The 225,559-nt window shown below is 72.0% G+C and carries 201 protein-coding genes and 10 pseudogenes (1 of these 211 cut by a window edge); 96 read left to right on the top strand and 115 right to left on the bottom strand.

The window, feature by feature from the left end:
• Both ACIRDU_RS08065 and ACIRDU_RS08060 read left to right on the top strand, forming a co-directional pair.
• On the top strand, window positions 1-384 hold the 3' portion of the coding sequence (locus ACIRDU_RS08065; RefSeq protein ID WP_403575933.1) for a class I SAM-dependent methyltransferase. Its footprint begins 438 nt before the window's first position; only the last 384 of its 822 coding nucleotides appear in the window; its start codon lies beyond the left edge, outside the window; it ends in the stop codon at window positions 382-384.
• Window positions 385-426: 42 nt separating this feature from the next.
• Entirely contained in the window at window positions 427-597 is a 171-nt protein-coding gene (locus tag ACIRDU_RS08060; RefSeq protein WP_031136400.1) for a hypothetical protein, read from the top strand.
• Between the two features lie 51 nt (window positions 598-648).
• Here the strand turns inward: ACIRDU_RS08060 and ACIRDU_RS08055 are convergent, their stop codons facing one another.
• From ACIRDU_RS08055 to ACIRDU_RS07995, 13 genes are all read right to left on the bottom strand, one after another.
• Window positions 649-912 carry a gas vesicle protein K gene (locus ACIRDU_RS08055; RefSeq protein WP_030843810.1) on the bottom strand — a complete coding sequence of 88 codons (264 nt, stop codon included), beginning with the start codon at window positions 910-912 and terminating at the stop codon, window positions 649-651.
• Between the two features lie 35 nt (window positions 913-947).
• On the bottom strand, window positions 948-1,136 hold the full coding sequence (locus ACIRDU_RS08050; RefSeq protein WP_003994122.1) for a gas vesicle protein: 189 nt from the start codon (window positions 1,134-1,136) through the stop codon (window positions 948-950).
• Window positions 1,133-1,900: a GvpL/GvpF family gas vesicle protein gene (locus ACIRDU_RS08045; protein WP_403575930.1), complete on the bottom strand. Its 768-nt coding sequence runs from the start codon at window positions 1,898-1,900 to the stop codon at window positions 1,133-1,135. Before ACIRDU_RS08045 ends, ACIRDU_RS08050 begins: the two co-directional genes overlap by 4 nt.
• Window positions 1,897-2,235, bottom strand: a complete 339-nt coding sequence (locus ACIRDU_RS08040; protein ID WP_031108661.1) for a gas vesicle protein — start codon at window positions 2,233-2,235, stop codon at window positions 1,897-1,899. The genes ACIRDU_RS08045 and ACIRDU_RS08040 overlap by 4 nt, the downstream gene beginning before the upstream one ends.
• Window positions 2,232-3,377, bottom strand: a complete 1,146-nt coding sequence (locus ACIRDU_RS08035) for an SRPBCC family protein (RefSeq protein WP_403575928.1) — start codon at window positions 3,375-3,377, stop codon at window positions 2,232-2,234. The genes ACIRDU_RS08040 and ACIRDU_RS08035 overlap by 4 nt, the downstream gene beginning before the upstream one ends.
• A complete protein-coding gene (locus ACIRDU_RS08030; RefSeq protein WP_403575926.1) occupies window positions 3,374-4,132 on the bottom strand; it encodes a DNA primase in 759 nt (252 codons plus the stop codon). The genes ACIRDU_RS08035 and ACIRDU_RS08030 overlap by 4 nt, the downstream gene beginning before the upstream one ends.
• Window positions 4,129-4,392, bottom strand: coding sequence for a gas vesicle protein GvpG (locus tag ACIRDU_RS08025; RefSeq protein ID WP_386502527.1), 264 nt, complete (start codon window positions 4,390-4,392; stop codon window positions 4,129-4,131). The genes ACIRDU_RS08030 and ACIRDU_RS08025 overlap by 4 nt, the downstream gene beginning before the upstream one ends.
• Before the next feature lie 4 nt (window positions 4,393-4,396).
• Window positions 4,397-5,170, bottom strand: coding sequence for a GvpL/GvpF family gas vesicle protein (locus ACIRDU_RS08020; RefSeq protein WP_403575924.1), 774 nt, complete (start codon window positions 5,168-5,170; stop codon window positions 4,397-4,399).
• Window positions 5,167-5,601: a gas vesicle structural protein GvpA gene (locus ACIRDU_RS08015; RefSeq protein ID WP_403575922.1), complete on the bottom strand. Its 435-nt coding sequence runs from the start codon at window positions 5,599-5,601 to the stop codon at window positions 5,167-5,169. The genes ACIRDU_RS08020 and ACIRDU_RS08015 overlap by 4 nt, the downstream gene beginning before the upstream one ends.
• Window positions 5,602-5,648: 47 nt before the next feature.
• A complete protein-coding gene (locus ACIRDU_RS08010; RefSeq protein ID WP_403577311.1) occupies window positions 5,649-6,020 on the bottom strand; it encodes a gas vesicle protein in 372 nt (123 codons plus the stop codon).
• Window positions 6,021-6,112: 92 nt separating this feature from the next.
• A complete protein-coding gene (ligD, locus tag ACIRDU_RS08005; protein WP_403575920.1) occupies window positions 6,113-7,042 on the bottom strand; it encodes a non-homologous end-joining DNA ligase in 930 nt (309 codons plus the stop codon).
• Window positions 7,039-8,886, bottom strand: a complete 1,848-nt coding sequence (locus ACIRDU_RS08000) for a transketolase (RefSeq protein ID WP_403575918.1) — start codon at window positions 8,884-8,886, stop codon at window positions 7,039-7,041. Before ACIRDU_RS08000 ends, ligD begins: the two co-directional genes overlap by 4 nt.
• Window positions 8,883-10,682 carry an FAD-dependent oxidoreductase gene (locus ACIRDU_RS07995; RefSeq protein ID WP_403575916.1) on the bottom strand — a complete coding sequence of 600 codons (1,800 nt, stop codon included), beginning with the start codon at window positions 10,680-10,682 and terminating at the stop codon, window positions 8,883-8,885. Before ACIRDU_RS07995 ends, ACIRDU_RS08000 begins: the two co-directional genes overlap by 4 nt.
• Before the next feature lie 170 nt (window positions 10,683-10,852).
• On the opposite strand from ACIRDU_RS07995, the gene ACIRDU_RS07990 reads away from it, so the two are divergent.
• Window positions 10,853-11,815 carry an LLM class F420-dependent oxidoreductase gene (locus ACIRDU_RS07990; RefSeq protein ID WP_403575914.1) on the top strand — a complete coding sequence of 321 codons (963 nt, stop codon included), beginning with the start codon at window positions 10,853-10,855 and terminating at the stop codon, window positions 11,813-11,815.
• A gap of 75 nt (window positions 11,816-11,890) precedes the next feature.
• Window positions 11,891-12,223 (top strand): hypothetical protein, encoded by a 333-nt coding sequence (locus tag ACIRDU_RS07985; RefSeq protein ID WP_403577309.1) that lies wholly within the window; start codon window positions 11,891-11,893, stop codon window positions 12,221-12,223.
• A gap of 7 nt (window positions 12,224-12,230) precedes the next feature.
• Here ACIRDU_RS07985 and ACIRDU_RS07980 read toward each other — a convergent pair whose 3' ends face one another.
• On the bottom strand, window positions 12,231-13,262 hold the full coding sequence (locus ACIRDU_RS07980) for an SDR family oxidoreductase (RefSeq protein WP_403575912.1): 1,032 nt from the start codon (window positions 13,260-13,262) through the stop codon (window positions 12,231-12,233).
• Window positions 13,263-13,268: 6 nt separating this feature from the next.
• On the bottom strand, window positions 13,269-13,748 hold the full coding sequence (locus ACIRDU_RS07975) for a phage holin family protein (protein WP_403575910.1): 480 nt from the start codon (window positions 13,746-13,748) through the stop codon (window positions 13,269-13,271).
• A 48-nt stretch (window positions 13,749-13,796) separates the two neighbouring features.
• Between ACIRDU_RS07975 and ACIRDU_RS07970 the strand changes: the two genes are divergently transcribed.
• Complete coding sequence (locus tag ACIRDU_RS07970) at window positions 13,797-14,144, top strand: VOC family protein (protein WP_030242481.1); 348 nt, start codon at window positions 13,797-13,799, stop codon at window positions 14,142-14,144.
• 13 nt (window positions 14,145-14,157) lie between these two features.
• On the opposite strand, the gene ACIRDU_RS07965 is transcribed toward ACIRDU_RS07970, so the two are convergent.
• The 8 genes from ACIRDU_RS07965 to ACIRDU_RS07930 all read right to left on the bottom strand — a co-directional run bounded on the left by ACIRDU_RS07965 (window position 14,158) and on the right by ACIRDU_RS07930 (window position 23,094).
• A complete protein-coding gene (locus tag ACIRDU_RS07965) occupies window positions 14,158-14,718 on the bottom strand; it encodes a GNAT family N-acetyltransferase (protein ID WP_403575908.1) in 561 nt (186 codons plus the stop codon).
• A gap of 32 nt (window positions 14,719-14,750) precedes the next feature.
• Window positions 14,751-16,532, bottom strand: coding sequence for a CocE/NonD family hydrolase (locus ACIRDU_RS07960; RefSeq protein WP_403575906.1), 1,782 nt, complete (start codon window positions 16,530-16,532; stop codon window positions 14,751-14,753).
• Window positions 16,533-16,662: 130 nt separating this feature from the next.
• Window positions 16,663-17,595, bottom strand: coding sequence for an LD-carboxypeptidase (locus ACIRDU_RS07955; RefSeq protein WP_403575904.1), 933 nt, complete (start codon window positions 17,593-17,595; stop codon window positions 16,663-16,665).
• The gene (locus ACIRDU_RS07950; protein WP_403575902.1) at window positions 17,592-19,556 is read right to left on the bottom strand and encodes a prolyl oligopeptidase family serine peptidase; all 1,965 of its coding nucleotides are present in this window, start codon (window positions 19,554-19,556) and stop codon (window positions 17,592-17,594) included. Before ACIRDU_RS07950 ends, ACIRDU_RS07955 begins: the two co-directional genes overlap by 4 nt.
• Before the next feature lie 4 nt (window positions 19,557-19,560).
• Window positions 19,561-20,874 carry a M20/M25/M40 family metallo-hydrolase gene (locus ACIRDU_RS07945; RefSeq protein ID WP_403575900.1) on the bottom strand — a complete coding sequence of 438 codons (1,314 nt, stop codon included), beginning with the start codon at window positions 20,872-20,874 and terminating at the stop codon, window positions 19,561-19,563.
• The gene (locus ACIRDU_RS07940) at window positions 20,867-21,700 is read right to left on the bottom strand and encodes a M55 family metallopeptidase (RefSeq protein ID WP_403575898.1); all 834 of its coding nucleotides are present in this window, start codon (window positions 21,698-21,700) and stop codon (window positions 20,867-20,869) included. Before ACIRDU_RS07940 ends, ACIRDU_RS07945 begins: the two co-directional genes overlap by 8 nt.
• A gap of 74 nt (window positions 21,701-21,774) precedes the next feature.
• The gene (locus tag ACIRDU_RS07935) at window positions 21,775-22,866 is read right to left on the bottom strand and encodes a GDSL-type esterase/lipase family protein (protein WP_403575896.1); all 1,092 of its coding nucleotides are present in this window, start codon (window positions 22,864-22,866) and stop codon (window positions 21,775-21,777) included.
• Between the two features lie 96 nt (window positions 22,867-22,962).
• On the bottom strand, window positions 22,963-23,094 hold the full coding sequence (locus ACIRDU_RS07930) for a hypothetical protein (protein WP_403575894.1): 132 nt from the start codon (window positions 23,092-23,094) through the stop codon (window positions 22,963-22,965).
• On the opposite strand from ACIRDU_RS07930, the pseudogene ACIRDU_RS07925 reads away from it, so the two are divergent.
• Window positions 23,068-23,337, top strand: a pseudogene (locus tag ACIRDU_RS07925) (helix-turn-helix domain-containing protein); the annotation flags it as partial. The gene ACIRDU_RS07930 and the pseudogene ACIRDU_RS07925 sit on opposite strands and share 27 nt — an antisense overlap.
• 51 nt (window positions 23,338-23,388) lie before the next feature.
• On the opposite strand, the gene ACIRDU_RS07920 reads toward ACIRDU_RS07925, so the two are convergent.
• The 4 genes from ACIRDU_RS07920 to ACIRDU_RS07905 form a co-directional block, all read right to left on the bottom strand.
• The gene (locus ACIRDU_RS07920) at window positions 23,389-24,114 is read right to left on the bottom strand and encodes a class I SAM-dependent methyltransferase (protein ID WP_403575893.1); all 726 of its coding nucleotides are present in this window, start codon (window positions 24,112-24,114) and stop codon (window positions 23,389-23,391) included.
• Window positions 24,115-24,237: 123 nt separating this feature from the next.
• Window positions 24,238-26,655: a SpoIIE family protein phosphatase gene (locus tag ACIRDU_RS07915; RefSeq protein ID WP_403575891.1), complete on the bottom strand. Its 2,418-nt coding sequence runs from the start codon at window positions 26,653-26,655 to the stop codon at window positions 24,238-24,240.
• A gap of 143 nt (window positions 26,656-26,798) precedes the next feature.
• Window positions 26,799-29,189, bottom strand: coding sequence for an MFS transporter (locus ACIRDU_RS07910; protein WP_403575889.1), 2,391 nt, complete (start codon window positions 29,187-29,189; stop codon window positions 26,799-26,801).
• 156 nt (window positions 29,190-29,345) lie between these two features.
• Complete coding sequence (locus tag ACIRDU_RS07905; protein WP_403575887.1) at window positions 29,346-29,789, bottom strand: SRPBCC family protein; 444 nt, start codon at window positions 29,787-29,789, stop codon at window positions 29,346-29,348.
• A 169-nt stretch (window positions 29,790-29,958) separates the two neighbouring features.
• Between ACIRDU_RS07905 and ACIRDU_RS07900 the strand changes: the two genes are divergently transcribed.
• The 4 genes from ACIRDU_RS07900 (at window position 29,959) to ACIRDU_RS07885 (ending at window position 33,698) form a co-directional block, all read left to right on the top strand.
• On the top strand, window positions 29,959-30,996 hold the full coding sequence (locus ACIRDU_RS07900; protein ID WP_403575885.1) for an Rv2578c family radical SAM protein: 1,038 nt from the start codon (window positions 29,959-29,961) through the stop codon (window positions 30,994-30,996).
• Window positions 30,997-31,132: 136 nt separating this feature from the next.
• The gene (locus tag ACIRDU_RS07895) at window positions 31,133-32,719 is read left to right on the top strand and encodes an alpha/beta hydrolase (protein WP_403575883.1); all 1,587 of its coding nucleotides are present in this window, start codon (window positions 31,133-31,135) and stop codon (window positions 32,717-32,719) included.
• Window positions 32,720-32,775: 56 nt separating this feature from the next.
• Window positions 32,776-33,174, top strand: coding sequence for a RidA family protein (locus tag ACIRDU_RS07890; protein ID WP_403575881.1), 399 nt, complete (start codon window positions 32,776-32,778; stop codon window positions 33,172-33,174).
• Window positions 33,171-33,698 (top strand): GNAT family N-acetyltransferase, encoded by a 528-nt coding sequence (locus tag ACIRDU_RS07885; RefSeq protein ID WP_403575879.1) that lies wholly within the window; start codon window positions 33,171-33,173, stop codon window positions 33,696-33,698. Before ACIRDU_RS07890 ends, ACIRDU_RS07885 begins: the two co-directional genes overlap by 4 nt.
• A gap of 1 nt (window position 33,699) precedes the next feature.
• Here ACIRDU_RS07885 and ACIRDU_RS07880 read toward each other — a convergent pair whose 3' ends face one another.
• Window positions 33,700-34,275, bottom strand: a complete 576-nt coding sequence (locus tag ACIRDU_RS07880; protein ID WP_403575877.1) for an adenylosuccinate lyase — start codon at window positions 34,273-34,275, stop codon at window positions 33,700-33,702.
• A gap of 393 nt (window positions 34,276-34,668) precedes the next feature.
• On the opposite strand from ACIRDU_RS07880, the gene ACIRDU_RS07875 reads away from it, so the two are divergent.
• The 9 genes from ACIRDU_RS07875 (at window position 34,669) to pssA (ending at window position 45,521) form a co-directional block, all read left to right on the top strand.
• Complete coding sequence (locus tag ACIRDU_RS07875; RefSeq protein WP_403575875.1) at window positions 34,669-36,474, top strand: 3-hydroxyacyl-CoA dehydrogenase family protein; 1,806 nt, start codon at window positions 34,669-34,671, stop codon at window positions 36,472-36,474.
• Between the two features lie 97 nt (window positions 36,475-36,571).
• The gene (locus ACIRDU_RS07870) at window positions 36,572-37,399 is read left to right on the top strand and encodes a TetR family transcriptional regulator (RefSeq protein WP_403575873.1); all 828 of its coding nucleotides are present in this window, start codon (window positions 36,572-36,574) and stop codon (window positions 37,397-37,399) included.
• Window positions 37,400-37,779: 380 nt separating this feature from the next.
• Entirely contained in the window at window positions 37,780-39,123 is a 1,344-nt protein-coding gene (gene ccrA, locus ACIRDU_RS07865; protein ID WP_403575871.1) for a crotonyl-CoA carboxylase/reductase, read from the top strand.
• Between the two features lie 17 nt (window positions 39,124-39,140).
• Window positions 39,141-41,168 carry a protein meaA gene (locus ACIRDU_RS07860; protein ID WP_403575869.1) on the top strand — a complete coding sequence of 676 codons (2,028 nt, stop codon included), beginning with the start codon at window positions 39,141-39,143 and terminating at the stop codon, window positions 41,166-41,168.
• Window positions 41,165-42,127 carry a CoA ester lyase gene (locus ACIRDU_RS07855; protein ID WP_142157505.1) on the top strand — a complete coding sequence of 321 codons (963 nt, stop codon included), beginning with the start codon at window positions 41,165-41,167 and terminating at the stop codon, window positions 42,125-42,127. The genes ACIRDU_RS07860 and ACIRDU_RS07855 overlap by 4 nt, the downstream gene beginning before the upstream one ends.
• A gap of 5 nt (window positions 42,128-42,132) precedes the next feature.
• Window positions 42,133-42,645: a MaoC family dehydratase gene (locus ACIRDU_RS07850; protein ID WP_062930087.1), complete on the top strand. Its 513-nt coding sequence runs from the start codon at window positions 42,133-42,135 to the stop codon at window positions 42,643-42,645.
• 2 nt (window positions 42,646-42,647) lie between these two features.
• Complete coding sequence (locus ACIRDU_RS07845) at window positions 42,648-43,853, top strand: acyl-CoA dehydrogenase family protein (protein ID WP_403575866.1); 1,206 nt, start codon at window positions 42,648-42,650, stop codon at window positions 43,851-43,853.
• A gap of 170 nt (window positions 43,854-44,023) precedes the next feature.
• Window positions 44,024-44,680: a phosphatidylserine decarboxylase gene (locus tag ACIRDU_RS07840; RefSeq protein WP_403575864.1), complete on the top strand. Its 657-nt coding sequence runs from the start codon at window positions 44,024-44,026 to the stop codon at window positions 44,678-44,680.
• Window positions 44,667-45,521, top strand: coding sequence for a CDP-diacylglycerol--serine O-phosphatidyltransferase (gene pssA, locus ACIRDU_RS07835; protein ID WP_403575862.1), 855 nt, complete (start codon window positions 44,667-44,669; stop codon window positions 45,519-45,521). Before ACIRDU_RS07840 ends, pssA begins: the two co-directional genes overlap by 14 nt.
• A gap of 94 nt (window positions 45,522-45,615) precedes the next feature.
• On the opposite strand, the gene ACIRDU_RS07830 is transcribed toward pssA, so the two are convergent.
• Window positions 45,616-46,734 carry a glycerate kinase gene (locus ACIRDU_RS07830; RefSeq protein ID WP_403577306.1) on the bottom strand — a complete coding sequence of 373 codons (1,119 nt, stop codon included), beginning with the start codon at window positions 46,732-46,734 and terminating at the stop codon, window positions 45,616-45,618.
• Between the two features lie 229 nt (window positions 46,735-46,963).
• Here ACIRDU_RS07830 and ACIRDU_RS07825 point away from each other — a divergent pair, with 229 nt between their 5' ends.
• The 3 genes from ACIRDU_RS07825 (at window position 46,964) to ACIRDU_RS07815 (ending at window position 49,391) form a co-directional block, all read left to right on the top strand.
• Window positions 46,964-48,037: an ADP-ribosylglycohydrolase family protein gene (locus tag ACIRDU_RS07825; RefSeq protein WP_403575860.1), complete on the top strand. Its 1,074-nt coding sequence runs from the start codon at window positions 46,964-46,966 to the stop codon at window positions 48,035-48,037.
• A 42-nt stretch (window positions 48,038-48,079) separates the two neighbouring features.
• Window positions 48,080-48,574, top strand: coding sequence for an NUDIX domain-containing protein (locus tag ACIRDU_RS07820; protein WP_403575858.1), 495 nt, complete (start codon window positions 48,080-48,082; stop codon window positions 48,572-48,574).
• Between the two features lie 85 nt (window positions 48,575-48,659).
• Entirely contained in the window at window positions 48,660-49,391 is a 732-nt protein-coding gene (locus tag ACIRDU_RS07815; RefSeq protein ID WP_403575857.1) for an SIR2 family NAD-dependent protein deacylase, read from the top strand.
• Here ACIRDU_RS07815 and ACIRDU_RS07810 read toward each other — a convergent pair.
• Both ACIRDU_RS07810 and ACIRDU_RS07805 read right to left on the bottom strand, forming a co-directional pair.
• Window positions 49,388-49,870: a methylated-DNA--[protein]-cysteine S-methyltransferase gene (locus ACIRDU_RS07810; RefSeq protein ID WP_403575856.1), complete on the bottom strand. Its 483-nt coding sequence runs from the start codon at window positions 49,868-49,870 to the stop codon at window positions 49,388-49,390. The two genes, ACIRDU_RS07815 and ACIRDU_RS07810, sit on opposite strands and share 4 nt — an antisense overlap.
• 9 nt (window positions 49,871-49,879) lie before the next feature.
• Window positions 49,880-51,349: an AlkA N-terminal domain-containing protein gene (locus tag ACIRDU_RS07805; protein WP_403577303.1), complete on the bottom strand. Its 1,470-nt coding sequence runs from the start codon at window positions 51,347-51,349 to the stop codon at window positions 49,880-49,882.
• A gap of 144 nt (window positions 51,350-51,493) precedes the next feature.
• Between ACIRDU_RS07805 and ACIRDU_RS07800 the strand changes: the two genes are divergently transcribed.
• Window positions 51,494-51,856, top strand: coding sequence for a metalloregulator ArsR/SmtB family transcription factor (locus tag ACIRDU_RS07800; protein ID WP_359629283.1), 363 nt, complete (start codon window positions 51,494-51,496; stop codon window positions 51,854-51,856).
• Window positions 51,857-51,884: 28 nt separating this feature from the next.
• On the opposite strand, the gene ACIRDU_RS07795 is transcribed toward ACIRDU_RS07800, so the two are convergent.
• Both ACIRDU_RS07795 and ACIRDU_RS07790 read right to left on the bottom strand, forming a co-directional pair.
• Complete coding sequence (locus ACIRDU_RS07795) at window positions 51,885-55,781, bottom strand: glycoside hydrolase family 2 TIM barrel-domain containing protein (RefSeq protein ID WP_403575855.1); 3,897 nt, start codon at window positions 55,779-55,781, stop codon at window positions 51,885-51,887.
• Window positions 55,782-56,004: 223 nt separating this feature from the next.
• Window positions 56,005-56,841: an alpha/beta fold hydrolase gene (locus ACIRDU_RS07790; protein ID WP_403575854.1), complete on the bottom strand. Its 837-nt coding sequence runs from the start codon at window positions 56,839-56,841 to the stop codon at window positions 56,005-56,007.
• A 151-nt stretch (window positions 56,842-56,992) separates the two neighbouring features.
• Here ACIRDU_RS07790 and ACIRDU_RS07785 point away from each other — a divergent pair, with 151 nt between their 5' ends.
• Window positions 56,993-59,038, top strand: a complete 2,046-nt coding sequence (locus ACIRDU_RS07785; RefSeq protein WP_403575852.1) for a SpoIIE family protein phosphatase — start codon at window positions 56,993-56,995, stop codon at window positions 59,036-59,038.
• A gap of 11 nt (window positions 59,039-59,049) precedes the next feature.
• Here ACIRDU_RS07785 and ACIRDU_RS07780 read toward each other — a convergent pair whose 3' ends face one another.
• The gene (locus ACIRDU_RS07780) at window positions 59,050-59,466 is read right to left on the bottom strand and encodes a hypothetical protein (protein ID WP_403577301.1); all 417 of its coding nucleotides are present in this window, start codon (window positions 59,464-59,466) and stop codon (window positions 59,050-59,052) included.
• Window positions 59,467-59,996: 530 nt separating this feature from the next.
• Here ACIRDU_RS07780 and ACIRDU_RS07775 point away from each other — a divergent pair.
• The 3 genes from ACIRDU_RS07775 to ACIRDU_RS07765 all read left to right on the top strand — a co-directional run bounded on the left by ACIRDU_RS07775 (window position 59,997) and on the right by ACIRDU_RS07765 (window position 62,730).
• Entirely contained in the window at window positions 59,997-60,272 is a 276-nt protein-coding gene (locus ACIRDU_RS07775; protein WP_403575850.1) for a hypothetical protein, read from the top strand.
• A 3-nt stretch (window positions 60,273-60,275) separates the two neighbouring features.
• The gene (locus tag ACIRDU_RS07770; protein ID WP_403575848.1) at window positions 60,276-61,685 is read left to right on the top strand and encodes a DUF2252 domain-containing protein; all 1,410 of its coding nucleotides are present in this window, start codon (window positions 60,276-60,278) and stop codon (window positions 61,683-61,685) included.
• A 211-nt stretch (window positions 61,686-61,896) separates the two neighbouring features.
• A complete protein-coding gene (locus tag ACIRDU_RS07765; RefSeq protein ID WP_403575846.1) occupies window positions 61,897-62,730 on the top strand; it encodes a class II glutamine amidotransferase in 834 nt (277 codons plus the stop codon).
• 18 nt (window positions 62,731-62,748) lie between these two features.
• Here the strand turns inward: ACIRDU_RS07765 and ACIRDU_RS07760 are convergent, their stop codons facing one another.
• The 13 genes and pseudogenes from ACIRDU_RS07760 to ACIRDU_RS07700 form a co-directional block, all read right to left on the bottom strand.
• Window positions 62,749-63,258: an O-acetyl-ADP-ribose deacetylase gene (locus ACIRDU_RS07760; protein WP_403575844.1), complete on the bottom strand. Its 510-nt coding sequence runs from the start codon at window positions 63,256-63,258 to the stop codon at window positions 62,749-62,751.
• Window positions 63,255-64,664, bottom strand: a complete 1,410-nt coding sequence (locus tag ACIRDU_RS07755) for a phytoene desaturase family protein (RefSeq protein WP_403575842.1) — start codon at window positions 64,662-64,664, stop codon at window positions 63,255-63,257. The genes ACIRDU_RS07760 and ACIRDU_RS07755 overlap by 4 nt, the downstream gene beginning before the upstream one ends.
• Before the next feature lie 180 nt (window positions 64,665-64,844).
• Entirely contained in the window at window positions 64,845-65,690 is an 846-nt protein-coding gene (locus ACIRDU_RS07750; RefSeq protein ID WP_403575840.1) for an inositol monophosphatase family protein, read from the bottom strand.
• A gap of 85 nt (window positions 65,691-65,775) precedes the next feature.
• Complete coding sequence (locus ACIRDU_RS07745; RefSeq protein ID WP_403575838.1) at window positions 65,776-67,605, bottom strand: gamma-glutamyltransferase family protein; 1,830 nt, start codon at window positions 67,603-67,605, stop codon at window positions 65,776-65,778.
• A gap of 49 nt (window positions 67,606-67,654) precedes the next feature.
• A complete protein-coding gene (locus ACIRDU_RS07740; RefSeq protein WP_403575836.1) occupies window positions 67,655-68,929 on the bottom strand; it encodes an acetyl-CoA carboxylase biotin carboxylase subunit family protein in 1,275 nt (424 codons plus the stop codon).
• A 76-nt stretch (window positions 68,930-69,005) separates the two neighbouring features.
• Window positions 69,006-70,172, bottom strand: a pseudogene (locus ACIRDU_RS07735) (MFS transporter); the annotation flags it as partial.
• Window positions 70,173-70,242: 70 nt separating this feature from the next.
• Window positions 70,243-70,986: a thioesterase II family protein gene (locus tag ACIRDU_RS07730; RefSeq protein ID WP_403575834.1), complete on the bottom strand. Its 744-nt coding sequence runs from the start codon at window positions 70,984-70,986 to the stop codon at window positions 70,243-70,245.
• Window positions 70,983-74,021: a type I polyketide synthase gene (locus tag ACIRDU_RS07725; protein WP_403575832.1), complete on the bottom strand. Its 3,039-nt coding sequence runs from the start codon at window positions 74,019-74,021 to the stop codon at window positions 70,983-70,985. The genes ACIRDU_RS07730 and ACIRDU_RS07725 overlap by 4 nt, the downstream gene beginning before the upstream one ends.
• On the bottom strand, window positions 74,018-76,630 hold the full coding sequence (locus tag ACIRDU_RS07720) for an amino acid adenylation domain-containing protein (protein WP_403575830.1): 2,613 nt from the start codon (window positions 76,628-76,630) through the stop codon (window positions 74,018-74,020). The genes ACIRDU_RS07725 and ACIRDU_RS07720 overlap by 4 nt, the downstream gene beginning before the upstream one ends.
• Before the next feature lie 40 nt (window positions 76,631-76,670).
• The gene (locus ACIRDU_RS07715) at window positions 76,671-77,243 is read right to left on the bottom strand and encodes a hypothetical protein (protein ID WP_403575828.1); all 573 of its coding nucleotides are present in this window, start codon (window positions 77,241-77,243) and stop codon (window positions 76,671-76,673) included.
• Between the two features lie 85 nt (window positions 77,244-77,328).
• Entirely contained in the window at window positions 77,329-78,606 is a 1,278-nt protein-coding gene (locus tag ACIRDU_RS07710; protein ID WP_403575826.1) for an MFS transporter, read from the bottom strand.
• Window positions 78,603-81,203, bottom strand: coding sequence for an ATP-grasp domain-containing protein (locus ACIRDU_RS07705; RefSeq protein ID WP_403575824.1), 2,601 nt, complete (start codon window positions 81,201-81,203; stop codon window positions 78,603-78,605). Before ACIRDU_RS07705 ends, ACIRDU_RS07710 begins: the two co-directional genes overlap by 4 nt.
• A 64-nt stretch (window positions 81,204-81,267) precedes the next feature.
• Window positions 81,268-81,450 (bottom strand): hypothetical protein, encoded by a 183-nt coding sequence (locus tag ACIRDU_RS07700; RefSeq protein WP_403575822.1) that lies wholly within the window; start codon window positions 81,448-81,450, stop codon window positions 81,268-81,270.
• A gap of 316 nt (window positions 81,451-81,766) precedes the next feature.
• Here ACIRDU_RS07700 and ACIRDU_RS07695 point away from each other — a divergent pair, with 316 nt between their 5' ends.
• Complete coding sequence (locus ACIRDU_RS07695) at window positions 81,767-82,993, top strand: helix-turn-helix domain-containing protein (protein ID WP_403575820.1); 1,227 nt, start codon at window positions 81,767-81,769, stop codon at window positions 82,991-82,993.
• Between the two features lie 72 nt (window positions 82,994-83,065).
• Here the strand turns inward: ACIRDU_RS07695 and ACIRDU_RS07690 are convergent, their stop codons facing one another.
• A complete protein-coding gene (locus ACIRDU_RS07690; RefSeq protein WP_403575818.1) occupies window positions 83,066-84,265 on the bottom strand; it encodes an MFS transporter in 1,200 nt (399 codons plus the stop codon).
• Window positions 84,266-84,413: 148 nt separating this feature from the next.
• Between ACIRDU_RS07690 and ACIRDU_RS07685 the strand changes: the two genes are divergently transcribed.
• From ACIRDU_RS07685 to ACIRDU_RS07650, 8 genes are read left to right on the top strand one after another with little or no spacing between them, the layout of a single operon-like run.
• Window positions 84,414-85,691 carry an ATP-grasp domain-containing protein gene (locus ACIRDU_RS07685; protein WP_403575816.1) on the top strand — a complete coding sequence of 426 codons (1,278 nt, stop codon included), beginning with the start codon at window positions 84,414-84,416 and terminating at the stop codon, window positions 85,689-85,691.
• Window positions 85,688-87,937, top strand: coding sequence for an ATP-grasp domain-containing protein (locus tag ACIRDU_RS07680; protein ID WP_403575814.1), 2,250 nt, complete (start codon window positions 85,688-85,690; stop codon window positions 87,935-87,937). The genes ACIRDU_RS07685 and ACIRDU_RS07680 overlap by 4 nt, the downstream gene beginning before the upstream one ends.
• A complete protein-coding gene (locus tag ACIRDU_RS07675; RefSeq protein ID WP_403575812.1) occupies window positions 87,934-89,895 on the top strand; it encodes an alpha/beta hydrolase family protein in 1,962 nt (653 codons plus the stop codon). Before ACIRDU_RS07680 ends, ACIRDU_RS07675 begins: the two co-directional genes overlap by 4 nt.
• Window positions 89,896-89,951: 56 nt before the next feature.
• The gene (locus ACIRDU_RS07670) at window positions 89,952-91,121 is read left to right on the top strand and encodes a fatty acid desaturase family protein (RefSeq protein ID WP_403575810.1); all 1,170 of its coding nucleotides are present in this window, start codon (window positions 89,952-89,954) and stop codon (window positions 91,119-91,121) included.
• The gene (locus ACIRDU_RS07665) at window positions 91,118-92,095 is read left to right on the top strand and encodes a proline dehydrogenase family protein (RefSeq protein WP_403575808.1); all 978 of its coding nucleotides are present in this window, start codon (window positions 91,118-91,120) and stop codon (window positions 92,093-92,095) included. Before ACIRDU_RS07670 ends, ACIRDU_RS07665 begins: the two co-directional genes overlap by 4 nt.
• 56 nt (window positions 92,096-92,151) lie before the next feature.
• Complete coding sequence (locus tag ACIRDU_RS07660; protein WP_403575806.1) at window positions 92,152-93,306, top strand: aminotransferase class V-fold PLP-dependent enzyme; 1,155 nt, start codon at window positions 92,152-92,154, stop codon at window positions 93,304-93,306.
• On the top strand, window positions 93,303-96,392 hold the full coding sequence (locus ACIRDU_RS07655) for an AMP-binding protein (RefSeq protein WP_403575804.1): 3,090 nt from the start codon (window positions 93,303-93,305) through the stop codon (window positions 96,390-96,392). The genes ACIRDU_RS07660 and ACIRDU_RS07655 overlap by 4 nt, the downstream gene beginning before the upstream one ends.
• Window positions 96,389-97,582 (top strand): cytochrome P450, encoded by a 1,194-nt coding sequence (locus tag ACIRDU_RS07650; protein WP_403575802.1) that lies wholly within the window; start codon window positions 96,389-96,391, stop codon window positions 97,580-97,582. The genes ACIRDU_RS07655 and ACIRDU_RS07650 overlap by 4 nt, the downstream gene beginning before the upstream one ends.
• 4 nt (window positions 97,583-97,586) lie before the next feature.
• On the opposite strand, the gene ACIRDU_RS07645 is transcribed toward ACIRDU_RS07650, so the two are convergent.
• Window positions 97,587-97,733 carry a hypothetical protein gene (locus ACIRDU_RS07645; RefSeq protein ID WP_403575800.1) on the bottom strand — a complete coding sequence of 49 codons (147 nt, stop codon included), beginning with the start codon at window positions 97,731-97,733 and terminating at the stop codon, window positions 97,587-97,589.
• Window positions 97,734-98,014: 281 nt separating this feature from the next.
• Here ACIRDU_RS07645 and ACIRDU_RS07640 point away from each other — a divergent pair, with 281 nt between their 5' ends.
• Complete coding sequence (locus ACIRDU_RS07640; protein ID WP_403575798.1) at window positions 98,015-98,683, top strand: hypothetical protein; 669 nt, start codon at window positions 98,015-98,017, stop codon at window positions 98,681-98,683.
• A 27-nt stretch (window positions 98,684-98,710) separates the two neighbouring features.
• On the opposite strand, the gene ACIRDU_RS07635 is transcribed toward ACIRDU_RS07640, so the two are convergent.
• The 9 genes from ACIRDU_RS07635 to ACIRDU_RS07595 all read right to left on the bottom strand — a co-directional run bounded on the left by ACIRDU_RS07635 (window position 98,711) and on the right by ACIRDU_RS07595 (window position 110,080).
• Window positions 98,711-100,237, bottom strand: a complete 1,527-nt coding sequence (locus tag ACIRDU_RS07635) for an NCS1 family nucleobase:cation symporter-1 (protein WP_403575796.1) — start codon at window positions 100,235-100,237, stop codon at window positions 98,711-98,713.
• A gap of 150 nt (window positions 100,238-100,387) precedes the next feature.
• Window positions 100,388-101,410, bottom strand: coding sequence for a TIGR03842 family LLM class F420-dependent oxidoreductase (locus ACIRDU_RS07630; protein ID WP_403575794.1), 1,023 nt, complete (start codon window positions 101,408-101,410; stop codon window positions 100,388-100,390).
• 11 nt (window positions 101,411-101,421) lie between these two features.
• Window positions 101,422-102,825: a dihydropyrimidinase gene (hydA, locus tag ACIRDU_RS07625; RefSeq protein ID WP_403575792.1), complete on the bottom strand. Its 1,404-nt coding sequence runs from the start codon at window positions 102,823-102,825 to the stop codon at window positions 101,422-101,424.
• Window positions 102,826-102,904: 79 nt separating this feature from the next.
• Window positions 102,905-103,747 (bottom strand): nitrilase-related carbon-nitrogen hydrolase, encoded by an 843-nt coding sequence (locus ACIRDU_RS07620; protein WP_031109741.1) that lies wholly within the window; start codon window positions 103,745-103,747, stop codon window positions 102,905-102,907.
• Window positions 103,748-103,902: 155 nt separating this feature from the next.
• On the bottom strand, window positions 103,903-105,468 hold the full coding sequence (locus tag ACIRDU_RS07615) for a PucR family transcriptional regulator (RefSeq protein ID WP_403575790.1): 1,566 nt from the start codon (window positions 105,466-105,468) through the stop codon (window positions 103,903-103,905).
• A 28-nt stretch (window positions 105,469-105,496) separates the two neighbouring features.
• Entirely contained in the window at window positions 105,497-106,783 is a 1,287-nt protein-coding gene (locus ACIRDU_RS07610) for an aspartate aminotransferase family protein (RefSeq protein WP_403575788.1), read from the bottom strand.
• Window positions 106,780-107,622 carry a nitrilase-related carbon-nitrogen hydrolase gene (locus ACIRDU_RS07605; RefSeq protein WP_344466001.1) on the bottom strand — a complete coding sequence of 281 codons (843 nt, stop codon included), beginning with the start codon at window positions 107,620-107,622 and terminating at the stop codon, window positions 106,780-106,782. The genes ACIRDU_RS07610 and ACIRDU_RS07605 overlap by 4 nt, the downstream gene beginning before the upstream one ends.
• A gap of 170 nt (window positions 107,623-107,792) precedes the next feature.
• Window positions 107,793-109,730 (bottom strand): hypothetical protein, encoded by a 1,938-nt coding sequence (locus ACIRDU_RS07600; protein WP_403575786.1) that lies wholly within the window; start codon window positions 109,728-109,730, stop codon window positions 107,793-107,795.
• 98 nt (window positions 109,731-109,828) lie between these two features.
• Window positions 109,829-110,080, bottom strand: a complete 252-nt coding sequence (locus ACIRDU_RS07595; protein WP_403575784.1) for a helix-turn-helix domain-containing protein — start codon at window positions 110,078-110,080, stop codon at window positions 109,829-109,831.
• Between the two features lie 32 nt (window positions 110,081-110,112).
• On the opposite strand from ACIRDU_RS07595, the gene map reads away from it, so the two are divergent.
• Window positions 110,113-110,880: a type I methionyl aminopeptidase gene (gene map, locus ACIRDU_RS07590; RefSeq protein WP_403575782.1), complete on the top strand. Its 768-nt coding sequence runs from the start codon at window positions 110,113-110,115 to the stop codon at window positions 110,878-110,880.
• A 185-nt stretch (window positions 110,881-111,065) separates the two neighbouring features.
• Window positions 111,066-113,600, top strand: coding sequence for an ATP-dependent Clp protease ATP-binding subunit (locus tag ACIRDU_RS07585; protein ID WP_403575780.1), 2,535 nt, complete (start codon window positions 111,066-111,068; stop codon window positions 113,598-113,600).
• A gap of 78 nt (window positions 113,601-113,678) precedes the next feature.
• On the opposite strand, the gene ggt is transcribed toward ACIRDU_RS07585, so the two are convergent.
• Window positions 113,679-115,487 (bottom strand): gamma-glutamyltransferase, encoded by a 1,809-nt coding sequence (ggt, locus tag ACIRDU_RS07580; protein WP_403575778.1) that lies wholly within the window; start codon window positions 115,485-115,487, stop codon window positions 113,679-113,681.
• Between the two features lie 104 nt (window positions 115,488-115,591).
• On the opposite strand from ggt, the gene ACIRDU_RS07575 reads away from it, so the two are divergent.
• Together ACIRDU_RS07575 and ACIRDU_RS07570 are read left to right on the top strand one after the other, a co-directional pair.
• A complete protein-coding gene (locus tag ACIRDU_RS07575; protein WP_403575776.1) occupies window positions 115,592-116,347 on the top strand; it encodes a hypothetical protein in 756 nt (251 codons plus the stop codon).
• Window positions 116,348-116,462: 115 nt separating this feature from the next.
• Window positions 116,463-118,031 (top strand): alpha/beta fold hydrolase, encoded by a 1,569-nt coding sequence (locus tag ACIRDU_RS07570; RefSeq protein WP_403575774.1) that lies wholly within the window; start codon window positions 116,463-116,465, stop codon window positions 118,029-118,031.
• Between the two features lie 222 nt (window positions 118,032-118,253).
• Here ACIRDU_RS07570 and ACIRDU_RS07565 read toward each other — a convergent pair whose 3' ends face one another.
• Window positions 118,254-118,997: an amino acid ABC transporter ATP-binding protein gene (locus ACIRDU_RS07565; RefSeq protein ID WP_403575772.1), complete on the bottom strand. Its 744-nt coding sequence runs from the start codon at window positions 118,995-118,997 to the stop codon at window positions 118,254-118,256.
• 140 nt (window positions 118,998-119,137) lie between these two features.
• Complete coding sequence (locus tag ACIRDU_RS07560; protein WP_403575770.1) at window positions 119,138-119,545, bottom strand: DUF6278 family protein; 408 nt, start codon at window positions 119,543-119,545, stop codon at window positions 119,138-119,140.
• A gap of 220 nt (window positions 119,546-119,765) precedes the next feature.
• Here ACIRDU_RS07560 and ACIRDU_RS07555 point away from each other — a divergent pair, with 220 nt between their 5' ends.
• A complete protein-coding gene (locus ACIRDU_RS07555; RefSeq protein WP_403575768.1) occupies window positions 119,766-121,547 on the top strand; it encodes a GDSL-type esterase/lipase family protein in 1,782 nt (593 codons plus the stop codon).
• On the opposite strand, the gene ACIRDU_RS07550 is transcribed toward ACIRDU_RS07555, so the two are convergent.
• The 4 genes and pseudogenes from ACIRDU_RS07550 to ACIRDU_RS07535 all read right to left on the bottom strand — a co-directional run.
• Window positions 121,544-122,323 (bottom strand): exodeoxyribonuclease III, encoded by a 780-nt coding sequence (locus ACIRDU_RS07550; RefSeq protein ID WP_403575766.1) that lies wholly within the window; start codon window positions 122,321-122,323, stop codon window positions 121,544-121,546. The genes ACIRDU_RS07555 and ACIRDU_RS07550 overlap by 4 nt on opposite strands.
• A 54-nt stretch (window positions 122,324-122,377) precedes the next feature.
• Entirely contained in the window at window positions 122,378-123,013 is a 636-nt protein-coding gene (locus ACIRDU_RS07545; protein WP_403575764.1) for an MBL fold metallo-hydrolase, read from the bottom strand.
• Window positions 123,014-123,046: 33 nt separating this feature from the next.
• Complete coding sequence (gene pcaC, locus ACIRDU_RS07540) at window positions 123,047-124,354, bottom strand: 4-carboxymuconolactone decarboxylase (RefSeq protein ID WP_403575762.1); 1,308 nt, start codon at window positions 124,352-124,354, stop codon at window positions 123,047-123,049.
• Window positions 124,351-124,611 (bottom strand): annotated as a pseudogene (locus ACIRDU_RS07535) (transposase); the annotation flags it as partial. The pseudogene ACIRDU_RS07535 and the gene pcaC, both read right to left, overlap by 4 nt.
• A gap of 83 nt (window positions 124,612-124,694) precedes the next feature.
• On the opposite strand from ACIRDU_RS07535, the gene ACIRDU_RS07530 reads away from it, so the two are divergent.
• Entirely contained in the window at window positions 124,695-126,380 is a 1,686-nt protein-coding gene (locus ACIRDU_RS07530) for a ribonuclease J (RefSeq protein WP_403575760.1), read from the top strand.
• A 237-nt stretch (window positions 126,381-126,617) separates the two neighbouring features.
• Window positions 126,618-127,856 (top strand): PP2C family protein-serine/threonine phosphatase, encoded by a 1,239-nt coding sequence (locus ACIRDU_RS07525; RefSeq protein ID WP_403575758.1) that lies wholly within the window; start codon window positions 126,618-126,620, stop codon window positions 127,854-127,856.
• 272 nt (window positions 127,857-128,128) lie between these two features.
• Here ACIRDU_RS07525 and ACIRDU_RS07520 read toward each other — a convergent pair whose 3' ends face one another.
• Both ACIRDU_RS07520 and ACIRDU_RS07515 read right to left on the bottom strand, forming a co-directional pair.
• Window positions 128,129-128,332 (bottom strand): cold-shock protein, encoded by a 204-nt coding sequence (locus tag ACIRDU_RS07520; RefSeq protein ID WP_054230424.1) that lies wholly within the window; start codon window positions 128,330-128,332, stop codon window positions 128,129-128,131.
• A gap of 241 nt (window positions 128,333-128,573) precedes the next feature.
• Complete coding sequence (locus tag ACIRDU_RS07515; protein WP_403575756.1) at window positions 128,574-128,912, bottom strand: MerR family transcriptional regulator; 339 nt, start codon at window positions 128,910-128,912, stop codon at window positions 128,574-128,576.
• A gap of 829 nt (window positions 128,913-129,741) precedes the next feature.
• On the opposite strand from ACIRDU_RS07515, the pseudogene ACIRDU_RS07510 reads away from it, so the two are divergent.
• A pseudogene (locus ACIRDU_RS07510) lies at window positions 129,742-129,957 on the top strand (hypothetical protein); the annotation flags it as partial.
• 86 nt (window positions 129,958-130,043) lie between these two features.
• Here the strand turns inward: ACIRDU_RS07510 and ACIRDU_RS07505 are convergent.
• From ACIRDU_RS07505 to ACIRDU_RS07490, 4 genes are all read right to left on the bottom strand, one after another.
• Window positions 130,044-130,358: an SCO5918 family protein gene (locus ACIRDU_RS07505; protein ID WP_403575754.1), complete on the bottom strand. Its 315-nt coding sequence runs from the start codon at window positions 130,356-130,358 to the stop codon at window positions 130,044-130,046.
• Window positions 130,359-130,407: 49 nt separating this feature from the next.
• Window positions 130,408-130,812 carry a CBS domain-containing protein gene (locus ACIRDU_RS07500; RefSeq protein ID WP_403575752.1) on the bottom strand — a complete coding sequence of 135 codons (405 nt, stop codon included), beginning with the start codon at window positions 130,810-130,812 and terminating at the stop codon, window positions 130,408-130,410.
• Window positions 130,813-130,857: 45 nt separating this feature from the next.
• The gene (locus ACIRDU_RS07495; protein WP_403575750.1) at window positions 130,858-132,351 is read right to left on the bottom strand and encodes a DEAD/DEAH box helicase; all 1,494 of its coding nucleotides are present in this window, start codon (window positions 132,349-132,351) and stop codon (window positions 130,858-130,860) included.
• Between the two features lie 270 nt (window positions 132,352-132,621).
• On the bottom strand, window positions 132,622-132,825 hold the full coding sequence (locus ACIRDU_RS07490; RefSeq protein WP_042169227.1) for a cold-shock protein: 204 nt from the start codon (window positions 132,823-132,825) through the stop codon (window positions 132,622-132,624).
• A 298-nt stretch (window positions 132,826-133,123) separates the two neighbouring features.
• Here ACIRDU_RS07490 and ACIRDU_RS07485 point away from each other — a divergent pair, with 298 nt between their 5' ends.
• Entirely contained in the window at window positions 133,124-133,444 is a 321-nt protein-coding gene (locus ACIRDU_RS07485; protein ID WP_403575747.1) for a hypothetical protein, read from the top strand.
• Between the two features lie 90 nt (window positions 133,445-133,534).
• On the top strand, window positions 133,535-135,193 hold the full coding sequence (locus ACIRDU_RS07480) for a penicillin-binding transpeptidase domain-containing protein (RefSeq protein ID WP_403575745.1): 1,659 nt from the start codon (window positions 133,535-133,537) through the stop codon (window positions 135,191-135,193).
• A gap of 376 nt (window positions 135,194-135,569) precedes the next feature.
• Here ACIRDU_RS07480 and ACIRDU_RS07475 read toward each other — a convergent pair whose 3' ends face one another.
• Complete coding sequence (locus ACIRDU_RS07475; RefSeq protein WP_403577299.1) at window positions 135,570-136,145, bottom strand: hemerythrin domain-containing protein; 576 nt, start codon at window positions 136,143-136,145, stop codon at window positions 135,570-135,572.
• On the opposite strand from ACIRDU_RS07475, the pseudogene ACIRDU_RS07470 reads away from it, so the two are divergent.
• Window positions 136,075-136,593, top strand: a pseudogene (locus ACIRDU_RS07470) (DEAD/DEAH box helicase); the annotation flags it as partial. The gene ACIRDU_RS07475 and the pseudogene ACIRDU_RS07470 sit on opposite strands and share 71 nt — an antisense overlap.
• Window positions 136,594-136,610: 17 nt before the next feature.
• Here the strand turns inward: ACIRDU_RS07470 and ACIRDU_RS07465 are convergent.
• From ACIRDU_RS07465 to ACIRDU_RS07440, 6 genes are all read right to left on the bottom strand, one after another.
• The gene (locus ACIRDU_RS07465; RefSeq protein WP_403575743.1) at window positions 136,611-137,345 is read right to left on the bottom strand and encodes a YqjF family protein; all 735 of its coding nucleotides are present in this window, start codon (window positions 137,343-137,345) and stop codon (window positions 136,611-136,613) included.
• A gap of 228 nt (window positions 137,346-137,573) precedes the next feature.
• The gene (locus ACIRDU_RS07460) at window positions 137,574-139,634 is read right to left on the bottom strand and encodes an SWIM zinc finger family protein (RefSeq protein WP_403577296.1); all 2,061 of its coding nucleotides are present in this window, start codon (window positions 139,632-139,634) and stop codon (window positions 137,574-137,576) included.
• A 659-nt stretch (window positions 139,635-140,293) separates the two neighbouring features.
• Window positions 140,294-143,128, bottom strand: coding sequence for a DEAD/DEAH box helicase (locus ACIRDU_RS07455; RefSeq protein ID WP_403575741.1), 2,835 nt, complete (start codon window positions 143,126-143,128; stop codon window positions 140,294-140,296).
• 86 nt (window positions 143,129-143,214) lie between these two features.
• Window positions 143,215-143,796 carry a sugar kinase gene (locus ACIRDU_RS07450; RefSeq protein ID WP_403575739.1) on the bottom strand — a complete coding sequence of 194 codons (582 nt, stop codon included), beginning with the start codon at window positions 143,794-143,796 and terminating at the stop codon, window positions 143,215-143,217.
• The gene (locus ACIRDU_RS07445; RefSeq protein WP_031106526.1) at window positions 143,793-144,941 is read right to left on the bottom strand and encodes an ROK family glucokinase; all 1,149 of its coding nucleotides are present in this window, start codon (window positions 144,939-144,941) and stop codon (window positions 143,793-143,795) included. The genes ACIRDU_RS07450 and ACIRDU_RS07445 overlap by 4 nt, the downstream gene beginning before the upstream one ends.
• 147 nt (window positions 144,942-145,088) lie before the next feature.
• The gene (locus ACIRDU_RS07440) at window positions 145,089-145,826 is read right to left on the bottom strand and encodes a GntR family transcriptional regulator (RefSeq protein ID WP_403577294.1); all 738 of its coding nucleotides are present in this window, start codon (window positions 145,824-145,826) and stop codon (window positions 145,089-145,091) included.
• 128 nt (window positions 145,827-145,954) lie between these two features.
• Here ACIRDU_RS07440 and ACIRDU_RS07435 point away from each other — a divergent pair, with 128 nt between their 5' ends.
• Window positions 145,955-146,977 (top strand): Gfo/Idh/MocA family oxidoreductase, encoded by a 1,023-nt coding sequence (locus ACIRDU_RS07435; protein WP_403575736.1) that lies wholly within the window; start codon window positions 145,955-145,957, stop codon window positions 146,975-146,977.
• Window positions 146,978-147,001: 24 nt separating this feature from the next.
• Here the strand turns inward: ACIRDU_RS07435 and ACIRDU_RS07430 are convergent, their stop codons facing one another.
• Window positions 147,002-147,679 carry a response regulator gene (locus tag ACIRDU_RS07430; RefSeq protein WP_403575734.1) on the bottom strand — a complete coding sequence of 226 codons (678 nt, stop codon included), beginning with the start codon at window positions 147,677-147,679 and terminating at the stop codon, window positions 147,002-147,004.
• A gap of 105 nt (window positions 147,680-147,784) precedes the next feature.
• The gene (locus ACIRDU_RS07425) at window positions 147,785-149,059 is read right to left on the bottom strand and encodes a histidine kinase (protein ID WP_403575732.1); all 1,275 of its coding nucleotides are present in this window, start codon (window positions 149,057-149,059) and stop codon (window positions 147,785-147,787) included.
• 177 nt (window positions 149,060-149,236) lie between these two features.
• Here ACIRDU_RS07425 and ACIRDU_RS07420 point away from each other — a divergent pair, with 177 nt between their 5' ends.
• Window positions 149,237-149,437 (top strand): hypothetical protein, encoded by a 201-nt coding sequence (locus tag ACIRDU_RS07420; protein ID WP_403575730.1) that lies wholly within the window; start codon window positions 149,237-149,239, stop codon window positions 149,435-149,437.
• Window positions 149,438-149,475: 38 nt separating this feature from the next.
• On the opposite strand, the gene ACIRDU_RS07415 is transcribed toward ACIRDU_RS07420, so the two are convergent.
• Window positions 149,476-149,871, bottom strand: coding sequence for a ribonuclease domain-containing protein (locus ACIRDU_RS07415; RefSeq protein ID WP_403575728.1), 396 nt, complete (start codon window positions 149,869-149,871; stop codon window positions 149,476-149,478).
• 107 nt (window positions 149,872-149,978) lie between these two features.
• On the bottom strand, window positions 149,979-150,605 hold the full coding sequence (locus ACIRDU_RS07410; protein WP_403575726.1) for a dihydrofolate reductase family protein: 627 nt from the start codon (window positions 150,603-150,605) through the stop codon (window positions 149,979-149,981).
• Between the two features lie 227 nt (window positions 150,606-150,832).
• Here ACIRDU_RS07410 and ACIRDU_RS07405 point away from each other — a divergent pair, with 227 nt between their 5' ends.
• Window positions 150,833-151,576: an SDR family oxidoreductase gene (locus tag ACIRDU_RS07405; protein ID WP_403575724.1), complete on the top strand. Its 744-nt coding sequence runs from the start codon at window positions 150,833-150,835 to the stop codon at window positions 151,574-151,576.
• A gap of 57 nt (window positions 151,577-151,633) precedes the next feature.
• Here ACIRDU_RS07405 and alc read toward each other — a convergent pair whose 3' ends face one another.
• Together alc and allB are read right to left on the bottom strand one after the other, a co-directional pair.
• Window positions 151,634-152,749, bottom strand: a complete 1,116-nt coding sequence (alc, locus tag ACIRDU_RS07400; RefSeq protein WP_403575722.1) for an allantoicase — start codon at window positions 152,747-152,749, stop codon at window positions 151,634-151,636.
• 37 nt (window positions 152,750-152,786) lie between these two features.
• Window positions 152,787-154,127 (bottom strand): allantoinase AllB, encoded by a 1,341-nt coding sequence (gene allB, locus ACIRDU_RS07395; protein ID WP_403575720.1) that lies wholly within the window; start codon window positions 154,125-154,127, stop codon window positions 152,787-152,789.
• Between the two features lie 238 nt (window positions 154,128-154,365).
• Here allB and ACIRDU_RS07390 point away from each other — a divergent pair, with 238 nt between their 5' ends.
• Window positions 154,366-155,163 carry an IclR family transcriptional regulator gene (locus ACIRDU_RS07390; protein ID WP_389978707.1) on the top strand — a complete coding sequence of 266 codons (798 nt, stop codon included), beginning with the start codon at window positions 154,366-154,368 and terminating at the stop codon, window positions 155,161-155,163.
• Between the two features lie 66 nt (window positions 155,164-155,229).
• On the opposite strand, the gene ACIRDU_RS07385 is transcribed toward ACIRDU_RS07390, so the two are convergent.
• Entirely contained in the window at window positions 155,230-155,559 is a 330-nt protein-coding gene (locus tag ACIRDU_RS07385) for a DUF5955 family protein (protein WP_403575718.1), read from the bottom strand.
• Window positions 155,560-155,799: 240 nt separating this feature from the next.
• Here ACIRDU_RS07385 and ACIRDU_RS07380 point away from each other — a divergent pair, with 240 nt between their 5' ends.
• Both ACIRDU_RS07380 and aceB read left to right on the top strand, forming a co-directional pair.
• The gene (locus ACIRDU_RS07380; RefSeq protein ID WP_403575716.1) at window positions 155,800-156,414 is read left to right on the top strand and encodes an NTP transferase domain-containing protein; all 615 of its coding nucleotides are present in this window, start codon (window positions 155,800-155,802) and stop codon (window positions 156,412-156,414) included.
• 208 nt (window positions 156,415-156,622) lie between these two features.
• Entirely contained in the window at window positions 156,623-158,248 is a 1,626-nt protein-coding gene (gene aceB / locus ACIRDU_RS07375) for a malate synthase A (RefSeq protein ID WP_403575714.1), read from the top strand.
• Between the two features lie 16 nt (window positions 158,249-158,264).
• Here the strand turns inward: aceB and ACIRDU_RS07370 are convergent, their stop codons facing one another.
• From ACIRDU_RS07370 to ACIRDU_RS07300, 15 genes and pseudogenes are all read right to left on the bottom strand, one after another.
• Complete coding sequence (locus ACIRDU_RS07370; protein ID WP_381035398.1) at window positions 158,265-158,534, bottom strand: SelT/SelW/SelH family protein; 270 nt, start codon at window positions 158,532-158,534, stop codon at window positions 158,265-158,267.
• Window positions 158,531-159,445 (bottom strand): HipA family kinase, encoded by a 915-nt coding sequence (locus ACIRDU_RS07365; protein WP_403575711.1) that lies wholly within the window; start codon window positions 159,443-159,445, stop codon window positions 158,531-158,533. Before ACIRDU_RS07365 ends, ACIRDU_RS07370 begins: the two co-directional genes overlap by 4 nt.
• A gap of 455 nt (window positions 159,446-159,900) precedes the next feature.
• Window positions 159,901-161,028, bottom strand: coding sequence for an LLM class flavin-dependent oxidoreductase (locus tag ACIRDU_RS07360; RefSeq protein WP_403577292.1), 1,128 nt, complete (start codon window positions 161,026-161,028; stop codon window positions 159,901-159,903).
• 48 nt (window positions 161,029-161,076) lie between these two features.
• Window positions 161,077-161,520, bottom strand: a pseudogene (locus ACIRDU_RS07355) (LLM class flavin-dependent oxidoreductase); the annotation flags it as partial.
• 202 nt (window positions 161,521-161,722) lie between these two features.
• The gene (locus ACIRDU_RS07350; protein ID WP_403575709.1) at window positions 161,723-161,851 is read right to left on the bottom strand and encodes a putative leader peptide; all 129 of its coding nucleotides are present in this window, start codon (window positions 161,849-161,851) and stop codon (window positions 161,723-161,725) included.
• A 12-nt stretch (window positions 161,852-161,863) separates the two neighbouring features.
• On the bottom strand, window positions 161,864-162,835 hold the full coding sequence (locus ACIRDU_RS07345; RefSeq protein WP_403575707.1) for a glutathione S-transferase C-terminal domain-containing protein: 972 nt from the start codon (window positions 162,833-162,835) through the stop codon (window positions 161,864-161,866).
• A gap of 204 nt (window positions 162,836-163,039) precedes the next feature.
• On the bottom strand, window positions 163,040-164,197 hold the full coding sequence (locus ACIRDU_RS07340; RefSeq protein WP_403575705.1) for an LLM class flavin-dependent oxidoreductase: 1,158 nt from the start codon (window positions 164,195-164,197) through the stop codon (window positions 163,040-163,042).
• Between the two features lie 135 nt (window positions 164,198-164,332).
• Window positions 164,333-164,890 (bottom strand): NADPH-dependent FMN reductase, encoded by a 558-nt coding sequence (gene ssuE, locus ACIRDU_RS07335; RefSeq protein WP_403575703.1) that lies wholly within the window; start codon window positions 164,888-164,890, stop codon window positions 164,333-164,335.
• A 42-nt stretch (window positions 164,891-164,932) separates the two neighbouring features.
• Window positions 164,933-166,135 (bottom strand): LLM class flavin-dependent oxidoreductase, encoded by a 1,203-nt coding sequence (locus ACIRDU_RS07330; RefSeq protein WP_403575701.1) that lies wholly within the window; start codon window positions 166,133-166,135, stop codon window positions 164,933-164,935.
• A gap of 91 nt (window positions 166,136-166,226) precedes the next feature.
• Window positions 166,227-167,207 carry an ABC transporter substrate-binding protein gene (locus ACIRDU_RS07325; RefSeq protein ID WP_403575699.1) on the bottom strand — a complete coding sequence of 327 codons (981 nt, stop codon included), beginning with the start codon at window positions 167,205-167,207 and terminating at the stop codon, window positions 166,227-166,229.
• Between the two features lie 68 nt (window positions 167,208-167,275).
• Complete coding sequence (locus tag ACIRDU_RS07320; protein ID WP_403575697.1) at window positions 167,276-168,040, bottom strand: amino acid ABC transporter ATP-binding protein; 765 nt, start codon at window positions 168,038-168,040, stop codon at window positions 167,276-167,278.
• Window positions 168,037-169,074, bottom strand: coding sequence for an amino acid ABC transporter permease (locus ACIRDU_RS07315; protein ID WP_403575695.1), 1,038 nt, complete (start codon window positions 169,072-169,074; stop codon window positions 168,037-168,039). Before ACIRDU_RS07315 ends, ACIRDU_RS07320 begins: the two co-directional genes overlap by 4 nt.
• 20 nt (window positions 169,075-169,094) lie before the next feature.
• A pseudogene (locus tag ACIRDU_RS07310) lies at window positions 169,095-170,052 on the bottom strand (ABC transporter substrate-binding protein).
• Window positions 170,049-170,603 carry a GNAT family N-acetyltransferase gene (locus ACIRDU_RS07305; protein WP_403575693.1) on the bottom strand — a complete coding sequence of 185 codons (555 nt, stop codon included), beginning with the start codon at window positions 170,601-170,603 and terminating at the stop codon, window positions 170,049-170,051. The pseudogene ACIRDU_RS07310 and the gene ACIRDU_RS07305 overlap by 4 nt, the downstream one beginning before the upstream one ends.
• Window positions 170,600-171,727: an LLM class flavin-dependent oxidoreductase gene (locus tag ACIRDU_RS07300; RefSeq protein WP_403575691.1), complete on the bottom strand. Its 1,128-nt coding sequence runs from the start codon at window positions 171,725-171,727 to the stop codon at window positions 170,600-170,602. Before ACIRDU_RS07300 ends, ACIRDU_RS07305 begins: the two co-directional genes overlap by 4 nt.
• A 709-nt stretch (window positions 171,728-172,436) precedes the next feature.
• Between ACIRDU_RS07300 and ACIRDU_RS07295 the strand changes: the two genes are divergently transcribed.
• From ACIRDU_RS07295 to ACIRDU_RS07205, 19 genes and pseudogenes are all read left to right on the top strand, one after another.
• The gene (locus ACIRDU_RS07295) at window positions 172,437-173,480 is read left to right on the top strand and encodes an amino acid ABC transporter permease (protein WP_403575689.1); all 1,044 of its coding nucleotides are present in this window, start codon (window positions 172,437-172,439) and stop codon (window positions 173,478-173,480) included.
• 286 nt (window positions 173,481-173,766) lie between these two features.
• Window positions 173,767-174,339 carry a winged helix-turn-helix domain-containing protein gene (locus ACIRDU_RS07290; protein ID WP_403575687.1) on the top strand — a complete coding sequence of 191 codons (573 nt, stop codon included), beginning with the start codon at window positions 173,767-173,769 and terminating at the stop codon, window positions 174,337-174,339.
• Window positions 174,340-174,352: 13 nt separating this feature from the next.
• The gene (locus tag ACIRDU_RS07285) at window positions 174,353-175,582 is read left to right on the top strand and encodes an acyl-CoA dehydrogenase family protein (protein ID WP_403575685.1); all 1,230 of its coding nucleotides are present in this window, start codon (window positions 174,353-174,355) and stop codon (window positions 175,580-175,582) included.
• 32 nt (window positions 175,583-175,614) lie between these two features.
• Window positions 175,615-176,397 (top strand): TSUP family transporter, encoded by a 783-nt coding sequence (locus ACIRDU_RS07280; RefSeq protein ID WP_403575684.1) that lies wholly within the window; start codon window positions 175,615-175,617, stop codon window positions 176,395-176,397.
• Window positions 176,398-176,552: 155 nt separating this feature from the next.
• The gene (locus ACIRDU_RS07275) at window positions 176,553-176,645 is read left to right on the top strand and encodes a putative leader peptide (RefSeq protein ID WP_403575682.1); all 93 of its coding nucleotides are present in this window, start codon (window positions 176,553-176,555) and stop codon (window positions 176,643-176,645) included.
• A gap of 159 nt (window positions 176,646-176,804) precedes the next feature.
• Window positions 176,805-177,875: an ABC transporter substrate-binding protein gene (locus ACIRDU_RS07270; RefSeq protein WP_403575680.1), complete on the top strand. Its 1,071-nt coding sequence runs from the start codon at window positions 176,805-176,807 to the stop codon at window positions 177,873-177,875.
• A gap of 5 nt (window positions 177,876-177,880) precedes the next feature.
• On the top strand, window positions 177,881-178,717 hold the full coding sequence (locus ACIRDU_RS07265; protein ID WP_403575678.1) for an ABC transporter ATP-binding protein: 837 nt from the start codon (window positions 177,881-177,883) through the stop codon (window positions 178,715-178,717).
• Window positions 178,714-179,664, top strand: a complete 951-nt coding sequence (locus ACIRDU_RS07260; protein ID WP_403575676.1) for an ABC transporter permease — start codon at window positions 178,714-178,716, stop codon at window positions 179,662-179,664. Before ACIRDU_RS07265 ends, ACIRDU_RS07260 begins: the two co-directional genes overlap by 4 nt.
• Window positions 179,665-179,777: 113 nt before the next feature.
• A complete protein-coding gene (locus ACIRDU_RS07255) occupies window positions 179,778-181,133 on the top strand; it encodes an LLM class flavin-dependent oxidoreductase (protein WP_403575674.1) in 1,356 nt (451 codons plus the stop codon).
• Window positions 181,130-181,501, top strand: coding sequence for an FAD-dependent oxidoreductase (locus ACIRDU_RS07250; RefSeq protein WP_403575673.1), 372 nt, complete (start codon window positions 181,130-181,132; stop codon window positions 181,499-181,501). The genes ACIRDU_RS07255 and ACIRDU_RS07250 overlap by 4 nt, the downstream gene beginning before the upstream one ends.
• Window positions 181,416-181,811, top strand: a complete 396-nt coding sequence (locus ACIRDU_RS07245; RefSeq protein ID WP_403575672.1) for a 4Fe-4S dicluster domain-containing protein — start codon at window positions 181,416-181,418, stop codon at window positions 181,809-181,811. The genes ACIRDU_RS07250 and ACIRDU_RS07245 overlap by 86 nt, the downstream gene beginning before the upstream one ends.
• Before the next feature lie 13 nt (window positions 181,812-181,824).
• A complete protein-coding gene (locus ACIRDU_RS07240) occupies window positions 181,825-182,724 on the top strand; it encodes a TauD/TfdA dioxygenase family protein (RefSeq protein WP_403575670.1) in 900 nt (299 codons plus the stop codon).
• Between the two features lie 120 nt (window positions 182,725-182,844).
• A complete protein-coding gene (locus ACIRDU_RS07235) occupies window positions 182,845-183,162 on the top strand; it encodes a hypothetical protein (RefSeq protein ID WP_403575668.1) in 318 nt (105 codons plus the stop codon).
• Between the two features lie 134 nt (window positions 183,163-183,296).
• Entirely contained in the window at window positions 183,297-183,404 is a 108-nt protein-coding gene (locus tag ACIRDU_RS07230; RefSeq protein WP_403575666.1) for a putative leader peptide, read from the top strand.
• 299 nt (window positions 183,405-183,703) lie between these two features.
• The gene (locus ACIRDU_RS07225; RefSeq protein WP_403575664.1) at window positions 183,704-184,810 is read left to right on the top strand and encodes an ABC transporter substrate-binding protein; all 1,107 of its coding nucleotides are present in this window, start codon (window positions 183,704-183,706) and stop codon (window positions 184,808-184,810) included.
• Window positions 184,811-184,846: 36 nt separating this feature from the next.
• Window positions 184,847-185,130 (top strand): annotated as a pseudogene (locus ACIRDU_RS07220) (ATP-binding cassette domain-containing protein); the annotation flags it as partial.
• Window positions 185,131-185,194: 64 nt separating this feature from the next.
• Window positions 185,195-185,482, top strand: a complete 288-nt coding sequence (locus ACIRDU_RS07215; RefSeq protein WP_403575662.1) for a DNA-binding protein — start codon at window positions 185,195-185,197, stop codon at window positions 185,480-185,482.
• A gap of 122 nt (window positions 185,483-185,604) precedes the next feature.
• On the top strand, window positions 185,605-186,537 hold the full coding sequence (locus ACIRDU_RS07210) for a Rieske 2Fe-2S domain-containing protein (RefSeq protein WP_403577289.1): 933 nt from the start codon (window positions 185,605-185,607) through the stop codon (window positions 186,535-186,537).
• Complete coding sequence (locus ACIRDU_RS07205; RefSeq protein ID WP_403575660.1) at window positions 186,515-187,063, top strand: DUF1360 domain-containing protein; 549 nt, start codon at window positions 186,515-186,517, stop codon at window positions 187,061-187,063. Before ACIRDU_RS07210 ends, ACIRDU_RS07205 begins: the two co-directional genes overlap by 23 nt.
• 72 nt (window positions 187,064-187,135) lie before the next feature.
• Here ACIRDU_RS07205 and ACIRDU_RS07200 read toward each other — a convergent pair.
• Window positions 187,136-187,255 (bottom strand): annotated as a pseudogene (locus ACIRDU_RS07200) (ferrichrome ABC transporter permease); the annotation flags it as partial.
• A gap of 173 nt (window positions 187,256-187,428) precedes the next feature.
• Here ACIRDU_RS07200 and ACIRDU_RS07195 point away from each other — a divergent pair.
• Window positions 187,429-188,928, top strand: a complete 1,500-nt coding sequence (locus tag ACIRDU_RS07195; RefSeq protein WP_403575658.1) for an APC family permease — start codon at window positions 187,429-187,431, stop codon at window positions 188,926-188,928.
• 2 nt (window positions 188,929-188,930) lie between these two features.
• Entirely contained in the window at window positions 188,931-189,347 is a 417-nt protein-coding gene (locus ACIRDU_RS07190) for a universal stress protein (RefSeq protein WP_403575656.1), read from the top strand.
• Here ACIRDU_RS07190 and ACIRDU_RS07185 read toward each other — a convergent pair.
• Together ACIRDU_RS07185 and ACIRDU_RS07180 are read right to left on the bottom strand one after the other, a co-directional pair.
• Complete coding sequence (locus ACIRDU_RS07185) at window positions 189,342-189,740, bottom strand: (2Fe-2S) ferredoxin domain-containing protein (protein ID WP_403575654.1); 399 nt, start codon at window positions 189,738-189,740, stop codon at window positions 189,342-189,344. The genes ACIRDU_RS07190 and ACIRDU_RS07185 overlap by 6 nt on opposite strands.
• Window positions 189,737-191,287 carry an IucA/IucC family protein gene (locus ACIRDU_RS07180; RefSeq protein WP_403575652.1) on the bottom strand — a complete coding sequence of 517 codons (1,551 nt, stop codon included), beginning with the start codon at window positions 191,285-191,287 and terminating at the stop codon, window positions 189,737-189,739. The genes ACIRDU_RS07185 and ACIRDU_RS07180 overlap by 4 nt, the downstream gene beginning before the upstream one ends.
• A 102-nt stretch (window positions 191,288-191,389) precedes the next feature.
• Here ACIRDU_RS07180 and ACIRDU_RS07175 point away from each other — a divergent pair, with 102 nt between their 5' ends.
• From ACIRDU_RS07175 to ACIRDU_RS07165, 3 genes are read left to right on the top strand one after another with little or no spacing between them, the layout of a single operon-like run.
• The gene (locus ACIRDU_RS07175; protein ID WP_403575650.1) at window positions 191,390-192,883 is read left to right on the top strand and encodes an IucA/IucC family protein; all 1,494 of its coding nucleotides are present in this window, start codon (window positions 191,390-191,392) and stop codon (window positions 192,881-192,883) included.
• A gap of 44 nt (window positions 192,884-192,927) precedes the next feature.
• Window positions 192,928-194,193: a VWA domain-containing protein gene (locus tag ACIRDU_RS07170; RefSeq protein WP_403575648.1), complete on the top strand. Its 1,266-nt coding sequence runs from the start codon at window positions 192,928-192,930 to the stop codon at window positions 194,191-194,193.
• Window positions 194,193-194,984 (top strand): hypothetical protein, encoded by a 792-nt coding sequence (locus ACIRDU_RS07165; RefSeq protein ID WP_403575646.1) that lies wholly within the window; start codon window positions 194,193-194,195, stop codon window positions 194,982-194,984. The genes ACIRDU_RS07170 and ACIRDU_RS07165 overlap by 1 nt, the downstream gene beginning before the upstream one ends.
• 52 nt (window positions 194,985-195,036) lie before the next feature.
• Here the strand turns inward: ACIRDU_RS07165 and ACIRDU_RS07160 are convergent, their stop codons facing one another.
• Entirely contained in the window at window positions 195,037-195,663 is a 627-nt protein-coding gene (locus ACIRDU_RS07160; RefSeq protein ID WP_403575644.1) for a winged helix-turn-helix transcriptional regulator, read from the bottom strand.
• Window positions 195,664-195,750: 87 nt separating this feature from the next.
• Here ACIRDU_RS07160 and ACIRDU_RS07155 point away from each other — a divergent pair, with 87 nt between their 5' ends.
• The 8 genes from ACIRDU_RS07155 to ACIRDU_RS07120 all read left to right on the top strand — a co-directional run bounded on the left by ACIRDU_RS07155 (window position 195,751) and on the right by ACIRDU_RS07120 (window position 202,469).
• A complete protein-coding gene (locus ACIRDU_RS07155) occupies window positions 195,751-196,959 on the top strand; it encodes a pyridoxal phosphate-dependent aminotransferase (RefSeq protein ID WP_403575642.1) in 1,209 nt (402 codons plus the stop codon).
• 138 nt (window positions 196,960-197,097) lie between these two features.
• Window positions 197,098-197,661: a DUF2243 domain-containing protein gene (locus tag ACIRDU_RS07150; RefSeq protein ID WP_403575640.1), complete on the top strand. Its 564-nt coding sequence runs from the start codon at window positions 197,098-197,100 to the stop codon at window positions 197,659-197,661.
• Complete coding sequence (locus tag ACIRDU_RS07145) at window positions 197,658-198,512, top strand: cytochrome c oxidase assembly protein (protein ID WP_403577286.1); 855 nt, start codon at window positions 197,658-197,660, stop codon at window positions 198,510-198,512. Before ACIRDU_RS07150 ends, ACIRDU_RS07145 begins: the two co-directional genes overlap by 4 nt.
• 108 nt (window positions 198,513-198,620) lie before the next feature.
• A complete protein-coding gene (locus tag ACIRDU_RS07140) occupies window positions 198,621-199,250 on the top strand; it encodes a hypothetical protein (RefSeq protein WP_403575638.1) in 630 nt (209 codons plus the stop codon).
• Between the two features lie 58 nt (window positions 199,251-199,308).
• Entirely contained in the window at window positions 199,309-199,731 is a 423-nt protein-coding gene (locus ACIRDU_RS07135; protein WP_403575636.1) for an acyl-CoA thioesterase, read from the top strand.
• Window positions 199,732-200,398: 667 nt separating this feature from the next.
• Entirely contained in the window at window positions 200,399-200,644 is a 246-nt protein-coding gene (locus tag ACIRDU_RS07130) for a hypothetical protein (RefSeq protein ID WP_403575634.1), read from the top strand.
• Complete coding sequence (locus ACIRDU_RS07125) at window positions 200,641-201,993, top strand: hypothetical protein (RefSeq protein ID WP_403575632.1); 1,353 nt, start codon at window positions 200,641-200,643, stop codon at window positions 201,991-201,993. The genes ACIRDU_RS07130 and ACIRDU_RS07125 overlap by 4 nt, the downstream gene beginning before the upstream one ends.
• Window positions 201,981-202,469, top strand: a complete 489-nt coding sequence (locus tag ACIRDU_RS07120) for a hypothetical protein (RefSeq protein WP_403575630.1) — start codon at window positions 201,981-201,983, stop codon at window positions 202,467-202,469. Before ACIRDU_RS07125 ends, ACIRDU_RS07120 begins: the two co-directional genes overlap by 13 nt.
• A 259-nt stretch (window positions 202,470-202,728) precedes the next feature.
• Here the strand turns inward: ACIRDU_RS07120 and ACIRDU_RS07115 are convergent, their stop codons facing one another.
• From ACIRDU_RS07115 to ACIRDU_RS07080, 8 genes are all read right to left on the bottom strand, one after another.
• Complete coding sequence (locus ACIRDU_RS07115) at window positions 202,729-204,345, bottom strand: serine/threonine-protein kinase (protein ID WP_403575628.1); 1,617 nt, start codon at window positions 204,343-204,345, stop codon at window positions 202,729-202,731.
• An 82-nt stretch (window positions 204,346-204,427) separates the two neighbouring features.
• Window positions 204,428-205,816: a nucleobase:cation symporter-2 family protein gene (locus ACIRDU_RS07110; protein WP_403575626.1), complete on the bottom strand. Its 1,389-nt coding sequence runs from the start codon at window positions 205,814-205,816 to the stop codon at window positions 204,428-204,430.
• A gap of 223 nt (window positions 205,817-206,039) precedes the next feature.
• Window positions 206,040-207,419, bottom strand: coding sequence for an 8-oxoguanine deaminase (locus ACIRDU_RS07105; RefSeq protein WP_403575624.1), 1,380 nt, complete (start codon window positions 207,417-207,419; stop codon window positions 206,040-206,042).
• 118 nt (window positions 207,420-207,537) lie between these two features.
• Complete coding sequence (gene pucL / locus ACIRDU_RS07100) at window positions 207,538-208,461, bottom strand: factor-independent urate hydroxylase (RefSeq protein WP_403575622.1); 924 nt, start codon at window positions 208,459-208,461, stop codon at window positions 207,538-207,540.
• Between the two features lie 6 nt (window positions 208,462-208,467).
• The gene (gene uraH / locus ACIRDU_RS07095) at window positions 208,468-208,866 is read right to left on the bottom strand and encodes a hydroxyisourate hydrolase (RefSeq protein WP_403575620.1); all 399 of its coding nucleotides are present in this window, start codon (window positions 208,864-208,866) and stop codon (window positions 208,468-208,470) included.
• Between the two features lie 7 nt (window positions 208,867-208,873).
• Window positions 208,874-209,383: a 2-oxo-4-hydroxy-4-carboxy-5-ureidoimidazoline decarboxylase gene (gene uraD / locus ACIRDU_RS07090; protein ID WP_403575618.1), complete on the bottom strand. Its 510-nt coding sequence runs from the start codon at window positions 209,381-209,383 to the stop codon at window positions 208,874-208,876.
• 133 nt (window positions 209,384-209,516) lie between these two features.
• Window positions 209,517-209,885, bottom strand: a complete 369-nt coding sequence (locus ACIRDU_RS07085; protein WP_031109881.1) for a helix-turn-helix domain-containing protein — start codon at window positions 209,883-209,885, stop codon at window positions 209,517-209,519.
• Entirely contained in the window at window positions 209,882-210,133 is a 252-nt protein-coding gene (locus ACIRDU_RS07080) for a hypothetical protein (protein WP_384165159.1), read from the bottom strand. Before ACIRDU_RS07080 ends, ACIRDU_RS07085 begins: the two co-directional genes overlap by 4 nt.
• A 159-nt stretch (window positions 210,134-210,292) precedes the next feature.
• Here ACIRDU_RS07080 and ACIRDU_RS07075 point away from each other — a divergent pair, with 159 nt between their 5' ends.
• From ACIRDU_RS07075 to ACIRDU_RS07055, 5 genes and pseudogenes are all read left to right on the top strand, one after another.
• On the top strand, window positions 210,293-211,114 hold the full coding sequence (locus tag ACIRDU_RS07075; protein ID WP_403575616.1) for a TIM barrel protein: 822 nt from the start codon (window positions 210,293-210,295) through the stop codon (window positions 211,112-211,114).
• 26 nt (window positions 211,115-211,140) lie between these two features.
• A complete protein-coding gene (locus ACIRDU_RS07070; RefSeq protein ID WP_403575614.1) occupies window positions 211,141-212,034 on the top strand; it encodes a 2-hydroxy-3-oxopropionate reductase in 894 nt (297 codons plus the stop codon).
• A gap of 137 nt (window positions 212,035-212,171) precedes the next feature.
• Window positions 212,172-212,426, top strand: a pseudogene (locus tag ACIRDU_RS07065) (catalase-related domain-containing protein); the annotation flags it as partial.
• Window positions 212,427-212,735: 309 nt separating this feature from the next.
• Window positions 212,736-212,972, top strand: a complete 237-nt coding sequence (locus ACIRDU_RS07060; RefSeq protein WP_403575612.1) for a hypothetical protein — start codon at window positions 212,736-212,738, stop codon at window positions 212,970-212,972.
• Between the two features lie 158 nt (window positions 212,973-213,130).
• Window positions 213,131-213,742 (top strand): TIGR04222 domain-containing membrane protein, encoded by a 612-nt coding sequence (locus tag ACIRDU_RS07055; RefSeq protein WP_403575610.1) that lies wholly within the window; start codon window positions 213,131-213,133, stop codon window positions 213,740-213,742.
• Window positions 213,743-213,826: 84 nt separating this feature from the next.
• On the opposite strand, the gene gcl is transcribed toward ACIRDU_RS07055, so the two are convergent.
• Window positions 213,827-215,611 carry a glyoxylate carboligase gene (gcl, locus tag ACIRDU_RS07050; protein ID WP_403575608.1) on the bottom strand — a complete coding sequence of 595 codons (1,785 nt, stop codon included), beginning with the start codon at window positions 215,609-215,611 and terminating at the stop codon, window positions 213,827-213,829.
• A gap of 209 nt (window positions 215,612-215,820) precedes the next feature.
• On the opposite strand from gcl, the gene ACIRDU_RS07045 reads away from it, so the two are divergent.
• Window positions 215,821-216,603: a hypothetical protein gene (locus ACIRDU_RS07045; RefSeq protein WP_403575606.1), complete on the top strand. Its 783-nt coding sequence runs from the start codon at window positions 215,821-215,823 to the stop codon at window positions 216,601-216,603.
• A 32-nt stretch (window positions 216,604-216,635) separates the two neighbouring features.
• Entirely contained in the window at window positions 216,636-217,142 is a 507-nt protein-coding gene (locus ACIRDU_RS07040; RefSeq protein WP_403575604.1) for a GNAT family N-acetyltransferase, read from the top strand.
• Window positions 217,143-217,160: 18 nt separating this feature from the next.
• Here ACIRDU_RS07040 and ACIRDU_RS07035 read toward each other — a convergent pair whose 3' ends face one another.
• Both ACIRDU_RS07035 and ACIRDU_RS07030 read right to left on the bottom strand, forming a co-directional pair.
• The gene (locus ACIRDU_RS07035) at window positions 217,161-218,747 is read right to left on the bottom strand and encodes an AMP-binding protein (protein ID WP_403575602.1); all 1,587 of its coding nucleotides are present in this window, start codon (window positions 218,745-218,747) and stop codon (window positions 217,161-217,163) included.
• Window positions 218,744-220,423 carry an AMP-binding protein gene (locus ACIRDU_RS07030; protein ID WP_403575600.1) on the bottom strand — a complete coding sequence of 560 codons (1,680 nt, stop codon included), beginning with the start codon at window positions 220,421-220,423 and terminating at the stop codon, window positions 218,744-218,746. Before ACIRDU_RS07030 ends, ACIRDU_RS07035 begins: the two co-directional genes overlap by 4 nt.
• Before the next feature lie 125 nt (window positions 220,424-220,548).
• Between ACIRDU_RS07030 and ACIRDU_RS07025 the strand changes: the two genes are divergently transcribed.
• From ACIRDU_RS07025 to ACIRDU_RS07015, 3 genes are all read left to right on the top strand, one after another.
• On the top strand, window positions 220,549-221,358 hold the full coding sequence (locus ACIRDU_RS07025) for a response regulator transcription factor (RefSeq protein ID WP_403575598.1): 810 nt from the start codon (window positions 220,549-220,551) through the stop codon (window positions 221,356-221,358).
• A gap of 204 nt (window positions 221,359-221,562) precedes the next feature.
• Complete coding sequence (locus ACIRDU_RS07020) at window positions 221,563-224,415, top strand: AAA family ATPase (protein ID WP_403575596.1); 2,853 nt, start codon at window positions 221,563-221,565, stop codon at window positions 224,413-224,415.
• A gap of 203 nt (window positions 224,416-224,618) precedes the next feature.
• The gene (locus ACIRDU_RS07015; protein WP_403575594.1) at window positions 224,619-225,410 is read left to right on the top strand and encodes a S1 family peptidase; all 792 of its coding nucleotides are present in this window, start codon (window positions 224,619-224,621) and stop codon (window positions 225,408-225,410) included.
• Window positions 225,411-225,559: the final 149 nt, after the last annotated feature.

Genomic DNA, 225,559 nt, shown 5'->3' with positions numbered 1-225,559 from the left:
GACTACGAGGCCATGACCTGGTACCCGGCGTCCGGGGGGCTCGACGCCTGGCTGGATCTCTACCGCCGGGTCGCCCGGGCCAACGGCGGTGAGCCGGACGCCGGGCGCCGGCTGAAGGCCTGGGCCCTGCGGGCCGGGCTCACGGACGTCACGGCGAGCTCCGGCACCTGGACCTTCGCCACCCCCGAGGAGCGGGCCTGGTGGAGCGGACTGTGGGCCGACCGGACCCTGGCGTCGGCCTACGCGGACCGGGCCCTCGAGGGCGGGCACACCGACGAGGCGGGACTGCGGGACGTGGCCGACGCGTGGCGGGCATGGGGCACGCGGGAGGACGGGTGGTTCAGCGTGCTGCACGGGGAAATTCTCTGCCGCAAGGAAGCCTGAAACCCGGTTTCCGGGACACATTCAAAGCAGGAGGTTCTCATTATGGTTCCCATCCTGCTGGTACTGCTTCTGGCATTGGTTCTGTTCGGCGCCGGATTTGCAGTAAAGATTCTCTGGTGGATCGCACTCGCGGTTCTCGTCCTGTGGCTGCTGGGATTCTTCGTCCGCGGCACGTCGGCAGCCGGTGGCAGGGGCCGTTGGTACAGGTGGTGAATGACGCGTGCTTCCCCGGTCCTGACTCAGGACCGGGGAAGCACGCGTATGTCAGTCCCGCGGAAGCAGCGGCCCGAGCGGCCCGAGGTCCAGGTTGAGGTCCTCGGGCCGCAGTCCGTAGCGGTCGCGCAGTTCCGTCATCCGTTCGTCGAGCAGCATGAGCGTGAGCCCGATCCGCTCCTCCTGCTCCTCGCTCAGATCCCCCACGTCGAACCGGCGCAACGCCTGGCGCTCCATGAGCTGGCGCAGCAGTTCGACCACCGTCAGCACGAGTTTGACCAGGTCACGCTCAACGGTGTCGGGCTCCAGATCCATCCGGTTGGAGCGCGGCCGGGGGCGGTCGGGGGTGGTCACAGCAACTCCTCGAACGGTGAGGGCACCTGGGCGTTCACCGAGCTGATGAGCGCGTTGAGGTCGATACGGACGAGGTCGACGTCGGCGATGCGCAGCGTGATGTCCCCCGTGATCACGACGCCGCCGGCGAGCAGCCGGTCGAGCAGGTCCACGAGGGCGACCTCACGGCGTTCCACAACGGTCACGTCTTCTCCCCGTCGTTCTCCCCGGCGAACGAATAGGCCGCCCAGGGGCCGGTGAGTTCGATACGCATTCCGGGCGCCTCGCCCTTCGTGCGGTCCACCAGTTCCACGAACTCCTCGGAATGCGCACGTGGAACGAGATAGGCGGCATTCAGCACGTTCCGCCCGGTGGCCTTGGAAAGCGCGGGGTTCTGCGGGGGATGCAGGCGGGAGTCCTCCGCGAATGCGGAAAGTTCTTCGTGCAGTCGCGTCGAGAAGGCCTCGGCCTTCTGCCACATCTCCTCGTGGGATTTCGTCTGCATACGTCGCTGCCGCAGGTAGTCCCGGCCCGACGCGGCCTTCTGCGGGGGCTTGGCGCTCTCCTGCGATTCGGACTCCGCGTACACCTTCACGCCCCACTCGACCCGGCCCTCCAGCCGGTCGAGGGTGCGCCGGAAGTCCTCCTCGCGCGCCTCCATCATCGTCCGTACGCCACTGTCGTCGTGGAAGACGGTGCCGAGCCGCAGCGGCAGCGGGGTCGTGACGGTGGTGAGCGCGTCGATCACGCCCTGGTGGGCGCGGGCGGTCTCGGTGAGCCAGTCCAGATCCTCCAGATGGGCACGGAGCGGCTCCTCCGCGAAGTCCCGCTCCGGCACGTGGCTCACCACGGCCACCAGGCCGTGGTGAGTCAGTGCTCTGGGCGGATCGCCCGCCACCCCGGTCAACTGGGACTGGAGCGGTGTGCCGAAGGGGCGGCAGACGGCGTAGACGTACCGCAGTCCGGTCACGGTGCCTCCTTCTTCTCCGCGCGGCCGGGCTCCAGTTCCTCCAGCCGGGCCAGCCTCTCGCGCAACTCGGCGTTCTCACGGGTCAATTCGTCGCGGCGGGCCCGCGAGCTGAGGGCCGGGTCGGTCTCCCACCAGTCGATGCCCATCTCCTTCGCCTTGTCGACCGACGCGACGATCAACCGCAGTTTGATCGTGAGGAGTTCGATGTCGAGCAGGTTGATCCGGATGTCGCCCGCGATGACGATGCCCTTGTCCAGTACCCGTTCAAGGATGTCGGCGAGGTTGGCACCGCTTCCCTGACCGTAGGGCTCGGGCATCCTGCTGGGCGTCGTCATCGCCGGCTCCCTGCCTCGACTTCCTCATCCTCGTCCTCGTACTCGTCGTCCTCGTACTCGCCCTCGGGCTCTTCCTCCTCCTCGGGCTCTTCCTCGTCCTCGGTCTCCTCGTCGTGCTCGGCCTCGGAGTCGTCCTCGTACTCGCCCTCGGGCTCTTCGCCCTCCTCTTCGGGCTCCTCCTCGTCGTCGTACTCGTCCTCGGCCTCCTCGCCCTCGGGGCGTTCCTCCTCGGACTCCTCCTCGGACTCCTCCTCGGACTCCTCCTCGGCGAGCGCGTCCTCGTGGCTGCGGACGACCTCGCCGTCGCGGATCTCGCCGCGCCAGCCGTCCTCCGCCTCGCCCTTGATCGTGATGAAGCGGACGAAGTTCTTGAGGTCCAGCCGGGCCCGGCGGCCCTGGGCGCGCCAGATGTTGCCGGTCTTCTCGAAGAAGCCGGAGGGGTAGTACTCGATGACCAGCAGGACGCGGGTGAGGTCGTCGGTGAGGCGGTGGAAGGAGACGACGCCCTTCGTGGTGCCCTTGGCACCCTCGGAGGTCCAGGAAATGCGGTCGTCCGGGACCTGTTCGGTCGTCTTCGCCTTCCAGCTGCGGCTGGACCACCAGATCTTCGCCTGCCAGTCGGAGTGGGTGTCGTCGTCGCGGCTCGCGCTCTTGACGCCCTTCGCGAAGGTGCTGAAGTCCTGGTACTTCGTCCACTGGTCGTACGCGGTGCGCAACGGCACGCCGACGTCGATGTGCTCGATGATGACGGTGGGCTTGTTGCCGGAACGGCCCTTGCCCTTCTTGCCCTTGCCGCCGCCACCCAGGTTCTTGAAGGCGCCTGTGACCTTGTCCTTGAGGTGCGAGCCGCCGGTCTCCATCGCGGCGCGCAGCGGTCCCTTACCCTCGGCGAGCTTACGCCCGCCGTCGAGGGCGAGCTTGGCGAAACCGGGGCTGTTGCCCTCGGCGATGTCGTTCAGCTTGCCGGTGGTCTCGCCGAGCTTGCGGCCGACGCCGGTCAGCATCCGCGTGGCCTGGGCGGCGAGGTACTCCTGCAACTCGGCCTTGAGCCGGTCTGCGGCCTCGCTGTGGGCCAGGTCGGTGAGCGGGTTCTTCGCCGCTCCATCGGCGGCGGACTTCGCCGAGCCGAGTGTGTCACTCATCCCTCACCGCCTCCTTTCGGCAGTCGGGACCGGGCGCTGCCGCCCCTGCTCCCGGAGGTCGCCTTCTTGGCGGCCGTGGTCTTCTTCGCCGCCGTCTTCCGGCCCGCCGCCGTCTTCTTCGCGGGAGCCTTCTTGGCGGGAGCCTGCTTCGCCGCCTTCTTCGCCGGCGCCTTCTTGGCGGGGGCCTTCTTGGCGGGCGCCTTCTTCGCCTCCGGTTCCTCGTCCTCGGACTCGTCCGCGTCGGGACCGGAATCCTCGGGCTCGTCCGCCTCGTCCTCGTCCTCGGACTCTTCCGCGTCGGCACCGGACCCCTCGGGCTCCTCGTCCTCGTCGGCACCGGAACCCTCGGGCTCCTCGTCCTCGTCGGCACCGGAGTCCTCAGGCTCCTCGTCCTCGTACTCGGCGTCCTCGGCGTCGTCGTCCTGACTGCCGGGCACCGCGCCCGACAGCTGGTCGCGCACCTGGGCGGTCCGGCCGTGCAGCCGGTCGGCGAGGGCGTCGATCTGCCGCTCGACCATGGCACCGGAGGCCGCCTTGCCGACACCGCGCAGATCCTCGCGCAGCTGGTCCCCGATCTCCTTGAACTGCGGGTTGTTCCGCAGCTGCTGCTGCAGCAGGTCCGCGACCATGCGCGGGCTCAGATTCAGCTTCTTCCCGGCGACCAGACCCCCGACGGCCACCGCCATCTTGAGTTTTTTGGTACGTCCCAGGAGGTATCCGGCCCCCACCGCGAGGCCCAGTCCCATTCGGTTCATTGCGTTGTCCCGTTGCCTGTTCCCGCGCTCCCGCGCGAAGCGGTCTCCAGCCGGTCGAGGAGTTCGTCCTCCTGTCGGTCGAACTCCTCCTCCGTGATCTCCCCGGCCTCCAGCTGCTCCTCCAGGCGGGCCAGCTCGGCCCGGATCGTCGCGGGGTCGTAGTAGATCCGCTCGGCCTCCTGGAGTACCTGTCTGACGGCCCAGGCGCTGCCGCGTACCGGTGCGAACGGCAGCAGCAGCACCTCCGAGATCAGGCCCACGTCGTCACCCCACTCCGGTGTCCGTGCCACTCACCGCGGTGCCCGCGGGCTCGGCCGGGCCGGGCTCGACGAAGCTGTACGGCGGCAGCGGGCCGTTGACCCGCACCTCCAGGTGCGGCATGTCCTTGCGGACCTGCTCGACCGCGGCCAGGAAGGACTCGGTCGACTCCCGGTCCACCAGGAACGACACGTTGGCCAGCCAGCCCGTGGACTCGGGGCCCACGCTCATGTCGTCGGCGGCCCGTTCCAGGGCGCGCTGCACAGCGGCGCCGTCGTCGGCCTCCTTGGCCTTGACCGCGGCCGCGACCATCTCGCCAAGCCGGATCTTGTCGTCGTAACTGCCGCCGCCCGCCTGCCGGTTGGCCTCCGCGAGCCCCCGGATGTCCGGGCTCTCGGCCATCACCTGGTGCAGGACGGCCTCTTCGACGTGGTTGGCCTTGACGTTGTACTCGACCCGGTTGTCCAGGGCCCGCAGCCGCTCCTTGTAGTGCTCGGCGCGCTCGGCGAGCACCCCGGTGATGGCATTGTCGTCCGGCGCGACGCTGCCGAACCGCATGGGCAGCACGCAGCCGGCCGCACCGGCCTCGCTGAGCACGTTCTGGTGGGCAAGCAGATCTTTGCGCTTGGGCCGCAGCCCCTCGGGCGCGTCACTGACGACAGCCGCCAGGTCGCCCTCCCGCAGGATGCGCACCGAGCGAGGCGGGTCGCCGACGCCACCCATGCCCTCGGGCAGCGAAGGGTGCGAGCTCGCCGCGATGCCGTAGACGTAAGTGCTCACTCCTGCTCCTCCTTACGGCGGGACGACGTGCTCTTGCGGGCTCGCGGACGCGACTCGGTCTCACGCTCGGAGCCTTCGCTCCGCGCCTGCTTGAAGGCGTCGGAGATGGTCTCGGCGGCGCCGGACAGCGCCCCCTTGGACTTGCCGCGGGCGCCGGACTCGGTCATCTCGCCGACCAGGTCGGGCAGGCCCGGGTCCTTGCGCGGCCCGGCCTCCAGATCGAGCCGGTTGCACGCCTCGGCGAAGCGCAGATAGGTGTCGACGCTGGCGACGACGACGCGAACGTCGATCTTGAGGATCTCGATGCCGACCAGGGAGACGCGCACGAATGCGTCGATGACGAGTCCCCTGTCCAGGACAAGCTCGAGTACGTCGTAGAGGCCGCTGCTGCCGCCTCCGCCGCCGGACTGCTGTGCCGGTACGACTGTCATGCCGGGTGTTCCTCCTCGTGTGTGGGTACGTGTCCGGTCGGGCGGGCCTACCGGCCGCCGGGCCTGCGCGCGTCGGACCGACCGCGTTCGTAGCGGCGGACGCGCCGGTAACCCGTGAGCTGTCCGTCGGGGTCGAGCTCCACCTGGTAGCTCGCCATCAGGCTCATCGTGTCCGGCACGCGCTCGAGTTCGAGGACCTCGACCTCGAGCGCCCAGCCCTCCTCCGTCTGCTCGAAGGACGACACGGACTCGGCTTCCATGCCGGTGAGCTCGGCGAGCTGGCCGCGCGCCTGACGCAGCACCTCCATCGGGCTCGGCCGTTTCGTGGCCGACCGGTTGTCGTTCGATTGGCTCGAATTCTGAGAGTCCTGTGACTTCTGTGAACTCTGTGACTCTTGCGGGTTTTTTGTGTTCGACATGGCCACCTCCCCCTCCGTGTGGCCGCAAGAGTGTTCGCCAAACCTCTACGGGCTCATGCATCTGTCACCCACCGGGAGATCCCCCGGGGGTCTCAGCCGCGCAGGGCGTTCAGCCGCCGCCGGGCCGGTCCCAGCGCCCGGCCGCGGCTCAGCAGGCCTGACCAGGGATCGGTACGGGCCTGCTCGACGGCGTCGGCGATCGTCCAGCGGCGTGCGTGCAACTCCGGGTCGTCCAGCTGGTCCCAGGTGACGGGGGTGGCCACCGGCGCGCCCGGGCGCGGCCGGACCGTGTAGGGCGCGACGGCGGTCTGGGCATAGGCGTTGCGCTGGATGTCGAGGTAGAGCCGCTCACCGCGCTCCTTCTTGCGGGCGGCGGTGGTGAGCCGGTCGGGGTGGGCGGCGGCGAGCAGCTCGGCGACGTCCCGGGCGAAGGCGCGCGCCTCGTCGAAGTCGTGCCGGCCGTTCAACGGCACGATCACGTGCAGCCCGCGCGAGCCGGTCGTCATCAGCGCCGAGGGCAGCTCCAGCTCGTCGAGCAGCTCCCCGAGCAGCCGGGCGGCCTCGCGCACCGCCTCGAAGTCGTCCCCCGAGGGGTCGAGGTCGAAGACCAGCCGGTCGGGGTGGTGGACGCTGCCGGCCCGGGACAGCCAGCGGTGCAGGGTGATGCTCGCCTGGTCGGCCAGGTGGAGGAGGGTGGCGGTGTCGTCACAGACGGTGTGGCGGACGGTGCCGCCCTCCTTGGTCACCTCGACCCGGGGGATCCACTCGGGATAGTGCTCCGGGGTGTTCTTCTGCATGAACGTCGGGCCGTCGATGCCGTCCGGGTGCCGTTCCAGCATCAACGGGCGGCCGCGCAGATGCGGCAGCATGAAGGGCGCGACGGCCCGGTGGTAGTCCACCAGATCGCCCTTGGTGTACTCCTTGGCGTCGCCGCCGCCGGGGAAGAGCACCTTGTCCGGCCGGTGCACCTCCACCGTGCGGCGGCCCGCCCGCACCCTGCGCGTGCCGTCGTCGCCGCTCACCGCACGACCGCCTCCTCCACCAGCAGCCGTCCGGCCGCCGCGATGGACTCCGCGTCGATGCCCGAGGCGCGCAGCTGCTCCTGAGGGGACGCCGAGCCCGGCATCGTCCGGACGCCCAGCCGCACCAGGCGCGGTACGGGGCGCCCGTCGGTGAAGGCGTCGAGAACCGCGTCCCCGATGCCTCCCTCGGGGTGGTGGTCCTCCACGGTCACCAGGCAGCCGGTCTCCTCGGCGGCCCGGCGCAGGGTGGCCCGGTCGACGGGCTTCACGGAGTACAGGTCGATCACCCGCACCGCGATGCCCTGCTGCTCCAGGGCCTCGGCGGCGGCCAGCGCCTCGTGCACGGTGACACCCGCCGCGACGAGGGTCAGCCGGTCGCGGTCCGAGGAGCGCAGCACCTTGCTGCCGCCGACCGGGAACTCCTCGTCGGGGCCGTAGATCACCTTGTTCTCGCCACGCGAGGTGCGCAGGTAGCGGACGCCCTCCAGGCCGGCCATCGCACCGACGAGCCGTGCGGTCTGGTTGGCGTCGCACGGGTACAGCACGGTCGAGCCGTGCACCGCCCGCATCATCGCCAGGTCCTCCAGACCCATCTGGCTCGGCCCGTCCTGGCCGATGGCGACGCCCGCGTGCGAGCCGACGAGGTTGATGCCGGCGCCGCTGACGGACGCCATCCGGACGAAGTCGTAGGCCCGGGTCAGGAACGCCGCGAACGTGGCGGCGTACGGCACCCAGCCGCGGGACGCGAGGCCGACCGCCGAGGCGACCAGCTGCTGCTCGGCGATGAAGCACTCGAAGTAGCGGTCGGGGTGCTCCTTGGCGAAGAACTCGGCGCGGGTGGAGTCACCGACCTCGCCGTCCAGGGCGACGATGTCGCCGCGGCCGGTGCCGAGGGCGGCGAGCGCCTCGCCGAAGGCGTTGCGGGTGGCGACCTCCTCGCCCTTGTCCCACCTCGGCAGTTCGAAGTCGCCGGTGTGGACGGAGTGCAGCATGCGGGCAGCGGGCGGCTCCTGCACCCGGACGCGGAGGTCGCGCGGGCCGCCGAGTTCGCTGATCGCCTCGTCGGCCTCAGGCAGCGGCTTGCCGTGCAGGCCCTCGCGGTCCTGGACGCCTTCGACGCCCTTGCCCTTCAGGGTGCGGGCGAGGATCGCGGTGGGCTGGCCCTTGGTCGACGCGGCCTCTCCGTAGGCGCGGTCGACGGCGTCCACGTCGTGGCCGTCGACCTCGATGGTGTGCCAGTCGAAGGCCTGGAAGCGGCGGGCGTAGGCGTCCAGGTCGTGGCCGTGCCGGGTGGGGCCGCGCTGGCCGAGCCGGTTGACGTCGACGATCACGGTGAGGTTGTCCAAGTGCTCGTACCCGGCGTGCTCGGCGGCCTCCCACACGGATCCCTCGGCCAGCTCGCTGTCACCGCACAGCACCCAGGTGCGGTAGCCGGTGCGGTCGAGCCGCTTGCCGGCCAGCGCGATGCCGACGCCGACCGGCAGGCCCTGCCCGAGCGAGCCGGTGGCCGTCTCGACCCACGGCAGGCGCTGCGGGGTGGGGTGCCCTTCGAGGCGGCTGCCCAGCTTGCGGAAGGTGAGCAGTTCCTCGTCGTCGATGGCGCCGGCCGCCTTGTAAGCGGAGTACAGCAGCGGCGAGGCGTGGCCCTTGGAGAGGACGAAGCGGTCGTTGCCGGGATGGGCGGGGCGGTCGAAGTCGTAGCGGAGGTGGTGCGCGAACAGGACGGCCATCAGGTCGGCAGCGGACATCGAGGACGTCGGGTGCCCGGAGCCCGCCGCGGCGGCGGCACGGACGCTGTCCACCCGCAGCTGCTGTCCGAGGTCGGTGAGTTCACCGGTGTTCATGAGTCTCCTTTCGCGGAGTCGTCCGGGGCGTCGGTTCGTTTGACGGGGCCGGGGGCGGGGTGAGAGCCCGGGGGTGCGGGGGCGGGCTGGTTCTTCGCGGGCTCGCCGCCGGGCTGATTCCTGGCAGGCTCACCGCCCGGCTGGTTCTTCGCGGGCTCGCCGCCCGGCTGCTTCCCGGCCGGTTCGTGGGCAGCACCCGCGGCCGGGCGGCCCTTCGCCAGCTCGGGCTCCGACCGCAACTCCCCGTGTCCGGAGCCGGTCCGGCGCGGATCCGGGCGGCCCTTCGCCAGCTCGGGCTCGGACCGCGGCTGTGCGGCCCCGGATCCGGGGCGTACCTGCGTCGCCCCGGATCCGGGCTGCCCCTTCGCGGGCTCATCCTGGGGCCGGGCCCGGCCGGCCCCTCCGGTGCCGGTGCCCTCGTCGTCCGTGTCGGCCGCGAGCGCCGCCCCCGGCCCCGACCGGGCGCTCACCTCCTGCCGCTGCCCGGGGCCGCCCGGTACGCGGGCCACCTCCGGTGACGACGTGTCCAGCGGCACCGACCAGGACCGTACGAGCCCCAACTGCACGGCCTGGCGCGGCAGTACGGCGTCCAGCAGCCAGTCGGCCGCGACCCGGACCCTGTTCCCGGGCATCGCGGCGAGGTGGTAGCCCCGCGTCACCGCGCCCGCCGGGACGCCGGAGAGGGTCACGCCGAGCGGGTTGGCGGCGGCCTTCGCCCCGCCCAGGTCGACGACGAAGCCGAGGTCGCGATGGCGGTACGGCTTGTGCGCACCGCCCAGACCGAGCGACGCGGCGACGTTCTCCGCCGCGACCTTGCCGTGCCGCCAGGCGTGCTGCGCGGTCATCGGCGTATAGCTCCCCGGGTTCTCCAGATCGGGTACCGCGGCCACGTCACCGCACGCGAACAGCTCCGGCCGGCCCGGCACCCGCAGGTGCGGGTCGACGAGCAGCCGTCCCTTCTCCATGGGCAGCCCGAGGGACTCCACCAGCGGGTCGGGGCGGACGCCCACGCACCACACCAGTGTCCGGGTCTCGACGAACTCGCCGTCGGTCAGCACGACCCCGTCGTGGGTGGCCTCCTTCACGGAGGTCCCCATCCGCACGTCCACGCCCCGTTGCCGCAGCACCCGGTCGGCGGTGGCGGAGAGCTTCTCGTCCATCTCGGGCAGCACCCGCGGCGCCACGTCCAGCAGCATCCAGCGCGGTCGCATGCCCTGCCGCAGCGGGTGCCTGCGGACCTGCGCGTCGGTGAACATCTGTCCGTGCGCGGCGACCTCGGTGCCGGTGTATCCCGCGCCGACCACGACGAAGGTGCACCGCGCGGCGCACGTCTCGGGGTCGTCGGCGGAAGCCGCGAGCTCCACCTGCCGGGTCACGTGGTCGCGCAGGTACAGCGCCTCGGGCAGTCCGCGGAACCCGTGCGCGTGCTCGGCGACACCGGGGATGGGCAGCAGTTTGTTGACGCTGCCCGCGGCGAGCACCAGCCGGTCGTAGGCGAGGGTGCCGCCGTCGCCCTCGGGGCCGGTGTAGTGCAGCGTGCGGTCGTCGAGGTCGATCCGGTCGGCCTCGCCCAGCACCAGCCGTACGTTCGGCAGCGAGTCGGAGAGGGAGACCGTGACCCGGCGCGGCTCCAGGATGCCGGCGGCGACCTGCGGCAGCAGGGGCAGGTACAGGAAGTAGTCGGTCGGGTTCAGCAGGGTGATGTGGGCCCGGCCCCGGGTGATCCGGGACAGGGTGCGGGCCGTGCGGTACCCGGCGAAGCCGGCACCGACGATCAGGATGCGGGGTCGACTCACGGTCGCTCGCCTCCGGCGCTGTCGCGTGGCTCGGGAGCTTTCCGCGTCCCCCTGGCCTGGGCACCCAAACGTCGGCGGGCCCCGCTCGCCCGGACGCCGCGGGTTTCCGGCCCCGCGCCCGGGTACCCGGTGCGGGATACGGACCGCCCACGTCGCGGAGGCACTCCCCCATGCCCGAGTACGGTTACTTCCTCTCGTGCGAGCAGTACGGGCCCGCCGAGCTGATCGAGCAGGCGCGGATGGCCGAGCAGGCCGGATTCCAGGCGCTGTGGATCTCGGACCACTACCACCCGTGGAACGACGAGCAGGGCCAGAGCCCGTTCGTGTGGTCGGTGATCGGCGCGCTGTCCGAGGCGGTGTCCCTGCCGATCGAGACGGCGGTGACCTGCCCGACCGTGCGCATGCACCCGGCGGTGGTGGCGCAGGCCGCGGCGACCAGCGCGGTGATGACCGGCAACCGCTTCCGGCTCGGCGTCGGATCCGGCGAGGCGCTCAACGAGCACATCCTGGGCGACCACTGGCCGCCGGCCCATGTCCGTCTGGACATGCTGGAGGAGGCCATCCAGGTGATGCGCCGCCTGTTCACGGGCGAGGAGGTCAACCACCACGGCCCGCACTACACGGTGGAGAACGCCCGCCTGTACACGGTTCCGGACGAGCCGATCCCGATCGACATCTCCGGCTTCGGCCCGGCCGCGACCCAGCTCGCGTCCCGCGTCGGCGACGGCTACATCACGGTCACGCCGGACGAGACGATGGTGGAGCAGTACCGCAAGGGCGGCGGCGGCGGAAAGCTGGTCAGCGGCGGCACCAAGGTCTGTTACGACACCGACGCGGATGAGGCCGTACGGACCGTCCACCGGCTCTGGGCGAACGAGCAGCTGCCGGGCGAGCTGGGCCAGGTGCTGCCCTCCCCCAAGCACTTCGAGCAGGCGCAGCAGCTCGTCACCGAGGACATGGTGCGCGAGAACCGGGTGTGCGGCGCTGTCGTGGACGAGCACGTGGCGGAGCTGAAGCGGTTCGCCGACGCGGGCTTCGACCGGGTCTATGTGAACCAGATCGGGCCGGATCTGCGCGGCTTCTTCGACTTCTACCGCACGAAGGTGCTGCCGCAGCTCCAGCAGGCCGTCTGACGGCAGGCATACCGGGTCGCTAGAGTCGCCCGCATGTCTGTACGCCTACGTATGCGTGCCGCCCTGCCGGAAGCGATGCGGGCCCGGGACAGGGCCGCCGTGAGCGCCCTGCGCGGCACCCTGTCCGCCTTGGACAACGCCGAGGCGGTGCCGGTGGACGAGACCGCGCCGCGCGTCACCGCTCTGGAAGCCTCACCGGTCGGCGCCGGCGCCACCGAAGCGGTCCGGCGCGAGCTCAGCGAGCGTGAGATGGTGGACGTCGTACGCGCCGAGGCCGCCGAACGGCTGGCGGCCGCGGCGCAGTTGACCGCCCCCGCACACGCGGACCGTGCCGAACGGCTGCGGGCGGAGGCGGCCGTGCTGCTGGGCTTCCTCGACGGCGCCGAAGACACCGCGGAAAGCGCGTAGCAGCCCGCTAGCGGCGGGCCAGGCCGGCCAGTTTGCGGACCGCCAGGGCGCCGGCTCCCGCGGTGAGGGCCGCGCCCATCCAGCCCCGGTTGCGCGACAGCCACTGCTGCGGGCTGTCGTCCGTGGATTCGTCGTCGAAGCGCCCGTGCGCGCCGAAGTCCCGGCCGTGCGGCCCGTCCGCCGGGGACCACAGGTTCGCCGGCCCCTCGGGACGGCCCTCCTCCTGCTGGGCGTCGACGTTGGTGCGGGCCAGGTAGCGGTCCAGCAGCCCGGGGGCGACCGCGTTGGCGAGGAGCGTGGCGGCCGTGGAGCCGCCCACCCAGTACTCCCGGCGCCGTGCGTGGGACGACGCGTGCACGATCGCCCGGGCCGCGACCTCCGGCTGGTACACGGGCGCGACGGGCCGGGCCCGCCCCGGCATCCGGTTCAGCACCCAGTCGAACTGCGGGGTGTTGAGGCCCGGCAGCTGCACCATCGTCGTCCGCACCCCGCTGCGCGCGTGCAGCAGCTCGCAGCGCAGCGACTCGTTGAACCCCTGGATCGCGTGCTTGGCCCCGCAGTACGCGGACTGCAACGGGATGCCCCGGTAGGCGAGCGCGGAGCCGACCTGCACGATCGTGCCGCGGTCGCGCGGCAGCATGTGGCGCAGGGCGGCCCGGGTGCCGAACACGTAGCCCAGGTACGTCACTTCGGTCACGCGGCGGAACTCGTCCGGGGCGACTTCCGTGAACGGCGCGAACACCCCGGTGAAGGCGTTGTTGACCCAGACGTCGATGTGCCCGTACGCGTCGACGACCTGCTGTGCGGCGGCGTCGACGGCCTTGGCGTCGGAGACGTCCACACCGATGACGAGCGCCTCGCCCCCGGCGCGCTCCACCTCGTACGCCGCGGCGGCGAGTCCCTCACGCCCGCGGGCGAGCAGGGCGATCTTGTCGCCGCGGGCGGCGAAGGCCCGGACCGTGGCCCGCCCGACACCGCCGCTTGCTCCGGTCACCACGACCACGCGGCCGCGCCGGTGCGATGTTTCTGCCTTGCGCACCCGGCATCACGCCCTGCGGTGGTGTACGTCCGGGGCGTCCGCCGGCCGCGGGGGCACGGTGCCCGGGGCGGCTGTCCCACCGTGCGGGGCCGGCGGCACGGGCGGATACGGCATGCCGCCGACCGCCCCGGCGGTGGTCCGGCGGGCGCTGTCCCCGTCCGGCGCCATGCCGGCCGCGTGCGCCGGACCCGGCCGTGACGGCCGGGCCATGCCGCGCAGCAGGTAGGCCAGGGCGCCCAGGATCACGGCGGTGATCAGCGCGGCGGCCCAGTCGGGCACGCCGAGGGCGAGGGCCAGCCCCACGGCGAGCGCGAGGGCCGCGCCCGCGTACAGGGCGAGCGCGCCGGACGCGGCGTACAGTGCGGCCTTGCGGCGCTGCTTGCGTGTCTGCTCGCGCAGTTCTTCCCGTACGGTCTCGCGCGCCACCTGTGCCAGTTCGTCGACCAGCTGCTTGTCCAGATGCTCCAGGTGATCCAACCGCTTCATGCCCGGCCGGGTACCCTCGCCCCCCTGCGCGTAACTAGGCTCGGCCGCATGGAGATTCTGGGTGCCACACTGCGCGTCTGCGTCGACGACCTCGAGACCGCGATTCCCTTCTACGAGCGGCTGGCGGGCGGCAGAGCCCAGCGCTTCGAGCGGGGAGGTGTCCAGGTGGCGGCGATCGGCTGCTTCCTGCTGATGAGCGGTCCCCCGGCCGAACTGGAGGTGCTGCGCAAGGTCGCCGCGACGATCGCCGTGACGGACGTCGAGGAGACCCACAAGGTGCTGACCGAACTGGGGGCCCACATCGTCGCGGGCCCGATCGCCTCGCCGGCGGGCCGCAACCTGATCGCCCTGCATCCGGACGGGTCGGTCTACGAGTACGTGGACCGCCACGCGTAGCCGCCGCAGGGGCTCAGCGCGGCCTCGGCGGGGTGATCATCTCGGTGGTGATCGCCCAGCGTTCGTGGTCGCGCCAGGCCCCGTCGACGAAGAGCATGTTCGGTGAGAAGCCCTCCAGGTGGAACCCGCAGCTGCGGGCCAGGGCGATCGACGCGGCGTTCCCCGGCTGGACGTTGATCTCCAGCCGGTGCAGCCGCATCGGGCCGAACGCGTAGCGCACGACGAGGTCGAGCCCTTCGCGCATCAGCCCCCGGCCGGCGGCGTGCGCGAAGGCTCCGTAGCCCAGTGCCCCGGACTGGAAGCCGCCCTCGACGATGTTGTTGATGTTGATGAACCCGGCGATGGCCCCGTCGCTCTTCTCGCAGACCAGGAATCCGGCCTTGGAGGGGTCCTCGATCAGCCGGTCCGCGTAGGCGGTGTACGCCTGTGCCGTGGTGGGCGGGAAGAGCCACGGGTGATGCAGGTCCTTGCTCTCCCGGGCACGGGCGGTGAACTCGGCACCGTCCTCGTGGGTGAAGTGGCGTATGCCCACCCGGGGGCCTTCGGCGAGGTGGCGGGATGCGTTGTGCGGCACCCCGCCACAGTAACCGCGCCACCCCTCTCTCCTCAGGACCCGACGACCGGCAGCCGGAGCATGCCGGTGTTCCGGGGCCCGCTGACCACGGTCACCGGCTTGATCCCCCGGTTGCCGAAGTAGGCGTCGTCGCTCGCCGCGATCACGAACCGCAGCCGGTGGCCCGTCTCGTACCGGTGCACGATGCCGGGCAGGGTGACGGTGAAGCTCTTGGTGACGTCCGGGACGCGCACCGGCGCGACCAAACGCCGCACCAGCGTGCGGGTGCCGTCGGGGGCGACGTCGTAGAGCTTGGCGAACAGGACGAGCTGGTCGGCCGCGTCGGAGGAGTTCTGGGCGCGTTCGGCCTTCGGGGAGACGACCTCGAGGGTGGCCCGGGGTGCGCCGACGACGTCGAGGGGGCGTTCCAGCGGCGCGCTCGTCCAGCCGACGTAGGTGCCCTCGGTGTCGTGCGGTGGCGGGTCCGGCAGCCCGATGAGCCCGGAGAGCGAGCTCTCCGAATGGCTCGTGGGGACCGGCCCGTTGGTGTAGCCGCGGCTGCCGCGGGCCACCTTGCCGCGGTGGTCGACGAGTGTGCCGTCGCCGGAGAGGTACAGGGTGCGGCTGAGGGCGGGGAGGCGGCCGGCGGTGGCATAGGTGCGGTCGGGGTCGGTGATCCAGTCGCGGTGGTAGGCGAAGGCCGGTCCCGTGTCGACGTGGGTTCGCTTGCGCAGATGGCGGTCGAACCAGGCGAGGACACGCCGGCCGACGTAGCTGGTCTCCAGATTGCCCTTGGTCAGGTCGAGTTCACCGGCGGCCGGGCCGGTGAGCCCGCCGCTGTGGCCCCAGGCCTGCCAGATCATCTTGACGGGCGTGCCCCGGGACGTGAGCGTCCGGTACGTCGCGGTCGCCTCGTTGAGGTTGAACAGCGTGTCGGCCTGCCCCTGGATGAGCAGGGTCGGCGTGTCGACGCGGTGGAGGTACGACACCGGGGAGACGCGGTGGGCGAAGGCGAGCAGTTCGGCGGTCCGGTCGGCCGGGTAGCTCCCGGAGTTGAGGGTGTGGACGGTCCGGCAGGCCTCGGTGACGAAGTGCAGGCAGGCCAGGGAGTTGATGCGGGACGGGTCCAGACTGGGCTGGAGCAGCGGCTGGCCCTCGCCGATGAGGTAGAAGCCGTTGGTCCACTGCCATTTGAAGGCCCCGGGGACGCTCCTGCCGCCGGCGGCGTTGTTGGGAGCGAGCGAGTACGCCAGGTCATTCCAGGTGATCATGGGCACGAGCGCGTCGAGGCGGCGGTCGACGGCGGCCGTCGCGAGCTGGACGGCGCCGCCGTAGGAGCCGCCGATCATGCCGACGCGGGGGTCGCCGGGTGCGTCGCGGGTGACGAAGTCGGCGGTGGTGCCGTCGTCGGCGGCGCGGGTGCCGCCCAGGAAGTCGACCAGCTGCGAGGCGGCGGCGCCGTCGATGTCCGGGTCGTCGAGGGAGACGAGGCAGCCGCTGCGGCCGAAGCCGAGTCCGGAGTAGACGAGGGAGACGTAGCCGCGCTGGGCGAAGGCCTTGCCGATGGCGTCCGTCGAACCGTCCGACTTGCTGCCGCCGAAGCCGTTCGTGCCGAGCACGGCGGGCGCCGGGTGATCGCGGTCCACGCCCGCGGGACGGTACAGGTCGGCGTCGACGGTGCAGGGGCGGCCGCCCGCCTTGACGGTGAACTTCAGCGGCGTGACGGTGTAGGTGCCGGCCGCGGTGGCGGGCGGGGTGAGGGCGAGGGGCACGGCCAGGGCGGCGCCCAGAGCGAGAGCGAGGGGTGCGCGGAATCTGGGCACGCGTCGGGACACACGGACCTCCACGGTGGGGACAACCCGGATACCGACCAGTAGGTACCGGCCGGTTGTCATGGTGTGACACGTGTCAGGAGCCGTCAATCACCGAAACGAGGGTTCCTGACAGAATTTCAGCAGCGGCCGCTCAGCTCAGGGCCGGCTCGTCGAACGTCAACGTGGCTGATGCCGCGTCCAGTTCGGCGGATATCCCGAAGGGCGTGGTCAGCGCCCCCGCGCCGTGCCCGAACCCGAACTCCTCCACGACGGGGACACCCAGTCCGCCGAGCCGGTCGGCCAGAAGAGCGCGCAGTTCCTCGTACGGGCCGCACCGCTCCCAGGACCCGAGCACGATCCCGGCGACACCGTCGAGCCAGCCACTGCGCAGGAGCTGGGTCAGGTACCGGTCCAGGCGGTAGGGGCTCTCGCCGACGTCCTCCATCAGCAGCAGCCCGCCCCGTGCCCCGGCGTGGGCGTGCGGGGTGCCGAGGTCGCTCGCGAGCAGGCTCAGGCAGCCGCCCAGGGTGACGCCCCGGGCCCGGCCCGGGACCAGTGCGGTGCCGCCGGGAGGCGTGGCCGTGAGGGTCGTCACCGACTCCGGCTCGAAGAGGGTGGCCCGCAGATGCTCCTGAGCCCGGGCGTTCTTGAGGAAGTCGATGCCGGCGGCCGCGGGCCCGTACAGGGTGACCAGGCCCAGGCGGGTGGCGAAGGCCTGGTGCAGGACGGTGATGTCGCTGAACCCGGCGAGCACCTTCGGGCCCGCCGCCCGCATCGCCTCCCAGTCGAGCAGGTCGACCATGCGCTGCGCCCCGTACCCGCCCCGGGCGCACAGCACGGCCGCGACGGACGGATCGCACCAGGCGTTCTGGAGGTCGGCGGCCCGCTGCGCGTCCGTGCCGGCCAGGTAGTCCAACTCCCGGTGCCGACCCAGTACATGGGGGGTCACCACGGGATCGAGGTCCCAGCCGCGCAGGATGTCCAGCCCGGCCTGGAGCCGCTCCTCGGGCACCGGACCGCTGGGCGCGACGACGGCGACCCGGGCGCCGGGAGCGAGGCGGGGCGGTCGTACCAACGGGTTCACTTGACGAGCTCCAGGGTGGGGATGCCGGGCGGGTTCAGGCGGAACACCTGTGCGTAGAGGGAGAGTTCGGCCTCCAGGGCGCGCACCAGGGTCTCCGCTCTCCGGAACCCGTGCCCCTCCCCCTCGAAGGCGAGATACGCGTGCGGCACCGTCCGGCCCGCCAGCCGGGCCAGGAACCGTTCGCACTGGACGGGCGGGCAGATCACGTCGTCCAGGCCCTGGAGCAGCAGGAACGGCACGGTGAGGCGGTCGGCGTGGGCGGCGGGCGAGCGCTCCGCGTACCGGGCGGGCACGTCGGCGAGCGGCCCGATCAGGCTCTCCAGGTACTGCGACTCGAAGTCGTGGGTCTCCCCCGCGCCCCAGCCGGCCAGGTCGAGGATCGGGTACTTGATCGTGCCGCAGGCGTAGACGTCGGTGGTGGTGAGCGAGGCGGCCGCCGTCCAGCCGCCCGCGCTGCCGCCCCGGACGGCGAGCCGGCCGCGGTCGGCGGTGCCCTCGTCGGCGAGGGCGAGGGCGACCGCCGCGCAGTCCTCGACGTCGACCACGCCCCACTGCTCGCGCAGCCGCTCGCGGTACGGGCGGCCGTATCCGGTGGAGCCGCCGTAGTCGACCTCGGCGACGCCGATGCCGCGCGAGGTGAAGTAGGCGATCTCCAGGTCGAGCACGAGCGGCGCGCGGCCGGTGGGCCCGCCGTGCGCCCAGACGACGTAGGGCGGCAGTTCGTCGCCGGGCGCGACGCAGCCGGGGTGGTGCGGCGGGTAGATGTGGGCGTGGATGTCGCGTCCGTCGGGGCCGGTGAAGGTGCGGATCTGCGGCTCGGGGTAGTACGCGGGGTCCACGGCGTCGTCGTGCTCGGCGCCGATGACCCGGGCCCGGCCGGTGCGGGCGTCCAGCTCGACGACCTCGTAGGCGCTGCGCGGGCTGGCGCCGACGGCGACGACCCGTTCGCCGTGCGCGGCGAGGGTGGGGGCGAACTCGGTCCAGGGCCCGGCCGCGTCGACGACCTCGCTCGTCTCGGGGTCCAGGATGCCGAGGGCGGTGGCGCCCCTGCCGTGCACGACGGCGATCAGACCGCTCTCCAGCGGTGTGAACCATCTCGACCCGAGCTTCCACAGTGCCCCGCCGAACTCCTCCTCGCGCGGGCACAGCGGCTGCCCGTCGAGGTAGAGGTTCCACCAGCCGGTGCGGTCGCTCGCGTGCAGCAGGCGGCCGTCGTGGGTCCAGTCGGCCTGGGCGATGGACTCGCCGGGGCCGCCGGCCACGGCCCGGGCGTCGCGCAGGGTGCCGTCGGGGGCGACGTCGGCGAGGAGCAGTTCGGTGCCGTCCCAGGGCATGCGCGGATGGTCCCAGGCGAGCCACGCGGCCCGCCGCCCGTCGGGCGAGAGCTTCGGCCCGGTCACGAACCGGTGCCGGCTGTCGGTGAGTTCGCGTACGGCACTCCGGTTCTCGGCGGCGGAGCCGTCCAGCGGGACGGCGGCCAGGACGCGGCGCACGTCGGTGGGCCCTTCGCCGGTGAACTCCTCCAGCACGCACCACACTTCACCCCGTTCGGGCAGCGGCAGCGGCTCGGCCCAGCGCAGGCCGCCGCCCACCGGGGAGAGGGGTGTCAGCGGGCGCGGCTCGCCTCCCGGCTCGCAGCGGTACAGCCGCTGGTCGGCGAAGTTCACGAACACCACCAGCGGCCCGGCGTCACCCTCCAGGGCGGCCCACGGGTGCCCGCCGTACTCGATGACCCGGCTGCGCACGTTCCACGGCGCGGGCAGCAGCGACTCCTCCCTGCCGTCGGCGTGCCGCCGCACCAGGGTGCGCCGGCCGCCCTCGGCGGGGCGCGGCTCGGTCCACCACACCTCGTCGCCGACGAAGCCCACGTACTCCGGGTGCCCGTCGTGCGCGGCAGTCAGGGCCGCGTCGATGGGCGAGGGCCACGCCCCGTACGCCAGCGTCCGCACCGTCTCCCCCACTCTCCTAGGCCGTCCGCAGGAACCGGTCGAGTACGCGGACACCGAAGTGCAGCGCCTCGACCGGTACCCGCTCGTCGACCCCGTGGAACATGGCCGCGTAGTCGTAGCCGTCCGGCAGCTTCAGCGGGGTGAAGCCGTAGCCGGTGATGCCGAGGCGGGAGAACTGCTTGGCGTCGGTGCCGCCGGACATGCAGAACGGCACCACGTGCCCCTCGGGCGCGAACTCGCCGACGGCGGCCCGCATGCCCGCGAAGGTCGCCGAGTCCACCGGCGACTGAAGGGCGACCTCGCGGTGGTGGAACTCCCAGTCCACGTCCGGCCCCGTGAGCCGGTCGAGGGTGCTGCGGAACTCCTCCTCGCCGCCGGGCATGTAGCGGCCGTCCACGTACGCCACGGCCTCACCGGGAATGACGTTGATCTTGTAACCGGCGTCCAGCATGGTCGGGTTGGCGCTGTTGCGGAGGGTCGGCTCGACGAGCTTCGCGGTCGGGCCGAGCTTCTCCAGCAGCGCGTCCACGTCGGTGAGGTCGGTCTCGATGCCGTAGAGCGCGGCGAGTTCGGTGAGCGCGGCGCGCACGGTCGGGGTCAGCCGCAGCGGCCATTCGTGCGCGCCGATCCGCGCGATCACGCCCGCGAGGCGGGTCACCGCGTTGTCACGGTTCACCTGGGAGCCGTGCCCGGCGCGTCCGCGGGCGGTGAGCTTCAGCCAGGCGGTGCCGCGTTCCCCGGCCGCGATCGGGTAGATCTGCCGCCCGCCACCGTCGTGGAAGGTGAAGGCGCCCGCCTCGCTGACGCCCTCGGTGCAGCCCTCGAACAGTGCGGCGTGCTCGTCGGCGAGGAACCCGGAGCCGTCCTCGGCGCTGGCCTCCTCGTCGGCGGTGAACGCGATGACGATGTCCCGGCGGGGCCGGACGCCCTGCCGTGCCCAGCCGCGCACGACGGCGAGGACCATCGCGTCCATGTTCTTCATGTCGACGGCGCCGCGTCCCCAGACGACCCCGTCGCGGATCTCCCCGGAGAAGGGGTGCACCCTCCAGTCGGCGGCCGCGGCGGGCACGACGTCGAGATGGCCGTGGAGCAGCAGGGCATCGGCCGAGGGGTCGGTGCCCTCGATCCGGGCGACGACGTTGGTCCGCCCCTCGGTGCGCTCCAGCAGGGTCGGCTCGATGCCGGCCTCGGCGAGCCGTGCGGCGGCGTACTCGGCGGCGGGCCGCTCCCGGCAGTCGCCCCCGCCCCGGTTGGTGGTGTCGATCCGGATGAGGTCGGACGTGAACGTCACGACCTCGTCCAGCGCGGGCCCGTCCACCTGCTCAGCCATACTGCTCCTCCACCGCGGCCGAGACGATCGTGGTGACCGCCTTGAAGGCGCGGATGCCCTCGTACATGGTCTCGCTCGTGTACGCGACCTTCCGCTCCGCGATCCGGTCCACGCCCGGGACGACGGTGGCGGCCATCGCCAGGTGCTCCGCGTCGAACTCCACGGCCACGGTGAACGGACCGCCGCGCACGGGTTCGTGACGCACCGCCAGCGCGGCCGCCTCCTTGGCCGCCGCCCGGATGTCGGCCGCGGTGCGGGCGGGTGTGCGGCACACCGCCGCGTAGCGCGACACGTGGTCCTTCACCGCGACCTTCAGCGCCTCGGGCGCATATCCGAGCGCGTCCTCACAGGCGACGTCGTCCCCGGTGACCAGCACGACGGGCACCCCGTACTCGGCGACGACATGAGCGTTGAGGAGACCCTCGCTCGCCCGTACGTCGTCGAGCCACACGCCCGTGATGGAGTTGGCGAGGTAGGTGTGCGCCAGGACGCCCTCCATGCCGGCGCCCGCGTGGTAGCCGACGAACGCGATGCCGTCGACGTCGCCGTGCTGCACGCCCTCCACCATGGACAGCGCCTTGTGCCGGCCGGTGAGCATCTGGGCGCGTTCGTCGAGCTGCTCCAGCAGCAGGTTGCGCATCGTGGAGTGCGCCTCGTTGATGATCACCTCGTCGGCGCCGCCGTCGTGGAAACCGAGGACGGCGGCGTTGACGTCGGAGGTGAACAGCGAGCGGCAGCGCTCCCACTGCGAGGCACCCGGCATCACGTCGTCGGGCCAGGTGACGCCGGTGGCGCCCTCCATGTCGGCGCTGATGAGGATTCTCATGACGAGCCGTCCAGGGCGGAGATCTTCATGGTTCGTCACGTTACGCGCTGCGGGCGGAACCGGCTACGAGGTGGTCACCAACGGATCGGCAGGTCGGCGAGGAACGCGGTGAGCCGGTCGGCCAGGAGGCGGTGGTCGCGGGCGGAGTAGTGCCAGTGGCAGCCCGCGTAGTCCAGGCCGGTGGTGTCGAGTGACCAGTAGCGGACCCTGCGGTCGCCGGCGCCGGTGCGTTCGCGGACGACGTGCTCGACGTGACCGGCGAACGGCCCGGTGCCCACGGCCAGGAGGGTGGTGGCGGCCCCGTAGCGCTTCCGCAGCTTGTCGAGGAAGCCGCTGTAGGCGCTGCGGTAGGCGGCGGCGAGGCTCTCGTCCGTCCAGGGCTCGCCCGGGTTGACCGGCGTCGAGAAGTCGTTCGTGCCGAGGTGGACCACCACCAGCTGCGGCCGCCAGGTACCCGGGTTCCGCCAGACGTCGCCCGGTACGTTCAGCAGCGCGCGGTCGTAGAAGGTGCGGTAGTTCACCTCCGGCGAGCCTCCGTTGTAGTTGCGCACCATGCCCTGGCCCGAGTAGGCGTTGACCTGGTAGTCGGCGCGCAGCCCCCGGGCGGTGAGGGCGCCGTAGCTCACGTCGGCGTTGGTGGCGCGTTTGAGCTGCTCGCCGTCGCAGTCGCGGGAGGTGGAGAGGTTTCCGTAGCCGGCCGTGAGGGAGTCGCCGATGAACTCGATCTGACGGCTGCGCGCGGCCGGCCTGGCCAGGACGGCGCCGCCGGGTGCGGCGACGAAGCCGCCGAAGGTGCTGGTGCTCCACGGGGTGTCGTTGCGCTTGACGAGCCGGACGGTGTGCACGCCGTCGCGCAGGCCCCTGACCCAGTGGGTGGTCCTCCCCGGCGTGACGAGGGTCGCGACGGTGGCTCCGTCGACCTGGACGTCGTAGTCGGCGGCCGGGTCGTCGAGCACGACGCCCACGCCGGTGCCCCTGATCCGGCCCTCGAAGTAGACGCCGGGCCAGCTGTACTGGAGCACGTCCCCGGCGTCCTTGACCCGCCCTGCGGTGTGCACGCTGTCCCGTACCGCGCGAGGGTCCGGTGCGGCGGCGGTCGTGACGGCGCTGGTGCCGATCAGTACCGTCGAGACCGCTGACGCGGCCAGCATCCGTAACCAGGGCATCGGCATGACTGTCCTCCGTGGGGGCGAGGCAGGGTGCACGGACGGGATAGGTGACCGTACACCGACAAATCGGCCGCCCGCCAGACCGCCTCCGGCTCAGCGCCGGAGCCGGTCGAAACGGAACGGCACGAGTGCCTCGGGCCGCCGCCCGGGGACGCGGTCGACCAGGTCGTCCGGGTCGTCGAACCAGCGGCCCAGGCAGTGCCGGCTCGTGAGGGCGACGGCCACGACGCGGCGCCAGCCGAAAGTACAGCGTGTGCCGGGGCGCGGAGGTCCAGGTCCACGGAGAAGGTGACCAGCAGCGAGGTGGACTCGCCGCTGATCGCGGAGCGGAAGATCGGCTTCGACCTCGTCCGGGCGTCCGCGGCGCTGCACATCCACCGCAACACCGTCGTCTACCGCATGAACACGAGCGAGCAGTTCACCGGCCGTCCGCTGCGCGAGCACCGGACGGCCATGGCGCTGCACCTGGCCTGTCTGGCCGACCGGCTGGGCGGCGGCCCGGACGACTGTCCGCTCGCCTCAGGCCGTGCGCCCCGCCAGCAGCCAGGTGGAGGGCAGCTCGATGCGTGTGCCGTCCGGGCGGTACTCCGTGGTCTTCAGCGGCAGTCGGCCGCTCGCCAGGACGGTGAGACCGGCCGAGCGCAGATACTCGGGCACGGCCTCGTCCGAGACCTCGCCGGGCGTGAGGCCGTGCCGGAACACGGGTGCGAGTTTGGGCGGCGGGCCTTCGGGGCCGCCCGCCAGGCCCATCAGCACCGGCTTGGCGGCGCCCGAGAGTTCCACCAGGCAGGCGCGGCCGCGGTCGCCGACCAGCGTGGCGATGCCGTCGATCAGCGACTGCCGGTCGTCCGGCTCGCACTGGTGCAGGACGCCCCGCATGTAGACGTTGCTGTCGCCGAGCTCCGCGTGCAGGGCCTGGGCCTCGTCCTTCTCGGCGGCGTCCAGTTGCCGGTAGGCGGCCTGCCCCGCCGGGTCGGCCCGCCGGGCGTGGTCGAGGGCCGCGGCGGACAGGTCGACGCCCAGGACCCGTGGGAAGCGGTCGGCGAGGTAGCGGGTCTGGGTGCCGTTGCCGCAGCCGAGGTCCACCAGCGGCAGGGCGGGATCGGCCAGGTACGGTTCGAACAGGGCCAGATGGGGGCCCACGGTCAGGACCGGTTCCGCGTCCCAGAACACCGCCCCCGGTTCCGCGGGCGCCTCGCGCCAGAAACCCTCCCAGGCCTCCCGGTACCGACTCGTCACGCTCATGGCCCACTCCCCAGGGTGCGAACGAATCCCGCCATGCGACGGGCGAGTACGGTGTACCGCGCCCGGGTCGCGGCCACAAGAACGCGGGCGCGTACCTTCACGCCGTGTCCGGCCCGCTGGTGTTCAGCGGCGCGGCAGCGTCAGCTCGAACCAGACCGTCTTGCCGGCCTTGGTCCGGCTGGTCCCCCACTCGCGGGACAGGGTGCTGACGAGGCGCAGGCCGCGTCCGAAGTCGTCGAGCGGGCCCGCGTTCAGCAGCGTCGGCAGCTCGTGGTCGTCGTCGTCCACCTCGCACAGCAGGGTGTCGCCACGGACCAGGCGCAGTGCGACGGGGCGGGCGTGGGAGTGCCGTACGGCATTGGTGACGAGTTCGCCGACCATCAGCTCCGCCGGCGGGGCGAGTGGTGCGAGGCCCCAGTCGTGCAGTTGCTCGCGGACCGCCGCGCGGGCCCGGCCCACTTCGGCCGGGTGGAGGGCGAGGCGCCATTCGGCCACGTGGTGCGGCTCGATGCCGCCCAGGCGGGCCATCAGCAGCGCCACGTCGTCCTTGCGTCCGCCGCAGGTGTTCAGGGCGCGGATGATGGTGTCGCAGGCGTCGTCCATGGACGCGGCCGGGTGCGCGGCCGACTCGCAGAGGGCCGCCAGACCCACCCCGATGTCCTCGCCGCGCACCTCGACCAGTCCGTCGGTGCACATCACCAGCCGGTCGCCGGGCTCCACGTGCACGGAGACCGCCTCGAAGGGCACCCCGCCGACGCCGATGGGCGCGCCGGTGGGCAGGTCGAGCAGTTCGCTGCGGCCGTCGTCGGCCCGGACCAGGACGGGCGGGATGTGCCCGGCGTTGGCGAGGTGGAGCTCGCTCCCGATCGGGTCGTAAACCGCGTAGAGGCAGGTCGCGAGGTAGCTGTCGCCGAGGCGCTGGGCGAGGTCGTCGAGGTTGCGCAGCAGTTGGGCGGGCGGCAGGTCGAGCCCGGCCATGGTCTGCACGGCCGTGCGCAACTGTCCCATCATCGCGGCCGAGTTCAGGCCGTGGCCCATCACGTCGCCGACGACGAACGCCGTGCGTCCGCCGTGCAGTTTCACCGCGTCGAACCAGTCACCGCCGACCCTGCCGAGCAGTGTTCCGGGCAGATAGCGGGTGGCGATGTCACAGCCGGTCAGACGGGGCGGGATGTGCGGCAGCATGCTGTCCTGGAGCGTCTCGGCGACGTTCTCCTGGAAGGTGTACATGCGCGCGTTGTCCAGCACCAGGCCCGCCCTGGCGGCGAGTTCGGCGCCGGTCACGCGGTCCATGTCGTTGAAGACCGGCCGCTCGGGGTGGCGCAGCAGGATCATGAACCCCAGGACGACGTTGCGTGCCTTCAGGGGCACGACCAGCATGGAGCGGCCGGTGATGAGCGGCCGGATGTCGCGCTTGTCGAACTGTGCGGCGATGGCGTGCCCCATCTCCTCGCTGATGCGTGGCACGAGGACGGGTTCGCCGCTGGTCATGCACTGGAAGAACGGCGTGTGCGCCGGGAACGGCATGGCCTCGCCGACGGGGACGACGTCGTCCCAGCGGCCGGGTTCGTCGGTGTGCTCGACGGCGACCCGGTGCCACAGGGTGGTCGTGTCGGGCACACCGTCCGCGAACTCCTCTCCCGCGACGACCTGTTCCCGCAGATACGTCCCGGCGACGTCGGTGAAGCGGGGCACGACGGCCCTGCTGACCTCGATGATCGTCCGGGACAGGTCGAGCGAGGTGCCGATGCGGCCGCTGACCTCGTTGAGGAACTCAAGGCGCTCGCGGACGGCGGCGTACTCGAGGTCCTCCCCCTCGTCCCGCAGCTCCTCCGGCACGGGTTCGCCGGCGGCCAGGGCCCGCGCGGCCCGTTCGCGGCGCGCCTTGCGCTCGGCGCGCCGGGCCACGCCCCAGTCGGGGGTGACGGGCACCCGGTCGTTCTGACTGAACTCCAGGACCGGGTACCCGAGTTCGAGGATCTGCGCGACGATCCGGGCGCTCTCGCCGACGCTCATGCTGGGCAGGACCTCGGGGAGCCGGCGGGCGAGGTCTTCCGCGCCGGGCAAGTCGGTGTGCGGCGCGAAGCCGGGCGCGATCCGCTCGAAGGTCCCGTCGCCGGGCCGCAGCCCGTCCGCGTCGGCGGCGAGCACGAGCAGCCGCTCGGGTCCGGGACCGACCAGCGGGTAGGCCCACCACAGGACGTCGGCCCGCTCCCGGTCGGGCGCGGCGAGGCGGGCGCGGCCCGCCGCGGGGTAGGAGAGCCCGCCGTCCAGGGAGGATTCGAGGTCGGGTCCGAGGCCGTCCTCGGCGTGCGGGGCCGGGTCCTGTCCCGCGGGCAGGGCACCGGAGACGGGGAGCAGGTCGAGGGCCGTGCGGCCGATCGCCTCGTCCTTGGGGACGCCGAACAGGCGCCGTGCGCCTCGGCTCCAGTGGGACACGAGGCCGTCGCGGTCGACCACGACGACGGCCAGGGGGACGCGGCCGGGCTCGGCGGGTTCCGTCACCGGGCTTTGCCCGGCACTGTCGGTGCCACGGTCCATGGCCCAGGCCCTCTCTCCCCACGGACGCAAGATCTGTGCCGGCGTCACCACCGTACGGCGCGGGCCGGTGGCGATGTGAGGCATTGCGGGAATTGACCGCGCGGGGTGCGCGCCGGCGTGCGACCCCGCGCGCCGGTGCTGGTTCAGTCCTCGTGGCTCAGCTGGAGATCCCGCTCGGTGCGGCCCCCTCCGGCCACCTGGAGCACGGTGGCGACGGGCGGGTAACCGGCGGCGATGACGGTGTACTCGCCGGAGGACAGGTCGATGAAGCGGAACGTGCCGTCGGGGCCGGTGGTGAGGGTGTCGACCACGTTGCCCGCCACGTCGAGCAGCGTCACGCGCGCGTCCTCCACGGGCCGTCCGCCACCCGCCCGGACGGTACCGCGCAGCACGGCGCCGCCGGCCAGCTCGATGTCCCGGCGGGTCTCGCGGGCGGCCTGGACGGTGACGGGGAGCGCGGCCGGGCGGAAGGCGGGCGCGCCGGCGGCGAGGGTGTACTCCCCGGCGACGAGCTCGGTGATGACGTAGCCGCCCTCCCGGCCGCTGCGGGTGGTGGCCACGACCTCGCCGTGCACGTTGGTGAGCGTGACGGTGGCGTCCCGTACGGGCGTGCCGTCGGCGGTGACCACGCTGCCGACGAGGTTTCCGGCGCCGCCGAGGACGATGTCGAGTTCGACGGGGCGTTCGCCGACGGTCACGGAGACCGCCTGCGGCTGGTGGCCGCCGGCCGCGGCGATCAGGACGTACGAGCCGGGTCCGGGGGTGGCCAGCGCGTAGCGCCCGTCCTCGCCGCTCGCGCCGCGCCCGGTCTGCTGCCCGGTGACGTCGATGAGCGTGAGGGCCGCGCGGGGCACGACGGTCCCGTCGTGGTGCTGCACGGAGCCGCACACGGGGACGCCGAGGGCGTACGCGGCGCGCGCCTGCGGGATCGAGGTGGTCCCCGGCGCCGTGTCCGGGTCGGTGGCGGAGGCGTTGTGGGACACCAGGGGTTTCTCCTTGAGGAAGAAGGCGATGACCAGCCCGAGGGCCAGCACCGGCACCAGGTACAGGAAGATCCGCGGCATGGCGTCGGCGTACGCCCGGATGTAGCCGTCGCGCAGGGCCGGGGGCAGTGCGTGCACGAGTTGCGGGGTGATGGACTCGGGGTCCGGCAGCCCGGTCCCCGCCCGTGCGGGGATGCGCTCGGCGAGGGCGTCGGTGAGCCGGTCGGCGAAAAGGGCGCCGAAGACGGCGGCTCCGACGCTGCCGCCGATCTGCCGGAAGTAGTTGTTGGCGCTGGTGGCGGTCCCGAGATCGGCGGGGCGCACGGAGTTCTGCACGGCGAGGATCAGCACCGGCATCACCATGCCGATGCCGGCGCCGAGGACGGCCATCCAGATGCTGTAGTGCAGCCGGGGCGTGCCGACCTCCAGGCGCGACAGCAGCCACATGCCGGCGACGGAGAGGGCGCCGCCGAGGATCGGGTAGGCCTTGTAGCGGCCGGTGTGGCTGATGAGCTGGCCGGTGATGATCGAGGCGCCGACGATGCCGGCCATCATCGGCAGCATGAGCAGGCCCGATTCGGTGGCGGAGGCCCCGTCGACCATCTGCAGATAGGTCGGCAGATAGGTGGCTGCGCCGAACAGGCCCACTCCGATCACCAGGCCGACCAGACCGGTGACGTTGAAGGCGGAGTCCCTGAACAGCCGCAGCGGCATGAGGGGTTCGGCGGCGAAGCGCTCGGTGACGAGGAAGAGGACGGTGGCCGCCGCCGCTCCGGCCGCGAGGCCGAGGATCGTCCGCGAGTCCCAGGCGTACTCGGTGCCGCCCCAGCTGGTCAGCAGGACCAGGCAGGTGGAGGCGGCGGTCAGCAGCAGCGCGCCGAGGATGTCCAGCCGGGCCTTGGCGGCCGGTTTGGGGAGTTTCAGCGCGACGGCGACGACGGCGAGGGTGACCAGGCCGAAGGGGACGTTGACGTAGAAGCACCAGCGCCAGGAGAGGTGGTCGGTGAAGTAGCCGCCGAGCAGCGGTCCGGCGACGGAGGCCAGGCCGAAGGCGGCGCCGATCAGGCCCATGTGGCGGCCGCGCTGCCGGGGCGGCACGATGTCCGCGATGATCGCCTGGACGCCGATCATGAGGCCGCCCGCGCCGACGCCCTGCACCGCACGGAAGGCGATCAGCTGATCCATGCTCCGCGCCCGTCCCGCGAGCGCGGAGCCGACGACGAAGACGACGATCGCGAACTGGAAGACGCCCTTGCGGCCCAGCAGATCGCCGAGCTTGCCGTAGATCGGCAGCCCGACGGTGGCGGTGAGCAGGTAGGCGGTGATCGCCCAGGACATCCGGTCCAGGCCGTGCAGTTCACCGACGATCTTCGGGAGCGCGGTGGCGACGATCATCTGCTCCAGGGCGGCCAGGAGAAGGGCCAGCATGAGAGCGAAGAAGACCAGCCGCACCCGGCGCGGGCTCGGTCCGGTGTCCGCATCCGGCGGAGGTGCGGGGGTCTCGGGAGGCGCTGCCGCCGGTTCGTCCTGCGCCAGAGTGATCCCGCCCACTCACCGCTCCCCTCGTCGCGCTGCCGCACAATTCCCGCGTAAAAGCGACAACTACGAGCAAGCGCGACGAGTTACGGCACAGGAGCGAGCCGTACGGAGATCACTCGAACCGGTGAGGGGCGCAACGCCCCCTGGGGGTTTGAGCCTTGAGGCGGGCTACTTCTCGACCTCGGCGGCGAGCTTGGTGAGCATCGCGTCGTAGATGCGGCCGAGGCCCTTGGGCGCGAAGGTCTTCTCGAAGAAGCCGCCGATGCCGCCGGCGCCGGTCCAGGTGGTGGTCACCACGACCCGGGACTTGCCCTCACCGGCCGGGGTGACCCGCCAGGTGGTGACCATGGAGGAGTTGCGGTCCTTCTCGACCAGCTCGCCGTCGGTGGGCTCGCTGACCTCCAGGAGGCAGTCGCGCACGCGCTTGCTGGTGGCCTGGAGCTTCCAGTGGACGAGGGTGCCCTCGCCGTCGCCGCCCTCCCGGACCTCGTACTCGCTGAACTGCTCGGGCAGCAGCTTCGCGCGGGTGCCGCCGTAGTCGGCGAGGGCATCGAACACCGTCTCCGCGTCCGCCGCGACGATCCGCTCCGTAGTGGCCTCGACCTGCGCCATCGCTTTCCTCCAGGACCTGGTTGCTCGGGGGTCGGGGCAAGCCAACCACCCCGCTGCCCGGCCCCCCAAATCGGGGTGCCCAACCCGGTCGCAGGCGTTCGCAAAACACCCTCGCACGATCAGGGGAACATGTGTTCTATTCTGTGGTCAGTGCTACCGAGGAGGCGTCATGCGCTGGGAGAACCTCACAGTGGACTCCGAACACGGCCGGGCCGATGCCGCGCTGTTCGGCGCGGACGCGGTGACCACGCGTACCTTCGACACGCCGGAGTTCCGCGGGATCACCTTCCACGAGATCCGGGCCCGCTCGATCATCAACCGGGTGCCGGCGGTCTCACGGATGTCGTTCCAGTGGACGGTCAACCCCTATCGGGGCTGCTCGCACGCGTGCGTGTACTGCTTCGCGCGCAAGACGCACAGCTACCTGGACCTCGACACCGGCCTCGGCTTCGACAGCCAGATCGTGGTCAAGATCAACGCACCGGAGCTGCTGCGCCGGCAGCTCGGCTCGCGCCGCTGGCAGGGCGAGCACATCGCGATGGGCACCAACGTCGACTGCTACCAGCGCGCCGAGGGCCGCTACCGGCTGATGCCGGGCATCATCTCGGCGCTGCGCGATCACGCGAACCCCTTCTCGATCCTGACCAAGGGCACGCTCATCCTGCGCGACCTGGAGCTGATCAAGCAGGCGGCACAGGTGACCGACGTCGGCGTCTCCGTGTCGGTCGGCTTCATCGACCAGGAGCTCTGGCGCACCGTCGAGCCGGGCACCCCCGCGCCGGAGCGGCGCCTGGAGGTGGTCCGCACCCTGGGCGAACACGGCATCGGCTGCGGGGTGCTGATGGCGCCGGTGATTCCGTTCCTGAGCGACTCGCCCGCCCAACTGCGGTCCACCGTGCGGGCGATCGCGGCCTGCGGTGCCACGTCCGTGACGCCGCTGGTGCTGCATCTGCGGCCCGGCGCCCGTGAGTGGTTCATGGCCTGGCTGGAGCAGCACCATCCGCACCTGGTGGCCCGTTACGAGCGGCTGTACGCGGAGGGCTCGTACGCCCCGAAGTGGTACCAGCGGCGGATCACCCGTCAGGTGCACGAGATGGCCGAGGAGTACGGCATCGGGCCCACGCGCACGGAGCTGCCGCGGCGGATCCGGCCGCCCGAACCGGCCGAGACCCCGACGTCCGAACCGACCCAACTGTCGCTCCTTTAGGAGCATTCGAGCGCATCTCGCGACGCAAACGGGTCAAGTCTTGACAGGAAACGTTCTTCCAGCGCCGGGGGCCGGGACGAATCGGCGAGGACCGTGAGCCCCGCGGTCCGACGCCCCTCCGTCCTGGAAGGCCTCCATGGGAACACGCGCAGCCGTGCTGTGCGGCGCCGCCGCCGTCGCGCTGGCCGGGAGCCTCACGGCCGTGCCCGCCGAGGCGAGCGCACCGCACTCCGCGGGAATCCTTCACGCCGCGAAACCCGGCTGGAAGAAGTGCGGCACCACCGACCATCCGACGCTCCAGTGCGCGTCCCTCAAGGTGCCGCTGGACCACGCGAACCCGGACGGCCGGCGGATCACCCTCGCGCTGTCCCGCGTCCCGCACACCGCCGAGAGGTTCCAGGGCCCGCTTCTGGTGAACCCCGGCGGCCCCGGCGGCGACGGTCTGACGCTCGCCGGATTCGTCGCCGGGGCGCTGCCCAAGAAGGTCGCGGCCCAGTACGACATCATCGGCTTCGACCCGCGTGGAGTGGGCGGGAGCAGGCCCGCCCTGGACTGCGAGCCCGGCTACTTCGGCCCGGTGCGCCCCGACTCCGTGCCGAGCACGCCCGAGACCGAGCGGGCCAACCTCGCCCGCGTCAAGAACTTCGCCGCCGCCTGCACCAGGAAGTACGGGCACCTGCTGCCGTACATCAACACGATCAGCGCCGCGCACGACATCGAGTGGATCCGCCAGGCCCTGGGAGCGAAGAAGATCAACTACTTCGGCTACTCGTACGGCACCTACCTGGGGGCGGTCTACGCCAAGCTGTACCCGCAGCGGATCCGGCGCCTGGTCCTGGACTCGGTCGTCGACCCCACCGACGTGTGGTACACCGCCAACCTCAACCAGGACCACGCCTTCAACGACCGTCACCGCGCCTTCATGGCCTGGGTCGCCAGGCACGACGCGCGGTACCGGCTCGGCACCGATCCGGAGAGGATCGAAGCCACCTGGTACGCGATGCGGGCGGCCCTGGCCAAGAAGCCCGCGGGCGGCCGGGTGGGCGCCGCGGAGCTCGAGGACACCTTCCTCCCGGGCACCTACTACAACGGCTACTGGCCCGCTCTGGCGGAGGCGTTCGCGGCGTACGTGAACGGCAAGAACACCGAGCCGCTGGTCGAGGCGTACAAGAAGTTCGGCGCGATCGACGCCGCCGACGACAACAGCTACAGCATCTATACGGCGGTGCAGTGCCGGGACGCGTTCTGGCCGCGCGACTGGCACCAGTGGCGCAGGGACAACTGGGCGGCCTACGAGAAGGCCCCGTTCATGACCTGGAACAACGCCTGGTACAACGCGCCGTGCGCGTTCTGGCCGACGGACTCGCTGCGCCCCGTGGACGTGGCGAACGGCAAGCTGCCGCCGGTGCTGCTGTTCCAGGCGACCGGCGACGCGGCCACGCCGTACGAGGGCGGTGTCACCATGCACCGTCTGCTGGCCGGCTCCAGCCTGGTGGTCGAGCAGGGCGGCGGCAACCACGGCGTCACGCTGAGCGGCAACGCCTGCCTGGACAAGCACCTGGCGGCGTACCTGACCGACGGCACCGTGCCGCGCGGCTTCGGCGAGGCGGACGCGGTGTGCGCGGCGCTGCCCGAACCGAAGCCTGCGGCGACGGCCGCGAAGGCGGCGTCGGCCTCCGCGAACGGCTCGGCACTGCACGCCCTGCTCGGTTTCCGCCACTGAGCGGCTGACGACCCGTCGGGGCGGGCGTCGTCAGCGCCATGGTCCACCATGGGCCCATGAGTGACCTGACGAGGATTCCCGCCCCCGACGGCGTGGCAGCGGCGGCCCATTACAGTCATGTCGTCCTAGGCACCGGCCGCTTCGTGGCGATCGCCGGTCAGCTCGCGCTCGACGAACAGCGGCGGCTGGTCGGCGCGGGCGACGCGGCGGCGCAGGCCCGCCAGGTCTTCGAGAACCTCCGGCGCTGCCTGGCGGCCGCCGGCGCGTCCTTCGACGACGTCGTCAAACTCACCTACTTCGTCACGGACATGGCCCATATGCCGGCCATCCGCGCGGCCCGCGCCGAGCACATACCCGACGACCGGCTGCCGGCCGCTTCGGCGGTGCAGGTCGCCGCGCTGGTACGGCCGGAGTTCGTGCTGGAGATCGAGGCGTTCGCGGTGGTCGCGCCATGAGGAGCCTGCGGATACGGGAGATGACGCTCGCCGACTGCGACCGCGTCGCGGAGATCCGCATCGGCGGCTGGCGCAGCGCCTACCAAGGCCTGGTCCCGCAGTCGTACCTGGACGGGCTCAGCGTCGAGGAGGACGCCGAGCGCCGGCGCGGGTACCTCGCGCAGGGCGACGCCGGCGTGGTGAACCTGGTGGCCGAGGACGCCGGCGGCGAGATCGTCGGCTGGGCCTGCCACGGTCCGTACCGGGAGGGCGAAGTCCTCACCGAGGACGCCGAGTTGTACGCCCTCTACGTCCACCCGCGGCGTCTGGGACAGGGCGCGGGGCAGGCGCTGCTCGCCCGGTCGGTCGCGCACTGCTCCGCGGCGGGCCACGGCCGCCTCCTCCTGTGGGTGCTCAAGGAGAACGACCGGGCCCGCCGCTTCTACGAACGGGCCGGCTTCCGGGCGGACGGCGCGGAGGAGCCCTTCGAGGTGGACGGGGTCGCGATCCCCGAGGTGCGGTACGCCAGGCCACTCCCCCGCTGACTCACCTCTGCTTAGGAATGCGCCCCAGCGCCCGCACCGCCGCCTCGGCCAGCGCCGGATGCGCGAGGGCCTCGTTCAGCACGGGCCGGGCCCGGGCGTCGCCCAGCGTGCCGAGACCGTCCACGCAGGCGAGGGCCACGCGGCGGTACGGGTCGTGCGGGCGCAGGCGCCGCCGGAGCGTGGTGATCAGCGCGGGCACCGCTTCCGGGGCGCGCAGTTCGACCAGGAGCCGCACCGGGTGCAGGGCGTAGGCGACCCTCAGTTCGTTGGTGGCGAGGGCGGCGGCCGCGCGGGCGGTACGCGGGTCGCCGAGCCGGGCGAGGGCGTGGGCGGCGGAGACGCAGCGCGGGGGATCACGGTGGTTGAGCAGCAGCACCAGGGCCTCGAAGGCCCGCCGGTCCCGTGCGAGCCCCAGCCGGAACGCGGCCAGCTCCCGCGCCCACAGGTGCTGCCCGGGTTCGGTCAGCACCGCCGCCAGGGCGTCGAGGTCGTCGGTCGCCACGAGCCGCTCGAACGCGGGCGACGCCCCCGCCTCCTGCCGTAAGCGCTCCGTGAGTGATCGCAACTCTTCGTCCATGACTGAGAGGTTAGGGGCGTCGCGAGCCGCGCGGGACGTACATCACAAACACGAGGGCTGGCGCGCTCGTTACCCGCCAGTTAAGCTCAGACGAGCGAGTTACCCACTCGTATCTCCTCGCGGCGGTCTGGTGACGCGGCTGTCGCGATAGTCGGTTCGGTGCCTCAGGTACCGCAGTACGGCTCGGCCCCGGGACAGGGCCGGTCGGAACCGCCGTTCGCCCCGGGCGTGTGCACGCCCGCGGAGGCGGCACCGGGCGTGTGCGCTTCGCAGCCCGGCCAGCACCCGCACTTCCTCACGCACCCGGTGCGCCCGTGGTCCGGCTTGCGCCGGGCCGCCTTCGGCGCACCCGGAGCGCGTTCCCCGTCGTCACCCTCATCCTGGAGTCCCGCGATGGCCACTCCCCTTTCCGACCCGTCCCAGTCCCCGCTGCAGACCGTCGCCGTCGTCGGCCTCGGCACCATGGGCACCGGCATCGCCGAGGTCCTCGCCAAGGCCGGCCGCACCGTCGTCGGCATCGACATCAGCGAGGCCCAGGCCGCGAAGTGCGTCGCCGCCCTGGAGTCCTCCACGGCCCGCGGCGTCGAGCGCGGCCGGCTGACCGAGCAGGAGCGCGCCGACATCCTCGGCCGTGTCCGCACCTGCGCCGACCTGCGCTCGGCGGCCGACGCCGACCTGGTCATCGAGGTGGCCCCGGAGTCCTACGAGGTCAAGCAGCAGATCTTCCGGGAGCTGGACGGGATCGTGCGCCCCGAGACGATCCTGGCGACCGGCACCAACGCCCTGTCCGTGACGCGCCTGGCCGCCGACTCGTCCCGCCCCGAGCGGGTGCTGGGTCTGCACTTCTTCAACCCGGCGCCGGCCATGAAGCTGGTCGAGGTCGTCTCCTCGGTGCTGACCGCGCCGGCCGCCGTCACGGCGGTCACCGACCTCGCGCTCGACCTGGGCAAGGAGCCCGTCGCGGTCGGCGACCGCCCGGGATTCGTCGCCGACGGCCTGCTGTTCGGCTACCTCAACCAGGCGGCCGCGATGTACGAGGCGAAGTACGCCTCCCGGGAGGACATCGACGCCGCGATGCGTCTGGGCTGCGGGCTGCCCATGGGCCCGCTGGCCCTGCTCGACCTGATCGGCGTGGACACCGCGCGCACGGTCCTGGAGGCCATGTACGCCGCCTCCCGCGACCGGCTGCACGCCCCGGCCCCGATCCTCAAGCAGCTGAGCGAGGCGGGTCTGACCGGCCGCAAGACGGGGCGCGGTTTCTACACGTACGAGGCGCCGGGCAGCCCGGTCGTCGTGCGGGACGCGCTGACGCCGCTGGAGGGCGGCGACCTGGTTCCCGGCCGGGAGATCCGCTCGGTCGGTGTCGCGGGCTCGGGCACCATGGCCTCCGGTATCGCCGAGGTCTTCGCCAAGGCCGGGTACGAGGTGGTCATCGCCGCCCGCAGCGAGCAGAAGGCGCAGACGGCGAAGGCCCGGATCGGCAAGTCCCTGGCCCGCTCGGTCGACAAGGGCCGGATGACCGCCGAGGCCGCCGCGCAGACCCTGGACCGGGTCACGCCGACCGGCACGTACGACGACTTCGCCGGCGTCGATCTGGCCGTGGAAGCGGTCGCCGAGGACCTGGAGGTCAAGCGGCAGCTGTTCGCGGCCCTGGACAAGGTCTGCAAGCCGGGCGCGATCCTCGCCACCACCACCTCGTCGCTGCCGGTCGTCGCCTGCGCCCGGGCCACCTCGCGCCCGCAGGACGTGATCGGGATGCACTTCTTCAACCCGGCGCCGGCCATGAAGCTGGTCGAGGTCGTCCGGACGGTGCTGACCGCCGACGACGTGCACGCGACGGTCCGCGAGGTGTGCGCACGGATCAGGAAGCACCCGGTCGACTGCGGTGACCGGGCCGGCTTCATCGTGAACGCGCTGCTGTTCCCGTACCTGAACAACGCGATCAAGATGGTGCAGGAGCACTACGCGACGCTCGACGACATCGACGCGGCGATGAAGCTGGGCGGCGGTTACCCGATGGGCCCCTTCGAGCTGCTGGACGTCGTCGGGCTGGACGTCTCGCTCGCCATCGAGAAGGTCCTGCACCGCGAGTTCCGCGACCCGGGGCTCGCCCCGGCGCCGCTGCTGGAGCACCTGGTGGCCGCGGGCTGCCTCGGCCGCAAGACCGGCCGTGGCTTCCGCGAATATGCCAAGCGCTGAGCGTCCCGGCGACTGGTTCCGGTCCGGCGCGGAGTGGGGCGGCCTGCTCGGCCCGGACCGGTTCCACGCACCAGGCCATGCGCAGCGAGCTGCGCACATGCAGTACGTTCAGGGCATGCCCCAGCCCGCCAAGTCCTCACGTACACCAGTCGCGACCGACGCGCCGGAGAGTGCCGCCGGTTCTCGCGCCGCCGCTCAGCGGCTCAAGATGCGCCGGGAACTGGCGGCCGCCGCGATGGAGCTGTTCGCGACGAAGGGGTACGAGGCGACCACCGTCGACGAGATCGCGGCCCAGGCCGGGGTCGCCCGCCGCACCTTCTTCCGCCACTTCCGCTCCAAGGAAGAGGCGATCTTCCCCGATCACGACGACACTCTGATCCGCGCCGAGGCGGTGCTCAACGCCGCGCCCGCGCACGAGCATCCGCTCGACACGGTGTGCCGCGGCATCAAGGAAGTCATGAGGATGTACGCGGCCCGGCCGGAGATCTCGGTCGCCCGGTACAAACTGACGCGCGAGGTACCCACCCTGCGCGAGGCGGAGATCGCGTCGGTGGCCCGCTACGAGCGCTTGTTCACCCGCTATCTCCTCGGCCACTTCGACGAGCGCGCGCACGCGGACGACGCCAACGACGACCCGCTGCTGGCGGAGGTCGCCGCGTCCGCGGTCGTCACCGCCCACAACCACGTCCTGCGGCGCTGGCTCAGGGCCGGCGCCCAGGGGGACGTGGAGGCGCAGCTGGACCACGCCTTCGCGATCGTGCGCAAGACCTTCGGGTCGGGCATCGGGGCCGGGCGTTCCACGGAACCGCAGCCGGCCGCGGCCACGGCCTCGGCGCAGGGCGAGGTGCTGGTGACCGTCGCCCGCACCGACGCCCCGCTGGACGAGGTCATGCGGACGATCGAGCAGGCGCTCAAGGAGCGCTGAAGTCTCTTTCGCAGTGTGATGACGGCCACCCTTCGGGGTGGCCGTTTTGGCATGTCAGGGGCCGTTTTGCAGGCCCTCCCAGGGGCCGTTCGATCGATCATCGCTCATATGTCACGTAAAGATTTCATCTGAGAGCAAGTTCTGGCACTCAGTGCCTTGCGGGGTGACACGCGGTGTCATACGTTGAAGAGGTCAGGGCGATGTCCCAGCAAGCTCACCCGCCTGCTCGCCCGGGCGCCTGCGTCACAGGCAACCTCCCGCGCCACCCAGCGCTGCCGAAAGCACCACCGCCGAACCGACGGCACACCCTCAACCCTCAGCAGCACCGACGTAACCATCGGCGCCCCTCCCTCAGGGCGCTCACCGCCGGAGGCAATACCGTGACCGTTAAGGACATCCTGGCCGCGATCCAGTCGCCCGACTCCACGTCGGAGGACTTCGCCGCCCTCCCGCTCCCCGAGTCGTACCGCGCGATCACCGTGCACAAGGACGAGACGGAGATGTTCGCGGGCCTCGAGACCCGCGACAAGGACCCCCGCAAGTCGATCCACCTGGACGAGGTGCCGCTGCCCGAGCTCGGCCCTGGCGAGGCCCTGGTGGCCGTCATGGCCTCGTCGGTCAACTACAACTCGGTGTGGACGTCGATCTTCGAGCCGCTGTCGACCTTCGGCTTCCTGGAGCGCTACGGCCGCACCAACGAGCTGGCCAAGCGCCACGACCTGCCGTACCACATCATCGGCTCCGACCTCGCGGGCGTCGTGCTGCGCACCGGCCCGGGCGTCAACGCCTGGCGGCCCGGTGACGAGGTCGTCGCGCACTGCCTGTCCGTCGAGCTGGAGTCCAGCGACGGCCACAACGACACGATGCTCGACCCCGAGCAGCGCATCTGGGGCTTCGAGACCAACTTCGGCGGCCTCGCCGAGATCGCCCTGGTCAAGTCCAACCAGCTGATGCCCAAGCCCGACCACCTCAGCTGGGAGGAGGCCGCCGCCCCCGGCCTGGTCAACTCCACCGCCTACCGGCAGCTGGTCTCCCGCAACGGCGCCGGCATGAAGCAGGGCGACAACGTGCTCATCTGGGGCGCGAGCGGCGGGCTCGGCAGCTACGCCACCCAGTTCGCGCTGGCCGGCGGCGCCAACCCGATCTGTGTCGTCTCCAGCGACCAGAAGGCGGACATCTGCCGCTCGATGGGCGCCGAGGCGATCATCGACCGCAGCGCCGAGGGCTACAAGTTCTGGAAGGACGAGAACACCCAGGACCCCAAGGAGTGGAAGCGCTTCGGCAAGCGCATCCGCGAGCTCACCGGCGGCGAGGACATCGACATCGTCTTCGAGCACCCCGGCCGCGAGACCTTCGGCGCGAGCGTCTTCGTCACCCGCAAGGGCGGCACCATCACCACCTGCGCCTCCACCTCGGGCTACATGCACGAGTACGACAACCGCTACCTGTGGATGTCGCTGAAGCGGATCATCGGCTCGCACTTCGCCAACTACCGCGAGGCCTGGGAGGCCAACCGGCTCATCGCGAAGGGCAAGATCCACCCGACCCTGTCCAAGGTGTACTCCCTCCAGGACACCGGCCAGGCGGCCTACGACGTGCACCGCAACCTCCACCAGGGCAAGGTCGGCGTGCTGTGCATGTCCCCCGAGGAGGGCCTGGGCGTCCGCGACCAGGAGAAGCGGGCCAAGCACATCGACGCCATCAACCGCTTCCGCAACATCTGAGACGTACGGGGGCACAGATGACTGAGCGTCAGAAGGACCGGCCGTGGCTCATGCGCACGTACGCCGGTCACTCCACCGCCGAGGCGTCCAACGAGCTGTACCGGCGCAACCTCGCCAAGGGCCAGACGGGTCTGTCGGTGGCGTTCGACCTGCCGACCCAGACCGGCTACGACTCCGACCACGTCCTCGCCCGCGGCGAGGTCGGCCGGGTCGGCGTGCCGATCGCGCACGTCGGTGACATGCGCCGGCTGTTCCAGGACATCCCCCTGGAGCAGATGAACACCTCGATGACCATCAACGCCACGGCCATGTGGCTGCTGGCGCTCTACCAGGTCGTCGCCGAGGAGCAGGGCGCGGACATCACCAAGCTCCAGGGCACGACCCAGAACGACATCGTCAAGGAGTACCTGTCCCGCGGCACGCACGTCTTCCCGCCGGGACCCTCGCTCCGCCTGACGACGGACATGATCGCGTACACGGTCTCCCACATGCCGAAGTGGAACCCGATCAACATCTGCAGCTACCACCTGCAGGAGGCGGGCGCCACACCGGTCCAGGAGATCGCGTACGCGATGTCCACCGCGATCGCCGTCCTGGACGCCGTGCGCGACTCCGGCCAGGTGCCGCAGGAGCGCATGGGCGATGTCGTGGCCCGCATCTCCTTCTTCGTCAACGCGGGCGTCCGCTTCGTCGAGGAGATGTGCAAGATGCGGGCGTTCGGCCGCATCTGGGACCGCATCACCCGTGAGCGGTACGGCATCGAGAACCCCAAGCAGCGCCGCTTCCGCTACGGCGTCCAGGTCAACTCCCTGGGTCTGACGGAGGCGCAGCCGGAGAACAACGTCCAGCGCATCGTGCTGGAGATGCTGGCCGTGACCCTCTCCAAGGACGCCCGCGCGCGTGCCGTGCAGCTGCCCGCCTGGAACGAGGCGCTGGGCCTGCCCCGCCCCTGGGACCAGCAGTGGTCGCTGCGCATCCAGCAGGTGCTGGCGTACGAGAGCGATCTGCTCGAGTACGAGGACATCTTCGAGGGCTCGAAGGTGATCGAGGCGAAGGTGGAGGAGCTGGCCGAGGCCGCGCTCGCGGAGATCGACCGCATCCAGGAGATGGGCGGCGCGATGGCCGCCGTCGAGTCCGGCTACCTCAAGTCGCAGCTGGTCGCCTCGCACGCCGAGCGCCGGGGCCGGATCGAGTCCGGCCAGGAGAAGATCATCGGTGTCAACGCCTTCGAGGGCACCGAGCCGAACCCGCTGACCGCCGATCTGGACACCGCGATCCAGACGGTGGACCCGGCGGTCGAGGCCCGGGTCATCGCCGCGCTGCAGCAGTGGCGCGACAGCCGCTACCAGCCGCCCTTCAACCACCCGCGGCCCTGCAAGGCGCTGGAGCGGCTGAAGGAGGCCGCGCGCGGCAACGAGAACCTCATGGAGGCCACCCTGGAGTGCGCGCGCGCCGGGGCGACGACCGGCGAGTGGGCCGGGGCCCTGCGCGAGGTGTTCGGCGAGTTCCGGGCGCCCACGGGCGTCTCCTCGGCGCCGGTGGCCGTCCCCGTCGAGGAGGGCAGCACGCTGGCCCTGGTCCGCCGCAAGGTGGACCTCACGGCCAAGGACCTGGGCGTGGGCAAGCTGCGCTTCCTGGTCGGCAAGCCGGGCCTGGACGGGCACTCCAACGGCGCCGAGCAGATCGCCGTGCGCGCGCGTGACGCCGGCTTCGAGGTGGTCTACCAGGGCATCCGGCTGACGCCCGAACAGATCGTGGACGCGGCCCTCGCCGAGGACGTGCACGCGGTGGGCCTGTCCATCCTGTCCGGCTCGCACGCCCAGCTGGTGCCGGACGTGCTCGAACGGCTGCGTGTGGCCGGTGCCACAGATATACCGGTGATCGCCGGTGGCATCATCCCCAACGGTGATGCCGAGCAGCTCAGGGCAGCCGGAGTGGCCGCGGTCTTCACCCCGAAGGACTTCGACATCACCGGAATCATCGGCCGCATCGTCGACGAGATCCGGAAAGCGAACAAGCTCGACCCCCTGGAGGTCCCCGCATGACCACGGTCAACCGCCTTCGCCCCCGGCGTTCCTGCCTGGCGGTACCGGGCTCGAACCCGCGCTTCCTGGAGAAGGCCCAGGGCCTCCCGGCGGACCAGGTCTTCCTCGACCTGGAGGACGCGTGCGCCCCGCTCGCCAAGCCCGAGGCGCGGCACACCATCGTCAAGTTCCTCAACGAGGGCGACTGGACGGGCAAGACGCGGGTCGTGCGCGTCAACGACTGGACGACCGAGTGGACGTACCGCGATGTCGTCACGGTCGTCGAGGGCGCCGGCCAGAACCTCGACTGCATCATGCTGCCGAAGGTCCAGACGGCCCAGCAGGTCGTCGCCCTGGACCTGCTGCTGACGCAGATCGAGAAGACGATGGGCTTCGAGGTCGGCAAGATCGGCATCGAGGCGCAGATCGAGAACGCACAGGGCCTCAACAACGTCAACGAGATCGCGCAGGCCTCCCCGCGCGTGGAGACGATCATCTTCGGCCCGGCCGACTTCATGGCGTCGATCAACATGAAGTCGCTGGTCGTGGGCGAGCAGCCGCCCGGCTACCCGGCGGACGCCTACCACTACATCCTGATGAAGATCCTGATGGCCGCCCGCGCCAACAATCTCCAGGCGATCGACGGCCCCTACCTCCAGATCCGCAACATCGACGGCTACCGCGAGGTCGCCCAGCGCGCCGCCGCGCTCGGCTTCGACGGCAAGTGGGTGCTGCACCCGGGTCAGGTCGAGGCGTCCAACGAGATCTTCTCGCCGTCCCAGGAGGACTACGACCACGCCGAGCTGATCCTGGACGCGTACGACTACTACACGTCCGAGGCGGGCGGCAAGAAGGGCTCCGCGATGCTCGGCGACGAGATGATCGACGAGGCCAGCCGCAAGATGGCGCTCGTCATCTCCGGCAAGGGGCGCGCCGCCGGCATGCAGCGCACCAGCAAGTTCGAGATCCCGGAGGCCTGAGCGCGATGCAGTTCGGACGGACCTACGAGGAGTTCGAGGTCGGCGCGACGTACAAGCACTGGCCGGGAAAGACGGTCACGGAGTACGACGACCACCTGTTCTGTCTCCTCACGATGAACCACCACCCGCTCCACATGGACACGAACTATGCGGAGAAGACGACGGACTTCGGCAAGAACGTCGTCGTGGGCAACTACATCTACTCGCTGCTGCTCGGCATGTCCGTGCCGGACATCTCCGGCAAGGCGATCGCCAACCTGGAGATCGAGTCGCTGAAGCACGTGGCGCCGACCTTCCACGGCGACACGGTCTACGGCCAGACGACCGTGCTCGACAAGTGGCCGTCGAAGTCGAAGAACGACCGCGGCATCGTCTACGTCGAGACCAAGGGCTACAAGCAGGACGGCACGCTGGTCTGCGTGTTCCGCCGCAAGGTGATGGTGCCGACCGAGACGTACATCAAGGAGCGCGGCGGCGAGCAGCCCGGCCGCCCCGAGCTCAGGGAGCAGGAGAAGTAGCCATGGCGCGACTCGCCCAGACCGCCGGTCTGACGGACGTCCAGCAGGAGATCCTGTCCACCGTCCGGGACTTCGTGGACAAGGAGATCATTCCGGTCGCGACCGAGCTGGAGCACCGCGACGAGTACCCGCAGCAGATCGTCGACGGGCTGAAGGAGTTGGGCCTGTTCGGCCTGATGATCCCGGAGGAGTACGGGGGTCTGGGCGAGTCGCTCCTGACCTACGCGCTGTGCGTGGAGGAGATCGCCCGCGGGTGGATGTCGGTGTCCGGCATCATCAACACCCACTTCATCGTGGCGTACATGCTCAAGCAGCACGGCACGCAGGAGCAGAAGGACCACTTCCTGCCGAGGATGGCGGCCGGCGACATCCGGGGCGCGTTCTCGATGTCGGAGCCGGGCCTCGGCTCGGACGTCTCGGCGATCACGTCGAAGGCGGAGAAGGACGGCGAGGAGTACGTCCTGAACGGCCAGAAGATGTGGCTGACGAACGGTGGAACGTCGTCCCTGGTGGCCGTTCTGGTCAGAAGTGACGAAGGTCACCCCGAGGGTACGGCGCCCCACAAGTCGATGACGACCTTCCTGATCGAGAAGGAGCCCGGGTTCGGCGAGGTGCGCCCCGGCCTCACCATCCCGGGCAAGATCGACAAGATGGGCTACAAGGGGGTCGACACCACCGAGCTCATCATGGATGGCCTGCGGATTCCCGCGGACCGGGTGCTCGGCGGGGTCACCGGCCGCGGTTTCTACCAGATGATGGACGGGGTCGAGGTCGGCCGCGTCAACGTGGCGGCGCGTGGCTGCGGCGTCGCTCAGCGTGCGTTCGAACTGGGCGTCCGGTACGCGCAGCAGCGACACACCTTCGGGAAGCCGATCGCCCAGCACCAGGCGATCCAGTTCAAGCTGGCCGAGATGGCTACCAAGGTCGAGGCCGCGCATGCGATGATGGTGAACGCAGCACGCAAAAAGGACTCCGGGGAGCGAAACGACCTCGAGGCCGGGATGGCGAAGTACCTCGCCTCCGAGTACTGCAAGGAGGTCGTCGAAGACGCCTTCCGGATCCACGGCGGCTACGGCTTCTCCAAGGAGTACGAGATCGAGCGCCTCTACCGTGAGGCTCCGATGCTGCTCATCGGTGAAGGTACCGCCGAGATCCAGAAAATGATCATCGGCAGGCGGCTGCTCGAAGAGTATCGATTCCAGGGCTAGATGTCCGGATACGGGGTGTTTTCTTGGAGAAGAAGATCACACCCCGTCAGCACTCTTCTGCCGCCGACTCGGCTGCCTGGCTTACCCAGTTACGGCCCCGAGCCGCTACGATCGCCGGAAAGCCGCCGTCCCCCGTCAGAGTGCGGCATCATCCGCTACGAAGGTCATCCATGCCCCACAGCCAAACCTCTGCACCTCGCGACAGCCGGGCCGGCGTACGCCTCGCGCGCGGAGCATCGCCGTGGCTCCTTCCGACCGTCGCCACAGCAGCCCTCAGCCTGGCGCGGGCCCGGCGCTCCGGCGCCGCCAAGGCCGTCGCCGTTCCCGCCACCGCGCTCGCGGCGGGGATGCTGTGGTTCTTCCGCGACCCCGAGCGTGAGATCACCCAGGGCCGGGTCATCTCGCCCGCCGACGGTGTGGTGCAGAGCATCATGCCGTGGAAGGACGGCCGCACCCGCGTCGCGATCTTCATGAGCCCGCTCAACGTCCACGTCAACCGCGCGCCGCTGGCCGGCACGGTGACGTCGGTGGAGCACATCCCCGGTGGCTTCGTTCCCGCCTTCAACAAGGAGAGCGAGAACAACGAGCGTGTCGTCTGGCACTTCGACACCGAGCTCGGCGACATCGAGATGATCCAGATCGCCGGTGCGGTCGCCCGCCGCATCGTTCCCTACGTGCCCAAGGGCACCAAGGTCGAGCAGGGCGAGCGGATCGGCCTGATCCGCTTCGGCTCGCGCGTCGACCTCTATCTGCCCGAGGGCGTGGAGGTCGCGGTCGAGGTGGGACAGAAGACCGAGGCTGGGGTGACTCGCATTGACCGTGATTGATCCTGACACCAAGGCCGGCTGGGTCCCGGAGGCCGACGAGGTCGACGAAGAAGAGGAGATGCCCCTCTCTCTTCGCCTGTCGATAGCGGACACCCTGACGCTCGGCAACGCCACGTGCGGCTTCATGGCGGTGTACTTCACCACCACCGGCATCCTGATCCCGCACCTCACGGGCAGCCAGGAGACCGGCATGGCCCGCCACAGTGCGGCCACGGCGGTCATCCTCATGCTCTGCGCGGCGGTCTTCGACCTCTTCGACGGGCTGGTGGCGCGCAAGCTGCGCTCCTCCCCCATGGGCGCCGAGCTGGACAACCTGTCCGACCTGATCAGCTTCGGGCTGGCGCCGGCGTACTTCGTCCTCGTGTACGGCATGGTCGCGAACGACGCACACCAGCGGGTGGCGGCGGTCGGGGCGATCGTCGTACTGCTGGCGGTGGTGCTCCGGCTTGCGCGGTTCTCGTGCGTCACGGTCAAGGACGGCACGTTCCAGGGCATGCCGTCGCCGTTCGGCGCACTCACGGTCGTCTCCATCGTGCTGCTCGAGCTGCCGTTCGAGGCGACACTGCTGGCGGTCGTCGGTACCGCGTGGCTGATGGTGAGCCGGGTCGAGTATCCGAAGCCGCGGGGCATCCTCGCGGTGGCGATGCTCGGCTGGATCGTGTCGGCCATGGGCATGCTGGCGGCGTGGGCGTTCGACGCGCCGGGCGGTCAGGTGCTGCTGCAGATGGGCTGCGCGCTGCAGATCGTGATGGCGGCGACGATCCCGCTGTTCGCCACGGCGCGCCGGGTGAACACCTTCCGCGACAACCGGCGCGAGGCACGGGCGGCGCAGCTGCCGTAGCGCTGCAACGGCTTGGGCCCCGGACCGGTTTTCGGTTCGGGGCCCTTTGCTCGTGGGGGGGGGCCGTCGACACGGTCGGGCGGGAAGCGCTGCCTCAGGTCAGGAAATCCGTGGCGATGCGTTCCGCCACCCGTTCCAGGATCGGGCCCGCCTCCGCGATGCACTTCGCCACGTCCGGCTCCGCGTCCGTCAGGGGGTAGGCCCGGCGGATCCCTGCCCGGCCCAGGGCCTCCGGGGGCAGGGCGAGGCGGCCGCAGACCGCCACGACCTCCTTGTCGGCCGCACGGGCCGCCGCGGCGACGCCCGCCGGGGCCTTGCCGTGGAGGGTCTGCTCGTCGAGGGAGCCCTCGCCGGTGATGACCAGGACGGCACGGTCGAGGGCGGGGGCGAAGCCCAGGACGTCGAGCATCACCTCGATGCCGGGACGGAACCGGGCGCCCAGCAGCAGGGCGCCGTAGCCGATGCCGCCCGCCGCGCCCGCACCCGGCGAAGCCGCGTACTCGGCCGCCTTAGGGCCGGCCGTTCCCTCCAGCACCTTCGCGAAGTGCGCGAGGGCGCTGTCCAGGGCCTCCACGTCGTCCGGCGAGGCGCCCTTCTGCGGGCCGTAGACCGCGGGCGCGCCCTTCGGGCCGGTCAGGGGGTTGTCGACGTCACTCGCGAGGACCAGCTCGACCTCGCCGAGGCGCGGGTCGAGTCCCGACAGGTCGGCGGTGGCCAGCTCGGCGAGTCCGCCGCCGCCCGGGGGGACCGGCTCCCCGTCGGCGTCCAGGAACCGGGCGCCCAGCGCGGACAGCATCCCGGCGCCGCCGTCGGTGGTGGCGCTGCCGCCGACCCCGAAGACGATCGTGCGGGCGCCCGCGTCCAGGGCGGCCCGCAGCAGCTCGCCGGAGCCGTACGTGGACGCCGTGAGCGGGGCGAAGACCCCGGCGGGCAGCCGCTGCAGCCCGCTCGCCTCGGCCATCTCCACGACCGCGGTGCCCTCGCGCAGCGCGAACGCCGCCGTCACCTCGTCGCCGAGGGGGCCGGCGACGCGTACCTCCCGGCGGTCGAACCCGGCCGCGACCGCCGCGGCCACGGTGCCGTCGCCGCCGTCGGCCACGGGCAGCGCCTCGACCTCGAGGTCCGGCAGGACGCGGCGCAGCCCGGCCGTGACCCGCTCGGCGACCTCCACGGCCGTCAGCGACCCCTTGAACTTGTCCGCGGCGACGAGCACCCGCTGTGCCTTCCGGGTATCGCTCACTGCAGCGTCCGCCACTTGCACTCCCCTTGCTCTCCGGGCCCTCACGCACGTCAAGGCCAGTCGCGCCGCTGTGACCTTAACCGGAGGACGCCCCCGCCGTCAGCCTCTGCCCACCCCCTGGACCGACGCCCCCAGGGGCGCGGGGAAACAGCGCGAACCACCACGACGCGCCCGCGGCCGCGGATGCGGGTAGACCGTAACCATGTCCCTTGCGCACACCGAGACAGACCTGGCCGGCCGCATCCTCGGCGGCTGGACGGGCCGCATCGCCGGAAACATGCTCGGCAAGCCGGTCGAGCAGGGCGAGCTGTGGACACGCGACCGCATCGACCGCTACCTCAGGCAGGCCGCCGCCCTGCCGCTGACCGACTACCTGCCCGAGCCGGCCGGCGACAACGAGGGGGCCGCGCTGCGCCCCGAGTGGCGTAGTTGCGTCCGCGGCCGCATCCACGGCAGCTGCCGTGACGACGACGTCGACTACGCGATCCTCGGCCTCGATCTGCTGGAGACGCACGGCTTCGGTTTCAGCACCGAGCAGGTCGGCGACCTGTGGCTGCTGCGGCTGCCGTACTTCCAGACGTTCACCGCCGAGCGGGCCGCGTACCGCAACCTCGCCAACGGGCTGAAGCCGCCGCTGACCGCGACGTACGACAACCCGTACCAGGAGTGGATCGGCGCCCTGATCCGCGCCGACATCTTCGGCTGGACCTGCCCGGGCGGGCCGCGCCGGGCCGCTTCCCTGGCCCGTCGGGACGCGGTGCTCTCGCACACCGGCAACGGGGTCTACGGGGCGATGTGGGCGGCGGCGCTGATCGCGGCGTCGTTCACGGCGCCCACCGTGCGGCACGCCGTCGACGAGGCCCTGGCCGTGATCCCGGCGAGCAGCCGCCTCGCCCGCACGGTACGCCGGGTGGTCTCGCTGCACGACACCCGGATGTCCTGGGAGGACACGCTCACCACGGTCGCCGAGGAGACCGCCGGAATGGGCTGGATCCACGTCGTCCCGAACGCGGCCGTGCTCACCGCCGGTCTGCTCTACGGTGACGGCGACTTCACCCGCACCATCACCCTGACCGTCCGCGGGGGCCTGGACACCGACTCCAACGGCGCGACCGCGGGTTCGGTGGCGGGCGTGTTCGGCGGGGCGGAGGCCATCCCCGACCAGTGGAAGCTCCCCTTGGAGGACACGGTCCGCAGCGCCGTGTTCGGCTTCGACGGGGTGCGGATCAGCCAACTGGCGGAGCGGACGCTGCGGCTGGCGGAACCGGCGGCGTGACAGCCGGGGGATGAGGCGGGATCGGGTGGTTACCCTGCACCGATGACTTCCTCTCCTGACTTCGCCGCCTACATCGCGTCCCTGCCCCGCGTCCTGGCCGGCGCCGCCGCATTGTTCCGGGACGGCGAGGGCCGTGTGCTGCTGGTCGAGCCCAGCTACCGGGAGGGCTGGGCGCTGCCCGGCGGCACCGTCGAGTCCGATGACGGCGAGACCCCGCGGCAGGGCGCGCGCCGCGAGACGGCCGAGGAGATCGGTCTCGACCGTGAGCTCGGCCGGCTGCTGACGGTGGACTGGGTGCAGGGCGCGGGCCGTCCGCCCCTGGTGGCGTACCTGTACGACGGTGGGGTGCTGAGCGAGGACGAGTGCAAGGCGATCCACCTCCAGGAGGAGGAGCTGCTGTCCTGGCGGTTGGTGGCGCGCGAAGAACTGACCGAGTACCTGTCGGCCGCCCACTGCGGCCGGGTCCTGGCGGCCCTCGACGTCCTGGCGGACGGGTCGGGCACGGCGGAACTGGAGAACGGCCGGCGGGTGTTCTGACCGGCCGCGTCTGGCCCGTCACTCCTCGGCGTCCCGTCCGATATCCGCTCGCCGCCGTCCGGCGCCCCGGCCTACTCTCGGTGCCATGGCCAAGCCCCTCGTCGCCCTGCTCACCGGTGCCGGTATCAGCACCGACTCCGGGATCCCGGACTACCGCGGGCCGAACGGGCTGTGGCGGCGGGACCCCGAGGCCGAGAAGCTGGTCACGTACGCGTACTACATGGGCGATCCGGAGATCCGGCGCCGGTCCTGGCGGATGCGGCGCGAGAACCGGACGGTGCAGGCGGAGCCCAACGCCGCGCACCGGGCGGTGGCGGAGCTGGAGCGGTCCGGCGTGCCGGTGCGGGTGATCACGCAGAACGTGGACGGGCTGCACCAGCTCGCCGGGATGCCCGACCGCAAGGTGCTCGAACTGCACGGCACGGCACGGAGTTTCGTCTGCACCGGCTGCCACGCCCGCGGCCCGATGACGGACGCGCTCGCCCGGGTCGAGGCCGGTGAGGACGACCCGGCGTGCCGGGAGTGCGGCGGGATCCTGAAGCCGGCGACGGTCATGTTCGGCGAGCGGCTCGACCCCGTCGTCCTCGGCGAGGCGGCCGCCATCAGCAAGGCCTGCCAGGTCTTCGTCGCCGTCGGTTCGAGCCTTCAGGTCCAGCCCGCCGCCGGGCTCGCCGGTGTCGCCGCCGACCACGGCGCGCGCCTGATCATCGTCAACGCCGAGCCGACCCCGTACGACGACCGGGCCGACGAGATCGTCCGTGACCCGATCGGCACGGCCCTGCCGAAGCTGTTGCGCGGCCTCAAAGACACCCCCTAGAACAGCGCGGCTCCGCGTTCGAAGTCCAGCAGGCGCTGCTTGCGCTCCAGCCCGCCCCCGTACCCGGTCAGGCTGCCGTTCGCGCCGATGACGCGGTGGCAGGGGACGATGATGCCGATCGGGTTGCGGCCGTTGGCGAGGCCGACCGCTCGGGAGGCGGCGGGAGCGCCGAGGAGGTCGGCGAGCCGGCCGTATGTGCGGGTCTCGCCGTAGGGGATGCGGCGCAACTGGTCCCAGACGGTGCGCTGGAACGGGGTGCCGGTCAGGCGCAGGGGAACGGTGAACTCCTTGAGGTCGCCCGCGAAGTAGGCCTTCAGCTGCTCCTCCGCCTCGGCGAAGAGGGTGTCGTCGCGGGTGCCGAAGGTCTCCTCCGGCGGGCGGTGACGCTGGTCGGTCATGTAGAGGCCGCACAGGACGCCGTCCTCGGCGACGAGGGTGAGGGGGCCGTACGGGCTGTCGGTCACGGTGTGCTGCTTCATCGAACGTCCCTATACCGGAAGGAAGTTGATCGGGTGGCTGTCGGTCGCCCAGAGGTACTGGACGGCGTAGGCCCGCCAGGGGCGCCAGGCCGCCGCGCGGGTGGTGAGCGCGGCCGGGGTGGACGGCAGGCCCAGTTCCCTCGCGGCGCGGCGGATTCCGAGGTCGGTGGGGAGGAAGGCGTCGGGGTCGCCGAGGGCGCGCATGGCGATGACGTCCACCGTCCAGGGGCCGAAGCCGGGCAGGGCGAGGAGCTGGGCGCGGGTCCTCGGCCAGTCGCTCTCCACGCCGAGGTGGAGGTCGCCGTCGGCGAGGCCGCGGACCAGGGTGGTGAAGGTCGCGCGGCGGGTGCGCGGCATCGCGAGGGTGTCCGGGTCGAGCGCCGCGAGGGCCTCGGGGGCCGGGAAGAGGTGGGTGAGGCCGCCCTCCGGGTCCTCGACCGGTTCGCCGTGCGCCGTGACCAGGCGGGCCGCGTGGGTGCGGGCGGCGGCGGTGGAGACCTGCTGGCCGAGCACGGCGCGGACGGCGAACTCGGCCTCGTCGACCGTGCGCGGCACGCGCCGCCCGGGCGCCTTGTCGACCAGGGGCGCCAGCACCGGGTCGGTGCGGAGCTGGTCGTCGATCGCGACGGGGTCGGCGTCCAGGTCGAGCAGGCGGCGGCAGCGGCTGATGGCGACGGTCAGATCGCGCAGGTCGCTGAGGGTGAGGCGGCAGGCGATGTGGTCGGGGTTGGGGGTGAGGGCCACGATGCCGTGGCCGTACGGGAGGCGCAGGGTGCGCCGGTAGGAGCCGTCGCGCCACTCCTCCACGCCGGGCACGGCCGTCGCGGCGAGGTGGCCGAAGAGGTTGTCGGGGTTGAGCGGGGCGCGGAACGGCAGGCGCAGGGACAGCGCCCCGGGTGTGCTTGTGCCCTGCCGTTTCGGGGCGCGGGCGCGCAGCTCGCTCGGGGACAGGGCGAAGACCTCGCGGACCGTGTCGTTGAAGGTGCGGATCGAGGCGAAGCCCGCGGCGAAGGCGATCTGCGCCATGGGCAGGGCGGTCGTCTCGATGAGCAGCCGGGCGGTCTGGGCGCGCTGGGCGCGGGCGAGCGCGAGCGGGCCCGCGCCCAGTTCGGCGAGCAACTGCCGCTCGACCTGCCGGGTGCTGTAGCCGAGCCGGCCGGCGAGTCCGGGCACACCCTCGCGGTCCACGATCCCGTCGGCGATCAGCCGCATGGCGCGGGCCACGAGGTCGGCGCGCTGGTTCCACTCCGGGGAGCCGGGGCTGGTGTCGGGGCGGCAGCGCTTGCAGGCCCGGAACCCGGCCTGCTGACACGCCGCAGCGCTGGGGTGGAAGACCATGTTCTCCGGCTTGGGCGGCACCACCGGGCAGCTGGGACGGCAGTAGATGCCGGTGGTCAGGACGGCCGTGAAGAACCAGCCGTCGAACCGCGCGTCCTTCGACCGGACGGCGCGCACGCAGCGCTCGGTGTCGGTGTGCATCCCCATCTGCATGGGTCCAGCATCCGGCACCGGGCGGCGCGGGGCTGGCGAGAATCCGACATGGACGTGCCCGCGCGGCACCGCCCCACCGGGACAGATGAAGATTCATTCATGTGTTCGTGCGGGGGCCGGTACGATGACGTCATGGGTCATGGAGCCGTCACCCCCGTGCAGGACGCCGGCGAGCGCGTACGCCTGGACGCGGACAACGTCGCGAAGGTCGCCACCACGCTCCAGGCCCTGTCCACGCCCTCCCGGCTGCTGATCCTGGCGCGGCTGCGCGAAGGCCCGCTGCCGGCCACTGAGTTGGCCGCCGAGGTGGGCATGGAGCAGTCGGCCTGCTCGCACCAGCTGCGGCTGCTGCGCAATCTGGGCCTGGTCGTGGGCGAGCGACAGGGCCGTTCGGTGGTGTACGCGCTGCACGACCACCATGTCGCCGAGCTGCTCGACCAGGCCGTCTATCACGTGGAGCATCTGCGCCTGGGCATCAGCGACGCCGCCGACTGAGGCGGCGCCGCTGTCGCACGAGGGGTTCTCAGCCGGTGGCCGTCGGCCGTCGCGAGGCCTCCATCGCCTCGCTCACCCGCGCCAGCGGTCGCAGCCGGTAGGTGTACGCGTAGTCGCGGCCCGCGAACAGCTTGAACTCGTCGTGGGTGTGCGCTCCCCAGCTGTTGTCGCCGCCCACGCCCATCTGGCGGTGGTTGAGCCGCAGGACCACCGCGTCCCGGGGGGTGAGCTGGTAGTCGTGGCGGGCTCCGACGGACAGGTCCTCGGGGGTGAAGTGCGAGGCGTTGACCTCCAGCAGCGGCTCACCGCAGACCAGCAGTCCGCGCCCCCTGCCGTCGGTCAGCGCGGCCCAGCGGACATCGGTCTTGTTGCCGTTCTCCTGGGGGCGCAGGTAGGAGGTCCACTGCCCGGAGACGGTGCCGGAGTACAGGCCCACGTCGGTGGCGTTGTTGCGGTCCCACATGTTCTCCTCGGGACCCCGGCCGTAGTAGTGCAGCCGGTCCAGGCCCCGCGGCAGGAACAGCAGGGTGCCGACCTCCGGGATGTACGGCAGGTTCGCCGCGCCCGGGTGCAGGGTGTTGTCGACCTTGATCTCCCCGTTGCCGAAGACCGTGTACGTCGTGCTGTACGTGGACTCGGTGCTGGTGGGCAGCGTGCCGGTGATGGTGATCTCGACGGCCCGGTCGTCCAGGGGCCGTACCCGTACGTCGGCCACCTTCCGCTCGGCTCCGGCGTCGCGCCACGTCTGGTTGCGGGTGTGCTGGCCGTTGCCGCGGTCGTTGTCGGTGGGTGCGCGCCAGAAGTTCGGGACGGGGCCTGAGGTGATGAGAGGGGTGCCGCCCGCCTCGTACGAGGTGATGGTGCCGGTGCTCTTGTCGACGGTGACGGCGAAGCCCTTGCCCTTCACGGTGACGGCCGTGTCCCCCTCGGTGTGGCGGAGGGCGGGCACGCCGCGCAGCGGTGCGGGCTTCACAGCGGGGCTGCCCGCGTCGAGGGCGAGCTGCTGCTTGGCCACCTCGAAGCCGGCCTTCGCCCACTTGGTGGCTTCCCTGGTGGTGAAGGAGAGCTGGAGGAAGTACTCCGTGCCGGGCTCGGGCTTCGCCGGAAGCCGTACCGGGACCTTGATGTCCTTGCTGCTCAGCGGGGCGACGTTCAGCTGGTCGCGGGTCAGCCGGCCGCGCTGGACGACCTCGCCGTCGGCGACGAGGGACCAACGGCCGTCCAGCTCACGGAGGTGGGTGAACAGGTACTCGTTGGTGAGGGTGAGGGCGCCGGGGCCGCCCGGGGCCGGGGTGGCGTTGACGGCCTGGTAGATCTGCTTGACCTCGGCGGACTTGCCCGTGAGCGTGCGGTCGGGCAGGACGATGCCGTCCCCGGCGAAGGCGCCGTCGTTGGGGTTGTCGCCCCAGTCGCCGCCGTACGCGTAGAACGTCTTGTCGCGCGGGCGCTTCTCGGTGAAGCCGACGGTGGCCGCGTCGAACCAGAAGCGCACGCCCTCGTCGTCCGGCTTCCGGGTGTCCGAGGCCAGCTCCGCCGCGCTCAGTGCGCGGGCGTACACCCGGGCCCGGCGGATGGTGCCGCTGAACTCCCGGGTGGGGTTGTCGATGTCGGTGGCGAGCGACAGGGACGCGGTGTTGCCGGCGGGGCGGCGGGTGGTGGTCCGGGTGCCGCGCACCTGGCCGTCGACGTACAGGGCGAGTGTGCCCGCGTCCGCGTCGAAGACGCCGGCGATGTGGTGCTCCCTGCCCGTCCAGCCGTCGGGCAGCGCCCAGCTCGCGGTGATCCACTGGCCGCCGCCGTGGATGAAGAACTCCAGGTTCTTGTCGGTCTGCTTGAGGGCGTACTGGGTGTCGCCCTTGGCGATGACGGGCTGATGGCCGCCGGTGACGTCCGGAGTGACCCAGGCCTCCAGTGTCAGGGAGCCGGTGAGGTCGAGGCGGGTGTCGCGGGGGAACACGGTGCCGCCGGAGACACCCTTGGCGCGGTCGAAGGTGCCGGCCGGTGCCATGATCTCGCCGCGCAGCGCGCCCGGACCGGACTCGGTCAGCAGCTTGCGCGTGGGGGTGGGCCAGCGCAGGGCCTGGTCGACGAAGTCCCAGATCCAGCCGCCCTGGAGGACGTCGTAGCGGCGGACGATGTCCCAGTACTTCTTGAAGTTGCCGTTGGAGTTGCCCATGCCGTGGGAGTACTCGATCATCACGTACGGCCGGGTGTCGTTCGTGTCCTTGGCGCGCTGCTCGACCCGCTGCGGGCTGTCGTACATCTCGGAGCGGATGTCGCTGATGCCCGGGCGGTCGTCGCCCTCGTACTGGATGACGCGGGTGGGGTCGTAGGAGCGGATCCAGTCGTGCATGGCGTTGAAGGTGGTGCCGCCGCCCGCCTCGTTGCCGAGGGACCAGATGACCACGCAGGCGTGGTTCTTGTCGCGGTGGACCATGTTCTGGGCGCGGACCACGCAGGCCTCGGTCCACTCGGGGTGACCGCTTCCCGGGAACGTGTCGCGGATGCCGTGGGTCTCCAGGTTGGTCTCGTCGACGAGGTACAGGCCGTACTCGTCGGCGAGTTCCAGCCACAGGGGGCTGTTGGGGTAGTGCGAGGTGCGGACGCTGTTGATGTTGAGCCGCTTGATGATCTCGATGTCCTCGACCATCTGCGCGCGGGTGAGGGCCGAGCCGGTGACGGGGTGCATCTCGTGCCGGTTCGTGCCGCGGAAGGAGACCGGCTTGCCGTTGATGCGCATCAGGCCGTCCTTGAGCGCGAACTCGCGGAAGCCGACCCGGTGCGAGAGGGTCTCGACCACCTTGCCGGCCGGGTCGCGCAGGCGCAGCACGGCGGTGTAGAGGTTCGGGTGCTCGGCCGACCACAGCTTCGGCGCGGGGACGGCTCGGGACGCCTCGACGGTGGCCTCGTCGCCGTCCGGGACGTCGACGGGCTGGTTCAGCGGCCGGGACCAGACGGCGTGGCCGCGCGCGTCGTAGAGCTGGGTCTCGACGGTGTGGCGGCCCGCGCCCCTGCCGCCGTAGTCGCGGACGTGCGCGGTGACCTTGAGCTCGGCGGAGGTGTAGCCGTCGCCGAGCGGGGTGTCCAGCTTGAAGTCGCGCAGGTGCACCTGGGGCGTGGAGTACAGGTGGACCGAGCGGAAGATGCCGCTCAGCCGGATCATGTCCTGGTCCTCCAGCCACTCCGCGTCGGAGTAGCGGTACACCTCGACGGCGATCTGGTTGGTGCCCGGCTTGAGGTGGGGCGTGATGTCGTACTCGGCGGAGGTGTAGGAGTCCTCGTGGTAGCCCACCAGCTCGCCGTTGATCCACACGTAGTGCGCGGACTTGACGCCCTCGAAGTGCAGGAAGGTGCGCCGGCCCTTCCAGTCGCGGGGCACGGTGAAGGTGCGGCGGTACTGGCCGACGGGGTTGTAGCGGGTCGGGGCCGCCGGCGGCTGGGCGTCCTCACCGCGGCCGTTGGGGCCCCACCAGGGGTAGGTGATGTTGACGTAGATCGGGAAGTCGTAGCCGTGCATCTGCCAGGCCGAGGGCACGGGGATGGTGTCCCAGCCGGAGTCGTCGAGGTCGGTGCGGTGGAAGTCGGTGTCCCGGTCGTCGGGGCGGTCCACGTAGGCGAACTTCCAGGTGCCGTCCAGGCTCAGGCGGTACGGCGAGCGCTCGCGGTCGCCCTTCAGGGCCTGTCCGAGGTCCGCGTACGGCATGAGAGTGGTGTGCGGCGGCTGGGTGCCGACCCGGTACACGTTCAGGCCGTCGTTCCACTCCGGCGGGCCGTCCGCCGCCGGGCGCCGGCCGGCCGCGTGCGCCGCGCCGGGCGGCCCGGACAGGGCGAGCGCGCCGAGCACGGCGGCTCCTGACTCCAGCAGCCGGCGGCGGCTGACGACCGGCCGGTCGGCGGGAGAGGGGTGCGGGTGCGGGTGCGGCATGACCGTGGCCTTCCTCGGTTCGACAGGGTGCTGCACGGACTGAGGGCATGTCAGATGCGACCCCCAACTGCCCATCATTGTTGGGAGTTTCTGTTGGTACGCGTGCAACTGACGGTGACGGAGCAACTGCTGAGCAGGCACACCCTAGGACTCGAACACAACCGAAGCAATGACCCCGTCGGACTTTGTGCGGTCCTGATGGTTATCCGGCGTCAGACGGCTCTCAGGCCCTGGCCGTGAGGAAGGAGAGCAACTCGCTCGTCAGCCGGGCGGGCGCGTCCAGCGGGACGAGGTGGCCGGCCCGCGGGACGGGCACCAGCCGGGCACCCGGGATCAGGGCGGCGAGTTCCTCCCCCTTGGCGAGCGGGATCCAGGTGTCCTCGGTGCCCCAGCACACCGTGACCGGCAGGTCGATCGTCGGGTAGAGCGGCTGGATCTCGTCGGTGTAGCGCTGGTCGGCCTGCGCGATCTGCCGGTAGAAGGCGCCCTGGCCCTCCTCACCCGTCCAGGGTCCGACCAGCGCGTCGAGCGTGGCGGGCCGCAGACCGAGATGGCTCGCGGAGGAGACGTACTCGCGCACCAGGGCCTCGTGCAGCGCTGCCGGGAGCTGCTCGAAGACCCGGCTGTGCTCCCCGACCAGCCGGAAGAAGGGGGTACCCCAGGGCTTCAGGGCCACCGGGTCGACCAGCGCGAGCCGCCGGTAGCGGGCCCCGTGCAGCAGATGGGCCCGCAGGGCCACGCAGCCGCCGAAGTCGTGTGCGACGACCGCCGGCTCCTCCAGTCCCCAGTGGGCGAGCAGCTCTGTGAAGATCCGGCCCTGGGCGGCCAGTGAGACGTCCTGGCCGGGATGCATGGCGGAGCTGCCGTAGCCCGCCATGTCCCAGACGTGCACGTGGTGCCCGGCGGCGGCGAGGGCGGGGGCGATCTCGTGCCACACGTACGACGAGAAGGGCGTCCCGTGCAGCAGCACGACCGGCTCGCCCCCAAGGTCGCCGAGCCGGTCCCAGCGCACGGTCCCCGACGCGGTGGCCAGGCTCTCCCGCAGCGTCCGGTCCCCCACGATGCCGCTCCCTCCCACCGCGTGCGCCGGCCCGCGGACATTTGGCATTTCGGCGCGACAGTGCCGCTCCCCCAACCGTAATGTGACCTCATCGGACAGCCCCGCAACAGATCTTGGCGGTACCTTTGCCGCGCCGGAAGGAGCGGCCCGCATGAACGGGTATGCGACCTCGGACCACGTCGCCGTCACGGCCGCGCCCGGCGGGCTGCTGGATCTGCTGAAGGTCGCGGCCGTGGTCCTGGACGCGGGCGGGCACATCGCGCTGTGGAGCCCTGAGATCGAGCAGCTGCTCGGCTGGACCGCGGAGGAGGCCTTGCGCCAGCGTGCCGACACCCTCCTGGTGTCCCCCGAGAACCGGCCCCGGGGCAGGGAGCTGTTCGCCCAGGTCAGCACGGGCGCCCGGTGGGCCGGTGTCTTCCCGCTGCGGCACCGCGACGGCACGGAACGCGCCGTGGAGTTCCGTACGATGCGCCTGCTCGACCCCGAGGGGCAGCCCCACCTGCTGGGACTCGCCACGGACGCGACGACCGTACGGCAGGTGGAGCGGGACCTGGCCCTCTCGCACAGCCTCGTCAACCAGACTCCGCTCGGCATCGCCGTCTTCGACAACGACCTGCGGTGGGTCGGGGTCAATCCCGCGCTGGAGCGGATCAACGGCGTGCCCGAGGAGGCCGTGCTGGGACGCCGGATCGGCGAGGTGCTGCCCGGTCTGGACGTGGCGGCCATCGAGGCCCGGATGCGGCACGTCCTGGAGACCGGCAGGCCGCTGCTCGACCAGCAGACCGTCGGCCGGACGGCGGCGGACGTCCAGGACCGCGCCTACTCGGAGTCGTACCACCGCATCGAGGACACCGACGGCCGGGTGCTCGGACTGGCGATGGCCGTGCTGGACGTCACCGAGCGCCAGCAGGCCGCGGCCGAGGTCGCGCAGGCGCGCCAGCACCTGTCGGTGATCGCCGACGCGGGTGTGAAGATCGGCACCACGCTGGACCTCCAGCAGACCGCCCGCGAACTGGCCGACGTGGTCGTGCCGCATGTCGCGGACCTGGCCGCCGTCGACGTCCTGGAGTCCGTCGTGGCCGGCGGCACCATCGTGCCCGTGACGGGCGGCGCCCCGGCCGAGTTCCGCGCGCTGGCCGTCGCGGCCGGCTACGCCACCGACGCCATCCACGCCGCCGACCCGGTGGGCGAGCTGGCCACGTACGGATCGTCGCGGATCATCACGCAGTGCGTCCGCAGCGCCCGCCCCGTCCTGGTCGAGCGGGTGGACGGCAAGATGCTGCGCCGTCTGGCCCGGGACGCGCGGGCCGCCAAGGCCCTGCACGAGGCCGGTGCGCACTCCTACCTGGCCCTGCCGCTGATGGCCCGGGGCAAGGTGCTCGGCACGCTCTCGCTGTACCGCACGGTCAACGAGCGCCCCTTCGACGACCGGGACCGGGTGCTCGCCTCGGAACTCGCCGCCCGCGCCGCGATCTGCATCGACAACGCCCGCCTCTACGGCCGCGAACGCGGAACGGCCCTGACCCTGCAGCGCAGCCTGCTGCCCAGCACGCCCGCCGAGCGGGAGGGGCTGGAGATCGCCGCCCGCTACCGCCCGGCCCTCAGCGAGGTCGGCGGCGACTGGTACGACGTCCTGCCGCTGGGCCCGGGACGCACCGGGCTGGTCGTCGGGGACGTCATGGGCAAGGGCGTCCAGGCCGCGGCGATCATGGGGCAGCTGAGCACGGCGACACGGGCGCTGGCCCGGCTGGACCTGCCGCCGGCCGAATTGCTGCGGCACCTCGACGACATCGCCGGCTCGCTCGGGGACGCGATCGCCACCTGCGTCTACGCGGTGTGCGACCTGCGGCGCGGCACCTGTGAGCTGTCCAGCGCGGGGCATCTGCCACCGGTGCTCGCCGGGGCGGACGGCAGTGCGAAGCTCATCGACGTGCCGGGCGGTGTGCCGCTCGGGGTCGGCGGCGTGGAGTTCGGCACGGTGGAAGTGGAACTCGCCCCGGGCTCCCTGCTCGCCCTGTACACGGACGGGCTGGTGGAGAACCGGGCGGAGCCGATCGACGCCGGCCTCGACACGCTGACCCGCCTGCTGCGCAACGCGGGACCCAGTCTTCAGCGCGCGAGCGACAGTCTGCTCAGCGCGCTGAGTCCCGAACCGGACGACGATGTGGCCCTGCTCCTGGTCCGCACGCGGGCCTGAGCCGCGACGGCTCAGGCGTCACCCCGGCGTGGGGTGCACAGGGCCCAGATGATGAACGCGGACATCGCGATCATGACCACGGACCAGACCGGGTAAGCCGGCAGGGAGAGGAAGTTGGCGATGATGACGAGCCCGGCGATGCCCACGCCGGCGACGCGCGCCCAGCCCGCCCCTTGGAACAGGCCCATGCTGACGAGCACGGCGACCACGCCCAGGATGAGGTGGATCCAGCCCCAGCCGGTGAGGTCGAACTCGAAGATGTAGTTGCGGGTCGAGACGAAGACCTCGTCCTCGGCGATCGCCGCGATGCCGCGCATCACGGCGAGGATCCCGGCAATCATGAGCATGACGGCCGCGAAGACCATCATGCCGGTGGCCAGGTCCTGCTTCGCCGTCGTGCGCCCGTGCGTAGGGTGTGTGGCGGTCATCTGCTGCCTCGTTTCTGCCGGGCCGGCCGCGGTCAGCGACCGGAGGTGGGGGACGGGGGTGGAGGCGCCCGCTGCTCCGGAGCCGCTCAGCACCAGCTCCTTCGCCCTGCGGAACTCCTCGTCCGTGATGTCGCCTCGAGAGCGGATCTCGGACAGCCTGGCGAGCTCGTCGACGCTGCCGGGCCGGGCCTCGCCGCCCCGGGCGGTCTCCCTGATGCAGCTGTCGAGGGCCTGCTGCTGAGCGCGAGCCCGGTCGGTCTCCCGGCGGCCCCTGTCCCGGCCGCGGGCGAGGACGAGGACGAACACGCCCAGGAAGGGCAGGACGACGGGTTCTGCGCGCTCATGTCGGTCCTCCGTCCCGGGGGGCACGCCCGGCAGCCGTCCCCGTCGACCCCAGCCTGCCCGGGGCCGGGCCGGGCTGCTTCACCCGTGGCGGGTGATCCGCACGGGGCGCCGGAAGGCTGAGGTGGTGGTGCGGGCCTGGTGGGGTGCCCGGGTGCCGGGGCGGGACCGAGACCGGGAGACGCGCGATGGACGATTCAGCGGAGGCGCCGCACCGGCGGCGGCCGGGGCGTCGGCGGCGTGCCGCGGTCACGGCCCTCGTGCGTTCCGCGCTCATCGCGGCCGGGCTCGTCACGGTCTACTGCGTGCTGCCCCTGGGACGGACGCGGCACGAGCGGCGTCGGTCCTGCCGACCTGCGGGCTGCTGCTGGGCGTGGCGGCACGGCTCCTCGCCGGCGCAGGCGGGACTGCGCCGGCAGGGCCGGGAGCCCTCGGACGACTTCCCCTCGCGGCCGGAGCGCTGAGCCATGACTGTACCGAGCCCCTTCACGACCTTCATGTCACCGGCCGAGCGGGCGGCCGCGGGCCGGGACGCGCGGCGGCGGGTGCCACGGTCGTCCCATGCCGGGTTCGAGGCGGGGCCGGACCGGTTCGACCCGGTCGAGGTGGTGGAGAGCCAGTCGGCCACCCGCGTACCCGAGTTGGTGCCGATCCGCTACGGCCGCATGCTCGAGTCCCCGTTCCGCTTCTACCGCGGCGCTGCGGGGATCATGGCTGCGGACCTCGGGGCCACCACGGCCACCGGGCTGCGGGTGCAGCTGTGCGGGGACGCCCATCTGCTGAACTTCCGGCTGCTGGCCTCGCCGGAGCGCCATCTGGTCTTCGACATCAACGACTTCGACGAGACGCTGGCCGGGCCCTTCGAGTGGGACGTCAAACGGCTCGCGGCCAGCTTCGCCATCGCGGGCCGGGCCAACGGCTTCTCGGCGGCGGAGCAGAACAGCGCGGTGGAGACGTGTGTCCGTGCCTACCGGCGGCGGATGCGGCAGTTCGCCGGGATGCGCACCCTGGACATCTGGTACGCCCAGGACGACGCCGATCGCATGCGGGAGCTGATGACCGCGTCGATGTCCAAGGAGGCCCGGCGCCGCACCGCGAAGGCCACGGCGAACGCCCGGACCCGCACCCACCTGCAGGCCTACGCGAAGCTCACCCGGACCACGGCCGAGGGGCGGCGGATCACGCCGGACCCGCCGCTGATCACTCCGCTGCGGGACCTGGTGACCGACGCCTCGCCGCACGGCCGGGAGAAGGAACTGCACGCCGTACTGGAGGGCTACGCCCGGACCCTGTCGTCGGAGCGCCGGCATCTGCTGCGCCGGTACCGTCCCGTGGACATCGCCCGCAAGGTGGTCGGGGTCGGCAGTGTCGGCACCCGCTGCTGGATCGTGCTGCTCCTCGGCCGGGACGACGACGATCCGCTGCTGCTCCAGGCCAAGGAGGCCCAGGAGTCGGTGCTCGCCGCCCACAGCGGCGGCGACCGCTGGGACAACCAGGGCCGGCGTGTGGTGGCGGGACAGCGGCTGATCCAGACGACCAGCGACATCCTGCTGGGCTGGACCCACGCGGTGGGGCTCGACGGGCACGAGCGGGACTTCTACGTACGGCAGTTGCGGGACTGGAAGGGCATCGCCCGGCCGGAGACCATGAACCCGGGCCTGCTCCGGCTGTTCGGGCAGCTGTGCGGGGCGAGCCTGGCACGGGCCCACGCCCGTTCCGGCGACCCCGTCGCCATCGCGGCCTACCTGGGCGGCGGCGACCGCTTCGACCGCGCGCTCACCCTGTTCGCCCAGGCGTACGCCGAGCAGAACGAGCGGGACTTCGAGGCGCTGGGCGCGGCGGCCCGCTCGGGCCGGATCCACGCGGCGGCGGAGTGATCGCCCGGGCCGAGTGCGGGAGCGGAGCGCTCGTGGGATCGACGTCCCGGGGCTCCCTGTCGTTCTCCGCGCCCGCCCGGGCACGCTGCGCACAACCACCCGCGGCGGGCGATGCGTCCCCGGCGCGACCGGAGTTTCCTGAGGTCCACACACCACCTACGGAGTCGCGCGCGCCCGGGGGCCCGGGCGGCTCGGAACAGGGGTATCGGCCATGTGCCGCTGGCTCGCCTACTCAGGCACTCCCGTGCTGCTGGACGACGTCCTCTACCGCCCGGAGCACTCGCTGATCGACCAGAGCCTGCACGCGCGGATGGGGGTCGAGACCACCAACGGCGACGGCTTCGGCGTGGGCTGGTACGCGTGGCACCTGCGCACGCCCGCCGTCATCCGCGACACCGGCCCGGCCTGGAGCAACCGCAACCTGCGGGAGATCGCCGACCACGTCCGCTCGCCGCTGTTCTTCGCCCATGTGCGCGCCTCGACCGGCTCGGCCGTGCAGCAGACGAACTGCCATCCCTTCCGCCAGGGGCGCTGGATGTGGATGCACAACGGGGCGATCGACGGGTTCCGTGAACTGCGCCGGGATCTCATGCTGGCCGTGGACCCGGGGCTGTTCCCGTCGCTGGAGGGCACGACGGACTCCGAGGTGATGTTCCACGTGGCGCTCACCCTGGGGCTGGACCGCGATCCGCCGGGTGCGGTGGCCCGGATGACGGGGCTGATCGAGCGGCTGGGCCGCGAGCACGGAGTCCCGCAGCCGCTCCAGATGACCGTCGCTGTGACCGACGGGGAGCGGGTGTGGTTCTTCCGGTACTCCAGCGCGGGAAGATCGCGGTCGCTCTACTACAGCAGCCGGGTGGAGGACGTGCGGGCCCTCCACCCCGACCTGGGTTTCCTGAACCATGTCTCCGACGAGACCCGGCTGGTCGTGTCGGAGCCGCTGGGCGATCTGCCGGGCGTCTGGAACGCCGTACCGGAGAGCACCTACGGTGTCGTCCAGCCCGGCCGGGACCTGCTGCGGCACTTCGAGCCCGAGCCCGTCTGAGCGCCGCCGACCCGTGCCTCAGCGCAGGTGCGCGGCGAAGGCCTCGTACGCCCGCTCGTCGAAGAGGACGAACCTGACCTCCTCGACCGACGTGTCCGCCGCCCGTACGGTCTCGACCGCGATGCGCGCGCCGTCGTCCATCGGCCAGCCGTAGACGCCGGTGGAGATCGCGGGGAACGCGACGGTACGGGCGCCGAGTTCGCCGGCGACACGGAGCGACTCGCGGTAGCAGGAGGCGAGGAGGCCGGAGCGGTCCTCGGTCGTGCTGAACACCGGGCCGACCGTGTGGACGACCCAGCGGGCGTCCAGACCGCCCGCCGTGGTGGCGACGGCCCGGCCGGTGGGCAGGCCCTTGCCGAGGTGCGCCGCGCGGAGCCTGCGGCAGTCCTCCAGGATCGCGGGGCCGCCGCGGCGGTGGATCGCCCCGTCGACCCCTCCCCCGCCCAGCAGTGACGAGTTGGCCGCGTTGACGATCACGTCGACGCTCTCGCGCGTGATGTCGCCCCGGACCAGTTGGATGGCCGTCATGTCTGCCTCAGCCGCTTCCAGACGGCCTTGGCCGCGTTGTGCCCCGACATGCCGTGCACTCCGGGGCCCGGCGGAGTCGCCGACGAGCAGATGAACACGGCCGGATGGGGGGTGTGGTACGGGAACAGGGTGGGCTTCGGGCGCAGCAGGAGCTGGAGGCCGGAGGCCGCGCCGGAGGCGATGTCCCCGCCGACGTAGTTGACGTTGCGGGCGGCGAGTTCGGGCGGGCCGGCCGTGGCGCGGGCCAGCACGCGGTCGCGGAACCCCGGGGCGAAGCGCTCCAGTTGGCGCTCGATGGCGTCGGTGAGATCGCCGGTCCAGCCGTTCGGGACGTGCCCGTAGGCCCAGAAGACGTGCTGGCCCGCCGGGGCCCGGGTCGGGTCGACGACACTCGGCTGCACCGTGATCAGGAACGGCTTGTCGGGGGCCCGGCCCTCCCGGGACGCCGCGCGCAGGGCCGCGCCGATCTCCGCGCTGTCCGCGCCGACCTGCACCGTGCCGGCGGCCCGGGCCTCCTTCGCGGTCCACGGCACGGGGCCGTCCAGGGCGTAGTCGACCTTGAAGACGCCCGGCCCGTAGCGGTAGCCGCCGTAGTGGGTGCCGAACCCGGCGATGCGGGCCAGGGCGGTGGGCGAGGTGTCGAAGACGTACGCCCGGGCCGGCGGCAGGTCGTCCAGGCGTTTGACCTCGTAGTCGGTGTGGACGCTGCCGCCGAGGTCGCGCAGGTAGGCGGCGAGGGCGTCGGAGAGGGACTGGGAGCCGCCACGGGCGACGGGCCAGCCGCGGGCGTGCGCCGCGAGGGCGAAGACCAGGCCGATGGCGCCGGTGGCGAAGCCGCTGAGCGGTGCCATGACATGGGCGACGAGCCCGGAGAACAGGGCCTTGGCGGGTTCGTCGCGGAAGCGGCGCATCAGCAGCGTCGACGGGGGCAGCCCGGCCAGGCCGAAGCGGGCGAGGGTCACCGGGTCGCGGGGCAGCGCGGTCAGCGGCAGGGACATGAAGTCCCGGGCGAGGGTGTCCCACTTGGGCAGGAAGGGCTCGACGAGCCTGCGGTACGCGCCGGCGTCGCGCGGGCCGAAGGAGGCCGCCGTCTCACCGACCGTCCGGGCCAGCACAGCAGCCCTGCCGTCCGGGAAGGGATGCGCCATGGGCAGCTCGGCGTGCAGCCACTCCAGGCCGTAACGCTCGAGCGGCAGGGCGCGGAACGCCGGGGAGTTGACGGCGAGCGGGTGGGCCGCCGAGCACGGGTCGTGCCGGAAGCCGGGGAGGGTGAGCTCCTCGGTGCGGGCTCCGCCGCCCACGGTGCCCCGGGCCTCGAAGACGGCGACGGAGAAGCCGCGGCGGGCCAGCTCCACGGCCGCGGTCAGTCCGTTCGGCCCCGCACCCACTACGACGGCATCGAGCATCGACTGCACCTTCGGACCCCTTCGTCAGCCGACGGCCACTGAGGTTCAGGATATGCCCGGGGACTGTCCGTCACCGGCCGCGGGTGATTTCCGGTACGGAAGGCCGCTTTGCGGGGTTTGGACGCCCCCGCCTGCACACGCCGGGTAGTCGTCTGTGTGCGTCGGGCGACGGCTCGGTGCTCAGGACCCTCCCGACAGCAGGCCCGCCACCCTGCGGGCCGTGGCCGCGTCGCGGGCCGCGGTGAAGGGCAGCACATTGCCGCCCGTGATGCGGAACGGCGCGCCCGCGCGGGTCAGGTGGGCGCCGCCCGCCTCCTCCACCAGCAGCAGACCGGCCGCATGGTCCCAGGCGGCTTCCCAGGAGAACGCGACGGCGTCCAACTCGCCGCGGGCGATGGCGAGATACTCCAGTCCGGCCGAGCCGCACGGGCGGGGTTCCACACCGTCGGTGCGCAGGCAGAGCAGGGCGTGCTTCTCCTCGTCCGTCGTGTAGTCCGGGTGGGAGGTGGCCACGCGCAGGTCCCGGCCGGGCTCCGGCACACCGGCGAACAGCCGCTGCCCGTCGAGGTGGGCGCCCTTGCCCCGCTGGGCGGTGGCGAGCCGGTCACGGGCGGGCGCGTACGTCCAGGACGCGAGCAGGGTGCCGCCCAGTGCCAGCGCGACCAGGGTGCAGAATCCGGCCTCGCCGCGCACGAACTGCCGGGTCCCGTCGACCGGGTCGACGATCCAGACCGGGGCGTCGCCGCGCAGCGCCTCGTACGACGCCGGGTTGGCGTGCACCGCCTCCTCGCCGACCACGACCGAGCCGGGCAGCAGGGCACCCAGCGCTGCGGTCAGATACAGCTCGGCCTTGCGGTCGGCGTCGGTCACCAGGTCGTGCGGGCCGCTCTTCTGGTCGACCTCGTGCGCGGCGAGCTGGCGCCATCGCGGCATGATCTCGGTGGCGGCCACCTTGCGGATCGCCTCTTCGACGTCGGTGGCGTGCTCTGCGAGAAACTCTTCGATGGTTTCGTTGCTGTCGATCACCCCTCCATGACAACACGCGCCACTGACAATGCCCGCCCGCCGGGTGCACTGCGGGTGGCATCGCGATGAACAGCCGACCGCCGGGTCACCGGCCCACCGCGTACCCCTGCATGCCGCGCGGGTTCGCCGCCGCCGACAGGACACCCGTCTCCGGGTCCCGTGCGACCGCGCACAGCCGGCCCTCCGACCAGGGGCCGCCGACGGTCACGTCGTGGCCGCGGCGCCGCAGTTCCTCGACGACGGCCGGGTCGGTGCGGGACTCCACGGTCACGCTGCCCGGGCGCATGCCGCGCGGGCAGAAGGAGCCGGGGAAGCTGTCGTTGTGCCAGTTCGGGGCGTCGATCGCGCCTTGGAGGTCGAGGCCGCCTCGCACGGGGGCACGCAGGGCGACCGCGAGGAAGAAGTGCAGCTGCCACTGGTCCTGCTGGTCCCCGCCGGGCGTGCCGAACGCCATGACGGGCAGGCCGTCGCGCAGGGCGATCGAGGGCGTCAGGGTGGTGCGGGGACGGCGTCCGGGGGTGAGGGAGTTGGGCAGGCCCTCCTCCAGCCAGGTCATCTGGAGCCGGGTGCCGAGCGGGAAGCCGAGTTCGGGGACGACCGGGTTGGACTGGAGCCAGCCGCCGCTGGGCGTGGCCGAGACCATGTTGCCCCAGCGGTCGACGACGTCGAGGTGGCAGGTGTCGCCGTGGGTGGTCCCGTCGGCGAGGATCTCCGGTTCGCCCGGCACGGGGGACGCCGGGCCCTTGGCGACGGTCGGTTCGCCGACTCCCAGGGCGTCGTAGCCGTCCTGGGCGGCGGCCGCCGCGCGCGCGTGCGCGCACAGTCGCGGGGTGCGTCCGCCGGGGCTGCCGGGCCGCAGGTCGTTCTCGGCCCGCTCGCCGACGAGGGCGCGGCGGGCCGTGTTGTACGGGTCGGACAGCAGGTCGTCGAGCGGCACGTCGGCGGCGTCCCCGTACCAGGCCTCCCGGTCGGCCATGGCGAGCTTGCAGTTCTCGACCAGGAGATGGACGTAGCCGGCGGAGCCGTAGCGGGGCAACTCGGGTGGGAGCAGGGCGAGTTGCTGGAGGAGGACCGGGCCCTGGCTCCAGGGGCCCGGCTTGCACAGGGTCCAGCCGTTCCAGTCGTACGTCACCGGCGTCTCGTAGGTCGCGGACCAGGCGGCGAGGTCGGCGGCCGTGAGGGTGCCGGTGTGGCGTTCCCCGCTGGTGTCCCTCGTGGGGCGCCCGGCCTGGCGGACGAGGGCGTCGGCGATGAATCCGGTGCGCCACACCTGCCGCGCGGCCTCGATCCGCGCCTGCCTGTCCCCCGCCCCGGCGGTCTCGGCGAGCAGGCGCTTCCAGGTGGCGGCGAGGGCGGGGTTGACGAAGAGCGCGCCGGGGCGCGGCGCCTTGCCGCCGGGCAGGTAGACCTCCGCCGACGAGGTCCACTCCGTCTCGAACAGCTCGCGCACGGTCTCGACGGTCTCCCCGACGCGCTCCACCGGGGCGTGGCCGTGCTCGGCGTAGCCGATCGCGTACTTCAGGACGTCGTCGAGGGACTTGGTGCCGTGGTCGCGCAGCAGCAGCATCCAGGCGTCGAACGCGCCCGGTACGGCGGCGGCGAGCGGCCCGGTGCCGGGGACGAGGTCCAAGCCCAGGCTCCGGTAGTGCGCGACGGTCGCCCCGGCCGGTGCGACGCCCTGCCCGCACACCACCCGTACGTCGCCGCCGGCCGGGGCGAGCAGGATCGGCACCTCACCGGCCGGGCCGTTGAGGTGCGGCTCGACGACGTGCAGCACGAAGGCGCCCGCCACGGCCGCGTCGTAGGCGTTGCCGCCGTCCTCCAGGACGGCCATCGCCGACTGCGAGGCGAGCCAGTGGGTGGCGGACACCATGCCGAAGGTGCCGCTCAGGGTGGGACGAGTCGTGAAGCGCATACCTGACCTCGGTGCCGGGGACGTCGACGGGCCTGCGCAACATAGCCGCTCAGACGGTGCCCTGTTCCGGGGCGGAGACGCGGAAGAGGAACGACAGCCCGTCGACCGTCGCCCGTGCTCGGGCGAGCGCCTCCTCGGCGGTCGGGGCCGACGCGCGGGCCCGGGCGACGCGGGCGAACGAACCGTGGCCGGTGAGCTCCTCGCCGGGCTGGAGGAGCACCGTGACGCCCGGGTCCAGGTCGGCCTCCGTCCCGTCCGCCAGACCCACGAAGGTGCCCGTGGCCTCGGGGGCCGTGTACCAGATCGCCTCGCACCGCGGCTCGCGGCCGGACTCCAGCACGGCGCGGATGTCCGGGAGGACCTTGTCGCCGAAGGCCTGCCGGGTCTGGAGGTCGATCATGTCGACACCCACCGCGTCCTTCACCAGGTTGAAGATCTCGTCGCCGCCCACCCGCAGGTGGGTCTCGATGACACGCGGACCGTCGGAGGTCAGCACCACCTCGGTGTGGGTCGGGCCGAATTCCACGCCCAGCGCGTCCAGCACGCGCCGCACGTGCTCGCCGATCGCCTCCTCGTCCGCCGGGTCCAGCGGCGCCGGCAGGACGTGGCCCAGCTCCACCAGACCGTCGGGGTCGGAGTACTTGCGCGTGACGGCGACGACGACGTGCTCGGCCGCCTCCGAGAACGCCTCCACGCTGTACTGCGGCCCGCGGTGGTACTGCTCCGCGAGGACGCCCAGCCGGGCGATGCCCGGGAAGTCGCCGGCCGCCGTGCGGTAGGCCCGCGCGGCCTGCTCCGGGGAGTGGACGAGGGTGACGCCGAAGCTGGCGGTGCCGGCCGTCGGCTTCACGATGAAGGGGTACCCGGCCTCCTCGCCGAAGGCCAGCAGGTCCACCTCGTCGTACGCACGGCGCGCCGCCGTGTCCTCCACCCCCGCCTCCCGCAGCCGTTCGCGCATGGCGTGCTTGTCCTGCACCAGGCGCACGGTCCCGGGGCTGTGGGTGGCGACGCCGAGTGCCGCGCCCACGGCGGCGGCCCGGTCCTGGTCGTGCTCCCAGAACGCGGTGATCCGGGTGACCGGCTCCAGCGCGTGGACGGTCCGCGCCAGGGTGACGACCTCGTCGACCGGGGCGTCCTGGCGTACGGCCACCACCCGCAGGTAGTCGCCGCCCGTGGTGATCCGGTGCAGGTGCTCGGGCCGGCAGATCACCGAGATCCGCACCGAGTCGTCGAGGGCGCGCAGCCGTGCGGCGTAGTCCAGCCGCGGGCCGATGGCGAACATGAGGTAGTGCTCCGGCGTGCGGACCGTGTCCGTGTGTGCCATGGGGAAAGCCTTTCGGGAGGTCAGTGGACGGCCGAGGGGGCCGGGACGGGCGCGCCGGCGGGGCGGCGGGGCGGCGGGGCGGCGGGGCGGCGAGGGAGAAGGCGGCCGTCGCGGCCACGAGGAGCAGGGCGAGGGCGAGCCAGCCGACGGTGCCCGACGGGAGCACGAACGCCGTCATCAGGAAGGGCCCCACGATGAGCTGCGCGCTCATGCCCATGCTGAACAGGGACAGGTACTGCGGCCGGGAACGGGGGTCGGCCATCGCGTACGACAGCTCCCACGCGGCGACCGCGTGCAGGTTCTCGCCCACCGTGAGCGCCACCACCGCGAGCACCACGACCATGAGCGCCACGGTGACGCCCTGCCCGTCGGCCGCGGCGAAGAGCAGACAGGACAGCACCAGCGGCACGGCGGCCAGCCGCAGCAGCCGGACCGCCCGGTCGGTGCCGCTCGCGAAGCGGGCGACGTACACCTGGAGGACCACTGTCAGGACGGTGTTGACGGCGAGGACCACGGAGCTCGCGCCCCCGGGCAGCCCCGCCTGCCGGGTCATCCACAGCGGTACGAGGACGAACAGGATGGAGTCGTTCAGCAGGAGGACGGCGTTGGCGAGTGCGGCCGTGAGGAAGCGCCGGTCCCGGTACGGGGACGGACCCGGTTCCCGGGACGCCCCCGCCCCGTCGCCCGCCGCCGAGGGCGCCGTACGCGAGGTCGCAGGGGACGCCGCGCGGGACGGTCCGGGACGGCCGGCCGCACGGCCCGCCCTGCCGACCAGCGCGGCCACGGCCACGAAGGCGGCGCCGTTGCACACGAACAGGGCGGAGAACGCGGCCGGTGAGCCGACCGCCTGGACCACGGCGGCCAGCAGGAAGCCGGCGGTCATCCCGATGTTGCTCACCGCCCGCAGCGACGCCATGGTGCGCGTCCGCCGGTCGTCCGGTTCGAGCTCCCCCACGATGACCTGGAGCAGTGGCATGGCCGCCCGGGTGGCCGCGGTGATCAGGCAGGTGACGGCGAAGTAGCCGGCGTACCCGTCCACGAAGGCGTATGCGACGAAGCCCGCCGCCCGCACCAGCGTCAGCCCCACGAAGACGGGGAGCGCGCCGGCCCGGCCCGCCAGCGCCCCGAAGGGCGCCGGGCTCAGCAGCCCGAGCACGTTCGCCGCGGTGAGCGCGCCGCCGACCGCCACCGCGGGGATGCCGACCACGCCGACGAAGTACAGCGTGGCGGCGGCCAGGAACATGCCGACCGCGACCGCGTCCACGGCCGACGCGGCGGCGATGACCCGCCCGTTCCGCGAGGCCGGCAGCAGGTCAGCCCACACCCGGGGTCACCCCCGGGGCGAGGGCCGCCACCAGCGCGAAGGGCGGGTGCGGCACCAGGTAGAAGTGGTCGCCCGGAACGGTGTGGTGGGTGAACCGCCCCTCGGTCAGCGCCGCCCAGGCCGCCGCCCGGTCCTCGGGCACCAGCGGGTCGCCGTCCCCGGCGATCGCCGTCACGTCGCAGCGCAGCGCCGGTCCGGGGCGGTGGACGTAGGCGTCGAACATCCGATAGTCGCCGCACACGTACGGCAGGACGAGCTCGCGGACCTCGGGGTCGGCCAGCAGTTCGGCGTCCGTGCCGCCCAGGGCGACCAGGGCGTCGGCGACCGCGTCGTCGTCCAGCTCGGCCGCGTCCGGGCCCTCGGGGTGCGGCAGGTGCGGGGCGCGCGCCCCGGAGGCGAAGAGGTGGCCGATCCGGTGCCCCTGCGCCTCCAGCAGACGGGCCGTCTCGTAGGCCACCACCGCGCCCATGCTGTGGCCGAGGAACGCCACGGGCCGGTCGAGCAGCGGCCGTACCGCCTCCGCGATGTCGGCGGCGAGGCCGGGCAGCCCGGTGGGCAGCGGTTCGCCGTAGCGGCCCGCGCGGCCGGGGTAGCAGACGGCGTGGACCTCGTGCGCGGGAAGGCCCTCGGCCCAGGCGTGGAAGAAGGAGGCCGAACCGCCCGCGTGCGGGAAGCAGATGAGGCGGGACGCCGCATCGGGGCGGGGGGCGGTGCACTTGAGCCAGGTCGTCATCGCCGGTCCCCCGCCGCGAGGAGGGCCTCCACAAGGGCCGTCTGCCGGCCGAGCGTGGGGCCGGTCATGAGGTCGCGCACCGGGACGCGGACACCGAGGTCGGCGCCGATCCGCCGGGCGAGCCGGGCCAGCAGCAGCGAGTCGCCGCCGAGGTCGAAGAAGTCCGACGCGGCCGACAGGCCCGTGCTGCCCAGCAGGTCCGTCCACAGGGCCGCCACCGCCTCGGCGGGGGTGCGGACCGGTGCGGTACGGGCTGCCGGTTCCGCGGGCGCGGCCACCGACTCGGCCACCGGTGCCGTGCCGGGGGGCACGGCGGCCGGTGCGGCCGGTGCGGTGCGGGCCAGCGCCGCCGGGGCCAGCAGACGCGGGCCGGCGAAGGCGAGGCCCGGCAGGTGCGCCGGGCGCCCCTCGCCGGCCAGGACGGCCGGGTCCACGGGCAGGCCCACGGTCCACAGCCCGGCCAGCGCCAGCAGGGTCTCCTCGCCCGGGCGGTCCGACCGCCCGGGGCTCAGCGGCACGGCGGTCAGCCCGGCGGCCTCGGCCATCGCGCTCAGCGCCCTGCCGGGCCCGGCCTCGACCGCCACGGCACCCGGGTACGCCTCCGCGAGGGCGGCCAGCCCCGGCGCGAACCGCACCGCGCAGCGGGCCTGTTCGGCGAAGGACCCGGGTTCCACGACGCTCCCGGCGGGGACGAGGGCCCCGGTGGTGTTGGACAGGTACGGCAGGCGGGGGCGGCCCAGGGCGATCCCGGCCGCGGTCTCCCGCAGCCGCGGCACGGCCGGTTCGAGCATCCCGGTGTGGAAGGCGTGGCTGGTGCGCAGCCGGCGGGCGGTGGTCCCGCGGTCGCCGAGCCACGCCGTGAAGGCGTCCACGACGTCCTTTGGCCCGGCCAGGACGCAGCTCTCCGCCGTGTTGACCGCGGCGAGCTCCAGCCGGTGACCGCCCACGGCCTCGAACGCGCCGGCCAGTTCCAGGGCCCGCTCCTCCCCCACGGCGAGGGAGACCATGGCGCCGGGCGGGCAGGACTGCATGGCCCGGCCGCGTTCGGTCACCAACGCCAGCGCGTCGCCGAGGCCGAGAACCCCGGACAGCGCGGCGGCGGTGATCTCCCCGAGGCTGTGCCCGGCGAGCGCAACGGGCCGGGGCCCGAGAGCGGTGAGCGCCGTGGCGACCGCGAACTCGACGCAGAACAGGGCCGGTTGCGCCAGTTCCGTACGCGCCAGCTCATCGGCCGGGAAGGCGGGGTCGTACAGGGCCGTCCGCACCCGGCCGGCGAGGGGCGGCTCCAGGTGCCCGAGGCACTCCTCCAGCGCGGCGGTGAAGCCGGGCAGCGCGTCCCGGAAGGGGATCGCCATGCCGGGGTGCTGGCTGCCCTGGCCGGGCAGCAGGAGCACCAGCGGCGCGGCGGCGGCCGGGACGGGCGGGTGCGCGGGGGCGGAGCGCAGCCGGTCGGCGAGCTCCAGATGGTCGCGGCCAGCGACACAGGTCCGGTACGGGAGCAGGGCGCGGCCGGTCGCCAGCGTGTGGGCGACGTCCGCCAGGGGCACGTCACCGAGGTCGCCGAGGCGGTCCGCGAGCCGCGCCGCCGTGCCCCGCAGGGCGTCCGGGCTCGCCGCCGACAGCATCAGCACCCGTCCGGCCGGCCCGTCCCCGTGCGGCGCGGCGTCCGCGCGGTCGGCGGCCCGGTACTGCTCGACGACGACGTGGGCGTTGGTGCCGCCGATGCCGAACGAGCTGACGCCGGCCCGGCGCGGGCCGGGCCCGCCGTCCCAGTCCAGGCACGCGGTCGGCACGTACAGCGGCGAACCCTCGGTCTCCAGCAGCGGGTTGAGACGGGTGAACCCCGCCACGGGCGGCACCTTGCCCTCCCGCACCACCAGCAGGGTCTTGATGAGCGAGGTCAGCCCCGACGCGGCGTCGAGGTGGCCGATGTTGGCCTTGACCGCGCCGACGGCTATCCGGCCCGGCCCGGCACCGAGGCGTCGCAGGACGCCCGAGGCGGCCGACCACTCGATCGGGTCGCCGACCCGGGTACCCGTGGCGTGCGCCTCCAGGTACCCCAGCGAGTCGGCCGTGACGTCCGCCGCGGCGAGGGCCGCGCGGATGACGGCCTCCTGGCCGGCCGCCGAGGGCGCCTGGTAACCCGCCTTCGCGGAGCCGTCGTTGTTGACCGCCGTCCCGATGATCACCCCGTAGGGGTCGCAGCCGTCCGCGACGGCGTCCTCGTGGGGGCGCAGCACGACGGCCACCACACCCGAGCCGGCCAGTGCGCCGTCGGCCGCCGCGTCGAAGGGGCGGCACTCGCCGGACGCGGAGAGGATGCCGCCCGGCAGGTGGACGTGCCCGGTCTGCGGGAAGTCGACGGCCGCCGCGACGACCACGGCCTGCTCGCACTCGCCGTTCAGCAGGGACTGGACGGCGAGGTGCACCGCGACCAGGGAGGAGGAGCAGGCGGTGAGCACGCTCAGTGCGGGACCGGTCAGCCCGAGCCGGTAGGCGATCCGGGTCGCCAGGTAGTCGGGCTCGTTGGCGCGCAGGGCCTCCTCGACGCCCGCCGCGTCCAGGGTGCCGGACGTGAGCATGGCGCGCAGGTAGGCGCTGCTGCTGGCGGAGGCGTACACGCCGGTGACGCGGGACTCGGTGGTGGGGTCGCAGCCCGCGTCCTCCAGCGCGGTCCAGGCCGCCTCCAGCATCAGCCGGGCCTGCGGGTCCATCAGTTCGGCCTCGCGCCGGCTGATGCCGAACACCTCGTGGTCGAACCGGTCGGCCTCGTCGAGCAGGCCCCGTACGGGGACGTGGTCCGGGTCGTCCACCACGGCGGGCGGCTCGCCGGCGGCCAGCAGCGCGTCGCGGTCGAGCCGGGTGGTGAGGACCTCGCCGCGCAGCAGCGCCCGCCACCAGGTGGGAATGTCGGCGGCGCCGGGGAAGCGCCCGGCCATGCCGGTGACGGCGACGTCCAGGGAGCGGTCGCGCGGGGTGTCGTCGTGGGGCGGGAACGGGCCGGGGCCGCCGGCCCGCGGTGCGGAACCGGTCATCGGGACGCCCCCTGCTGCTGCACGCGGCGCCGGCGGGCGCGGGCGACGCGCTCGCGGCGCGCCTGCTCGGCCCTGCTGTCCGTGCCCGCCGCCGGTCCCGCGCCGGACGGGGCGCCGGCCCGGACGAGTTCGGCCTGGCTGTTCACCGTGGAGCAGCGGAAGAGGTCGACGACCGAGGGCCGTACGCCGGTGTGGCCGGCCAGCGCGTCCTGGAGGCGGATGATCAGCAGTGAGTGGCCGCCGAGGTCGAAGAAGTTGACGTCGTGCGGCACGGAGGAGGTGCCCAGCACCTCGGCCCACGCGGCCGTCACCCCGGCGACGGGGTCGGCGGACGGGCCGGGCGGGGACGGCGGGGCGTCCGCACCCGGCGCGTCATGCCGTTCGGGCTGTTCGGGCTGTTCGGGCTGTTCGGCGAGCGCGGCGAGAGCGGCGCGGTCGACTTTGCCGTTGACGGTGACCGGGAAGGCGTCCAGCGCCCGCAGCAGCGACGGCACCGCGGCCTCGGGCAGCGTGCGGGCGAGCCGCTCCCGCACGGCGGGCAGGTCGCCGGGGGCGGCGGTGACCACGAAGCCGGTGAGCCGGGTCCCCGCGGCGTCCGGCAGGACGACGGCCTCACGCACGTCCGGGCAGGCGCGCAACGCCGCCTCGACGGCGCCGGGTTCGACCCGGTGGCCACGGATCTTCACCTGGTTGTCGCGGCGCCCGAGGAACTCCAGGGCACCGGACCGGTTCCAGCGCACCAGGTCGCCGGTGCGGTACATCCGGGCGTCCCCGCCCGCGAAGGGGTCGGCGACGAACGCGCGGGAGGTGGCGTCGGGGCGCCCGAAGTAGCCGCGCGAGACACCGGCACCGCCGATGTGGAGCTCGCCGGTGATGCCGGGCGGCACCAGGCGGCCCGCCCCGTCCAGGACGTACAGCCGCGCACCCGGCACCGGGCCGCCGATGTCGACCGGCCCGGCCGCGTCGAAGCGCCGGTAACTGGCCCACACCGTCGCCTCGGTGGGCCCGTACTCGTTGACGAGCGCCGTGCCGCCGCCCAGGAGGCCGACGTGGCGGCGCAGCAGCGCCTCCGGGAGGGCCTCACCGGCCGTGATCACCGTGGTGAGCGTGGCGAGCCGGTGCGCGCCCAGCCGCTCGCCCGCGGCGAGCACCGTGTCGTACAGGGACGGCACGCACAGCAGGTGCGTGACGGAGTGCCGTTCGACGAGCCCCACCAGGGCCTCGGGGTCGCGGAACTCGTCCGGCCCGGCGACGACCAGGCGGCCGCCGGCGGTGAGCGTGCCCCACAGACCGGCGACCGAGGAGTCGAAGGCCAGCGGGGACAGCAGCAGGAACACCGGGGCGCCGGGATACACCTGGCGGCGCGCCAGGGTGGAGGCGGCGAGCTGGCCGTGCTCGACGACCACGCCCTTCGGGGTGCCGGTGCTCCCGGAGGTGTAGATCAGGTACGCCGCGTCGTCCGGCGCCGGTTCCACCGGCGGCAGGGCTGTGCCCGCGTGGCGTACGGCGTCCTCGTCTGCGGTGACGGTCGCCACGCCGGGCGGGACGGGCCGCCGCGCGGTGCCGCCGGTCACCACGACGGCCCGGACGCGGGCGTCGGTCAGCACCGCCGTGACGCGCTCGTCGGGGTTGGCGGGGTCGACCGGCACGTAGGCGGCGCCGGTGCGTACGGCCCCGAGCACCGCGGCCACCATCGCCGTGGAGCGCTCGGCGAGGACGCCCACCCGGTCGCCGGGGCGGACACCGGCCGCGACCAGCCGGGCGGCGATCCGGCCGGCCCAGGTGTCGAGTTCGCCGCGCGTGACCCGCTCGTCCCCGCGGACGACGGCCACGGCGGCGGGGTCGGCGGCGGCCAGCGCGGCGACCCTCGTGTGCACCGGCTCGTGGCCGTCCTCCGGCAGCGGGTCGCCCAGCCCGGCGGCCAGCAGCTCCCGGCGCTCAGCCCCGTCCAGCAGCGGCAGCGCGCCGGCCGTCACCGGCTCCTCGCCCGTCAGGGCGGTGAGCACCGTGCGCAGGTGGCCGAGGAGCTCCGTGACGCAAGCCGCGGTGTACCGGTCGGCGTCGTACAGCGCCACGAGCTGCGCCGCGCCCGGGGCGGGGTCGCCGTCGTGCAGCGTCACGCTCAGCTCGCGGGCGCCGGGGAGCGTGGCGGCGGGCGAGCCGTGCCGGAACTCCACCAGGGGGTCCGGTACTCCGGCGTCGTCGCTCCACAGCGCGAGGGACCGCTCCAGGGCCAGATCCGTCCCGGCCAGCAGTTCGGCGCGGGTCAGGTCGTCGCGTACCGCCAGCACGACCGGTACGTGCAGGGCCGCGGCCACCGCCCGGTCGGTACCGGTCCGCCGCGTCAGGGTCACGGCCAGCGCGGCGAGCCCGACGGTCAGGGGGGTGACCGCGTGGTCGCGGGCCGTGCGTCCGACCGCCGCGCGCAGCGCGGTGTCGAGGGGCAGGCGCACCACCCCGGTCCGTCCGGCGGGGACGGGACGGGGCCCTCCGACGCCCAGCGGGCGGTCGGTGGCGGCGGTGCGGACCTCGTCGGCCCACTGCTGGGACTCCTCGTTCCCGCCCCCGGCCCGGGGACGGCCGAGGGGGGCGGCGGACGGCGATGACATCGGTACTCCTTCGGTGGCGGTCGGGCGCGTGGCGGTGGGGTCAGTCGGCCAGCGTCATCGTGAGGTGGATGCGGTCCGTGCCACCGGCGTTGTAGGCGGAGTGGTGGCGGAGCGTGTTGAGGATGTGCACCCGGCCGTCGGTGGGAACGTGGTAGGTGTGGCCGCTGCGGAACAGCAGGCGGCTGTCCTCGTTGGTGGTGATCGCCACGTGCGCGACCCGGGAGTGGTCGGTGTGCATGTGGTAGATCTCGCCCGGGTGCAGGGTGACCAGGCGCATGCGGCCGGGGCGGAACGGGAGCTGCCGGTACAGCTCGTGGAAGTAGGTGTCCTGGAGCGCCTCGTTGAAGAACGCGAACTCGCTCTCCTCGAAGATCTTCTCGCCGGTCTCCTGGTTGAACTGGCCGGTGCCCGCGTCGCGCCACGGGTCGGCGGCGCCGGCGCGGTGGGTCAGGCCCAGGCGGCGCAGGCGGTCCTCCGGCTTGCCGGAGGGCGCGTCGGGGAGGCGCTCCAGGTACTGGTGGTAGGCCGCGACGATCTCGTCGTGGTCGAGCCGGATTCCGGCGACGATCTCGACCAGGTCGGTGTCGATCGTGCTGAGCGTGGGCGTGGCCATGGTGATCTCCGATCTGCGCGGGCGGATGCCCGGACTGTGTACGGGAGGTGTGGTTGGGGGGGTACGGGGTGAGAGGGGGGCGGCTCTACGGGGCGGGCGTGCCGTACGTCCGGGGGTGCGGCGTGGTGCGCAGCGCCCAGGAGACGAGCGGGCGGCTCACCAGGCCCACGAGGAGGAACAGTCCGCCCAGCAGGAACCAGCCGGGGCGCCCGAGCCCGAAGGCGAGGGTGCCGAGCACCGCGGGCGCGAGCGCCTCGGCGAGGCCGCCGCCGAGGCCGAACACCCCGGAGTACTGGCCCTGGGCGTGCGGGGCGGCGAGCCCGAAGGAGTACTCCATCGCGGACGCGGCGTGCCAGAGCTCGCCGAGCGTGTAGACGGCCGTGGCCGCCAGGAGCAGCGCGGCGGCGGCCCAGCCGGGCACGCTGCCGGCCGCCATCATCAGCAGCAGGCCGGCGCAGACCGCCCCGCCCGCCCAGCGCATCCGGCTGCCGGCCGACTCGGGGTCGGAGACGTTCTTGCTGACCGCGACCTGGAGGGTGATCACCAGGACGGTGTTGAGGACCAGGACGCCGGAGACCATCCAGCGGGGCGCCTCGGTGTGGTCCACGATCCACAGCGGCAGCAGGAACGTCGGCACCGCGAAGTGCAGGGACATCAGGCAGTTGAGGACCGTGGCGGCCAGGTAGGGCCGGTCCCGCAGGGCCTCCCAGCGGCCGCTGAGCGGCGGTACGGGGACCTTGGCCGGACGGGGCAGCCGCAGCAGGGCGAGGGCGCAGCCCACGAAGGCCAGGGCCCGTCCGCCGACCAGCGTCAGGTACGCCGGTGCCGTGTCGAGCTGGATGGCCACGCCGGCGGCCAGTGCGCCCAGCGAGATGCCCAGGTTGGTGGCGGCCCGCAGGTAGGCCCGGAACCGCGCCGGGTCGTCGCCGCCGAAGGCGCGTACCAGGGGCGCCCGGCTGGACTTGTCGGCGGCGAAGACCACGCCGGTGAGGACCGAGATCAGGACGAACGACCAGAAGGCGTCGACCAGCAGGAAGCAGCCCATGAAGACCGCGCCGGACAGCATGACGGCGATCTGGGTCTCGCGGGCGCCCCAGCGGTCGGCGACCCGGCCGCCCAGGATGCCGGCGACCAGGCCGACCATCGCCCCGGCGAACAGGCCGAACGCCACCTGGGACATCGGCAGTCCGACGACCCGGGTGAAGTACAGGGCGCTGGAGGACATGAACATCCCGCTGCCGAGGGCGTTGACGAACGTCGCCCCGGCCAGGGTGCGTTGCGGTCCGCGCCGCGGCAGGAGCCGGGCGAGCGGGCCCGGTCGGCCGGTGGGGGTGCCGGTGCCGGCGGGGGGCTCGGTGGTCACGGCCACAGCGGGTCCCGGAAGTCCGCGTCGGGGCGCTGCTGACGGTTCCAGGTCCGCAGTTCCCGGCCGGTGACGCCCTGCGGGGCCACGACCAGGCGCTCGTCGAACCAGGCGCGTACGGCGGTGAAGCGCTCCTCAAGCTCCTCCTCGCTCGACGCCGACACCAGCACCTGTCCCATCCGGTGGTTGGTGTTGTCGATGTCGCCGAGGAAGGTGCCGCCCGCGGGGAACTCCACCCGGGCGAACTCCACGCCCGGCAGGGCGCGCAGCTCGGCGGGCGTCGGGCAGGACAGGAGGGTGCCGGCCCGGCCCTTGAGGTAGCTGGTGCCGAACAGTTCCGGGCGGTGGTCGACGTCCGCGCGCGGCTCCCGGCCGAGGGCGCTCAGCAGCGCCGCCTCGCCCAGGTGGATGCCGAACTTCGCCTGGACCTGCTCGTGGATGAGGGCGCCGCCGCGGCGGGCGGCGCATTCGCTGAAGGTGAGCCGGCCGGTCAGCGGATCGTGGAACAGCTCCATGTGGAAGACGCCGTCTCGCAGTCCCAGGGCTTCGAGGCTGCGCCGCACGACCGGTTCCGCCAGGTCGTACGCCCAGGTCTCGTCCTTGGGGTCGAAGTGCCGCATCCACAGCTCGGACTGCTCGTCGATCATGGTCAGGCAGGGGGCGCCGTAGCGGCCGACGGCCAGGAAGCGCAGTTCGCCGTCGTGCAGGAAGCCGTCGGCGATCCACTCGTCGCCGCCGACGTACTCCTCCAGCACGAAGGTGCGCTGGGCGGTGCGGTCGGCGCGGTAGCGGTCGCTGAGGGCCCGGAGGGCCTTCGGGCCGTCGACGACGGCGGTGCGCGCGGTGGCGGCGCCGGCGACCGGCTTGAGCACGGCCTTGTCGTACTCCCAGGGGACGCCGGAGACGTCGTGCACGTCGTCGACGACGGTGACGCGGGCGGTCGGGACGCCGGCCTCGGCGATCCTGCGCTTCTGAAGCGACTTGTCCCGGAAGTACAGGGCGGTCACCGGGTCGATGGCGGTGCAGCCGAGGAGCGGGGCGAGGACGCCGGCGGTCACCAGCGCCCATTCGTCGGAGGTGAGGACGGCGTCGAAGCGCTGTCCGTCCGGTCCGGCCCGGTGCAGGGCGGCCAGGACGGCCTCGGGGCTCTTGGGGTCGTCGACCCGCAGGACCGTCAGTTCCTCGGGGACCTCGGCGAGTCCGTGGTCGTACCCGGCGGCGCCCCAGGCGACGACGGCGTCGACGCCGTTGCGCACACACGCCTGCATCACGTACTTGTCGGTGCCGAGCAGCAGCACCCGGGGCCGGCGGTCGTCGGGGGCCACGCGGTACACGTCGTCCTTGATGGTCTGGATGGTGTCGCGGTCCGCGCGGACGGCCGCCATGTCCGGCGCCGTCATGAAGATCCGCAGCGGGCTGGTGAGCAGGTCGGCCGTGGGACGGATCCGCTTGCCGGGCGTGAGCTTGACGCCGACCAGGTGCACACTGGGCAGCGCCGCCAGCCGGTCGACCGCGTCCTGGTCCACCGCCGCCACGACGCCGTCCCGCTCGGTACGGGTGCTGTGCACGGCGGCCGCCGCGCGGCGGGTGTAGACCCGGCCGGCGTAGCGCTCGGTGAACTGGTGCGGGCGGGCGTACGCGAGGGCGGTGAGGTCGGCCTGGTTGGCGCCCAGGCAGGCGTCGTGGAAGCCGGGGTTCATGTTGCCGTTGAGGCGGGCGCCGATCTCGACGAGTGCGGGGCCCTCGGGGGTCATGATGACCTCGGCGTGGGCCGGGCCGTGCTCGATGCCGAGCGCCTCCAGGACGGTGTCGACGTAGGCGATCAGCTCGGGCACCGGCGCGGCGTCCGGGTCCAGCAGGACGTCGAGGTCGTAGATGTTCTTGCCGCCGGGCAGGAGTTGCTTCTCGTACTCCCAGACCCCGCAGACGTACCGCTCGCCGGCCACGCTGACCGTGTCGACGATGTACTCGGTGCCCGACAGGAACGACTGGACCAGCGCCTGGGTGTTGGGCCGGTCGAAGATGTCCGTGGAGCCGAGCACCGCGCGGGCGGCGGCCAGCACCTCGGCGGCGTCGTGGCAGCGGTAGACGTGGTCGGTGGAGGCCGAGCTGAGCGGCTTGACGACGACCGGGTACGAACCCGCCCGCTCGGCCCAGTCGGCGAGGGCCTGCGGGTCGGGGCTCCGGTACTGGTCCGCGCAGCGCACCCCGGCGCGGCGCAGGGCCTCGATCATCTCGTACTTGTCGCGGCGGGCGGCGGAGAGCGCGGTGCCGTTGGTGGCCAGGCCCAGGCGCTCGCTGAGCGCGTCGGCGAGCGGGACACCGGGCTCCTGACCCGCGAGGACGGCCACCGGCCCGAGGGCGGTCAGCGCCTCCACGGTCCGCTCGAACGCGGCCTCGTCCGGGCAGTGGAAGTGCTCGCGGTAGGCACCTGGGTCCGGCTGGAGCATCGTCGACATGGGTTCGGCGGTGCTGTGGACGTGCGCCACGTCGACGCCGAGCCGGGCGAAGGCCGGTGGCAGGAAGGTACCGGTCGAGTACCCGTCCACGATCACTGCGGTCCGGACCGGGCGGGCCGGGGTCGGGTCGGAAGGCATCGAGTCCATCACTCTCTGTCCGGGGTGCGGGGTACGGGGAGGGGCCGGCGGGAGGACCCCTGGGTCACTTCGCCGGGGGGACGGGCCAGCCGATGTCGCCTTCCGCGAGGAGGACCGCGGCCGACTGCGGGGCGGGGGTGGGCCAGCCGATGTCACTCGCCGGGCCGGCCGAGACCGCGAACAGGGCGATAAAGGCGAGAGCGCCCGCCGCGAGGCGGATACGAGTGAGACGCAGGAAGGACCGCACAACTTCTCCTTGGCAGAACGAACGTGAGAACGGTCGAAGCAGCCGCGGCCACCCCGTTGCCTGAGAAGTTAGAGCAGACGAGCGGAGTTTGGCAAGATGTTGCCAACAGATTGGCAATCCCGTACCGGCCAAAGTGCGAGCGTGTTGCATCGATGCCGGTCCACAGCCTGGGCAAGATTTGCCCGGGCGACCACCGCCCGGCTAGCCTCTGGTCGCGTTGCGGCAACGTGCGCCCTGTGCGGGGGTTGCCGAGCCTGGCCCGCCCGCCGCCCTTTCCTCGCCTTGCCCTGTCGGTACGACCACTGGGGTTGATCACGTGCTGGAACAACCTTTCTTCGGACGTCGGCTCAAGCAGCTGCGCAATGAGCGGGGCCTGTCCCAGGCCGCGCTGGCCGGCGACGGGATGTCGACCGGTTACCTGTCCCGGCTCGAATCCGGCGCGAGGCAGCCCACCGCCCGGGCGGTCGAGTACCTGGCGGCCAGGCTGGGCGTGAAGGTCGCGGCGTTCGAGGAACCCGGCGCCACCGATTCGCTGGCGCAAGCACTCGCGATCGCCACCTCGGACCACTCCGACGCAACGGTCGAGGCCCTGGAGCGTGCGCTGGCGCTCGGCGACGGGCAGGACCCGTTGCTGCGCTGGCAGGCCCTGTGGCTCGTGGCGCAGTGGCGGCGCGGGCACAATCAGCACGCCCAGGAGCGCCGGCACCTCGAGGAACTCGTCACGCTGGGTGATGAGCTCGGTCTGCCGCCGCTGCGCGCCCGGGGCTTCACCCAGCTCGCTCGCTGCCTGCGGGCGTGCGGCGAGATCGGCCCCGCCGTCGAGGCGGCCCGCACCGCACACCAGCTGGCCCGGGACCACGAGCTGCCCGTCAAGGACCTCGCGGGCAGCCTGCTGGCACTGGTCTCCGCGGAGGCCGAGGCGGGCCGGCTCTCCGAGGCGCGGGCGCACGCGGACGAACTGACCGCGCTGACCGGCGACCGGTACGACACCCTGTGGGCCGAGGCCCGGTGGACCGCCGCCGCCGTCCGGGTGCGCCAGGGCGACCTGGAGGCCGCCCAGGAACTGCTGGAGCAGGCGCTGGAGCGCTTCGGCAGCGCCCAGGACCTGGCCCTGTGGACGCGGCTGCGGGTGGCGGCGGCGCGGCTGCACGTGCTGAAGACCCCGCCGGAGCTGGACGCCGCCGAGCAGCACATCGAGCAGGCCGAGGCCGGCCTCGCCTTCGTGGGCATCTCCGCGCTGGAGCAGGAGGTGATCTCGCTGCGGGCGGACATCGCCTTCCACGCGGGCCGCTTCGCCGACGCGCGTGCGCTGCTGGACCGAGTGCGGGGAAGAGATCCCCACATGACCTACCGCAACCGGGTCCGCCTGGACGTCCTCCACAGCCGCCTGCTGATCATCGAGGGCGAGGAGCAGGAGGGGCTGCGCCGGATGCGGCAGCTCGCCGAGGAGGCGCAGGCCGCGTCCAACATCGACCTGGCCGCCGACATCTGGCGCCTGCTCGCCGAGACGCTCGCCCAGTGCCACGGGACCACCCCCGCCTGACCCGCCGGCCCCCGGCGCGGAGCTTCCCGCGCCGGGGGCGCGGGAGGCTCGTGAGGGGGCGCCGGCGCGGGGTCAGCCGAGGCGGCGGCCGCGCAGCAGTCCCGCGGCCGCCAAGGCGAGGAAGCCCCCGCACCCGACGACCATCCCGGTCCAGCCGTACGCCCCGTACAACGCGGTACCGGTCATGGTGCCGACGGCGCCGCCCGCGAAACTCGCCAGCATGAACACGGTGTTGAGCCGCGCCCGGACGCTCTCGTCCAGCCGGAAGATGCGCACCTGGTTGGCGATCTGCCAGCAACTGCCGCCGTACACCAGCAGGTTGGAGCCGATGACGAGCGCCGCCATCGAGGTGCTGCCCGCGGTGCCCATCAGCAGGAAGGCGGCGCCGACGCAGCCGAGCGCCAGGGTGTTGACGTACAGCGGGCCGCGCTGGTCGCTCAACCGGCCCGCGGAGTAGGACAGCAGTGCCGAGGGGAGGCTGAACAGGCCGAACAGGCCGGCCCAGGCGACCCCCTTGCCGAACGCCGGTCCGGCGAGGTGGAAGGCGAGCGTCGCCCAGAAGGCGCTGAAGGCGGCGAAGACGGTGGCGCCCAGGTACGCCGAGAGCCGCAGTTCGGCGTGGGCGAGCAGCAGCCCCGGCATGGAGCCGATGAGCTTGCGGTACGGCACGGCCCGCCGGCCGGCCGGCCCCTCGGGCAGCAGCCGCGGCACGACGACGGCCAGGGCGCCGGTGAGGGCGGCCGAGACCAGGTAGGCGGTACGCCAGTCGTCGCTCAGCCCGACCACCGCGCCCGAGAGGGTGCGCGACAGCGTCGAGCCCAGGGTGAGGCCGATCCCGATCATCCCGACCGCCCTGCCGCTGTGGGCGGGCCCCGCCATCGAGGCGGCCGTCGGCATCAGGATCTGCGGGACGACCGTCGTGGTCGACAGGGCCACCGTGGCGACGGTGAGCGTGGCCAGGTTGGGCGCCGCCGAGGCGACCAGCAGCCCGGCCGTCGTCAGCAGCAGCAGGACGGTGACCAGGCGGCGCAGCCGGGCGGCGTCCGCGAGGGGGACCACGAGGCCGATGCCGAGGGCGTAGCCGATCTGGGCGGCGGTGGCGACCAGGCCGGCGGCCGAGTCCGACACCCCCAGCCCCGAGGCGATGGCCTCCAGCAGGGGTTGCGGGAAGTAGATGTTGGCGACCGTCACGGCGCCGGCCACGGCGAGGGTCAGTGCGGTCCCGCGTGCCAGGCCGGAGCGGGGCGGTGCGGGGGGTGTTTCGACGGTCACGGTCCGTCCCCTCTGCGATCACGGATCTGCGGACGATGCACGAGCCATATTGCCATCCAGGCAACACCTGTGGCAACCTCTTGCCAATTCCTGGAACCCCCCGACCGATCGCGGCGGTGGGTCGTTCCCTGAGCACAAGGTGGAGCACATGAGGAGCTCGCAAGTACCCCAGGTGGCGGTGCTGGTTGATGCGTATACGACCGGCAATCATTTGCCGCCCGCTTTTGCCAAACTCGGCGTCGACGTCGTCCACGTGCAGAGCACGCCCGAGCTGATGACCTCCATGCGGTTGCCGGACTTCTCCGCGTACCGGGCGGTGATCCCCTACGGCAGCCCGGCCGAGACCGCCGCACGGCTCGCCGAATACGCGCCGGTCTGCGTCGTCGCCGGCCAGGAGCCCGGCGTACCGCTCGCCGACGAACTGTCCGAGCGGCTCGGCCTGCCGGGCAACGGCACCGCGCTCTCCGCCGCCCGCCGCGACAAGTACGAGATGATCGAGGCCCTGCGCCGGGCCGGCGTCCGCTGCGCCGACCAGATCAAGAGCGCCAGCGCCGAGGAGCTCGTCTCCTGGGCCGAGGAGCGCGGCAGCTACCCCGTGGTGGTCAAGCCGCTGTCCTCGGCCGCCACCGACGGCGTGGCCATCTGCCGGAACGCCGAAGAGGTCCGCAAGGCCGCCGAGGCCGTCCTCGGCACGGTCAACATCTTCGGCGAGCACAACGACGAGGTCCTCATCCAGTCCTTCCTGGACGGCGAGGAGTACATGGTCGACTTCGTCTCGTACGCCGGCGAGCGCTACGCCTGCTGCATCTGGCAGTACCACAAGAAGCTCAAGGGCACCCACCGCATCTACGACCGGGACTCGATCACCCCGCCCGGGACCAGCCCCGCGACCGAGATCATCCCCTACATGCACGAGGCGCTCGACGCCCTCGGCATCCAGTACGGGCCCACCCACGCCGAGGTCATCGTCACCCCCGAGGGCCCGGTCCTGGTCGAGGTCGGCGCCCGGCTCAGCGGCGGCCTGCTGCCCGACTTCCACGACATCTGCCTCGGCGCCAACCAGGCCGACGTCACCGCCCTCGCCTGCACGCGCCCGGAGGACTTCCTCGACCGGTACGCCGGCCGCACCTACGCCAAGCTGACCGAGGCGACCTGGATCCTCCTCGCCACCGACCTCGACGGCGTCGTCGACGGCATCGACCAGGACGTCGTCGCGGAGATCGAGGCCCTGGAGTCGGTCCACACCTTCGTCCCCAAACTGGCCCCGGGCAAGCGCATCCGGCCGACGGTCGACCTCTACACGGCCACCGCCGCGGTCCACCTGCACAACCGGTCCGCCGAGGCCCTGGAGCGCGACGCCGCCCGCATCCAGCAGCTCAGGGACCGCATCTACCTGCTGCGCGACGACCTCGGGAGCGCCGCGTGAGCCCCGCGTCCCCCACTCCGGAACTGCTGCTGGTCGGCGGCGGCGGAGACATGACGCTCAGCGTCGACGTCGCCGTACAGGCCCTGGAACAGGCGCACGCGCGCGGCCTGCGCACCCATGTCACCAACACCGCCGGCACACTGGCCGCCACCCCCGCCGTCACGGCGGCGGCCGGCACGACCAGCGCCGTCGAGTTCGGCGACCCGGCCGGCACCGCCGCCTGGGCGACCGCCCGCGCCGGGTCCGGCGAGCGCCCCACCCTCGTCTTCGGCGTCCGGGAGATGGCCCAGGAGGCGGTCGCCGAGACCGCCCTCGCCCTCGGGCTGCCCGGCAACCCGCCCGCCGCCGTCCGCCGCATCCGCCGCAAGGACGCCTGCCGTCAGGCCCTGGCCGCCGCCGGCTTCCGCCAGCCCGCCGTGCGCACCTGCGCCGGCGAGGCGGAGGCGCGCGCCTTCCTCGCCACCTCCGAGGGCCCCTGGGTGGTCAAGCCCCGCGACGGGATCGACAGCGCGGGCGTGCGCAAGGTCACCGGCCCCGACGACCTGCCGGCCGCGCTCGCCGGGCTGCCCGACCGCGAAGCGCCGTTCCTCATCGAGGAGTTCGTCGAGGGCGCCGAGTACAGCGTCGAAGGCGTCTTCGTGGACGGGCGCCCGCACGTCCTCGCCGTCACGGCCAAGGAGAAGCTGGCGCCCCCGCACTTCGTCGAGATCGGGCACGTGCTGCCCGCCGACCTGCCCGAGGACACCCGGCTGCGGATCGAGGACACCGTCACCCGGGCCCTGACCGCCCTGGGCTTGTGCTCCGGCCTGTTCCACGTCGAACTGTGGCTCACCGCCGACGGGATCGTCCTCGGCGAGGTGCACGCCCGCATCGGCGGCGGCTGGATCCACCGCATGCTCCCGTACGCCCTGCCCGGCCTGGAGCTGTACGGCACGGTCTACGACGACGCCCTCGGCCGTCCCGTACGGCTGCCCGTCCCCGTGCGCGCCGCCGCCACCCGCTACTTCGCCCCGCCGCCCGGCCGGGTGACCGCCGTCGACGGCTGGGACGAGGTCCGGGCGCACCCGGCCGTGCTCCACGCCGAACTGCGCCTCACCCCGGGCGACGAGGTCCCCGCCTTCCGCTGCGGCGCCGACCGGGTGGGCGCCGTCGTCGTCGGCGCGCGGACCGCGGCCGAGGCGCGCGAGCTGGCCCGCCGGCTCGTCGACTCGGTCACCATCACCGTCGCCCCCGCCGCGCCCGAGGTGTCCGTCACCGTCGAGCCGCGCCCGCTCACCAGCTCGTTCCAGATCTCCCACATGACCATCGAGACGGTGGACATCGTCCGGCTCCGGCTCCTCGCACCGGACGGCGCCACCACCGGCGAGGGCGAGATCGCCGCCGACAGCGGCTACGGCCAGGACGGCCCCGCCATCGCCGCCGAGGCCGAGGAACTGGCCCGCTCCCTCGCCGGGACGTGCGGCGCCGCCGGCGACCCGGTGCAAGCGCTCCGCACCGGCCTGGACGGGGCACGGTCCGACGGCGTCGGCGCACCCGCCCGGATGCTGGTCGAGATGGCGCACCTGGACCGCGCCGCCCGGCTGGCCGGCGTACCGGTGTGGAAGCTGCTCGGGCTGCCCGAGCCCGGCCGGATCCGCCTGCTGCACACCGTGCCCATCGGCAAGGAGATCCCCCGCGACGGGCGCCCCCTCAAGATCAAGCTGGGCGGCCCGGACGACGAGGAGGTCCTCCGCTCGCTCACCGGGGTGGACGCACCGCTGATCCTGGACGCCAACCGGGGCTGGGACCGTGACGACTGGGAACGCCTGCGCCCCCTGGTGGCCGCGCTCGCCCCGGCCGTACTGGAGGACCCGGTGCGCGATCCGGAGCTGCTGCCCGCGATCCGCGCCGCGCTGCCCGGCACCGCCGTCCTGCTCGACGAGGGCATCGCCACCCCGGCGGACGCCGAGTTCGCCATCCGCGCCGCGGGCGGCCTCAACGTCAAGCTGATGCGCTTCGGCGGCATCCTGCCCGCGCTCACCGCGCTCACCACCGCCACCGAGCGGGGCGCGGCCCGCATGCTCGGCTGCTTCCTCGAGCCGCCGCGCGCCATCGCGTACGCCGCCCAGCTCGCCGGGCTGTGCGACTGGTCCGACCTGGACGGCCACTTCTGGGTGAGCGACGACCCGGCCGTCCCCGGGTACGCGCTCGACAGCAGCGCCCCCGGCATCCCCCGGCTCACGTACGGGAACGGCGGCCCGGCATGACCGACGCCCCCCACCGCCCGGCGCGGGCGAAGCGCACCCTGCCCTACGGCACCTGGGATTCCCCCGTCGGGGCCGAGGACGCCGCCCGGGGCGACGCGCTGCTCGAATGGACCGGCTTCCTCGGCGACGACGTGTGCTGGACCGAGGTCCTCCCCGAGGAGGAGGGCCGCAGCGGTCTGATGACCCGCACCGCGCACGGCATCCACGAGGTTCTGCCCGGCCGCTGGGACGTGCGCACCCGGGTCATCGAGTACGGCGGCCGTCCCTGGCTCGCCCTGTCCGACCGCGCCGAGGACGGCATCGTCTTCAGCCACGGCCCCGACCAGCGGGTCCACCGCTGGCGGCCGGGCACCGACCCGGTCCCGCTGAGCCCGGCCGGCGCCTGGCCCGGCGAACTGCGGTACGCCGACTTCGCGGTGCGCGGCGACGAGGTGTGGTGCCTGCGCGAGACCGTCACGGACGCCAGCGCCCGTACGGCCGAACGCCACCTGGTGGCCCTGCCGCTGGACGGCAGCGCGGCCGGCGACCCGTCCCGCGTGCGGGAACTGGCCGCCACCCACCACTTCATGACGGGCCCGCGCGTGGAGCCCGGCGGCGACCGGGTGGCGTGGCTCGGCTGGGACCACCCGGACATGCCGTGGGACACCACCGACCTGATGGTCGCCGACATCCGTCCCGACGGCACCCTCGGCGTGGCGACACCGCTCATGGGAGGCGGCGGGGAGTCGGTCACCCAGGCCGACTGGGCCGTCGACGGCTCGGGCCGTCTGTACGCCGTCAGCGACCCCGACGGCTGGTGGAACGTCCACGAGATCGGCGCCGACGGCCTGCCCCGCAACCTGTGCCCCCGCCCGGAGGAGTTCGGCGAGGCGCTGTGGCGCATCGGCCTGCGCTGGTGCCTGCCGCTGCTGGACGGCGGCCTCGCCGTGGTCCACGGGGTCGGCGAGCGCAGGCTGGGCGTCCTCACCGCCGACGGCACCCTCACCGACTTCGCCGGCCCGGCGACGGAATGGCACTTCGCCTCGACCGACGGCCGCCGTGTCGCCGCCGTCTGCTCATCCCCCGGCCGGCGGCGCTCCGTCGTGCTGGCCGACCCGGCCGACGGCGCCGTGCGGGTGGTGCGGGCACCCGCCGGGGCGTCCCTCGACGCCTATGCCACCACCCCGTACCGCCGCACCTACACGGGCGCCGACGGGGAGCCGGTCCACGCCCACGTGTACCCGCCGCACCACCCGGACACCACCGGGCCCGAGGGCGAACCGGCGCCCTGGCTGGTCCTCGCGCACGGCGGCCCCACCAGCCGTACGCACCTGGTGCTCAACCAGGAGATCAGCTACTTCACCAGCCGCGGCATCGGCGTCCTGGACGTGCAGTACGGCGGCTCCACCGGCTACGGCCGGGCGTACCGCGAGCGGCTGCGCGGCACCTGGGGCCTGACCGACGTCCAGGACTGCGCCACCGCCGTCCGCGGGCTCGTCGCCGAGGGGCTCGCCGATCCGCGGCGGATCGCCATCCGGGGCGGCAGTGCCGGCGGCTGGACGGCCGCCGCCTCCCTCGCCGCGGAACCGGACCTCTACCGGGCCGCCGGTATCTACTACCCGGTGCTCGACCCGGTGACCTGGCGCGATGAGACCCACGACTTCGAATCCCGGTACCTCGACACGCTGATCGGGCCCTGGCCCGACGCGGAGGACCGGTACGCCAAGCAGTCCCCGTTGCACGGCGCCGCCCACATCCGCGCCCCCTTCGTCCTCCTCCAGGGCCTGGACGACACCGTCTGCCCGCCCGCCCAGGCGGAACGGCTGCTCGCCCTGACCGACGACCGCTCGGTCCCGTACCGCTACCTGGCCTTCCCCGGCGAAGGCCACGGCTTCCGGCGCACCGCCACCATCGCCGACTCGCTCACCGCCGAGCTGCTGCTCTACGGCCGGGCTCTCGGCTTCGCCCCCGCGCACTGAGCGCGCCGCCGCGCCCCGCGCGGTCCCACGCTCCTTGACCGAACAAGAGGCACCCCATGTCCGCATTCGAGCAACTGAACTTCGACCGGCTCGCTCCCGGCATCCGCAAGGAACTCAGACAACTCCGGACCCTGGACAACCACCACGCCCCGTTGGCGATCCTCTTCGAATACGCACTCGTCGCCGCGTCCGTGGCACTGTGCGTGGGGGTCTCCTACTGGTTCTACCCGGTGGCACTCGTCGTCATCGGATCCGTGCAGCGCTTCCTGGCACACTTCCTGCACGAGTCCAGCCACAAGGTGTTCGCGAGGAACCCCGTCCTCAACCTGGCCGGCGGATCCCTCCTCTCCGGCTACCTGGTGTGGCACCTGTACGGGCCCTACCGCAGCTCCCACGTCGGCAACCACCACCGCAACCTGGGCGACCAGCACGACGACCCCGACTACAGCTTCCACATCGAGTGCGGTCTGTACGACACCGAGCGCTCCGACCGGCACTTCTTCCTCAAGGAGGTCGTCGCCTCCGCGCTCGGCCTGCGGACCTTCGGCTACCTCCGCTACATCGCCCGGGAGCGGGTCTTCTGCGACAGCTCGCAGATCACCGTGTCCGTGCCGGTCCCGCTCCGCACCGAGCAGATGGTCTTCGTCGCCCAGTGGACCGCGATCCTCGGCGCCTGCGCCTGGTTCGGTGTGCTGCCCGAACTGCTGCTCTTCTGGTTCGTGCCGCTGTTCACCACCAACGTCGCCATCGGCTGGCTGGCCGAGCTCTCCGAGCACTACCCGATGCCGGAGAGCGAGAACAAGCAGGTGCTGCTGACCCGCAACCGCCACGGCGTGTGGCTGGAGCGGTTCCTGATCAGCCGCCACAACGACCGCTACCACCTGGTCCACCACATGAACGCCGGCATCCCGTTCTGGAACCTCGGGCGCGCCCACAAGGTGCTGCTCGGCGACCCGGGCTACGCCGCCTGGGACGGCCTGTGGGCCGGTGCCTTCACCCGGCCGCGCGGGCGTCGCGACAAGGAGACGGTGATCAGCTACGCCGCCAAGTACCGGACCTGGCGCCGGCTGGGCGGCGACCCGGCCGCGGCCGGCCCGAGCTTCGCCCAGCTCATGATGCTCGCCGCCGGCACGGGCAAGCAGGCGGACCCCGCCGACTTCGTCATGACCGGCACGGAGCGGATCCCCCACGACGACGACCTGAAGGCGAAGGTGCTCTCCTCATGACCTCGGCGATGTCCCAGCGCGCCCTGCACGAGGCCGCCGGCCAGGGCCTGCGGATCCTGGCCGCCGACGAGCGGTGCAGGACCGCGTTCACCACCCCGGGATCGGTCCTCCAGGACGTCCTCTCGCCCGCCGCGCGCCGGTACGTCCTCGCCCCGGGGCGTGACGAGTTCCTCGACCACCTCGGCGTCCTGCGGGCCAAGTCGTACCGGATCGCCGTGGAGTTCGTCGGTGAGGAGAACTCCGACCCGGCCGGGATCGACGAGGTCGTCGACGAGTACCTGACCGTGCTCGCCCACGAGCCGGTCCCCGAGCAGCTCGGCTTCGACCTGTCGAACCTGGGCCTCACCGTCTCCCGCGACCTCGCCGCGAAGAACACCGCGCGGATCACCGAGGCGGCCGGGGCGCGCGGCTGCGAGGTCGTCCTCAGCATGGAGCGGGCCCCCGCAGTGGACGATGTGCTCGGCACCTACCGCGACCTCGCGGGCGAGCACCCCGGCCTCGGCGTCACCGTCCAGGCGTACCTGCACCGCACCGAGGCCGACATCGACGCCATACCGGTGGACGGCCGCAAGATCCGCCTGGTCAAGGGCGCCTTCGCCGCGTCCGGCGACATCGCCCTCGGCCGTGGCCCCGCCCTCGACGAGCGCTACCTGCGGCTCGCCCGACGGCTGCTCGACCGGGGCGCCCGGCTGAGCCTGGCCACCCAGGACGCCGCCGTCCTGGCCACCGCCCGGGAGAGCGGACTGCTGGACCGCGTCGAGGAGATCGAGATGCTCCACGGCGTCCGCCCCGGGCTGCTGCGCACCTACCGCGAGGCCGGTTACGCGTGCCGCATCTACGCCACGTACGGCGAGAACTGGTGGCTGCACCTCCTGCACCGCCTGGCCGAGCACCCCCCGATGGTGCTCACCGCACTCGCGGACATCGCCGAGCGCCACCGGGGCGACAGCCACACCGTCGGCACGGGCTACTAGCCCCCGAGCGCCGGCCACGAACACGCACAGGCACCGAACACAGCGGGTGGAGAAGGATGGAAAACACAATGGCCGACCGGCTGATTCACCTCAACACGGCCGGCGCGGGACTCGTGCCCGCCGAGGTACGGCGGACCATGGCGGAGGTCCTCGACCGTGAGGCCGCCACCGGGTGCTACGAGACGGAGGCGCACCTCGACGGGATCGTCAACGACGAGGTCTACCGCAGGCTCGCCCGGGTGCTCGGGGCGCCGGTCGGGGACGTCGCCCTCTTCGACAGCGCCACCCGCGCCTGGTGCGCGGTCGTGCCCAGGCTGGCCCTGGGCCCGGGAGACCGGGTCTGGGTCACGCCCTACGAGTACGCGGGCAACCTCATCTCGCTGTTCAACCTGCGCGACCGCACCGGCTGCCGGATCGAGGTCGTCCCCACCCTGCCGGGAGGCGACCTCGATCTGGACTGGATGGCCGCCCACATCGCGGACGACGTCGCCCTCGTCTCGGTGACGCACATCCCCTCCGGGTGCGGCATCGTCAACCCGGTCGAGGAGATCGGGCGGCTGCTCGCCCCGTACCGCTGCTTCTACGCCGTCGACGCCTGTCAGTCCATCGGCCAGATACCCGTCGACGTGCGGCGCATCGGCTGCCAGCTCCTGACCGGCGCGGGCCGCAAGTTCCTGCGCGGGCCGCGCGGCACCGCCTTCGCCTATGTGGCGCCCGAGTTGCGGGCCGCGCTCACCGCGGACTTCCACGACCTGCACGTGGCGCGGATCGACTCGGCCACCGGCTACCGCGTGGACGACCACAGCGCCCGGTCCCTGGAGCTGGCCGAGCGCTCCACCGCCGCCGTGGCCGGCTTCAACACGGCGCTCACCCTCTTCGAGGAGGGCACGCCCTTCGACCACAAGGAGGTGTTCGGGGCACTGCGCGCCACCCTGGGGGCCATCGAGGGCATCGACCTCATCGCCCCCGGCACCGAACAGTCCGGCATCGTCTCCTTCCGGCACCCGGGCGCCGACGCCGTCACGGTCATGGCCCGGCTCGCCGAGCAGCGGATCAACGTGTGGAAGATCGTCGGCCACCACACGCCCCTCTACATGGCGGAACGCGGTGTCGACACCGCCGTACGGGTCTCGGCGCACTACTACAACACCCCGGCCGAGATCGAGGAGTTCGGCCGCGCCCTGCGCGGGGTCCTCGGGGAGCGGTCGTGAACGCCGCACCCGAGGAGACCCTGCACGGCGCCGTCAGCCGCTGGGCCGCCGACCGCCCGCGGGCCACCGCCGTGGTCCACGGCGCACGGAAGGTGAGCTACGCCGAGCTCGACCGGACCGCCGACGCGTGGGCCGCCGCCCTCGCGTCCCTCGGCACCGGCCCCGGCGACCTGGTCCCGGTGCTGCTGCCCCGCGGCGCCGACCTGGTGACGACGGTGCTCGCCGTGCTCAAGACGGGCGCCGCCTACGCGTTGCTCGACCCCACGTGGCCCGAGCGGCGGATCGACGAGGTGACCGACCGGCTCGGGGCACGGCTGATCATCACCGGGGGCCGTGGACACGGCGGACTGCCGGTGTGGACGCCCCCGCGGCCCGGCGCGGAGCCGGAGCCGCACGCCGGGTTCCGGCCCGCCGAGGTTCCCGCGGACGCCCCCGCCTGCGTCTTCTTCACCTCCGGGACCACCGGGCGCCCCAAGGGCGTCCTCACGCCCCACCGTGCCACCGCGCGTCTGGTGCGCCCCGGCACCTTCGCCCGGTTCACCCCCTCCACCGTGATCCCGCTGGCCGCCGCGCTGCCCTGGGACGCCTTCTCGCTGGAGCTGTGGGGCGCGCTGCTCGGCGGCGGCACCTGCCTGGTGATCGACGAGCCGTACCTGTCCGGGCAGGCGCTGCGCGAGGCGGTCGCCGCCCACGGTGCCGACACGGTGTGGCTCACCAGCAGCCTGCTCAACATGATCGTGGACGAGGACCCGGACGCGTTCCGGGGCCTGAACCAGGTGATGACCGGCGGCGAGCGGCTGTCCGTCCCGCACGTACGCGCCTTCCTGCGCCGCCACCCCGGCATCGCCCTGATCAACGGGTACGGGCCGGTGGAGAGCACCGTCTTCGCCACCACGCACCGCATCACGGAGGCGGACTGCGACCTGCCCGACGGCATTCCGGTCGGCCGGCCGGTCCCCGGCACCGGGATCCACCTCGTGGACGGCGAGATCTGCGTGTCGGGCGACGGCCTGGCCCTGCGCTACCTCGGCGAACCCGCCCTCACCGAGGCCGCGTTCCCCCGCGTCACGGTGGACGGCCGGCCGGTACGGGTCTACCGCACCGGCGACCTCGGCCGGCTGGACGAGGACGGCGTCCTGCACTACCGCGGCCGCGCCGACCGGCAGGTCAAGATCCGCGGGCACCGGATCGAACCGGCCGAGGTGGAGCGGCAGATCGAGGCACTGCTGCCCGCCGTCCGCGCCTGCCGCGTGGTGGCCACCCGCGACCCGTCGGGCAACGCCGACGGTCTGCTGGCCTTCTGCGTCCCCACCGCGCCCGGAGGTCTGCTCGCCGGCGCGGAGGACGTCCTGCGGGCGGGGCTGGTGCACTACCAGCGGCCGACCGCGCTGGTCGCCGTGCCGGCCTTCCCCGTCACCGCCAACGGCAAGCTCGACGAGCGGGCCCTGCTGGAGCTCGCCCCGGCCCCGGCCGTCCCGGCCGGCGCTCCCGGGACCGCCCCGGCCACCCCGGAGACCGTCCCGGACGACCGCCCGACGCCGGCCGGTGGCACCGGCGAGCCGCCGGTCGCGCTCACCGCCGCCGTGTTCGCGGCGGTCCTGGGCCTGCCTTCCGTACCGGCCGACACCCCCTTCACCGACCTCGGCGGCACCTCGCTGGGCGCCGGCCGGGTGTGTGCCCGGCTCGCGGCGGAACTGCGGCGGCCGGTCCCGCTGTCCCGGCTGTACGAGTACCCGACCGCACGCGCCCTGGCGCGGTGGCTGGCCCGGACGGGCCACCCGCAGGATCCCCCGGCCGTGGCGGAGGGCACCGACGTGCCGCTCACCCCCATGCAGACCGGCTACCTCACCCAGCACCTCCTGCGGCCCGGGGACCGCTCGGCCCACTGCCTGCTGCTGTTCCGCATCGACGGCGACCTGGACCTGGACGCCCTCGACGCCGCCGTCGAGGCCGTCCACGAGCGCCACGAAACGCTCAGGGCCGCCTACCTCGCCGCACCCGAACCCGTCGCCCGCCCCGGTGACTTCCCCGCCCCTCCGCTGGAAATCCTGGACACCGTGCCGGACGCGGAGACGGCCACCGCGGCGCTGTGCGACACGCTCGGCACGCCCCTCGAACTCGCCGACGGCGAGGTGTGGCGCACGGCGCTGGTACCGCTGGGGGCCGGCCGCTCCTGGGTGTTCGGCTGCGTCGTGCACCACATCGCCTTCGACGGCTGGTCCGAGTCCGTCCTGGCCGCTCACCTCGCCCGGGCCTACGACGCCGCACGGAACGGTTCCGCCGCGCCGCCGCCCGCCGCGCCCGGACTCGCCGAAGCGGCCACGCTGCGCCGCGACCGGCTCGCCCAGGTGGACCTGGAGCGCCGGCGGGCGGAGCGGGAGGCCGAACTGGCCGGCGTACCGGAACTGGTGTGGCCCCTGGCGCCCGACGCCCCGGCCGAGCGGACGCTCGGGCCCCGCCGCGTCGAGCGGCTGCTCGACCCGGACGCCGCGGCCCGCATCGACGCGGCCGCCGCCCGTGCGGGCGTCACCCGGTACGCCGTCCTTCTGGCCTGCTACGGGCAGGCGCTCGCCGAGGTGACGGGATGTCAGGACTTCGCGGTCGGCGTACCGGTCGCCCAGCGGTCCGACGGCCGCCTCGACGAGGCCGTCGGCTGTCACATCGAGATGGCGTGCCTGCGCCTGCGCGGGGACGTCCTCGACAGCGGCGTGGACGCGGTCGCCGCGGCCGGCCGGATCGTCGAACGGGCCTTCCGCGCCCAGGACGTGGCCTTCCACGACCTCGTACGCGCCCTCAACCCGCCCCGCACCGGGCGGCCACCCCTCTTCCAGACCCTGCTGGTGCTCCAGGACAACGCCCTGCCGGAACTCCCGCTGGCCGGGCTCACCACCATCCACCTGCGCCCGCCGTACCTGGACATCCCGCTGGAGGTCCAGACCGAGTTCTGGCCCCTGCCCGGCGGACGGCTGCGGCTCGCGGTCAACCACCGGCCCGACGCGGTTCCCGCCGCCACCGTCCACGAGCTGGCCAAACGGCTCGCCGACCTCGTCCACACCCTGCCGCTGCCCGAAGGAGACCCGTCATGAGCGTGCTCGCCCCGGAGGCCGTCGACCTCCTCGACCCCGAGCTGTACGCGACCGGGGACCCGTACCCGGTCTGGCGCTGGATGCGCGACCACGACCCAGTCCGCCGGCACGGGGAGACCGACCACCCCGCCTTCTGGTCGGTCACCCGGTACGACGACGTCCGCACCGTCTACAACGACGCCCGGGTCTTCAGCTCGGCACAGGGCATCCTGCTGCGGCCCCTGGCCCACGGCAAGGACCCCGGCGGCGGACGCACCCTCGCCCTCACCGACCCGCCCCACCACAAGGCGCTGCGCTCGCTGGTGGCCGACTGGTTCACCACCCGTTCGGTACGCGCGCTGGAGGACGCGATGCGCGCGGCGGTGCGCCAGGTGGTGGCCAGGGCGGTCGAGCTGGGCGAGTGCGACTTCGTCACCGACATCGCGGCCCGGCTGCCGCTCTACGTGATCTGCCGGCTGATGGGCGTGCCCGACCACGAGCAGGAGATGCTGTTCGCGCTCACCAGCAAGGCGTTCGGCGCCGGCGACGCGCAGGTCCGCAGCATCGCGCACCAGGAGATCATGGCGTACTTCGTCGAGCTGATGTACCGGCGGATGGACCGCCCGGAGGACGACCTGGTCAGCGCCCTGGTCAACGGGGAGGTGGACGGCAAGCTGCTCAGCGAGGAGGACATCCTCCTCAACTGCGACAACCTGCTGGTCGGCGGGACGGAGAACGTGCGGCTCGCGGTGTCCGGCGGCATGGCGACGTTCCTCGACCACCCCGCCGACTGGGAGCGGCTGCGCGCCGACCGCGGCCTGATGCCGAGCGCGGTGGAGGAGGTGCTGCGCTGGACCTCCAGTGCCACGCACATCATGCGCACCGTCACCGAACCCGTCACACTGCGCGACCGGTTGCTGGAGGCGGGCGACAAGGTGGTGCTGTGGACGCCTTCCGCCAACCGGGACGAGCGCCACTTCGCCGACCCCGACGTCTTCGACATCGCCCGCCGCCCCAACCGCCACCTGGCCCTGGGCTCCGGCGAGCACTTCTGCCTCGGCGCGATGATGACGCGCACCGAGATGAGGATCCTGTTCACCGAACTGCTCGACTCGGTGCGGCGCGTCGAGCGGACCGGCCCCGAGGTGCCGCTGCGCTCGATCGTCGTCAACGGGCTGGAGAGCCTCCCGGTGAGGATCACCGCCGCGTGAACATCTACGCCCTGATGAAGCTCGCCGCCGCCTCGGCGGAACCGTCGCCGAGGGCCAGGAAGCGCGTCGGCGCCTTCACCACCAGGTCGTGGTCCTCCCGTCGGGGCAGACTCGACGACGTGACCGAGCCGATGACGCCCGCGCCGGCCACCGAGACCGGGAAGGAACCGCCCTGCGCGGCGTAGCGGTCCGGTTCCCGGCGGGCACGTCTCGCCAGGAACCACCCCAGCCCCCCGGCTACGCCCGCACCTGCCGCAAACCACCCACGGACCGCTGAAGCGGCCGAATTCCGGACGGGGAAAGGTGGGTCCCCGTCACCGCGCAGCCACGGAGCGAGTTCGCACTTCCGCACCACAGGCACTCATGTGACACTGTCGTTCCGTCCGCCGTGCGGACCCGTTCCGCACCGTCGTCCCCCACGAGAAGGGCGCCGTGCGTTCCCTACCTCTGCCCCTGGCCCTGACCGCCCGTCTGTCCCCGGTGGTGGTGCTCGCCGCGGTGGGCTGGGCATTGTCGTCCGGCCCGCTCGCCGCGCCGCAGGCCGCCGAACACAAGCCGGCCGAAGAGAAGACCGAGACCCGGGCCGCGTCCGCCCCGTCCACGTCGACGGTGTCGAAGACCTACTCGGCCGCGCCCGCCCCGTGCGAGAGCATCGCCAAGAAGACGATCGAGTCGCTGGTGCCGGGTGCCAAGGCGGGCGGAAAGGAGATCCCGTCCACGGACGCGGAGCTGCGCCGCACCTGCTCCTGGAACGCGCTCAAGGGATACGACTACCGCTGGCTCGACGTGTCCTACGAGGTACTGGAGTCGGACGAGGCGGCGCAGAAGTCGTACGAGGAACACACCGGGAAGAGGAGCGGCGGCGGGGCCGTCCCCGGGCTGGGTGACAGCGCGTACTCCGTCGTGAACCTCACCACCGAGAACAAGCAGGAGACCCGCGAGGGCGTCGTGATCGCCCGTGCCTCCAACGCGCTGGTGACGGTCACCTACAACGGCAGTGACTTCGAGTCGAAGAAGGCGCCCGGTACGGACACGATCAACAAGGGCGCCATCAAGGCCGCGAAGGAAGCGGTGGCCGCGCTGGAGGCCGACAAGGGCTGATTCGCCGCCCTCCAGCGCCGGTCCACGTCAGACAGCCGTGCGGTCACGGCCTCGCAGGGCCATCAGCACCAGGTACAGCACCATCGAGGTGCCCAGCCCCACCGCCCAGCCGTAGTCGGCCAGACCGGCCAGCGCGGGGATGGGACGACCGTCGATCAGTGGCTTGAAGCTCGCGCCGCCGACGGCGAGGACACCGCCGACCACGAAGGCGACGACGGCCCGCCAGTTCCAGCCGCCCTCGTACCAGTAGCGGCCGCCCGGACGGTACAGGTCGGCGAGGTCGAGCCGGGAGCGGCGCAGGATCCAGTAGTCGGCGATGAGGATGCCCGCGACGGTGCCGAGGAGGCCGCCGACCAGGCCGAGCCAGGTGAAGATGTAGCCCTGCGGGTCGGAGTACAGCTTCCACGGGAAGATCAGCACACCGAGGACGCAGGTGGCGAGCGCCCCGGCCCGGAAACTGATCCTGCGGGGCGCGATGTTGGAGAAGTCGAACGCCGGCGAGACCAGGTTGGCCGCCACGTTGACGGAGAGGGTCGCGACCAGGACGGTGACCAGCGCGAAGAGCAGACCCACCGTGTTGTCGGTCTTGGCGGCGAGCTGCACCGGATCCCAGATGGCCTCGCCGTAGACGGCCTGGGAGCCCGAGGTGACCATCACCGACAGGAAGGCGAACAGGGTCATGGTGGTCGGCAGGCCGAGCGCCTGGCCCCGGGTCTGCGCCTTCTGGCTCTTGCCGTAGCGGGTGAAGTCCGGGATGTTCAGCGACAGCGTGGACCAGAAGCCGATCATGCCCATCAGGGCGGGGGCGAACAGTTTCCAGAAGTCGGCGCCCCAGCCGAGCTTCGACGGCTGGTCGAACAGCGGGCCGAACCCGCCCGCCTTGTCGCTCATCCACCACAGCATCACGAACGCGCCGACGAGCACGAAGGGCGCCGCCCAGTTCTCGAAGCGGCGGATCGTCTCCATGCCCCGGTAGATGATGACGACCTGGAGCGCCCAGAAGATCGCGAACGACAGCCACATGGTCCAGGCGTAGCCGCCGACCTTCGCGGCGTCCGTCCAGCCGGTGCCGATGAGCTTGCCGGCCAGGAAGTAGATGGCCTCGCCGCCGATCCAGGTCTGGATCCCGAACCAGCCGCAGGCCACCAACGCCCGTACGACGGCGGGCAGGTTGGCTCCGCGGATACCGAAGGAGGCGCGGGCGAAGACCGGGAAGGGTATGCCGTACTTCGGCCCGGCGTGCCCGGTGAGCAGCATCGGTATCAGCACGATGACGTTGGCCAGGGCGATGGTGAGCACCGCCTGTTTCCAGTCCATGCCGACGGCGATGAGTCCGGAGGCCAGGGTCCAGGAGGCGGTGTTGTGGGCCATGCCGACCCACAGCGCGGAGAAGTTGTACGTCGTCCAGGTGCGCTTGTCGACCGGGACCGGCAGCAGGTCCTCGTTGGCGTAGGGGCCGGTCGGTGCGGGGGCACCCGGGGCGATCTCCACCCGGCCGTCGGCGAGGGTGACTTGGGTGGGCGGCGGTGGGGCCGTGGGAGCGGTATCGGTCATGGGCCGGGCCAATCAGGGGAGGTGGGACGGGAAAGGCCGTGCGGTGACGCCGATGGGGGGGGTGCGCTCCGGGTGCGGCGGGGAGCGTCCTGGGCCCCCTTCCCGAGCCGCTGGGAAGGGGGAGTTCACAGGGGGGCGCGACGGAGAAGGTCAGCCGTTGACGGCCGGGATCACCCGTGATCCGTAGGACTCGATCACGGCCTCCTGCGCGTCGTGCATGTCGTAGACGGCGAACTGGTCGACGCCGAGCGCGCGCAGCGCGTCCAGCTTCTCGATGTGCTTCTCGACCGGGCCGATGAGGCAGAACCGGTCGACGATCTCGTCGGGCACGAACTGGGTGTCCGGGTTCCCGGCCCGGCCGTGGTGGGAGTAGTCGTAGCCCTCGCGTGCCTTGATGTACTCGGTGAGTTCGTCGGGGACTGCCGCCGAGTGCTCGCCGTACTTGGAGACGAGGTCGGCGACGTGGTTGCCGACCATGCCGCCGAACCAGCGGCACTGCTCGCGCGCGTGGGCGAGCGCCTCGGGCGAGTCGTCCTCGGTGACGTAGGCCGGGGCGGCCACGCAGACGGTCACCTCGGCGGGGTCCCGGCCCGCGGCGACGGCCGCGTCCTTCACGGCCTTGACCATGTACTCGGTGAGATAGAGGTCGGCCAGCTGGAGGATGAACCCGTCGGCTTCCTCGCCGGTCATCTTCAGGGCCTTCGGGCCGTACGCGGCCATCCACACGGGCAGTTCGGCGCCCTCTTTGATCCAGGGGAACCGGACGACGGTGCCGCCGCCGAGGTCGGCCTCCCGTCCGCTGCCGAGGTCCCGGATGACCTTCATGGCCTCACTGATCCGGGCCAGGGTGTTGGGCTTGCGGCCGGCCACGCGCATCGCGGAGTCGCCGCGGCCGATGCCGCAGACCGTGCGGTTGCCGAACATGTCGTTGAGGGTGGCGAAGGTGGAGGCGGTGACCTCCCAGGTGCGCGTGCCCGGGTTGGTCACCATCGGCCCGACCTTCAGCGTCGTGGTGTTGGCCAGGATCTGGCTGTAGATCACGAACGGTTCCTGCCACAGCACGGCGGAGTCGAAGGTCCAGCCGTACGTGAAGCCGTTCCGTTCCGCCCGCTTCATCAGGCTGATCACCCGCGAGGCCGGCGGGTCGGCCTGGAGGACGAGTCCGAAGTCCATCTGCGTCACTCCTAGTTGAGGTACTGACAGGTGGAACGCGGGGTGAACACGCCGTGCCCGGCGTGGCCGGTGTACTCCCGCTCGGTGATGACGGGTTCGCCGCGCGAGAGGACCGTCTCGACCCGGCCGGTGGTGCGTTTGCCCTCGTACGCCGAGTAGTCGACGTTCATGTGGTGCGTCTCGGCGGACATGACCTGCTCGGCGTGCGGGTCGTAGATGACGACGTCGGCGTCGGCGCCCGGCGCGATGGTGCCCTTCTTGGGGTACAGGCCGAACATCCGGGCGGGGGTGGCGCAGGCGATCTCGATCCAGCGGCGGCGCGAGATGTGCCCGTCGAGGACCGCCTGGTGGAGCAGGTCCATACGGTTCTCCACTCCCGGCAGGCCGTTGGGGATCTTGGAGAAGTCGCCGCGGCCGAGTTCCTTCTGGCCGACGAAGCAGAAGGGGCAGTGGTCGGTGGAGACGACCTGGAGGTCGTTCGTGCGCAGGCCGCGCCACAGTGCGGCCTGATGTTCCTTCGGCCTCAGGGGCGTGCTGCACACGTACTTCGCGCCCTCGAAGTCCGGCTCGGCGAGGTTGTCGGTGGACAGGAACAGGTACTGCGGGCACGTCTCGCCGAAGACGTTGAGCCCCTCGTCGCGGGCCCGGGCCAGCTCGGCGACCGCCTCCGTCGCCGAGACGTGCACGACGTACAGGGGCGCGCCGGCCACCTGCGCGAGCTTGATGGCGCGGTGGGTGGCCTCGGCCTCCAGCAGGGCCTTGCGGACCTCGCCGTGGTAGCGCGGGTCGGTCTCGCCCCGGGCCAGGGCCTGCTCGACCAGGACGTCGATCGCGATGCCGTTCTCGGCGTGCATCATGATCAGGCCGCCGTTGTCGGCGGAGCGCTGCATGGCGCGCAGGATCTGGCCGTCGTCGCTGTAGAAGACGCCCGGGTAGGCCATGAACTGCTTGAAGGAGGTGACGCCCTCCTCGACCAGGTGGTCCATCTCCTTGAGGGTGTGCTCGTTGACGTCGGAGACGATCATGTGGAACCCGTAGTCGACGGCGCAGTTGCCGTCGGCCTTGGCGTGCCAGGCGTCGAGGCCCTCCCGCAGGCTGTGGCCGACGCTCTGCACGGCGAAGTCGATGATCGTCGTCGTGCCGCCCCAGGCGGCGGCGCGGGTGCCGGTCTCGAAGGTGTCGGAGGCGAAGGTGCCGCCGAAGGGCAGCTCCATGTGGGTGTGGGCGTCGACGCCGCCGGGGATGACGTACTTTCCGGTGGCGTCGATGGTCCGGTCCGCGGTGAAGGATTCGGCGGCGGGTGTGCCCGCGGCTGCGAGGGCGGCGATTCGGCCGTCCTCTATCAGGACGTCGGCGTGGATCTCGTCGGAGGCTGTGATGACGAGGCCGCCGCGGATGACTGTACGGCTGCTCATGTCGTGGTCGCTCCTCGCTGTGGGTGGGTGCGGGTCGTATGTGGCTGGTCGCGCAGTTCCCCGCGCCCCTTGAGGTCTCTCAGGGAGCTGTCAGTGGCCCGTACGCCCCCGGCGCCCGGTCCCGGTAGAACTGCCAGCGGTCGCGGACCTCGCGGAGTTTGGCCATGTCCAGGTCGCGGACGACCAGTTCGGGCTCCTTGTCGCTCGCCACCTCGCCGACGAACTGGGCCTCCGGGTCCACGAAGTACGACGTGCCGTAGAAGTCGTTGTCGCCGTACTCCTCGACCCCGACCCGGTTGATCGCGCCGACGAAGTACTCGTTGGCGACGGCCGCCGCCGGCTGCTCGAGCTGCCAGAGATAGCCGGACAGGCCGCGCGAGGTGGCCGAGGGGTTGAAGACGATCTCGGCGCCCGCGAGGCCGAGGGCGCGCCAGCCCTCGGGGAAGTGGCGGTCGTAGCAGATGTACACGCCGACCCGGCCGACCTTCGTGTCGAAGACGGGCCAGCCGCTGTTGCCCGGGCGGAAGTAGAACTTCTCCCAAAAGCCCCTGACCTGGGGGATGTGGGTCTTGCGGTACTTGCCGAGGTAGGAGCCGTCCGCGTCGATCACGGCGGCGGTGTTGTAGAGGACGCCGGGCTGCTCCTCCTCGTACATCGGCAGCACCAGGACGATGCCCAGTTCCTTGGCGAGTGCCTGGAAGCGGCGGACGATCGGGCCCTCGGGGATCTGCTCGGCGTACTCGTAGAAGGCCGGGTCCTGGACCTGGCAGAAGTACGGCCCGTAGAACAGCTCCTGGAAGCACAGGACTTGAGCACCCTGCGCGGCGGCGTCGCGGGCCGCCTGCTCGTGGACCTGGATCATCGACTCCTTGTCGCCCGTCCAGGCGGTCTGGAAGACGGCGGCACGGATCACTCGGCTCATCGGGACCTCCGGTCGCTCGGTGTGCCGTGAGCCTAGGGAGGACGAAGGGCGTCTTTGAGTTGCACCGTGTCACGTCCGGGGGCGTGCGGCGTGTCACTGTGTCACTCTGCCGTGGGCCCATGTTTCACCGCCGTTTTCCCAGGTGGTCGCGTGTTTCACTGCTGTTGCGCGTCGTGCGCGAGGAGTGCGATGTGCACCGAGGCGGCCTGCTCGAAGTCGTCGAGGTCCACCCCGAGGCGGACCTGTATGGCCTCCAGGCGGCGGTAGAGGGCCGGCCGGGAGACGTGGTGGAGCTGGGCGGTGCGGGACTTGTTGCGGCCGGTGGCGAGGTAGGTGCGCAGGACCGACAGCAGGTCCTCGTCGCTCTCGCGCAGCAGCCCGTCCAGCTCCCGCTCCGCGAAGGACTGCACGTGCGGGTCGTCGCGCAGCAGCCGGATCAGGCCCCGCAGGTGGACGTCCTTCAGGCGCACCACCGGCGGGAGGTCGAGGACGGCGGAGGAGTCGGCCACGGCGTCCGCGACGTGCTGGGCCTCACGCAGGCCGGTGGGGACGTCGTCCCAGACGACTCGGGGGTCGGCGGCGGCCACGACCGTGTGGTCCGGGCCGGACTCGGTCCGCAGCCGGGCCGCGAAGTGCGCGGCGAGGGCGCCCGCGTCCTGGTCGCGGGGCAGGCTGAGCAGCACGGCGGTGGCGCCGTCGGCCAGTTCGGCGACCAGCCCGGGCAGGCCCAGCAGCCGCAGGAGCCGTTCGAGCCGGCCGGGGTCGGCGTCGCGGACGACCAGCGGCACGAAGGTGCGCCGGTTGACGGGCAGCCCGGCCGCGCGGGCCCGGGGCAGCAGTTGCCGTGCCGGTACGACACCGCTGACCAGGTCGGTCAGCAGGCTCTGCGCGGACTGCTCCTCCCAGGAGCAGGCGGCGCCGCCGGCGAGCATGCGGTGCAGGACGAGGGCCTCGGCGGCGCGGTCGGCCAGCAGCCGGCCGGTGGCGGTGCCGCCGCGGTAGCCGCACAGCACGATCCGGCCCCAGCGTTCCCCGCGTCCGCCCAGTTCGGCCCGGATCCAGCCGTCGCCCTCGGTACCCCCGGCCTGCCGGGCGATGCGCTCCCAGTCCCGCAGCACGTCGTCCACCGCGGGCCGCTCCCCCGCCGTGCCGAGGACCCGGTGGGCGAGGTTGGTGACGACGACCGGGCAGGCGCTGTGCCGGGCGACCTCGTCGAGCAGGCGTTGCAGCGGGGCGCCGGCGGTGATGAGGGCGGTGAGTTCGGTGCGGACGGCCTCGGAGAGGCTGACGGCGGCGAACTTGCGCCGCACCAGCCGCGACTGGACCTCCTCGGTCAGTTCGGCGAAGGGGAACGGCCGGTGCAGGACGACCATCGGCAGTCCGCACCGCTCGGCCGCCCGGCGCATCACGTCCGGCGCCGCGGGAAAGGCCCGGCCGAGTCCGAGGACGACGGCGGCGGCTTCCGCGCGGTGCAGCGACCGGACGTACTCGGCCTGTTTGTCCTCGTCACCGGCGAGCAGCACGCCGGTGGTGAGGACCATCTCGCCGCCGCTGAGCATCACCCCGACGTCGGCGGCCTCGGCGACGTGCACCCAGCGCACCGGCCGGTCGAGGTGGCTCGCGCCGGCCACCACCTCGGGTTCCCCGGCGAGCACCCGCTCCAGGGTGAGGACCTGCCGGACCGACAGGGCCGGTTCGAGGGAATCCTGGGTGATGGTCATGGTGGCGGGTCCCTTGCTCAGTGCACTGCTACCGGATGCTCCTCAGAGCGTTCTCGAGGATCGCGGCGCCTTCCTCGGCCTCCGCGACGTTGAGGGACAGCGGCGGGGCGACGCGCAGCGCACTGGTGTTGTGCCCGCCCCCCTTGCCGATCAGCAGGCCGCCCTCGCGGGCCGCCTCCAGGACGGCCGCGGCGGCCCGGGGATCGGCCTCGTCGGTGCCCGGCCTGGTGATCTCGATGCCGATCATCAGTCCCCGGCCGCGTACCTCCCGTACGGCCGGGACCTGCGCGGCGGCGGCCCGCAGCCGCTCGATGAGCAGGCCGCCGACGCGTCGGGCGTTGCCCTGCAGGTCGTGCTCCAGCAGGTAGTTGAGGTTGGCCAGGCCCGCCGCCATGGTGATCTGGGTGCCGCCGAACGTGGAAATGCTGTTGGAGTCCAGGCAGTTCATGATCTCGGAGCGGGCGACGACCCCGCCGATGGACATGCCGTTGCCGATGCCCTTGGCGAAGGTCATGAGGTCCGGCGGCCCGTTCCGCCCGTGGGCCTGCCAGCCCCAGAAGTGCTCGCCGGTGCGGCCCCAGCCGGTCTGCACCTCGTCGGCGATCCAGAGGATGCCGCGCTCGTGCAGCACCTCGCGGAAGGCGGCGTACAGCCCGTCCGGCGGTGCGGTGAAGCCGCCGACACCCTGGACGGGTTCGGCGATCAGCGCGGCCGGCGGGCGGGTGTGGCCGAGCAGGTCCTTCAGGTCGTCGACACAGGCCGCGATGTAGTCGTCGTCGCTGAGGGAGGCGAACGGGCCGCGGGTGCGCACGCCGCCGTGGACGTACAGCGTCTGGAGCGGGGAGAGCGAGGTCGGGGACCAGCCGCTGTTGCCGGTGATGCCGACGGCGCTGAAGGAGCGGCCGTGGTAGCTGTTGCGCATCGCCAGGATGGTGTTGCTGCGCCGGTACGCCGTGGCCAGCAGCAGGGCGGTGTCGTTGGCCTCGGTGCCGGAGGTGGTGAAGAAGACGCGGGCGTCCGGGATGCCGCTCAACTGGGCGATGCGCTCGGCGAGTTCGACCATCGGGCGGTTGAGGTAGAGGGTCGAGGAGTGGATGATCCGTCCGGCCTGCTCGCTCACCGCCTTGGTCACCTCGGGCAGCGCGTGCGCCGTCATGGTGGTGAGGATGCCGCCGAAGAAGTCGAGGTACCGGTTGCCCCGGGCGTCCCAGACGTGGCGGCCCTCGCCGTGGGTGATCTCGAGGGGCTCCTCGTAGTAGAGGGCGAGCCAGTCGGGGAGCACGGCCCGGTGGCGGCCCAGGAGGTCGTTGATCACGGCTGCACCAGCCCTTCGTAGGCGTCGGGGCGGCGGTCGCGGTAGAAGGCCCACGTCTGCCGCACTTCTTCGATGAGGTCGATGTCCAGTTCCCGGATCACGAGCTCCTCCTGGCTGTCGCTGGCGACGTCCCCCACGAACTGCCCGCGCGGGTCGACGAAGTAGCTCGTGCCGTAGAAGTCGTTGTCGCCGTACTCCTCCTGCCCGACCCGGTTGATCGCGGCGATGTAGTACCCGTTGGCGACGGCGGCCGCGGGCTGCTCCAGCCGCCACAGGTGGGACGACAGGCTCCGGTGGGTGGCCGAGGGGTTGTAGACCAGCTGGGCCCCGGCCAGGCCGAGCTGCCGCCAGCCCTCCGGGAAGTGGCGGTCGTAGCAGATGTACACGCCCACCTTGCCGACGGCGGTGTCGAAGACGGGCCAGCCGAGGTTGCCGGGCTTGAAGTAGAACTTCTCACGGAAGCCCTTGAGCTGTGGGATGTGGTGCTTGCGGTACTTGCCGAGGTAGGTGCCGTCGGAGTCGATCACGGCCGCGGTGTTGTAGTAGAAGCCGGGCTGCTCCGCCTCGAACACCGGCGCGACGATCACCATGCCGGTCTCGCGGGCGAGCGCCCGCATCCGCCGCACGGTCGGCCCGTCGGGGACGGGCTCGGCCCAGCGGTAGTGCTCGGGCTCCTCGACCTGACAGAAGTAGGGGCTGTTGAAGACCTCCTGGAACCCGATGATCTTCGCGCCCCGGCGGGCCGCCTCGCGGGCGTGCTCCTCGTGTTTCGCCACCATGGACTCGGTGTCGCCGGTCCAGGTGGCCTGGACCAGGGCGGCACGTACGACGTTGGCCATGAGCTGCTCCTTCGACGCGACGTCTGCGCCTCTACGCCCGTAGAAGCGGGCCGTAGAGCCACGAACGTAAGCCTCTGGCACGGGGTTGCCAAGACCATCGTCGCCAACCCGCGGGGCATTGCGCGATTCACACCCCTGTGGGTGAGCCGCCCGGGGCGTGGCATCGCCGGTCAGGCGGCGAATCCGGCGACCCGCAGGGCGTGCACGAGATCCCAGCCGCGCTCGTCCGACACGCCCCGGGCGGCCTCCAGCAGGAGCGGGACGAGGCGCCGTGGATCGGGCTCGGCGCTGCGGGCGGCCTCCTCGGGGGTACGGGCCCTCACATACGCGTCGAGCAGCACGCGCACCTCGCGGTGGCGCCCCTCGTCGACCAGTCCGAGGACGGCCCGCCCCAGCTCGCCCGGCGGCCGTGCGACCCCCTGCCGCAGCATCTGCCGCCCGTCCCCCGCCCGCCCGGCCGCGACCAGGGCGTCGGCGGCGGCGACCAGCCGTCCGGCGGGCAGCGAGGCGGCCTCCCAGAGCAGGGTCTGCCAGTCGGCGTCCAGCCCGGCATGCTGCAGCCGCTCCGCGAGGAGCGGGAATCGGCCGGGGGCCCACGAGGCGACCTCGGCCAGCAGCGCGTGGGCCTCCCCACTGCGCCCCTCACGCCGCAGCCGGGCCAGCACGTCGACGGTCCTCCCCACCTCGGCCAGGTCCGCGGCTCCGACCACGCCGTCCTCCCGCATCGGGCGCTCCGCCACCACCTCCTCGGCGACCCCGGCGAAGCGCGCCCCGCGGGGGCCGCGGCCGGTGGTCGTGGGATCGGGTGCGGGCACCGTCGGTTCGGCGCCGGGCGGTACGGCGCCGGGCGGCACGGCGACGGCTGCGGCCTCCTCGGCCACCATCCCGGCGAAGCGGGCACTGCCACGACGGCGTTTGCGCTGCTTGGGGGTGGGGGGTTCGGGGGCGGCGGGTGCGGTGGCCGGGGCGGCCCCGGTGAACGCAGCGGAGACGGGCGCGGCCGGGGTGGTGAGCCCGTCGGATGCGCCGCCCGGGGCTCTCCGGCTCGCCGGATGCTCCGGGGCGTGCCACCCGGCGCCGGTCCCGACCGCGGCGATGAACGCGTCGGGCGTTGCCGCCGCGACGGCTCCCTCCGGGGCGGTCCTGCTCGTCGGGAGCTGTCGGGCGTGCCGCCCGGCCTCCGGGTCGGCGGCACCACCCTCCCGAGTGCCGTACCGACCGGCCGGGGCCGAGAACGCGTCGGGCTGGGTCAGCGCGACCGCTTCCCCCGGAGCGGTCCGGCCCGCCGGATGCTCCGGGGCCAGCCATCCGGCCCCCGGACCGGCGGCGCCGTCCCTGGCGCCGTACCGACCGGCCGGAGCCGAAAACGCTTCGGGCCCGGCTCCCGCGACCGCTTCCCCCAGGGCGGTCCGGCTCTCCGGACGCTGCGGGGCGGGCCGCCCGGCCTCCGGGTCGGCGGCGCCGTACCGCATGTCGCGTCGGCCGGAGGGACCGGTCACGGCCGGCGGCGGCCCGGCAGGCGTCCCCGCGGCCGACGACCCCGCCCCGGCGCCGTGCGACGCGTCACCGTCGGTCCACGCTCTCGGGGACACTCCCCGGTCACGCCGGTCCACGTAGGTCATGCGTGCCCGGAGTTCCGCGCACCGCGCGACGGCCCGTTCGTGGTCGTCCCGGGCCCAGGCCAGGTCCAGGCGGAGGGCGTCCGCCTCTTCGCGGGCCGTGGCCGAGGCCAGGCGGCGGGCCAGGGCGGCCTGGCGTTCCGCGGCGTACTTCTGTTCGCGGAGCATGACGTCGAGGCGGTCACCGAGGGCGTCGCGGCCCCCGGGCCGGGTGTCGTACGCGGCGAGGGCGGCGGCGTGCAGGGAGCGGGCGCGGTCCGTCTCCGGGCCGGCACCCCCCGGGCCGTACTGCCCGGCGAGGTCCCGCAGCAGCGCCTCGACCACGTCCCAGGGCGGCATCTCCCGCCCGTCCAGAGCGGCCCGCATGCCCTCCGGGTCGCGCTGCCAGAACACCGCGCACCAGCCGCCCGACGGATCGAGACGCTTCAGCAAGCCGTCCAGGTAGGTCGCGAACTCCCCGACTTCAGCCGGGAGTTGATCCGCCGCCATCGCTCAACTCCCGTGAGACCGGAGCACTCCGCCCCGTAGGCAACACCAGTCGTGTTACGGCAGTGCTACGGGGAGTTTTCACGCGCGGCGCGGGAAACTCAGACAGGCACCTGCACGCACCGCCCCGCCAGTTCGTCCATCGACAGCCCGAGCACTCCGGCCAGCGCGGCCACCGTGAAGAAGGCCGGGGTCGGGGCCCGTCCGGTCTCGATCTTCCTCAGGGTCTCCGCGGAGATGCCCGCGCTCGCCGCGATCTCCGTCATGCTCCGGCCCCCACGCGCCTCACGCAGCAGCCGGCCGAGCCGCTCGCCGCGTTCGCGCTCTTCGGGGGTGAGAGGGGTGCGCACCATGACCCCATTCTAATACCGGTATAGTAATTGGCATGGTGGAGCTCAAGACAGACACTTCGATCGACGCGATGCACGAGGCGGGCCAGGTCGTCGCCCGCGCCCTGACGGCCGTGCAGAAGGCCGCCGGCGTGGGCGTTTCCCTGCTGGAACTGGACGAGGTGGCGCACGGAGTGCTGCGCGAGGCGGGGGCGGCCTCGCCCTTCCTGGGCTATCGCCCGTCCTTCGCGCCGACCCCCTTCCCCGCCGTCCTCTGCGTCTCGGTCAACGACGCGATCGTGCACGGCGTCCCGGGCCGCTACCGCCTGCGCGACGGCGACCTCGTCTCCGTCGACTTCGGGGCCGAACTGGGTGGCTGGGTCGGCGACTCGGCGCTCAGCTTCGTCGTGGGCACCCCGCGCGAGGCGGACCTCCGCCTGATCGCAACCGCCGAGCGGGCCCTCGCGGCCGGCATCGAGGCCGCCGTCGTGGGCAACCGCATCGGCGACATCGCCCACGCGATCGGCACGGTGTGCCGGGGCGCCGGCTACGGCATCCCCGACGGCTTCGGCGGCCACGGCATCGGCCGCCGTATGCACGAGGACCCCGGGGTGCCGAACGAGGGCCGCCCGGGACGCGGCATGCGGCTGCGGCACGGCATGGTGCTGGCGATCGAGCCCATGGTCATCGCGGGCGGCACGGACGACTACCACGCCGCCCCCGACGGCTGGACCCTGAAGACGAACGACGGTTCCCGCGCCGCACACGCGGAGCACACGGTGGCGATCACCGACTCGGGGCCGAGGATCCTGACGGAGCGCTGACCCGCCGCGCGCCCCCTTCCTCCCGGTGCACCCCGAAAGGTGCCCTTCGCCGACGATCGTGCGAAGGTGTTCTACGAGCGCGCCCCAGGTGTAACCGGCTGCCACCCGGGTTACCCGACCCCGGCACGTCGAACAGCGAGGGCGTCCCCCGCCCGCGCGCCGGGGACGCCGGGAACGGAAGGCCCATGAGCAGCGGCTTCACCAGCCCGGAGGGCTACGGCTCGGATCCCTTCGGAGAATTCCTCGCACGCTTCTTCGGCGGACCGCGTCCGGGTCCCCGGCAGATCGATCTCGGGCGGCTGCTGAGTCAGCCGGCCCGGGAGCTCGTCCGCGGCGCCGCCCAGTACGCCGCCGAGCACGGCAGCCGGGACCTGGACACCCAGCATCTGCTGCGGGCGGCGCTCGCCACCGAGCCCACCCGCACCCTGCTCAGCAAGGCCGGCGCGAACCCCGACTCGCTGGCGTCGCAGATCGACGACCGGTCGGGACCGGCCCAGCACACGCCGGACGACGCCCCGCCGCCGACCGCGCTCTCCCTCACCCCGGCCGCCAAGCGTGCCCTGCTGGACGCCCACGACATGGCCCGGGCCCGCGGCTACGGCTACATCGGCCCGGAGCACGTGCTCAGCGCCCTGGCGTCGAACCCCGACTCGGCCGCCGGGCACATCCTGAACGCGGCCCGCTTCGCCCCCTCCGAACCGCCCGAGGCGCCGGAGGTCCCCCAGTCCGAGCGCCCGCGCCCCACGAACACGCCGACGCTCGACAAGTACGGCCGTGATCTCACCGAGCTGGCCCGGCAGGGCCGGATCGACCCGGTGATCGGCCGGGACCAGGAGATCGAGCAGACCGTCGAGGTCCTCTCCCGCCGCGGCAAGAACAACCCGGTGCTGATCGGTGACGCGGGGGTCGGCAAGACGGCCATCGTGGAGGGGCTGGCTCAGCGCATCTCCGAGGCGGACGTGCCCGATGTGCTGATCGGGCGCCGCGTGGTCGCCCTGGACCTGACGGGCGTGGTCGCGGGCACCCGCTACCGGGGTGACTTCGAGGAGCGGATGAACAACATCGTGGGCGAGATCCGGGCCCACTCCGACCAGCTGATCATCTTCATCGACGAGCTGCACACGGTCGTGGGCGCCGGTTCCGGTGGCGGCGACGGCAGCTCGATGGACGCCGGGAACATCCTCAAGCCGGCCCTCGCCCGGGGCGAGCTGCACATCGTGGGCGCCACCACGCTGGAGGAGTACCGCCGGATCGAGAAGGACGCGGCGCTGGCCCGCCGCTTCCAGCCGATCATGGTTCCGGAGCCGACCGCCGCGGACGCGATCGAGATCCTGCGCGGCCTCCAGGACCGCTACGAGGCCCACCACCAGGTCCGCTACACCGACGAGGCCCTGGTCGCGGCCGTGGAACTGTCCGACCGTTACCTCACCGACCGCCGCCTGCCCGACAAGGCGATCGACCTGATCGACCAGGCCGGTGCCCGGGTGCGGCTGCGGGCCAGGACCAAGGGCACGGACGTACGGGCCCTGGAGCGGGAGCTGGAACAGCTGACCCGGGACAAGGACCAGGCCGTCGCGGACGAGCGGTACGAGCAGGCCACCCAGTTGCGCGACCGGATCATGGAGCTGAAGCAGCGGATCACCGCGGCCGGCGGTGACGGCGAGGTCGACGAGGGCCAGGACCTGGTGGTCGGGGCCGAGTCGATCGCGGAGGTGGTGTCCCGGCAGACCGGCATCCCGGTCAGCAGCCTCACCCAGGAGGAGAAGGACCGCCTGCTGGGCCTGGAGGAGCATCTGCACGAGCGGGTGGTCGGCCAGGACGAGGCCGTGCGGGTCGTCTCGGACGCGGTGCTGCGCTCCCGCGCCGGGCTCGCGGCTCCCGACCGCCCGATCGGCAGCTTCCTGTTCCTCGGCCCTACGGGCGTCGGGAAGACCGAACTGGCCCGGGCGCTCGCCGAGGCCCTGTTCGGCAGCGAGGACCGCATGGTCCGGCTCGACATGAGCGAGTACCAGGAGCGCCACACCGTCAGCCGCCTGATCGGCGCCCCGCCCGGCTACGTCGGCCACGAGGAGGCCGGCCAGCTCACCGAGGTCGTCCGCCGCCACCCGTACTCACTGCTGCTGCTGGACGAGGTGGAGAAGGCCCACCCGGACGTCTTCAACATCCTGCTCCAGGTCCTCGACGACGGCCGGCTGACCGATTCCCAGGGCCGCACGGTGGACTTCAGCAACACGGTCATCGTGATGACGAGCAACCTCGGCTCCGAGGCGATCACCCGCCGGGGCGCCACCACGGGCTTCGCCGCGGGCGGCGCCGACGCGGACGAGGAGGCCCGCCGCGAGCAGATCCTGCGCCCGCTGCGCGAGCACTTCCGCCCCGAGTTCCTCAACCGCATCGACGAGATCGTCGTCTTCCGCCAGCTCACCACGGAGCAGCTGCGCCGGATCACCAACCTCCTGCTGGACCGCACCCGGTCCCTGGTGCGGGGCAAGGGCATCACGGTGACCTTCACCGACCGGGCTGTGGAATGGCTGGCCGACCGCGGCTACCAGCCGGAGTACGGCGCCCGCCCGCTACGCCGCACGATCCAGCGCGAGGTGGACAACGAGCTGTCCCGGCTGTTGCTGGACGGCAGGGTCGACGAGGGCGGCGGGGTGACGGTGGACGTGGAGGACGGCAAGCTCATGTTCCGGACGCAGAGTCCGGTGGCGCCCCGTTAGGGGCGCGGGGCCGAGTCGGTCTGCGGCTCCGCCGCGGGACGCGACCAGCCCCCACGCACCCGCACCCGCACCCGGCACTCAGCGCACAGGCCGCACCACCATGGCCGAGCCACCACCCCGCCGCACGGTCTCAGCGGCTGCCAGCCACTTCCCACCCGGCAGTCGCTGAACACCCGTGGCCGCACCGATCTCAGGGTTCACCTTGAAGGAGTGGCCGATCGCCTCCAATTGCTCCCTCAGCCCGGCGTCGTCGTACAGCCCCGGCTCCAGCTCGGTCTGTGCGGCGTTCCGCTGACTGGCCCGGGGCGCGGCGATCGCGTCGACGAGCGGCAGCCCCCGGTCGAGGAACCCGGTGAGCGTCTGCAGAACGGTCGTGATGATCGTCGCCCCACCCGGCGACCCCAGCGCGACCACGGGCTTGTCGTGCCGGTCGAGCACGATCGTCGGCGACATCGAGGACCGCGGCCGCTTCCCCGGCCCCGGCAGGTTCGGGTCGTGCACGGCCGGGTTGGCCGGGGTGAAGGAGAAGTCCGTCAGCTCGTTGTTGAGGATGAACCCGCGCCCGGGGACGGTGATCCCGCTGCCGCCGGTCTGCTCGATGGTGAGGGTGTAGGCGACGACGTTGCCCCACTTGTCGGCCACCGTCAGGTGTGTGGTGCTGTCGCCCTCGTACGTCGTGGGAGCCGCCGTACCGCCGGAGCCGCAGCGCTGCGGCTGACGCGGATCGCCGGGCGCCACGGGGCTGGTCAGCACCGCGTCGTCCTTGATGAGGCACTCGCGCGAGTCGGCGAACCGCTGCGACAGCAGTTCCTTCGTCGGCACGTCCTCGAAGGCGGGGTCACCCACCCACCGCCCCCGGTCGGCGAAGGCGATCCGGCTGGCCTCGATGAAGCGGTGCAGATAGCGCGCCTTGCTCGCCTTGGACAGGTCGGTCCGCTCGAGGATGTTGAGCGCCTCCCCGACCGTCGTGCCCCCGGAGGAGGACGGTGCCATGGAGTAGACGCCGAGGCCCCGGTAGGAGGTCCGGGTGGGTGCCTGGAGCTTGGTGCGGTAGGCGGCCAGGTCCTTCGCGGTCAGGTCGCCGGGCCGGGCGTTCCAGCCGGAACCGGGATCCACCGGCGGCTTGTTGACGGTGTCGACGATGTCCCGGCCGAGCCGGCCGTGGTAGAGCGCGTCGACGCCCTTGCGCCCCAGCTCCGCGTACGTGCGGGCGAGGTCGGGGTTCTTGAAGGTGGAGCCGACGACCGGGAGTCGCCCGCCCGGCAGGAACAGCTCGGCGGTGTCCGGGAAGTAGCGGAAGCGGGTCTCGTTGGACGCGGTCTGTGAGCGGAAGGTCTCGTCGACGGTGAAGCCGTCACGGGCGAGCCGCTCGGCCGGCTTCAGGACGCCGGCGAGCCGCTTGCTGCCCCACCGGTCGAGCGCCGTCTGCCAGGTGGCGGGCGTGCCCGGGGTGCCGACGCTGAGGCCGCTGCTGACGGCTTCGGCGAAGGGGACGGGCTTGCCGTTCTCGACGAAGAGGTCCTTGTCGGCGCTCAGCGGGGCGGTCTCGCGGCCGTCGATGGTGCGCACCGTGCGGGACTTGGCGTCGTAGTAGACGAAGTAGCCGCCCCCGCCGATGCCGGCGGAGTAGGGCTCGGTGACGCCGAGCGCTGCGGCCGTGGCGACGGCCGCGTCGACGGCGTTGCCGCCCTTCCTGAGGACCTCGATCCCGGCGGCGGAAGCGTCGGGGTCGACGCTCGAGACGGCGCCGCCGTAGCCGACGGCCAGCGGGGATTTCTCACCGCCGGTGCGTTGCGCGGCGGTTGGCGGCGCCGCCGCTCCCACCGACATCACCACGGCGGCCGAAACCGCCAGGACCGTCAGATTCCGTGCGACAGGGCGACGCATCCGCACCTCCAGTCAAAGGCCGTCCGCGCAGCTTAATTCATCGCCATGGCCGCGTCAGGCAGGCACCGAACACCGGTGCGTCGGGCCCGCTACCATGCGCGCCCATGAATGACGACGTGCGCAACATCGTCCTGGGCGTGATAGCGGCGGGCATCAGTGCCGCGCTCGGCTGGGTGGCCCGCACCTACCTGTACAGGCGCAGGCTGCGCCGGAAGCAGGCGTTCTTCGGGCTGCCCGACAACTCCGAGTCCCTGCTGGTGGTGAACCGGGGCGCAGCGGGGCCGGAGCTCGCGGTGATGCGCTACGACGTGTTCGCGCTCCTGGAGCTGGCCGCGCTGATCAAGGACTGCAACGCGCACGCCCAGATCCTCCCGCACGACACCGCGCGCCAGGGCTTCGGCGAGCGCACCGAGTTCTGTGTCGGCGGTCCGGCCTCCAACCGCCGTATGGCGGCCCATCTGTCCTCCCTGCTTCCCGGGGTGCGGGTGAACGTGGACGCCGAACCGGGCCCGGACCGCGGCTCGTTCCTGGTGGGCCCGGAGCGCTACCGCGTGGAGAACGGCAGGCAGGAGTACGCGCTGCTCGCCCGGCTCACCGCCGAGCGCAGCCAGAACACCCGTCCGGTGTTCCTCTTCTGCGGCCAGACCTCGATCACCAACCAGGCCACCACCCGTTACCTCGCCCGCAATCATGAGCGGCTGGCCCGCACGTACGGCAGCAGCTCCTTCGTGCTGCTGCTGAAGGTGATCAACTCGCAGGCGTACGGGCCGGACGTGGTCGAACTGGTGGAGGACGTGACCCGGGCGGCGCAGACGCCGCAGCCTGCCACGGCTCCACGGAGCAGCCACCGCGCCTCCTGAGTTTCTCCACTTCTCAACAATCGTTACTGGCACGTAACTTACCGACGGGTTACCCCTGGTAAGGAGTCGAGGTTACCGTTCGGTCACTTTGCACTTACACGAGTGAGGAGTGACCGTGGGACCCCACCGCAAGGCCCTGCGCACCACCGCCGTAGGCGCCGTCTCTGCGACCCTGGTCGCCGGAACCGCCCTCGGATACGCCCCCACCGCCCAGGCGGCGCCGAACCCCATCCGTTTCGTCGACATCGCCGGCGACGGCGGCACCGTCCTCAAGGCCAACGTCGTCACCCCGGCCGGCGCCCGCGCCGCCGACCGCTACCCGCTGCTCGTCATGCCCACGAGCTGGGGCCTGCCCCAGGTCGAGTACCTGGCTCAGGCGCAGAAACTCGCCGACTCCGGGTACGTCGTGGTCACTTACAACGTGCGCGGCTTCTGGCAGTCGGGCGGCGAGATAGAAGTGGCGGGCCCACCCGATGTCGCCGACGCGTCGAAGGTCATCGACTGGGCGCTCGCCCACACCCCCGCGGACGCCGGGCACATCGGCATGGCGGGCGTCTCCTACGGCGCGGGCATCAGCCTGCTCACCGCCGCCCACGATCAGCGGGTCAAGGCGGTCGCCTCGCTCAGCGGCTGGGCCGACCTGATCGGCTCGATCTACTCCGGGCGCACCCAGCACGTCCAGGCGGCCGGCCTGCTGGACGGCGCGAGCATCGTCACGGGCCGTCAGGGCGCCGAGCTCCGAACGGTCTTCAACGACTTCTACAGCTCCAACCTGGCGAAGGAGCCGGAGCTCATCGCTTGGGGGAAGAAACGTTCCGCTGCGACCTACGTCGACCAGATCAACAAGAACGGCGCGGCGATCATGCTCGCCAACGCCTGGGGCGACAGCATCTTCCCGCCCAACCAGTACGCCGACTTCTACCAGAAGCTGACCGGCCCGAAGCGGCTGGAGATGCGGCCCGGAGACCACGCCACCGCCGAGCTGACCGGCCTGTTCGGGCTGCCCAACGACGTGTGGAAGGACACCGAGCGCTGGTTCGACCACTACCTGCGGGGCGAGGACAACGGCATCGACCGTGAGCAGCCCGTCCAGCTCAAGTCCCGCTCCTCGGGCGGCTACGAGGGCTACCCGGACTGGAAGTCGGTCGGCGCGACCGACCGGAAGATCGCTCTCGCGGGCACGACCACCATCCGTGCCAACGTGAACTCGGGGGCGGACGGCGGGGTCGTCTTCCTGTCCAGCATCCTCGACCAGGTGGCCCAGCTGCCGCCGATGGCCTCGATCCCGCTGCTCCCCCGTCGCTGGGCCGCCGTCTGGCAGTCGGAGAAGTACACCTCGGCCCAACAGGTGCGCGGAACGGCCAGGTTGCACACGACCCTCACCCCCACCAAGGAGAGCGGCACCCTCGTCGCCTACCTGTACGACGTGGGGCCGCTCGGCCTCGGCAAGCTGGTCACCCACGCGCCGTACACCTTCCACGGGCGCTCCCCCGGAAAGCCGTTCGGCGTCGACCTGGAGCTGTACTCCACGGCCTACGACGTCCCGGCCGGGCATCGCCTCGCCCTGGTCGTCGACACGGTCGACCCGCTCTACATCGAGCACAACCCGTCCGGCGCGCAGCTGACCTTCTCCTCGCCGGCGAACGAACCGTCGTACGTGTCGGTTCCGCTGCGCGAGCAGTGATCTCCGGCTGCCGCCGGACGGGCCTGGCCGATGTGAACCGCCGCCCCCGTGGCCTTCGGGTCATGGGGGCCGCACCCGGTGGGAATGCCCCGCGGACCGGGCGGGCGGTCTGCTCACCCCCGGCGGGATCGGTGGCCTTCGGCGAAGTCCCCCTCTCCGACAGGGATGAAGGGCACATCGTAGTCGAGGTCCGATGCGATGAGCCGTCCGGTGCCTGCGCGTTCAGTGCTTGAGGATCTTGGAGAGGAAGTCCTTGGCGCGGTCGCTGCTGGGGTTGGTGAAGAACTCGTCGGGTGTGCGGTCCTCGACGATGCGGCCGTCGGACATGAAGACCACGCGGTTGGCGGCCGAGCGGGCGAAGCCCATCTCGTGCGTGACGACGATCATGGTCATGCCCTCGCGGGCGAGCTGCTTCATGACCTCCAGCACCTCGTTGATCATCTCCGGGTCGAGGGCCGAGGTGGGCTCGTCGAAGAGCATCGCCTTGGGCTCCATGGCCAGGGCGCGGGCGATCGCCACGCGCTGCTGCTGACCGCCGGAGAGCTGCGCCGGGTACTTGTCCGCCTGGTCGGCGACGCCGACCCGGTCGAGGAGTTCCCGGGAGCGCTTGTCGGCGTCCTCCTTGCGGCGCCCGCGGACCTTGACCTGCCCCAGCGAGAGGTTCTCCAGGACGGTCTTGTGGGCGAAGAGGTTGAACGCCTGGAAGACCATGCCGACGTCGGCGCGCAGCCGGGCCAGGGGCTTGCCCTCCTCCGGCAGCAACTGCCCGTCGAGGACGATCTGCCCGGACTCGATGGTCTCCAGGCGGTTGATCGCCCGGCAGAGGGTCGACTTCCCCGACCCGGACGGGCCGATGACCACGACCACCTCCCCCCGGCCGACGGTGAGGTTGATGTCCTGAAGGACATGCAGCTCCCCGAAGTGCTTGTTGACGTCACGCAGCTCGATCAGCGGCTCGACGGCCATACTCAGCCCTACTCACTCTCAGCTGTGTGGTGGTTGCCGCAACGTATCCAGGCAAGATCGGACTTGTCGGGCGACACGCACTTTTCGATCATTAGCCGTATTTACGTCGGACTTTGGGCCAAAGGTTGCCGTCATGGGGATCACGACTCCGCGACCTCGGCGTACAGCTGCGACAGCTCGGGGACCCCGTTCACGGCCCATTCCTGCCCGGAGTCCACGACGTCGAACTCCCGGCCGGAGGCCAGTCGCACGACCGGCTGCCCGTCGGACCGGATCTCCCAGGCGGCTCCCGGCACCGTGCGCACGATGACGGTGCCGAGGTAGAGCCCGGCGTCGTTGCCGAGCCAGGGCAGGGTCTCCTCGTCGTCCCGCCAGCGCGGCACGAGCTGGTCCAGCGCCTCCAGGGAGGCCGCCGAGTCGTCCAGCCGGACGCCCTCCCGGTACGCCTGGGAGCGGAGCAGTTCGCACTCGGCGAGGAGTTCCGCGATGCCCGCGGGGTCGGGGAACCCGACCTTCTGGCGCCGGTTGCCCAGGAAAGGGATGTTCATACGTCCAGCGTGTCATTCGTACCGCCGTACGCACCACAGGGCGCGCGGTACCGCCGATCCCGGTCGAGTTCAGGCCGAGTTCACGCGGCGCGCGTTGACGGCTCACTCCTGTCTCCCTAACTTCACCGTGCGCCTTGCGTCTCCGCCGTCGTTACCTCTTCGGTTCGTCCCTGCGTTTCGTGTTGCCGCGCCCTGTGTCGCTGAGCGGGAGGAGTCGGCCGTGCGCCGATGTGTCCGGGGGATCCTGACCGTCCTGGCCCTGTGCGGATCGCTGGTGCCGGCGGTCTCGGCGCAGTCCGTCGAGAAGGGGCGGGCCGCGCCGGTGCCGCTCGAGCGGCTCTTCGACAACGTGGCCGTCAGCGACGACGGCCGGCCCGAGGAGGCCGACTTCGACGGTTCCGGCGCCTCCCTGTCGGCGCGTGACCTCACGGCCGCGGGCTGGACGCCAGGCCGCGCCCTCACCGTCCAGGGCGCCCGGCTGACCTGGCCGAAGCGGCGGCCCGGCGAGCCGGACAACGTCCGCGCCGCCGGGCAGGACGTCCGGATCACGGGGCGCGGTGACGCCCTCGCCTTCCTGGTGGCGGGCACCGCCGGCACGGCGGTGGGCGGCCCCGGCACGGTCACGTACGCGAACGGCACGCGCTCCGGCTACCGGCTGACCGCGCCCGACTGGCGCACCGGGCCGCTCGCGACGAAGGCGGTGGCCCTGCCGCACCTCAACACGCCGGACGGTCAACTCGCCCAGCAGGCCCGCCTGTACGTCGTGACGGTGCCGCTGGTGCCGGGGCGCGCGGTGACCTCGGTCCGGCTGCCGAACGCGGCCGGGCTGCACGTCTTCGCGGTGTCGGTACGGACCGCCACGCGGGGCTGGACGGGCAGCTGGACGACGGCCACGGGCGGCTACGCCGCAGTGGGGCCGTGGACCGACCGGACGCTGCGGCTGGTCGTGCACACGTCGGCCGGCGGGCCCCGGGTGCGGGTGCGGTTCGACAACACCTTCGCGGCGGCTCCGGTCCGGATCGGGAGCGCGACCGTCGCGGTGCAGGCGTCGGGCGCGGTCTCGCGGGGCACCCCGGCGGCGTTGGCCTTCGGCGGTGCGGCGGGCGTGACGATCCCGGCCGGGGGCCAGGCGTACAGCGATCCGCTCGGTTTCTCCGTACCGGCGGACGCCGATCTGCTGGTGAGCTTCCATCTGCCCGGCACGGTCGCGGCGGCGCCCGTGCACGGGCTCGCGCAGCAGCGTTCCTACGTCAGCGAGCCGGGCGACCACACGGCGGACGGCACCGCCGGGGCGTACACCTCCGTGATCACCCGCTGGCCGCTGCTCGCCGGGGTCGACGTGAGCGGCGGGCCCGGGTCCGTGGTGCTGCTCGGGGACTCGATCACCGACGGCGACAGGTCCACGGTGGACGCGAACCGGCGCTGGCCGAACGTCCTGGCCGGCCGGCTCCTGAAGCAGAGCACCGTCCCGCGCTACGGCGTGCTGAACCTGGGCGTCTCGGGCAACCGGGTGATCACCGACCGGTACCCCGGCGACGGGGTGTCCGCGGACACCGCCGGGGTGAGCGCCCTGCACCGGTTCGACCGGGACGTCCTCGCCCAGCCGTCGGCGCGTACCGCGGTCGTCTTCGAGGGCGTCAACGACCTGCGGTGGGGCACCTCCGCGGAGCGGGTGATCGCGGGGCTGCGCGAACTCGCGGCGCGCGGGCACGCCCGGGGGCTGAGGATGCTCGCGGCGACGATCCTGCCCTGTGAGGGCGAGGCACGGTGCACGGCCGCCGTCGACACCGAGCGGGTCGCGGTGAACGACTGGATCCGCGACGGCGGGGTCTTCGACGGCGTGCTCGACTTCGACGCGGTGGTCCGTGATCCGCAGCGGCCTTCCCGGATGCTCCCCGCGTACGACAGCGGGGACCATCTGCATCCGGGCGACACGGGTCTGGCGGCCCTGGCGGACTCGGTCGACCTGCGGCTGCTCCGGCCCCAGCCGCTCCCCTCCTAGACGTCGAGGTCCACCACGACCGGCGCGTGGTCCGACGCGCCCTTGCCCTTGCGCTCCTCACGGTCCACGTACGCGTCGCTCACGGCCTTGGCGAAGGGCGCGTTGGCGTACACCAGGTCGATGCGCATGCCGCGGTTCTTCGGGAAGGCGAGCTGGCGGTAGTCCCAGTATGTGAACGGGTGCTCGTACTTGAGGGGCCGCGGGACCACGTCGGACAAGCCCGCCTCGCGCAGGGAGGTCAGGGCGGCACGCTCGGCGGGGGTGACGTGGGTGGAGCCCTCGAAGAAGGCGGGGTCGAAGACGTCGTCGTCCGTCGGCGCCACGTTGTAGTCGCCCATCACGGCGAAGGGGCGGCTGCCCGCCGCGTCACCGGCGACGGCGGCCTTGAGGGCCTCGAACCACTGGAGCTTGTAGGCGTAGTGCGGGTGGTCCACCTCACGGCCGTTCGGCACGTAGACCGACCAGACGCGGAGCGGGCCGCAGGTCGCCGAGATGGCGCGGGGCTCCACCGAGCCGTCGAACCCGGGGTCGCCGGGCAGGCCCTTGACGACGTCCTCGATGCCGACGCGGGAGAGCACCGCCACGCCGTTCCACCGGCCGGTGGCGTGGACCGCCGACTCGTAGCCCAGCTCGCGCAGCTGCTCCGACGGGAACTGCTCCTCGGAGACCTTGGCCTCCTGGAGGCACAGCACGTCCGTGCCGCTGCTCTCCAGCCAGGCCAGGAGCCTCGGCAGGCGGGCGGTGATCGAGTTCACGTTCCAGGTCGCGATGCGCATGTCCCACAACCTACCCGGCGGGTCTGACAACGCGGCCGGGTCCCCGGCCGGGGCTCAGACCTCGGCGGAGTCGCCCGGCGTCAGCCGCAGGTGCTCCGAACCACCGAGCTGTCCGATCTGCCGGTCGTAGATCGGGCGGGCGAGATCGGTGAGGTAGGCGTCGTGGATGTCGTAGGCGCGCTGCGGCTTCAGCTCGCGGACGTAGTCGATGACCTCGGAGATCTTGCTCCAGGGGGCCATCACGGGGAGCATCAGCGTCTCGACCGGGTGGCCGGGGACGGTGAGGGCGTCGCCGGGATGGAAGACCCTGCCGCCGTCGACGAGGTAGCCGACGTTGGTGATGCGCGGGATGTCCGGGTGGATCACCGCGTGGAGTTCGCCGTGGACCTGGACGTCGAAGCCGGCGGCGGTGAACGAGTCGCCGTGGCCGACGGTGTGGACACGGCCGGGGAAGGCGGACGAGATCTTCTCCGCGACCGCCTTCAGGGTCCAGATCTCTGCGGCCGGGTTGTTCTCCATCGCGGCGCGCAGCCGGAACTCGTCGAAGTGGTCGGGGTGCTCGTGGGTGACGAGGATCGCGTCCGCGCCGAGCGCGGCGTCCTCCTCGCTGAAGGCGCCGGGGTCGAGGACGAGGGTCCGGCCGTCCTTCTCGAGCCGGACGCAGGCGTGCGACTTCTTCGTGAGCTTCATGGCTCCATCCTGCCTCCGCGCTCTCGCGCGGGCTCACTCCTGGGGCGTGGTCTCCTCGCGGATGACCTGCTGGGCCACCTTGAACGCGCTGTTCGCGGCCGGTACGCCGCAGTAGACGGCCGCCTGGAGCAGCACTTCCTTGATCTCGCCCGGGGTGAGGCCGTTGCGCAGGGCGGCTCTGGTGTGGAAGGCCAGCTCGTCCAGGTGGCCGCCGGCGACCAGGGCGGTGAGGGTGATGCAGCTGCGGGTGCGCCGGTCGAGGCCCGGGCGGTCCCAGATCTCGCCCCAGGCGTAGCGGGTGATGAACTCCTGGAAGTCCCCGGAGAACTCGTCGGCCTGCGCCAGCGCCCGGTCCACGTGCGCGTCGCCCAGCACCTCGCGGCGGACCTTGATCCCGGCGTCGTACGGGTCCGGCCGGCCCTGGGCCTGGGGCGGTACGGCGACCGGGGCGATCTCGGCGACAGGCCCCGTCTGCTGGGGCTGCGGCGGGGCGGGAGACAGGACCGGCTTGAGGGCGGCCGGGGGCAGGACGTTCTGGCCGGTGGAGGTCTCGAAGGCGGGCTGCCAGGCGGTGGAGAAGTGCCGCACGAGGAGGTCGGTGACCGCTCCGGGCTGCTCCACGGGCACCAGGTGGGAGGCGCCGGGAACGACGGCCAGGCGGGCGTCCGGGATGCCGGCGACCAGCGTGCGCGCCTCTGCGGGGCCGGTGACCTGGTCGTCCGATCCCACCAGGACCAGGGTCGGTACGCCGACCCGCCCGAGCTCGGGGCGGACGTCGAACGAGGCGAGCGCCTCGCAGGAGGCGATGTAGCAGCCGGGATCGGTGGTGCGCACCATCTGCACGGCCCACTCGGTGATCGCGGGCTGGGCGGCGGCGAACCCGCCGGTGAACCAGCGCTCGGGCGCGGTACGGGCGATCGGGTCGAGGCCGTTCGTCCGGACGATCACCCCTCGCTGCCGGAACTCGTCGGCCGTGCCGAAGCGGGGCGAGGCCGCGATCAGCGCGAGCGAGGCGAGCCGCTCGGGGTGGCGCAGGGCCAGCTCGATGCCGACGGCGCCGCCGAGCGCACAGCCCGCGTAGCCGAAGCGCTGCACGCCGAGCCCCTCGAGGGTGGCCAGCAGCCGCGTGGTGAGCTCGCCGACCGACCCCGCCGGGTACGCGGGAGCGCCGCCGTGCCCCGGCAGGTCGAACCGGAAGACGCGCCACTGCTTGGTCAGCTCGGGGACCTGGCGGTCCCACATGTGCCATGTGGTACCCAGGGAGGGACCCAGGATCAGGACCGGCGCGTCTTCTGGCCCGTCAAAGCGGTATTGCAGGGTGTTCGGTGGTGTCTCGCTCACCCGTCAGACCCTCTCATCTCTCGCAGACGCCCCAATAACGAGGGGGCGCTGGGTACCGTTGTGACCAGGTTGGTGACTTCTCGGGCATAGCGCTTGGGGCATCGGATGATCTCACGTCGGGTCTTGCCCTCCTGGGTGCGGCGTTCGTAGTACGCGTGGGTGCGCGAGGTCCGACGGCCCGAGGAGTACTCGGTGGGACTGACTCCGCACAGAGCGGCGAAGGACGCCTCGGTGTTCAGCCGCTCGGGGTCGTCTCCCTGGTGATCAGCAAGGTGACGGCGCTGTCCGATCACACAGGGCAACAGATCATCTCGTTCCGATCTGCGGGTACCGTCAAGGTATGAGTCATCCACACCCCGAACTGAAAGCCGCCCCGCCCGTTCCTCAAGGAGGGCTGCGGGTCATCGCCCTGGGCGGCCTGGGTGAGATCGGCCGCAACATGACTGTCTTCGAGCACGAGGGCAAGCTGCTCATCGTCGACTGCGGCGTGCTGTTCCCCGAGGAGACCCAGCCCGGCGTGGACGTGATCCTGCCGGACTTCACCTCGATCCGGGACCGGCTGGACGACGTCGTGGCCGTGGTACTCACCCACGGCCACGAGGACCACATCGGTGGCGTGCCGTACCTGCTGCGCGAGCGGCGCGACATTCCCGTCGTCGGTTCCAAGCTGACGCTGGCGTTCCTGGAGGCCAAGCTCAAGGAACACGGCATCCGGCCGCGCACGGTGCGGGTGCGGGAGGGTGACCGGCGCGGCTTCGGGCCCTTCGACCTCGAGTTCGTGGCGGTCAACCACTCCATCCCGGACAGCCTCGCGGTCGCGATCCGCACCGGCGCCGGACTGGTGCTGCACACCGGCGACTTCAAGATGGACCAGTTCCCCCTCGACGACCGCATCACCGATCTGCGCGCCTTCGCCCGCCTCGGCGAGGAGGGCGTCGACCTGTTCCTCACCGACTCCACCAACGCCGAAGTGCCCGGATTCACCACCTCCGAGCGTGAGCTGAACCCGGCGATCGAGCAGGTGATGCGCACCGCGCCGCGCCGGGTCATCGTCTCCAGCTTCGCCAGCCATGTGCACCGCATCCAGCAGGTCCTGGACGCCGCGCACCAGCACGGCCGCAAAGTCGCCTTCGTCGGCCGATCGATGGTCCGCAACATGGGCATCGCCCGCGACCTCGGCTACCTCAAGGTGCCGTCCGGTCTGGTCGTGAGCACGAAGGAACTGGAGAAGCTCCCGGACCACAAGATCACTCTGGTGTGCACCGGCTCCCAGGGCGAACCGATGGCCGCGCTGTCACGAATGGCCAACCGCGACCACATGATCCGCATCGGCAAGGGCGACACGGTCCTGCTCGCCAGCTCCCTCATCCCCGGCAACGAGAACGCCATCTACCGGGTGATCAACGGACTCACCCGGTGGGGCGCCCACGTGGTCCACAAGGGCAACGCCAAGGTGCACGTCTCCGGTCACGCCAGCGCCGGCGAACTCGTCTACTGCTACAACATCGTCAAACCCCGCAACGTCATGCCCGTGCACGGCGAATGGCGCCACCTGCGGGCCAACGGCGACCTCGCCATCCGTACCGGCGTCGACCCCGGCCGGGTCGTCATCGCCGAGGACGGCGTCGTCGTCGACCTCGTCGACGGGCGCGCGTCCATCACCGGCAAGGTCCCCGCCGGCAACGTCTACGTGGACGGCATGGAAGTCGGCGGCGCCACCGAGGCCTCCCTCAAGGACCGCCTCACCCTCGCAGAGGAAGGCGTCGTCACGGTGGTGGCGATCGTCGATGCCGACACCGGCGCCCTCGCGGAGGCCCCCGACTTCCTGGCCCGCGGCTTCGTCCACGACGACACCACCTTCGAGCCGGTCATCCCCGTCATCGAGAAGACCCTGGCCACCGCGGCCGAGGAAGGCGTCGGGGACGCCCACCAACTCGAACAACTTGTCGCCCGCGCCGTGGCGAACTGGGCGTTCCGCACCCACCGTCGCAAGCCCCTCATCATCCCCGTCATCATCGACGCCTGAACCACGGCCCGGCAGCACAGTCCCCGGTTCCGGTCGCGGTCTCGCCGGCATCGCGGCCGGGCACAGGTGCCCTAGCATCTGCCCGGCACCGGGCTTGGCGCGGCCCCTCGCGCCGCCGGGACGGAATCCCTGAGCACCAGCGAGCGGCAAGGAGTCACGGTGACCGTAGGCGAGCCTGACGGGGACGGTGAGCCGACCAGTCGTACTCCGGAGAACGGGCGGGGCCGGGGCAGGAGGATGACTTTGGCGGGGACGCTGGCGGCGGCGGAGACCGCGGCGCCAGTGGAGTCGCTCGACGTGGTCGCGCGCTTGCTCAAGGAGCGCCTCGGGGCCGCGTCGGTGTCGTTCCTGATCACCGACTTCACCGGCGGCTCGGTGGTGCGGCTCGGGGCGGCGGGCAGTGTCGAGACCGATGAACCGGCCCGGCGCATCACGCTGCGCGGCACCTTGTACGACGATGTGATCCGCACTCAGCGGCCGAGCGTGGAGGACAGGGGCGAGGGCACGCTGGTGCGGATCGTCGCCCCGGTGACCAACCGCGGGGACGCCATCGGGCTCCTCGAACTGTTCTTGCCCTCGGCGCCGGACGCGGAGGTGATGCGGGAGATCGGCGAGACCGCGCACGCGCTGGCGTACATCGTCATCGCGAACCGGTCCTATACCGACGTGTACCAGTGGGGCCGCCGTACCGTCCCGCTGAGCCTGGCCGCGGAGATCCAGCACCGGCTGCTGCCATCGTCACTGGCGTGTGAGGCGGCGCAGTTCGCGGTGGCAGGGGCGCTGGAGCCAGCCGACCACGTGGGGGGTGACACCTTCGACTACGTGATCGACCGGGACACCGTCCAGCTCTCCGTCACCGATGCCATGGGTCACGACGTCGACGCCGCGCTGCTGGCCACCCTCCTGGTGGGCGCGCTGCGCCGGGCCCGACGGGCCGGCGCCGGCCTGGCCGAACAGGCTCGCCAGGCCGACCAGGCCATGCGCGAGCACGGCCGCCAGGGCTACGTCACCGGTCAGCTTCTGCGGATCAGCCTGATCGACGGCGCGACCGAGTTCATCAACGCCGGGCATCCCTGGCCGCTGCGGATGCGGGACGGACAGGTGCGGGAGATCGCTCCGAAGATCGATATGCCGTTCGGCTTCCCTGCCCCTCACAGCTACCGGGTCCAGTCGCTGGACCTGCGGCCGGGCGACCGGCTGGTGATGTTGACCGACGGCATGCTGGAGCGCAACGCGGACAGCCTCGATCTGCCCGACCTGATCGTGCGCACCCGCGCGCTGCATCCCCGCGAGGCCGCCCGCACCCTCATCGCGGCGATCGTCGACGCCAACCACGGTCACTTGCAGGACGACGCGACGGTCATGTGCCTGGACTGGCAGGGCGTCGGCCACTCCCGACGGGACGCCGACACCGGTGCCGACCTCACCGACGCCTCCGCCCCGTCGCGGACGAGACAGACCACTCCCGGACCATGACTCGGGCCTTCTCCGGTCCCCCGCTTCTGCCGGCCCTGTCCAGACCACCACACCGGTGAAGAGCAGGTAGCACAGGCCCTTCACGTCGGTTCGGGCCGAGGCCGCACCCGCCTCCGCCTCAACAGATCAGGGGCCGCGCAGCAATGGCTGCGCGGCCCCTGTCTGTGCACGCCCGGCACTGGAGCAGGCACTTCGCCTGGTGGGCGGCCGAGCCCGCACGGGCGGCGCTCACCGGACGCAGTGTGCGCGATCCCGGGGGCAGGCCTGCGAGGTCAGGCCAGGTTGATGTTCTCGGCCTGCGGGCCCTTCTGGCCCTGGGTGACGTCGAACGTCACGAGCTGGCCCTCCTGGAGCTCACGAAAGCCCGAGGAGTTGATCGCGGAGTAGTGCGCGAAGACGTCCGGGCCGCCTCCGTCCTGGGCGATGAAGCCGAAGCCCTTCTCCGCGTTGAACCACTTCACAGTTCCCGTTGCCATGTCGTATGCCTTCCAGTCGATGAACGCCTCCCGCTCCATGCGGAAGGCGGAGGTGATCGCCCTGGTTCCTGCGGCACAGCACAGCGAAACGCCCACACCAAAGGCGCGGGCAGGGGGAATTCCGAACCACGACAGCTGACACAGAACGCTACACGCCCACACGCCACGTCACCATAGGAAACGAACACCGCACGGCAGACCGTGCGTGCGGTGCCCGCCGAAGCGGGCGGGCACGCTCATCTCATGCCGCTGCGGTCGGGTTCGCTGATTCGGTGGCGCGGCGGTATTCGGCGTTGAGGCGCTGGGCTTCCTCGAGCTGGTCTTCGAGGATGATGATGCGGCAGGCGGCCTCGATGGGGGTGCCGTGGTCGACGAGTTCCCGGGCGCGGGCGGCGATGCGCAGCTGGTAGCGAGAGTAGCGGCGGTGGCCGCCTGCGGAGCGGAGTGGGGTGATGAGGCGGGCTTCGCCGATGGCACGGAGGAAGCTCTGCGTGGTGCCGAGCATCTCGGCGGCCCGACCCATGGTGTAGGCGGGGTAGTCGTCGTCATCGAGACGGCCGTACGAGTCGTCTGCTGTCATCGCACCTCTCTGTGGAACGTGTGGAGGGGCCCTGGTGCCGTACGGCACCAGGGCCCCGAAGGAACTGCTACACCATCTGCCGGCCCTGATACTGCACCGGCCCTCTGTTTCCGCAGACCCGACCGAGATGCTGTCGGGGGCGCGGGGATCGCGGTTGCTTGACCGGAGACCACCTCACTATCGATGTCCTGCGGTACCCGGGGCCAAGACTTCCGCCCGGGCGATCCTGATGGCGCTCGGCTCCTCCGTTCTTCCCTCTTGATCAACTACTCACTGACGGGAACCGCGTACTACTGGTACTGCTGGTGGCCTCGAACAGCGCCACTCTTCGGCAGCCAGCCCCGTCGCCCATCCTGCGTCTGCCCTGGCTCAGAACCCCACTGCCGAACTTCCCGGCACGCGCGCCCGCAGCCGACGCCTTTACCGAGGACCTACTGACTACTCACTGCTGGTACTGCGGACTGCACTTACGGAACTATTGCTGCACTACGGCGGCCCCTGATCACTGCGGGCCACCCGGTCCGATGGTCAGTCCCGTCACCGTCCTGCAACCGCTCTGGCTTCGGAACTCCACCACCGCACCGTCCTGCGAACTGCAACTGCTGTACTACTGCCCGGCAGTTCATCTCTGCCGGGCCTCGCTCGATCTCGGCTACGAGAGAAACCATAACCACACCACCATCCAATGTCTACTGCGGCTGGCATAGATTTCCGTGCGGTCGAAGATGAGGTAATCCGCCTCGAGTGCTCCATGGATGGACGGACGTTTCCATCCGTTACGCCCCGCAGGTCGGCCGGTGACGGGCCTGGCACGCGGACTGCTGCACGGTCGGATGTGCTGAGAGATTCCGCCCACGTGGGTCAGTTCGCCGCCGTCTTCGACGCCCCCGCGAAGGAGGACGGGCCGCCCACGCATCGGCGCTCCCATCTCGCTCGGATCCTGCAGGGCACGGTGGGGATCCCGGAGACGGGCGGGATGTACCGGGTTGAGATCGAGGACGTCAGCGCCTGGAGCGTGGGCGACTTCAGCTGTTCCGACCACTGAGCGACGGCGACGGGAATCCGCTGCACGCAGTTGGGCCCGACCGGCGTACCGGTCGGGCCCAACTGCTGGTCAGATGTCGTGCCTGTTTACCCGGTCAGACCGTCACGGGGGGTGCCCAGCATCGCGGAGGCGTGCTGTGAGCCGAGGATGCCCGAAGGCGCGGCCTTGGGGAGGGCGCGGCAGGTGAAGCCGAGCTGTGCCATGGCCCGCAGGACTTCGGCGGCGCTGAAGTCACGGCGGTCCTGGCGGGTGACGATCTGGCCGACTTGCTTGACGGGGTAGTGGCGGCGGCCGATGGTCACGGATTCGCCGGTGACCGGTTCCGGCTTGACGCCCTTCATCGATTCCAGCACGCCGCCCTTGGTGAGCTCGAAGGGGAAGCGGGCGATGACGCAGCGCATGTGGCCTCACAGGGAGAAGGGGAGAACGGTCAAACCGGGGGTGGGCGTTTCAGCGGGAGAGGGCGAGGATGCCCAGAGCGCTGCCTTGCTCGTCGACCACCGGCAGGGCACCGAGCTGACGGGTACGCATCGCGTCCTCGGCTTCGGCCATCGTGGTCACGGGTGAGGTGAACGAGCCGTGGTCGCCGAGGATGTCGCGCAGGCGGACGCGGTCCGTGTAGTCGGAGCTGTCGCGGACCGCGGCGAGTTCGGTGTGGCTGACCAGGCCGGTGCACTGGCCGTCCTGGTCGCAGACGACGAGCCGTACCGTGCGTGCGGCGGCCATGACGGCCAGCGCCACCTCGACGCTCATGTCGTCACAGACCTGCGGTCCGGCCGCGTCCATGACCTCAGCCACCGTCCTGTGCACGGGGTTGGCATCATCCGGGCGGAGCTGCGTCTGAATCAGCGTCAAAGGTGCCTCCTGAAGAGATGGGCCAGATACCTGATCACGAAGGGCCTAGGCCACCGCGCCGACGACAGACTGGCGCACAGGCGCGCGCCGGGTCGCCGAGGCGGGGCGGCGTCGGCCTCGGGAGGTGGCGCTGCGCTTGGGGCGTTCGACCACCGGTGCGGTGATGACAACCGGGATGCCGGACGGGGCCTGGGCTCCGGTGATCCGGTTCAGGGCCTCGTCGCCCGAGCGGATCTGGGTGATCTGCGGCCGGATCCCGGCGTCCGACATCAGGCGGACCATGCCTCGACGCTGGTTCGGTGTGACGAGGGTGACGACGCTGCCGGACTCGCCGGCGCGGGCCGTTCGGCCGCCTCGGTGGAGGTAGTCCTTGTGGTCGGTCGGCGGGTCGACGTTGACGACGAGGTCGAGGTTGTCGACGTGGATGCCGCGCGCAGCGACATTGGTCGCCACCAGTACGGTGACGTGTCCCGTCTTGAACTGCGCCAGGGTGCGGGTACGTTGCGGCTGCGACTTGCCGCCGTGCAGCGCGGCGGCCCGTACCCCGCTGTTGAGCAGGTCCTGGGTCAGCCGGTCGACGGCGTACTTGGTGTCCAGGAACATGATCACGCGGCCGTCGCGAGCGGCGATCTCGGTCGTGGCGGCGTGCTTGTCGGCGCCGTGGACATGCAGGACGTGGTGCTCCATCGTCGTGACCGCACCGGCCGACGGGTCGACCGAATGCACGACGGGGTCGGTCAGATAGCGGCGCACCAGCAGGTCGACGTTACGGTCCAGGGTGGCGGAGAACAACATCCGCTGCCCCTCCGGACGCACCTGGTCGAGCAGCGCGGTGACCTGCGGCATGAAACCCATGTCAGCCATCTGGTCGGCCTCGTCCAGCACCGTGATGCCCACCTGGTTCAGCCGGCAGTCGCCACGGTCGATGAGGTCCTTGAGTCGGCCCGGGGTCGCGACGACGACCTCGGCCCCGCCGCGCAGCGCGCCGGCCTGCTTGCCGAGGGACATCCCGCCCACCACCGTGGCCAGCCGCAGCTTGACTGAGCGGGCGTACGGAGTGAGCGCGTCGGTCACCTGCTGTGCCAGCTCACGCGTCGGTACGAGGATCAGCCCCAGCGGCTGGCGGGGCTCAGCGCGCTGTCCAGCAGTGCGAGCGAGCAGGGCGAGGCCGAAGGCAAGGGTCTTGCCGGAACCGGTGCGCCCGCGGCCCAGGACGTCACGGCCCGCCAAGGAGTTCGGCAGCGTCGCTCCCTGAATCGGGAACGGTGCGGTCACACCCTGCTTGCCGAGTTCGGTCAGCAGTTGTCCAGGCATGGCGAGATCGGCGAAGCCCTCAACGGCGGGCAGCGCGGGGGTGATCGTTTCGGGGAGCGCGAACTCACCCTGCACCGCAGCGGGCCGACGGCCGTAACCGCCGGAGCGTGCCGGCCCGCCCGAACGGCGCGGTGCCTGCGAGCCGAAGCGGCTGCCACCCCTTCCGGCGTCGGCACTGCCATTACGGGCGCGGGCGGGGCGGTCGTTCGTGTATGTGTGGTTCATGCGGAACCTTCCTCGATGTGGCACATATCAAGGAATTCCCGCACCGATGAGCAGCATGGAGAATTACAAGTATGGACCGGCGGTAAAAGAAAGCAGATCTGGCCGGCAGAAATCTCCGGGATGCGCCTGCATCCTGGAGGAGCAGCTGCTCGGGGTTGGACTGCGGATCCCTCCGCGTCGTCCCGCGGGTGAAACCGCTGCGGGAGATGCGTGCAGCTGGGGCCCGCACCCCGAAGGATGCGGGCCCCAGCTGCGCATTGTGCGTGAGCGTCAGGCGGGAACGATGTTCTCGGCCGTCGGGCCCTTCTGGCCCTGCGCGATGTCGAAGTTGACCTTCTGGCCTTCGAGCAGCTCACGGAAGCCCTGCGCAGCAATGTTCGAGTAGTGAGCGAACACGTCCGCGCCGCCACCGTCCTGCTCGATGAAGCCGAAGCCCTTTTCCGCGTTGAACCACTTCACGGTACCAGTAGCCATGTCATATCTCCTTTGGGGCAGTACATCGGGATCCGCACCGTACGGACACCGTGTCGCCGCGATGATTGCCCCGCCCGGAAAATGACCGGATTTACAAAAGTGCTCCCGACCGGCAGAAGCCGGGTCGGGGGCACTTGAAGTCTTGGGAACCACAACTGCAACTGAGATCGACAGTAGCACGCTGGAACGGCCTGTGCACGTTACATAATTCCACTCCCTCCATTGCAGAAAAAACTCTTCCTGCATGATCCGTCAAACTCTCACCTCGCGGGAACAGATATTGCTTCACTCTGGTGCGATGTTTCGGAAAAAAGCGGTGTCGTCAGCCGCCACCGACCCCGACAAGGTCGTCATCGGCCTGAACGAGCCCGGCGCCCGCATCTGCATGGCCGAGGCCGTCCGGCCCGACACGAAGGTGGCCCACCTGGAGTCGGTCTCCCTGGACCAATCCCTGGCCGCCCGGCTCACCGAGGCGGGGCGTCTCGAGGCCCCCTGTCCCGACAGGACCGGCGACAAGACCGAAAAGAGCAGCCGCTTCCCGGACCGCGAGGCCGGATCGCCGCCCCGCGCGCCGCCCTGGCCGCCCTCTTCGAGCCCGACCGGGACACCCTGCGGCTGAAACCGGCACGCCTTGCGGACGCCTCCCGCCCGGCAACCCTTTACCAGAAGCTGACATACCTGCAGTAGGCACAAATATACGATCCGCTCCATGAACAGAGCGGCAAAGGTCGGCACAGTCGGTACATGTACGGCACTGCTCGTCCTCGGGGGATACGGCGCCTACAACATCGTCCACGGCCTGACCTCGGGCGCGATGGGCAACGCTCAGACCAAGGCGGCGCACAGCTTCGACCCGGCGACGGTGTCGACTTCACCGCCGTCGGACGCCAAGGCCGTCAAGCTGACCCGGGCATTCCTGGACAGCTGGTCACAGCAGCACCTCGACGCGGCGGCTGACGACACCGACACACCCCACACGGCCGCGCCGGCGTTGAAGGGATACACCGAAGGTCTGCGCCTGACGACGCTGACGTTCGGGCAGGTGGTGTCGGCCGGGCCGTCGACGGTCACGTCCGGCGCCACCAAGGTCACCTTCAACGTCACGGCCGAGGTGGCGGGCGGCACCTGGACCTACCCCAGCGCGGTGGCGGTGCTGCAGAGCGCGGACGGCCGGCCGGCGGTGCACTGGAACAACTCGGTGCTCTACCCGGGTCTGGGCGACGACCAGTCGCTGACGGCGGGCAAGCTTCCCGCGGATGTGAGCACGGCCGAGGTCGTCGCAAGTGACGGGAAGACGGACCTGACCACGTTCCCCTCGCTGCGGGACATCGCGGCGACGATCCGCAAGAACGCCAAACCCAGTGGTGGCAGCACCGGCACGGGCGTGGCCGTGGTGAACGCCGATGGCGACGGTGTCAGGACGTTGAAGGTCTTCTCCAAGGGCCGGACGCCGAAGATCAAGACGACCATCGACGCGCACGTCCAATCCGTGGCCGAGAGCGCGGTGAAGGACTCTCCCCTGCGAGGAAAGCCGGCCGGGGCGGTGGCGCTGGACTGGCGCAGTGGCCACATCCTCGCGATCGCCCACACGGGCGCGGACGGCGACATCGCCCTGAACGGCATCAAGTCACCGGGCTCCACCATGAAGATCATCACGTCGGCGGCCCTGTTCGACAAGGTCGGCCTCACGCCGAGCAGTCCGGCCCCGTGCACGGACTCGATCACGGCCAACAGCCAGACCTTCCACAACGACCCGGGCGTGAGGGCCAACCCCACCTCCACCATCGCGCAGGCGTTCACCGTGTCGTGCAACACCTCCTTCATCAAGGACGGCTTCCACTACCTCGTCAGCAACGGCGACGCCTCCGCCCTGCACGACGAGGCCGTCAACGTCTTCGGCCTGGGCAGCTGGTCGATCGGCGGCGGCGTCGCCACCACCGACCCGAGCATCCCGCCCGACGTCCAGGACGGCGACCAAGCGGCCCAGTTCATCGGTCAGGGGAAGGTCACGGCCACACCGCTGTTCATGGCGTCCGTGGCGGCGACCGTACGCAACGCCGGGTTCAGACAGCCGGTCATCCTGCCCGGACAGCACCAGGACACCGCGCCGCAGCAGATCTCCAGCCGCACGGCCGGTTACCTGCAGTCCATGATGCGCAGCGTGGCCACCAGCGGCACCGCAGCCCCGCGCCTCGGCGGCCTCGACGGCGTGGGCGCCAAGACCGGCACCGCGGAGGAAGCCGACCACACCAACGGCTGGCTGACCGCGTACGACTCCCGCATCGCCGTCGCGGCTCTGGTCGAGGGAGGCAGCTCCGGCGTGGACTCCGCCGGATACGTCGTCCGGCACCTGCTGACCGGGAGCTGATCCCGGAGTGGGCAACGACAGTTGTGAGCGAGGCGGCGCCCGGGCCAGCCACCGCAGCGGCCTCTCCTGGAATGGGGCCCAGCCCGTGACAACCAGCGGGGTGGTCACACTGCACTGCTGCGGAGGGCCCCGCAACCGGGGAACGTGTCTCGATCCGGTCGCCGTACTCCTGCAGCGGCGTCGGCAGCTTGTCGGCCTGGATGTCGGCAGGTGAACGGTTGATCGTCACCGTGAGCCAGCGGTCCGCGGCAGCCGGGTCCGCCGGACGTGCCGTCGAGCGCCGTAGGGCGACGACGGCGGACTCGGGTGTGCGGACTCCCCGGTGTCCGATGCTGCTCAGGCGCGGGCCGGTGTGGGCCACTCTCTCCCGACCTGATCAGCTGTCCTTGCCCATCGCCTTGCGAACGGCGTCACGAGTCCGGTCGATCACGGCTGCCACGGGTCCGACGGCGACATTCTGCGCCGCTGTCTCGACTCCCGGGTGCGGGCGGGTGGGCGCCATGGCCTCGGCAGCACGGACAGCCGTGGCCATCATGGCAAGCCGCTGCGCTCCGGCCTTCTCGCGCAACCCGGGGAACTCGTACTGTTCCTCCGAAGCCGCGTGCTGGAGCACGTCCGCGCGCAATTCCCGCAAGGCGGGCATGAACCCGGGGTCGTCGGGGTCCATGTCATCGAGCCGGCTCAGCTTCTCCTTCGCGGCCCTCTCCTCCTCGAGACGGTCGTCGACCACCTGCTGACCGTCCTGCAGGAGACGGCGAGCCGCGGGGTGGACCACTTCCTCCTCGGCGGTCTCGTGGACGGCCAGCAGGCGGACGAGCCTGTGGAATGCCTCCGCCCGGTCGTCGGCAGTGGCGTTCTCGACCTCGGCGAAGAGATTACGGATGTGGTGGTGCTGCTGGATCAGCAGTGCCACGACGTCGTCGCTCTCGCCGGCGTCGTCGAGGTGGGGCATGGCGTCGGTCAAGAGAGTCTCCCTTGGGGTGCAATCCCGAAGCGGCGTCGGCCCGCGGACAGCGGGCACCTGGGGTTCGTCCAGGTTCTCCCTGGTGACGGGCGGCCGCGACCGCGCGGGGCCGAACGGCGCAGGTGATCACCCAGGGCGAGCAGCCGGGATTCTCGACCTCGCACGACTGCCGCGCGCCGCTCCGCATCGCGGCCGGCCACGGGGGACCCGGGCCGGGGCCCGGGAACGGTTGGGGTGGGGCGACGTGGCCGCCGAGCTGACGGAGGCGATGGAGGCACTGCTCGACGGTCGCGACGTGCTGGTCGTCATGCCCACCGGTTCCGGCAAGTCGGCGATCTATCGGGTGCCGACCGTCATGCTCGGTGGTCCCGCGGTCGTGGTACATGCCCGCGATCCAACCGTCGAAGCGCACGCGCGGGTGTCGCGATGGCGCCGGAATTCCGGCAAGGGGAGTCAGGAGGACTGGGAGAAGCGCTTCGGGACGCACAGCTTGGAGGGCCCGAGCCGTACACATCTGACGCCTTCCGAGAAGTGCACCACGGGTTCACCGAGGGGGGCTTCCCGGAGGCCCGCCGCGGCGGTCAGCGTCTCCTCCAGTACATCGACGCCGGCGTCGGCCAGCGGCCACGGCTCGTGCTCGACGGGCGTCTCCCAGAGCATGCCGAGCCTGCGGGTGTACGCACGCCAGCGCGAGGTCAGCCACACGTCCCGCTCCGTCGGATCGATCGGGTCGCCAGGCCGGACGACCAGGCGGTGGGAGGCGTCACCGATCCATCGGGAACCGGAGTACGAGACGGTGTCCCCGTCCGTGGTCACGCGCAGGGTGCCCGGGTTGTACGGTGCGCCGATGGCCCGGGCCGCCACCATCGGGGGGAAGGCCACCTCGATGGACAGGAACCAGAGTCCGTCCCGGCCGTCACGGTGCCGTACGTACGTGCGCAGGTTGGTCTCCGCGAACGTCGGCAGGCCGGGCAGCGAGGCGGGAACTCCGGGTGGTCGCACGTCCGCCATGACAAAGGGGGTGAGCCCCACCCAGGCGGCCCCCTCGTACTCGTCCACGACCAGTCCCCCGGGCAGGAGCGCCTGGACCGCGTCAGGCCGGAACGGCCAGTGGACGAACGTCTGCGTCAGCCAGCCCGCCCGCAGCGCCGGCAGGCGCACCCGCTGCTCTGCCCCGTGTGCCACCACGGGCGTCGGGTCCCCCGCGCACGATCGAAGGAAACCCACGGTGCCCGGCATGGCGGGCGGAACGCCGGCCAGAGCATGAAGAGGGCCATGACGACCAGAGTGCCCTGACCTTACGCGCTCGTCTTGGACTGGCCTGGACGCGCACGGAGGCCCGAGGATGAGGACGGGGGCGTCTTCCGGGCCGTCGAAGCGGCACCGCTCCACGCCACGGGGTGTCCTGGGGCGTCCTCAGAGGTCGCTCGGCAGGCCGAGGCCGGTCAGGGCGCCGACCGGGTCCAGGTCGGGGGTGCCTCTGGGCCACCAGTCGTCGTGGCCCGGCTCGGACTCGTAGGCGTACCAGAGGCCGTCCCGGCCGAGGCGGAGCTGAACGTGGCCTTGGGGGTGGGTGAGGTGGTTGCGCCAGGGCCGGAAGGCGGGCAGGTCGGCGGCGAGGAGCAGGGGCCGGGCCCGGTCGAAGCGCCCGGCGGGCGGGTCCCACGGCTCCTCCAGTACGGCGAGGCCCTCCAGCCCGCCCTGACGCCAGGCCGCGACCGCGCGGGCCAGCTCGGACGGGGTGCGGCCCGCCGCGGAGGCCAGGGACGAGTAGAGCGCCCGGGTGCCCGCGGTGAGCCCCGCCCCGGGGCGGGCCGCGGCCAGGCGGACGGCGTCCTGCCAGAAGGTCAGCTGCCCGACCGGGTCACGACCGGTGCTGAGCAGGGCGTGGGCGCGGGCGGCGGCGTCTGTGGCCAACTGGTCCAGCGCGAAGGGGTCAGGGCCGCCGGGGGCCGCCGGATAGGCCGGGGGCTGCTCGGGGTGGGCGGGTGGAGGCAGTGGTGCAGGCAGGGGCGCGAGGGCGCGCGATGCGAGGACCTCGGCGGCCCGCACGCCGGGCAGGGGCGCCGGGCCCTTGTCCTGCGCGGCGCGCGCCGCGCGGGTGGCGCTCAGCCGGGACAGCGCGTCGAGCAGTTCCCGCTCGCCCCGGCCGCGCAGCAGGAGCAGGACGAAGGGGTCGGCGTCGAGCAGCCGGGCGGTCTGGTAGCAGAGGGCGGCCGCGTGTTTGCAGGGGTGGCCGCGGTCGGGGCAGCTGCACTGGGGCTCCAGGTCACCGGGGCCGGGCAGGAGCGGCACGCCGCAGTCGGCGAGGGACCGGGGCATCTCCTTGTCGAGGAGCGCCGCGATGTGCCCGGGGCGGTCGGCGGCGGCGTCCAGGAACCGGTCCCAGTCGGTGTCGTCCAGCGTGCGCAGACGGACCTGGACGCGGTACGGACGGGGCCGGCTGCCCTGGACGTAGGCCAGCACGAGTCCGGGGGTCACGGTGATGGCGTCGACATGCCCCTGCCCGGCGTATCCGCGGCCGCGCTCCAGCCGCTTCACGTCCAGCGCGCCCTGCTCCAGCGCTCCGACCCAGGCGTTTCCCCACCAGCTCTCGGCGAAGCGGTCACCGTCCCGGGGCGGGAGGGGCGGGAAGGTGCGGCGGAGTTCGTTGTCGCGGGAGGGGGCGGCCATGGAGTGGGGTGGACGCGGGGTGTAGGACGCGGTGGTCGTGCGCGGAGCCGAGGGCGGCCTTGGGTCGGCGGGCGCGGGGTGGCGGGGCCGGGCATGGGCAGGGGCTGAGGCCGGGGCCGGTGTCACCGCGCTGTCGGTGCGCGCGGCGAGGTCCGGATCACGTGACGCCGGGTCGCTGCCGCCAGTCCCGGTCGTCGCGGCCGAGGCCTCGGAACGGGCCCCCGGGCTTCCGGCCCGGTCGGGCGTCGCCGGGCTCGGCGCGGCCGGGCCGGGCCCGCGGTGCGGGCCTTCCCGGTTTCGGTCGGCGGGGCCGTGCGGCAACTCGGTCATGCGAGCCGACCGGCTCTTCTGCTCGGTGGTCCGCTCATGGTCGTCGGAGGTCGTGTCCGACGTGCTCGGCGCCCGGAAGACGTCGGACAGCAACTGCCGTACGTCACGCGCGCCTCCGCCGGGGGCGTCCGCGCCCGCCCGCCGCGCAGCCGCTGCTCTGTCGTCCACGGCGCTCTGCCGAGCCCGGCGCCTGCGGCGAGCGCCTTCCCGCTCGGTCTCCTCCCGGGCCCGCCGCGCGTCGTCCCGTGCCGCGCGCAGCGCCGCGCGCGCGACGTCCGCCGCGTGCGGCCCGGCGCCCGCCTGGGTGGAGGACCCCGTGGTGGCCGCACCCTCGGCGGGAGTGGCCCCCGCCGGGTTCGTCTGCGGATCGCCGGGTGCCTGCGGCTCCGGCGTGGCGGGCGGCGGGGTGTCGTCGGCTGAACCGACCTTCTCCGGCGCACCGGTGTTCTCCGGCGCTCCGGCGCCCTCGGGGATACCGGTGGCCTCGGGGCCGCCGTCCTCCTCGGGGCCGCGGGCGTCCTCACGACCACTCGTGACTCCGCGGGCACCGCTGCTCTTCCGGTCACCGGCGACGTCGGAACCACCGGTGCCCTGCCGACCACCGGCAAGCTGGGCGGCACCGATGTCGCTCCGGCCGGCGGCGGCCTCGGAACCACCTATGCCGTCTCGACCACCGGCGAGCTCGACGTCACCGATGTCGTTCCGGCCACTGGCAATCTCGTAGCCCCCGATATCCCCCCGCCCACGGGCGACCTCGGGCGCACCGTTGCCCGCCCCGCCACCGGCGACCTCCGAGCCACCCAAGCCGTCCCGACCACCGGCGACCCCGGAGCCACCCGAGCCGTCCCCACCACCGGCCACCTCGGGGGCACCGGCCTCGCGACCACCGGCCTCCTCCGCCGCTTCCGCGTCGTCCCCCGGGCCCGCAGCGTCCCGGGCGCTCCCGCGCTGCTCGGACACCGCCCTGCGGAGGGCCTCGCGGGCCACGTCTGCCGGTCTGGGGGTTTCCTGACCGGCTGCTCCCCCGGCCGGGAGCGGGCCCGGACGGGCGGCCGAGGCCGGGGCGGGATCCTGGGCTGCCCGCTCCCGGGCCTCGCGCAGCGCGCGGCGGGCCTCGTCGGCCGGGCGGGGTGTCATGACGGCCTCCGCAGGGACACGAGGTCGGACAGCTCCCGGTCCGTCAGTTCCGTGAGGGAGGACTCGCCGGAGCCGAGGATCGCGTCGGCCAGCGCCCGCTTGGTCTGGAGCATCTCGGCGATGCGGTCCTCGATCGTGCCCTCGGTGATGAGGCGGTGCACCTGGACCGGCTGGGTCTGGCCGATGCGGTACGCGCGGTCGGTGGCCTGTTCCTCGACGGCCGGGTTCCACCAGCGGTCGAAGTGCACGACGTGGCCCGCGCGGGTGAGGTTCAGGCCGGTGCCCGCCGCCTTGAGCGACAGCACCAGGACGGGCGTCGAACCGGCCTGGAAGCGGTCCACCATGCGCTCCCGCTCCGGCACCGGCGTACCGCCGTGGAGGAGGTCGACCGGGACCGCGCGGGTGGCCAGGTGGGAGGTGATCAGGCGGGCCATCCCGACGTACTGGGTGAACACGAGGGCGGACCCGTCCTCGGCCAGCAGCGTGTCCAGCAGTTCGTCCAGCAGGGCGAGTTTGCCGGAGCGGGCTGCGAGCCGGTCCCCCGCGGCCGAGGTGTGCTCCTCCTTGAGAAACAGCGCCGGGTGGTTGCAGATCTGCTTCAGCGATGTGAGGAGCTTGAGCACCAGGCCCCGGCGGGGCATGCCCTCGGCCGTTTCGATGGCGAGCATCGATTCCCGGACCACCGCCTCGTACAGCGCGGCCTGTTCACGGGTGAGCGGGACCGGGTGGTCGGTCTCCGTCTTGGGCGGCAGCTCCGGCACGATGCCCGGGTCGGACTTCTTGCGGCGCAGCAGGAAGGGCCGGACCAGTCGGGCCAGGCGCTCCACCGCCTCCTCGTCCTCGCCGTTCTCCACGGCCCGCGCGTGCCGGGCGCGGAAGGACTTCAGCGGGCCGAGGAGGCCCGGCGTGGTCCAGTCGAGCAGGGCCCACAGCTCCGAGAGGTTGTTCTCGACGGGCGTGCCGGTCAGGGCCACGCGCGCGGGGGCCGGGATCGTGCGCAGCGCCTTGGCGGTGGCGGAGTAGGGGTTCTTCACGTGCTGCGCCTCGTCGGCGACGACCATGCCCCAGGTGCGCTCGGCCAGGGCGGGGGCCGCCGAGCGCATGGTGCCGTACGTGGTGAGGACGAAACCGCCGTCCAGACCGGCGAGGCTGCGGTCCGGGCCGTGGAAGCGGCGCACCGGGACACCGGGGGCGAAGCGGGTGATCTCCCGCTGCCAGTTGCCGAGCAGGGAGGCCGGGCAGACGACGAGGGTCGGCTCGCGGCGGGCCCGCTTCAGGTGCAGGGCGATGAGGGTGACGGTCTTGCCGAGGCCCATGTCGTCGGCGAGGCAGCCGCCGAGGCCGAGGGAGGTCATCAGGTCGAGCCAGGCCAGGCCGCGGAGCTGGTAGTCCCGGAGGGTGGCCCGCAGGCCCGGGGGCGGCTCGGCCGGGCGGATGCCCGCGGTCAGGCGGTCGCGCAGGGCGGCCAGGGCACCGACCGGTACGGCCTCGACGGTCTCGCCCTCCACGTCGGCGGTGCCGGTGAGGGCGACGGACAGCGCGTCGACCGGGTCGAGCAGGCCGAGGTCCCGTTTGCGGGCCTTGCGGACGAGCGCGGGGTCGACCAGCACCCACTGGTCGCGCAGCCGGACGACCGGGCGGTGGGCCTCGGCGAGGGCGTCCATCTCGGTGTCGGTGAGCGGGTCGCCGCCGAGCGCGAGCTGCCAGCGGAACTGGAGAAGGTCCTCGCTCTCGAAGAAGCCGGTGCCGTCGGTCGCCGAGCCGGGGGCCGGACGGACCACAGCCGCGGCGGACAGGTCCTGCGCGAGGTCACGCGGCCAGTGCACGGCGACCCCGGCCGCGGCCAGCCGGGTCGCCGCGACGCCGAGCAGGTCGCTCAGCTCGTCCTCGGTCAGGGCCAGCACGTCGGGCACGTCCTGGTCGGCGAGCCGGTCGAGAGGGGGCCAGACCCGGGCCGCGCGGCGGACGGCGAGGGCCGCGTCCACGCGCGCGCGGGGACCGAAGGCGTCGTCGGCCGCGCCCGCCCACAGGGCCGCCGCGTCGGCCACGAGGGTGGGGTCGGCGAGGCTGTGCACCTGGACGATCGCGGCACCGGCGCTGCGGGCACCGCCGTCGGAGGCGTCGTCGAACAGGTCGTACGCCGACAGGTCGAGGCGGAGCGAGATCCGCACGCCGGCGTCCATGCCGGCGGCGACCTCGGCGGCCCAGTCGTGGGCGGTGGGAAGGTGCTGGGCCTCGCGGGCCGCGAAGGGCCGGCCGGAGGTGTGGGGCGCGGCCGGGGTGCGGGGCAGGGTGTCGGCGACCGCGTCCAGGAAGGCACGGACGAGTGCTTCCGGTTCGGGCAGCCGGATCGGGCCCGGGCCGGGCAGCGGTACGGCGTGGCCTTCGTGGGGCAGGGCGGCGGCCACCGCGCGCAGGTGCGCGATGTCGTCCGGGTCGAAGGGGCCGGCGCGCCAGGCGTCGTGGCCCGTGGCGGTCAGGCCGGGCAGCAGCCTGCCACGCGCGGTCAGCCGCAGGGCGTGCAGGGCGGCGGCGCCCCAGCAGGCCGTGGCCGGATGGGCCGCGGGGTCGTGCCGGGCGCGGACGAGGAGCGGCAGGGCCGCGTCCAGCGGGAGGGACAGCGCGGGGGTGGTGCGCCGCCGGACTCCGGCGGCGCCGTGCCGTCGGACGACGGTCAGCTCGGTGTCCTCGGCGGGCAGGGGCTCGCCCTCGGGGTCCCAGAAGGCGATGCGTCCCTCGCGCGGGAGGGGCGCGGGCAGGAAGACGGCCGGGAGCCGGACCGGGACCGTCGCCTCCCCCGCCCGCTCGGCCATCAGAGCCGACTCTCCCATACGTCCTGCCACCTCCCGCCCCGCGTGTCGGATCAGTTGTCTCCGACTCTACGGGCGGGGTCTGACAATCGGCCCCGGCGGCCGGTTCAGGGAACGGTCCGGGACACGACGTAGACCCAGGGATACGCCGGGTTGGACAGGTCCACGACCACGTCGTGGGTGGGGGCCGGGTTCTTCTGCCGGTGGACGAAGCCGTACCACGAGTCGGTCGTGGCGAATTTCCAGCCGGTGACCTTTCGGTCGCGGGCGCCGATGGTGATGTCGCCCCTCTTCAGGTCCTTGCGGGTCACGCCCAGTCCGGTCAGGTAGGCGTCCAGGCCGGCCGCGTTGGTCTCGAACTGGGTGTACAGGCGGCTGGTCTTCCAGTTGTTGGTCTCGTAGTACGCCACGTGCCAGGCCGGGTGCGGGACGGGCACCTGGTAGATCCGGCGCTGGAGCTTGGAGGGCCAGCCCTCGGTCAGGCCGGTCGCCGAGTACTTCGCCTCCTTGTCCTTGCCGCTGTCGCGGCTCTGGTTCGCGGAGATGACGAGGTAGCCGGCCGGGATGCCGATGAGCAGCACGATGATCAGCAGGGTGAGGGCCCTGCGGCGGATCATGTGGCTGCGGTCCTCGACCGGGCGGTCCGGCCCGTCGGGCCAGGGTCCCTGGTGGGGCAGGGAGGCGGTCACGGCGTCTCCTGCGTACTGCGCAGCGACTGCGTGTACCGCTCGTAGCGCTCGTACCGCTCCACGCGGCGGCGCTTGGCGCGGCGGAAGCGGCGAGCGACCAGCCGCGCGAGGTCGGCGGCGCCGACCATGCCGGCCTCGGGGCCGAGCTGGGCGCGGACGATACGGGCCTCGGGGCGGTAGCCGCGACCGGTGAGGTGCCGCTTGAAGGCGTCCCGGGCCGGGCCGATCAGCAGGTCGTCGGCGGCCGAGACACCGCCGCCGATCACGAAGCAGGAGGGGTCGAGGGCGGCGGCGAGGTTGGCGATGCCGACGCCGAGCCACTGGCCGATGTCCTGGAGCAGCTCGATGCACATGGCGTCGCCGTCGCGGGCCAGCTCGGTGATCATCGGGCCGGTGATGTCACCGATGCTGCCCTTGACGTGCTCGATGATTCCGTACGCGACGGGCGAGTCGGCGGCGGCCAGCTCGCGTGCCTCGCGGACCAGGGCGTTGCCGGAGCTGTACTGCTCCCAGCAGCCGCGGTTGCCGCAGGGGCAGCGGTGACCGCCGGGCACGACCTGCATATGGCCGAACTCGCCGGCGACGCCGTACTTGCCGCGCTTGACCTGACCGTCCTCCAGGATGGCGCCGCCGATGCCGGTGCCGAGGGTGATCATGACCAGGTGGTCCTCGCCGCGGCCGGCGCCGAAGCGCCACTCGGCCCAGGCGGCGGTGTTGGCGTCGTTGTCCACGAGGACCGGTACGGAGAGCCGGCCCGAAAGGCGGTCGCGGAGCGGTTCGTTGCGCCAGGACAGGTGCGGGGCGAACAGCACGCGGTTGCGGTCGGCGTCCACCCAGCCGGCCGCGCCGATGCCGACGGCGTGCACGTCATGCCGGTCGGAGAGGTCCAGCACCAGCTCGGCGATGGTGTCCTCGACGACCTTGGGGCTCTTGGACTTGTCCGGGGTCTCCGTGCGGAGCATCTCCAGGATGTTGCCGTCGGCGTCGACGACGCCCGCCATCACCTTCGTGCCGCCGATGTCGATGCCGACCGTGGGCACGCGGGGGGCCGTCAGGTGCGAGCGGCGCTCCCGGGTGCCGACGGTGCGGAGCACGGTGGCACGGCGGGAGCCGATGGGGGCGGTGAAGTCGCGGTAGGTGCTCATCGCCGCCGATTCTGCCTCACGGGGAGGCAGGGTGCGGATCAGAGGGGTGGTGCGGATCGTCGCCGGGTGCGGGCCGGTGGGAGCTTGTCGCGCCCACGCCGCGGAGCCGCACATCGATACAGCCCCGCGCCCCTGACCACGTCGCTCTCACGTCCGTACCAGGAGCTGGAACTCGAACGAGTAGCGCGTCGGGCGGTAGGTGTGTGTGCCGTATTCCACTGCTCGGCCCGTGTCGTCGAATGTGACGCGTTGCATCGTCAGCAGCGGCGCGCCCGTCTCCTCCGCCAGCCGCTCCGCCTCCTCCGTCGTCGCCGCGCGGGCGCCGATGGACTGGCGGGCGCTGTGCAGGGTGATGCCCGCCGCCCGCATCAGGCGGTAGAGGCCCGTCGTCTCCAGCTGGTCGGTGTCGAGGTCGATGAGGCCGGGGGGCAGGAAGTTGCAGAGGTAGGCCATGGGCTCGCCGTGGGCGAGGCGCAGGCGCTCGACGCGGTGGACGTCGCTGTCCTCGGCGACGCCGAGAGCGGCGGCGATCTCGGCCGAGGCGGGGACGAGCTGGTTGACGAGGACCCTGGTGGCCGGGCGCTGGCCCGCCGCCTCCAGGTCGTCGTAGAGGCTGCTGAGCTCCAAGGGGCGTTTGACCTGGCTGTGCACGACCTGGGTGCCCACGCCGCGACGGCGTACGAGGAGGCCCTTGTCGACGAGCGACTGGATGGCCTGGCGGACGGTCGGCCGGGACAGGCCGAGCCGGGCGGCGAGTTCGATCTCGTTGCCCAGCAGGCTGCCCGGGGTCAGCGTGCCGTGCTCGATCGCGGCCTCCAGCTGCTGGGACAGCTGGAAGTACAACGGCACGGGAGAACTGCGGTCCACGCTCAGCTCGAGCTGCACGGTCGGGTCCACTTCTGGTTTCGGCACGGGCCGAGCGTAGCTCCGTGCGTTGTTGACGGGAAGTCGTGTAGTCAGATTGTCCGGACATACAGATTGACAGCGGCGGGCTGTGCACGCACTTTGTTTTCATGCGCATCGGCGTCATCGGTACGGGCCGCATCGGCACCATCCACGCGAACACCCTCAGTCGGCATCGCGACGTCGGCTCCCTGATCCTCACGGACGCGGACCCCGCCAGGGCCCAGGAACTGGCGCACCGGCTGGGCGAGACCGCGGCGCCCGGCGTGGAGGAGATCTTCCGCTGGGGGGTCGACGCGGTGGTGATCACGACGGCGACGTCGGCCCACGCCGAACTGATCGGTCGGGCAGCACGCTCGGGCCTGCCGGTGTTCTGCGAGAAGCCCATCGCGCTGGATCTGCCGGGGACCTTGAGCGCGATCGCCGAGGTCGAGACGGCCGGGACGGTTCTCCACATGGGCTTCCAGCGCCGCTTCGACGCGGGCTACACGGGTGCGCGCGAGGCCGTGCGCTCCGGCCGGCTGGGGCGGCTGCACACCGTGCGGGCCCTGACCAGCGACCAGGCGCCGCCGGACGCCGCGTGGCTGCCGCTGTCCGGCGGGCTGTACCGGGACACGCTGATCCACGACTTCGACGTCCTGCGCTGGGTGACGGGCCGGGAAGTGGCGGACGTCTACGCCGCCGGGTCCGACGCCGGTCCCCGGATGTTCCGCGAGGCGGGCGACGTCGACACCGCCGCCGCGCTGCTCACCCTGGACGACGGCACGCTCGCCACCCTCACCGCGACGCGGATGAACGGGGCCGGTTACGACGTGCGCATGGAGCTCGCCGGGGAGCGCGACCAGATCGTGGTCGGTCTGGACGACCGTACGCCGATCGCGTCCACCGAGCCGACCGGGCCTCCGGCCGCGGACAAGCCGTGGACGGGTTTCCTGGAGCGGTTCGGTCCCGCCTACGAGGCGGAGCTGAACGCGTTCGTCGAGGTCGTCCGGGGTGAGCGGGCCAACCCCTGCGACGGGCGCGAGGCGTTGCAGGCGCTGCGGGTCGCCGAGGCGTGCGAGCTGTCGCGGCGGGAGCGCAGACCGGTGCACCTCGCGGAGATCGCCGGCGGTTCCTCGTCCGCCTTCGCCTGACGCCGGGAGCCGGGGGCCGGGCGGTCAGTGACCTTCCTGTTCCTCCTCCAGCAGCCCCGCGTCGTAGGCGAGCAGCGCGATCTGCACCCGGTTGTTGAGGTCGAGCTTGGCCAGGACGCGCGAGACGTGCGTCTTCACGGTGGCGACGCTCATGAAGAGGCCGGTGGCGATCTCGGCGTTGGCCAGGCCTCGGCCGACCGCGACGGCGACCTCCCGCTCACGGTCGTTGAGGACGGCCATGCGGTCTCGCGCGCGCGTGCGACGCGTGTCGGCGGCGGTGCCTACCGCGTGCCGCACCAGCTGGCGGGTGACCGTGGGCGACAGGACCGGATCGCCGGCCGCGACCCGGCGCACCGCCGCGAGGATCTCGGCCGGCGGGGTGTCCTTGAGGACGAACCCGGCGGCGCCCACGCGCAGCGCGCGCAGCACCTGCTCGTCGGCGTGGAAGGTGGTGAGCACCACCACCTGAGGGGCGTCCTTGCGGGCGCGCAGCCGTTCCGTGGCGGTGAGACCGTCCACCGTCGGCATCCGGATGTCCATGAGGACGACGTCCGGGCGGGTGCGGTCGACGAGGGCCTCCACCTCGGCGCCGTCGGCGGCCTCTCCGACGATCTCGATGTCGTCGGCGCCGCCCATCATGAAGGACAGCCCGGCCCGCACCAGCGGATCGTCGTCGACGAGGAGCAGTCTGATCGCAGTCATGGGCCTTAACCAATCACGGCCGGGCGCGCGGCGGGCCCGAAAGGGTGGTGCCAACGCCTCGCCCTGCGCGCGGTATTGACCGCCGGGCTGCGGGGCGAGACGTGCTCACTGCCACGGCAGCCACGCCCGCACCTCGAACCCGCCGCCGGGCGTGTGCCCGTGCTCCAGCCGGCCGCCCGCCAGGGTCGCCCGCTCCGTCAGGCCGATCAGGCCCTGTCCGGAGCCGGGGACGGGTGGCACCTCGCCTTCGGGCGCCGGATTGTGCACGCGGACGGTGAGGCCGGTGCCCGGTGCGCCGGTGACGGTGACCATGACCTCCGTGCCGGGGGCGTGCTTGCGCGCGTTGGTCAGGCCCTCCTGGGCGATCCGGTAGGCGGTGCGGCCGACGGCGGACGGGACGGCGGCGGGATCCTCGACGCGCTGGTCGAGTGAGACCTTCATGCCGGCCTCACGGGACTCGGCGACCAGCGTGTCCAGCGCCGCGAGCGTCGGCTGCGGCCTGCCCGTGTCGTCGGGTTCGCCCGCCCGCAGCACGCCGATGATCTCCCGCAGGTCCTGGAGCGCCTCGTGCGCGCTCTCCCGGATCACGCCCGCCGCCCGCGCCGTCTGCGCCGGGGGCGCGTCGGGCCGGAACTCCAGGGCGCCCGCGTGCACGCTGAGCAGCGTCAGCCGGTGGGCGAGCACGTCGTGCATCTCCCGCGCGATGTCCTCGCGGGCGAGCCGCTGCGCCTGCTCGGCTCGCAGCCGCGCCTCCGTCTCGGCGCGCCGGGCGCGGTCCCTGAGGCTCACCATGAGTTGCCGTTTGGCCCGTACGAACATGCCCCAGCCGACGATCGCCACGGTGAGCACCACGGCGAAGGGAACGCTCACCAGGTAGGGGATGTCCGCGTCGGGGCGCACCCAGTAGTAGAGGGGCACCAGCGCCACGTTGACGCCGCCCACCCAGGCCACGTACCGGAAGGGGCGGTGCACGGCGAGGGTGAACAGGGCGATCAGGCCCGCGCCGCCCGCGGTGTCCGAGACGAAGCCGACGGCGGTCATCGCCACGGACAGCCCCAGCGGCCAGCGGCGCCGCAGCCAGACCGCCGCGCAGGCCAGCGCACCGATCACCTGGTCGGCGACGGCCAGTCCGGGCGGCACGTGGGGGTTGTCGGCGAGCGCCTCCATGGCGGTCGCGCCCACCACCACGGCCAGCAGGAAGCAGGAGAAGTCGACGACCCAGTCGCGGGCGGTGCGCCGGGGCCGCCGCCCGGCCCGCACGGCGTCGGGGTCGAGTTCGTGCAGGAGGGCCGACGGGAAGAACCATCTGCGCCCGGTGAACAGCGCGGGCGCCTCTCCCACCGGTACCGGGGAGGCGTGCCCCACGTCGTCACCACTCACGAGCGACAAATCTACGCAGCCGAAGCCCGGCCCACCCGCCCTCGCGCGGGATCGTCGACCAAAGTCGGCATGTCGCAGACTTTCGATGCGCCGCGGCGTCGGAGCGGGGACTTCCGCCCCCGGGTGCTCGCCCCGCGGCCGATGTGCGTGGGGGGTCCGCGGGGCGAGGCTGCCGGCATGAAGCAGGTACTGGAGATTCTCGGCTTCCTCGCCCTGGTCCAGGGCGTGGCGGGCCTGGTGCACGAGTTCACCGACTGGAACTGGGGCCTGGTGCAGCGGCTCGGGTTCCTCGACGGCTACGAGATCTACGCGAGCCTCGCGCTGCTCGTGCTGGGCGTCGCCCTGTTCGCGGCGGCGGGGAGCCGGAAGTCCGTCTGAGCGGAGCACGGACGTCCGGCCCGCGGCCCCGGCGGGGCTCAGCAGCCGTAGTCGACCAGGTCGAACGACTCGTAGTGGTCGGCCGTGTAGTAGTCCTCCCGGTTCTCCTCACCGGTGACGATGCGTCGCGCACCGCGGGTGGAGGAGCCGGGGGTGATGACCGTGTACTCGTGGTAGTAGCCGGACGACTGACTGGGCAGGATGCCTTCCCGGTTCTGGAAGACGGTGCCGTCCTGGTCGAACGGGTAGGGGCCGCCCCGCTCGATCAGGTCGAGCGTGTCGTGTGCCTGGGACGGCAGGTCGCTGTAGCAGATGTCGCCGACGGCGGTGGGGGCCGCGTCGGCCGTGGTCGCGGAGACGGTTCCGCCGACGAGGAGAGCGGACAGAAGGGCGGCTGCTGCGCCGAGCCGCGAGGCGCGTGGGGGGAAATTCATGACGCTCATGATGACGCGCGTAGATGCTGGCATGTCAATGACAAGCCTGGAGAATTTCCTGTGAAGCCCCGTGAGTTCGCGGGACGTTCACCCGCCTTCCGGCGCCCTCACGCGTCCTCCGGCAGTCCGAACTCGCCGTACTCCGGGCGCCCCTTCAGGTCGTACGTCTGGATCGAGACGCCCGCACCGGTGACGCTCCCTCCGGCGTGCTCGAACGCCGTCGGCACGGCGCCCTCCGGGAACAGCCGGAACCCGGAGCCGAGCACGACCGGGAAGGTCAGCAGATGCAGGGTGTCGACCAGATCGAGCGCCAGCAGGGACCGCAGGAGGGCCCCGCTGCCGTGCACCTGGACCTCGCCGTCGGTGCGCTCCTTCACCGCGGTGACCTCCTCGGCGAGGTCGCCGGAGAGCACCGTGGTGCCCGCCCAGCCGGGGTCCGTCAGGGTCGCGGAGGGGACGTACTTCGGCAGGGAGTTCAGCTTGGAGGCGACCGGGTCGGCGGGGTCGGTCACCTTGGGCCAGTACGTGGCGAAGATGTCGTAGGTACGGCGGCCGAGCAGGAAGGCGCCCGGGCGGGCGAAGACCTCGTCGATGAACCGGCCGAAGTCCTCGTCGGCGTACGGGAAGCTCCAGCCGCCGTGGGTGAAGCCCCCGCGGGTGTCCTCCTGCGGCCCGCCGGGGGCCTGGTAGACGCCGTCGAGGGTGATGAAGAGGGTGGAGACGAGCTTGCCCATGGCGGGTGCCTTCCTTCCGGACCGGACGGGTTCTGCTGTCATCGGTTCAGACCCCGCCGGCACCCGCAACTCATCGCTGGGCCGTACGCCCGCTCACGGGACGTCCGTGACGGACAATCCGCCCGTCGGGCCCTGCTCGTCCGTCCAGGAATCTCTCCTCCGGGCCCGGAGACCTCGACGTCCGTTCGCCGCCAGCGCCGGCGCTGTGCCGCCGCTGGGATGGACCCATGACTTCTCAAGGAACTCTGCACGGCAAGGTGGCTCTCGTGACCGGCGGGAGCCGTGGCATCGGGGCGGCGACGGCGGTGCGGCTGGCCCGGGAGGGCGCGGACGTGGCCGTCGGCCATGTGAACGGCAAGGAGGCGGCCGAGGACGTCGTACGGGCGGTGGAGGCGCTGGGGCGCCGGGCGGTGGCGCTGCGCGCGGACGCGGCTGAGGCCGCCGGGGCGGCCGGGGTGGTGGACGCGGCGGCGGAGGCGCTGGGCGGGCTCGACATCCTGGTCAACAACGCCGGTGTGGGAGTGCTCGGGCCGCTGGAGACCCTGTCGCTCGCCGAGGTGGACCGGGTCCTCGACGTCAACGTGCGGGGTGTCTTCCTGGCTTCTCAGGCGGCCGCCGCGCGGATGCCCGAGGGCGGGCGGATCATCACGATCGGCAGTTGCATGGCCCAGCGGGTGCCGGGGCCCGGCGGGACGCTCTACGCGACGAGCAAGGCGGCCCTGGCCGGTCTGACGAAGGCCCTGGCGCGGGAGCTGGGCGGGCGCGGCATCACGGCGAACCTCGTCCTTCCGGGCCCGATCGACACCGACATGAACCCGGCGGACGGGCCGTACGCGGCCGGCCAGGCGGCGATGACGGCGCTCGGGCGGTTCGGGACGGCGGACGAGGTGGCGTCGATGGTCGCCTATCTGGCGGGGGCGACGTACGTGACCGGGGCGGAGTTCTCGGTGGACGGAGGCCACGCGGCGTGAGGCACGTGGGGCGCACCGGTGCTGTCCGGCCGGTGCGCCCCACGGTCGCGGGGTGGTTCAGCCACCCAGCTCCTGGTGGCGTGCCGCCAGCCGGCTCGCCCCCTCCTGGGTCAGGGAGCCGAACAGGCGGAGCCGGGAGATGCCCCCGTCGGGGAAGATGTCCACGCGTGCGTGCGTGCCGACGGCCGGGGCCGGCAGGACGAAGCGGTGGTTGGTGTCGGGCTGGAGGCGGGTGCGGGGCAGGATCTCCTGCCAGTCGCCGTCCTCGCCGTCCTTGACCGAGACCGACGCCCAGCCGGCGCTGTTGCCCTTGAGGTAGGCGGTGTCGATCTCCAGGGCGCGGATCTGCGCCTGGGCGGCGAGCCGGTAGCGAATCCAGTCGTGGCCCCGGTCGCGGCGGCGGCGGGTCTCCCAGCCGTCGTCCATCTTGCGGGAGCGGCCCGGCTGGATGGTGTTCGAGGCGGGCGAGTAGAAGAGGTTGGAGGCGTCCTCGGCCCGGCCGCCGTTCTCCAGGGCGACGACGTCGAACGTGCCGAGCGCCTCCAGCCACGCGGGGTCGGGGACGACCTCGCCGTGGACGCGCAGGCGGGCGATGCCGCCGTCGGGGTGCTGGTTGACCCTGAGGTGCGTGAAGCACTGCTCGACGTCGACGGCGAAACCGTTCGCCGCGTGGCCGCCGACCGGGGTGCGCGGGACGAGGGTCGTCCACTTCACGTCGTCCCCGAGGAGTTCCTCCGGCGAGGGGGAGCCCGGTACGCAGGTGCCCTCGACGGACACGGCCTGCGGGTAGTTGCCGCGGAAGTGGGCGGTGTCGACGACGATCCCGCGGATCACGCCGGGGGCGCCGAGGCGGACCAGCGCCCAGTCGTGGTCCTCCGCGGTCGGCCAGGGGTGGTCGGCGGAGGCGCCCCGGCGGCGGCGCGTCTCCCAGCCGTCCATGACCTTGCCCTTGTGCCCGAAGTGCTCGGGGTCGAACGCGGCGGGCTCGGGCACCAGCAGGTTCTCACGCTGGGCGAAGAACTCGTCGTTGGCGGCGATGACCCCGGCACCCAGACGCCGGTCGGCGAGGTCGGCGTACTGGGTGAAGGGGAAGTCGGCGGTGCGGTAGTCCGCGTACGGGTCGCCGCCTCCGTAGGGGTTCGCGTCGCCGGTGAAGCTGGGAATCGCCGTCACGGTGATCAGATCTGCCTTTCGAGGTCCGGTAGGGGATTCAGTGGGTCCGGGTGAGGAGCTGCCCCTTCGGTTGGGTGAACTCGCCGTCCGCGACGATGCGCTGCCCGCGCAGCCAGGTCGACTTCACGACGCCGTACAGGGTCCTGCCCGCGTACGCGGTGACGCGGTTGCGGTGCTGGAGGGCCGCCGGGTCGACGGTGAAGGTCTCGTCGGGTGCGAGGACGGCGAAGTCGGCGTCGCGGCCCACCGCGATGGCGCCCTTGCGGTCGTCGAGCCCGACCAGTTCGGACGTGCGCGTGGACATCCAGCGGACCACGTCCTCCAGGCCGTGCCCGCGCCTCCGGGCCTCCGTCCAGACCGCGGCCAGGCTGAGCTGGAGTCCGGAGATGCCGCCCCAGGCCGTGGCGAAGTCGTCGGTCTTCAGGTCGGCCGTGGACGGAGAGTGGTCGGTGACGACGCAGTCGATGGTGCCGTCGGCGAGGGCCTGCCAGAGCAGGTCCTGGTTGGCGGCCTCTCGGATGGGCGGGCAGCACTTGAACTCGCTGGCGCCGTCGGGGACTTCCTCGGCGGTGAGGGTCAGGTAGTGGGGGCAGGTCTCCACGGTGATGCGGACGCCCTCCGCCCGCGCCTCGGCGATCATCGGGAGGGCGTCGCTGGAGGACAGGTGCAGGACGTGCACGCGCGCGTTCACGGCCTTCGCCTCGCGGATGAGCCGGGCGATGGCGGTGTCCTCGGCGTCCCGGGGGCGGGAGGCGAGGAAGTCGGCGTACTTGGGGCCCGGCTGCTGCGGGGCTGAGGCGAGGAGGTGGGGGTCCTCGGCGTGCACGATGAGCAGTCCGTCGAAGGCGGCGATCTCGGCCAGGGTGCGGGCGAGGGCGTCCCGCTCCAGGTGCGGGAACTCCTCCACACCGGACGGCGACAGGAACGCCTTGAAGCCGAACACGCCGGCCTCGTGCAGCGACCGGAGCTCCTTGACGTTGTCGGGCAGGGCGCCGCCCCAGAAGCCGACGTCGATGTGCGCCTTGTCGGCGGCGACCTGCTGCTTGGTGCGCAGGTGCGGGACGGTCGTGGTCGGCGGGAGGGAGTTGAGGGGCATGTCGACGAGGGTCGTGATGCCGCCGGCCGCCGCGGCGCGGGTGGCCGTCCAGAAGCCCTCCCACTCGGTGCGACCGGGGTCGTTGACGTGCACGTGCGTGTCGACCAGGCCGGGCAGCAGGACGTGGTCGCCCAGGTCCTCCAGGCGGGCGCTCTCCGAGACGGGCGCGTCGTACGGGAGGACGGCCGTGATCCTGCCGTCGGTCACCTCGACGGATGCGGCACGCGTTCCCTCGGGAGTGATGACACGCGTCGAGCGCAGCACCAGTTCAGCGTCGGACACCCGAACCCCTTACTTCCGCGTAACGGAATTCAACTTTCTGTTGAAGGAGTCTTCACTCCCTCTCCCGCGCCGTCAAGGGCACACTTGACTGCGGCGCCCTTCAGGCGAACAGTCCTGGACGTTTCCACAAAGCGGAATTAAACTTCCAACACGCAGAACGTAGCTACGTCCAAGCGGGGAGTCAACCGACCGCCGGGTAGGCTTCTGCCCTTCCCGCCCGCCCCGAAAGGAACGCGCCGTGCCGACGTCCAGCGCCAGCACCACCGACTCCGCCCGGTCCTCCGCCAACGGCGGCGTCCAGTCCCTGGAGCGCGCCTTCGACCTGCTCGAACGGATGGCGGACGCGGGTGGCGAGGTCGGCCTGAGCGAGCTGTCCGCGAGCAGCGGGCTGCCCCTGCCGACCATCCACCGCCTGATGCGCACGCTGGTGGCCTGCGGGTACGTACGTCAGCAGCCCAACCGACGGTACGCGCTCGGTCCGCGCCTGATCCGCCTCGGCGAGTCGGCCTCCCGGCTGCTGGGCACGTGGGCGCGGCCGTACCTCGCGCGGCTGGTCGAGGAGACCGGCGAGACGGCGAACATGGCACTGCTGGACGGGGACGAGATCGTCTACGTGGCGCAGGTGCCGTCGAAGCACTCGATGCGCATGTTCACGGAGGTCGGCCGGCGAGTGCTGCCGCACTCCACGGGCGTGGGCAAGGCCCTGCTCGCCGGTTTCCCGCCGGAGGAGGTGCGGGCGCTGCTCTCCCGTACGGGCATGCCCGCCGCGACGGAGAAGACGATCACGACGCCCGACGGGTTCCTCGCGGCCCTGGAGGACGTGCGCCGGCAGGGCTTCGCCATCGACGACAACGAGCAGGAGATCGGGGTCCGTTGTCTCGCGGTCCCGGTGCCCGACTCCCCCACCGCCGCGGCCATCTCCATCTCCGGCCCGGCGGGCCGGGTGACGGAGGCGGCGACGGACAAGATCGTGCCGGTGCTCCAGCAGGTCGCCGGGGAACTGTCCGTGGCGCTCGCCAGCCAGAGCCCCGCGTAACGGCGGCAGACACCAGGACGCCGCACCTCACCCCGGGCCCCACCGGCACGGGGTGAGGACCTCGCCCTAACCCTGCCCCCGCACCGGCCCCCCGAAGAGATCCACCGCCCGCCGGACCTCCGTCAGCTCCGCCGACAGCGCGCTCACCGAGCCGATCGCCCCCGCGATCAGCAGGAGGGAGCGGCGCAGGCGGGGGATCTCGGGGAGGCCGTCGGCGGCCATGGCGGCCACCGCGGCCAGTTCCTCCTCGGCGATGCTCCGGTCGGCGAACTCGCCGGGATGGGCGGCCAGCCGACGGCGCAACCCGGACACGGCGGAGCGCAGCTCCGTCACGCGCGGGTCCTCGTCGCCGCCGGTCACAGGCCCCTGCCGCTTCTGCTCCACGCTCCGCAACACAGTCCTCCCCCTGCACCTCGTCGTGCGCGTGCCCTTCCGACGCGAAGTCCCCCACACCGGGCAGCCGTCGGGCGCCCGGCCGGTCGGTGCGGGCGACAGTAAACGACGCGGACCGCCACGCGCCAGTCCATTGCGTCATCGACTTGTTTCGCTGAGTGACTTTCCGGCCTGAGGCGCACACTTGTCCGACGCGCCTCGGGCCGTCGTACCTCCGTGCGGGGCGTGCGGTATGCAGGAGCCATGACGACACGGGAGACGACGGGCGGGACGCAAGCGGTTGCGGGACTGCTTCTCGCCGCGGGTGGCGGGCGGCGGCTCGGCGGGCGGCCCAAGGCGCTGCTCCCCCACCGGGGACGGCCCCTTGTGGAGCACGCCGTGCGGGTGCTTCGGGAGGGCGGCTGCGCGACCGTCCACGTGGTCCTGGGCGCACAGGCCGGCGACGTGCGCGCACGCGCCGCACTGCCGGGCTGCGTCCTGGTGGACAACCCCGAGTGGGAGCGGGGCATGGGGACTTCCCTGCGCGCCGGGCTCGACTCGCTCGCGGGCGCGGGCATCCGAGCCGCACTGGTGTCGCTCGTCGACCAGCCCGGCATCGGACCCGAGGCGGTGGCCCGGGTCCTCGCGGCGTACGAGGGCGAGCAGTCGCTCGCCTCGGCCGCGTACGACGGCGTGCGCGGTCATCCGGTGCTGTTCGGTGCCGCCCACTGGGCGGGCGTCGCCGTGACTGCGACCGGCGACCGGGGGGCACGCGCCTATCTTCAGGAGCACCGGAAGGCGATCGCCCTCGTCGAGTGCGGGGACGTCGCCCGGCCCTTCGACATCGACACCGAGGCCGACCTGACCCACCTGGAGTGAGCGGGGTGGCACGGAGCGCCACCTTGCCTCGACCCGGAGAATCTCGACATCAACAGACGATTGAACTTCCACCATGAGGAAACTAGTATCCACTGTTCAGAAGCGTCCGTCTGCTCCGCGGGCGCCGAACGCCGTATCCGGGAAGACTGGCACCCGGTGCCAAGCACGCCGGCTCGTCTTCACAGCTCGCTGAAGGAAGTGACCGTTCATGTCCGCTCCAGCGCCGTCCCCGCTGGCCATCGTCGACGCCGAGCCCCTGCCCCGGCAGGAGGAGGTCCTCACCGAAGCGGCGCTCGCCTTCGTCGCCGAGCTGCACCGGCGGTTCACGCCCCGGCGTGACGAACTCCTCGCCCGCCGCGCCGAGCGCCGCGCCGAGATCGCCCGCACCTCCACCCTCGACTTCCTCCCGGAGACCGCCGCGATCCGCGCCGACGACTCCTGGAAGGTCGCCCCGGCCCCGGACGCCCTGAACGACCGCCGGGTCGAGATCACCGGTCCCACCGACCGCAAGATGACCATCAACGCCCTCAACTCGGGCGCCAAGGTGTGGCTCGCGGACTTCGAGGACGCCTCCGCGCCCACCTGGGAGAACGTGGTCCTCGGCCAGGTCAACCTGCGCGACGCCTACACCCGGAACATCGACTTCACCGACCCGGGGTCCGGCAAGTCCTACGCCCTCAAGGCGGACGAGGAGCTCGCCACGGTCGTCATGCGCCCGCGCGGCTGGCACCTGAACGAGCGTCACCTCGTCGACGCCGACGGCACCCCGGTGCCCGGCGCGCTCGTCGACTTCGGCCTGTACTTCTTCCACAACGCCCAGCGCCTGCTGGACCTCGGCAAGGGACCGTACTTCTACCTCCCCAAGACGGAGTCGCACCTGGAGGCCCGCCTCTGGAACGAGGTGTTCGTCTTCGCGCAGGAGTACTGCGGCATCCCGCAGGGCACGATCCGCGCGACCGTCCTCATCGAGACGATCACCGCCGCGTACGAGATGGAGGAGATCCTCTACGAACTGCGCGACCACGCCTCCGGGTTGAACGCGGGCCGCTGGGACTACCTCTTCTCCATCGTCAAGAACTTCCGTGACGGCGGCGCCGAATTCGTCCTGCCGGACCGCAACGCGGTGACGATGACGGCCCCGTTCATGCGGGCGTACACCGAACTCCTCGTTCGCACCTGCCACAAGCGCGGTGCGCACGCCATCGGCGGCATGGCGGCCTTCATCCCGTCCCGCCGGGACGCCGAGGTCAACAAGGTCGCCTTCGAGAAGGTCCGCGCCGACAAGGACCGCGAGGCCGGCGACGGCTTCGACGGCTCCTGGGTCGCCCACCCCGACCTGGTGCCGATCGCCATGGAGTCCTTCGACAAGGTCCTCGGCGACAAGCCTCACCAGAAGGACCGGCTGCGCGAGGACGTCGACGTCGAGGCCGCCGACCTGATCGCGATCGACTCGCTGGACGCCAAGCCGACGTACGCGGGCCTGGTCAACGCCGTCCAGGTCGGCATCCGCTACATCGAGGCCTGGCTGCGCGGCCTCGGTGCGGTCGCCATCTTCAACCTGATGGAGGACGCGGCCACCGCCGAGATCTCCCGCTCCCAGATCTGGCAGTGGATCAACGCGGAGGTCGTCCTCGACAACGGCGAGCAGGTCACCGCCGAGCTGGCCCGCAAGGTCGCCGCCGAGGAACTCGCGAACATCAAGGCCGAGATCGGTGAGGAGGCCTTCGCGGCGGGCAACTGGCAGCAGGCGCACGACCTGCTGCTGACGGTCTCCCTCGACGAGGACTACGCCGACTTCCTGACGCTCCCGGCGTACGAGCAGCTCAAGGGCTGAGCCGGCAGCCGAACCGCTAGCGTTCCGAGTGGCCCAGGGACTTCTCCGGGGCCACTCGGTCGCGTACGGCCTTCTTCACGGCCGTCGGCTCCGGGAAGCCCTGCTCGCGCCGGTCCCAGACGACCTCGTCCCCGACGCGGACGACGAACACCCCGCCCGTGCCGGGCTTCAGGGCCAGTTCCGTCAGTTCGGCCTCGAAGGTCGTGAGCAGTTCCTGCGCCAGCCAGGCCGCGCGGGGCAGCCAGCGGCACTGGGTGCAGTACTCGATCTCGACACGGCCACTCATCCGAGGTGCACCGACCAATCCTGCCGGGCCGCGGGCTTGCCGTGCAGATCGGGCACCTGCTTGAGCCACGCGGGGCGTCCTTGCTGGTTCTTCGCCGCCCGGAGGGCCTCCTCGGCGGCGAGCTCCTCCCGGGTCGGGAAGCCGGTGGGCAGCCAGTCCCCGGAGGCCTCCGCACGGGCGCGGAGGTAGGTCACGTACGCCTCGCGCACCTCGTCCGCGGTGGCGAAGCCCGGCTCGTCCGCGAGCCAGGCGTCCGGGACCTCGCCGAGGATCCGCCGCAGCAGCTCCTCGGTGACGCGGGGGGCCAGCTCGGCGTCGGCGGCCCGGACGTCGGGCCCGTAGTGGCCGAGGGCGTGGTGCCGGAAGTCGTAGGCCTTGCGGGGGTCGGAGCCGTCCCAGCGGTGGTGGAAGACCAGGGCCGCGCCGTGGTCGATCAGCCACAGGCGCGGGGGTGCGACGCCGAGGGTGGGCCAGACCATCAGGTTGGAACTGTGGACCGTACGGTCGACGTTCACGGTCAGGGCGTCGAGCCAGACGATCCGCCCCGCCTCCAGCGGATCGACGGGGAAGACCCGGGCCACCTCCGGGGTGAAGTCAAGGGCGCCCGGCAGGTGGTCCATGCCGAGGTTGACGCCCGCGCTGGCCGCGTGCAGGCCCCGCACCTCCTGGTGCGGCTCGTGCTCCGCGATCGCCGGGTCGAAGTGCACCAGGACCAGCTCGGGGAAGCGCAGCCCGAGGGCGCGGGCCAGTTCCCCCACGATCACTTCGGCGACGAGCGCCTTGCGGCCCTGCGCGGAGCCGGTGAACTTCACGACGTACGTGCCGAGGTCGTCCGCCTCGACCACTCCGGGGACGGAGCCGCCGGACCGCAGGGGCTCGACGTAGCGGGTCGCGGTGACCTCTCTCAGCATTTTCTCAGGCCACCCACTTCATTGACCTTGCGATCCACGGTCGACTCAGAGGCGCCCAACAGCGGGAATTGTCCGTCATGAGCCATTGGAAGAGTCTTGGGGTTCGACTGGCATGCACATCTCCGTGCCTCCCCAGCAGTCCGTCAACGGCCGTCCGCCCCTTGCTTCCGGCCTCCGGCATGAAGTGAGCATAGTAACCGGGGGTGATCGCCGGCGAGGAGTGCCCGAGCCACCGCTCCACGGTCACCACGGACTCTCCCGCCTCCAGCATGATCGAACAACCCTTCAAGCAGGGCTGGCCGGCGAGAGGCAGCCAGGTCGCCAACCGGCTGCACGGACTGCTCACCCGGATCCACCCGTCGCTGGAACGGGTCCGGCCTCCTGCCCGGTTGTCTGCCCGGGCAGACACGGGGACGTGGCTGCCGCACTACATCAGGAACCGGGCCGCGACCAGCTCATCGGCGTTGCCACTCTGCTGCGAGGAGTTGGTAGGAACGCACCCGGTCGGCGTGGTCGTGGGTGATGGTGGTGATGATCAGCTCGTCCGCGCCGGTGGCCTCCTGTAGTTGTTCGAGCTGGTCGGCGACGCGCCCCGGAGAGCCGACGAACTGGGTGTCGACGCGGTCGGCCACCAGTGCCTGGTCCGCCTCGGTCCAGGTGTGGGCGCGGGCCTGTTCCGGGGTCGGGAAGGGGATGGCGCCCTCGGCGGTGCGGATGCTGCGAACCCAGGGGCCGTAGCCGGTGGCCAGTTCGCGGGCGGTTTCGTCGTCTTCGGCGACGACGACGTCGGCGGAGACGCTGACGTAGGGCTTGTCGAGGTGGTCGGACGGCTGGAACGCGGCGCGGTAGCCCTCGGCTGCCTCCAGCACCGTGGCCGGGCTGACGTGGTAGTTGGCGGCGAAGCGAAGGCCGTTGCGGCCGGCTACGTCGGCGCTCTGTCCGCCGCTGCTGCCGAGGATCCATACCTGTACCTCGGCGCCCTCGCCGGGGACGGCGTGTGCTTCGACCCCGTCTGCGGAGCGGTAGTCGCCACGCAGGAGCGCGAGTATGTCGTCGACCTGCTCGCCGTAGTCCTGGGGGCCGGCTCCGGGCTGGTGCAGCAGCTGCCGCTGGAGCTGGAAACGCGGTGAACCGATCAGGTGTTCAGCAGAGAACCTCGGCGGGATCTTCAGCCCGTTGGGGGTGCGACCGTCGATGACGGGAGTCGTGGTCGGCCGGGGCTGTGCCGTCTGTCCGGGTGAACGTCCGCCGGAGCGGCCGAGGCCCAGGTCGAGTCGGCCGGGGTGTAGGGCGTCGATCAGCCCGAACTCCTCGACGGTGGACAGGGCGGTGCGGTGACCGAGTTGTACGGCACCGGAGCCGATTCTGATCGTGGAGGTCGCGGAGGCGGTGAGGGCCAGCACGACGGCGGGAGAGGTCCCGGCCACGCCCGGGTTGAGGTGGTGCTCGGCGAACCAGTAGCGGGTGTAGCCGAACCGCTCGGTCTGCTGGGCGAGGTCGATGGTGTTGCGCAGGGCCTCGGCGGCGGTGGAGCCGGACGAGATCGGTACGAGGTCGAGAACCCCGAGGGGGATGCCGGACATGATCGGGTGCTCCTCAGCGGTCGGTGGGCAGGGATGCGGGCGCGGGCTGAGTTCGGCGTACGGCTCTATCGGGTGGGTGACGTCGGCCGAGAAGAGCGGATCACCGTAGCGGGCCGCGAGATCGACCGATTCCCGGCTGGTCGCGCTGCCGTGCCAGACCCGGATGAGCTGCTGGACCGGTCTCGGCCACACCTCGGCCTCGGTCAGCTCGGGGCGGAAGCGCGGGGAGGCGCTTACCTTGTCCTGCCGCCAGATCCGGCGGAACAGCTCGTAGCGTTCGGCGTTGCGGTCCCACTGATCCTCGGGAGTGACCTGGAACAGCTCGCGCTGGGCGGCGCCGTTGCCCTTGCCGATGATCAGGTCGAGACGGCCCGCGGAAAGATGATCCAGGGTCGCGTGGTCCTCGTACGCGCGTACCGGGTCGAGCAGGCTGAGGGTGCCGGTCACCGGATCCGGGGCGTGCACGATGAGGGTGATGGCCAGGAACTTCACGACGCCACCCGCCGGGTCTGCGGCTGCGCGCGTGTGTCGGGGTGTGCGCCCGGCTCGCGCCGTGCGGCTGGGTGCCGGCCTGCGCCATCCGGCGCGACGGCATGGTGAGGAGGGGGAGGTGCGGACACGCACAGGGTGCCTTCCTGGTCGACCGTTTGTGATCACGGGTCCTCATGCGGAGGGCTCGGCAGAAGGAAACGGTTCAGGAACGACAGAGCGCACCGGCCACCCGTTGCAGGTCGATGTGAGGCCGGGAGTACAAGCGGACGCAGCCGCGTGCGGCGAGAACCTTCTCGGACCGCACAAGGCCGCTGGGAACGGGTGACTTCATTACGGTCGCAGGCTAGGCGGAGCCGGACGGACGCAGGTGGAGAGCGTATTGCGGTTCCATGAAACCGTCCGGGCGCTCCTGGGAGGGCTGAGCGGCGCGTTCCGTGATGTGAACCACCCAGTCCAGGATCTGCACCGCTGCCCCTGCGGCCTCCAGCCCTTGGCACTGCGCATGGTGTCTGCGGGCGATGCCGTCCAGGTCGAGGTGGGGGCCGAAGGCCGGATGGGCGGCCAGTCGCCGTGCGTAGGCCCACAGGTGCGGATGGTCTGCGATGCGGTGGACCGCGGCGGCGTCCAGGTGCTGTCGGTGCACGGTGTCGAGCTGAACCAGGGTCACCCACAACTGAACGTCGGCGGCGGTCATTTCGTCGCCCAGGATGAAGTCCTGGAGGGCGAGCCGTCCCTCCAGTGTGTCCAGGGCGCGGAGCAAGGAGCTGAGAGCGGTCCGGCGCACCCCGGCGTCGGCGCCGACCTGGCCGGCGTGTTGCGCGGCTTCGTCGATGCGGTACTCGCAGAGATGCTCGACCGCCGCGATCTCCGCCTCCGTGCCGTGCGGGTACAACGCGGGCCGGTCGGAGCGGTCGGGCCGTTCGGGGCGGTCACAGCCGAAGTGCCGGGCCATGTCACGCAGGATGTCCGGGGTGTGCGTGCTGACGATCCGCCCCGTCCAGTCGTCGCTCAGCACCGGTGCCGCGGCGGGTCCGGGATGCAGGTGCGAACTGGCCTCGTACAACGGGCGCAGAGCGGAGTGTCCGCCGTCGGGTCCGTCGGGCACGGTCGGCATCAGCGCCACCGGAAGGGTCTCTTCCAAGCCGAGCAGACGGTGGGTGATGGCGATCCGCAGACAGTGGGGGCAGGACGGCGAAAGGTGAAGGCGGTAGCGGCGCGGCACGGCGTGGTAGCCACTGCTCGCGTCACGGCCGATCCTGCCCCGGAACGACAGCGCGGAGGGAAGGGACGGCACGGTGCTCGGTAGGGCGGGCATGGTTCTCCCTGGGTCCGGGTCCACTGCTGGTTCGCAGAGTGCGGCGGGCGGCGGGCGGCGGGCGGCGGGCGGCGGGCGGCGCACGATGTGACGGCGGGAGGTCAGGAGGAGAGACGGCCGGCCCACACGCACCGCGCTGTCGGCGGGCGACTCCGGACGCTCCATCATTTCCTACCTGTTCACTAGGGAACCTGTAATGGAGTGTCAGTCGACATTCGAGCCTCGTAGGACCTGGGCGAGGGGCGAGGTGCCCGTGGCGGCGCGGAACGGGTGGGTCCACAGGCCCTGCGCCTGAAGCTTCGGCAGCACTCCCTCGCCGAACCAGTACGCCTCCTCCAGGTGCGGGTAGCCGGAGAGGATGAACTCCTCGATGCCGAGGGCGTGGTACTCCTTGATCCGCTCGGTCACCTCGGCGTGGCTGCCGACCAGCGCGGTGCCCGCGCCGCCGCGCACCAGGCCGATGCCGGCCCACAGGTTGGGGCCGATCTCCAGGGCCTCGCGGCTGCCGCCGTGCAGGGCGAGCATGCGCTGCTGGCCCTCGGACTCGCTGCGGGCCAGCCCGGCCTGAACCGACTGCACCGTCTCCGGGTCGAAGCCGTCCAGGAGCCGGTTCGCCTCCGCCCACGCCTGCTCAGAGGTGTCGCGGGTGATGACGTGCAGCCGGATACCGAAGCGAAGGGTACGGCCCTGCTTGGCGGCCAGCCCCTTGATCCAGGCGATCTTCTCCGCAACCTGGGCGGGCGGTTCGCCCCATGTGAGATAGACGTCCACGTGCCGCGCGGCGACCTCACCGGCGATGGGCGACGAGCCGCCGAAGTACACCTCGGGGACCGGGTCGGGCACGCGGGCGAGCCTGGCGTCCTCGACCTGGAGGTGCTCACCGGCCAGGTCGACGGTCTTCCCCTCCCACAATCCCCGTACGACCTGCAGGAATTCGTCTGTCCGGCGGTAGCGAGCGCTCTTGTCGAGAAAGTCGCCGTAGGCGCGCTGCTCGTGGCTCTCCCCTCCCGTGACGACATTGAGCAGGAGCCGTCCGCCGGTCTGCCGCTGGAAGGTGGAGGCCATCTGGGCGGCGAGCGTCGGCGAGACGAAGCCGGGGCGGAAGGCGACCAGAAACTTCAGCCGTTCCGTGTTCTGGCTGACCATCGCGGTGGTCAGCCAGGCGTCCTCGCACCAGGCGCCGGTGGGGGTGAGCGCGCCGACGAAGCCGAGGTCCTCGGCGGCGCGGGCGATCTGGCTCAGGTAGGCGACCGTCGGCGGCCGGTCGCGCCCGGACTCCGTGGCGGGGGTGCCGTGGCCGCCGCCCACGACATGGCGGCTGTCACCGTTGGTGGGCAGGAACCAGTGGAAGGTGAGGGACACGTGGGTCTCCGATCAGGGGTTGTTCGTCGGCGGAGGCCGTGCCGGGGCGGCTCGGCCTCCTTGTGCTGTGGGGTCCACTGACGGCACAGCACGCTGGCAGGGCTTCGGCGTCGTCGGCGATCACCGTCGCGGCGCTCATCCGGTGGCCGCCAGCAGTGTCGTACGGCCGCCCAGCGCGGCGGAGAACTGGTCCGTGACCTGTGCCAGGGCCTCGGCCGAAGCCGGCGCGACGGTCAGCGTGCCGTCGTCGCCCACCGTGATGTCCTTGTCGAGGGTGAACCAGCCCGGTGTGATGTGTGCGGGGCCCATGGAGGCGAGGACCGGGCGCAGGGCGTAGTCGATGGCCAGGACGTGGGCGGTGGTGCCGCCGGTTGCCAGCGGGAGGACCGTCTTGCCTGTCAGGGCGTACTGCGGCAGCAGGTCGAGCAGCGACTTCAGCAGCCCGGAGTAGGCGGCCTTGTAGACGGGGGTGCCGATCACGACGCCGTCCGCCTGCTCGAACAGGGTGGTGGCCCGGGTGATCGCCGGGTGCCGGAAGTCGGCCCCGAGCAGCGCCTCGGCGGGGAGCGTGCGGACGTCCAGCGGGATCACGTCGTGCCCCTGCGCGGTGAGCCTGGCGTCCAGGTGGCGCAGCAGCCGTGCGGTGCGGGAGGTGGCGGAGGGACTTGCGGAGACGGACAGGATGGTGGCCATGGGAGGACCTTTCAAATCTTCGTTTGCGTCTGCGGGTGCCGGTCAGGCGTGGACGGCTACGGGCTCGGAACGGGGCTCCTGGGACTGGAGGTTCATCGGAGGTTCACTCCTCCCTCCCTGGGTGTGGCGTCGGCAGTTGGAGGTGGTGGCGCAGGGTCGTGCCCTCATATCGGTACGGAACACGCCGCGTTCCTGAAGCAGCGGAACGACCCGGTCGACGAACTCGTCCAGACCGCCCGGGGTGAGGTGCGGTACGAGGAGAAGCCGTCGGCGGCGTCGGTCTGCACGTACTCGTCGATCGCGGCGGCGACCGGGGCCGGGGAGCCGATGAAGGACTGCCGGGCGGTCTGCTCGATGGCCGGCTCGCGGATGGACAGTTGCCCCGGCGGAGCCGGTGAAGCGCACCTCGGCGGGTGGGGGCGTCCCGGGCCCGACGCCAGGTCCCGTTCCGCCGCCGAGATCGACTGCGACGCGTATCAGGACCCGCAGCGTGTCCGGGTCGCGTCCGGCCTCCGTCACCCGATGCAGCAGCGCTGTGCGGGCGAGCCGGGCGGTGGTCGGTTCGTCGGCGTCGAGCAGGACGACGTCGGCGTGGCTCGCGGCCAGCTCCCACTGCCCGTCCGAGTCGTGCACGTCGAGGGCGATGGCGACGGGCGGCCTCCTCTGCGGCGGGCGGGGGACGATGGACGGCCCGTGGACGGAGAAGTGCGGGCCCTCGAAGTCGAGGCAGTGGAGCCGGTCGCGGTCGATGAAGCGCCCGGTGGCGGCGTCCCGTATCTCCGCGTCGTCCTCCCAGCCGTCCCACAGCCGGGTGGCGACCTCGACGGCGTCGGCCGCCTCGGCCCACAGCTCGGCGGCGGGGGCCTGAAGGCGGCGGCCCACGGCGCGGGCTTCTGCCGGGGTGGCGGAGACGTCGACCAGCCAGCCGGCCCGGCCCGCGCTGACGAAGTCCAGGGTGGCCAGGGATGTGGAGGTGTGAAACGGCTCGGTGTGGGTGGTGGTCACGGTCGGGACGAGGCCGATCCGGCTGGTCACAGGTGCGACGCGGGCGAGGACGGCCACCGCATCGAGCCGTCCGGGGCTGTGGTCCGGCGGCCGGGCGAAGGAGTCGTCGAGGGTGACGAAGTCCAGGGCGCCCTGTTCGGCGAGACCGATCAGGCCGGCCCAGTGATCGGCGGTGAGCGGTTCGGCAGGGGTATGAGTGCTGCCGTCGAGGGCGACGGAGAGGGGGAGTTGGCGGGGCATGACCTCGTGTCCTGTGTGAAGCTGTCCTGCACGGAGGAATGGCCGCGGAGGCAGGGCGCGGAAGCCGCACGGCCGCCGCGCCCCGGATCGGCTACTTGTCGGTCTTCGGCAGGCCGGGCGGGTTGATCTCCGACTTGCTCACGGCCTCGTCGGACAGGCCCCAGCGCCCCAGCACCTTGGCGTACGTGCCGTTCTCGATCACATGGTTGAGGGCGTCGGCGAGCGGCTTGGCGAGGCCGCTGTCCTTCTTGGTGGTGGCCGCGATGAGGCCCTGGAGGGTGGCGCCGGCGCCGGAGTAGGTGCCGACGACCTCGGTCTTCCCAGTGGTGGCCGCGTGGTGGGCGGCGGTCGGGTTGGGGCCGAGGTAGAGGTCGATGCGGCCGGACTGGAGGGCGAGGTAGGTGTCGCTGTCGTTCTGGTAGTACTTGATGTTCACCGGTTTCCGGCCGGCCTTCTCGTTCTCCTTGCTCCATTCGATCAGGAGCTTCTCCTGGTTGGTGCCGCTGCCGACGGCGACCGTCCGGCCCGCCACGTCCTCGGGTCCGGTGACCTTCAGGCCGCTGCCCTTCTTCGCCTCGAAGCCCAGATCGTCCTCGCGGTAGGTGGCGAAGTCGTACTTCTCCTTGCGCTCCTCGGTGACGGTGATGTTGCTGAAGCCGACGTCGTACTTGGCGCTGTCCAGGCCGACGAAGATGTTCTCCCAGGAGACCGTGTTGATGTGCGGCTTGAGGCCGAGCACGTCAGCGACCAGGGACGCGAGGTCGGGTTCGACGCCGATGATGGTCTTGTTGTCGGTGGCGTGGAAGGTCAGCGGCGCCGCGGAGCCGGACGAGTCGACGATCTCCAGCGTGCCTCTCTTGCGGATCTTCTCCGGGACCTCGGCGGCTATGGAGTCGACCTTGTCCGTGGTGATGCGGTTCTGGTCGGGGCTGATGTTGATCTTCGTCGTCTTGCCCGATGTGTCCGCGACCTCGGTGGTGCCGCCGTCGGAGGGGTTGCTGCAGGCGGCGAGGACGAAGGCGGTGGCGAGCCCGAGCGCGACTGCGGTGGTGCGGCGGATGAGGGTGGACACGGTTGTTCTCCTTGCGGTGCGAAGAGCGTGAGGGCCGGTCAGGGGACCTGAGGTCGGATGAACTGGCATCAGAGGACTTTGGAGAGGAAGGCGCGGGTGCGTTCCTGCTGCGGGGCGTCCAGGACGGCCGCGGGCGGTCCCTGCTCGACGACGACTCCGCCGTCCATGAACACCACGGTGTCGGCGACCTCGCGGGCGAAGCCGATCTCGTGGGTCACGACGATCATGGTGGTTCCGGTGCGCGCCAGGTCCTTGATGACGTCGAGGACTTCGCCGACCAGTTCCGGGTCGAGCGCCGAGGTGGGCTCGTCGAAGAGCAGTACCTTCGGTTCGAGGGCGAGCGCGCGGGCGATGGCCACGCGCTGCTGCTGGCCGCCGGAGAGCTGCCGCGGGTAGGCGTCGGCCTTGTCGGCGAGACCGACCCGGTCGAGAAGCCGGCGGGCTGTCTCCTCCGCCTCCCTGCGCGGGCGGCGCAGCGCGGAGACAGGGGCCTCGACGAGGTTCTCCAGCACGGTCAGATGCGGGAAGAGGTTGAAGTTCTGGAAGACGAACCCGATGTGGGTGCGCTGCTTCAGAACATCCTTCTCCTTCAGCTCGTGCAGCTTGCCGCCGTTGCGGCGGTAGCCGATGAGCTCGCCGTCGATGCTGATCCAGCCGCGGCCCACCTTCTCCAGGTGGTTGATGGTGCGCAACAGCGTGGACTTTCCGGAGCCGGACGGGCCGAGGATCACGGTGACCTCGCCGGCGTGGACCTTCAGGTCGACGCCGCGCAGCACTTCCTGCGGGCCGAAGCTCTTGTGGACGCCGTGGACGTCCACCATCACCTCGCTCATCGGTTGTCTCCCACGGGTCCCAGGATCTTCAGGGGTACGACGGGCTGGTTGCGCAGGGCCGCCGCCGCGCGCAGGGTGCGGATGAAGCGCCGGGCGCGCTGGATCGGGGTGGGCGGCGGGGTGCGGTTGGCGCCCCGGGCGAAGTGGCGCTCCACGTAGTACTGGGCGAGCGACAGCAGGGAGGTCAGCACCACGTACCAGGCGGTCGCGACCAGCAGCAGCGGGATCACCCGGCCGTTGCGGCCGTAGATGACCTGCACCTGGTAGAACAGCTCGCCGATGGACATCACGTAGACCACCGAGGTGCCCTTGAGCAGGCCGATGATCTCGTTGCCGGCCGTGGGCAGGATGGCGCGCATGGCCTGCGGCAGCATGATCCGGCGGATCTGCCGCAGCCGCGGGATGCCCAGCGCCGCGGCGGCCTCCAGTTGTCCGTGGTCGACGGAGATGACCCCGCCACGGACGATCTCGGCGGCGTAGGCGGCCTGGTGCAGCGAGAGCCCGATGATCGCGGCGCCGATGGTCCCGATGAGACTGTTGCTGTCGACGGACCAGAACACCGGCCCGAAGGGGATGCCGACTCCCAACTCCTCATACAGGACACTCAGGTTGAACCAGAACACCAGCTGGACGATCATCGGGATGGACCGGAAGATCCAGATGTAGGTCCAGGCGACGGTCTGCAGCAACGAGCTGCGCGACAGCCGCATGAAGGCCAGCACGGTGCCGAGGAGGAAGCCCAGCACGGTGGCGCAGGCGGTGAGCTGGAGGGTCACCCACACCGCCTGGACGATCGTCTCGGACAGGACGTAGTCGCTGAAGACGCCCCACTCCCAGACCGGGTTGGTGGCCAGGCCGTGCACGAACTGGGCGACCAGCACGGTCACGGCGACGGCCGCCGCCCACCGCGCGTAGTGGCGCGCGGGGACGACCTCGAGAGATGCCTGATCGTCCGGCGCGGGCAGGGCCCCCGGGCCGGTACCCGGGGAGGCCGCGCCCGGTGGCGCGGTGGCGGAGTCGGTGGTGAGTCCCATCGTGGTGTTCCTGCTCGCTGTTACTTGTGCTCGGGCGGGTTGATACGCGACGCGTCGATCGCGGAAGCGGTGGTGCCCCATTTCTTGAGGATCCGGGCGTACGTGCCGTTCTTGATCAGCTCGTTGACGGCGGCCTGGAACGCCTGCGTGAGCGGGGAGCCCTTCTTGAAGGCGAAGCCGACGTCGAGGCGGTGGTACTCACCGAGGAAGGTGGTCCGCGAGGCGGGCTGTGCGGCCTGGTAGCGCATGCCGTTGATGGTCGACATGATCACGTCGATACGGCCCTGCTGGAGCGCGGTGAGGGTCGCCGCGTTCTCCGAATAGACCTTCACGTCGTACGGCTTCTTGCCCGCCTTCGCGCACACGCCCTCCTGCGCGGTGGAGGGTCGCCTCGAACGTGGTGCCGGCCCCGGTGCCGATGGTCAGCCCGCACAGCTGGGTGAGGTCGGTGACCTTCGACTTCAGTACGGTGCTGCCCTTCTTCACCGCGAAGCCCTGGCCGTCGTTGATGTAGGTGACGAAGTCGACGCTCTTCAGGCGCTCGGCCGTGACGCCGAAGTTGCCGGTACCGAAGTCGTACTTGCCGCTGCCGAGGGCGGGCAGGATCGTCTCGAAGGAGGCGTCCTGACGCTGCAGTTTCACACCGAGGACCTTGGCCACCGCGTCGGCGAGGTCGATGTCCTGGCCGGCGGGCGCCTTGTCCGGGCCGTTCGGATAGTAGGCCCCCGGCGGAAATCCGACCGAGCTGCCGACCCGCAGCGTGCCCGCCTTGCGTACGTCGGCGGGCAGCAGGGCCGCGACGGCGTCCACCCTGCGTACGGCGGCGACCGGGTCGTCGGCCGGGGCGGGGGATGCGTGCGCGCCCGCCGGTGTGGTTCCCGGGATCTCGCCGGAGCCGCAGGCAGTCAGCGCCAGTACGGGCAGCAGCGCGATGCCGGTGACGATGCGCAGACGGGTTCTGATCCCTCGGAGGTTCACAGGTCGGCGGCCTTTCCCGTACGTGCGGAACGTGCTGTGCGCGCTTCGGCCGGCAGGTGCTTCTCGAAGGGCAGCGGGCCGATGGCTTCCGGGTCGGCCTCCGTGTCGAACAGCGGTGTGTAGCCGGTGGCCGGATACAGGCCGCGGGCCTCGGGCTGGCGCGGCCCGGTGGTCAGGTGGATCCGCCGGTAGCCGCGAGCGCTTGCCTCGCGTTCCAGCTCGGCGACGACGCGTCGGGCCAGGCCACGCCGCCGGTGAGCGGAGTGCGTCCAGATCCGTTTCAGTTCGGCCGTGGTCGCGTCGTACCGGCGGAAGGCGCCGCCCGCGACCGGCTCACCGCGCTCAAGGAGCAGCAGCAGGACGCCGCCGTACGGTGCGGTGAACTCCTCGTCGGGATACCGTGCGAGCTCGGCATGGGCGTCCTTGCCGTAGCGGGCCGAGTACTCTTCGCCGAGTTCACGGATCAACGGCTCCACCCGCGGGTCCGACACGGGTACATGGACGACCGTTAGTTCAGCTGAGGGCGGCGGTGGTTGGGCGACGGAGGTCATTCGCCCACCGCCGCGAGGTTCTGCGTGCCGCGCGCCGCCCGCTCGGCGTCGCGCTTGGCGACCTCCTCGCGGACGATCGGGATCACGTACCGGCCGAAGTCGATCGCGTCGCCCAGCAGGTCGTAGCCGCGGGCGGAGAGGATGTCGACGCCGAGGTCGTAGTAGTCAAGGAGTGCCTGAGCCACTGTCTCAGGGGTGCCGACGAGGGCGTTGGAGTTGCCCGCGCCTCCGGTGGCGGCGGCGGTCGGGGTCCACAGGGCCCGGTCGTAGCGCTCCCCCGCCTCGGCGATGGCGATCAGCCGCTGCGAGCCGGCGTTCTCGGGGGCACCGCTGCGGTGGTGCCGTACGAGACCTGCCTCGCGCCGCTCCAGGATGGCGCCGACCGTGCGGCGGGCCTTCTCCCAGGCCAGCTCCTCGGTCGGGGCGATGATCGGGCGGAACGCCACCTGGATACGGGGAACGTCGGTGCGGCCCGCGGTCTTCGCGGCCGCCTTCACGGCCTCGATCTGCTCGGCGGTCCTGGCCAGCGGCTCGCCCCACAGGCAGTAGATGTCCGCTTCGGCGCCTCCGGCGGCGTACGCGGCGGCGGACGAGCCACCGAACGACACGCCGGGGCGGGGCTGTTGGACGGGGAAGACGTCGCTGACGAAGTCGTGGAAGCGGTAATGGTCGCCTTCGTGGTCGAAGGGCTCGTGGGTGGTCCAGATCTTCTTGACGATGCGGATGTACTCGCGGGTGCGGGCGTAACGCTGGTCCTTGGTGAGTGTGTCGCCCTCGCGGCCCTGCTCGTGGTCGTTGCCGCCGGTGATGAAGTGCACCGTCAGCCGGCCCTCGCTGATCTGGTCGAGGGTGGCGAAGGTCTTCGCGGCGAAGGTCGGGTACGAGACGTTGGGCCGGTGGGCGAGCAGGATCTGGAGGCGGTCCAGTCTGCTCGCGATGTAGGCGGCGGCCGGCGCGGGATCCGGTGATCCGGAACCGTAGGCGAACAGCACCCGGTCCCACCCGTTGTCCTCGTGTGCGCGGGCGAGCCGGAGTGTGTACTCCTTGTCGAAGGCGGCGCCGGAGCGCGGGGTGGTTTCGGAGCCGTCGTTGGTGGCGGCAATGCCGAGGAACTCCACTGGCATGGGAGATGGCCTTTCCTGTCCTCAAGTCCTGAAGTCCGTTGGTGCCACGCCGTGGTCAGCAACGTGGGCACGGCGGAGCAACCCCTGAGTGCGGCCAGGTGTGACGGCGCGCTGCAGGGTGGTGCCGGGAACCGGGGTGAGCAGGTGTGATGACGCCCGGGCATGGCCTCGGGCAAGGTGGAGCGGCGGCAGCGCGTGTCAGGTGTCGCAGGACCGTTCGTACGCGGATGCAGTGTGGTCAGCGCATGCGTACGAGAGTGCTGCGAAGGGAGGGACTCGGCTCGCGACGGGGTACCGAGGGAGGGAAGGGCCGGTCAGACGGCCCGCTGCCGCGTCAGGCGCAACACGCGGCGGACCACACCCGACCGAAGTCGATGTGGTCACGGGTGACCAGGTGCTGTCCGGCATTCATGCGATCAATTGAGCAGTACATCTCGCGTCCCGTCAACCACGGCCCGTATGCCGGACCCGCCTTGCGGGGCTCCTGTGCGTGGTTGACACCTGCGCGCGTTGGGCACATACGATCGAGCACGGACCGGCCCGCCGCGCGCGGCAGCCGAACCGGCCGCGTTGAGGGACGCGGCGAACGTGATGACGCCGAAACCGGGCCGCCGCCCCTACCCGCGCTGTGGCTGCGCGGATTCCGCGAACGTGTGTGCCGCCGGGTGGTCACCGGCGCCCGCGCCTCCCTCTTCTGGAGAGCCTTCTGATGGTTTCGCCGTCCTATCTCAGCGATCCGTCCCGCGTCGCCGCATCCGTCCCACCGGCAGCACGTCCGAAAGACCCAGGTCACGGCCCCGGCCATGGTCCCGACGACGACCTGCCGCCGATCGTGCCGCGCCGGCACATCGGCCGCCGGATGACGGCCGGCGCGGCGCTGCTGGTGTTCGCGATGGTGGTCAACTCCGTCGTGCGCAACCGCGCTTTCCAGTGGGATGTGGTCGGCCGGTACTTCACCACCGCCGCCGTGCTCGACGGGCTGCTGCTCACCCTGTGGCTGACCGGCGTGGTCATGGTGCTCGGCTTCCTGCTCGGCACCCCGCTGGCCGTGATGCGGCTGTCCGCCAACGCGGTGCTGCGCACGTTGAGTTGGGGCTATGCGTGGATCTTCCGGTCCACTCCGCTGCTGGTACAGCTGCTGTTCTGGTTCAACATCGGCGCCCTCTACCCGACGCTCGGCCTCGGCATCCCCTTCGGGCCACAGTTCGTCACCGTCAAGACGGTCAACCTGCTCGGCCCCACCCTCACCGCCGTCATCGGCCTGACCCTGCACGAAGCCGCCTACGCCGCCGAGGTGGTGCGCGGCGGAATCCTCTCGGTGGACGCCGGCCAGACGGAGGCCGCCCAGGCCCTCGGCATCGGCAGACGGCGCACCCTGCGCCGGATCGTCATACCGCAGGCGATGCGCTCCATCGTGCCGACCGCCGGGAACATGCTGATCGGCACCCTGAAGGGCACCAGCATCGTCAGCGTGCTGGCCGTGCACGACCTGCTCTACTCGGTGCAACTGGTCTACAACCAGACCTACCAGGTCATCCCGCTGCTGATGGTCGCCACCCTCTGGTACATCGCCGTCACCACCGTGCTCAGCGTGGGGCAGTTCTACGTCGAGCGCCACTACGCGCGTGGCTCCGCCCGCGCACTCCCGCTCACACCCCTGCAGAGGCTCAGAATCCATCTGGCCGCACTCCGTGCCCGGCTGGAGAGGGCGACAGCGCCCGAGGCCCGCCCGGTGATCGGCGGTGACCGGTGATCCCACCCACGTCATTGTCTTCCCTACATTTCCCATCGATTTACTAGGGAAGCATTGACGGCCCGCCCTGCGGGTGCGCAGGATGATGTACATGTCCCACACGCAGCAGCGACTCGTTCGTCGTCGGCATGTCGACTTTGGTCACGTCGTCAGCGCCGCCTGCTGTCGCGTGTAGGGCACGCGGCTCACACCTCGCGCGTGCCACTCCGCTCCTTCTCTCTCATCCCAGGTGATCAGGCGCACCCCTGCGCCTGATGGCCCGACGCACTTCTGAAGGACGACCGCCATGACCACGGCACTTCCGGCTGCCCAGGCCACCCCACGGGGTTCGCAGCTCACCGGCACACGCCGTCTCCGTCTCGTGGACGAGACCGCGCGGGAGGGCGGCGGAGGACACGGTTCCCGTCCCCTCGTCGGCTACCTCGTGCTGATCCCCGAGGGCACCGATCCCGCGCAGCTCTTCGCCGAAGACGTGACGCGGCCGGAGATCCGACCGGTCGCCCACACGCACGCACCACCTGTCCGACTAACGGGAGGCGATGTCGTCCACATCGATCCCGCGCGACATGTCGCAGAGCTGGACGGACGCGAACTCGACCTCACCTACCTGGAGTTCGAGCTGCTGGCACATCTTGTGCGGTATCCCCACCAGGTGCACTCCCGCGAGCAGTTGGTGGCCGCGGTCTGGGGCTACGACCACATCGGGGACGGCCGCACCGTGGATGTCCACATCGCGCGCCTGCGCCGCAAGCTGGGCACGGCTCACCGGCACCGGATCGTCACCGTACGCCGCGTGGGTTACAAGTACCTGCCCGGCCAGCAGGAGAGCCCCAACGCCGCGGCCTGCGGCCGACCTTGAGGAGACCACTGCCATGGGCCTTGCCCCTGCGCCATCCAGCCCCACCTCGGAAGCCGACCGGACCGGGCCCGGCCGTGCGCACTGGCTGCGCGTGGCCCGCGAGACGGCGGACGACCTGGCCACGGACGCGGTGGCCAGGGAACAGGCGGGCAAGGCCCCGTTCGACGAGGTGTCCCGGCTGCGTGAGGCAGGGCTGCTGACGCTTCTCATACCGGCCGAGCTGGGGGGAGGCGGCGCGGACTGGCCCACGGCCTACACCCTGGTCCGGGAGATCGCAGCGGCCGATGGCGCGATCGGTCAACTGCTCGGCTGTCACTACTTCCTGTCGTGGAGCGCCCGGTTCTTCACCGAGCGCTCTCTCGCCGCGCGGCTCGAGCGGCAGTCCGCGGCGGAGCAGTGGTGCTGGGGTGGTGGTTTCGCCCGTCAGGAACCGCCTCTGACACTGGCCAGGACAGGGAAGGGCCATGTGCTCGACGGTCGGCAGAACTACGCAACCGGGGTCCTGGTCGCCGACCGCCTCGCCGTACGGGCGGTGCGGGCCGACACCGGCGAACCACTCGCTGTCCTCGTCGACCCCGCCCGGCACGGCGTGGGGATCGACGGCGACGCCGACACCTTCGGCCAGCGGCTCGCGGCGGGCGGGAGCGTGGAGTTCGACGCCGTGCCGGTCACCGCCGACGGCATACTCGGTTCCCTGTCCGCGGACGAGGACCTCCTGTCGCCTCCGGCCGCTCTGGTGTCGCCGGTCGGGCGTCTCGTCTCCGTCCAGCTCCGTCTCGGCATGGCCGAGGGAGTACTCGCCGAAGCCCGTGAGTACAGCAGGGCGGGCCACTCACCCTGGCACCCCGCCTGGCCGGCCGGCTCCCCGCAGGACCCGCGGGTACTGAGCGTCTACGGAGAACTCACCGTCCTCACCCGCTCCGCTTCGGCGCTCGCCGATCAAGCACGGGAAGCCGTCCACGGCGGACTGGCGCGCGGTGAAGACCTCACCTACGACGAGTGCGCGGAGATCTCGGTCCTCGTGGCCATGGCCGAGGCCGCCGCGTCCAAGGCCGCGCAGGAGTCCACCGCCCGCGCCCTCGACATCATCGGTTCCCGCTCCGCCTCCGCGCGGCTGGGCTTGGACCGCTTCTGGCGCAATGCCCGCACCCACGCCTTGTACGAGCCCGTCGCCCACCGGCTCCGCGATGTCGGGGACTACTTCCTCAACGGCGCCCACCCTCCGTTCGTCCTGCCCGCCTGATACTGGATAGGCATTCGATTCAGGGGGCTGCCGTGACATGGTCAACGGGGCTGGTCGGGCTGGCCGCCAGCCTGCTGATAGCGGTGGCGACCGCGCCGGTGGGGGTTTCGGGTGCGGTGTTCCTGCTGCCGGTGCAGTTGAGCGTACTCGGCGTACCCAGCCCGGCGGTCACACCCACCAATCTGCTGTTCAACGTGGTGGCCGGGCCCGGCGCCCTGCTGCGCTACCACCGCGCGGACCTGCTGCACGGCCCGCTGACGCGCCGCCTGGTGACCGGCACTCTGCCCGGGGTGGTCCTCGGCGCCGTGGTACGGGTCTTCGCCGTCCCGGGGGCCACCGCCTTCCGTCTTCTGGTCGCCGTTCTGCTGATGCCGCTGGGCCTGTGGCTCATCGGGCGCACCCTCCGGCGCACCCGGCCGATCCCGGCCGCGGAACCCTCTCCCCGGGCCATCACCAAACTGGCCCTGGCCGTCGGAGTCATCGGCGGGATCTACGGGATCGGCGGCGGATCCATCCTCGGCCCCATCCTGGTCGGCCGGGGCATGCCCGTCGCCCGGGTGGCACCGGCCGCTCTCGCCTCCACTTTCGCCACCTCCGTGGCCGGCGCCGCGACCTTCGCGCTGCTGTCCCTGACCGGCTCCGGTGACATCGCCCCTGACTGGTACCTCGGCCTGGCCTGCGGTCTCGGCGGACTGACCGGCGGCTACCTCGGGGCGCATCTGCAACCTCACCTGCCCGAGACCGCACTGCGCCTCATGCTCGCAACCCTGGCCACCGTCCTCGGCGTCCTCTACGCCGCGCAGTCACTGCGCTGACGGCCAGTGCCCGGCACAGACGGCAGTCACCCCACGACCACCCGTCCAGAGAACTGTGAACGCGGTACTTCATCGGCATGTCGGACCGTTGAGAATATGAGACGCATACGCGAGCGACATTGACCTGGCTGAATTTCGCTGCAACCCTCTTATCTGTGAGCAAGTCCGAGAACCTCGCCGCGCGCCTGCACGTCGATCTGCGACGTCAGGCCAGCGCCATCTGTGCCATCGGTCGCCGCACCCACTGACAGGCACAGCTTCCCTTCGCTCCATTTCACAGTCGGCTTCTACGCCAAGTCGCTGTTCTCGCAGACGTCACGCTCCTCGAAGCAATTCCTGCCGAGGTTTCCTTTCCACCGTTCGACGTCTGCCATTTCCTTGCCCAGTTTCTTGAACAGGACCTTTCCATGGCCACGACGGCATCGACCCGACGTCAGTTCCTCACTCTGCTCGGTCTCTCGACGGTGGCCGTGGGCTGCGGCACGACCGCGACCGGAGCCACGTCCGGCAAGGGCCAGACCAGGACGCTCCGGTACCAGGGCTGGGCGGGCCAGGTCACCTTGCCGGAGCTGGCCGAGGACCTCGGCTATCTGCAGGACGTGAAGCTGAAGTGGGTCGGCAACACGATCAGCGGACCGCAGGACATCCAGTCCGCGGCCACGGGCCAGGTCGACTTCGGCGGCGCGTTCAACGGCGCGGTCGTCAAACTGGCCGCGAACAAGGCCCCCATCAAGGCGGTCATCAGCTACTACGGCACCGACAAGTACGCCTACAACGGCTTCTACGTCCTCAAGGACAGCCCGATCCGCTCCGCCAGGGACCTGATCGGCAAGAAGGTCGGAATGAACACGCTCGGAGCCCACTCCGAGGCCATGCTCGACATCTACCTGCAGCGAGGCGGTCTTTCCCCGGCGGACATCGGCAGGGTCGAGCCCCTCGTGGTGCCTCCGGTCAACACCGAACAGACGTTGCGTCAGAAGCAGATCGACGTGGCCGTGCTCGGCGGCATCCTGCGCGACAAGGCCCTGGCAGCCGGCGGCATCCGCCCACTGTTCACCGACTATCGACTGCTCGGCGCGTTCAGCGCCGGCACCTACGTGATGACGGACCGCTTCCTGAAGCAGAACCCCGACACCGCCCGGACCTTCGTCACCGCCGTCGGAAAAGCCATCGAGTGGTCCCGTTCCACTCCGCACGAAGAAGTCGTCGCGCGGATGACAGACATCGTGAAGAAGCGCGGCCGCAACGAGGACACCGCACCCCTGAAGTACTGGCGTTCCTACGGCGTCGCCGAGACGGCAGGCCGGATCACCGGCAAGGAATTCCAGTTGTGGATCGACTGGTTGGCCGACCGCGGCGACATCCAGAAGGACCAGGTCACACTGTCGGACCTCTACACCAATGAATTCAACGCCGCGGGCGAAAGCAGCGCTTCGACTACCTCAGCGGACTCCTCCGCCTCGACGAGCGGGAGCTGAATCCCATGCCGGAATCCATCACACCCAAGATCGTGTTCGAGGACGTACGGAAGGAATTCACCGTCAAGGACCGCACGAGGGATCGGCAGAACACGCGCTTCACCGCCCTCGACGGCATCGATCTGGAGATAGCGGCCGGCGAGTTCATCGTCCTGGTCGGCCCCAGCGGCTGCGGAAAGTCGACGCTGCTGGACCTGCTCGGCGGCCTCGCCCGACCCACCGGCGGGCGGATCCTGCTGGACGGCGTACCCGTCACTGGTCCGGGCCTGGACCGAGGCATCGTGTTCCAGCAGTACGCACTGCTGCCGTGGCGCACGGCGCAGGGCAACGTCGAGTTCGGCTTGGAGGCCACCGGCGTCCCACGGCGTCAACGGGCCGGACACGCCAAGGAGTTCCTGGACCTGGTCGGTCTGTCCGGGTTCGAGGACCGCCATCCGCATGAGCTGTCGGGAGGGATGCGCCAGCGGGTGGCGATCGCCCGCAGCCTCGCCTACGACCCCGATGTGCTCCTGATGGACGAGCCGTTCGCCGCGCTGGACGCCCAGACCCGGGAGTCGCTGCAGGACGAACTGCTGCGCATCTGGCAGCGCACCGGCAAGACCGTCGTCTTCATCACCCACGGCATCGACGAGGCCGTCTACCTGGGACAACGCGTCGCCGTCATGACATCCAGGCCCGGCCGTATCAAACAGCTCGTGCCGGTCGCCTTCGACTCCCGTACGGCGACGGACGACCTCCGCTCCAGCCCCGAGTTCGCGCGCTACCGGCATGAGATCTGGTCGCTGCTGCACGACGAGGTGGCCAGGGCCCAGCAGTTGGAGAAGGAGGAGGCTTCCGCATGAGCACCACAACCGGCACGACCACCGAGAAGACCAGGGCGCCCGGCGTGGAGAGCACCGCCGAGCCCGTCCCTGCCCCTTCCCCCGCTCCGTCCGCCGCGGCCCCGACACCAGGAACAGCACCGTCGGACATACGCCGAGTCCCTTCCTCCACGGCCCGGGTCCACCGGGCGGTCCGCCGACTGCCGTACTTCCTGCTGAAGGGGACGACCAAGTCAGCGGCGATCGTGGCCCTGCTGGTGCTGTGGGAGACCGCACCGCGACTCGGCCTGGTCGACCGGACCTTCCTGCCGCCCTTCAGCGAGGTCGCCCGCGCCTGGTGGGAGCTGGCCGCCGACGGTCAGCTCGCCGACAACGCACGCGCCAGCCTGGTGCGCTCGTTCAGCGGATTCGGTCTCGCCGTCGCCTTCGCCGTGCCGCTCGGCCTGCTGATCGGCTGGTACCGGCCGGTCGCCGACCTCCTCGGCCCGCTCCTCGAGGTCTTCCGCAACACCGCCGCCCTCGCCCTGCTGCCGGTGTTCGTGCTCTTGCTGGGCATCGGCGAGACCTCGAAGATCTCCATCGTGGTGTACGCGTGCACCTGGCCGATCCTGCTCAACACCATCAGCGCGGTCCGCAACGTCGACCCGACCTTGCTGAAGCTGGCGAAGTCGATGGACCTTTCCGCGCCCCGGCTGTTCCAGAAGGTCATCCTGCCGGCGTCGGTTCCGGTGATGTTCACCGGCATCCGGCTGGCCGGAGCGGTGTCCATTCTGGTGCTGGTCGCCGCCGAGATGATCGGCGCCAAGGCGGGCCTCGGCTATCTGATCAACGCCTCTCAGTACAACTTCGCGATCCCGCAGATGTACGCGGGCATCATCACGATCTCCGCCATCGGCGTGGCCTTCAACCAGTTCCTGGTGACCGTGGAGCGGCGGCTCAGCTCCTGGCGCGTACCCGCCGACAGCTGACCCGGCCGGCGCTCATCTCACTGCTTGCCGGTCCCGTCACAGCCCGTCCGTCTCGCTGCCCCTGCGTCTCGCTGTTCCCCGTGCGTCTCGTTCCCTGCGATCCGAGGTACCCCATGCCCGCGACCAGACCCCGTCAGCTGCATCTCAACGCCTTCCTGATGAACGCCGGCCACCACGACGCCGCCTGGCGCCACCCCCGTACCCAGCCCGAACGCGTCACCGACCTGCGCTACTTCCAGCAGCTCGCACAGACCGCCGAACGCGGCCTGCTCGACTCCGTCTTCCTCGCCGACGGCCTCGCCCTGTGGGGCAAGGTCCGGCACAACGCGCTCGGCGGCTTCGAACCGCTCACCCTGCTGTCCGCCCTGGCGGCGGTGACCGAACACATCGGACTGATCGCCACCGTCTCCACCACCTTCAACGAGCCCTTCCACACCGCCCGCAAGTTCGCTTCCCTGGACCACATCAGCGGAGGCCGGGCCGGCTGGAACATCGTCACCTCCGGCACCGTGAACGAGGCCCGCAACTTCGGGCAGGACGAGCACCTGGAGCACCGGCTGCGCTACGGGCGGGCACGGGAGTTCGTCGACGTCGCCACCAAGCTCTGGGACAGCTGGGAGGACGACGCGATCCTGCTCGACCGTGAGCGCGGCGTCTACGCCGACACCGACAAGGTGCGGGAGATCAACCACCGCGGGGAGTACTTCGGAGTGCAGGGCCCCCTGAACGTACCGCGCGCCCCGCAGGGATACCCGCTGCTGGTGCAGGCCGGCTCGTCGGAGGACGGCAAGGAGTTCGCCGCCCAGTACGCCGAGGCCGTCTTCACCGCCCAGCAGACCCTCGCCGACGGCCAGTCCTTCTACAAGGACCTCAAGTCCCGGCTGGCCCGCCACGGCCGCACCGAGGACCAGCTGCTGGTGCTGCCCGGCATCGCTCCCGTCATCGGCTCCACCGAGGCCGAGGCCCGCGCACTCGAACAGGAAATGACGGACTTGCAGGTGCCCGAGTACGGGCTCGCCCAGCTGTCCGGGATGCTCGGCACCGACCTGACCGGGCTGCCGCTGGACGGCCCCCTGCCGGAACTGCCCGAGGAGCGGGACATCAACGGCAACAAGAGCCGCTTCACGCTCGTCGCCGAACTCGCCCGCCGCGACGGTCTCACCCTGCGCGAGCTCATCGCCCGCCTCGGCTCCGGACGCGGCCACCGCGTCTTCGCCGGCACCCCCGAGCAGACAGCCGACCAGCTCGAGGAGTGGTTCACCCAGGGCGCCGCCGACGGCTTCAACATCATGCCGCCCCATCTGCCGGGCGGACTGGAGGACTTCGTCGACCACGTCGTACCGATCCTGCAGCGGCGCGGCCTCTTCCGCACCGAGTACACCGGCCGCACCCTGCGTGAGCACTACGGGCTGGCCCGCCCCGCCAACCGGCTGGCCACGGCGGCCACGGCGGAGGGAGGGCCCGCATGACCGGGCTGGAGTTCACCACCGATGTCCTCGTGGTCGGCGGCGGGCCTGCGGCCACATGGGCCGCCCTCAAGGCGGCCCAGGACGGCGCGGACGTGATCCTCGCCGACAAGGGCTACTGCGGCACCAGCGGCGCCACCGCCTCTGCCGGCAACGGCGTCTGGTACGTCCCCCCGGAGCCCGCCGCCCGACAGGCCGCACAGGCGGCCTCGACCGGGTGTGGACCCGCACCAAGCCCCTGCCGACCACACCAACCGCACCGTCGGCACGGCTGGAGGTGGCTTCGTGATCGAACTGGTCTCGGCGGAACGCTGCATCACCTGCGACAAGTGCATCAAGGTCTGCCCGACCAATGTCTTCGACCGCGGTGAGGACGGCATCCCGGTGCTCGCCCGCCGCGACGACTGCCAGACCTGCTTCCAGTGCGAGGCGAACTGCCCGGCAGACGCGCTGTACGTGGCGCCCCTGACCCACCCGCTGCCCGAGGACTCCACCGCACGGGACGAGGACCACCTGGACCGTACCGGCCTGCTCGGCAGTTACCGCCGGCACATCGGCTGGGGACGGGGCCGCACATCCGGCGCGCTGCGAGCCGTCGGCCCTTCCCTCGGACCACCAGGGGCCAAGGAGCCTCACTCCCCAACACTTCCTGACCACCTCCCGATCAATCACCCGATGTGAAAGGAACCCGCGCATGACCACCAGCACCGGCTTCGACATCCGCAGGATCGGCGGCCGAATCGGCGCCGAGATCCTCGGCGTGGACCTCTCCACCGACCTCGACCCCGCCGTGGTCACCGAGATCAACTCCGCGCTTCTGGAACACAAGGCGCTGGTCTTCCGCGACCAGCGGCTCGACGACGCGGGCCAGCTTCGCTTCGCCGCCCTCTTCGGCGAGCTCACCACCGCGCACCCCACTGTGCCGTCCGTCGACGGTCAGCCCCACATCCTCCCGGTCGACGGCGACGAGGGCATTCGCGCCAACCAGTGGCACACGGACGTCACCTTCGTCCGGACACCCCCGAAGGCGTCCACGCTGCGCGGCATCGTGGTCCCGCCCTACGGCGGCAACACCCTCATCGCCAACTCGGCCGCCGCGTACCGGGACCTGCCCGAGCCGCTGCGCGAGCTGGCCGACAAGCTGTGGGCGGTGCACACCAACGACTACGACTACGCCGCCCCCAAGAACGAGAAGGCGGCCGAGCACCGCAGGCGGTTCGTCTCCAGGAAGTACCGCACCGCCCACCCGGTCGTCCGCGTCCACCCCGAGACCGGGGAGCGTGGGCTGTTCATCGGCGGCTTCGCCCAGAGCATCGTCGGGCTCAGCCCCTCCGACTCCCGTGACCTGCTGCGCATCTTCCAGTCGTACGTCACCCGCCCGGAGAACATCGTGCGGGTGGCCTGGACGCCCGGCGACCTCGTCCTCTTCGACAACCGCATCACCCAGCACTACGCCCCGGACGACTACGGCGACCTGCCGCGCCTGCTGCACCGCGTGACCGTCGCCGGCGACGTCCCCGCCGGCGTCGACGGCACCCTCAGCCACGTCATCGACGGCGACGACGCCTCCCACTACACCCCCGCCGCGGCCTGAGGCCCACGGCCGCCGGACAGGGGACACCCGCCCCTGCCCGGCGGCCCGCCCGAAGCGGATGCCGACCGATGCCTCAAGGGATGATGGGCGCATGCGGATCTCAGCAGGGCCGACTACGCCGTGCGCGCCGCACTGCAGCTCGCTGCGTCACGGGAGGACGGTCCACTGAAGGCCGAGGCCATCGCCGACGCCCAGGACATCAGCATCGCCGACGTCATCCGCATCGTGGACGGACCGCTGGTCTCGTTGCGCGGGGTCCGCCCTCCGGAGCTGTCCTACACAGGCCCCGCCGAGTCGCTGCTCCCCTTGTGGATCGCGTTGCGATCCAACGTGCGCGAGATCCTCGAGGGCGTGTCACTCGCCGACGTCGCGTCCGCCCAACTGCCCGCCGAGGTGTCCGCGCTGTCCCACGCCCCGGGCGCCTGGGTAGACCCCTGACACGCTGGACCATTCACCCCTCATCTCGGTAAACGAGATGAAGGAGTCCAGCATGCGAACACCCCCTTGGGATGGCCGCCACCTTCTGCCACGATCCCTAGCAACCAGGTAGGAAAACTAGGGAACCGAGGGGTATGGCCATGCGAACGCTCAACCGCACAGGCTGGTTGCTGCCCCTCCTCACCTCGCGTCGCCACATCGACTTCAGCCGTACGTCCAGCGCCATCTGTCGGCCCGTCTGAGACCTCCGCAGAACCTGCTGGCACCCCACAGGAAACCGCTGGGCTTCTCCCGCCGCCTCTCCGGCTTCGGCGGACGGGTCACCCTGCGACCGACAGCGCCCGCATCCTCCTGACCTCACGCTTCAGGCGCGGCATTGGCTGCGTCGCAGGCGCAGCACCCACTCCCCCACGATCCGCTCCTCAGCAGACGGCATTCCTGCTGCCGAGGGCCGGCGAGCGGAGTACTGGTGCGTGCCCGCGGGCCCCACTCCTCGCTTTCCCGTACCTCCCTGATCGCCCATCCCTGAGAGGACACCTCCGTGTCTGCCGCAAGACCGCTCACCACCCTGCGCACCCTCGCCGCCATGGCGGCACTCCCCTTCCTGCTGACCGCCTGCGGCTACGGCTCCGAGTCCACCGACGACGGCAAGCAGACCGAGGTCGCGGCGGACGCCAAGAAGCTCTCCGCCGACGAAGTGAAGATCGGCTACTTCCCCAATCTCACGCACGCCACCGCCCTGGTGGGCGTCCAGGAAGGCCTGCTCCAGAAGGAGCTCGGCGGCACCACGATCAAGTCCTCGACCTTCAACGCCGGCCCCTCCGAGATCGAGGCGCTCAACGCCGGCTCCATCGACATCGGCTGGATCGGCCCCTCCCCCGCCATCAACGGCTACACCAAGTCGAAGGGCGAGAACCTGCGCATCATCGGCGGTTCCGCCTCCGGCGGTGTGAAGCTCGTCGTCAACCCGGACAAGATCACGTCACTGAAGGACGTCAAGGGCAAGAAGATCGCCACGCCGCAGTTCGGCAACACCCAGGACGTGGCGTTCCTCAACTGGATCTCCGAGCAGGGCTGGAAGGTCGACGCGCAGAGCGGCAAGGGCGATGTCTCCGTCGTCCGCACGGACAACAAGATCACCCCGGACGCATACAAGTCCGGCTCCGTCGACGGCGCGTGGGTGCCGGAACCGACCGCGTCCAAGCTGGTCGCCGAGGGCGGCAAGGTGCTGCTCGACGAGTCGACGCTGTGGCCGGACAAGAAGTTCGTGATCACGAACATCATCGTGCGGCAGGAGTTCCTGAAGGAGCACCCGGATGTCGTCGAGGCGGTGCTGCGCGGCTCGGTGAAGACCAATGAGTGGATCAACGCCAACCCGGAGAAGGCGAAGGCGTCCGCCAACGCGGCGCTGAAGGAGCTGTCGGGCAAGGAGCTGCCCGCCGAGGTCATCGACCCGGCCTGGAAGTCCATCGCATTCCTCGACGACCCGCTGGCCGCCACCCTCAACACCGAGGCGGAGCACGCGGTCAAGGCCGGTCTGCTGGAGAAGCCCCATCTGGAAGGCATCTACGACCTCACGCTCCTCAACAAGGTCCTCGAGGCCGAGGGCAAGGACAAGGTCGACGACGCCGGTCTCGGCACCGAGTAACAACGACCGGACCCGAGTTCCCAGGAGGTGGCGACCATGGCCACCGCGACCGCCAAGGCCGCTGAGGACGCCACGACGGTGACGCACGCCGCCCGCGTCGAGCACGTCTCGAAGTCTTCCGCGCACCGGGCACGCCCGGCGGACAGCAGCTCGTCCTGGACGACATCACGCTCGATGTCGCACCCGGCGAGTTCGTCACCCACCTGGGAGCCTCCGGCTGCGGCAAGTCCACACTGCTCAACCTGGTGGCAGGGCTCGACCTTCCGTCCGCCGGCTCGATCAGCACGGACGGCCGGCCCGCCCTGATGTTCCAGAAGCACAGGAGCGGCGGGCGACCGCTCCGTCACCGCCTGGCTCGCCCTCGCACGCGCCGACGACCTACGGGTGATCACCTCCGCGGCCACCCTGGTGGAAGTCGTCCACCCGCGGATCAACCGCCCCGCCCTGGAGTGGACCCTCTCCCGCCTCGTGGTCGAACCGGTCACCGAACCCCTCGCCCGCCACGCCGCCGCCCTCCTCGCCGACGCCGGCCTGCACGGCCACACGTACGCCATCGGCGCCATGCTCAGCGCCACCGCCCTCGCTGCACCCGGACCGGTCACGATCCTCACCCCGGAACCCGAGGACCTGACCGCGCTGTGCAGCGGACGGGTCACCGTGATCAGAGTCTGATGCAGCTACTTCCTCGGCAGCTCCCGGGGGGTATGGCAATCGTCCGGGCCCGGCCGTTCCGTTTGCCGCCGGTACCGGTGGGGACCCGGCCGAGCATGAACGCAACCCCACGTCGCCGCGTGATGCGGCAGAACCGGGTCCTGTGGTTGCTGGACCGCCTGGAGCACGAGCCCAGGGCCGATGCGGTGATCGACACGCTGCGCAAGGGCGTGCGGGCCCTGCCCCTGGGGCGCGGCCGGGACCTGCTGCACGGCAGGTGGCTGGGGCACCCGGTGCATCCGCTGATGGTGCAGGTGCCGATCGGAAGCTGGCTGTCGGCGGCGGCCTTGGACCTGCGCCCCGGCGGCTCCCGCGAGGCGCGGCTGCTGGTGGGGGTCGGGCTGGGCGCCGCGGCCCCCGCGGCCGTGGCCGGCTGGGTGGACTGGGCGGAGCTGCACCGCCGCCAGCAGCGGATCGGGCTGGTGCACGCCCTGTCCAACACGGCGGCCGTCGGTCTGTACGCCGCCTCGCTCGCCTGCCGCCTCAAGGGGCGCGAGGGGGCAGGCCGGGCGTACGGCTTCCTGGGGCTGACGGCGGTCGGACTCGGCGGCATGCTGGGCGGCCACCTGGCCTACCGGCAGGCGTCCGGCGCCAACCACGCCGAAGAGGTCCCGAACGTCGTCTCCGGGGGGTGGCACCGGATCGGAACCGTCGACGAGTTCCCGGTCGGGGAACCGGTGCGGCGCAGCGTGGACGACGTGCCGGTGCTGGTGGTGCGCGAGACCGGCGGGGCGATCCACGCGCTGGCCGAGCGGTGCAGCCACCTCGCGGGGCCGCTGTCCGAGGGCACCGTCGCCGACGGCTGTGTGCGGTGCCCGTGGCACGGCAGCGTCTTCCGGCTCTCCGACGGCTGGAACGTACGCGGACCGGCCACCGCCCCCCAGCCCTCCTTCGACACGCGGGTCACCGGCGGCCATGTCGAGGTGCGCCTGCGGCACCAGGACGGCGGGGAGCCGGCCGGGCAGAGGAACGCAACACGAGCGGGGGTGGCCCATGGGCACGGCGACCGTGACTGACAGCCGCCTCGCGCGCCGGCTGCAGGGAGTCCTCCGGCGCACCGGCCGGAACTACGCGGCAGGGCACGACCGTCCACTGGGCGGCTATCTCGCGGCCATGGCGGGCTTCGCGGCGTACACGGCGGCCTGGACCACGGCGGTACGGCGCAGCGGGCGCCCGGTGCCCGAGCGGCCCGAGCCGTGGGACGTGGTCCTGACGTCGGTGGCCACGTTCCGGCTCAGCCGGCTGCTCAGCAAGGCGTCGGTGACCAGTCCGCTGCGGGCCCCCTTCACCCGGTACGTCGGGCCGCAGGGCCCGGCCGAGCTGCACGAGGAGGCACAGCCCGAGCAGGGCAGGCACACCGTCGGCGAGCTCGCGACCTGCCCGTTCTGCCTGAGTGTCTGGGTGGCCTCGACCCTGACCGCCGGCCAGCTGCTCTGGCCGCGCGCGACCCGTACGGCCATGGGCACGCTCACCGCCCTGGCCGGGGCGGACACGCTGCAACTGGCGTACGGCGCGCTGATGGACAAGACGACCGGCGACTGACCGCGGCCCGCCGGAGCGCGGCCGGCACACCTTCTTGGCAAGGCGATATCGGCTCACCTTCGCCGCGCGCCCGCCCAGCTGGGCGGGCGCGATGAGGGTGCGGCCGAGCAGACCGGCAGTGCAGACGAGCGCGGCGCCGAGCAGGACGGCGACCGGTACGACCCGCACGTGCCGCCGGCCCACCAGGGCACGGGGGCGGACCGCGGCTGCGCCGGCCTGATGACGGCGGTGATCGGCACGCCGTACTTCCGGCACCTGCTGGTCCGTGGACGGAAAGCGACATGACGCACGAAAAGTAGATCAATAGGTAAATCGCTCCGTAAGTGCCTGTTGTATGGACGCACACACAACGGGAGCGAGGGAGCATGGCCAAGGACATCACGGACCCGGGCCCGCCCCCGGAGGCGAGCCTGAAGCCCAATGCGATCGGGTTCGTCGACGCGCTGGTCATCGGGCTCAACGCGACGTCCCCCGCGTACTCCGTGGCGGCGGTCATCGGCCCGATCGTGGCGCTCGTGGGCATCCACGCCCCCGGAGTGATGCTCGCGTCGTTCGTGCCCATGCTGCTGATCGCGTCGGCGTTCTACTACCTCAACAAGGTCGACCAGGACTGCGGCACGACGTTCTCCTGGGTCACCCGGGCCATGGGGCCGTGGGCGGGCTGGCTCGGCGGCTGGGCCATCACGATGACCGGCGTCCTGGTCGTCGGATCGCTCGCGGACGTCGCCGTGACGTTTTTCCTGCTCGCCGTGGGCCTGGACGGCTGGGCCGAGAACGACGCGGTGCGCCAGGTGCTGACGGTGCTGCTCATCCTGGCGATGACGGCCGTCTGCGTGATCGGCACCGAGGTGTCGGCCAAGGTGCAGAACGTCCTCATCCTGGCGCAGGTCGTCTGTCTGCTCGCCTTCGCCGTGGTGGCGCTCCACCGCGTCTACTCCGGCACCGGCACCCTCGACGCCATCGATCCGGAGTTCGGCTGGCTCGACCCGTTCGGGGCCGGCGGGGCGTCCCTGACCGCGTCCCTGCTGCTGGGCGTGTTCATCTACTGGGGGTGGGAGTCGGCGGTCAACCTCACCGAGGAGGTCGAGAACTCGGCCACCGCCCCCGGCAAGGCGGCCGTCTGGTCGACGGTGCTGCTGCTGGTGACCTATCTCGCGGTCGCCTTCGCGGTCGTGGCCTACGCCGGCACGGACTATCTCGCCGAGAACGCCGCGGAGGAGGAGTTCATCTTCGCCCTGCTCGCCGAGGAGGCCATGGGCGGCTGGGACTGGGTCGTGCTGCTGGCGGTCTCGACCTCCGCGCTCGCCTCCACCCAGACGACGATCATCCCGGCGTCGCGCACGGGCCTGTCCATGGCACGCCGGCACGCGCTGCCCGCCCACTTCGGCCGCATCCACCCGCGCTTCCGCACCCCCAACGTGAGCACCTGGTGGGTCGCCGGCATCGCCATCGCCTGGTACCTCGTCCTCTTCCACGTCAGTGAGAACGCCCTCTTCGACTCCCTCACCGCCCTGTCCCTGCTGATCGCCTTCTACTACGCCCTCACGGGACTCGCCTGCGCGGTCTACTACCGCCGCCAACTGACCCGCAGCGTCCGCAACTTCACCCTGATCGGCCTCGGCCCGCTGGTCGGCGCGGGGCTGCTGGCGTGGCTGCTGGTGGAATCCGTGGCCGACATGTCCGACCCCGCCAACTCCTACAGCGGCGTCTCGTGGTTCGGGCTCGGTCCCCCGCTCGTCATCGGTATCGGCATCGTCGTCACGGGCGTCGTCCTCATGATCGTGCGGCGGCTGACGGCACCCGCCTTCTGGTCGGAACACCCGAGCGTGGTCGACCCGGCCCTCGTCGACGGCAAGGAGTCCTGAAGATGTCGGTGGTCCTCGGCTACGACGAGTCCCCGGGCGCCCTGAGCGCACTGCGCGTCGCCATCGAGGTGGCGGCGGCCTACGACGAACCGCTGGTGATCGTCTACGGCGTCGCCGCCCCCGGCGTCACGGGCGAGGAGTACGGCGCCCATCACGAGGCCGTCCGCGAGGCCGGCAGCACCGCGCTCGGTCACGCGGTCCGGGTGGCCGACGAGGCCGGTGTGAGCAGCTCGGTGGAGCTCATCGACGAGCGGCCCGCGCAAGCGCTGCTCGACGCCGCGGCCCGCCACGAGGCCAGGGTCATCGTGGTGGGCACGTGGGGCGAGTCCCCGGTGCGCGGGGCGCTGCTGGGCTCGACTCCGCACAAGCTGCTGCACCTGTCGACCGTGCCCGTGCTGTGCGTACCGGCCCCGTCATGAGCTCGCGGAGCGGCGTCGCGCGAGCGGTGTGAAGACGTACAGATCGAGGATGTCGGGCAGGGGCGCGACGCCGGGACCGCCCTCCCGCACCCAGGAGACGACGTCCTCGGTGGCGGCCTGGTCGTTGACCAGGCCCAGCCACACCGGCCGGCCTCCGGCGGCCCGGCCCTCGGCGGACGGCTGGACGACGACGACGTTGGCCTGGTCGCAGACGTCGAGGCAGTCGGAGACGCGTACCGGTGCCGCCTCGCGCAGACGCTCGGTCTGGGCGGCGTGATCGACGCCGGTGACCTTGGGGCTGCCGCAGCAGCAGGCCCGGCAGACGACGATGCGGCACGGCACCGCTCCGCCCACAGGCGCGGCCGGGGCGGCGCCGGAGGTCCGGCCGGTCACGGTGCCTCCCTCAGCGGGTTGGGCAGCGGCCGGTAGCGGGCGTCGGCGCCGTCCGCGCCCGTCCAGCGCAGCAGCAGGTTGGTCTTGGCGGGCAGGGTCGGTGAGGTGAGCAGGGCGGGGATCTCCGGAAGGTCGTGGCGGGCGAGTTCACGGCGGGCGGCGGGCCAGGGGTCGAATGCGGGGTGGTGTTCGGTGAGGGCGCCGGCGATCTCCATGAGGTGGTTGACGACCAGGCAGTACACGAGCCGCTCCCAGCCGGCCTCCCGCGACACGTCCGGCAGCAGCTTCACGCCCTCGGCGTCCCGGTACAGCGCCTGCACCGGCAGCCCTTCGGCGTCCACCCCGACCAGGGTGTTCTGCAGGTGGGCCTCGATGACGACGCCGTGCTCGGCGAACGCCGTCAGCGCCGGGGGCACGACCTGGGCCAGGTACGCCGCCCACCAGGCCCCGGGGTCGGCGGAGCGGTCGAGCGGGCTGCCGTCGAAGCCCTCGACGAGACCGGCGGCGAGCAGTGGGGTCGCGCCGGGCAGGAGGTGTCCGCCCAAGCCGTCGCGGACGAGGACGGCCAGGGCCTCGAAGGCGAAGTCGGCGGTGCGGTAGCCGCGGTCACTGAGCCAGGCCGCGGGGCCGTCGAACGTCGCGAAGGCGGAGCGGACGGCCGCGTCGGTCCGGCGCAGGGCGAGCAGGTCGTGGCGCCACAGGCGGCGGACGTCGTTGGTGATGCGCACGTCCAGGCTGAACTTCAGGAACAGGTCGTGCTCGGGCGTGTGGAGCGTGCGGATGGCGGCCGTGGGCCAGGTGTCGAAGGCGGTCGTGCCGAGCCGGACCAGCCTGCCGTCGGCGAAGGCGGCGGCGAGCTCCGGGGCGGCCAGGTCCAGCTGCCAGGGGTGGGCCGGGAGCAGGCGGTAGCCGGGCGGGGCCGTGCCGAGGGCGTCGAGGGCGGAGGTGTCGCCCTCCTCGACGACGGCGTCCTCCCGCAGCCCGAGCAGGGCCATCGGGAACCGGGCGTACGCCTCGGGCGCGTACGGCAGCCAGCCGGCGGCCGGGCCGCCTCCCCGCGCCTTGGGGGCCGGGTGGTGGGTGTGGCCGGTGAGGAGGGACTGTTCCGAGCGCAGGTAGAGGTCGTCGGGCGGGGCCGCCCGGGCCCGGGCGGCCAGCAGGGCGGCCACGGCGTCGCGGCTGTCGAGCATCTCGGCGGGCAGTTCGTGATTGGACAGCCCGGTGTGCCGGCGCAACTCCTCGGCGACGAGCTCGACCAGTTCGGTGTGGCCGACGCGGTGCCAGGCGCCCGCCAGGCGGACCTCCGGCTCGGCGGGCCGCCGCGTCCCGCGCACCCGCAGCAGCCGGTCCCCGCCGGGCAGCCGGTGGACACGGTGTCCGCCCTCCTGGCGCACCGGCCGGGCCACCTCCCGCAGCAGGCAGTTCAACAGGGGCACGGCGGCATACGCGTCGGCGAGAGCGCCGACGGCCGCGCTGTCACCGGGGGCACAGTCGCCGGGGGCCGAGTCGTCGTCGGCGGGCGGGGGCATGAGGTCCACGCGTTCCACTCGTCCCTATGGTCCTTCCAGCGTTCCGGGCGGAGATGATCAGTATGTCGGTCGTCGCCATTCCGCTGTGACGCCCCCTATGCGTACCCGAGGAGCCCGCCCGTGCACCGTCCCCCCACCGCCGAGACCGAGGTCGCAGACGAGCTGTCCGTCGTGCGGCCCGGCCTGCTGCCGCGGTACGAGGCCGAACTGCCCGGCGCCCGGGCGGCCGTGCTGTCCCGGCTGTGGCGCGGTCTCGCCCATGATCCCCTGCCCTGGGTCACCCGCAGGGAGCGGGGCCGGGACGGTCTGACGCTGTCCCTGTCCGACGGCCGCCGGCTGCACGGCCCCCGGCCCGATCCGTACGCGACCGGCGCGTACGTCACCGCCGTACGGCTCGGCGCGGCGGCGTACCAGGATCCGGCGCGGCTGATGACGGACCTCGCCGTACCGCACTCCGCTTCCTTCGCCGCCGAACTCGGGCACAGCGTGGCCTCGTTGGCGCTGTCGAGAGCGGGGCAGGAGGGCGATCGGGACGCGTGGCCGGAGAACGACTGGGAGTGGGAACAGCGAATCGCCGACGGGCATCCGTTCCACCCGACGTGCCGGTCCCGGCCCGGCTTCTCGGTGGCCGAACAGCTCGCCTACGGGCCCGAGCACCGGCCGGTCGTGGAGCTGGGGATGGTGCCGGTCCGGGCGGAGGAGTGCCTGGTGACGGGCGTGTGGCCGGACGAGCTGCGGGATGGGGGGCGGGTGGTGCTGCCGGTGCACCCGTGGCAGGCGGCGCATGTGCTGAAGCGGGTGTGCGAGGAGCGGAGCCCGGCCCATCCGCTGATGTCCCTGCGAACGCTGGCCCTGCCCGGCGGGCCGCATGTGAAGACCTCGCTGAGCGCCCGCCTGACGTCCTCGGTGCGGGACATCTCGCTGCCCTCGGTCGCCGCGTCGGCGGTGCTGTCGGACTTCGCCGGGACACCGGCGGCGCGCACGGACGGCCTGCTGCACGTCACCCGCACCCTGGGCGCGGCGGCGGCCGGTTCCCCCGACTTCGCGGCCGTCCTGCGGGAGTCGCCGCAGACCTACGCGGGCAGCGGCGAACGGGTCCTGCCGGTGGCGGCGCTCGCCACCACCGGCCTCCCCCACTCCCCCGCCTGGCTGGCCGGTTTCACCCGGCTCGCCCTCACGGTGGGCCTGCGGCTGCTGGAGCTGGGCGTGGCCCTGGAGGCGCACGGCCAGAACCTCTTGGTGGTCCTCTCGGCGGCGGGCGATCCGCTGCGGCTGGTCTACCGCGACCTGGCCGACATCCGCGTGAGCCCGGCCCGCCTGGCCCGGCACGGCATCACGGTGCCCGAGCTGCCCGCCCGGATGGTCACGGACGACGAACGCACGCTCCGCCGCAAGCTGTTCGGCTCGCTCGTGGCGGGCGCGCTGGCCGGCACGGCCGGGTCGGGCCCGGCGCTCGCGGCGGCGCTGGAGACGGCCGTACGGGACCTCCCGCGCACCCCCGACCTCGCGGCACTGTGCGCGGATCCCCTGCCCACGAAGGCGCTGACGCTGATGCGGCTGTCGCCGCGGACACCCGGGGACCAGTGGGCGGAACTGCCCAATCCTCTGCGATGAGCCCCGTTTTGGAGCCGGGCCGAGGTGATCAATAGGATCCGGCGATGATCACAAAAACACGCCTGGCGGCAGGGGTATGTGCCCTGCTCGCCGCGCTGACAGCCGGGCTCGCGTTCCCGGCCGGGGCGGCCGCCGGTGAACCCACGGGCCGGGACGCCCCCAAGGTCGACCTCGTCCTCGACGTCAGCGGCTCGATGCGGGCCCGGGACATCGACGGCCAGTCACGGATGGCCGCCGCGAAGCAGGCGTTCAACGAGGTGCTCGACGCGACGCCCGAGGAGGTCGAACTCGGCATCCGCACCCTCGGTGCGAACTACCCCGGCGACGACCGGAAGACGGGCTGCAAGGACACCGCGCAGCTCTACCCGGTCGGCCCGCTCGACCGCACCGAGGCCAAGACGGCCGTCGCCACCCTCTCCCCGACGGGCTGGACGCCGATCGGCCCGGCCCTGCTGAAGGCGGCCGGCGACCTGGACGGCGGCGACGGCTCCAAGCGCATCGTGCTGATCAGCGACGGCGAGGACACCTGCGCCCCGCTCGACCCGTGCGAGGTGGCCCGTGAGATCGCGGCCAAGGGCATCGGCCTGACCATCGACACCCTGGGCCTGGTGCCGACCGCCGAGCTGAGCAGGCAGCTGAGCTGTATCGCCGAGGCCACCGGCGGCACGTACACCTCGGTCGAGCACCAGGACGAACTCACCGACCGTGTGAACGAGTTGGTGGACCGGGCGGCCGATCCGGTGGTGACGCCGGTGCCGGCGGAGGGCGCCGACCGGTGCGCCGGGTCACCGACACTGAAGTCCGGCCTGTACTCGGACCGGGAGGAGTTCGGTCAGCAGCGCTGGTACCGGGTGGACGTGCGGCCGGGTCAGGAGCTGCGCGCCTCGGTGAGCGTCGCCGCGGACCGGGCCGTGAACCCTGGCTACGGCGTCTTGCTGCGGGCCGTCACGTCGAAGGGCCGCGAGATCGTGCGCGGCGAGGCGGCGGGCAACGGCCGTACGGACGTGATCTCGACGGGCCTGCGCTACCCGAAGGCCGAGAGCGATGACGAGGACGCTCCCGCTGAGGCGGTCTGCCTGGCCGTCTCGCACTCCTTCTCGGCGGCCTCGGGCGTGAAGGCCACGCCGGGTCTGCCGCTGGAGTTGACGGTGGACGTCGTGGACGCCCCGGGCCGGGCGGGCGACGTGGCCGCCTTCGGCCTGGGCCGCGGCTGGTGGCTGCTCGGTGTGCTGATCCTCACCGGCTTCCTCGCCGGTCTCGTCTGGGGCTGGCTGTCGCGCTGGCGGGTCGCGGTCTGGAGGACCAACTGATGCGAGTGGTACGAGCGTTGAGCGCGGCGTTGCTGACCCTGGGAGTGGCGGCCGCCCCGGCCGCTGCCGACGCCTCGCCGAGTCCGTCGCAGGACGGCACGTCGGCCCCCACGCGGGCCGGCACGTCGTTCCGTACGGCGACGGAGATCGAGCAGGGGCAGTCGGCCACGGCGAGCGGCTCCACCGGCGACTACCTGTACTGGTCGTTCCCCGCCGACACCGGGCAGCGCCCCACGGTCAAGGCGACGGTGAAGCTCCCGGAGACCCACGCGTCCCAGACCTGGCAGATCGACGTCTACGACGGTCTGCGCCGCCGCCAGGCCTGTCAGTACGGGGCGCAGACGCGCACCGCGGCGGCGGACGCCTCCTCCGTGGAGCTGGCCTGCGTGCTGCGCACGGTCCGCGCCTGGTCGGAGCCGTGGGCGAACGACCCGCTGCCCGGCACCTACTACATCCGGCTGACGGCCACCGGCGTCCCCACCGCCGACCTCGGCCTGCCGGTCGGCAGCGAAGTGCGGGTGGACTCCAGGGACATCGGCGGATCCGCGGCGGTGGACGGCTCGCTCGCCGAGCCGCTGGTGCCGGGGGTCGCCACGAAGCCCGAGGAGGAGCGGGAGGACGCGGCGGTGCTGGCCGGTCTCGAACCCGAGGACGGATGGGCGTCCGGCCGGTGGTCTGACCGGTGGGTGTGGACCGCGGCCGGCGGGATCCTGGCCGCGCTGGCCGGCGTCGGCGGGTACGCGCTGACGCGCGGGACGGGGCGGCCGTCCCGGGTGCCGCCGGGGGCCTGACCGGCCCCTCACCTGATCACCTCCAGGAGGCCCGCCCCGTGCGGGCCTTCTCTCATTCCTCGCGCAGTGCCTTGGCCAGGGTGCCCTCGCCGCTCACCGCGACCCGGCCGTCCCGCACGGCGTGGGCCAGGCTCAGCTCACCGCGGGCGATGGCCGTGCACGTGGCGGTGTCCAGGACCAGCCGGGCGTCCGGCTCCCCGGGGGCGGGGCCGTCGCCGTACACGGGCCCCTCCTCGGCGCCGGCGTACAGATGGAACAGGCCTTCCTCCAGGCGGACTTCGACGAGCCCCTCGCCGTCCAGCAGGCGCAGCAGGGGCAGGGCGAACCAGTGCGCCCGCACCGCGTCCGTCGCCCGGCGCTCCCCGAGCTCCGCCTGCCCCCACTCCCCCAGCGCCTGCAACACGGACAGCAACGTCCGTCCGTGTGCCGTGAGTTCGTACACGAAGGCCGCACCGGGCGGGGGCAGCCGGCGCCGGGTCGCGAGGCCGTCGCGCTCCATGTCCTTCAGCCGCGAAGCGAGTACGTCCGTGCTGACGCCGGGCAGATCCGCGTGCAGGTCGGTGTAGCGGCGAGGACCGGCGAGGAGCTCCCGGACGATCAGCAGGGTCCAGCGGTCGCCGACGACGTCGAGCGCACGGGCGGCGGAGCAGTACTGGTCGTAGCTTCGGCGAGGTGGCATGCGACGCAGTCTAGACAAGTTGTTGGACTTTCCAAGCGCCTACTTGGTAAAACCAAGCAACACAGTTCGGCAGAGGGGTAGCGGCGCATGGAGTTCCGGCAGTCCAGCAAGCTCAGCGAGGTCTGTTACGAGATCCGCGGCCCGGTCATCGAGCACGCCAACGCGCTGGAGGAGGCGGGCCACAGCGTGCTGCGCCTGAACACGGGCAATCCCGCGCTCTTCGGGTTCGAGGCGCCGGAGGAGATCATCCAGGACATGATCCGGATGCTGCCGCAGGCCCACGGTTACACCGACTCGCGCGGCATCCTCTCCGCTCGCCGCGCGGTCGCCCAGCGCTACCAGACCCTGGGCCTGGAGGTCGGCGTCGACGACGTCTTCCTCGGCAACGGCGTCTCGGAACTGGTGTCGATGGCCGTGCAGGCGCTCATCGAGGACGGCGACGAGATCCTCATCCCCGCCCCCGACTTCCCCCTCTGGACGGCGGTGACGACTCTCGCGGGCGGCAAGGCGGTCCACTACCTGTGCGACGAACAGGCCGACTGGTACCCCGACCTCGACGACATGGCGTCGAAGATCACCGACCGTACGAAGGCGGTCGTGATCATCAACCCGAACAACCCCACCGGCGCGGTCTACCCCAAGGAGATCGTCGAGGGCATCCTCGACCTCGCCCGGCGGCACGGCCTCATGGTCTTCGCCGACGAGATCTACGACCAGATCCTCTACGACGACGCCGTGCACCACTCGGCCGCCGCGCTCGCCCCCGACCTGGTGGTCCTCACCTTCTGCGGCCTGTCCAAGACCTACCGCGTGGCGGGCTTCCGCTCCGGCTGGCTCGTGGTCACGGGCCCGCGGCAGCACGCCAAGGACTACCTGGAGGGCCTCACCATGCTGGCCTCCATGCGGCTGTGCGCCAACGCGCCCGCGCAGTACGCCATCCAGGCCGCGCTGGGCGGCCGGCAGTCCATCCGCGAGCTGACCACCCCGGGCGGGCGGCTGCTGGAGCAGCGGGACGTGGCCTGGCGGATGCTCAACGAGATCCCGGGCGTGACCTGCGTGAAGCCCAAGGGCGCGCTGTACGCCTTCCCGCGCCTCGACCCCAAGGTGCACAAGATCCACGACGACGAGCGGTTCGTCCTGGACCTGCTGCTGCGGGAGAAGATCCAGGTGGTCCAGGGCACGGGCTTCAACTGGCCGGCCCCGGACCACTTCCGCATCCTGACCCTGCCGCACGCGGACGACCTGGAGGCGGCCATCGGGCGGATCGGGCGGTTCCTCGGCGGGTACCGGCAGTAGGCGCCGCGCGACTGCCGAGACGCGGGGACGGCCGGAAAAGGTCGTTGAGCCGGATGGAGGCCGTGCGCAGGGCGTGAGCGCTGCGCAGAGGGGAACGTCGTCTTCGGTCCTTCCCCCAGGCAGGAGCGGAGACGAGTGATGGCCACCACGCAGGGCGACACCCGGGTCGGCACCGCACCACCGGCGAGCATCCAGTTGCCGGGCATCGTGCTCGGGGTGGGGATGGGCGGGTTCGTCGACGGCATCCTGCTGCACCAGCTTTTGCAGTGGCACCACATGCTCTCCAGCACCAACCAGGACCGCATCGGGGTGAAGTACTACAACCCCCACACCGTCTCCGGCCTGGAGATGAACACCCTGTGGGACGGCGTCTTCCACACCGTGTGCTGGCTTGCGGTCCTGCTCGGGCTGGCCGTGCTGTACTCGCGGGTGACCCACGACCGGCTGCGGGTGTGGACCTCCCGGGTGCTGTGGGGCTGGATGCTCGTCGGCTGGGGCCTGTTCAACCTCGTGGAGGGCGTCCTGGACCACCACGTCCTCGGCATCCACCACGTCTACGCCGGGGAGGGCCAGGTCTGGTGGGACATCGGCTTCCTCGTCCTGGGCGCCCTGCTGGTCGCCGGCGGCTACCTGCTCCAGCGCAGCGGCCGGCCCTTCGCCCCCGGCGCACCCGCCGACCGGCATGAGGGCCGGCACGGCTGATGGGCCACCACCCCCTGCCCGAGCACGGGCACGACGCGGGCAGCGCCACCCTGGACTGGCTGCCGCCCGGGCTCGTGCTGCCTGCCGCCTTCGGTGCCTACCTGCTGCTCGTCCGCCGGGCGCGGCTCCGCAATCCGGCCCTCGGCTGGAGCCGGTGGCGGACCGGCTGGTTCCTGGGCGGGATCTTCCTGCTCGGCGTCGCGCTGCTGCCGCCCGTGGCCCCCTTCGCTCACGAGGACTTCCGCGGGCACATGGCCCAGCACCTCCTCATCGGCATGTACGCGCCGCTCGCACTGGTCCTGGCCGCCCCCGTCACGCTCCTGCTGCGCACCCTGCCCGCGCCCCTGGGCCGGCGTCTGACCACCGTGCTGCACAGCCTGCCCGCCCGCGTGATCGCCCACCCGGCGGTCGCACTGGCGCTCTCCACGGGCAGCCTCGCGGTGCTGTACTTCACCCCGCTGTACAACGCGACCACGACCAGCCAGGCCGCGCACTGGCTGCTGCACGCGCACTTCCTGCTCTCCGGATGCCTGTTCGCCTACGCCATCGCCGGCCCCGACCCGGCCCCCGCCCGGCCGGGGGTCAGGGCCCGACTGGTCTACCTCGGCGTCGCGATCGCGGCGCACGCCGTGATCTCCCAGTTGATGTACGGCGGCTTCTGGGTCGACATCCATGCGCCCATCGACCAGGTGCAGGACGGGGCGGAAGTCATGTACTACGGCGGTGACCTGGCCGAACTGCTGCTGGCGGCCGCGCTGGTCGCCACGTGGCGACCTGAGCCCCGGCGCGCGGCGAGCCGCGGTGGGTGGCGGGGAGGTGTCCCGGCCCGGAATGTCAGTGGCGGGTCGTAGCCTTCGAGCAGGTGGGGTGAGGCCCTTCGAGCAGGTGGGCCAGGAGCCCCTTCCCACAGGTGGGGCGAGGAGCCCCGGGGCCTGTCCGAGGCAGGAGAGGAGCACGCCGTGACCCGACCGCCGACCGCCGCGCAGCGGCGTGTCATCGACGCCGCCGACCCGGTGACCGGGCGGCTCAGGGGCACGGAGGCGCAGCTCGCCGCTCTGGTGAAGCGGGGGCTGGCCTTCCGGCACCCGAGGCCGCCGCACGATCACTTCCTGACACCGGAGGGGCACCGGGTGCGGCAGGGCGTGCTGGAGACGCCCGAGCCCGCCGCCCAGGCCCCGGCATCGGCGGGCGTCTTCGCGGCACGGGTCGGCGGCGAGGAGACCCCTGTGCATGCCGGGCCCGCCCGGCGCCGCGAAGTGCACAGCGCCTGGCAGGGGCTGCTGGAGCTGCGCCGGATGACCAACCCGGACGGGTCAGTGGACCGGCCGTGCGGCTGGGAGCGTACGCATCTGGTGCAGGCCGCCGCGCTGGCGCTGGAGGCGGCCGGGCACGGCCCCGCGGGCCAGGAGGGCGCGGGCTACCGAGTACGGGAGACTCCGCAACCGGAGGCCGTCGCCGTGCACGAGCCGGACGGCGAGGCGCTGCGGGCCTGCGCGGCCACCCTGGAGGGGGCAGGCTGGCAGGTGAGCGAGCACCGTGAGCCGCGCACCGGAACGAGGTACCTCCTGGCTTCACCGCGCCGAGCGTGATGAGCATGCCAAGATCGGTGGATCGTTGTGCAGTGCACAAGACTCCGAAGGGGAAGCCGTGAGCGAGCCGTTTTCCGTCCCTGTGACCGTCCGTGGATACGAGACGGACGTGCAGGGACACCTCAACCAGGCCGTCTACCTGAACTACGCGGAGCACGCCCGCTGGTCGCTGCTCCAGGCCGCGGGAATCAGCCAGTCCGCCCTCATAGGCAGCGGCGTGGGCCCGGTCGCCCTGGAGACGACCATCCGCTACAAACGCGAGCTGCTCGCGGGCGACGAGGCCGAGGTGACCTGCGCCTTCGAGTGGGGCGGCGGCAAGACGTTCCGGATCGAGCAGACCGTCCTGAAGGCGGACGGCACGGTGGCGGCCGAGATCACGGCGATCGGCGGGATCCTGGACCTCGAGAAGCGCAAGCTGGTCGCCGATCCCGCCGAGGTCTTCAAGAGGCTGGCGGCGGACCCGGGGCTGTTCGGACTTTGAGTGCGAAGACCGCTGTGCTGCTCATCGGTGACCTTCCCCGGCCAGGTGATCTCCGGGCGGTCGTCGCGAGCGCAACGCCAGGGGCCGCCGTGGCTCCGTTCGCCGAGGGGACTCAGGCAGATGGTGGCCGCGGTGAGGGGTTGGCCAGGTTGAGCGGACCCTCGGGCGAGGCAACAGCCAGGACGTCAGCGCAGAGGTAGCGGCCGGTGTCTCGAGGAAGAGCCCGCCGGAGCTGCCGGCCGCGAGGCCACCCGACCACGACCGGGATGCCGAGCGGGACGAGACGCCCCCGTCATCGAGCAGCGCGCCCCGCCGTTCGTACGAGCCGGGAGCCACGACCGCGGGGACGAAGCAGAACAGGCTCATGGAGGAAGAGCCGTCGACCACGGAGGAGGTGGCGAGCGCCCGCTCGCCTGGCCGGCCTTCGAGGTACCACCAGTCGGCGGGACCGTAGGGCTGTTCGGCGTGGAAGGAGACGATGAGGAAGGCTGCGTATTCCTTTGCGCGCCTTTTGGATGCCTGCCATGGATTACTTGCTTTCCTGATCATTAAGGTCCCCTCAACCCGGACGCGTTCTGCCGCTTTCGCGGCAAGTCCACATGAAGTCGAGGGGGTTCCTATGCTGCGAGCCAGACGTACCAGACTCAGATGCCTTTCTCTGGCCGTCGTGTTTTTCACCGTGCTCACCTGCTTCGGCCTGGCCGGCATCACCCAAGCAAGTGCCACCACTGCGAGTGGTGCCTTCGCCGCAATCTCTCCCTCTGCCAGGATTGTTGACACGCGCTCGGCTCTCGGTGTCAGCACCGCGCTCGGTGCGGCTTCCACCAACACCTTCCAAATCCTGGGGCAGGGCGGCGTTCCCAGTTCCGGGGTGTCGGCCGTGTCGCTGGAGATCACCGTGGCAAACGCGTGAACGTCAACGGATACTTCACCTCCGATGGCGGCGCCGCCTCCCCGGGCGGATACGTTCCGGTCACCCAGTCACGGCTCGTCGACACCCGGGACGGCACCGGCGCCCCGCAGACACAGATCGCGCCCGGCGGGACGCTGAACGTCCAGATCGACGGTGTGGACGGCATCACCGACGAGGCGTCGGTCTACGCCAACATCACCGTTCCCTCCCCCGGCAGCGCCGGAACCCTCTACGCCTACGCCACCGGAGGATCGGCTGGGCAGCCGGTCGTCGACTACAAGACCGTCACCACGTCCCAGGGCGCGGTGATCCCGGTAGGCGCAGGCGGCCAGGTCACCCTGAAGAACGGGTCCTCCACCCAGTCGGTCGACGTAATCCTCGACATCTACGGCTACTTCACCCAAGCATCTTCCGGTGGCGGGGTCTTCACCGCCGCCCAGGACCGGCTGCTCGACACCCGCACCTCCACCGCCATCCCGGCCGACAGCAGCGTCAGCGTGACAGTGGCCGGCAACGACGGTATCCCCACGTCCTTCGGCGCGGCCGTCCTCAACCTGACCACGACCGGACAGGAGAACTCCGGCTACCTACGCGTGTGGCCAACCGGACAGCCGATGCCGTCCACCACGTCGGTGGACAACTTCCAGGCGAACACCTCCACCGCCGACCTGGTGATCGCTCAGCCGGGCGACCAGGGGGCGGTGAGCATCTACAACGCCAGCAGTGGCACCATCCAGCTCATCGTCGACCTGCAAGGGTGGTTCTCCATAGACGGCAACGACGACAGCGGCACCCTGACGACGCTACCGCCGGCCGACCCCCCGGAGGCGGACCTGACCGACGCGCCAACGGACCCTGCGGCCGCCACCTCGGAACCGGCGACCCCCACGGACTCGCCGAGCGGCATCGCGCCCAACCATCTGTACTGCGACCCGGGGGGCGTCTACAAACCCACTTCCCTCGGGGGCAGATACATCCGCGCCATCGGCCCCCTCCAGTCCAACTACAACGGCACCACCCACAACGAAAGCACCACGTTCACTGCTGAGGCGTCGGGGACCGTCGGCATCAGCCTGACCGGATCGCTGAAGGTCTCACTCAACGAGCTCGTCTCGCGCCAAGAAGCCACCTACGGCATCAACTTGTCAGCGTCGCTGACCGCGAAACTGGGTAACTCGGTAACCGCGACCATCCCGCCGCACAAGACCGTCAGTGCCAAGTACGGCGTCTGGCGGCGGCGTATCACAGGTACCAGCTTCTACCTGTACAGCAACTGCACCCACTCCACGTCTTCCACAGTCGTCTCCTACACGCCTTACACCGTCGGCTGGTACACATGGCAAAGCTGACCGGGGCCTCCGCGGCGGTGACGATCGCCTTGGCAGCGAGCGTTCCACTCATCGCGGGCTGTACAGCGCACAAGGGCCAGGACTCACCGGACAAAACCCCAACCGCCTCCGCGACCGCGTCCCGTCCCACTTCGGCCATCGATCTGACGAAAACTCCACCCGACATCTCGGGCTCGACCAAAGCCCTCATTCGCCTGGCGGACAGGACAGGGTCGGAAGAGGCCGCCGTGATCCAGAGCATCAAGGCCGGGACGGTTGCCGTGGCGACCGAATGCACCGGCGAGGGGAAGACGACCATAGTCATCGGGAAACTGGCCACCTACACCATCCCGTGCGCGGCCACGCCCGCAACGACTTACAACGAGATCGGGTTGGGCAGCAGCAAGCAACACGTCAAAATCACGGTTATGGCCAGCGCCGGAATCCACTGGGGCTTGTCAGTCGGATGGCGCCCGGGATACCAGCGCCCGTCCTGACGCGTTTTGGGGTGGGCATGAGGCAGGACGTCATCTCCGCCCCGGACCGCCCCGGACCGCCCCGGAGGGCTCGGGGCGGTCCGGCTCGCCGCTTACTGGCGGCGCACGCCGTCTCGCTCGGCTTCACCGGAAAGCTCCGCGTCCCCCCTCGCCAGGCCCCAGGCCCTGCTCGACCGAGCCACAGCGGTCCCAGGCGAGGCAGTGTCGGACCGCACAGGAGAGGGCGTGCGGAAGGACCGACCGATGCGGAAGCGCAAGGTCAGGCGGCGTCTCGCCAGATCGTCATGTCCAGCTGGAGAAAGGCGATGTCGGGCAACGCCGTCGACTTCGTCTGGAGCACCAGCAGGGCGATGTCCCCATTTTTGTGCTTGACGCAGATCTCGGTGCCGGCGGCTGCCGCGGCCAGGGTCCAGCGGTGGCGGTCGGCACTGGCGAGCATGAGCCGGCACTCGTCGAGGGTCGCCCCCGACTTGCCGAAGAGCTGAAGGAACACGCTGGTGTCGCTCTCCATCGCGCAGCCGGCGTCCTTGCAGTCGAAGCGGATGTCCCCCTTGCGGTCGTCGCGCATGAACGGCTTCTGGAAGCTCAGCGAGTTCTCCGGGGTCAGCATCAGGGGCGCTTGGGAGTCGACTTGCGGTGACGCGGACTGCGTCGGGGAGGGCTTGGACGCCTCAGGTGTCCGGCCACCTGGTCCCGGCGTCCCGGTACGACTCTCGGACGCCGGGCCGGAGGCCCCCGACGACCGTTCGGACCCGTCCGTGCCCGTCGTCGACGGCGCGCCCGCCACCCAGTCGCCGAACCTGTTCCCCGCGTCTTGGACCGTCCACAACAGACCCCCTGCAGCCACCACCCCCGCCGTCACGGCCGCGGCCGTGATCAGCGCGGTGCGGCGTCTTCGTGCCCTGCGCTCCTGCGGCCCGGGCGCGAGCGGCTGGGGCTGCGTGACGACGAGCGGCTGGGAGTGCAGGACCCGCGTGGGTGGGGCGGCCGGGGACGGCACCGCCACCTCCGGCCCCATGACGTCCCGCCAGAGGGCCGGGCCGGTGTCCGCTCCCAGCCGCTGACGGCACCAGTCGACGATCTCGGCAGGGGTGGCCCGCTCCTCCGGGGCGGCGGCCAGGCAGCGGGCGAACAGCGGGCGGAGCTGCTCGGGCAGCAGGGACAGGTCGGGTTCGTCGTGCACGATCCGGTACAGCACCCCGACGGCGGAGCCGTCCCCGTACAGCGGCCGGCCCAGCGCCGCGAACGCCGCCGTCTGGCCCAGCGCGAAGACGTCGGTCACCGCCGTGACCTGACCCGCGGCGGCCTGCTCGGGAGCCATGAAGTGAGGCGTGCCGACGGCGGCGCCGGTGGCGGTGTAGGAGGTGAAGTCGGCGGCCAGCGAGATGCCGAAGTCGATCACGCGCGGTCCGTCGGCGGCGAGCAGCACGTTGGACGGCTTGAGGTCCCGGTGCACGATGCCGGCGGCGTGGATGGCCTGGAGCGCCTCGGCCACCCCGGCCATGAGCCGGAGCACCGCGGGTACCGGCAGGGGCCCGCGCCGGGCGACGGCGTCGGTCAGGGAGGGGCCGGGCACGTACAGCGTGGCCGCCCAGGGCGGTGTGCCGTCCGCGTCCGCGTCGATCAGCTCGGCGGTGTAGGCGCCCCGGACCCGCCGGGCCGCCTCCACCTCCCGGCGGAACCGGCGCCGGAAGGCCGGGTCGTCGGCCAGTTCCGGGCGGACCACCTTGAGGGCCACCGGCCGGCCGCCCTGCGTGTGAGACAGGTAGACCCGGCCCATGCCGCCCGCGCCGAGCCGGGCCGCGAGGCGGTACCCGGCGACCACGGGTGGATCGTCCGCCTGCAACGGCTGGAACACCTCGGTCGCGTGATTCATCGGCCCGTCTCCCCCTCGTCCCCTGATCCCCCGGTCAACGATCAGTCGACCGGGGCAGAAGCCTAAGGGGAGTCCGGTGGGCTCAGGACGCGGCCGGAGTCTTGGGCGCGCTCGTGAGTTCCTCGCCCGCCTCCATCGGGTGGGTCACGTCGTGGGCGTCGTGGCCGCCCTTGCCCAGATGGTTGAAGACCACGTTGAGCAGCACCGCCGCCACACAGCCCGTGGAGATGCCCGAGTCCAGGACGATCCGGGCCGTCTCCGGGAACGCGTGGTAGAACTCCGGCGCCGTGATGGGGATGATGCCGACGGCCAGGGAGACGGCCACGATCAGGACGTTGTTGTCCCGGTCCAGGGCGGCCCGGACCAGGGTCTGGATACCGCTGGCGGCGACCGAGCCGAACAGGACCACGCCCGCCCCGCCGAGCACCGGGCGCGGTACGACGGCGATCAGCGAGGCCGCCATCGGGCACAGGCCCATCAGCACCAGGAAGCCGCCGCCCGCGGCGACGACGTAGCGGCTGCGGATCTTCGTCATGGCGACCAGGCCGATGTTCTGCGCGAAGGCGCTGCACATGAAGCCGTTGAACAGGGGGCTGATCGCCGAGCCGAGGGTGTCGGCGCGCAGGCCGGCCGCGATGGTCCGCTCGTCGGCCGGGCGGTCGACGATCTCGCCCAACGCCAGCATGTCGGCGGTCGATTCGGTCATCGACACCACCATCACCACGCACATCGAGATGATCGCGGCGAGCTGGAACTGCGGCGCACCGAAGTGGAACGGCGTCGGGAAGCCGACGACGGCCGCGTCCGCGACCGGGCCGAAGTCGGTGACGCCGAACGGGATCGCGATCAGCGTGCCGACGACGAGACCGAGCAGGACGGCGATCTGCTTGACGAAGCCCCGGGTGAAGCGGCGCAGCAGCAGGACGATCAGCAGGGTGACGGCGGCCAGCCCCAGATTGGTCACCGAACCGTAGTCGTGCGCCGTCGGGTCGGGTCCCTGCGCCCAGCCGAAGGCGACCGGCAGCAGCGATATGCCGATCAGGGTGATGACCGTGCCGGTCACCACGGGCGGGAAGAAGCGGACCGCCTTGCAGAAGACGGGGGCGGCGAGGAAGCCGAGGAGTCCGGCGACGATGACCGCGCCGAAGATGATCGGCAGGGCGTCGGACTTGTCCTCGGTGGAGGCGACGATCGCGGTCATCGGGGCGACACCGGCGAAGGTGACGCCGTTGACGAACGGCAGCCGGGCGCCGATCTTCCAGATGCCGAGGGTCTGCAGGAAGGTGGCGAGGCCCGCGGTGAACAGGCAGGCGCCGGTGAGGAAGGTCAGGTCGGTGGCGGTGAGGCCGATGGCCGCGCCGACGATCAGGGGCGGGGCGACGACGCCCGCGTACATGGCGGCCACGTGCTGCAGGCCGGTCGTCGCCATCTTGAGCGCGGGGAGTTTTTCGTCAACGGGGTGGTCGGCCACGGCGGCGTCCCTCCGGTCGGTTACACGGCTGCGCCGAAGGGCCGGCCGTGGGTGTCAGGGAGGTGGTGCGGGTGGTCGTGCGGGACCGGATGTGCGGCGGACGGGTTGACCGTTCCGGGGCGTGCGCGTCCACGCGCGCCCCGGAAGCGGTCGCCGTGGACCCCGCTCGGGTTCACGGCCACCGGCCGGGAGCCGTCCCTCCCGGCCGGAGTCATGGGGGTGTTCAGGCCTGGGCGGCGATCGTCGCCAGGCGCTGGGCCTCGTCGCGCGTGGCGCGGGCGATGGCGTCCTCGTCGGCCGTGAGCAGCCGGCCGTCCTCGACGATCTGCCGGCCGTCGACGAAGGAGGCGGTGACCGGGGCGGCCGCGCCGAAGACCAGGGCGGTCACCGGGTCGGCGATGGAGGCGTGGGCGAGCGTGTCCAGCTTCCACAGCACCAGGTCGGCGAGCTTGCCGGGTTCGAGGGAGCCGGTCTCCGCGGCCCGGCCGAGGACCTGGGCGCCGCCGTACGTGCCGAGGCGCAGGGCCTGACGGGCGTTCAGGGCGGCTTCCCGGTGGGCGCCGAGACGGTTGACGAGGAGGGCGTTGCGCAGCTCGGTGTGGAGTTCGCCGGACTCGTTGGAGGCGGTGCCGTCGACGCCGAGGCCGACGGGGACGCCGGCCGCGAGCATGTCGGGGACGCGGGCGATACCGGCCGCGAGCCGGGCGTTGGAGGACGGGCAGTGCGCGACGCCGGTCCTGGACCGGGCGAAGGCGGCGATGTCGGAGTCGTTCATGTGGACGCAGTGCGCCATCCACACGTCCTCGCCGAGCCAGCCGGTGGACTCGAAGTAGTCGGTCGGGCCCATGCCGAACAGTTCGTGGCAGAACTTCTCCTCCTCCACGGTCTCCGAACCGTGGGTGTGGAGCCGGACGCCCAGGCGGCGGGCCAACTGGGCACCGTCGCGCAGCAGTTCGGTGGAGACGGAGAAGGGCGAGCAGGGCGCGACGGCGACCTGGGTCATGGCGGCGAAGGAGGAGTCGTGGTGCCGGCGCACGGTCTCCTCGGTGGCGGCCAGCGCCCCGTCCAGGGTCTCCACGGCGAAGTCCGGGGGCAGACCGCCGTCCTTCTCGCTGCGGTCCATGGAACCGCGGGCGAGGGTGAAGCGGACGCCCATGTCGCGGGCGGCGCCGATGATCGCGCCGGAGAGGTCGCCGGAGCCGTGCGGGAAGACGTAGTGGTGGTCCATGGCGGTGGTGACGCCGCCGCGGGCCATCATCGCGAGGGAGCCCTGGGCGGCCGCGCGGACCATCGGCTCGTCGATGCGCGCCCAGGTGGGGTAGAGCGCGACGAGCCAGTCGAAGAGGTTGTGGTCCGTGGCCAGGCCCCGGGTGATCCACTGGTAGAAGTGGTGGTGGGTGTTGATCAGGCCGGGCGTCACGAGGTGGCCGGAGGCGTCGACACGGCGGGCGACGTTCTCCAGGCCCTCGGGGGCCCTGCCCGCGCCGAGCGACTCGATGCGGTTGCCGGCGAGGACGACGTGCCCGGAGGCGTACTCGGTGTCGTTCGCGTCGACGGTCGCGATCGCGCAGTTCTCGATGACGATGCGCCGGTCTGCTGCCATGGTTCGTCCCTTTTCACGAAGTGTGCTGAATTGGAGAGGGCACGGCAGGACCCTGGAAGTTTTGAGTGCCGTGGCCGGGAGGGGGGTTCCCCGGCCACGGGTGCCGAAAGAGGGAGCGTCAGAGGTTGGTGAGGTCCACGGGGATCCGCGCCTCGCACCCGTCCCGCAGGATCGTCGCCTCGATCAGGCCGTACGGGCGGTCGGCGGCGTAGTACACCTCATTGTCGTTCTTCAGCCCGAACGGCTCCAGGTCGACCAGGAAGTGGTGCTTGTTCGGGAGGGAGAAGCGGACCTCGTCGATCTCGCTGCGGTTGTTGATGATCCGCGAGCCCATTTGGTACAGGGTCTGCTGGAGCGAGAGGGAGTACGTCTCGGCGAAGGCCTGGAGCATGTGCTTCTTGACCTGCTCGTAGGACTTCTCCCAGTGGGGCATGCGCTGCTCGTCGTCGGTCCAGTTGAACCGCCAGCGGCCGGAGACCTCGGTGGCCAGGATGCGGTCGTAGGCCTCCTTCAGCGTCGTGTACTTGTCCTTGACGTAGCCCCAGAACTCCGAGTCGGTGGAGTTCATCACGACCAGGTCCTTCAGGCCGGAGACGACCTCCCACTTCTCACCGTCGTAGGTGATCTGGGTCAGCCGGACCTCCTGGCCCTTGCGGACGAAGGAGTGCTTGACCTCGTCGGCGCCGATGGACTGCGAGGTGGCGTCGGAGGCCTCGATCCGCTCCCAGGCGTACTCCTCGATGCGGATCCGGGCCCGGTGGATCGGCTCCTGGCTGGTGACGAAGTGCCGGGCGAGGTGGATGCCGAACTGCTCGGCGGACTCGATGCCGTGCTCCTTGGCGAACGCGTACACCGTGTTCTTGGTGGTGTCGGTCGGCAGCACGTTGGCGTTCGAGCCGGAGTAGTGGACCTCGTCCATGTCGCCGGAGAGGGCGACGGAGACGTTGAGGTCCTTGATGTGGTGGGTGGCGCCGTCCCGCGTGATCTTGACGACTCGGTTCTCGGCCTTGCCGTACTGGTTCTGTCCCAGAATCGTGGGCATCTGTAGCTAGCTCCCTCGGTATACGGAGTAGCCGAACGGGTTGAGCAGCAGCGGTACGTGGTAGTGCTCACCGGCCTCTACGGCGAAGGTGATCGCCACCTCTGGAAAGAACGCACCGCTGTCCCGGTTCGCGGGGGCGTCCTGCTGCGCATCGGCTTGCTGGTTCGCAGTGTTCTCGAAGTACCGCTCGACGGCGAAGTCGAGCCGTACGTGGGTGGTGCCCTCCGGCAGTGCCGGCAGGTCCTTGCACCGCCCGTCCGTGTCGGTCGCGGAGCCGCCGAGCGCGTGCCAGTCCGCGGTCCGGCCGGTGCGGGCGGAGAGCTGGACGGCGACGCCCTCGGCGGGGCGGCCGACGCTGGTGTCCAGGATGTGCGTGGACACGGACGCGGTGGCGGAGGTGCTCATGCTGCTGTCAGTCCTCTTCGACGAGTCGGGCCAGACGGATGCGGTTGATCTTCCCCAGTTCGGTGCGGACGATCTCCCGCTCCCGCTCCGGCGGGTTGCCGATCCGTTCCCTGACCGCGTCGCGCATCTGCTCACCGGTACGGCCGGTGGCGCAGATCAGGAAGACGTGGCCGAACCTCTCCTGGTAGGCGAGGTTGAGCTCCAGCATCTCCGCCTTGAGTGCGTCGGAGGCGCCGGCCATGCCGCGCTGCTCCCGTGCCGAGGCGGGGTCACCGGGCTTGGGGCGGCCGATGGGCGGGTGGCCGGCCATCGCCTCGTCGAGGTCCGCGGCCGTCAGTTCCGCCATGGCGGCGTCGCTCGCGGCGTAGAGGGCCTCGCAGGTGGCGTAGGGGCGGGCGGCCAGCAGGCGCTTCGCCCACGCCGTGGAGGCGCACGCCTCGTGGAGTGCGGTGAACGCCGCGTGCTCCTCGAGCGTGTTGAACCGGGCCAGGCCCGGCGGCGTGGAAGTGGAAGTCACGGGAGCCTCCGTGGCCGGATGCGGCCTTCGTGCTGAACGGGCGTGCCGATAGCTAACGCCCTCCCGCGACGGCACGTCAACAGTTTGTTGAAAATTCGGTGGCGCGAAACCCGGCCGGAGCTGCGCGGTCCGGTCAGGCCCCCTTCTCGCGGTTGAGGTAGTTGTAGACGGTGAAGCGGCTGACGCCGAGGGCGCTCGCCACGGTCTCCACGCCGTGCCGCACGGAGAAGGCGCCGCGCGCCTCGAGTATCCGTACGACCTCCTGCTTGGCCCTGCGGTCCAGATCGGCCAGCGGCATGCCCTTGCGGCGCTCCATGGCGGCCAGGATGTGATCGAGGGAGTCGGCCAGCTGCGGCAGCCGCACGGCGACGGCGTCCCGGCCCTCCCAGGCCAGCACGACGTCGTCGGGGCCGGCCTCGTCGGGCGGGATCATCTCGCCGCCCATGGCGTCGACCAGGGGCTTGACGGCCGCGATGAACGGCTCGCCGCCCGCGCCGCTCACGCCTCGCCCTCCTCGACCACGTTGACCTGGAGCGACACCCGGGTGGCGCCGGCCTCCAGGGTCTTGCGGAGCAGGGCGTCCACGGCGGTGAGCACCGCGTCGGCACCGCCCTCCGCGGTGTTGCCGAACGGGCCCACGTCCACGGCGTCCAGCTCGGCGGCCTCCACGACCTCGCGGGCCACCACCGCGTGCGCGGGCGCCTCGTCCAGGTCGAACGGCTCGGTCGTGAACTCCACTCTCAGTCGCACGCGCTCAACCTAACGCGCGGGGCGGGCTTTCCGGCAGCCCCTCTTGACAGCCCTCGCACCTCACAGGCAATCTTCCGTTAAGCAGAAGTAAGATTCCGCAATACGGAAAAAGCGCCATGGAAGCTCGCCATGGCAGACACGGAAGGGAGCGCCGCCCCGATGGGATTCGCAGACCAGCGCTTCAACGTCAACCTGTCGATCCTCTTCACGGAGCTCCCCCTGCTGGAGCGTCCCGCGGCCGTCGCCGCAGCGGGCTTCACCGCCATCGAGCTGTGGTGGCCCTGGGTCGACTCGCCCACGCCGGAGCGGTCCGAACTCGACGCCCTGAAGCGCGCGATCGAGGACGCCGGCGTCCGGCTCACCGGCCTGAACTTCTACGCCGGGCAGCTCCCGGGCCCGGACCGCGGCGCCCTGTCGATCCCCGGCGAGGAGTCGGAGCGGTTCCGCTCCAACATCGACGTGGCCGCCGACTTCGCGGCCTCTCTGGGCTGCACGGCGCTCAACGCGCTGTACGGCAACCGTGTCGAAGGCGTGGACCCGGCCGAGCAGGACGCGCTCGCCCTGGAGAACCTGGCCCTCGCGGCCCGGGCCGCCGACCGGATCGGCGCGATCCTGCTGATCGAGGCGCTGAACCGGCCCGAGTCCCCGCTGTACCCGCTGGTGTCGGCCCCGGCGGCCGTGGAGGTCGTCGACAAGGTCAACGAGGCGACTGGACTGGGCAACGCCCGCTTCCTGATGGACCTCTACCACCTGTCCATGAACGGCGAGGACCTCCCGTCGGCCATCGAGCGGTTCGCCCCGAAGACCGGGCACGTGCAGATCGCCGACAACCCGGGCCGCGGCGCGCCGGGCACGGGCTCACTGCCCCTCGAAGACCTCCTCGACCAGCTGAAGAAGGCGGGCTACGACGGCTGGGTCGGCCTCGAGTACAAGCCGGGCGACCGCCCGAGCGCCGAGGCCTTCGACTGGCTGCCCCGCTGACCCCGTACCGAAAGGCATCCCCCATCATGAGCAACACCCTTCCCAAGATCGCCTGGATCGGCCTCGGCATCATGGGCTCCCCCATGTCCGAGAACCTGATCAAGGCCGGTTACCAGGTCACCGGCTACACCCTCGAACAGGACAAGCTGGACCGCCTGGCCGCCGCCGGCGGCACCGCCGCCGGCTCGATCGCCGAGGCCGTGCAGGACGCCGACGTCGTCATCACGATGGTCCCCGCGTCCCCGCAGGTCGAGGCCGTCGCCTACGGCCCCGACGGCATCCTGGAGAACGCGAGGTCCGGCGCGCTGCTGATCGACATGTCCTCGATCACGCCCCAGACCTCGGTCGACCTGGCGAAGGCGGCCGAGGACAAGGGCATCCGCGTCCTGGACGCCCCGGTGTCCGGCGGTGAGGCCGGTGCCATCGAGGCCGTACTGTCCATCATGGTCGGCGGCGAGCAGGCCGACTTCGACGCCGCGAAGCCGATCCTCGAAGCGCTCGGCAAGACCATCGTGCTGTGCGGTCCGCACGGTTCCGGCCAGACCGTGAAGGCCGCCAACCAGCTGATCGTCGCCGTGAACATCCAGGCGTGCGCCGAGGCCGTGGTCTTCCTGGAGAGGTCCGGCGTGGACCTGAAGGCGGCACTGGACGTCCTGGGCGGCGGGCTCGCCGGGTCGACCGTACTGACCCGCAAGAAGGACAACTTCCTCGGCCGGGACTTCAAGCCGGGCTTCCGGATCGACCTGCACCACAAGGACATGGGCATCGTCACGGACGCCGCCCGCAACGTCGGTGCGGCGCTGCCCGTCGGCGCCGTGGTCGCCCAGCTGGTCGCGAGCCTGCGTGCGCAGGGCGACGGCGGCCTGGACCACTCGGCGCTGCTGCGGGCCGTGGAGCGGCTCTCCGGCGCGCAGATCTGACCCCTGCTCGACCCTCGTGGCCCCGGGGGTTCCCCAGAGCCCGGGCGGCGCCGCTCCTGACACCTGTCCTGTCGCGCCCAAAGGGGCGGCGCCGCCCGGAACCAGCCCTGCCCTCCGCTTCGACGAACCGCGGCCGCCCGCTGGCGGTGAGCGGCCACACGGGCACCCACGAGGCGCCCCCGCACACCAAGGACGACGACTTCTTCCAGGCCGGCGAGCTGTTCCGGCTGATGTTCGAGGAGAAGTCCCGTCTGGTCGCGAACATCGCCGGCGGCCTGTCCCAGGTCTCCCGTGACGACGTGATCGAGAAGAACCTCGCGCACTTCCACGCCGCCGACCCCGAGTACGGGCCGCGCGTGGAGGAGGCGGTCCGCGCCCTGCGCGAGGACTGAGACTCCCTGACCGTGCCCGACCGCCCGGGGCGACCCGGATGAGGGGTGGTCCCCCGGGCACGGGCACGGTCAGGGCGCGGACCGCGGCGGCTGCGAGCCAGTGCGGTGGTGAAGGGCCCGGGCCGGCTTCTCGACCTGAGGGAAGCCCGCTCCGGAGCCCGTCGCACCCGCCGCGGTCCCACGTACTGCCCCTCTCCCCCCCCAGACCCCGTCCGGCGGCGCGAACGTCCTGTCGCGCCCAGCCTCGCGCCGCCGGACGGCCAGCCCCCTCAGGGTGCGGAACCGTCCCGTTCGCAGCAGCCTGAAGGCATGGCACCTCCCACCGAGCAGCCGCATGTCGTGGTCCACGCCCCCGCCCTGGACGGCTCCCGCCGGGTCACCCTGGGCGAGGAGCCGCTGGGTATCGCCACCCACAGCGACGACGTCGCCGAGATCCTGCGCCTGGCCGACCTGTACGTCACCGATGTCGCGGAGAGCGACCTCGTCGAGTGGCAGGGCGGCGGCCCGGACGACTGGCCGGGGCTGTCGGAGCACCACCAGGCGTGAGCGCGCCTACGCCACCGGTCGTACACCTCGTACGGCACCCTCAAATCAAGCTCTGAACCCGGCCCCGGGGGCTTCAACCGCCCCCGGGGCCGGGCACATTCTCCTCACACGGGGCCCGTCGGCACGGGGGCGGCGGGCCCCGGTACGGGGGTGAAGCCATGAGTGACGGTACGGCGGTCCGGCTGGAGCCGCACGAGATCGCACTGCTGGGGGAAGGCCCGCGGGCCGCCGTCACCGTCGCCGTGGTGGATCTGTATCTGCGGGGCCTGGTGGAGGCGGACCGGCCCGGGGCGATGCGGAGGGCCACCGGGGACGCCGTGACGGGGGAACCGCCGCCGTCTCCCCTCGCCGAAGCGGTGCACACGTTCCTGCGCGAGCCCGCCGGCCTCCGGGCCCTGACGAAGGCCCCGGACATCCGGCTGGCCGTGGCGCTCATGCGCATCCCGCTCGCCGAGGCCGGCCTGCTGCGCTACCCGCTCCTCGGCCCCACGCGCGCCGCCCGCCGCCACATCCGGGACCTGCGGCACGACCACCCCCTGCCGACGAGCAGACGCGGCCTGCCGGACCACGACCGGCTGCTGGCCGTAGCCCTGCACGGCGAGGCGGCCCTGCGTCTGCTGGTGCCGCGCTTCGCCCTGCGGGCGGGTCTGGTCCGCCGGGCCGAGGTGGGCGGCACAGGCCTCCTCGAGCACTCGCCGCGCGGCACGAGCGGCGGCGGGGGCGGCTACTCCTACTGCGGCGGAGGCGGCGGGGGCGGGGGCGGGGAGTGAGGTGTTCACGGCCCAGGGGGTGCCGCGAACGCGTGAGGGGCGGCCCGTCCTCCCGGACGGGCCGCCCCTTCTGCCGCGTGGGCCTCAGACCTTCAGCGGCTTGATCGACGTCGGCGCGTGCCCCGGCTCCGTGGCGATCTCCTCGAACTCCACGACGTTGCCGATGTCGTTGGTCGTCGACATGGAGATGTTGGTGACGCGCTCCAGGATCGCCTCGACGACGACCGGGACCCGGTACTGCGCGGCGAGCTTCTTGGCCTGCTCGAAGGCGTCACCCAGCTCGGCGGGGTCGGTGACGCGGATCGCCTTGCAGCCGAGGCCCTCGGCGACCTTGACGTGGTCGACCCCGTAGACGCCGATCTCCGGGGAATTGAGGTTCTCAAACTCCAGGTTGACCTGGAAGTCGATGTCGAACGCCCGCTGCGCCTGCCGGATCAGCCCCAGATAGGAGTTGTTCACCAGGACATGGACGTACGGGATCCTGTGCTGCGCGCCGACGGCGAGTTCCTCCAGCATGAACTGGAAGTCGTAGTCGCCGGAGAGGGCGACGACGGACGCCTCCGGGTCGGCCTTGGCGACGCCGAGCGCGGCCGGGATGGTCCAGCCGAGCGGGCCGGCCTGACCGCAGTTGATCCAGTGCCGGGGCCGGTAGACGTGCAGCATCTGCGCCCCGGCGATCTGCGACAGGCCGATGGTGGAGACGTACCGGGTCTCCGGGCCGAAGGCCTTGTTCATCTCCTCGTAGACGCGCTGCGGCTTGATCGGGATGTCGTCGAAGTGCGTGCGGCGCTGGAGGGTCGCCTTGCGCTCCTGTGCGGCGGCGGCCCATGCGGAGCGGTCGGGCAGCCTGCCGGCGGCCTTCAGCTCCTCGGCGACCTCGACGAACAGCCCCAGGGCGGCCTTGGCGTCGGAGGCGATGCCGTAGTGCGGGGCGAAGATCTTGCCGATCTGGGTCGGCTCGATGTCGACGTGGACGAACGTCCGCCCGGCCGTGTAGACGTCGAGCCTGCCGGTGTGACGGTTGGCCCAGCGGTTGCCGATGCCGAGGACGAAGTCGGACTCCAGGAAGGTCGCGTTGCCGTAGCGGTGCGAGGTCTGGAGGCCGACCATGCCGGCGTTCAGCTCGTGGTCGTCGGGCAGCAGACCCCAGCCCATCAGGGTCGGGACGACCGGGGTGCCGGTCAACTCGGCGAATTCGACGAGGAGTTCGGCGGCATCGGCGTTGATGACGCCGCCGCCCGCGACGATCAGGGGCCGCTCGGACGCGTTCAGCATCCCGAGCGCCTTCTCGATCTGGGCGCGGGTCGCGGCGGGCTTGTAGACCGGGAGCGGCTCGTAGGTCTCCGGGTCGAACTCGATCTCCGTCAGCTGCACGTCGATCGGCAGGTCGATGAGGACCGGGCCGGGGCGGCCGGAGCGCATCAGATGGAAGGCCTGCTGGAAGACGCCCGGGACCTGCGCGGCCTCCAGGACGGTGACGGCCATCTTGGTGACCGGCTTGGCGATGGAGGCGATGTCGACGGCCTGGAAGTCCTCCTTGTGGATCACCGCGGTGGGGGCCTGGCCGGTGATGCACAGGATCGGGACGGAGTCGCCGATCGCGGAGTACAGGCCGGTGATCATGTCGGTGCCGGCCGGGCCCGAGGTGCCGATGCACAGGCCGATGTTGCCCGGGCGGGTACGGGTGTAGCCCTCGGCCATGTGCGAGGCGCCCTCGACGTGCCGGGCGAGGGTGTGGGCGATACCGCCGGAGGCTTTGAGCGCCGCGTAGAAGGGGTTGATCGCCGCGCCCGGGACACCGAACGCGTCGGTGACGCCCTCGCGCTTGAGGATCTCAACTGCCGCGCGGGCAGCGGTCATTCGAGCCATCGAGTACTCCTGCTTCGGCTGTCGGATTCGCACTCCCGTCGCGCCCCGCGGTGAGCTCTTCCGTATTTCGGAATTTGTTTTCTACTATCTGGAATGAATGTATGCGGGGCGGGTGAAGGGCGTCAAGAGACGGCAAGCGCCGGACAGGGCGGGGCCCGAGGGAGCACGATGGGCACACCGTCCCGATACGACACGGTTCTGGAGTGGTCATGGCCGAGACCGTTGCGGTGCGCTGCCCGGCCTGCCGCCGCGAGCACCGCTACACGGCTCCGGTGTACCCCTGCGTGTGCGGTGCGCCGGTCGCCCCGCGACTGGACCGCGACGGCCCGGCGACGCCCGTATTGCACCGGGCCTGGCAGGACGACTGGGTGACGGTGCGGTGCCGGTCCTGCGGGCGGCGCGGCGAGTGGCCACGCCCCGAGGTGGGGTGCGCGTGCGGGGTGGTGCTGCGGGTGGCGGTGGTGGAGGGCCCGGGCGGGGACGGCGGAGGGGATCAGGACGACGCGTGCGACCGGGACGCCTCAGCCCGCCCCGGCCCGACGACCGGCCCGCCCGAGACCGCCACCGCCGATGCCACCCCTCGCGCCGCCTCCGTCCGGCCTGCCTTCCGGTCCGTCACCATCCGCACGGCTCTCGACGCCGTCACCGCCACCGCGCTGTATCTGCGCCGGCTCGGCTACGGCGGTGTCCGCCGGGCGGACCAGCGGCCCCCGTCCGGCATCGGACTGGCCGCCCGCGGCGTCCTCGCGCAGGTCGACCCGGCCGTGCGGCCGGCGACACTGCGGGACGTGGAGTGCCTGTGGCTGACGGCCATGACCGAGTCCGCGCAAGGCCTCTACTTCTCCCTCACCGGGTACGCGGACGACGCCCGGGCCCGCGCCGACGCCCTGGGCGTCCCGTTGTTCGTCCTGGACCTCACCGGCACGCCGAGGCCGGTGAACGCCCCGGCCGAGACGCTGGCCGCCACCCGCCGCGGGAAGCGGGCACCCTGACGCCGGGCCCCGGCGCACCGCATACTCGGCGCATGCGGATCCGCCCCGCCACCCGAGCCGAACTCCCGGCCCTCCAGGACATCGAACGGGCCGCCGGCGCCTCCTTCCGCGACCTCGGCATGCCGGAGATCGCCGACGACGAGCCGCCCGCGCTCGACGTCCTGGAGCGCTACCGCCGGGCGGGCCGCTGCTGGGTCGCGGCGGACGACCGGGACCTGCCGGCCGGCTACCTCGTCGCGGAACCCGTGGACGGCGCCCTGCACATCGAGCAGGTCTCGGTCCACCCGCGCGCCGCACGCCGGGGCGTGGGCCGCGCCCTCCTGTCCCACGCCGCCGACCACGCCCGCGAGGAGGGTCTGACCGCCCTGACGCTGACCACCTTCACGGAGGTCCCGTGGAACGCCCCCTACTACGCGCGCCTCGGCTTCCGTCCCCTCCCCGAGGCGGACCTCACACCCGGTCTCCGCGAGATCCGCGCGACGGAGGCGGCACACGGCCTGGACCGCCGGCCACGGGTGTGCATGCGCGCACCGTTGTGACCGGCGGGCCGGCGCCGCTCAACCGTCCGCGAACCTCTCCCGCAGTTCCACCTTGCGCACCTTTCCGGACACCGTCATCGGGAAGGAGTCGAGGATCCGCACCCGGCTCGGGATCTTGTAGTGCGCCAGCCGCCCCTCGCAGAAGACCCGCAGTTCCTCCGCCGTCGGCGGGTCGGCAGGGTCGCGGGGGATGACGCAGGCCAGGACCTCCTCGCCGTAGCGCTCGTGCGGGACGCCGACGACCTGGACGTCCTGGATCTTCGGGTGGCCGTAGAGGAACTCCTCGATCTCGCGGGGGTAGATGTTCTCCCCGCCCCGGATGATCATGTCCTTGATGCGGCCGACGATCTCGACGTAGCCGTCCTCGCGCATCACGGCGAGGTCGCCCGTGTGCATCCAGCGGCCCGCGTCGACGGACTCGGCGGTCTTCTCCGGCTCGTTCCAGTAGCCGAGCATCACGCTGTAGCCGCGGGTGCACAACTCACCCGGCGTGCCACGCGGTCGGGTGACACCCGTGGCCGGGTCGACGATCTTCACCTCGATGTGGGGCAGGACCCGGCCGACCGTGCCGGTGCGGTGCTCCAGGTCGTCGTCCCTGCGGGTCTGGAGCGACACCGGGGACGTCTCGGTCATGCCGTAGCAGATGGAGACCTCCGCCATGTGCATCTCGGCCACCACCCGCTTCATCACCTCCACCGGGCAGGGCGAGCCCGCCATGATGCCGGTGCGCAGGGACGAGAGGTCGTAGGAGGCGAAGTCGGGGAGGTTCAGCTCCGCGATGAACATGGTCGGGACGCCGTAGAGCGAGGTGCAGCGCTCCTGCTGTACCGCCTCCAGGGTCGCCTTCGGGTCGAAGGACGGGGCCGGGATGACCATGCAGGCGCCGTGCGAGGTGGCGGCGAGGTTGCCCATGACCATGCCGAAGCAGTGGTAGAAGGGCACCGGGATGCAGATCCGGTCCTGTTCGGTGTAGGCGATCAACTCACCCACGAAGTAGCCGTTGTTGAGGATGTTGTGGTGGGAGAGGGTCGCGCCCTTCGGGAAGCCCGTCGTGCCCGAGGTGTACTGGATGTTGATCGGGTCGTCGCAGGAGAGTTCGTCGTACGCCGCGTCGGGGGTCGCCCGTCCCAGCAGCGTCTCCCAGCTCGGGTCGCCGAAGTGGACCACCTCCCGCAACTCCGGGACTGCGCCGCGGACTTGCTCGACCATCGCCCGGTAGTCGCTGGTCTTGTGGCTGAGGGAGGCGAACAGCAGGGACACGCCGGCCTGTTTCAGGACGTACTCCACCTCGTGGGTGCGGTACGCCGGGTTGATGTTCACCATGATCGCGCCGATGCGGGCGGTGGCGTACTGGACGAGCACCCACTCGGGGCAGTTGACCGCCCAGATGCCGACGCGGTCGCCCTTGGCGACGCCGGAGGCGTGCAGGGCGGAGGCGAGCTCGTCGACCGCCGCGCCGAATTCGGCGTACGTCCAGCGCCGTCCGGACGGCACGTCGACCAGTGCCTCGCGGTCCGGCCAGGCGGCCACCGCCCGGTCCAGACTGGCCCCGATGGTGTCGCCGAGCAGCGCCGTCCCGCTGGTGCCGTGGCGGTAGGAGTTCACCGGAAGTCCTCCTCGCGGTACTCGGCGTCCGACCCGGCCGCCGTGGCCTCGCGCAGCTCGATCCGGCGGATCTTGCCGGAGACGGTCTTGGGCAGGTCGCCGAACTCCAGGCGCCGGATGCGCTTGTAGGGGGCCAGGGCCTCGCGGGAGTGCTCGAACAGGACCTTGGCGGTGTCCGGGCCGGGCTTCCAGCCCTCGGCCAGCACGACGTACGCCTTGGGGACGGCCAGCCGCAGCTCGTCCGGGGCGGGCACGACCGCCGCCTCGGCGACCGCCTCGTGCTCCAGCAGCGCGCTCTCCAGCTCGAACGGGCTGATCTTGTAGTCGGAGGCCTTGAAGACGTCGTCGCTCCGGCCGATGTACGTCAGATACCCCTCGTCGTCCCTGGAGGCGACGTCTCCCGTGCGGTAGTAGCCGCCCGCCATCGCCTCCGCCGTGCGGTCCGCGTCGCCGTGGTAGCCGGTCATCAGGCCGACCGGGCGGTCCGACAGGTCGAGCGCGATCTCTCCCTCGGCGGCGCCCGGCGCACCGGAGACGGGGTCGAGCAGTTCGACGCGGTAGCCGGGGCTGGGCCGGCCCATCGAGCCGGTCTTGAGCGGCTGGCCGGGGCTGTTGGCGACCTGGACGGCCGTCTCGGTCTGGCCGAAGCCGTCCCGGATGGTGACGTTCCAGGCGCGGCGGACCTGCTCGATGACCTCCGGGTTGAGCGGCTCACCGGCCGCGACGACCTCGCGGGGCGGGGTACGCAGCTGCGTCAGGTCCGCCTGGATGAGCATGCGCCACACGGTCGGCGGGGCGCAGAAGGTGGTGACGCCCGCCCGGTCCATCTCGGTCATGAGACGAGCGGCGTCGAAACGCGTGTAGTTGTGCAGGAAGACAGTCGCCTCGGCGTTCCACGGGGCGAAGAGATTGGACCAGGCGTGCTTGGCCCAGCCGGGGGAGGAGATGTTCAGGTGCACGTCGCCGGGTTTCAGGCCGATCCAGTACATGGTCGACAGATGGCCGATCGGATACGACGTATGGGTGTGCTCGACGAGCTTGGGCCGGGCGGTGGTGCCCGAGGTGAAGTAGAGCATCAGCGGGTCGTCGGCCCGGGTGGGGCCGTCGGGGGTGAAGTCGGCGGAGGCGCCGTAGGCGTCGTCAAGCGGCAGCCAGCCGTCCGGCACGGCACCGGCGGCGTCCGCGGCGATGCGCGTGTAGTCGCCGGGGACCTCGGCGAACTTGCCGGTGTCCTCGGTGCGCGCGATGACGTGCCGGACCCGGCCGCGCTCGACCCGGTCACGCAGGTCGGCGGGGCCGAGCAGCGGGGTGGCCGGGATGACCACCGCGCGCAGCTTCATCGCGGCGAGGGCGGTGATCCACAGTTCGGCCTGGTTGCCGAGCATGACGAGGATCCGGTCCTCGGCGCGCACACCCCGGGCGCGCAGCCAGGTGGCGAACTGGGCCGACCGTACCGACATCTCCCCGAAGGACAGCTGGGTCTCGCGGCCGTCCTCCTCGACGAGGTGCAGGGCGGTGCGGGCGTTGCCGTCGGCGATCTCGTCGAACCAGTCGAGCGCCCAGTTGAAGTACGCGGGACGCGGCCAGCGGAAGCCCTCGTACGCCGTCGGGTAGTCCTCGCGGTGTTCCAGCAGGAAATCCCGCGCGTCGCGGAACAGCTCCGTCGCCGATGTCATCTGTCCTCCTGGGTGCCGGACCATTGCCGGGCGGCTCTGAGCCATCGTGTAATCCGTGATGCAGGTCTCACTACCCCCGAACGGGGGGTGCGCCCGCACAGGAGCCGTAGTGAAGGGGCGATCAGGTGACAGCAGACCCGTCCGACGTGGTCGAGATCCGCGACGCGCTGCTGCGTCTGCGGCGCACCACCGGCCTGCCGGTCGCCTTCGGCGGCCTGATGGAGGCCGGGCGGCAGATGCGCATCAGCGAGCTGAGCGGCACGGCGACGCACGCCCTGCGGTCGTTGGTGGTGACGTCCGGCACCGGTCTTGGCGGCAAGACGGTGGCGCTGTCCCGGCCGTGCGTGGTGACGGACTACTCGGCGTCGCGGCAGATCAGCCACGAGTACGACGCCCCGGTGGCCGTGGAGGGGCTGCGCTCGGTGCTGGCCGTGCCGGTGGTGGTGCGAGGCCGGGTGCGCGGGGTGCTGTACGGGGCGCTGCGCACGGCCCTGCCGCTGGGTGGGCGGACGCTGGACACGGCCGTCGAGGCGGCACGGGACGTGGAGCGGGCGCTGGCCGTCCGGGACGAGGCCCGCACACTCGCCGCGGGGGCCGGGGCGGGCCCGGGGTGGGAGCAGGTGCGGGAGGCGCACGCGGCGCTGCGGGCGCTGGCACCGCGGATCACGGACCCGTCACTGCGCGCGGAGCTGCTCGGCGCGTGTGCGCTGCTGACGGCCGACACGGGCGCCGCGGCGCGGGTCCGGCTCGCGCCGCGCGAGGTGGACGTGCTGGCGTGCGTCGCCGCGGGGGCCACGAACGCGGTGGCCGCGGAGCGGCTGGGCGTGACGCCCGAGACCGTCAAGGGGTACCTGCGGTCGTCCATGCGGAAGCTGCGGGCCCGCACGCGTGGCGAGGCCGTGGTCGCCGCGCGCCGGGCGGGATGGTTGCCGTAGGTTTGTGGTGTTTTCCGTGGTGCCTGCACGATCACTTCGCCGACGGGTTCCGGGCGGGGCACCGGCCTCGTGTTCCGCGGCATTCGGGAGTCCGATGAATTCGCCCGCCGGCACGTGTTGTTATTTCCCTCACGACGCCGTCCCTCCGAAATTCAAAGAGCTGTTGCCTAATATTGGCCAGGACACGACACAGGGAGGGGAGCGGTGACCGTGCGACGGGACTTCCAGGAGCCTCCCAGGAGCCGCCCCGACCTGGTCATCGGCCGGGAGGATTTGTTCACATCGGCGCGTGAGCAGCTCGGCCGAGGGGGCAGCGTGCTGCTCCACGGGCCGGCCGGAATTGGAAAGTCGACGGTCCTGCGGGCGCTGGCCGCGGATTACGGCGGCGCGGGCCGGACGGTGTTGCGCTGCTCGGCGACCGAGTCCGAATCGCACCTGCCCTTCCTGGCCCTCGCCGACCTCTTCGGGCTGGTCCTGGACGACGTGTCCGGTGCGCTGCCCGGCGCCCAGCGCACCGCCCTGGAGTCGGCGCTCACCGGCCGCGGCGAGTCCACGCTCCAGCGGGACGGGCTCGCACTGCGCCTGGCCGTGCTGTCGGCGCTGCGGGCCCTCGCCGCCAAGGGCCCGGTGCTGGTGGTCGCCGACGATCTGCAGTGGCTGGATGCCGCCAGTGCCGAACTGCTCGGCTTCGCGGCCCGCCGGCTGGGCGACACGCCCGTGCAGATGCTGTGCGCGGTGCGGACCGAGGGCCAGGAGTACGACCGCCATCTCCCCGCGTCTCCGCCCGACACGCTCGCCGTGCGGCTGGGCCCGCTGAACCGTACGCAGGTCTCGGCGCTGCTCGACCACCGCGGCTACACGCCCCTGTCCCGCTCCACGATCCGCGACATCCACCGCACGAGCGGCGGCAACCCGCTCTTCGCGCTGGAACTGGGCAGGGCCCTGGCCGAGAGCCCGGCCCGGCCCCGGCCAGGTGAGCCGCTGCCCGTGCCCACCTCGCTGCGGGCCCTGGTGCTGAGCCGGCTGGAGATGCTGTCCGACGAGGCACGCCGCACCCTTCTCGTGGCCAGCGCCGGTGCCCGCCCCACGCTGGCGCTGCTGCACGCGGCCGGGCGGGAGCACGCCGAGGCCGAGACGGCCCAGGCGGCGGCCCTGGGGCTGCTGGCCACGGACCCCGAGGCGCCGGCCCTGCGGTTCGCGCATCCGCTGATCTCGGCCGCGCTGTACGCGGAGGCCCCGGCGCAGGAGCGGCGGGCCGTGCACGCGGCGCTGTCCACGGCGGCCTCCGACCCGATCGAGCGGGCCCGGCACCTGGCTCTGGCGACCACCGGCACCGACCCGGACGTGGCGGCCCGGCTCGCCGAGGCCGGTGCGCTGGCCCTGGACCGCGGGGCCCCCTCCGTGGCCGCCTCGCTCGGGCTGCTCGCGGCCCGGCACACCCCGGCGGACAGCACCCCGGGCCCCGACGAGCGGCGGCTTCAGGCCGCGGAGGACGCGATCACCGCGGGCGAGGCCGATCTCGCCCGGGACATCGCACGCGACGTACTGACGCGTGCCACCGTGCCCGCCGAGCGGGTCCGGGCGTGGATGGTGGTCATCGAGGCGGCCGGGCAGGCCCTCGGCGAGGTCGACGCCGTCTTCCCGCAGGTCCTGGCCGACGCGGGCGACGACCCGCGCCTGCTCGCCCAGGTCCACTACCAGCTGGCCTGGCGCGGCCTGGTCGTCGAGGGCGACTTCGCCGAGGCCCGCCAGGAGGCCGCGCACGCGGCGGAGCTGGCCGCCCGGGGCGGGGACCGGCGCACCGAGCTGATGGCGCTGTCCTTCCAGGCCTCCACCGAGACCCTGATGGGCCACCCGGACGCGCCCGTGACCGTCAAACGGGCACTGAAGGAACCCCAGGACCCCTACGTGGCCTGCCACCACAACGGCGCCGGGTCGGCGCGGTTCCGCTGGCTGATCATGAGCGACCAGCTGCCCGAGGCGCGGGCGACCATCACCGCGCTGCTGCGCGAGGTGCGCCGGCGCGGCATGGTCGAGAGCGAGGTGCACTTCCTGCGCTTCCTCGCCGACACCGAACTGCGCTCCGGGCACTGCGGCCGGGCTCTTGACCTGGCCCGCGAGAGCCTGCGGCTCGCCCGGGACTCCGGGATCGGCGAGGGCGCCTCCGCCATGCTCGCCTCCCTCGCGGAGGCCTCGGCCGGGGACGTCGACCGGGCCCTGGCCCTCGCCCGGGAGGCGGCGGACCACGCCGAGGTCGACGGCGACCAGATGTACCTGTCCCGGGCCCTGGCGGCGCTGGGCTACGCCCAGTTGGTGGCCGGCGACCCGGCCGCCACCGTCCGTTCGCTGCGCCGGGTGCGGGAGCTGGAGCAGGGCCTCGGCATCAACGACCCCGGGCGCGGCCGCTGGCACGGCGACCTCGCCGAGGCCCTGGTCCGCATCGGCGAGCCGGGCGAGGCCCAGGACGTCATCGACACGACCCGGGCGCACGCGCTGCGGCTGGGCCGGCAGAGCGTGCTGGCCGTCCTCGACCGGGCCGAGGCGCTGGTGCGGGCCGCACGCGGCGAACACGAGGCCGCCGTCGTGCGGTTGACGTCCGTGCAGGACCGGCTCGGGCGGCTCGGGTACGGCCTGGAGGAGGCCCGGGCGGCCTTCGCGCTGGCCCGGCTGCGTACCCAGGCCGCCGCCTTCCCGCGCACCGGCGCCAGGCCCCTGCCGGGGCCCGCGTCGTACGACGAGGCCGCCCGGCTGTTCCGGCGCTGCCGCGCGCTGCCCTGGCTGCGGCAGGTCGACGCGGCGGCCACGGCCGGTCCCACGGCGGTGGAACCGGCCGCCGCCGCGCCGGCCGTCGCCCTCGACGCCCTGGAGGGCCTGGCCGCGATGGAGCGTCAGGTCGCCTCGCTGGTGATGGAGGGCGCGACCAACCGGGAGATCGCGGCGCGCCTGTTCATCAGCGTCAAGACCGTCGAGGCGACCCTCACCCGGGTCTACCGCAAGCTCGGGATCCGCTCCCGGGTGGACATCGTCCGTCTGGCCGCGGGCCGCCGAACGACCTGACCCCACCTGGGTTTACGGGGCCCGACCGAGGGTTATCCCTGCCCAACTCCCTTAGGGGGTTCCCTCATTGGGAGCCCCCTCGTCCGGGCTCTAGCTTTGGGGCGTGCCGCTCGCCGGGCACACGGAGATCCGAACAACGGCGTCAGGGTCCCCGTGCACCACCACCCGCGCGACCCCCCACCGGCAACTCCCCAAGGAGACCCATGTTCGGGCTCAACGCTGCCAAGAAGGCCGCCGCCGTCGCCGCTGCGACCGCTGCCGCCGCCACGACCGCACTGCTCGCCGCCCCCACGGCCGTCGCCGCGCCCCAGCCGATCGTCGGCGGTACCACGACCACGACGTCCGCGTACCCGTTCGTCATGCAGATCACGGACGCCTCGCAGAACCAGTTCTGCGGCGGCACGCTGGTCTCGCCCACGAAGGTCGTCACCGCCGCGCACTGCATGGTCGGCGAGACCACCGGCAGCGTGCGCGTCGTCGGTGGCCGCACCTACCGCGACGGCACCAACGGCACGGTCAGCAGAGTCAGCAGGATATGGATCCACCCGAGCTACACCGACGCCACCAACGGCGACGACGTGGCCGTGCTGACGCTGTCGACGTCGATGCCGTACACCCCGGCGAAGTACGTCTCGTCCTCCCAGACCTCGGTGTACGCGGCCGGCGCCACCGCCCGCATCCTCGGCTGGGGCACCACCGCCTCGAACGGCAGCAGCTCCAACCAGCTGCGCACCGCGACCGTACCGACCGTGTCCGACTCCAGCTGCGCGAGCTCCTACGGCTCCGACTTCGTGCAGAGCGACATGGTGTGCGCCGGGAAGACCTCCGGCGGCGTGGACACCTGCCAGGGCGACAGCGGCGGCCCCCTGCTCATCGGGGGCGTCCTGGCAGGCATCACTTCCTGGGGCGAAGGCTGCGCCCAGGCCGGTTACCCGGGTGTCTACACCCGGCTGACCACCTTCTCCAACCTGGTCACGACGCAGGTCAACTCGTGACCGCGCACTAGCTCCTGAGTACCCCTCAGGTGAAAGACCAGGGGGGGGGGGGGGGGGGGGGGGGGGGGGGGGGGCGGGGCCCGCCCCCCCCGCCCCCCCCCGCGCGGGGGGGGGGGGGGGGGGGGCGGGCGGGGGGGGGGGGGGGCGAA

Origin of the sequence: Streptomyces sp. NPDC093598 (assembly GCF_044764825.1) — a bacterium.
Classification (GTDB): Bacteria; Actinomycetota; Actinomycetes; order Streptomycetales; family Streptomycetaceae; genus Streptomyces.
Note: the sequence above shows the minus strand (reverse complement) of the source record. Positions and strands in the feature narration are given on the sequence as shown.

Excerpts from the sequence above, each read along its gene's own strand:
- ACIRDU_RS07350 (WP_403575709.1), bottom strand. The coding sequence starts at position 161,851 with ATGAAGTCACCCGTTCCCAGCGGCCTTGTGCGGTCCGAGAAGGTTCTC.
- ACIRDU_RS07370 (WP_381035398.1), bottom strand. The coding sequence starts at position 158,534 with ATGAGTGGCCGTGTCGAGATCGAGTACTGCACCCAGTGCCGCTGGCTG.
- ACIRDU_RS07115 (WP_403575628.1), bottom strand. The coding sequence starts at position 204,345 with ATGAATCACGCGACCGAGGTGTTCCAGCCGTTGCAGGCGGACGATCCA.
- ACIRDU_RS07475 (WP_403577299.1), bottom strand. The coding sequence starts at position 136,145 with ATGCCCCACCTCGACGACGCCGGCGAGAGCGACGACGTCGTGGCACTG.
- ACIRDU_RS07850 (WP_062930087.1), top strand. The coding sequence starts at position 42,133 with ATGCAGTTCGGACGGACCTACGAGGAGTTCGAGGTCGGCGCGACGTAC.
- ACIRDU_RS08035 (WP_403575928.1), bottom strand. The coding sequence starts at position 3,377 with ATGAGTGACACACTCGGCTCGGCGAAGTCCGCCGCCGATGGAGCGGCG.
- ACIRDU_RS07485 (WP_403575747.1), top strand. The coding sequence starts at position 133,124 with ATGTTTCGGAAAAAAGCGGTGTCGTCAGCCGCCACCGACCCCGACAAG.
- ACIRDU_RS07875 (WP_403575875.1), top strand. The coding sequence starts at position 34,669 with ATGGCCACTCCCCTTTCCGACCCGTCCCAGTCCCCGCTGCAGACCGTC.
- ACIRDU_RS07205 (WP_403575660.1), top strand. The coding sequence starts at position 186,515 with ATGGGCACGGCGACCGTGACTGACAGCCGCCTCGCGCGCCGGCTGCAG.
- map (WP_403575782.1), top strand. The coding sequence starts at position 110,113 with ATGGTGGAGCTCAAGACAGACACTTCGATCGACGCGATGCACGAGGCG.
- ACIRDU_RS07265 (WP_403575678.1), top strand. The coding sequence starts at position 177,881 with ATGCCGGAATCCATCACACCCAAGATCGTGTTCGAGGACGTACGGAAG.
- ACIRDU_RS07290 (WP_403575687.1), top strand. The coding sequence starts at position 173,767 with ATGACCACGGCACTTCCGGCTGCCCAGGCCACCCCACGGGGTTCGCAG.
- ACIRDU_RS07860 (WP_403575869.1), top strand. The coding sequence starts at position 39,141 with ATGACTGAGCGTCAGAAGGACCGGCCGTGGCTCATGCGCACGTACGCC.
- ACIRDU_RS07530 (WP_403575760.1), top strand. The coding sequence starts at position 124,695 with ATGAGTCATCCACACCCCGAACTGAAAGCCGCCCCGCCCGTTCCTCAA.
- aceB (WP_403575714.1), top strand. The coding sequence starts at position 156,623 with ATGTCCGCTCCAGCGCCGTCCCCGCTGGCCATCGTCGACGCCGAGCCC.
- ACIRDU_RS07990 (WP_403575914.1), top strand. The coding sequence starts at position 10,853 with ATGCCCGAGTACGGTTACTTCCTCTCGTGCGAGCAGTACGGGCCCGCC.
- ACIRDU_RS07575 (WP_403575776.1), top strand. The coding sequence starts at position 115,592 with ATGAATGACGACGTGCGCAACATCGTCCTGGGCGTGATAGCGGCGGGC.
- ACIRDU_RS07905 (WP_403575887.1), bottom strand. The coding sequence starts at position 29,789 with ATGGCGCAGGTCGAGGCCACTACGGAGCGGATCGTCGCGGCGGACGCG.
- ACIRDU_RS07360 (WP_403577292.1), bottom strand. The coding sequence starts at position 161,028 with ATGTCCGGCATCCCCCTCGGGGTTCTCGACCTCGTACCGATCTCGTCC.
- ACIRDU_RS07195 (WP_403575658.1), top strand. The coding sequence starts at position 187,429 with ATGGCCAAGGACATCACGGACCCGGGCCCGCCCCCGGAGGCGAGCCTG.
- ACIRDU_RS07170 (WP_403575648.1), top strand. The coding sequence starts at position 192,928 with ATGATCACAAAAACACGCCTGGCGGCAGGGGTATGTGCCCTGCTCGCC.
- ACIRDU_RS07920 (WP_403575893.1), bottom strand. The coding sequence starts at position 24,114 with ATGAGCGTGACGAGTCGGTACCGGGAGGCCTGGGAGGGTTTCTGGCGC.
- ACIRDU_RS07030 (WP_403575600.1), bottom strand. The coding sequence starts at position 220,423 with ATGACATCGGCGACGGAGCTGTTCCGCGACGCGCGGGATTTCCTGCTG.
- ACIRDU_RS07975 (WP_403575910.1), bottom strand. The coding sequence starts at position 13,748 with ATGAAGCGGTTGGATCACCTGGAGCATCTGGACAAGCAGCTGGTCGAC.
- ACIRDU_RS08000 (WP_403575918.1), bottom strand. The coding sequence starts at position 8,886 with ATGAACACCGGTGAACTCACCGACCTCGGACAGCAGCTGCGGGTGGAC.
- ACIRDU_RS07210 (WP_403577289.1), top strand. The coding sequence starts at position 185,605 with ATGCGGCAGAACCGGGTCCTGTGGTTGCTGGACCGCCTGGAGCACGAG.
- ACIRDU_RS07405 (WP_403575724.1), top strand. The coding sequence starts at position 150,833 with ATGACTTCTCAAGGAACTCTGCACGGCAAGGTGGCTCTCGTGACCGGC.
- ACIRDU_RS07260 (WP_403575676.1), top strand. The coding sequence starts at position 178,714 with ATGAGCACCACAACCGGCACGACCACCGAGAAGACCAGGGCGCCCGGC.
- ACIRDU_RS07305 (WP_403575693.1), bottom strand. The coding sequence starts at position 170,603 with ATGACCTCCGTCGCCCAACCACCGCCGCCCTCAGCTGAACTAACGGTC.
- ACIRDU_RS07870 (WP_403575873.1), top strand. The coding sequence starts at position 36,572 with ATGCAGTACGTTCAGGGCATGCCCCAGCCCGCCAAGTCCTCACGTACA.
- ACIRDU_RS07810 (WP_403575856.1), bottom strand. The coding sequence starts at position 49,870 with ATGAAGCAGCACACCGTGACCGACAGCCCGTACGGCCCCCTCACCCTC.
- ACIRDU_RS07740 (WP_403575836.1), bottom strand. The coding sequence starts at position 68,929 with ATGGCACACACGGACACGGTCCGCACGCCGGAGCACTACCTCATGTTC.
- ACIRDU_RS07755 (WP_403575842.1), bottom strand. The coding sequence starts at position 64,664 with ATGCTCGATGCCGTCGTAGTGGGTGCGGGGCCGAACGGACTGACCGCG.
- ACIRDU_RS07365 (WP_403575711.1), bottom strand. The coding sequence starts at position 159,445 with ATGCTGAGAGAGGTCACCGCGACCCGCTACGTCGAGCCCCTGCGGTCC.
- ACIRDU_RS07885 (WP_403575879.1), top strand. The coding sequence starts at position 33,171 with ATGAGGAGCCTGCGGATACGGGAGATGACGCTCGCCGACTGCGACCGC.
- ACIRDU_RS07345 (WP_403575707.1), bottom strand. The coding sequence starts at position 162,835 with ATGCCCGCCCTACCGAGCACCGTGCCGTCCCTTCCCTCCGCGCTGTCG.
- ACIRDU_RS07150 (WP_403575640.1), top strand. The coding sequence starts at position 197,098 with ATGGCCACCACGCAGGGCGACACCCGGGTCGGCACCGCACCACCGGCG.
- ACIRDU_RS07285 (WP_403575685.1), top strand. The coding sequence starts at position 174,353 with ATGGGCCTTGCCCCTGCGCCATCCAGCCCCACCTCGGAAGCCGACCGG.
- ACIRDU_RS07515 (WP_403575756.1), bottom strand. The coding sequence starts at position 128,912 with ATGACAGCAGACGACTCGTACGGCCGTCTCGATGACGACGACTACCCC.
- ACIRDU_RS07015 (WP_403575594.1), top strand. The coding sequence starts at position 224,619 with ATGTTCGGGCTCAACGCTGCCAAGAAGGCCGCCGCCGTCGCCGCTGCG.
- ACIRDU_RS07615 (WP_403575790.1), bottom strand. The coding sequence starts at position 105,468 with ATGACCATCACCCAGGATTCCCTCGAACCGGCCCTGTCGGTCCGGCAG.
- ACIRDU_RS07565 (WP_403575772.1), bottom strand. The coding sequence starts at position 118,997 with ATGGCCGTCGAGCCGCTGATCGAGCTGCGTGACGTCAACAAGCACTTC.
- hydA (WP_403575792.1), bottom strand. The coding sequence starts at position 102,825 with ATGAGCAGCCGTACAGTCATCCGCGGCGGCCTCGTCATCACAGCCTCC.
- ACIRDU_RS07660 (WP_403575806.1), top strand. The coding sequence starts at position 92,152 with ATGGAAAACACAATGGCCGACCGGCTGATTCACCTCAACACGGCCGGC.
- ACIRDU_RS07045 (WP_403575606.1), top strand. The coding sequence starts at position 215,821 with ATGGCCGAGACCGTTGCGGTGCGCTGCCCGGCCTGCCGCCGCGAGCAC.
- ACIRDU_RS07430 (WP_403575734.1), bottom strand. The coding sequence starts at position 147,679 with ATGACTGCGATCAGACTGCTCCTCGTCGACGACGATCCGCTGGTGCGG.
- ACIRDU_RS07855 (WP_142157505.1), top strand. The coding sequence starts at position 41,165 with ATGACCACGGTCAACCGCCTTCGCCCCCGGCGTTCCTGCCTGGCGGTA.
- ACIRDU_RS08055 (WP_030843810.1), bottom strand. The coding sequence starts at position 912 with ATGGATCTGGAGCCCGACACCGTTGAGCGTGACCTGGTCAAACTCGTG.
- ACIRDU_RS07585 (WP_403575780.1), top strand. The coding sequence starts at position 111,066 with ATGAGCAGCGGCTTCACCAGCCCGGAGGGCTACGGCTCGGATCCCTTC.
- ACIRDU_RS07075 (WP_403575616.1), top strand. The coding sequence starts at position 210,293 with ATGGGATTCGCAGACCAGCGCTTCAACGTCAACCTGTCGATCCTCTTC.
- ACIRDU_RS07415 (WP_403575728.1), bottom strand. The coding sequence starts at position 149,871 with ATGAATTTCCCCCCACGCGCCTCGCGGCTCGGCGCAGCAGCCGCCCTT.
- ACIRDU_RS07480 (WP_403575745.1), top strand. The coding sequence starts at position 133,535 with ATGAACAGAGCGGCAAAGGTCGGCACAGTCGGTACATGTACGGCACTG.
- ACIRDU_RS07120 (WP_403575630.1), top strand. The coding sequence starts at position 201,981 with ATGGCAAAGCTGACCGGGGCCTCCGCGGCGGTGACGATCGCCTTGGCA.
- ACIRDU_RS07620 (WP_031109741.1), bottom strand. The coding sequence starts at position 103,747 with ATGAGCCGAGTGATCCGTGCCGCCGTCTTCCAGACCGCCTGGACGGGC.
- ACIRDU_RS07730 (WP_403575834.1), bottom strand. The coding sequence starts at position 70,986 with ATGACGACCTGGCTCAAGTGCACCGCCCCCCGCCCCGATGCGGCGTCC.
- ACIRDU_RS07600 (WP_403575786.1), bottom strand. The coding sequence starts at position 109,730 with ATGGCGGCGGATCAACTCCCGGCTGAAGTCGGGGAGTTCGCGACCTAC.
- ACIRDU_RS07380 (WP_403575716.1), top strand. The coding sequence starts at position 155,800 with ATGACGACACGGGAGACGACGGGCGGGACGCAAGCGGTTGCGGGACTG.
- ACIRDU_RS07420 (WP_403575730.1), top strand. The coding sequence starts at position 149,237 with ATGAAGCAGGTACTGGAGATTCTCGGCTTCCTCGCCCTGGTCCAGGGC.
- ACIRDU_RS08010 (WP_403577311.1), bottom strand. The coding sequence starts at position 6,020 with ATGTCGAACACAAAAAACCCGCAAGAGTCACAGAGTTCACAGAAGTCA.
- ACIRDU_RS07155 (WP_403575642.1), top strand. The coding sequence starts at position 195,751 with ATGGAGTTCCGGCAGTCCAGCAAGCTCAGCGAGGTCTGTTACGAGATC.
- ACIRDU_RS07160 (WP_403575644.1), bottom strand. The coding sequence starts at position 195,663 with ATGCCACCTCGCCGAAGCTACGACCAGTACTGCTCCGCCGCCCGTGCG.
- ACIRDU_RS07410 (WP_403575726.1), bottom strand. The coding sequence starts at position 150,605 with ATGGGCAAGCTCGTCTCCACCCTCTTCATCACCCTCGACGGCGTCTAC.
- ACIRDU_RS08030 (WP_403575926.1), bottom strand. The coding sequence starts at position 4,132 with ATGAACCGAATGGGACTGGGCCTCGCGGTGGGGGCCGGATACCTCCTG.
- ACIRDU_RS07775 (WP_403575850.1), top strand. The coding sequence starts at position 59,997 with ATGGACGATTCAGCGGAGGCGCCGCACCGGCGGCGGCCGGGGCGTCGG.
- ACIRDU_RS07595 (WP_403575784.1), bottom strand. The coding sequence starts at position 110,080 with ATGGTGCGCACCCCTCTCACCCCCGAAGAGCGCGAACGCGGCGAGCGG.
- ACIRDU_RS07255 (WP_403575674.1), top strand. The coding sequence starts at position 179,778 with ATGCCCGCGACCAGACCCCGTCAGCTGCATCTCAACGCCTTCCTGATG.
- ACIRDU_RS07455 (WP_403575741.1), bottom strand. The coding sequence starts at position 143,128 with ATGGGAGAGTCGGCTCTGATGGCCGAGCGGGCGGGGGAGGCGACGGTC.
- ACIRDU_RS07435 (WP_403575736.1), top strand. The coding sequence starts at position 145,955 with ATGCGCATCGGCGTCATCGGTACGGGCCGCATCGGCACCATCCACGCG.
- uraH (WP_403575620.1), bottom strand. The coding sequence starts at position 208,866 with ATGAGCACCTCCGCCACCGCGTCCGTGTCCACGCACATCCTGGACACC.
- ACIRDU_RS07895 (WP_403575883.1), top strand. The coding sequence starts at position 31,133 with ATGGGAACACGCGCAGCCGTGCTGTGCGGCGCCGCCGCCGTCGCGCTG.
- ACIRDU_RS07985 (WP_403577309.1), top strand. The coding sequence starts at position 11,891 with ATGCGGGCCCGGGACAGGGCCGCCGTGAGCGCCCTGCGCGGCACCCTG.
- ACIRDU_RS07760 (WP_403575844.1), bottom strand. The coding sequence starts at position 63,258 with ATGACGGCCATCCAACTGGTCCGGGGCGACATCACGCGCGAGAGCGTC.
- ACIRDU_RS07765 (WP_403575846.1), top strand. The coding sequence starts at position 61,897 with ATGTGCCGCTGGCTCGCCTACTCAGGCACTCCCGTGCTGCTGGACGAC.
- ACIRDU_RS07250 (WP_403575673.1), top strand. The coding sequence starts at position 181,130 with ATGACCGGGCTGGAGTTCACCACCGATGTCCTCGTGGTCGGCGGCGGG.
- ACIRDU_RS07525 (WP_403575758.1), top strand. The coding sequence starts at position 126,618 with ATGACTTTGGCGGGGACGCTGGCGGCGGCGGAGACCGCGGCGCCAGTG.
- ACIRDU_RS07935 (WP_403575896.1), bottom strand. The coding sequence starts at position 22,866 with ATGCCCTGGTTACGGATGCTGGCCGCGTCAGCGGTCTCGACGGTACTG.
- ACIRDU_RS07040 (WP_403575604.1), top strand. The coding sequence starts at position 216,636 with ATGCGGATCCGCCCCGCCACCCGAGCCGAACTCCCGGCCCTCCAGGAC.
- ACIRDU_RS07675 (WP_403575812.1), top strand. The coding sequence starts at position 87,934 with ATGACCGACGCCCCCCACCGCCCGGCGCGGGCGAAGCGCACCCTGCCC.
- ACIRDU_RS07840 (WP_403575864.1), top strand. The coding sequence starts at position 44,024 with ATGCCCCACAGCCAAACCTCTGCACCTCGCGACAGCCGGGCCGGCGTA.
- ACIRDU_RS07105 (WP_403575624.1), bottom strand. The coding sequence starts at position 207,419 with ATGGCAGCAGACCGGCGCATCGTCATCGAGAACTGCGCGATCGCGACC.
- ACIRDU_RS07560 (WP_403575770.1), bottom strand. The coding sequence starts at position 119,545 with ATGAACATCCCTTTCCTGGGCAACCGGCGCCAGAAGGTCGGGTTCCCC.
- ACIRDU_RS07770 (WP_403575848.1), top strand. The coding sequence starts at position 60,276 with ATGACTGTACCGAGCCCCTTCACGACCTTCATGTCACCGGCCGAGCGG.
- ACIRDU_RS07745 (WP_403575838.1), bottom strand. The coding sequence starts at position 67,605 with ATGCGCTTCACGACTCGTCCCACCCTGAGCGGCACCTTCGGCATGGTG.
- ACIRDU_RS07165 (WP_403575646.1), top strand. The coding sequence starts at position 194,193 with ATGCGAGTGGTACGAGCGTTGAGCGCGGCGTTGCTGACCCTGGGAGTG.
- ACIRDU_RS07915 (WP_403575891.1), bottom strand. The coding sequence starts at position 26,655 with ATGGACCGTGGCACCGACAGTGCCGGGCAAAGCCCGGTGACGGAACCC.
- ACIRDU_RS07715 (WP_403575828.1), bottom strand. The coding sequence starts at position 77,243 with ATGGCCACGCCCACGCTCAGCACGATCGACACCGACCTGGTCGAGATC.
- ACIRDU_RS07815 (WP_403575857.1), top strand. The coding sequence starts at position 48,660 with ATGGCCAAGCCCCTCGTCGCCCTGCTCACCGGTGCCGGTATCAGCACC.
- ACIRDU_RS08015 (WP_403575922.1), bottom strand. The coding sequence starts at position 5,601 with ATGACAGTCGTACCGGCACAGCAGTCCGGCGGCGGAGGCGGCAGCAGC.
- ACIRDU_RS07800 (WP_359629283.1), top strand. The coding sequence starts at position 51,494 with ATGGGTCATGGAGCCGTCACCCCCGTGCAGGACGCCGGCGAGCGCGTA.
- ACIRDU_RS07445 (WP_031106526.1), bottom strand. The coding sequence starts at position 144,941 with ATGAGCACCTACCGCGACTTCACCGCCCCCATCGGCTCCCGCCGTGCC.
- ACIRDU_RS07605 (WP_344466001.1), bottom strand. The coding sequence starts at position 107,622 with ATGGCCAACGTCGTACGTGCCGCCCTGGTCCAGGCCACCTGGACCGGC.
- ACIRDU_RS07320 (WP_403575697.1), bottom strand. The coding sequence starts at position 168,040 with ATGAGCGAGGTGATGGTGGACGTCCACGGCGTCCACAAGAGCTTCGGC.
- ACIRDU_RS07330 (WP_403575701.1), bottom strand. The coding sequence starts at position 166,135 with ATGCCCCGCCAACTCCCCCTCTCCGTCGCCCTCGACGGCAGCACTCAT.
- ggt (WP_403575778.1), bottom strand. The coding sequence starts at position 115,487 with ATGCGTCGCCCTGTCGCACGGAATCTGACGGTCCTGGCGGTTTCGGCC.
- ACIRDU_RS07805 (WP_403577303.1), bottom strand. The coding sequence starts at position 51,349 with ATGCACACCGACACCGAGCGCTGCGTGCGCGCCGTCCGGTCGAAGGAC.
- ACIRDU_RS07825 (WP_403575860.1), top strand. The coding sequence starts at position 46,964 with ATGTCCCTTGCGCACACCGAGACAGACCTGGCCGGCCGCATCCTCGGC.
- ACIRDU_RS07820 (WP_403575858.1), top strand. The coding sequence starts at position 48,080 with ATGACTTCCTCTCCTGACTTCGCCGCCTACATCGCGTCCCTGCCCCGC.
- ACIRDU_RS07880 (WP_403575877.1), bottom strand. The coding sequence starts at position 34,275 with ATGGACGAAGAGTTGCGATCACTCACGGAGCGCTTACGGCAGGAGGCG.
- gcl (WP_403575608.1), bottom strand. The coding sequence starts at position 215,611 with ATGGCTCGAATGACCGCTGCCCGCGCGGCAGTTGAGATCCTCAAGCGC.
- ACIRDU_RS07650 (WP_403575802.1), top strand. The coding sequence starts at position 96,389 with ATGAGCGTGCTCGCCCCGGAGGCCGTCGACCTCCTCGACCCCGAGCTG.
- pucL (WP_403575622.1), bottom strand. The coding sequence starts at position 208,461 with ATGCCCACGATTCTGGGACAGAACCAGTACGGCAAGGCCGAGAACCGA.
- ACIRDU_RS07295 (WP_403575689.1), top strand. The coding sequence starts at position 172,437 with ATGGTTTCGCCGTCCTATCTCAGCGATCCGTCCCGCGTCGCCGCATCC.
- ACIRDU_RS07315 (WP_403575695.1), bottom strand. The coding sequence starts at position 169,074 with ATGGGACTCACCACCGACTCCGCCACCGCGCCACCGGGCGCGGCCTCC.
- ACIRDU_RS07970 (WP_030242481.1), top strand. The coding sequence starts at position 13,797 with ATGGAGATTCTGGGTGCCACACTGCGCGTCTGCGTCGACGACCTCGAG.
- ACIRDU_RS07060 (WP_403575612.1), top strand. The coding sequence starts at position 212,736 with ATGGCACCTCCCACCGAGCAGCCGCATGTCGTGGTCCACGCCCCCGCC.
- ACIRDU_RS07670 (WP_403575810.1), top strand. The coding sequence starts at position 89,952 with ATGTCCGCATTCGAGCAACTGAACTTCGACCGGCTCGCTCCCGGCATC.
- ACIRDU_RS08060 (WP_031136400.1), top strand. The coding sequence starts at position 427 with ATGGTTCCCATCCTGCTGGTACTGCTTCTGGCATTGGTTCTGTTCGGC.
- ACIRDU_RS07785 (WP_403575852.1), top strand. The coding sequence starts at position 56,993 with ATGAACGGGTATGCGACCTCGGACCACGTCGCCGTCACGGCCGCGCCC.
- ACIRDU_RS07240 (WP_403575670.1), top strand. The coding sequence starts at position 181,825 with ATGACCACCAGCACCGGCTTCGACATCCGCAGGATCGGCGGCCGAATC.
- ACIRDU_RS07505 (WP_403575754.1), bottom strand. The coding sequence starts at position 130,358 with ATGCGCTGCGTCATCGCCCGCTTCCCCTTCGAGCTCACCAAGGGCGGC.
- ACIRDU_RS07725 (WP_403575832.1), bottom strand. The coding sequence starts at position 74,021 with ATGACCGGTTCCGCACCGCGGGCCGGCGGCCCCGGCCCGTTCCCGCCC.
- ACIRDU_RS08040 (WP_031108661.1), bottom strand. The coding sequence starts at position 2,235 with ATGACGACGCCCAGCAGGATGCCCGAGCCCTACGGTCAGGGAAGCGGT.
- ACIRDU_RS07720 (WP_403575830.1), bottom strand. The coding sequence starts at position 76,630 with ATGTCATCGCCGTCCGCCGCCCCCCTCGGCCGTCCCCGGGCCGGGGGC.
- ACIRDU_RS07495 (WP_403575750.1), bottom strand. The coding sequence starts at position 132,351 with ATGAACCACACATACACGAACGACCGCCCCGCCCGCGCCCGTAATGGC.
- ACIRDU_RS07945 (WP_403575900.1), bottom strand. The coding sequence starts at position 20,874 with ATGGCTGAGCAGGTGGACGGGCCCGCGCTGGACGAGGTCGTGACGTTC.
- ACIRDU_RS07780 (WP_403577301.1), bottom strand. The coding sequence starts at position 59,466 with ATGACCGCCACACACCCTACGCACGGGCGCACGACGGCGAAGCAGGAC.
- ACIRDU_RS07270 (WP_403575680.1), top strand. The coding sequence starts at position 176,805 with ATGGCCACGACGGCATCGACCCGACGTCAGTTCCTCACTCTGCTCGGT.
- ACIRDU_RS07230 (WP_403575666.1), top strand. The coding sequence starts at position 183,297 with ATGGCCATGCGAACGCTCAACCGCACAGGCTGGTTGCTGCCCCTCCTC.
- ACIRDU_RS07635 (WP_403575796.1), bottom strand. The coding sequence starts at position 100,237 with ATGACCGATACCGCTCCCACGGCCCCACCGCCGCCCACCCAAGTCACC.
- ACIRDU_RS07490 (WP_042169227.1), bottom strand. The coding sequence starts at position 132,825 with ATGGCTACTGGTACCGTGAAGTGGTTCAACGCGGAAAAGGGCTTCGGC.
- ACIRDU_RS07665 (WP_403575808.1), top strand. The coding sequence starts at position 91,118 with ATGACCTCGGCGATGTCCCAGCGCGCCCTGCACGAGGCCGCCGGCCAG.
- ACIRDU_RS07055 (WP_403575610.1), top strand. The coding sequence starts at position 213,131 with ATGAGTGACGGTACGGCGGTCCGGCTGGAGCCGCACGAGATCGCACTG.
- ACIRDU_RS07520 (WP_054230424.1), bottom strand. The coding sequence starts at position 128,332 with ATGGCAACGGGAACTGTGAAGTGGTTCAACGCGGAGAAGGGCTTCGGC.
- ACIRDU_RS07685 (WP_403575816.1), top strand. The coding sequence starts at position 84,414 with ATGAGGAGCTCGCAAGTACCCCAGGTGGCGGTGCTGGTTGATGCGTAT.
- ACIRDU_RS07550 (WP_403575766.1), bottom strand. The coding sequence starts at position 122,323 with ATGCGCATCGCGACCTGGAACGTGAACTCGATCACCGCCCGCCTGCCG.
- ACIRDU_RS07845 (WP_403575866.1), top strand. The coding sequence starts at position 42,648 with ATGGCGCGACTCGCCCAGACCGCCGGTCTGACGGACGTCCAGCAGGAG.
- ACIRDU_RS07630 (WP_403575794.1), bottom strand. The coding sequence starts at position 101,410 with ATGGACTTCGGACTCGTCCTCCAGGCCGACCCGCCGGCCTCGCGGGTG.
- ACIRDU_RS07940 (WP_403575898.1), bottom strand. The coding sequence starts at position 21,700 with ATGAGAATCCTCATCAGCGCCGACATGGAGGGCGCCACCGGCGTCACC.
- ACIRDU_RS07070 (WP_403575614.1), top strand. The coding sequence starts at position 211,141 with ATGAGCAACACCCTTCCCAAGATCGCCTGGATCGGCCTCGGCATCATG.
- ssuE (WP_403575703.1), bottom strand. The coding sequence starts at position 164,890 with ATGGCCACCATCCTGTCCGTCTCCGCAAGTCCCTCCGCCACCTCCCGC.
- ACIRDU_RS07545 (WP_403575764.1), bottom strand. The coding sequence starts at position 123,013 with ATGAAGCTCACGAAGAAGTCGCACGCCTGCGTCCGGCTCGAGAAGGAC.
- ACIRDU_RS07190 (WP_403575656.1), top strand. The coding sequence starts at position 188,931 with ATGTCGGTGGTCCTCGGCTACGACGAGTCCCCGGGCGCCCTGAGCGCA.
- ACIRDU_RS07795 (WP_403575855.1), bottom strand. The coding sequence starts at position 55,781 with ATGCCGCACCCGCACCCGCACCCCTCTCCCGCCGACCGGCCGGTCGTC.
- ACIRDU_RS07890 (WP_403575881.1), top strand. The coding sequence starts at position 32,776 with ATGAGTGACCTGACGAGGATTCCCGCCCCCGACGGCGTGGCAGCGGCG.
- ACIRDU_RS07900 (WP_403575885.1), top strand. The coding sequence starts at position 29,959 with ATGCGCTGGGAGAACCTCACAGTGGACTCCGAACACGGCCGGGCCGAT.
- ACIRDU_RS07300 (WP_403575691.1), bottom strand. The coding sequence starts at position 171,727 with ATGCCAGTGGAGTTCCTCGGCATTGCCGCCACCAACGACGGCTCCGAA.
- ACIRDU_RS07705 (WP_403575824.1), bottom strand. The coding sequence starts at position 81,203 with ATGCCTTCCGACCCGACCCCGGCCCGCCCGGTCCGGACCGCAGTGATC.